The 230686-nt window shown below is 63.3% G+C and carries 209 protein-coding genes, 1 tRNA gene and 1 pseudogene (2 of these 211 cut by a window edge); 125 read left to right on the forward strand and 86 right to left on the reverse strand.

The window, feature by feature from the left end; genetic code table 11:
- Window positions 1-620: the 5' portion of an SDR family NAD(P)-dependent oxidoreductase gene (locus KFF05_01900; protein UTW53541.1), read on the reverse strand. The gene continues 211 nt to the left of window position 1, outside the view; 620 of the gene's 831 nt are visible here — the first part of the coding sequence; it begins with the start codon at window positions 618-620; its stop codon lies beyond the left edge, outside the window.
- Between the two features lie 139 nt (window positions 621-759).
- Here KFF05_01900 and serA point away from each other — a divergent pair, with 139 nt between their 5' ends.
- The 11 genes from serA (at window position 760) to KFF05_01955 (ending at window position 18648) form a co-directional block, all read left to right on the forward strand.
- Window positions 760-2013: a phosphoglycerate dehydrogenase gene (gene serA, locus KFF05_01905; protein UTW52162.1), complete on the forward strand. Its 1254-nt coding sequence runs from the start codon at window positions 760-762 to the stop codon at window positions 2011-2013.
- Between the two features lie 107 nt (window positions 2014-2120).
- A complete protein-coding gene (locus KFF05_01910; protein UTW52163.1) occupies window positions 2121-2759 on the forward strand; it encodes a thioredoxin family protein in 639 nt (212 codons plus the stop codon).
- A 297-nt stretch (window positions 2760-3056) separates the two neighbouring features.
- Window positions 3057-3431, forward strand: a complete 375-nt coding sequence (locus KFF05_01915; GenBank protein ID UTW52164.1) for a response regulator — start codon at window positions 3057-3059, stop codon at window positions 3429-3431.
- Window positions 3421-3765, forward strand: coding sequence for a hypothetical protein (locus KFF05_01920; protein UTW52165.1), 345 nt, complete (start codon window positions 3421-3423; stop codon window positions 3763-3765). The genes KFF05_01915 and KFF05_01920 overlap by 11 nt, the downstream gene beginning before the upstream one ends.
- A 53-nt stretch (window positions 3766-3818) precedes the next feature.
- Entirely contained in the window at window positions 3819-5453 is a 1635-nt protein-coding gene (locus KFF05_01925; GenBank protein UTW52166.1) for an EAL domain-containing protein, read from the forward strand.
- 82 nt (window positions 5454-5535) lie between these two features.
- Window positions 5536-12534 carry a PAS domain-containing protein gene (locus KFF05_01930; GenBank protein UTW52167.1) on the forward strand — a complete coding sequence of 2333 codons (6999 nt, stop codon included), beginning with the start codon at window positions 5536-5538 and terminating at the stop codon, window positions 12532-12534.
- Window positions 12535-12738: 204 nt separating this feature from the next.
- The gene (locus tag KFF05_01935) at window positions 12739-14751 is read left to right on the forward strand and encodes a HAMP domain-containing protein (GenBank protein UTW52168.1); all 2013 of its coding nucleotides are present in this window, start codon (window positions 12739-12741) and stop codon (window positions 14749-14751) included.
- A 246-nt stretch (window positions 14752-14997) separates the two neighbouring features.
- On the forward strand, window positions 14998-15597 hold the full coding sequence (locus tag KFF05_01940; GenBank protein UTW52169.1) for a hypothetical protein: 600 nt from the start codon (window positions 14998-15000) through the stop codon (window positions 15595-15597).
- Window positions 15598-15614: 17 nt separating this feature from the next.
- Window positions 15615-17477 carry a CHASE3 domain-containing protein gene (locus KFF05_01945; GenBank protein ID UTW52170.1) on the forward strand — a complete coding sequence of 621 codons (1863 nt, stop codon included), beginning with the start codon at window positions 15615-15617 and terminating at the stop codon, window positions 17475-17477.
- 67 nt (window positions 17478-17544) lie between these two features.
- Window positions 17545-18195 (forward strand): response regulator transcription factor, encoded by a 651-nt coding sequence (locus KFF05_01950; protein ID UTW52171.1) that lies wholly within the window; start codon window positions 17545-17547, stop codon window positions 18193-18195.
- A gap of 183 nt (window positions 18196-18378) precedes the next feature.
- Window positions 18379-18648, forward strand: coding sequence for a hypothetical protein (locus KFF05_01955; GenBank protein ID UTW52172.1), 270 nt, complete (start codon window positions 18379-18381; stop codon window positions 18646-18648).
- A 58-nt stretch (window positions 18649-18706) separates the two neighbouring features.
- Here the strand turns inward: KFF05_01955 and KFF05_01960 are convergent, their stop codons facing one another.
- From KFF05_01960 to KFF05_01970, 3 genes are read right to left on the reverse strand one after another with little or no spacing between them, the layout of a single operon-like run.
- Window positions 18707-19897, reverse strand: coding sequence for an MFS transporter (locus tag KFF05_01960; protein UTW52173.1), 1191 nt, complete (start codon window positions 19895-19897; stop codon window positions 18707-18709).
- 9 nt (window positions 19898-19906) lie between these two features.
- Window positions 19907-21298 (reverse strand): NAD(P)-binding domain-containing protein, encoded by a 1392-nt coding sequence (locus KFF05_01965; protein ID UTW52174.1) that lies wholly within the window; start codon window positions 21296-21298, stop codon window positions 19907-19909.
- A 60-nt stretch (window positions 21299-21358) separates the two neighbouring features.
- Window positions 21359-21682 carry a PadR family transcriptional regulator gene (locus KFF05_01970; protein UTW53542.1) on the reverse strand — a complete coding sequence of 108 codons (324 nt, stop codon included), beginning with the start codon at window positions 21680-21682 and terminating at the stop codon, window positions 21359-21361.
- 227 nt (window positions 21683-21909) lie between these two features.
- Between KFF05_01970 and KFF05_01975 the strand changes: the two genes are divergently transcribed.
- Window positions 21910-22884, forward strand: a complete 975-nt coding sequence (locus KFF05_01975) for a sugar-binding transcriptional regulator (protein ID UTW52175.1) — start codon at window positions 21910-21912, stop codon at window positions 22882-22884.
- A gap of 14 nt (window positions 22885-22898) precedes the next feature.
- On the opposite strand, the gene arsJ is transcribed toward KFF05_01975, so the two are convergent.
- From arsJ to KFF05_02015, 8 genes are all read right to left on the reverse strand, one after another.
- Window positions 22899-24119 (reverse strand): organoarsenical effux MFS transporter ArsJ, encoded by a 1221-nt coding sequence (arsJ, locus tag KFF05_01980; GenBank protein UTW52176.1) that lies wholly within the window; start codon window positions 24117-24119, stop codon window positions 22899-22901.
- A 26-nt stretch (window positions 24120-24145) separates the two neighbouring features.
- Window positions 24146-25210, reverse strand: a complete 1065-nt coding sequence (locus KFF05_01985) for an ArsJ-associated glyceraldehyde-3-phosphate dehydrogenase (protein UTW52177.1) — start codon at window positions 25208-25210, stop codon at window positions 24146-24148.
- 15 nt (window positions 25211-25225) lie between these two features.
- On the reverse strand, window positions 25226-25966 hold the full coding sequence (locus tag KFF05_01990; protein UTW52178.1) for an MBL fold metallo-hydrolase: 741 nt from the start codon (window positions 25964-25966) through the stop codon (window positions 25226-25228).
- 12 nt (window positions 25967-25978) lie between these two features.
- Window positions 25979-27202 carry a CoA transferase gene (locus KFF05_01995; GenBank protein ID UTW52179.1) on the reverse strand — a complete coding sequence of 408 codons (1224 nt, stop codon included), beginning with the start codon at window positions 27200-27202 and terminating at the stop codon, window positions 25979-25981.
- A gap of 106 nt (window positions 27203-27308) precedes the next feature.
- Complete coding sequence (gene arsB, locus KFF05_02000) at window positions 27309-28370, reverse strand: ACR3 family arsenite efflux transporter (protein UTW52180.1); 1062 nt, start codon at window positions 28368-28370, stop codon at window positions 27309-27311.
- A 46-nt stretch (window positions 28371-28416) separates the two neighbouring features.
- Window positions 28417-28932, reverse strand: a complete 516-nt coding sequence (locus KFF05_02005; GenBank protein UTW52181.1) for an arsenate reductase ArsC — start codon at window positions 28930-28932, stop codon at window positions 28417-28419.
- The gene (locus KFF05_02010) at window positions 28925-29296 is read right to left on the reverse strand and encodes a helix-turn-helix transcriptional regulator (protein ID UTW52182.1); all 372 of its coding nucleotides are present in this window, start codon (window positions 29294-29296) and stop codon (window positions 28925-28927) included. Before KFF05_02010 ends, KFF05_02005 begins: the two co-directional genes overlap by 8 nt.
- Before the next feature lie 223 nt (window positions 29297-29519).
- The gene (locus KFF05_02015; GenBank protein UTW52183.1) at window positions 29520-31046 is read right to left on the reverse strand and encodes a tripartite tricarboxylate transporter permease; all 1527 of its coding nucleotides are present in this window, start codon (window positions 31044-31046) and stop codon (window positions 29520-29522) included.
- A gap of 463 nt (window positions 31047-31509) precedes the next feature.
- On the opposite strand from KFF05_02015, the gene KFF05_02020 reads away from it, so the two are divergent.
- From KFF05_02020 to KFF05_02060, 9 genes are all read left to right on the forward strand, one after another.
- The gene (locus KFF05_02020) at window positions 31510-32484 is read left to right on the forward strand and encodes a tripartite tricarboxylate transporter substrate binding protein (protein ID UTW52184.1); all 975 of its coding nucleotides are present in this window, start codon (window positions 31510-31512) and stop codon (window positions 32482-32484) included.
- Window positions 32485-32510: 26 nt separating this feature from the next.
- Window positions 32511-33002, forward strand: coding sequence for a hypothetical protein (locus KFF05_02025; protein ID UTW52185.1), 492 nt, complete (start codon window positions 32511-32513; stop codon window positions 33000-33002).
- Window positions 33003-33162: 160 nt separating this feature from the next.
- Complete coding sequence (locus tag KFF05_02030; protein UTW52186.1) at window positions 33163-34020, forward strand: GntR family transcriptional regulator; 858 nt, start codon at window positions 33163-33165, stop codon at window positions 34018-34020.
- A 587-nt stretch (window positions 34021-34607) separates the two neighbouring features.
- On the forward strand, window positions 34608-35339 hold the full coding sequence (locus KFF05_02035) for a hypothetical protein (protein ID UTW52187.1): 732 nt from the start codon (window positions 34608-34610) through the stop codon (window positions 35337-35339).
- Window positions 35336-39442 carry a hypothetical protein gene (locus tag KFF05_02040; GenBank protein UTW52188.1) on the forward strand — a complete coding sequence of 1369 codons (4107 nt, stop codon included), beginning with the start codon at window positions 35336-35338 and terminating at the stop codon, window positions 39440-39442. The genes KFF05_02035 and KFF05_02040 overlap by 4 nt, the downstream gene beginning before the upstream one ends.
- Window positions 39430-41691 (forward strand): hypothetical protein, encoded by a 2262-nt coding sequence (locus KFF05_02045; GenBank protein ID UTW52189.1) that lies wholly within the window; start codon window positions 39430-39432, stop codon window positions 41689-41691. The genes KFF05_02040 and KFF05_02045 overlap by 13 nt, the downstream gene beginning before the upstream one ends.
- A gap of 13 nt (window positions 41692-41704) precedes the next feature.
- Window positions 41705-43675, forward strand: coding sequence for a hypothetical protein (locus tag KFF05_02050; GenBank protein UTW52190.1), 1971 nt, complete (start codon window positions 41705-41707; stop codon window positions 43673-43675).
- The gene (locus tag KFF05_02055) at window positions 43672-44688 is read left to right on the forward strand and encodes a DUF4424 family protein (protein UTW52191.1); all 1017 of its coding nucleotides are present in this window, start codon (window positions 43672-43674) and stop codon (window positions 44686-44688) included. The genes KFF05_02050 and KFF05_02055 overlap by 4 nt, the downstream gene beginning before the upstream one ends.
- Window positions 44685-44957, forward strand: coding sequence for a hypothetical protein (locus KFF05_02060; protein ID UTW52192.1), 273 nt, complete (start codon window positions 44685-44687; stop codon window positions 44955-44957). Before KFF05_02055 ends, KFF05_02060 begins: the two co-directional genes overlap by 4 nt.
- Here the strand turns inward: KFF05_02060 and KFF05_02065 are convergent.
- The 7 genes from KFF05_02065 to KFF05_02095 all read right to left on the reverse strand — a co-directional run bounded on the left by KFF05_02065 (window position 44951) and on the right by KFF05_02095 (window position 50373).
- Entirely contained in the window at window positions 44951-45454 is a 504-nt protein-coding gene (locus KFF05_02065) for a hypothetical protein (protein ID UTW52193.1), read from the reverse strand. The two genes, KFF05_02060 and KFF05_02065, sit on opposite strands and share 7 nt — an antisense overlap.
- A 20-nt stretch (window positions 45455-45474) precedes the next feature.
- Window positions 45475-45714 (reverse strand): hypothetical protein, encoded by a 240-nt coding sequence (locus KFF05_02070; protein ID UTW52194.1) that lies wholly within the window; start codon window positions 45712-45714, stop codon window positions 45475-45477.
- 2 nt (window positions 45715-45716) lie between these two features.
- Complete coding sequence (locus KFF05_02075) at window positions 45717-46115, reverse strand: hypothetical protein (GenBank protein UTW52195.1); 399 nt, start codon at window positions 46113-46115, stop codon at window positions 45717-45719.
- A gap of 362 nt (window positions 46116-46477) precedes the next feature.
- Window positions 46478-47203, reverse strand: a complete 726-nt coding sequence (locus KFF05_02080; GenBank protein ID UTW52196.1) for a hypothetical protein — start codon at window positions 47201-47203, stop codon at window positions 46478-46480.
- Between the two features lie 403 nt (window positions 47204-47606).
- A tRNA-Gln gene (locus tag KFF05_02085) sits at window positions 47607-47683 on the reverse strand.
- A 101-nt stretch (window positions 47684-47784) separates the two neighbouring features.
- Window positions 47785-48675 (reverse strand): 4-(cytidine 5'-diphospho)-2-C-methyl-D-erythritol kinase, encoded by an 891-nt coding sequence (locus KFF05_02090; GenBank protein ID UTW52197.1) that lies wholly within the window; start codon window positions 48673-48675, stop codon window positions 47785-47787.
- Window positions 48676-50373, reverse strand: coding sequence for a tetratricopeptide repeat protein (locus tag KFF05_02095; protein ID UTW52198.1), 1698 nt, complete (start codon window positions 50371-50373; stop codon window positions 48676-48678). It lies immediately after the preceding gene.
- A 148-nt stretch (window positions 50374-50521) separates the two neighbouring features.
- On the opposite strand from KFF05_02095, the gene KFF05_02100 reads away from it, so the two are divergent.
- The 4 genes from KFF05_02100 to sthA all read left to right on the forward strand — a co-directional run bounded on the left by KFF05_02100 (window position 50522) and on the right by sthA (window position 53638).
- Entirely contained in the window at window positions 50522-50773 is a 252-nt protein-coding gene (locus KFF05_02100; GenBank protein UTW52199.1) for a hypothetical protein, read from the forward strand.
- A gap of 210 nt (window positions 50774-50983) precedes the next feature.
- Window positions 50984-51187, forward strand: coding sequence for a cold-shock protein (locus KFF05_02105; protein ID UTW52200.1), 204 nt, complete (start codon window positions 50984-50986; stop codon window positions 51185-51187).
- Between the two features lie 212 nt (window positions 51188-51399).
- Window positions 51400-52125 (forward strand): sulfite exporter TauE/SafE family protein, encoded by a 726-nt coding sequence (locus tag KFF05_02110; GenBank protein UTW52201.1) that lies wholly within the window; start codon window positions 51400-51402, stop codon window positions 52123-52125.
- 103 nt (window positions 52126-52228) lie between these two features.
- A complete protein-coding gene (gene sthA / locus KFF05_02115) occupies window positions 52229-53638 on the forward strand; it encodes a Si-specific NAD(P)(+) transhydrogenase (protein UTW52202.1) in 1410 nt (469 codons plus the stop codon).
- A gap of 554 nt (window positions 53639-54192) precedes the next feature.
- Here sthA and KFF05_02120 read toward each other — a convergent pair.
- The 3 genes from KFF05_02120 to KFF05_02130 form a co-directional block, all read right to left on the reverse strand.
- Window positions 54193-54399, reverse strand: coding sequence for a hypothetical protein (locus KFF05_02120; protein ID UTW52203.1), 207 nt, complete (start codon window positions 54397-54399; stop codon window positions 54193-54195).
- A 200-nt stretch (window positions 54400-54599) separates the two neighbouring features.
- A complete protein-coding gene (locus tag KFF05_02125) occupies window positions 54600-57641 on the reverse strand; it encodes a response regulator (protein ID UTW52204.1) in 3042 nt (1013 codons plus the stop codon).
- Between the two features lie 116 nt (window positions 57642-57757).
- Window positions 57758-59395: an electron transfer flavoprotein-ubiquinone oxidoreductase gene (locus tag KFF05_02130; GenBank protein ID UTW52205.1), complete on the reverse strand. Its 1638-nt coding sequence runs from the start codon at window positions 59393-59395 to the stop codon at window positions 57758-57760.
- Window positions 59396-59544: 149 nt separating this feature from the next.
- Here KFF05_02130 and KFF05_02135 point away from each other — a divergent pair, with 149 nt between their 5' ends.
- The 6 genes from KFF05_02135 (at window position 59545) to KFF05_02160 (ending at window position 65034) form a co-directional block, all read left to right on the forward strand.
- Window positions 59545-60441: a uracil-DNA glycosylase gene (locus KFF05_02135; GenBank protein ID UTW52206.1), complete on the forward strand. Its 897-nt coding sequence runs from the start codon at window positions 59545-59547 to the stop codon at window positions 60439-60441.
- 274 nt (window positions 60442-60715) lie between these two features.
- Window positions 60716-62617 carry a lytic transglycosylase domain-containing protein gene (locus tag KFF05_02140; GenBank protein UTW52207.1) on the forward strand — a complete coding sequence of 634 codons (1902 nt, stop codon included), beginning with the start codon at window positions 60716-60718 and terminating at the stop codon, window positions 62615-62617.
- Entirely contained in the window at window positions 62586-63113 is a 528-nt protein-coding gene (gene moaB, locus KFF05_02145; protein UTW52208.1) for a molybdenum cofactor biosynthesis protein B, read from the forward strand. The genes KFF05_02140 and moaB overlap by 32 nt, the downstream gene beginning before the upstream one ends.
- Before the next feature lie 157 nt (window positions 63114-63270).
- On the forward strand, window positions 63271-63549 hold the full coding sequence (locus KFF05_02150; GenBank protein ID UTW52209.1) for a hypothetical protein: 279 nt from the start codon (window positions 63271-63273) through the stop codon (window positions 63547-63549).
- A 316-nt stretch (window positions 63550-63865) separates the two neighbouring features.
- Complete coding sequence (locus KFF05_02155; GenBank protein ID UTW52210.1) at window positions 63866-64357, forward strand: hypothetical protein; 492 nt, start codon at window positions 63866-63868, stop codon at window positions 64355-64357.
- A gap of 188 nt (window positions 64358-64545) precedes the next feature.
- Window positions 64546-65034, forward strand: coding sequence for a hypothetical protein (locus KFF05_02160; GenBank protein ID UTW52211.1), 489 nt, complete (start codon window positions 64546-64548; stop codon window positions 65032-65034).
- 5 nt (window positions 65035-65039) lie between these two features.
- Here KFF05_02160 and KFF05_02165 read toward each other — a convergent pair whose 3' ends face one another.
- Window positions 65040-65927, reverse strand: a complete 888-nt coding sequence (locus tag KFF05_02165; protein UTW52212.1) for a LysR family transcriptional regulator — start codon at window positions 65925-65927, stop codon at window positions 65040-65042.
- Between the two features lie 169 nt (window positions 65928-66096).
- Between KFF05_02165 and KFF05_02170 the strand changes: the two genes are divergently transcribed.
- The gene (locus KFF05_02170) at window positions 66097-66528 is read left to right on the forward strand and encodes a DoxX family protein (GenBank protein UTW52213.1); all 432 of its coding nucleotides are present in this window, start codon (window positions 66097-66099) and stop codon (window positions 66526-66528) included.
- 74 nt (window positions 66529-66602) lie between these two features.
- Here the strand turns inward: KFF05_02170 and KFF05_02175 are convergent, their stop codons facing one another.
- From KFF05_02175 to KFF05_02185, 3 genes and pseudogenes are all read right to left on the reverse strand, one after another.
- Window positions 66603-67199 (reverse strand): TIGR04282 family arsenosugar biosynthesis glycosyltransferase, encoded by a 597-nt coding sequence (locus KFF05_02175; GenBank protein UTW53543.1) that lies wholly within the window; start codon window positions 67197-67199, stop codon window positions 66603-66605.
- An 11-nt stretch (window positions 67200-67210) separates the two neighbouring features.
- Window positions 67211-67889: pseudogene (locus KFF05_02180) on the reverse strand (TIGR04283 family arsenosugar biosynthesis glycosyltransferase).
- A 448-nt stretch (window positions 67890-68337) separates the two neighbouring features.
- Entirely contained in the window at window positions 68338-68589 is a 252-nt protein-coding gene (locus KFF05_02185; GenBank protein UTW52214.1) for a hypothetical protein, read from the reverse strand.
- Window positions 68590-68704: 115 nt separating this feature from the next.
- Between KFF05_02185 and KFF05_02190 the strand changes: the two genes are divergently transcribed.
- The 4 genes from KFF05_02190 to KFF05_02205 all read left to right on the forward strand — a co-directional run bounded on the left by KFF05_02190 (window position 68705) and on the right by KFF05_02205 (window position 73293).
- The gene (locus tag KFF05_02190; GenBank protein UTW52215.1) at window positions 68705-69793 is read left to right on the forward strand and encodes a PA0069 family radical SAM protein; all 1089 of its coding nucleotides are present in this window, start codon (window positions 68705-68707) and stop codon (window positions 69791-69793) included.
- A 154-nt stretch (window positions 69794-69947) separates the two neighbouring features.
- Window positions 69948-71384, forward strand: coding sequence for a cation:proton antiporter (locus KFF05_02195; GenBank protein ID UTW53544.1), 1437 nt, complete (start codon window positions 69948-69950; stop codon window positions 71382-71384).
- Between the two features lie 12 nt (window positions 71385-71396).
- Window positions 71397-72035 carry a ribonuclease HII gene (locus tag KFF05_02200; GenBank protein UTW52216.1) on the forward strand — a complete coding sequence of 213 codons (639 nt, stop codon included), beginning with the start codon at window positions 71397-71399 and terminating at the stop codon, window positions 72033-72035.
- Window positions 72036-72150: 115 nt separating this feature from the next.
- Window positions 72151-73293, forward strand: a complete 1143-nt coding sequence (locus KFF05_02205) for a site-specific DNA-methyltransferase (protein UTW52217.1) — start codon at window positions 72151-72153, stop codon at window positions 73291-73293.
- On the opposite strand, the gene KFF05_02210 is transcribed toward KFF05_02205, so the two are convergent.
- Together KFF05_02210 and KFF05_02215 are read right to left on the reverse strand one after the other, a co-directional pair.
- Complete coding sequence (locus tag KFF05_02210) at window positions 73273-74190, reverse strand: 1-acyl-sn-glycerol-3-phosphate acyltransferase (GenBank protein UTW52218.1); 918 nt, start codon at window positions 74188-74190, stop codon at window positions 73273-73275. The two genes, KFF05_02205 and KFF05_02210, sit on opposite strands and share 21 nt — an antisense overlap.
- Window positions 74118-74987, reverse strand: coding sequence for a GNAT family N-acetyltransferase (locus KFF05_02215; protein UTW53545.1), 870 nt, complete (start codon window positions 74985-74987; stop codon window positions 74118-74120). Before KFF05_02215 ends, KFF05_02210 begins: the two co-directional genes overlap by 73 nt.
- Window positions 74988-75243: 256 nt before the next feature.
- Between KFF05_02215 and KFF05_02220 the strand changes: the two genes are divergently transcribed.
- Together KFF05_02220 and KFF05_02225 are read left to right on the forward strand one after the other, a co-directional pair.
- On the forward strand, window positions 75244-75726 hold the full coding sequence (locus tag KFF05_02220; GenBank protein ID UTW52219.1) for a dCMP deaminase family protein: 483 nt from the start codon (window positions 75244-75246) through the stop codon (window positions 75724-75726).
- Window positions 75716-76735: a dipeptidase gene (locus KFF05_02225; GenBank protein ID UTW52220.1), complete on the forward strand. Its 1020-nt coding sequence runs from the start codon at window positions 75716-75718 to the stop codon at window positions 76733-76735. Before KFF05_02220 ends, KFF05_02225 begins: the two co-directional genes overlap by 11 nt.
- A 10-nt stretch (window positions 76736-76745) precedes the next feature.
- Here KFF05_02225 and KFF05_02230 read toward each other — a convergent pair whose 3' ends face one another.
- From KFF05_02230 to KFF05_02240, 3 genes are all read right to left on the reverse strand, one after another.
- Window positions 76746-77627: a 3-hydroxybutyryl-CoA dehydrogenase gene (locus KFF05_02230; protein ID UTW52221.1), complete on the reverse strand. Its 882-nt coding sequence runs from the start codon at window positions 77625-77627 to the stop codon at window positions 76746-76748.
- Between the two features lie 167 nt (window positions 77628-77794).
- The gene (locus tag KFF05_02235; GenBank protein UTW52222.1) at window positions 77795-78379 is read right to left on the reverse strand and encodes a cob(I)yrinic acid a,c-diamide adenosyltransferase; all 585 of its coding nucleotides are present in this window, start codon (window positions 78377-78379) and stop codon (window positions 77795-77797) included.
- Window positions 78380-78410: 31 nt separating this feature from the next.
- Window positions 78411-78608 carry a twin transmembrane helix small protein gene (locus tag KFF05_02240; GenBank protein UTW53546.1) on the reverse strand — a complete coding sequence of 66 codons (198 nt, stop codon included), beginning with the start codon at window positions 78606-78608 and terminating at the stop codon, window positions 78411-78413.
- Between the two features lie 106 nt (window positions 78609-78714).
- Here KFF05_02240 and KFF05_02245 point away from each other — a divergent pair, with 106 nt between their 5' ends.
- On the forward strand, window positions 78715-79422 hold the full coding sequence (locus KFF05_02245; protein ID UTW52223.1) for a ribonuclease activity regulator RraA: 708 nt from the start codon (window positions 78715-78717) through the stop codon (window positions 79420-79422).
- Window positions 79423-79426: 4 nt separating this feature from the next.
- Here the strand turns inward: KFF05_02245 and KFF05_02250 are convergent, their stop codons facing one another.
- From KFF05_02250 to ccrA, 3 genes are all read right to left on the reverse strand, one after another.
- Window positions 79427-79792, reverse strand: a complete 366-nt coding sequence (locus KFF05_02250; protein ID UTW52224.1) for a hypothetical protein — start codon at window positions 79790-79792, stop codon at window positions 79427-79429.
- 139 nt (window positions 79793-79931) lie between these two features.
- Window positions 79932-81605: an acyl-CoA/acyl-ACP dehydrogenase gene (locus KFF05_02255; GenBank protein ID UTW52225.1), complete on the reverse strand. Its 1674-nt coding sequence runs from the start codon at window positions 81603-81605 to the stop codon at window positions 79932-79934.
- Window positions 81606-81647: 42 nt separating this feature from the next.
- Complete coding sequence (ccrA, locus tag KFF05_02260; GenBank protein ID UTW52226.1) at window positions 81648-82928, reverse strand: crotonyl-CoA carboxylase/reductase; 1281 nt, start codon at window positions 82926-82928, stop codon at window positions 81648-81650.
- A gap of 226 nt (window positions 82929-83154) precedes the next feature.
- On the opposite strand from ccrA, the gene KFF05_02265 reads away from it, so the two are divergent.
- On the forward strand, window positions 83155-85182 hold the full coding sequence (locus KFF05_02265; GenBank protein UTW52227.1) for a protein meaA: 2028 nt from the start codon (window positions 83155-83157) through the stop codon (window positions 85180-85182).
- A gap of 130 nt (window positions 85183-85312) precedes the next feature.
- Here the strand turns inward: KFF05_02265 and KFF05_02270 are convergent, their stop codons facing one another.
- Window positions 85313-85897, reverse strand: coding sequence for a TetR/AcrR family transcriptional regulator (locus tag KFF05_02270; GenBank protein UTW52228.1), 585 nt, complete (start codon window positions 85895-85897; stop codon window positions 85313-85315).
- A gap of 31 nt (window positions 85898-85928) precedes the next feature.
- The gene (locus tag KFF05_02275; protein ID UTW52229.1) at window positions 85929-86405 is read right to left on the reverse strand and encodes a hypothetical protein; all 477 of its coding nucleotides are present in this window, start codon (window positions 86403-86405) and stop codon (window positions 85929-85931) included.
- A 90-nt stretch (window positions 86406-86495) separates the two neighbouring features.
- On the opposite strand from KFF05_02275, the gene KFF05_02280 reads away from it, so the two are divergent.
- Window positions 86496-87017 (forward strand): SAM-dependent methyltransferase, encoded by a 522-nt coding sequence (locus tag KFF05_02280; protein UTW52230.1) that lies wholly within the window; start codon window positions 86496-86498, stop codon window positions 87015-87017.
- Here the strand turns inward: KFF05_02280 and KFF05_02285 are convergent, their stop codons facing one another.
- Window positions 87018-88874, reverse strand: a complete 1857-nt coding sequence (locus tag KFF05_02285; GenBank protein ID UTW52231.1) for an aminopeptidase P family protein — start codon at window positions 88872-88874, stop codon at window positions 87018-87020.
- A 220-nt stretch (window positions 88875-89094) separates the two neighbouring features.
- Between KFF05_02285 and KFF05_02290 the strand changes: the two genes are divergently transcribed.
- Complete coding sequence (locus KFF05_02290) at window positions 89095-89562, forward strand: DUF1127 domain-containing protein (GenBank protein UTW52232.1); 468 nt, start codon at window positions 89095-89097, stop codon at window positions 89560-89562.
- An 81-nt stretch (window positions 89563-89643) separates the two neighbouring features.
- On the opposite strand, the gene KFF05_02295 is transcribed toward KFF05_02290, so the two are convergent.
- The 3 genes from KFF05_02295 to KFF05_02305 form a co-directional block, all read right to left on the reverse strand.
- A complete protein-coding gene (locus KFF05_02295; GenBank protein ID UTW52233.1) occupies window positions 89644-90303 on the reverse strand; it encodes a peroxiredoxin in 660 nt (219 codons plus the stop codon).
- A 117-nt stretch (window positions 90304-90420) separates the two neighbouring features.
- Window positions 90421-90747 carry a hypothetical protein gene (locus KFF05_02300; GenBank protein ID UTW52234.1) on the reverse strand — a complete coding sequence of 109 codons (327 nt, stop codon included), beginning with the start codon at window positions 90745-90747 and terminating at the stop codon, window positions 90421-90423.
- A gap of 56 nt (window positions 90748-90803) precedes the next feature.
- A complete protein-coding gene (locus KFF05_02305) occupies window positions 90804-91433 on the reverse strand; it encodes a TlpA family protein disulfide reductase (protein ID UTW52235.1) in 630 nt (209 codons plus the stop codon).
- Window positions 91434-91496: 63 nt separating this feature from the next.
- On the opposite strand from KFF05_02305, the gene argH reads away from it, so the two are divergent.
- The 4 genes from argH (at window position 91497) to KFF05_02325 (ending at window position 97312) form a co-directional block, all read left to right on the forward strand.
- Window positions 91497-92927 (forward strand): argininosuccinate lyase, encoded by a 1431-nt coding sequence (gene argH / locus KFF05_02310; GenBank protein UTW52236.1) that lies wholly within the window; start codon window positions 91497-91499, stop codon window positions 92925-92927.
- Between the two features lie 40 nt (window positions 92928-92967).
- A complete protein-coding gene (locus tag KFF05_02315; GenBank protein ID UTW52237.1) occupies window positions 92968-93207 on the forward strand; it encodes a hypothetical protein in 240 nt (79 codons plus the stop codon).
- 55 nt (window positions 93208-93262) lie between these two features.
- The gene (gene lysA, locus KFF05_02320) at window positions 93263-94528 is read left to right on the forward strand and encodes a diaminopimelate decarboxylase (protein UTW52238.1); all 1266 of its coding nucleotides are present in this window, start codon (window positions 93263-93265) and stop codon (window positions 94526-94528) included.
- A 123-nt stretch (window positions 94529-94651) separates the two neighbouring features.
- Window positions 94652-97312 (forward strand): TIGR02302 family protein, encoded by a 2661-nt coding sequence (locus KFF05_02325; GenBank protein UTW52239.1) that lies wholly within the window; start codon window positions 94652-94654, stop codon window positions 97310-97312.
- Between the two features lie 30 nt (window positions 97313-97342).
- On the opposite strand, the gene KFF05_02330 is transcribed toward KFF05_02325, so the two are convergent.
- Entirely contained in the window at window positions 97343-98362 is a 1020-nt protein-coding gene (locus tag KFF05_02330; protein UTW52240.1) for a DUF3426 domain-containing protein, read from the reverse strand.
- A 252-nt stretch (window positions 98363-98614) separates the two neighbouring features.
- Between KFF05_02330 and ftsE the strand changes: the two genes are divergently transcribed.
- The 6 genes from ftsE to KFF05_02360 all read left to right on the forward strand — a co-directional run bounded on the left by ftsE (window position 98615) and on the right by KFF05_02360 (window position 105550).
- The gene (ftsE, locus tag KFF05_02335; protein ID UTW53547.1) at window positions 98615-99361 is read left to right on the forward strand and encodes a cell division ATP-binding protein FtsE; all 747 of its coding nucleotides are present in this window, start codon (window positions 98615-98617) and stop codon (window positions 99359-99361) included.
- An 11-nt stretch (window positions 99362-99372) separates the two neighbouring features.
- The gene (locus KFF05_02340) at window positions 99373-100254 is read left to right on the forward strand and encodes a cell division protein (GenBank protein ID UTW53548.1); all 882 of its coding nucleotides are present in this window, start codon (window positions 99373-99375) and stop codon (window positions 100252-100254) included.
- The gene (locus tag KFF05_02345) at window positions 100254-100889 is read left to right on the forward strand and encodes a YdcF family protein (GenBank protein UTW52241.1); all 636 of its coding nucleotides are present in this window, start codon (window positions 100254-100256) and stop codon (window positions 100887-100889) included. Before KFF05_02340 ends, KFF05_02345 begins: the two co-directional genes overlap by 1 nt.
- An 11-nt stretch (window positions 100890-100900) precedes the next feature.
- A complete protein-coding gene (locus KFF05_02350) occupies window positions 100901-101662 on the forward strand; it encodes a 1-acyl-sn-glycerol-3-phosphate acyltransferase (GenBank protein ID UTW52242.1) in 762 nt (253 codons plus the stop codon).
- Window positions 101663-101865: 203 nt separating this feature from the next.
- Window positions 101866-104193 carry an adenosylcobalamin-dependent ribonucleoside-diphosphate reductase gene (locus tag KFF05_02355; protein ID UTW53549.1) on the forward strand — a complete coding sequence of 776 codons (2328 nt, stop codon included), beginning with the start codon at window positions 101866-101868 and terminating at the stop codon, window positions 104191-104193.
- 136 nt (window positions 104194-104329) lie between these two features.
- Window positions 104330-105550, forward strand: a complete 1221-nt coding sequence (locus tag KFF05_02360; GenBank protein ID UTW52243.1) for a hypothetical protein — start codon at window positions 104330-104332, stop codon at window positions 105548-105550.
- A gap of 251 nt (window positions 105551-105801) precedes the next feature.
- Here the strand turns inward: KFF05_02360 and KFF05_02365 are convergent, their stop codons facing one another.
- Window positions 105802-106359, reverse strand: a complete 558-nt coding sequence (locus tag KFF05_02365; protein ID UTW52244.1) for a gamma-glutamylcyclotransferase — start codon at window positions 106357-106359, stop codon at window positions 105802-105804.
- A 186-nt stretch (window positions 106360-106545) separates the two neighbouring features.
- Between KFF05_02365 and KFF05_02370 the strand changes: the two genes are divergently transcribed.
- Complete coding sequence (locus KFF05_02370; protein UTW52245.1) at window positions 106546-107631, forward strand: DUF2125 domain-containing protein; 1086 nt, start codon at window positions 106546-106548, stop codon at window positions 107629-107631.
- A gap of 34 nt (window positions 107632-107665) precedes the next feature.
- On the forward strand, window positions 107666-108307 hold the full coding sequence (locus tag KFF05_02375; protein ID UTW52246.1) for a YqgE/AlgH family protein: 642 nt from the start codon (window positions 107666-107668) through the stop codon (window positions 108305-108307).
- A 7-nt stretch (window positions 108308-108314) separates the two neighbouring features.
- Here the strand turns inward: KFF05_02375 and KFF05_02380 are convergent, their stop codons facing one another.
- Together KFF05_02380 and KFF05_02385 are read right to left on the reverse strand one after the other, a co-directional pair.
- Window positions 108315-109178 (reverse strand): trypsin-like peptidase domain-containing protein, encoded by an 864-nt coding sequence (locus KFF05_02380; protein UTW52247.1) that lies wholly within the window; start codon window positions 109176-109178, stop codon window positions 108315-108317.
- Window positions 109179-109193: 15 nt separating this feature from the next.
- Window positions 109194-109607: a DUF350 domain-containing protein gene (locus tag KFF05_02385; protein UTW52248.1), complete on the reverse strand. Its 414-nt coding sequence runs from the start codon at window positions 109605-109607 to the stop codon at window positions 109194-109196.
- A gap of 125 nt (window positions 109608-109732) precedes the next feature.
- Here KFF05_02385 and KFF05_02390 point away from each other — a divergent pair, with 125 nt between their 5' ends.
- The 3 genes from KFF05_02390 to KFF05_02400 all read left to right on the forward strand — a co-directional run bounded on the left by KFF05_02390 (window position 109733) and on the right by KFF05_02400 (window position 111993).
- Window positions 109733-110191 carry a hypothetical protein gene (locus KFF05_02390; protein ID UTW52249.1) on the forward strand — a complete coding sequence of 153 codons (459 nt, stop codon included), beginning with the start codon at window positions 109733-109735 and terminating at the stop codon, window positions 110189-110191.
- 252 nt (window positions 110192-110443) lie between these two features.
- On the forward strand, window positions 110444-111451 hold the full coding sequence (locus KFF05_02395; GenBank protein ID UTW53550.1) for a transporter: 1008 nt from the start codon (window positions 110444-110446) through the stop codon (window positions 111449-111451).
- Window positions 111452-111474: 23 nt separating this feature from the next.
- A complete protein-coding gene (locus tag KFF05_02400) occupies window positions 111475-111993 on the forward strand; it encodes a copper chaperone PCu(A)C (GenBank protein UTW52250.1) in 519 nt (172 codons plus the stop codon).
- Between the two features lie 30 nt (window positions 111994-112023).
- On the opposite strand, the gene KFF05_02405 is transcribed toward KFF05_02400, so the two are convergent.
- From KFF05_02405 to KFF05_02420, 4 genes are all read right to left on the reverse strand, one after another.
- Window positions 112024-112908, reverse strand: a complete 885-nt coding sequence (locus KFF05_02405) for a prephenate/arogenate dehydrogenase family protein (GenBank protein ID UTW52251.1) — start codon at window positions 112906-112908, stop codon at window positions 112024-112026.
- Window positions 112905-113999, reverse strand: a complete 1095-nt coding sequence (locus KFF05_02410) for a histidinol-phosphate transaminase (GenBank protein ID UTW52252.1) — start codon at window positions 113997-113999, stop codon at window positions 112905-112907. Before KFF05_02410 ends, KFF05_02405 begins: the two co-directional genes overlap by 4 nt.
- Window positions 113996-114889, reverse strand: a complete 894-nt coding sequence (gene pheA / locus KFF05_02415; protein ID UTW52253.1) for a chorismate mutase — start codon at window positions 114887-114889, stop codon at window positions 113996-113998. Before pheA ends, KFF05_02410 begins: the two co-directional genes overlap by 4 nt.
- An 81-nt stretch (window positions 114890-114970) precedes the next feature.
- On the reverse strand, window positions 114971-115735 hold the full coding sequence (locus KFF05_02420) for a methyltransferase domain-containing protein (GenBank protein UTW52254.1): 765 nt from the start codon (window positions 115733-115735) through the stop codon (window positions 114971-114973).
- Window positions 115736-115866: 131 nt separating this feature from the next.
- Between KFF05_02420 and KFF05_02425 the strand changes: the two genes are divergently transcribed.
- Genes KFF05_02425 through KFF05_02435 form a run of 3 tightly spaced genes read left to right on the forward strand, consistent with a single transcriptional unit; the run spans window position 115867 to window position 117468 of the window.
- The gene (locus KFF05_02425) at window positions 115867-116469 is read left to right on the forward strand and encodes a glutathione S-transferase (protein UTW52255.1); all 603 of its coding nucleotides are present in this window, start codon (window positions 115867-115869) and stop codon (window positions 116467-116469) included.
- Between the two features lie 30 nt (window positions 116470-116499).
- Window positions 116500-116958, forward strand: a complete 459-nt coding sequence (locus KFF05_02430) for a cupin domain-containing protein (GenBank protein UTW52256.1) — start codon at window positions 116500-116502, stop codon at window positions 116956-116958.
- Window positions 116959-117009: 51 nt separating this feature from the next.
- Entirely contained in the window at window positions 117010-117468 is a 459-nt protein-coding gene (locus tag KFF05_02435; protein ID UTW52257.1) for a MarR family transcriptional regulator, read from the forward strand.
- A 19-nt stretch (window positions 117469-117487) separates the two neighbouring features.
- Here the strand turns inward: KFF05_02435 and katG are convergent, their stop codons facing one another.
- The 6 genes from katG to KFF05_02465 all read right to left on the reverse strand — a co-directional run bounded on the left by katG (window position 117488) and on the right by KFF05_02465 (window position 125249).
- Window positions 117488-119710 carry a catalase/peroxidase HPI gene (gene katG, locus KFF05_02440; GenBank protein UTW52258.1) on the reverse strand — a complete coding sequence of 741 codons (2223 nt, stop codon included), beginning with the start codon at window positions 119708-119710 and terminating at the stop codon, window positions 117488-117490.
- A 181-nt stretch (window positions 119711-119891) separates the two neighbouring features.
- Entirely contained in the window at window positions 119892-120809 is a 918-nt protein-coding gene (locus tag KFF05_02445) for an EamA family transporter (GenBank protein ID UTW52259.1), read from the reverse strand.
- Window positions 120806-121819 (reverse strand): VCBS repeat-containing protein, encoded by a 1014-nt coding sequence (locus KFF05_02450; protein UTW52260.1) that lies wholly within the window; start codon window positions 121817-121819, stop codon window positions 120806-120808. Before KFF05_02450 ends, KFF05_02445 begins: the two co-directional genes overlap by 4 nt.
- A gap of 41 nt (window positions 121820-121860) precedes the next feature.
- Window positions 121861-122586: an acetoacetyl-CoA reductase gene (gene phbB / locus KFF05_02455; protein ID UTW52261.1), complete on the reverse strand. Its 726-nt coding sequence runs from the start codon at window positions 122584-122586 to the stop codon at window positions 121861-121863.
- A gap of 77 nt (window positions 122587-122663) precedes the next feature.
- Window positions 122664-123839 (reverse strand): acetyl-CoA C-acetyltransferase, encoded by a 1176-nt coding sequence (locus KFF05_02460; GenBank protein ID UTW52262.1) that lies wholly within the window; start codon window positions 123837-123839, stop codon window positions 122664-122666.
- Window positions 123840-124052: 213 nt separating this feature from the next.
- On the reverse strand, window positions 124053-125249 hold the full coding sequence (locus KFF05_02465; protein UTW52263.1) for an alpha/beta fold hydrolase: 1197 nt from the start codon (window positions 125247-125249) through the stop codon (window positions 124053-124055).
- Window positions 125250-125707: 458 nt separating this feature from the next.
- Here KFF05_02465 and phaR point away from each other — a divergent pair, with 458 nt between their 5' ends.
- Window positions 125708-126319 (forward strand): polyhydroxyalkanoate synthesis repressor PhaR, encoded by a 612-nt coding sequence (gene phaR / locus KFF05_02470; GenBank protein UTW52264.1) that lies wholly within the window; start codon window positions 125708-125710, stop codon window positions 126317-126319.
- 21 nt (window positions 126320-126340) lie between these two features.
- Here phaR and KFF05_02475 read toward each other — a convergent pair whose 3' ends face one another.
- Window positions 126341-127177: an SUMF1/EgtB/PvdO family nonheme iron enzyme gene (locus tag KFF05_02475; GenBank protein ID UTW52265.1), complete on the reverse strand. Its 837-nt coding sequence runs from the start codon at window positions 127175-127177 to the stop codon at window positions 126341-126343.
- 126 nt (window positions 127178-127303) lie between these two features.
- On the opposite strand from KFF05_02475, the gene KFF05_02480 reads away from it, so the two are divergent.
- Complete coding sequence (locus tag KFF05_02480) at window positions 127304-128287, forward strand: hypothetical protein (GenBank protein ID UTW52266.1); 984 nt, start codon at window positions 127304-127306, stop codon at window positions 128285-128287.
- Here the strand turns inward: KFF05_02480 and queG are convergent.
- Entirely contained in the window at window positions 128278-129363 is a 1086-nt protein-coding gene (queG, locus tag KFF05_02485; protein UTW52267.1) for a tRNA epoxyqueuosine(34) reductase QueG, read from the reverse strand. The genes KFF05_02480 and queG overlap by 10 nt on opposite strands.
- On the opposite strand from queG, the gene queC reads away from it, so the two are divergent.
- From queC to KFF05_02510, 5 genes are all read left to right on the forward strand, one after another.
- Complete coding sequence (gene queC, locus KFF05_02490) at window positions 129341-130171, forward strand: 7-cyano-7-deazaguanine synthase QueC (protein UTW52268.1); 831 nt, start codon at window positions 129341-129343, stop codon at window positions 130169-130171. The genes queG and queC overlap by 23 nt on opposite strands.
- Window positions 130172-130443: 272 nt before the next feature.
- Window positions 130444-131073, forward strand: coding sequence for a 7-carboxy-7-deazaguanine synthase (gene queE, locus KFF05_02495; GenBank protein ID UTW52269.1), 630 nt, complete (start codon window positions 130444-130446; stop codon window positions 131071-131073).
- A gap of 135 nt (window positions 131074-131208) precedes the next feature.
- Window positions 131209-133452: a hypothetical protein gene (locus KFF05_02500; GenBank protein ID UTW52270.1), complete on the forward strand. Its 2244-nt coding sequence runs from the start codon at window positions 131209-131211 to the stop codon at window positions 133450-133452.
- 179 nt (window positions 133453-133631) lie between these two features.
- Window positions 133632-134090 (forward strand): (2Fe-2S)-binding protein, encoded by a 459-nt coding sequence (locus tag KFF05_02505; GenBank protein UTW52271.1) that lies wholly within the window; start codon window positions 133632-133634, stop codon window positions 134088-134090.
- 3 nt (window positions 134091-134093) lie between these two features.
- The gene (locus tag KFF05_02510; GenBank protein UTW52272.1) at window positions 134094-136301 is read left to right on the forward strand and encodes a xanthine dehydrogenase family protein molybdopterin-binding subunit; all 2208 of its coding nucleotides are present in this window, start codon (window positions 134094-134096) and stop codon (window positions 136299-136301) included.
- A 62-nt stretch (window positions 136302-136363) separates the two neighbouring features.
- On the opposite strand, the gene KFF05_02515 is transcribed toward KFF05_02510, so the two are convergent.
- Window positions 136364-136681 (reverse strand): TraR/DksA family transcriptional regulator, encoded by a 318-nt coding sequence (locus KFF05_02515; GenBank protein ID UTW52273.1) that lies wholly within the window; start codon window positions 136679-136681, stop codon window positions 136364-136366.
- A gap of 194 nt (window positions 136682-136875) precedes the next feature.
- On the opposite strand from KFF05_02515, the gene KFF05_02520 reads away from it, so the two are divergent.
- From KFF05_02520 to KFF05_02530, 3 genes are all read left to right on the forward strand, one after another.
- Window positions 136876-137244 carry a 6-carboxytetrahydropterin synthase gene (locus KFF05_02520; protein UTW52274.1) on the forward strand — a complete coding sequence of 123 codons (369 nt, stop codon included), beginning with the start codon at window positions 136876-136878 and terminating at the stop codon, window positions 137242-137244.
- A 17-nt stretch (window positions 137245-137261) separates the two neighbouring features.
- Window positions 137262-137618, forward strand: a complete 357-nt coding sequence (locus KFF05_02525; protein UTW53551.1) for a 6-carboxytetrahydropterin synthase — start codon at window positions 137262-137264, stop codon at window positions 137616-137618.
- 162 nt (window positions 137619-137780) lie between these two features.
- Window positions 137781-138059, forward strand: a complete 279-nt coding sequence (locus KFF05_02530) for a hypothetical protein (GenBank protein ID UTW52275.1) — start codon at window positions 137781-137783, stop codon at window positions 138057-138059.
- 76 nt (window positions 138060-138135) lie between these two features.
- Here KFF05_02530 and queF read toward each other — a convergent pair whose 3' ends face one another.
- From queF to queA, 5 genes are all read right to left on the reverse strand, one after another.
- Window positions 138136-138600 carry an NADPH-dependent 7-cyano-7-deazaguanine reductase QueF gene (gene queF / locus KFF05_02535; GenBank protein ID UTW52276.1) on the reverse strand — a complete coding sequence of 155 codons (465 nt, stop codon included), beginning with the start codon at window positions 138598-138600 and terminating at the stop codon, window positions 138136-138138.
- A gap of 2 nt (window positions 138601-138602) precedes the next feature.
- Window positions 138603-139730: a tRNA guanosine(34) transglycosylase Tgt gene (gene tgt, locus KFF05_02540; GenBank protein UTW53552.1), complete on the reverse strand. Its 1128-nt coding sequence runs from the start codon at window positions 139728-139730 to the stop codon at window positions 138603-138605.
- A 111-nt stretch (window positions 139731-139841) separates the two neighbouring features.
- Entirely contained in the window at window positions 139842-141299 is a 1458-nt protein-coding gene (locus KFF05_02545; GenBank protein UTW52277.1) for a chemotaxis protein, read from the reverse strand.
- A 23-nt stretch (window positions 141300-141322) separates the two neighbouring features.
- Window positions 141323-141640 (reverse strand): hypothetical protein, encoded by a 318-nt coding sequence (locus tag KFF05_02550; GenBank protein ID UTW52278.1) that lies wholly within the window; start codon window positions 141638-141640, stop codon window positions 141323-141325.
- A gap of 136 nt (window positions 141641-141776) precedes the next feature.
- Window positions 141777-142850, reverse strand: coding sequence for a tRNA preQ1(34) S-adenosylmethionine ribosyltransferase-isomerase QueA (gene queA / locus KFF05_02555; protein UTW52279.1), 1074 nt, complete (start codon window positions 142848-142850; stop codon window positions 141777-141779).
- Window positions 142851-142961: 111 nt separating this feature from the next.
- On the opposite strand from queA, the gene KFF05_02560 reads away from it, so the two are divergent.
- A complete protein-coding gene (locus KFF05_02560) occupies window positions 142962-143177 on the forward strand; it encodes a YqaE/Pmp3 family membrane protein (GenBank protein UTW52280.1) in 216 nt (71 codons plus the stop codon).
- 17 nt (window positions 143178-143194) lie between these two features.
- Here the strand turns inward: KFF05_02560 and KFF05_02565 are convergent, their stop codons facing one another.
- Both KFF05_02565 and KFF05_02570 read right to left on the reverse strand, forming a co-directional pair.
- Window positions 143195-143482, reverse strand: coding sequence for a hypothetical protein (locus KFF05_02565; protein ID UTW52281.1), 288 nt, complete (start codon window positions 143480-143482; stop codon window positions 143195-143197).
- A gap of 30 nt (window positions 143483-143512) precedes the next feature.
- Window positions 143513-144508 (reverse strand): Gfo/Idh/MocA family oxidoreductase, encoded by a 996-nt coding sequence (locus KFF05_02570; protein UTW52282.1) that lies wholly within the window; start codon window positions 144506-144508, stop codon window positions 143513-143515.
- Window positions 144509-144604: 96 nt separating this feature from the next.
- On the opposite strand from KFF05_02570, the gene KFF05_02575 reads away from it, so the two are divergent.
- Window positions 144605-145546 (forward strand): DMT family transporter, encoded by a 942-nt coding sequence (locus tag KFF05_02575; protein ID UTW52283.1) that lies wholly within the window; start codon window positions 144605-144607, stop codon window positions 145544-145546.
- 7 nt (window positions 145547-145553) lie between these two features.
- Here the strand turns inward: KFF05_02575 and KFF05_02580 are convergent, their stop codons facing one another.
- Window positions 145554-146951, reverse strand: coding sequence for a CoA transferase (locus tag KFF05_02580; protein ID UTW53553.1), 1398 nt, complete (start codon window positions 146949-146951; stop codon window positions 145554-145556).
- Between the two features lie 186 nt (window positions 146952-147137).
- On the opposite strand from KFF05_02580, the gene KFF05_02585 reads away from it, so the two are divergent.
- The 10 genes from KFF05_02585 (at window position 147138) to KFF05_02630 (ending at window position 159874) form a co-directional block, all read left to right on the forward strand.
- On the forward strand, window positions 147138-148676 hold the full coding sequence (locus tag KFF05_02585; GenBank protein ID UTW52284.1) for an ABC transporter substrate-binding protein: 1539 nt from the start codon (window positions 147138-147140) through the stop codon (window positions 148674-148676).
- A gap of 92 nt (window positions 148677-148768) precedes the next feature.
- Complete coding sequence (locus tag KFF05_02590) at window positions 148769-149686, forward strand: ABC transporter permease (protein UTW52285.1); 918 nt, start codon at window positions 148769-148771, stop codon at window positions 149684-149686.
- A gap of 1 nt (window position 149687) precedes the next feature.
- Window positions 149688-150626, forward strand: a complete 939-nt coding sequence (locus tag KFF05_02595; protein ID UTW52286.1) for an ABC transporter permease — start codon at window positions 149688-149690, stop codon at window positions 150624-150626.
- 19 nt (window positions 150627-150645) lie between these two features.
- Complete coding sequence (locus KFF05_02600) at window positions 150646-151656, forward strand: ABC transporter ATP-binding protein (protein ID UTW52287.1); 1011 nt, start codon at window positions 150646-150648, stop codon at window positions 151654-151656.
- A gap of 1 nt (window position 151657) precedes the next feature.
- Entirely contained in the window at window positions 151658-152659 is a 1002-nt protein-coding gene (locus KFF05_02605; GenBank protein UTW52288.1) for an ATP-binding cassette domain-containing protein, read from the forward strand.
- 18 nt (window positions 152660-152677) lie between these two features.
- The gene (locus KFF05_02610; protein ID UTW52289.1) at window positions 152678-154099 is read left to right on the forward strand and encodes a M20 family metallopeptidase; all 1422 of its coding nucleotides are present in this window, start codon (window positions 152678-152680) and stop codon (window positions 154097-154099) included.
- Window positions 154096-155490 carry a M20 family metallopeptidase gene (locus tag KFF05_02615; protein UTW52290.1) on the forward strand — a complete coding sequence of 465 codons (1395 nt, stop codon included), beginning with the start codon at window positions 154096-154098 and terminating at the stop codon, window positions 155488-155490. The genes KFF05_02610 and KFF05_02615 overlap by 4 nt, the downstream gene beginning before the upstream one ends.
- Window positions 155487-156920: an amidase gene (locus KFF05_02620; protein UTW52291.1), complete on the forward strand. Its 1434-nt coding sequence runs from the start codon at window positions 155487-155489 to the stop codon at window positions 156918-156920. The genes KFF05_02615 and KFF05_02620 overlap by 4 nt, the downstream gene beginning before the upstream one ends.
- Window positions 156917-158368, forward strand: a complete 1452-nt coding sequence (locus KFF05_02625; protein UTW52292.1) for a hypothetical protein — start codon at window positions 156917-156919, stop codon at window positions 158366-158368. Before KFF05_02620 ends, KFF05_02625 begins: the two co-directional genes overlap by 4 nt.
- A 9-nt stretch (window positions 158369-158377) precedes the next feature.
- Window positions 158378-159874, forward strand: coding sequence for a M81 family metallopeptidase (locus tag KFF05_02630; protein ID UTW52293.1), 1497 nt, complete (start codon window positions 158378-158380; stop codon window positions 159872-159874).
- Window positions 159875-159886: 12 nt separating this feature from the next.
- Here the strand turns inward: KFF05_02630 and KFF05_02635 are convergent, their stop codons facing one another.
- Entirely contained in the window at window positions 159887-160378 is a 492-nt protein-coding gene (locus KFF05_02635; protein ID UTW53554.1) for an alpha-ketoglutarate-dependent dioxygenase AlkB, read from the reverse strand.
- A gap of 112 nt (window positions 160379-160490) precedes the next feature.
- The gene (locus KFF05_02640) at window positions 160491-161468 is read right to left on the reverse strand and encodes a serine protease (GenBank protein ID UTW52294.1); all 978 of its coding nucleotides are present in this window, start codon (window positions 161466-161468) and stop codon (window positions 160491-160493) included.
- Window positions 161469-161603: 135 nt separating this feature from the next.
- Between KFF05_02640 and KFF05_02645 the strand changes: the two genes are divergently transcribed.
- From KFF05_02645 to KFF05_02685, 9 genes are all read left to right on the forward strand, one after another.
- Entirely contained in the window at window positions 161604-162380 is a 777-nt protein-coding gene (locus KFF05_02645) for a class II aldolase/adducin family protein (protein ID UTW52295.1), read from the forward strand.
- A 355-nt stretch (window positions 162381-162735) separates the two neighbouring features.
- On the forward strand, window positions 162736-164511 hold the full coding sequence (locus KFF05_02650; GenBank protein UTW52296.1) for an N-acetylglutaminylglutamine amidotransferase: 1776 nt from the start codon (window positions 162736-162738) through the stop codon (window positions 164509-164511).
- Window positions 164512-164542: 31 nt separating this feature from the next.
- Window positions 164543-166273, forward strand: coding sequence for an N-acetylglutaminylglutamine synthetase (gene ngg, locus KFF05_02655; protein ID UTW52297.1), 1731 nt, complete (start codon window positions 164543-164545; stop codon window positions 166271-166273).
- Window positions 166274-166317: 44 nt separating this feature from the next.
- Window positions 166318-167424: an osmoprotectant NAGGN system M42 family peptidase gene (locus tag KFF05_02660; protein UTW53555.1), complete on the forward strand. Its 1107-nt coding sequence runs from the start codon at window positions 166318-166320 to the stop codon at window positions 167422-167424.
- Between the two features lie 99 nt (window positions 167425-167523).
- The gene (ggt, locus tag KFF05_02665; protein UTW53556.1) at window positions 167524-169119 is read left to right on the forward strand and encodes a gamma-glutamyltransferase; all 1596 of its coding nucleotides are present in this window, start codon (window positions 167524-167526) and stop codon (window positions 169117-169119) included.
- 284 nt (window positions 169120-169403) lie between these two features.
- Window positions 169404-170807: a uroporphyrinogen-III C-methyltransferase gene (cobA, locus tag KFF05_02670; protein ID UTW52298.1), complete on the forward strand. Its 1404-nt coding sequence runs from the start codon at window positions 169404-169406 to the stop codon at window positions 170805-170807.
- 22 nt (window positions 170808-170829) lie between these two features.
- A complete protein-coding gene (locus KFF05_02675) occupies window positions 170830-171183 on the forward strand; it encodes a DUF2849 domain-containing protein (GenBank protein UTW52299.1) in 354 nt (117 codons plus the stop codon).
- A gap of 42 nt (window positions 171184-171225) precedes the next feature.
- Window positions 171226-172887, forward strand: a complete 1662-nt coding sequence (locus tag KFF05_02680) for a nitrite/sulfite reductase (GenBank protein UTW52300.1) — start codon at window positions 171226-171228, stop codon at window positions 172885-172887.
- On the forward strand, window positions 172871-173386 hold the full coding sequence (locus tag KFF05_02685; GenBank protein ID UTW52301.1) for a DUF934 domain-containing protein: 516 nt from the start codon (window positions 172871-172873) through the stop codon (window positions 173384-173386). Before KFF05_02680 ends, KFF05_02685 begins: the two co-directional genes overlap by 17 nt.
- 25 nt (window positions 173387-173411) lie before the next feature.
- On the opposite strand, the gene KFF05_02690 is transcribed toward KFF05_02685, so the two are convergent.
- Window positions 173412-175298 carry an adenylate/guanylate cyclase domain-containing protein gene (locus KFF05_02690; protein UTW52302.1) on the reverse strand — a complete coding sequence of 629 codons (1887 nt, stop codon included), beginning with the start codon at window positions 175296-175298 and terminating at the stop codon, window positions 173412-173414.
- Between the two features lie 340 nt (window positions 175299-175638).
- On the opposite strand from KFF05_02690, the gene KFF05_02695 reads away from it, so the two are divergent.
- Complete coding sequence (locus KFF05_02695; protein ID UTW52303.1) at window positions 175639-176817, forward strand: S8 family serine peptidase; 1179 nt, start codon at window positions 175639-175641, stop codon at window positions 176815-176817.
- Window positions 176818-176836: 19 nt separating this feature from the next.
- Here the strand turns inward: KFF05_02695 and KFF05_02700 are convergent, their stop codons facing one another.
- Window positions 176837-177970, reverse strand: coding sequence for a trypsin-like peptidase domain-containing protein (locus KFF05_02700; GenBank protein UTW52304.1), 1134 nt, complete (start codon window positions 177968-177970; stop codon window positions 176837-176839).
- Between the two features lie 275 nt (window positions 177971-178245).
- Between KFF05_02700 and KFF05_02705 the strand changes: the two genes are divergently transcribed.
- The 8 genes from KFF05_02705 (at window position 178246) to KFF05_02740 (ending at window position 186665) form a co-directional block, all read left to right on the forward strand.
- Window positions 178246-179094 carry an IclR family transcriptional regulator gene (locus KFF05_02705; protein UTW52305.1) on the forward strand — a complete coding sequence of 283 codons (849 nt, stop codon included), beginning with the start codon at window positions 178246-178248 and terminating at the stop codon, window positions 179092-179094.
- On the forward strand, window positions 179091-179984 hold the full coding sequence (locus KFF05_02710; protein UTW52306.1) for a TauD/TfdA family dioxygenase: 894 nt from the start codon (window positions 179091-179093) through the stop codon (window positions 179982-179984). Before KFF05_02705 ends, KFF05_02710 begins: the two co-directional genes overlap by 4 nt.
- A gap of 54 nt (window positions 179985-180038) precedes the next feature.
- Window positions 180039-181469 carry an aldehyde dehydrogenase family protein gene (locus KFF05_02715; protein ID UTW52307.1) on the forward strand — a complete coding sequence of 477 codons (1431 nt, stop codon included), beginning with the start codon at window positions 180039-180041 and terminating at the stop codon, window positions 181467-181469.
- Window positions 181466-182608 (forward strand): acetate--CoA ligase family protein, encoded by a 1143-nt coding sequence (locus tag KFF05_02720; protein ID UTW52308.1) that lies wholly within the window; start codon window positions 181466-181468, stop codon window positions 182606-182608. Before KFF05_02715 ends, KFF05_02720 begins: the two co-directional genes overlap by 4 nt.
- Entirely contained in the window at window positions 182605-183480 is an 876-nt protein-coding gene (locus tag KFF05_02725) for a succinyl-CoA synthetase subunit alpha (protein UTW52309.1), read from the forward strand. The genes KFF05_02720 and KFF05_02725 overlap by 4 nt, the downstream gene beginning before the upstream one ends.
- 156 nt (window positions 183481-183636) lie before the next feature.
- Window positions 183637-184311 (forward strand): nitroreductase family protein, encoded by a 675-nt coding sequence (locus KFF05_02730; GenBank protein UTW52310.1) that lies wholly within the window; start codon window positions 183637-183639, stop codon window positions 184309-184311.
- A gap of 62 nt (window positions 184312-184373) precedes the next feature.
- Window positions 184374-184790 (forward strand): hypothetical protein, encoded by a 417-nt coding sequence (locus KFF05_02735; protein ID UTW52311.1) that lies wholly within the window; start codon window positions 184374-184376, stop codon window positions 184788-184790.
- Between the two features lie 63 nt (window positions 184791-184853).
- Window positions 184854-186665, forward strand: a complete 1812-nt coding sequence (locus KFF05_02740; GenBank protein ID UTW52312.1) for a monovalent cation:proton antiporter-2 (CPA2) family protein — start codon at window positions 184854-184856, stop codon at window positions 186663-186665.
- A gap of 13 nt (window positions 186666-186678) precedes the next feature.
- Here KFF05_02740 and KFF05_02745 read toward each other — a convergent pair whose 3' ends face one another.
- A complete protein-coding gene (locus KFF05_02745; protein UTW52313.1) occupies window positions 186679-188313 on the reverse strand; it encodes a GMC family oxidoreductase N-terminal domain-containing protein in 1635 nt (544 codons plus the stop codon).
- Window positions 188314-188471: 158 nt separating this feature from the next.
- On the opposite strand from KFF05_02745, the gene KFF05_02750 reads away from it, so the two are divergent.
- Window positions 188472-189833, forward strand: a complete 1362-nt coding sequence (locus KFF05_02750) for an FAD-binding oxidoreductase (protein UTW52314.1) — start codon at window positions 188472-188474, stop codon at window positions 189831-189833.
- Window positions 189834-189836: 3 nt separating this feature from the next.
- Here KFF05_02750 and KFF05_02755 read toward each other — a convergent pair whose 3' ends face one another.
- Both KFF05_02755 and KFF05_02760 read right to left on the reverse strand, forming a co-directional pair.
- Window positions 189837-190910, reverse strand: a complete 1074-nt coding sequence (locus KFF05_02755; protein UTW52315.1) for an aldo/keto reductase — start codon at window positions 190908-190910, stop codon at window positions 189837-189839.
- 172 nt (window positions 190911-191082) lie between these two features.
- Window positions 191083-192315: a tetratricopeptide repeat protein gene (locus tag KFF05_02760; protein UTW52316.1), complete on the reverse strand. Its 1233-nt coding sequence runs from the start codon at window positions 192313-192315 to the stop codon at window positions 191083-191085.
- Between the two features lie 88 nt (window positions 192316-192403).
- On the opposite strand from KFF05_02760, the gene bfr (KFF05_02765) reads away from it, so the two are divergent.
- Both bfr (KFF05_02765) and bfr (KFF05_02770) read left to right on the forward strand, forming a co-directional pair.
- Complete coding sequence (bfr, locus tag KFF05_02765; GenBank protein ID UTW52317.1) at window positions 192404-192868, forward strand: bacterioferritin; 465 nt, start codon at window positions 192404-192406, stop codon at window positions 192866-192868.
- A 13-nt stretch (window positions 192869-192881) separates the two neighbouring features.
- The gene (gene bfr, locus KFF05_02770; GenBank protein UTW52318.1) at window positions 192882-193361 is read left to right on the forward strand and encodes a bacterioferritin; all 480 of its coding nucleotides are present in this window, start codon (window positions 192882-192884) and stop codon (window positions 193359-193361) included.
- A 19-nt stretch (window positions 193362-193380) separates the two neighbouring features.
- Here bfr (KFF05_02770) and KFF05_02775 read toward each other — a convergent pair whose 3' ends face one another.
- From KFF05_02775 to KFF05_02800, 6 genes are all read right to left on the reverse strand, one after another.
- Window positions 193381-194547, reverse strand: a complete 1167-nt coding sequence (locus KFF05_02775) for a methylamine utilization protein MauG (GenBank protein UTW53557.1) — start codon at window positions 194545-194547, stop codon at window positions 193381-193383.
- 95 nt (window positions 194548-194642) lie between these two features.
- The gene (locus KFF05_02780) at window positions 194643-195971 is read right to left on the reverse strand and encodes a sodium-dependent transporter (GenBank protein ID UTW52319.1); all 1329 of its coding nucleotides are present in this window, start codon (window positions 195969-195971) and stop codon (window positions 194643-194645) included.
- A 54-nt stretch (window positions 195972-196025) separates the two neighbouring features.
- Window positions 196026-196955, reverse strand: a complete 930-nt coding sequence (locus KFF05_02785) for an AEC family transporter (GenBank protein ID UTW52320.1) — start codon at window positions 196953-196955, stop codon at window positions 196026-196028.
- A 15-nt stretch (window positions 196956-196970) separates the two neighbouring features.
- Window positions 196971-197705, reverse strand: a complete 735-nt coding sequence (locus KFF05_02790) for a TerC family protein (protein ID UTW52321.1) — start codon at window positions 197703-197705, stop codon at window positions 196971-196973.
- 35 nt (window positions 197706-197740) lie between these two features.
- On the reverse strand, window positions 197741-198508 hold the full coding sequence (locus tag KFF05_02795) for a sulfite exporter TauE/SafE family protein (GenBank protein UTW52322.1): 768 nt from the start codon (window positions 198506-198508) through the stop codon (window positions 197741-197743).
- Between the two features lie 2 nt (window positions 198509-198510).
- Window positions 198511-199596, reverse strand: coding sequence for a mandelate racemase (locus tag KFF05_02800; GenBank protein ID UTW52323.1), 1086 nt, complete (start codon window positions 199594-199596; stop codon window positions 198511-198513).
- A 219-nt stretch (window positions 199597-199815) separates the two neighbouring features.
- Between KFF05_02800 and KFF05_02805 the strand changes: the two genes are divergently transcribed.
- The 12 genes from KFF05_02805 to KFF05_02860 all read left to right on the forward strand — a co-directional run bounded on the left by KFF05_02805 (window position 199816) and on the right by KFF05_02860 (window position 211009).
- The gene (locus KFF05_02805) at window positions 199816-200511 is read left to right on the forward strand and encodes a hypothetical protein (GenBank protein ID UTW52324.1); all 696 of its coding nucleotides are present in this window, start codon (window positions 199816-199818) and stop codon (window positions 200509-200511) included.
- A 32-nt stretch (window positions 200512-200543) separates the two neighbouring features.
- Window positions 200544-201458, forward strand: coding sequence for an NAD(P)-dependent oxidoreductase (locus KFF05_02810; GenBank protein UTW52325.1), 915 nt, complete (start codon window positions 200544-200546; stop codon window positions 201456-201458).
- Window positions 201459-201565: 107 nt separating this feature from the next.
- Complete coding sequence (locus KFF05_02815) at window positions 201566-203809, forward strand: DUF3604 domain-containing protein (protein ID UTW52326.1); 2244 nt, start codon at window positions 201566-201568, stop codon at window positions 203807-203809.
- A gap of 10 nt (window positions 203810-203819) precedes the next feature.
- Entirely contained in the window at window positions 203820-204686 is an 867-nt protein-coding gene (locus KFF05_02820) for a VOC family protein (protein ID UTW52327.1), read from the forward strand.
- Window positions 204687-204797: 111 nt separating this feature from the next.
- Window positions 204798-205565 carry a GntR family transcriptional regulator gene (locus KFF05_02825; protein ID UTW52328.1) on the forward strand — a complete coding sequence of 256 codons (768 nt, stop codon included), beginning with the start codon at window positions 204798-204800 and terminating at the stop codon, window positions 205563-205565.
- 25 nt (window positions 205566-205590) lie between these two features.
- Window positions 205591-206310 carry a succinate dehydrogenase/fumarate reductase iron-sulfur subunit gene (locus KFF05_02830; GenBank protein ID UTW52329.1) on the forward strand — a complete coding sequence of 240 codons (720 nt, stop codon included), beginning with the start codon at window positions 205591-205593 and terminating at the stop codon, window positions 206308-206310.
- A 3-nt stretch (window positions 206311-206313) separates the two neighbouring features.
- Entirely contained in the window at window positions 206314-206664 is a 351-nt protein-coding gene (locus KFF05_02835) for a succinate dehydrogenase (protein UTW52330.1), read from the forward strand.
- Window positions 206665-206668: 4 nt separating this feature from the next.
- Window positions 206669-207007: a succinate dehydrogenase, cytochrome b556 subunit gene (gene sdhC, locus KFF05_02840; protein UTW52331.1), complete on the forward strand. Its 339-nt coding sequence runs from the start codon at window positions 206669-206671 to the stop codon at window positions 207005-207007.
- A gap of 10 nt (window positions 207008-207017) precedes the next feature.
- Window positions 207018-207746 (forward strand): sulfite exporter TauE/SafE family protein, encoded by a 729-nt coding sequence (locus tag KFF05_02845; protein UTW52332.1) that lies wholly within the window; start codon window positions 207018-207020, stop codon window positions 207744-207746.
- A 12-nt stretch (window positions 207747-207758) separates the two neighbouring features.
- A complete protein-coding gene (locus KFF05_02850; GenBank protein UTW52333.1) occupies window positions 207759-208634 on the forward strand; it encodes a fumarate hydratase in 876 nt (291 codons plus the stop codon).
- Between the two features lie 15 nt (window positions 208635-208649).
- The gene (locus KFF05_02855) at window positions 208650-209261 is read left to right on the forward strand and encodes a fumarate hydratase C-terminal domain-containing protein (GenBank protein ID UTW52334.1); all 612 of its coding nucleotides are present in this window, start codon (window positions 208650-208652) and stop codon (window positions 209259-209261) included.
- 8 nt (window positions 209262-209269) lie between these two features.
- Entirely contained in the window at window positions 209270-211009 is a 1740-nt protein-coding gene (locus KFF05_02860; protein ID UTW53558.1) for an FAD-binding protein, read from the forward strand.
- 4 nt (window positions 211010-211013) lie between these two features.
- Here the strand turns inward: KFF05_02860 and KFF05_02865 are convergent, their stop codons facing one another.
- Both KFF05_02865 and KFF05_02870 read right to left on the reverse strand, forming a co-directional pair.
- Window positions 211014-212279 (reverse strand): three-Cys-motif partner protein TcmP, encoded by a 1266-nt coding sequence (locus tag KFF05_02865; protein ID UTW52335.1) that lies wholly within the window; start codon window positions 212277-212279, stop codon window positions 211014-211016.
- Window positions 212280-212362: 83 nt separating this feature from the next.
- A complete protein-coding gene (locus KFF05_02870) occupies window positions 212363-213118 on the reverse strand; it encodes a phage Gp37/Gp68 family protein (GenBank protein ID UTW52336.1) in 756 nt (251 codons plus the stop codon).
- A 134-nt stretch (window positions 213119-213252) separates the two neighbouring features.
- Between KFF05_02870 and KFF05_02875 the strand changes: the two genes are divergently transcribed.
- Entirely contained in the window at window positions 213253-214041 is a 789-nt protein-coding gene (locus KFF05_02875) for a hypothetical protein (protein ID UTW52337.1), read from the forward strand.
- Between the two features lie 106 nt (window positions 214042-214147).
- Window positions 214148-215224, forward strand: a complete 1077-nt coding sequence (locus KFF05_02880; GenBank protein UTW52338.1) for a hypothetical protein — start codon at window positions 214148-214150, stop codon at window positions 215222-215224.
- Here the strand turns inward: KFF05_02880 and KFF05_02885 are convergent.
- The 3 genes from KFF05_02885 to KFF05_02895 all read right to left on the reverse strand — a co-directional run bounded on the left by KFF05_02885 (window position 215208) and on the right by KFF05_02895 (window position 219827).
- Window positions 215208-216149, reverse strand: a complete 942-nt coding sequence (locus tag KFF05_02885) for a bifunctional enoyl-CoA hydratase/phosphate acetyltransferase (GenBank protein UTW52339.1) — start codon at window positions 216147-216149, stop codon at window positions 215208-215210. The genes KFF05_02880 and KFF05_02885 overlap by 17 nt on opposite strands.
- Before the next feature lie 116 nt (window positions 216150-216265).
- Entirely contained in the window at window positions 216266-218047 is a 1782-nt protein-coding gene (gene xsc, locus KFF05_02890; protein ID UTW52340.1) for a sulfoacetaldehyde acetyltransferase, read from the reverse strand.
- Between the two features lie 301 nt (window positions 218048-218348).
- Window positions 218349-219827, reverse strand: a complete 1479-nt coding sequence (locus KFF05_02895; protein ID UTW52341.1) for a PLP-dependent aminotransferase family protein — start codon at window positions 219825-219827, stop codon at window positions 218349-218351.
- Window positions 219828-220033: 206 nt separating this feature from the next.
- Between KFF05_02895 and KFF05_02900 the strand changes: the two genes are divergently transcribed.
- Window positions 220034-221344, forward strand: coding sequence for an aspartate aminotransferase family protein (locus tag KFF05_02900; GenBank protein ID UTW52342.1), 1311 nt, complete (start codon window positions 220034-220036; stop codon window positions 221342-221344).
- Between the two features lie 54 nt (window positions 221345-221398).
- Here KFF05_02900 and KFF05_02905 read toward each other — a convergent pair whose 3' ends face one another.
- Complete coding sequence (locus KFF05_02905) at window positions 221399-222595, reverse strand: extracellular solute-binding protein (GenBank protein UTW52343.1); 1197 nt, start codon at window positions 222593-222595, stop codon at window positions 221399-221401.
- A gap of 210 nt (window positions 222596-222805) precedes the next feature.
- On the opposite strand from KFF05_02905, the gene KFF05_02910 reads away from it, so the two are divergent.
- Window positions 222806-223330: a hypothetical protein gene (locus KFF05_02910; GenBank protein UTW52344.1), complete on the forward strand. Its 525-nt coding sequence runs from the start codon at window positions 222806-222808 to the stop codon at window positions 223328-223330.
- A 25-nt stretch (window positions 223331-223355) separates the two neighbouring features.
- On the opposite strand, the gene fsa is transcribed toward KFF05_02910, so the two are convergent.
- Window positions 223356-224009: a fructose-6-phosphate aldolase gene (gene fsa, locus KFF05_02915; GenBank protein UTW52345.1), complete on the reverse strand. Its 654-nt coding sequence runs from the start codon at window positions 224007-224009 to the stop codon at window positions 223356-223358.
- 131 nt (window positions 224010-224140) lie between these two features.
- Between fsa and dtd the strand changes: the two genes are divergently transcribed.
- Window positions 224141-224596 (forward strand): D-tyrosyl-tRNA(Tyr) deacylase, encoded by a 456-nt coding sequence (gene dtd, locus KFF05_02920; protein UTW52346.1) that lies wholly within the window; start codon window positions 224141-224143, stop codon window positions 224594-224596.
- Between the two features lie 83 nt (window positions 224597-224679).
- Here the strand turns inward: dtd and KFF05_02925 are convergent, their stop codons facing one another.
- Window positions 224680-225195 carry a hypothetical protein gene (locus KFF05_02925; GenBank protein UTW52347.1) on the reverse strand — a complete coding sequence of 172 codons (516 nt, stop codon included), beginning with the start codon at window positions 225193-225195 and terminating at the stop codon, window positions 224680-224682.
- Between the two features lie 189 nt (window positions 225196-225384).
- Here KFF05_02925 and KFF05_02930 point away from each other — a divergent pair, with 189 nt between their 5' ends.
- The 5 genes from KFF05_02930 to KFF05_02950 form a co-directional block, all read left to right on the forward strand.
- The gene (locus KFF05_02930) at window positions 225385-226110 is read left to right on the forward strand and encodes a response regulator (GenBank protein ID UTW52348.1); all 726 of its coding nucleotides are present in this window, start codon (window positions 225385-225387) and stop codon (window positions 226108-226110) included.
- On the forward strand, window positions 226107-227573 hold the full coding sequence (locus KFF05_02935) for a HAMP domain-containing protein (protein UTW52349.1): 1467 nt from the start codon (window positions 226107-226109) through the stop codon (window positions 227571-227573). The genes KFF05_02930 and KFF05_02935 overlap by 4 nt, the downstream gene beginning before the upstream one ends.
- Before the next feature lie 127 nt (window positions 227574-227700).
- Window positions 227701-228930 carry an EAL domain-containing protein gene (locus KFF05_02940; GenBank protein UTW52350.1) on the forward strand — a complete coding sequence of 410 codons (1230 nt, stop codon included), beginning with the start codon at window positions 227701-227703 and terminating at the stop codon, window positions 228928-228930.
- 35 nt (window positions 228931-228965) lie between these two features.
- Window positions 228966-230153: an EAL domain-containing protein gene (locus KFF05_02945; GenBank protein ID UTW52351.1), complete on the forward strand. Its 1188-nt coding sequence runs from the start codon at window positions 228966-228968 to the stop codon at window positions 230151-230153.
- 132 nt (window positions 230154-230285) lie between these two features.
- Window positions 230286-230686 carry the start of a hypothetical protein gene (locus KFF05_02950; GenBank protein ID UTW52352.1) on the forward strand. Its footprint extends 778 nt past the window's final position, so 401 of the gene's 1179 nt are visible here — the first part of the coding sequence; the start codon lies at window positions 230286-230288; its stop codon lies beyond the right edge, outside the window.

Below are 230686 nucleotides of genomic sequence, written 5' to 3' on the forward strand. Positions count from 1 at the left end.
GGGCGATGGTCGCGGCCGCCCGTCGTGGTCATGCCGGGGATCAGCAGATGGGCGGTGGCGGCGGTGTTCTCGCCGTTGCGTAATTCGTGCTGCAGCAGTTCCGTGTAGGCCTTCACGGCAGCCTTGGCGACGTTGTAATGGGGGCGGCCGGGCGGATTGGTGATGCCCTGTTTTGAGCCCACGTTGATGATCATCGCCGGCTCCCCTGCCGCGATCATCGCGGGGGCGAAGGCCTGACAGCCGTTGATGACACCGAACAAGCCGACGTCGATGGTCCGGCGCCAGTTGTCCAACTCGTCCAGGCAACCGCCCGTGTGCCGGGCGACCGCGTTGTTCATCACCAGCGCGACGCTGCCGAAGGTATCCTGTACCCGCTCCTTCAAGGCCGCCACGGCGTCAGGGTCGGCGACATCCACGGCCATGGACATCACGCGCCCGGCCTGGGCGGCGGCACGGACCTCTTCATGGGCGCGGTCGAGGGCGGATTCGTCCATGTCGGCCAGGCAGACATGCATGCCGAAGGCGGCAAAGCGTTTGGCGGCAGCGAGGCCGATGCCGCTGGCGGCCCCCGTGACGACGGCGCTGCGCCCGGGGACGAGGATGGATTCAAGGGCGGACATGGAGGCTGCTTCGCTCATCATGGGTCTCCTCGGTGGAAAAGGCATACGGCCTTCCTTATATCACTTGCGTCCTGGGGCCTGCTCCGGCATTTTGCGCCGCAACATGTTCATCCCTCCCGATAAACCGCCCCCCGATCCCATGTCAAAAATCCAAAACCCGTCCCTGCCCAAGGAAAAAATCAAGGTCCTTCTGCTCGAAGGTATCTCGCCCACGGCCTCGGCCATCTTCAAGGACGCGGGTTATTCCAACGGCGAACGTTTGAAGACGGCCCTGGACGGTGACGCGCTCAAGGAAAAATTGAAGGATGTGCGCATCCTGGGCATCCGCTCGCGCACCCAACTGACCAAGGAGGTCATCGACGCGGCACCGTCGCTGATGGCCGTCGGCTGTTTTTCCGTCGGCACCAATCAGATCGATCTGGACGCCGCGCGGAACAACGGGATTCCCGTGTTCAACGCGCCGTTTTCCAATACCCGGTCCGTGGCTGAGCTGACCATCGCCGAGATCGTCATGCTGTTCCGTCGCACCTTTCCGCGGTCGCAGGCCGCCCATGCCGGCGGATGGGACAAGTCCGCCGCCGGGTCGCGCGAAGTGCGGGGCAAGACGCTGGGCATCATCGGCTACGGTAATATCGGTAGTCAGCTTGCGGTGATTGCCGAGTCCATGGGGCTCCGCGTCATCTATCATGACCGCACGGACAAGCTGCGCCACGGCAACGTCATGCCGTCTCGTGACCTGAACGACCTGTTGAAGCAGTCGGATGTGGTCACCCTGCATGTCCCGGAAACGTCGGATACCAAGGACATGATCGGCGAAGCGGAAATCCGCGCCATGAAGAAAGGTGCCTTCCTGATCAACAATTCACGGGGCACCGTGGTCGATATTCCGGCCTTGGCCGCGGCCTTGAGGGACGGCCATCTGGGCGGTGCCGCCGTCGACGTGTTCCCGAAGGAGCCGTCGTCAAATTCGGATCCCTTCGTGTCACCCCTGCAGGGCCTGGACAACGTGATCCTGACGCCCCATGTCGGCGGGTCCACGGAAGAAGCCCAGGAACGCATCGGCGAAGAGGTCGCGCGTAAGTTGGTCGAATATTCCGACGTCGGCTCGACTGAAGGTTCGGTCAATTTTCCCCAGGCCCAGCTGTCGCCGCGTCAGGGCGGAACCCGCTTTATCCAGGTTCAGCGCAACCTGCCGGGCGAACTGCAACGCTTAAACGAGGTGTTTGCCCGCAACAATGTCAACATTGCCGCCCAGACCTATCAGACCGACGGTGAAATCGGTTATGTCGTCCTGGAGGCCGAGGGCACCGTCGCCGACGCCGATGCGATCCTGGCGGAAATTCGCGAACTTTCCGGAACCATCCGCGCGCGCTTGCTGAACAGGGTCGCCTGATTCGCCTGCGGACCGCCGCCGCACACGAAGATGTCACTCGCGGGGAAATCGCGATCTGTGTAGAATTTCGGCAATTCTAACCTCATAGATTGCAGGGAGTTCTCGCCATGAAAACCCTTACCCGCCGCCACTTTGCGGCCCTTTCCGTTCTGTCTGTCTTGGCTTCGGCCACCCTTGCGGCGCCGTCCCCGGCGGCGGCCGAACCTGTCGTCGGCAGCCCGGCCCCGATCTTCACCGGGGTGGATACCAAGGGCCAAACGGTCAATCTCGCCGATTACCGGGGCAAGACCGTGATCCTGGAATGGACCAACCACGACTGTCCTTTCGTGGTGAAGCATTATTCATCCGGCAACATGCAGATGACGCAGAAGAAAGCCACTCAGGACGGCATCGTCTGGTTGTCGGTGATTTCCTCGGCCCCCGGGGAGCAGGGCAACGTCAGCGGCCCGCAGGCCGATGCCCTGACCCAATCGCGCAACGCGGTCCCGTCTTCGGTGCTGCTCGACCCGTCGGGCGAGATCGGGCGCCTGTATGGTGCCCGCACCACGCCGCATATGTTCATCATCGATGCCAAGGGGCTGCTCACCTATCATGGCGCCATCGACAGCATCAAGTCGGCGGATGTCACCGACATTCCCAAGGCGCAGAACTATGTACTGAACGCGCTTGCCCAGATGAAGGCCGGCCAGCCGGTCAATCCGCAAGGTACCCGGCCTTACGGCTGCAGCGTCAAGTACGGCTCATAACTGCGGCGATCAGCGCCGTAACGCGCCCGGCCAGGGCAAATCTTGGCCGGGCGTCATGACGCCCGATTGCCCCAAACCCCCAGTCCGGGTTCGTCAAATCGGCCAAGGCATGCCCTGACGGGTCTGCCGGCGCCGCGCGTATAGGTATTACCCCACCCCATACTTTTGGGTCACCGCCCTCGTCTCCCGGTCAGCAGAAATCGCGGACCGGTCGAGGTACTGTCTTGGTGATCACAAATGGGAAACATCCTCGCATCCAGGCGCTGCAAGGATAACGCGCAAAAAAAGGAAGCCGAAATGGCAAGAATTCTCGTCGTCGACGATGACACCGATCACCGGGCTTTCGTCGTGCAACTGCTTGAGCGGTTGGGCCATGCCGTGATCGCTGCAGAAAACGGTCATCGCTGTTTGAGCATCCTGCACGATCAGGATGTTGACGCCATTATCACCGACATCTTCATGCCGGGTGCCGATGGGATCGAGCTGGTGACCGAGTTGAAGAAGCTGGGTTCCCAGATTCCGGTGCTCGGCATGACGGGTGGATACAAAGGCGTAATCCGCCCTTACGAAAACCTGTTCGCGGTTTTGGCCAACGCCAAGGTTCTGCACAAACCGTTCGGCACCAGAGACCTGGAAGTCGCCCTGGATGAGGTGCTGCGCGATGCCGCGTAAATTTGCGGGCAACGACGCCCAACGTATCAATAAGATCTGCGGTCAGGAATCGACGTTGGATCGGCTGCGCGCCGCGGTTGACGCCTTGGATCAGAAAAATCAGGCGTTGCAGGCCGACGTCGGGGGCTTCCAGGCTGAACTTGATGATCTGCGGGACGGTATCGAGGAACTCGCCGGATCGGTGGACGATTATCGATTCAAGGTGTCGGATGTGGAAGCGCGGGCCCTGCGTCATGCCGCCCGGCGATTGCGTGAGATCAGTGACTATTGGCATGAGGGCGATGCCCATGCCCCCGACAAGGCATCGGCGGACCCTTCCCAGGACGTCGCCTGATCCCGTTGGATGCTGCGGGCGGGGCAGACAAAAACAATTAAGGGGAATGTCCCGTGAACGCCAGTAACCACATTCATCCGGAGCAAGCCGGCCATTCCGGCATCTTGTTCACCGTCAACCGCGACGGATGCTTTCTGATGACCGATGCAATGCTGGAACAATTGCCTTTCGCCGGCGTCTCGGGGAACCAGTTGATGCGTCTCCACGATCTGCTAGGCATGGAGACAGAGCCGGTAATTTCATCCCTGCTGCAGGATACCCTGACGGGCTGTGAAGAGGGGGTGACGCGCCGCATCGTGATACGTGACCGCGAAGGCCGCCTGTTGACCATTGGGTTGTGTCGCATGATGGGGATCGCCCCGGGCCGGATGGTCTGCACCCTGGACGAATGCTCGTTTCCAGGCTTGGCGCCGGTGAATGTTTCGCGGCCTGTGCCGGCCGTTGATGGCGTCTCGTCGCGGGCAGACGCCTTCCGGCAGGCCACAGGTCTGGCCGGCGACGGCGTCGCGATCATGCTCGTCGGTCTGAATAGGCCCCGCAATATCGAGGGGCCAGTGGCCGGGCACATATGGTCGCGTTTGACGGAAAAGGCCGCCAAGCGCCTTCAGGCCGTGATCGGCCCGCGCGGTCTTGTCGCCCGCTATTCGGAAAACGTCTTCGTCGTGATCAATACCCAAAGCGCGGAATCAATACTTCCCGTCATGACGGCCAACACCCTTGTCAGCAGTTTTGATCATTCCTTCGAAATGGATGGCATGGATTTTTATGTCGGGGTCAACGTGGGCACCGCTGACGTTGGAACGGAGGCAGTTAATATCGGGCATTGTTTCCGATGCGCCGAACTGGCTCTGGATGACGCCCGCAGGTCGGGTGTCCCCGTGCGTGAATGCACGGTGCAGATGGTCGAAGCGGCCAGCACCAAGCTGAAATTGGAACGTGATCTTCGCGATGCCTTTGAGTACGACGGGTTCAGACTCGATCTTCAGCCCAAGATCGACATGGTCGGCGGGCGGTGCCGCGGGTTTGAGGCACTGATCCGTTGGCGACATCCGGAACGCGGACTTCTCCCGCCCGCACAATTCATCCCCATGGCCGAGGAGTGCGGCCTGATCGTGCCGCTCACGGATTGGGTTTTGCACGAGGTCTGCCGGCTGCTCAAGGCTGAGCGCGATGCCGGGCGGTCCCCCCTGCCGATTTCGATCAACGTGCCCCCCAGCCAATTGATGTATCGGGAATTGAAGGATTTCATCAAGGTCATAAATGCCTATGACATCCCGCCGTCGCTGATTGAGTTCGAATTGACGGACGCCATGTCCGTCGGTGAACATAGCCGCGGCATCGCCATGATGTCCGGTTTGCGCGCGGCCGGCGTGAAAGTTTCGGTCGGGGATTTCGGTGCCGGATACGCGTCCCTGTCGCGTCTGGTACGCCTGCCGGTGAGCATTCTCAAGATCGACCGGTCCTTTGTCGACGAACTGCCGTCCGATCCCGAGGCCTGCGAAGTCGTCACCGCGATTGTGCGCGCGGCCAATGCCCTTGATCTGAAGGTTGTCGCCGCAGGCGTGGAGAACGATGCCCAGGCCCGATTTCTCACGGACCTCGGGGTGACGACCGCGCAAGGGTTCCTGTTCAGCCGTCCGTTGACGCCGGAAAAGGCCTTCCGGCTTGCCGAGGCGCGCGTCGGATGAAAAGATCGAAGCAAGTTCATTTCCCTGGAACGCGTTGGGCAGCGTGATCCGGGGGCACGGGAGCCTTTCCGGGAGGGGCTGAATGCCGCGGTCGCCATCGGACGAATCGACAAGCACACGCCAAGCCAACGGGTTTGGCGGTGACCACGCAGGCGCAGACGCGCGTGTTCTTGACTTCGCCCGCGTCAGTGCCGACTGGTTCTGGGAAACGGACGTTGATGGCCGGTTCACCTTCATTTCCGATCAAGTGACCTCTCTGGTCGGCGTGCGGCCTGAAGACTGTATTGGAAAGTCGCGCGAGGAACTGCATGGGGGGATTCCCCAGGACGCGACCTGGGCGGCCTATCGTAAGGTCATCCACGCGCATGAGCCCTTTCGCGACATCACCTTCATCATGGCTGACCCCGATGGGATGACATTCCCCATCTCAATAAGCGGTATGCCGGTGTTTGACGGTGGAAAATTCGTGGGGTACCGCGGCACAGGTCGCCGGGCCTCTCAGGGCGAGGTAATCGAAAAGCTGGTCCGCAACATCGTCCGTGCAACGTCCAGAGCCGTCGGTCGGGATTTTCTCGAACAGATCACCCAGGCCTTATGGCAGGAATTGAACGTTGATCGGATATTCATCACCCGCCTGGCCGATGACGGCAAGACGGCGGAAAGCGTGGTCGCGATCATCGATGGCGAATGGGCTGATAACGTCAGCTATCCCATCGCCGGCGGCCCCTGTGAGATGGTCACGCGCTCGACGTCGCTTTGCGTCTATCCACGGGGTGTCGCGGATAGGTTTCCCGATGATCATTACCTGAAGGACGAAGGTATTGAGGGCTACATCGGCGTGCCGCTTTTCGGCAACAACGGCCAATGCCTCGGTCTGATGGTGGCGATGTCCGGCCAACCGATGATTTTGGAGGATATGCACAAACTGGTCTTCGAATTCTTTGCGGGCCGGGTTGCCGCGGAACTGGATCGCTCACTGGCCGAAGAAGAACTGCGCCGCCGGGATGTTTTGTTATCGGCGATCGTTGACCATATTCCCCACGGCCTGACCGTGAAAGACCCTAGCGGACGGTACATGCTGGTCAACAAGGAGTTCACGCGCCGCTACGGTGTCGACGACGATGAAATCCTTGGCCGGTCGAACGAGGAGCGTTTCCCTGCATGGGAAGCTTCCTGGGCGGCGTCACGGGCCCAGGAAAAGGACGTCACGGCAAGCAATCAGATCACCGTCCGTGAGCAGGACCGCGAATTCGTCGATGGTTCGCACCATCGCCTGGAGATTGTCAAATTTCCCATTTCCGACGATGACGGACAGGTGATCGGTGTTGGTGCGCTTGGCGTCGATATCACCGAACGCGACGCGTGGGAGCGGGATGCCCGTGATCGTGAACGAATTCTGAAAGGATATCACAAGGCCCTCGACCGCATCGTCGCCAGCGACGAAATGGCTTCACCCGATGCCGGGGACGCCTTCACCTTGCTGACCCGGGTTGCGGCCGAAACCTTGGGCGTGGAAAGGGTCAGTGTGTGGCACGCCCACCCGGATATGAGTCACATCGAATGTCTGGACCTGTATCAGGCCACACCGGCAACCCATGTCAGTGGGATGGTCCTGAAACGTGAAAATTTCCCGCAGTACTTCAAGGCCTTGCAGCAGGTTGAGGTGATCGACGCCCATGATGCCCAGTCGGATCCTCGTACCGCCGAATTTGCCGGGGGATACCTGGACAAGCATGGCATTGCTTCCATGCTTGATGCGGCGATCCATGTCGGCGACGAACTCAAGGGCGTGTTGTGCCTGGAACATGTCGGTGAACAGAGAGAATGGTCGCTTGAGGAACAGTCTCTGGCCCGCTCTCTTGCCGCCCTGACATCGCTTATCCTGGCCCGCCAGGAACAGCAGGAGGCCGAGCGCGCGCGGCAATCCATCGAACACCGGTTCAGCAGTGTCGTCAACGCGCTGCCCAGTTCCCTGTCACTCAAGGACAAGAATCAACGCTACGTATTCGTCAACAAGATCTATGAGCAGAACTACGGCGTGCGTGCCGAAAATGTTATCGGCAAGCGGATCGAAGACCTGGATCTGAATACGCCGGAAATCCTGGCCTCGATCGTTGCCCAGGATATGGCTGTTCTTGAACAGGGACGGTCATTTTCCGGCGAGGCGACCCGCATCGGCCGCGACGGCGTCGAGCGGTCGGCGTTGGTTTCTAAGTTCCCTGTCTATGACAAGGACGGTGACGTTGAACTGATCGCCACCTTGTGGACTGATATCTCCGAGCAGATGGCAGTTCAAAAAACCCTGGAGGATGCCCGGGCACGCCTGCGCGCGATCACCGACAACGTGCCGATCATGCTCTCCTTGAAAGGGCTGGACGGCTATTACCTGGAAGGTAATGCGGGCTTTGCCCGATGGCATGGCCTCGGCGTGCGCGAGATTGCGGGTTTGCGGTCGACTGATCTTGTCAATGCCGGCCGGGCCAAGATCGTCGAGGCGTTGGATCAGCGCGTGATCGAAACCGGCGAGGTCGTTGTCGAGGAATCGGTATCCGAGCTTCAGCGCCGGCCTGATGGCAAACAGACAATTTTCCGCATGATCAAGTTTCCGGTCTACGACGCCGCAGGCAACATCATGGCCGTGGGCACGGCGATGACGGATATCACCGAACAGAAGCTGGCGCAGCGTGCGTTGGAGGAAACCCAGGCGCGGCTCGTGGCGATTACCGACAATGTACCGATCATGTTGTCGCTTAAGGACAAGAACGGCACCTATCAGCATTGCAACCTCAAATTCGCGGAATGGCATGGGTGCAAGCTTGAGCAGATCATCGGCAAGGCGTCGCGGGATCTGCTGCCGCCAGAACAGGCCTCGATCGTCGAGAAAGTCGATCAGGAGGTCATTAAGACGGGCGAAGTTCAAGTGTTCGAAACCGACACCGTCTTCGGTCACACGAAGGACGGAATGCGAATTGCCTTGCGGCAGTTCAAGTTCCCGATCCGCGACAGCGCCGGCGCGATCACCGGCATCGGCACGGCGATTCTCGACATCACCGATGAACGCCGGGCGGAAAAGGCACTACAGGCCCATCTTGAAAAGCTTGAAGACATGGTCGCCGACCGCACCGTGGAGCTGACCCAGGAAATCGCGGAACGCCGGCGGGCCGAAGCGAACTTGCGTGCGGTTTTGGAAAAAAGCCCCGTCGGGGTGGCTGTCGTCTCCGGTGTCCCCCGCCGCCGGTTGTTCGTCAATCAAAGCCTTCTCGACATGTTTGGCGCCGAAAGTGAGGAGGCCCTCAACGCGGTCCCAATGGCGGACACCTACGTGGATCCGCTGGATCTGGAACGGCTAAGTACAGAAGTCGACGAGAAGGGGGGCGTCCATGCGGCCGAAGTGCGCCGCCGGCGTCTGGACGGCAGGCAAGTTTGGTTGTTAATGCATGCGAGAACCGTCGAATTCGAGGGCGAAAAGGCAGCCTTGGTTTGGCATTACGACATTACGACCCGCAAAGAAGCCGAGGAGGCGCTGGCCCAGCAGGCGGAAACCCTTGAGCAGACGGTTGCCGAGCGGACCCGTGAATTGCAGACGAGCGAACAACTTCTTGGGTCGATTTTCGAACATCTTCCCGTGGCTGTCCTGATCAAGGATTCCGAGCTTCGCCTGGAAAGAACGAACCCGGTTTACAGTCAGTGGTATGGAATCGATTTTGAATCCAAGATCGGGAAGCAGGAAACGCTCATAAGCGGCGAGCAGGCGGATGAAGAAGACATCAGCCATCGTCGGGCGCAAGAGCGGGAGGTTCTGGAAACCGGCGAAATTCGTACACGCATAGCCGCGCACCGTTTTGCGGACGGGCGTGATCATTCGCTGAAAGTTACAAAGTTTCCGATCTTCGATGACCAGGGCAGGGTGTCCCGGGTCGGCTCCGTCAGCATTGACCTGACCCAGGAGATCGAAGCTCGTCAAGCGCTTGAACGGCACGAGCGCCTGCTGCGATCGCTGATCGACAACCTGCCGGTCAGCATCATCATGACCGACCGGAACGAGCGTTACAATTTGGTCAATCAGACTTTCTGCGATTGGTATGGCCTTGGCCAGGATGAAGTCATCGGCACGAGCATTCTAAAACTGGCCGAGCGTTTGAATGTCGATGGCACCGTCACCAGAGAACAAGAACTGATCGCGGGGACAACCGGTAAAGCCCTGTCTCGGGAGACCGAACGTCAGTTTGCCGATGGTTCGACTCATAACTTGTTGATCACCAAGTACCCGTTCCACGATGAAACCGGCAAGGTGAACGGCGTGGTGTCCGTCAGCGTCGATCTGACCGACCTGCGGAACCGGGAACGTCAGTTGTCGACCCTGGTTGAGAACGTTCCCGGGTTGGTGTTTCGCAGCGTCCGCAAGGCCGACGGCAGTATCCATGTCGCATTCCTCAGCGAAGGGGTTGAGGCGATTCTCGGCGAAGACGCGGCGACGGTCACGGCGCGTGTGAACGCTGGCGATCTTTCGATGTTCCATGTGGATTCCCGAGGCGAATACATCGCCGAATCGACGCGCTGCTTCAACGAAGGCAAACCCTTCGAGTTTACCTATCGGATGGTCAGGAAAGACGGTAGCCCGTGTTGGGTGCATGAACGCAGCCGGGCGATCCAGGCGCTGGACGATGGATGGCTGGTCGAGGGCTTGATTCTCGATGTGACGGAACAGAAGCTCGCCGATGACGCTCTGCGCCAGAACCAGGCCTGGCTTCGGGCGTTTACCGATAACCTTCCGATCTATTTGAACCTCAAGGATGTTGAAGGCAGGTACGTTTTCGTTAATCGCCTGTTCGCGGATATCCGGCGCGACAAAAGCATCAATTTCGTCGGCAGAACGCCGTATGAGGCCCTTTCGGACAAGGTGTCCGAGGATCTGCTTGAGGTGGACCGGGAGGTTTTGAGATCGGGAGAGGTCAAGGACTTTGAATCCCATGCCCGCAGCGAAGAGTTGAAGGGGCGGCTGCTGCGCTTCATTAAATTCCCGGTCCGCGACGACGAAGGGACGGTCATCGGTATCGGGACCGCGGCGATGGATATCACGGATCAGAAGATGGCGGAGAACGCCATCCGGGAAAGTGAAGCCAAGCTGCAGGCGATTACCCAGAACGCGCCCATGCTGCTCAATCTCAAGGACAAGGAAGGGCGGTATCAGTTCGTCAACGATGTCTATGCACAATGGGTACGCAAGCCCGTCGATGAAATCATCGGCAAAACGGTCTCGGAGATTTTCTCGAACAGATCCTTGGACGTCATCATCGAACAGGAAGCCAAGGTTTTGGCGACCGGTGAGCCTACCGAGTTCGAGGCCGCGGCGACGTCGGCGCAAGGCGACGGCGAGCGGATGATGCAATACATCAAATTCCCCGTGCGTGACGACAAGGGGGAGGTGTTCGGCATCGGCACGGCGATCATGGACGTTACCGACCGTAAGCGCGCCGACCTTGCCCTGAAGGAAAGCGAGGCCCGTTTCCGCGGCCTGTTCGAGAACGCACCCGCGGGGATCACCATCAAGACGACGACCGGGCGATACCTGGCCATGAACAGAACCTTTCTGGATTGGAAGGGGTGGGATCTGGTCGACGTCGTGGGCCGTCGCTCGGCCGACATGTTCGGCCCCGAAGTCGGCGCGCGTACCGACAAAGAAGATGCCAAGGTCATCGCCGAGCGCCAGCCCTTTATGAAAGAGGTCGTCATCAAGTGCGTCGACGGCCGTAATTTGATCACGACCAATATCAAGGCGCCGATGCTGACGCCGGATGGCTTGGTCACGGGCGTCTGTTCTTTCTATGTCGATGTATCCGAAATCCGTGAGATTGAGACACAACTGCAACAGGCTCAGAAGATGGAGGCCATCGGCCGTCTGGCGGGGGGGATCGCCCACGATTTCAACAACCTTCCGGGCGCGATGATGGGCTTCAACGAATTCCTGATCGAAGACCTTCCGGAAGGTTCGCCACAACATAATTTCGCCCAGCGTGTCGCCCGTGCCGGTGATCGGGCCAAGCAACTGGTTAGTCAAATTCTGGCGTTCTCACGGGCATCGCATGGCGAACAGAATGTTGTCGATCTGAACGCGATCGGCGAAGAGGCGACGACGCTCTTGTCCGGCACCCTGCCGGTAACGACCCGCGTGGTGTTTCATCCCTCTGATGCAGAAGTCACCGCGATGACGAATGCCGGCCAGATGTCTCAGGTTCTGATGAACCTGGGTGTCAACGCCAACGATGCTTTCTCGGGCGTTGACGGCGTCATCAATATTGGCGTGGAACGTATACCCTCGGGCTCGAAACTGCTGTCGGCCCACGAAGGTTCGGTCAAGACCTCGCCCGAGGATTTCATGGAAATCCGGAAGGTGGAGGACGGCGCCTGGCAGGTGGTGGCGGGGGTGATTGATGCCGACGCCGATCATGTCATGATATATGTGGAAGACACGGGGCCAGGCATCGCGGAGCCCGTGCTCCGGCGTCTTTTCGAACCGTTCTTTACCACCAAGGAGGCAGGGAAGGGCACGGGTCTCGGGCTTCCCGTGGTGCATGGCATCGTCACCGCCCACCACGGCGCGATACGTGTTCAAACGTGCCTGGGCAAGGGCACACGGTTCGAGGTCTTCCTGCCTTGCGCCGCACCCGGTTCCAACCGTGCAGCGGCGGACGAAGTTACCGAACGGGTCGCGGGCCAGGGCATGATTTTGATCGTCGACGACGAAAGCGAGGTCGCGGACATGGTCTCGATCGGCCTGGAACGGCTGGGCTATGAAGTCGGTGTCTGTTCCGGCGGCGATGAGGCGATCGAAGTGTTCGGTGATACACCCGAATTGTGGCGGGCCGTGATTTCCGATCAGATCATGCCCGACATGCGCGGCATGGAGTTGATCCGGCGGATCAAGGAAATCCGTCCTGACGTCCCCTGCATCCTGTGTACCGGATACAGCGATACGCTAACGGAAGAAACGGCGCGGTCCGGTGGGGCGGACGCCTTTTTTCAAAAACCGGTCTCCGCCTCGCGCCTGGGACAGGTGCTCGCTGATCTGTTGGGTGATTGAGCGACTGCGGCCTGCGCATACCAAAGCATGGTGTGTGCAATATCACGAGCATATCGACACATACTGAATTTTTGGCCCGATACCTCCTTTGGTTCACAGGACCGGTATTGGAATTGCGGCATGCTTCTTGCTTGTTCTGCACCTATCGGATGTGACCGCCTACGCAGGGCGGCATGGATTAAAACAAGAAATTAGGAATGCGTAATGTCGAAACACTCACAAATTGACGCAAGCGATGATGATATGGTTGCGGCCAAGACACTGTTCGGCAAATTTACGATCGCACAACGCGTCAGCGCCATCGTTGTTCTAGGCGTCACCGCCATGGCCGTGTTCGGCAGCATTCAGTTCTACGGGAAGTCGAAGATCACCCAGGCGGTTCAGTCCAACACTGATTACAACGCCCTGGCAATGGGCAGTCAGGAAATTCAGGCGCTATCCCTGCAGATGCGCCGCGGGGAAAAGGATTTCCTTTTGCGCCGCGATACGAAGTATGCAGACCTCTACAAGAGCAACGTCGCCAAGCTTAAATCCGTCCTGAACAAGGTGCGTCAGGAGCCCGTGGCGGCAGCCAAATCCGAAACCCTGGCCCGTTTGGATGGTGCAATTGATGCCCATGCAAGGCAATTCGCCATGGTTGTTTCCCAGACTCAGGAACTGGGTCTGGACGAGACGGTTGGTCTACAGGGCAAGCTGCGTACAGCCGTGCATGCGGTCGAGACGAAACTGAAGGAAGCAAATCTGGACGGTCTCACCGTGAAGATGCTGATGATGCGGCGTCACGAAAAGGATTTCATGCTACGCGGTGCTGAAAAATACATCAGCAGAGTGGCGAAACGGCAGGCAGAATTCCTTGAAATGCTGCCGGCAGCGCCGCTGTCCGATAGCGCTAAGGCGGAAATTACCGGGCTTCTCGACGTCTATGTGACCGCGTTCAATGCCTTCGCCAAATTGTCCGTTGAAAATAGTGCGGCGATCAAAGAGCTGAGCAACATCTACAAGATCGTGACTCCGACCGTCGAGGAACTGGTTACGTTCGGTGAACAGGGCGCCGCGAACGCCCTTGCCGAAATGGATGCAACACAGAGGTCCATGGGGATTTTGATGATGATCGGCGCCGCGGTGAGCTTCGTCGTCTTCGTTGCTGCGGGCGCGGTTGTCGCGATGAGCATCACCCGTCCCATGAAAGCGGTCACCAAGGCTACGGAAACCCTGGCTGAAGGTGATTGGACCGTCCAGGTTCCGGCCCTTGAAAATAAGGACGAGATTGGCGCCGTTGCGCGTGCTCTTCAGGTCTTCAAGGAAAACCTGATCAAGGCCAAGAATCTGGAAGAAGCGCAGCGTCAGGAGCAGGTGCGTCAGGTTGAGCGCGCAGAGAAGCTTGCGTCCTTGACGTCGACGTTCGATGCGACGGTGAACGAAGTGCTCGGTGTGGTGTCGTCGGCCTCGACGGAACTGCAGGCGACGGCGACCAGCATGCGCGGCACGGCGGAAACCACGACCCGTCAGTCGTCCTCCGTGGCGGCGGCCTGCGAACAGACGGCGGCCAACGTGCAGACCGTGGCGACGGCAACGGAAGAGTTGACCGCGTCGGTGCGTGAGATCACCCAGCAGATGGCGCGGTCCTCGCAAAAGGCCGGTCAGGCGGTGAGCGAGGCCGATCAGGTCCAGGGCAAGGTCGACGGCTTGGTCGAGGCGGCCCAGGCGATCGGTCAGGTGGTGGAACTGATCAACGAGATCGCCGAGAAGACCAACCTGCTGTCGCTCAACGCGACCATCGAGGCGGCGCGCGCCGGCGAAGCCGGCAAGGGCTTTGCGGTGGTGGCATCGGAGGTCAAGAACCTGGCGGCCCAGACCAAGCGGTCGACGGAAGAAGTGGCGGCCCATGTGGCCAAGATCCAGTCGACGACGGGCGAGGCGGCGAGTGCCATCAACGTGATCAAGGCAACCATCGCCGAGGTCAACGAGATGACGTCGGCCGTGGCCGCCGCGGTCGAGGAACAGGCCGCCGCGACCCAGGAGATCAGCCGCAACTGCGAACAGGCCGCGGCTGCGACGCAGGAGGTTTCAAGCTCGATCTCGACCGTGCAGGTCGCCGCCAACGATACCGACGGCTCTGCCACCGAGGTTCTGCGTGCGTCCGACGAACTGGCGCAGAAATCCTCCTCCCTGCAGCAGATCGTGCAGGCCTTCCTGCATGACGTACGCGCCGCCTAAGGGGCGCGGGCCATAGACAGGATTTTCTTCCCTCCTCCGAACCTAGGCGGCGCTTCGGCGTTGGCATTTTTATCGGATGTATAACGCTAATTTCATCCGCTAACCCTATACCTAAGTATAGGAATAAATAATACCTACGGTCGATCTTTGGTATACCAATTGTCTGCTGGGTATTACTAATGCCCAGTATTTTATTATATTAAATAAATGTACTATTTTCTGGTTCCTTCGGAGGAGAAACTGGAAATGCGTACACGTCTTCATGTCTTGTGGATGGTTGTTTTTGCGATGTTTTATGGCGTCGCAACCAATGCTGTCGCCGACGACCAGGTCGTTCCCGATAAGCTGCTCGATCAGATTCGCTCGTGGACGGCCTCGCCCGTGGTTTTGCTGAGCCTTGAGGCAAGCAACAAGCGGCACAACGGACTTACGGAAGAAAGCATCCTGACGCTCGACAAGCAGTGGCGCGCCGAACGTAAGATCGATGATCAACCGCTGATCACCGCCGTCCTGGCCAGCCCGCTGTCGAGCTATCTGACGGCAATCCAGGCGGCATCCCTCGGTCTCTACACGGAAATTTTCGTGATGGACAACAAGGGCTTGAACGCCGGCCAGAGCGCCATCACCAGCGACTATTGGCAGGGTGATGAGGCCAAGTTTCAGAAGACCTTTCCCATGGGGCCGACGGCCGTTTTCATCGATAAACCCGAGATCGGCGACGCGACGGGCACCGAAAATGTGCAGGTCAATATGTCGATCACCAACGGTGTCGAAGCGGTCGGTACGGTGACGGTTGAGGTCAATTTGACTGAACTCCGGCGTCGTCAGACAGCCGGCAAGATATAGCGCTTGAGGACGGAATCATGAACGCGATCAATAACATTACGATTTCAAAGAAGCTGATTGCCGCCTTCCTGACCCTGGTAGTTATTATCGGCGCCCTGGCCGGGGTGACCACGGTCAATACGAACGCCGCCCAGAACAAGGTCGATGATATGGCGCATATCAATTCCATCGTCCTTGAATTGGAAGAGGTCCGCGCCCTTGTCGCGGCGCAGCAGTCAGCCATCCGTGGCCTGCTGATCAGCGGCAACCGCGATTACATCAAATCCTACACGGCGGCCAAGGCGACGTATCTGGAAAAGATCACAAAGCTTGAATCGCATCTGAGCGCGTCGGTGGCGAAGGAACATCTGATGGCGGCTGACGCCCGTGTCCGCAAATGGCAGGACACGATCGTCGACCGGCAGATCACCCTGATGCGCCAACGCTTCACCGTGGATGAGGCTCGTGTTCTCGAAGCCAACGGATATGGAGAACTGGAAATCGCGAAGGCGTTCGAAAGTTTCGATGCCTTGAAGACGCATTCGGTGGGGTTGATGAAAAACAACCGCGACAGCGTCTCCGGCGAATTCAAGATGACCCTGCTCAGCCTGTTTCTCGGCACGGCCATCGCCCTGGTGTTCGCGGTTTTGGCATGGCTGACCTTGTCGCGCGGCATCGCCCGACCGATCGACAGCATGGCGCGGTTCATGGAAGACATGGCCGAAGGCAATTACGATAAGGAAACCGAAGGTCAGACACGGAAGGACGAGGTCGGCAACATGGCGCGGTCGGTGGAATTCTTCCGCCAGCGCCTAATCGAGAACCGCGACCTGCAGGTGCAGCAACAGAAAGATCAGCAGGCGCAGCTCGAACGCGCGGAGAAGCTTGCGTCCTTGACGTCGACGTTCGATGCGACGGTGAGCGAAGTGCTCGGTGTGGTGTCGTCGGCCTCGACGGAACTGCAGGCGACGGCGACCAGCATGCGCGGCACGGCGGAAACCACGACCCGTCAGTCGTCCTCCGTGGCGGCGGCCTGCGAACAGACGGCGGCCAACGTGCAGACCGTGGCGACGGCAACGGAAGAGTTGACCGCGTCGGTGCGTGAGATCACCCAGCAGATGGCGCGGTCCTCGCAAAAGGCCGGTCAGGCGGTGAGCGAGGCCGATCAGGTCCAGGGCAAGGTCGACGGCTTGGTCGAGGCGGCCCAGGCGATCGGTCAGGTGGTGGAACTGATCAACGAGATCGCCGAGAAGACCAACCTGCTGTCGCTCAACGCGACCATCGAGGCGGCGCGCGCCGGCGAAGCCGGCAAGGGCTTTGCGGTGGTGGCATCGGAGGTCAAGAACCTGGCGGCCCAGACCAAGCGGTCGACGGAAGAAGTGGCGGCCCATGTGGCCAAGATCCAGTCGACGACGGGCGAGGCGGCGAGTGCCATCAACGTGATCAAGGCAACCATCGCCGAGGTCAACGAGATGACGTCGGCCGTGGCCGCCGCGGTCGAGGAACAGGCCGCCGCGACCCAGGAGATCAGCCGCAACTGCGAACAGGCCGCGGCTGCGACGCAGGAGGTTTCAAGCTCGATCTCGACCGTGCAGGTCGCCGCCAACGATACCGACGGCTCTGCCACCGAGGTTCTGCGTGCGTCCGACGAACTGGCGCAGAAATCCTCCTCCTGCAGCAGATCGTGCAGGCCTTCCTGCATGACGTACGCGCCGCCTAAGGGGCGCGGGCCACAGACAGAATTTTCCTCCCTCCCCCTGGAACCCGGCTGGCGTTACGGCGCTGACCGGGTTCCAATTTTTTTTACCATGTGTCATCTGACGGCGGAAAATGGGGTTTTTGCGGCCCGATTTCAAAAACTTGTTCGGTATCGACCTAAGTATGTGTTTAGGGCATACTAAAGTATGGACCGGGGGGGGTGCATCCGGCTGCGAAGCGAAGCGGCCATAAAAAAACGAGGCAGGCAGAATGCGATTGCTGTTCGCCGATGACCATCCCATGTTTCTCGATGCGGTGCGTGAGCATCTTAACCGCGCTTTTCCCGATATCGAGATTCAGGCGGCGTCCAATCTCGACGAAGTGACGACCAAGCTTTCGAACAAGGGGGACTACGATCTCGTGGTCCTGGATTTCTCCATGCCTGGCATGGAGGGCACGGAAGGGGTCAAACGGCTTCGCGCTACCTATCCTGACCTGGCCATTGCCGTGACCTCCGGCGTCGCCAAGACACGGGACGTGAAGACCGTCCTTGATCTCGGCGCCCATGGGTTTTTGCCGAAAACCTTGACCGGCTCCGCCTATGCGGGGGCCCTTCGTGTGATCGCCGAGGGCGGTACTTACGTGCCGGTGGAAACCATGCAGGCGTTGGCTGCCGAGGCGGCGGACCGCAAGATCAATGCGGAAGGCCTGACGCCCCGCGAGATGGAGGTGCTTGAGGGCATCGCCGACGGAAAACCGAATAAGCAGATCGCTCGTGATCTTGAAATCCATGAAGTCACGGTGAAGCTGCATGCGCGCAGCATCTTCAAAAAAATTGGCGTGCAGAACCGTTCACAAGCGGCCGTTGTCGCCCGCGAACGGGGACTCGTTACGAGGGGCTATGTGCAGGAAAATTACTAACCCTTATGAACGCGGGCCGTCATGGGCATTTCGTGGAAAATCCATAAGGCCGAAAATCTTGTAAGCTTTTCCGTCTTCGGACAATCAAGTCTTCTGGAGACGGTGGATGCGCTGCGGGATTTGGCCGCAGCACCGGACTTCAGGTCCGGTATGCGTCGGCTTTATGTCTGTGATGATGGCCTGATGGCCGCCTCTGGGCTTGATTCCACCCAAGGCGCCTTTGTTGATGTGCTGGGTTTTCAGATCGCCAAGATGTTCGACCATCCGGCGACCGCGGCTTTGGTCTATCGGCGGGACAACACCGTCGCCGCCGACCGCTTTGCGAACACTGCCCGGGTGTGTGACGAAATCTATGCCCGCGACGGCAAAGGGCCCATGGACCGCAAGGTATTCGAAGACATCGAAGACGCCGTAGCCTGGCTGAACCTGCCGCCGGGTTTCCGGCCGTCTTAGGAACCCTTTCCGGATATCAAGGATCGGTAACTTCGGAAAGTTTCCAGCCTTTGTCTTTTTAAGAATTTGTCCCCTGGACCCCACGAGTGGGGGGGCGCAATGCCATCAGTGCGACGAAAGAGACGAGCCCCAGCACACCCGAAAGCATAAGCGCGGCGGCGCCCATATGGTCGATCGCGAGGGCGAACAGGAAAGGGGCCCCGGCCTGGACGAAACGGGCCGGTGCCATCAGCAATCCCTGACGCCGCCCATATCCCACCGCCCCGAAGATGGCGAGGGGGAGCGTTCCGTTGGTGATGGTGAGGATGCCGTTGCCGGCGCCGTGCAATAGGGAGAATGCGGATGCGGCGGGTGCTCCGGCGGCCAGTATTACGGCGGCACCCAAGGGGTGGGTTAGTGCCGCCAGCCGTGCGGACAGCAAGGGGTGATAGTGTTTTAGGAATCCGAATTCAAGCAGCCGGCCCGCGACCTGGGCCGGGCCGACCAAGGCCGCCGCGGCGATTGCCGCGGCGGGAGAGGCCCCGGCCTCTTGCAGTATCCGGGGAAGATGCGCCGCCATCGCGGTGCTGGTGAACCAGGTGATCGCGAAGACCAAGGCCAGGATCGCGGCGGCGAATCTGGGGGGCTCTCCAGGGCCCGCGGACTGATGGGATTCCCCGACCGTCTCTCCACCGGCCGGCGCGCCGTTTCCTTTCGGCACGAACAGCCGGTTAAGTGGCAGGCCGATCACCAGATGGGCGGCGGCCCAGGCGAAACAAGCGGCACGCCAGCCGATCTCGGCTTCCATGAAGGCGGTGATCGGCCAGCAGATGGTGCTGGCGAACCCGGCCATCAGGGTGATGCCGGTGATGGCGCCCCGGGCATCACGGCCGTAGAGGCCGGCGAGGGTCGCAAAGGCGGCATCATAAAGGCCCATGGACATGCCGCCGCCGATGACGAGCCAGGCGGCGAACAGGCCGAGGGCATTCTCGGCCAGGCCGAGCATCCCCAGGCCGGTGGCGAACACAAGGTTCGCCGTCCATAGCAGGCCGCGCCCACCCAGCTTGTCGATCTGGCGCCCGACGACCGGGCCGAGCAATGCCGACAAGATCAGGGCCGCGGAGAAGGCGGCATAGACAAGGCCGGTCGTCACATCGATCTCCGCCGCAATGGGTTCGGCAAGGATCGCCGGCAGATAGTAGGTTGACCCCCAGCCCAGGGTTTGCCCAGTGCCGACGGCGATAACGACGGCTCGGCGTTGGGTCGCCATAATCAGCCCTTAGGCGCCTGCGGCCGTATCAGGGCCGCAACCGCAGCCCTCCTTGCCGGCGGCTTTGGCATCCATGTCACGGACGCAGCAGGCGTCGACCTCTTCGGGCGCCGGTCCGCCGCAGCAGGAGGAGGATTCCTCGGTCACGCCCGGTAGGCTGCACACGCCCGTTTCCGGCAGGTCCAGTTCGACGCGGTGCGCCGCTTCATGGTCGCCGGCGAGCGAGGCGGCGATGGAGCGCACTTGTTCATAGCCCGTGGTCATCAGAAAGGTCGGTGCGCGGCCGTAGGACTTCATCCCGGCGATGAAGAAATCGGGTTCCGGATGACTTAGTTCGCGTACGCCGTGGGGGCGTACGGTGCCGCAACTGTGCAGGTTGGGGTCGATCAGCGGCGCCAGGTCGTTGACGGCCTCAAGCCAGGGGTCGAGACCCAGGCGCACCTCGCGCAGCATGTCAAGCTGCGGACGGAAGCCCGTGGCGACGACGATGCGGTCGACCTGTCGGTGGTCGTCACCGCCGTCCAAGACGCCGTCGATATCAAGACTGTCGCCGTTGCGCGACACGGCGCGCACGGAATAGGGGCGGAGCAGGGTCAGGCGGCCCGATTCCATGGCGGCGCGGGTTCGGATTCCCAGGTCGCCGCGCGCCGGCAGGGCATCGGCGGCGCCACCGCCGAACAACGTGTCGCCGGTATCGCGACGCACAGCCCAGACGATCTCCGTGCCCGGTTCGGCATCCTTCAGGTCCAGCAGGTCTAGAAGCACGTTGAAGGCTGAATGGCCGCTGCCGACCACCAATGTGCGCCTGCCGGCGTAATCGGCGCGGGCCCGGCCCAGCACATCGGGAATGCCATAGGCGATATAATCGGCGCAGTCGGCTTCGCCGGGCGCGGGCAGGCCGCCGACCCCCATGGGGTTCGGCGCGGTCCAGGTGCCGGAGGCATCGATCACCGCGGCGGCGTCAAGAGAAGAGCCGTCGGCGAGCCGGATTTCGAACGGCCGCTCCGCGCGCCCTTCGGAACGGACCTTGTCCATGTCCTTGCGGCCAAGGGCGGTAACCCTGGCGTTGAGGCGCAGATGAGGGCGGATCGACATGTGGGCCGCGAGCGGCGCCAGATAGCGGTCGACGATATCGCCGCCCGTGGGCAGGGCGTCGGGATCGGGTGCTTGCCACCCTGCGTCTTCCAGCAGGCGGCGGGCCGCCTTGTCGACGTTGTAGCGCCAAGGGGAAAACAGGCGCACGTGCCCCCATTCACGCATGGCGGCGCCGGGTTCGGCTCCGGCCTCCAGTATGACGAAGGGCAGGCCGTATTCGTGCAGGTGCGCGGCGGCGGCAAGGCCGACCGGGCCGGCGCCGATGATCGCGACGGGCAGTTCTGATCGGGGTGAAGAAGCGGGCATGACACGTGTCCTTGTCTGATGTTCAATGCATTGATGGGTGATATAAAAGGCCAAAAAATATCAGCAGCAATCCTCGGTCCGGCAGATCCCTTCGCTGTTGGCGGAAACGCAGGCGCCGACCTCGGCCCAGGCCTTTACCGCGACCTGGAATGCCGTTTCACCCTTGTCGGTGATGGTGTAGATCTTCCGCCGCCGCCCACTCACGACCTCTTCGCGGGCAGTGACATAGCCGCCCTTCTCGAATTCCTTCAGGACCGGGTAAAGAGCCCCCGGCGTCGGCGAGCAGCACCCCTGTGTCGTATCCTCAACAGCCTTAGAGATTTCGTAGCCGTGCATGGGGCGACGATTGAGGACGCAGAGGATGAAGAACTTCGACAAGCTCATCTTGATCAGCCCGTTCCAATAGACGGGATCCGTGTAGTCGATCTCTGGCGGCGCGACGGGGGCTAATCGGGGCATGACACTATCGGGGTAGGTGTGAGTAAAGATAGTTACGATGGGTAATATATTATCCATCAATACATAAATCAAGTCAGCTTGTTTGCTGCCTGTGGCGCATGTCATCGGCCATCGTGGCTCGCATGGCGCCCCGCGGGAGGTTAGGATAGGCCATGGCAAAACAGAAAAAGAATGGCGGTTCAGGCACCCGCCCCGCCGCCATCGATCCGGCGCTTGCGGCGCGCATCTGCTGGTACCATTTCCGCGAGGGACAAACTCAGCAGGAGGTCGCGGATCGCGTCGGGCTCAACCGGGCGACGGTGAACCGGGTGATCAACGATGCCCGCCGCGAAGGGATTGTCCGGGTGACCTTGGATCTGCCGCTGGCACCCTGTCTGGAGGCCGAGAACGCGCTGCGCGGAACGTTCGGCCTGCGCAATGCCGTGGTCGTGCCGGCCCCGGCGGACGAGGATGAGGTGCGCCGGGTGGTCGGGCTCGCCGCCGGGCAGTATCTTTCCGGTGTGCTGGCGCCCGATGCCTTCCTGGGGCTTGGTTGGGGGGCGACGATCCATGCCGCGGGGTTCAGCCTGATTCCCCGCGAAGGGGCGGCGAACACCGTCGTGTCTCTGTCGGGCGGCCTGCCGCAAAGCGGCGCCATCAATCCTTACGACAACGCCGCCGCGTTCGCGCGCGTCCTGGGCGCGGGCTGCTATTACATGACCGCGCCGATGATTGCGGAAACGGCGGCCGCCCGGGCGACCTTTGCCGAAAGCGACCCGGTCCGCCGGATCTACGATATTGGCGGGCGGTGTCAGGCGGCCCTGATCTCGGCGGTCGATCTGTCAGCCAAGACGAAGATGGTTGAATACGGCGTGCTGACCCGCGATCAGGTGGCGGACCTTAAACGGGCTGGCTCGGTCGGTAACATTTGCGACTATTTCATCGATGCGGACGGGCGGATGATCGATCACGAGATCAATGCCCGTACCTTGTCGGTGCCTTTCGAGACGCTGCGCCGTATCCCCAATGTCATCCTTGCGGCCGGCGGCACGTTCAAGGCGGACATCGTGCGGGCTGCCCTGTCTGCTGGTCTGGCCAATACGCTGATCACGGACGAGAAGTGTGCGGCGGTTCTGCTGCGCGGCTAAGGGGGCGGTTGTTTCTAGGCCGTGTGCAGCGCGCGTTTGTCGCTGAGGAACGACGTGAAGACCGTGGCGACGACAAGAAACGCGAACGCGACGATCAGGCATCCGTCGATCCCCGCCCATTGATAAGAGATACCGGACAGCAGTGTTCCCAACAGACGCCCGGTGGCGTTTGCGCCGTAGTAGAAGCCGACATTCAGGGTCACGCCATCGTTTTCCGACAATGCCAGGATCAGGTAGGAATGCACGGCGGAATTCACGGCGAACGCGATCCCGAACAGAGCCAGTCCGGCGATCAAAGCGACCCCAGGATCAACGCCGAGGCTCAATGCCGCGATGATCATCACGACGGTCAGGGCGAGCAGGACCAGCCAGATCCTTGCGGCGCGGACTTCGGCGCTCAACCCGTCGAGGGAGCGCGACGTCAGTTTCGGTGCCACCGCCTGCACGAAACCATAACCGATCACCCAGGCGGCCATGAATGTGCCGACCTGATTGAAGGTCCAACCCAGTTGATCGTATAGGAATACGGGCACGCCGACGACGAACCACACGTCGCGCGCACCGAACAGGAACACCCGCGCCGCCGACAGCAAGTTGATCTCCCGCGACTTGGAGAAAATTTCGGTGAACTTGGCTTTCTTCTTGGCCTTGCCCATGCCTTTTTCGACGGCCAGGGCGGCGCTTGCCAGGATGACCGTCAGGAACCCGGCCATCAGCCACAAACCGCCCTGGAACCCGGCGACAGACAGCAGCAGGGCGCCGATGAAAAAGCCCAAGCCCTTGATGGCGTTCTTGGATCCCGTCAACAGGGCGACCCAGCGGTAGAGCCCGCCGGTTCCGGTCTCCGGCACGACGAATTTGAGCGCGCTTTTAGAGCTCATCTTCGTCAGATCCTTGGCGACGCCGGACAGGCCCTGGACCACCAGAACGAACAGCACGGACAGTTCCTTCGGCCAAGCAGGATCGAGCGCGGAGAGGGCGAGCAGGGCGACGATCTGAAGCAACAGGCCACCGGTCAGGGTCAGTTTCAAGCCGAACCTTGACGCCACCCAGCCGCCGCCGGCGTTGGTGATGATGCCCATCAGCTCATACGCAAGGAACAGCACCGCCAGTTCGAACGGGGTGTAGCCCAACCGGTGGAAGTGCAGGAGCACGAGCATGCGCAAGGCACCGTCGGTGAGCATGAAGCCCCAATAGGCGGCGGTCACGACGGCGTATTTTCGAACGTCCAACATCGCTTGATGCTCCAAGGCAGGACGGGTCAATTGATTGACCGCGCCACCTTCTCCGTCAGGTCGTACAGGCGGTGGGCATAACCCATTTCGTTGTCGTACCAGGCGATGATCTTCACCTGGGTGCCGTCCGTGACCATGGTCGACGGCGCGTCGATGATCGACGAATGGGTATCGCTTTTGAAGTCGCTGGACACTAGGGGCCGGTCCTCGACATCAAGGATGCCCATGAGCGGCCCATCGGCGGCCCGGCGCAGAAGGCCGTTGATCTCTTCCACTGTCGTCTTGCGCGCGACCTCAAACACGCAGTCCGTGATGGAGGCGTTGAGCAGCGGCACCCGCACGGCGATGCCGTCCAACTTGCCTTTCAATTCCGGAAAAATCATGGTGATCGCCGTCGCCGATCCGGTCGACGTCGGGATCAGGTTGGCCAGGGCCGAACGGGCCCGGCGCATGTCCTTCATGGGCTTGTCGATTACCGTCTGCGTGTTGGTCACGTCGTGAATGGTGGTGATCATGCCATGGGCGATGCCGATGCCTTCGTGGATGACCTTGACCACGGGGGCCAAGCAATTGGTGGTGCAGGATGCCGCGGTCACAAGGTCGTGGACCTGTGGGTCGTATAGGTCGTCATTGACGCCCATGACGATGTTCAGGGCGTCGCCCTTCACCGGTGCGGAGACGACGACTTTCTTTACCCCGGCGGCGTAATAGGGCGCCAAGGCGTCGCGGGTTTTGAATTTGCCGGAACACTCCAAAACCAGGTCCACGCCCAGATCCGCCCAGTCGATTTCGGCCGGTTTCGATGTGCTGGAATACCCGAGGCGCCGGTCACCGAGAATGAACGCATCCGCGCCGTCCGCCCGCGTCGCCACGGGCCAGCGGCCGTGGACGCTGTCGAAGGCCATTAGGTGCGCCGCCATCTCCGCCGTGCCGCCGGGTTCGTTGATGTGGACGATGTCGATATCGCCCCTGCCCCAGGCGCCGCCCGGGCCTTGCAGGCTGGCCGGTTTGGCGGGATCGAACCCCCAGGCCGCGCGCAGGGCCAGGCGGCCCATGCGGCCGAAGCCGTTGATTGCAACACGTACGGTCATGTCTGCTGTGTTCTCCTAAAGATTGACGACCAGCCCGTCATGGGCCGTTTCCTCGGGCACCTCGTCTCTATGAGGAAACATTTCACGGCTGAAGTGGGTCAGGATCATGCGCTTGGGCTTCAGGTCGTTCTTATGCTCGACAATGTCGGGATAGTTCATGTGGAACTTGATGGGCTTGCCGTAGAAATAGCATTCGCAGATGAACAGGTCCGCGTCCCGGGCTAGCGCCGGCATGTGCTTGGTCCAGGCGCTGTCACCCGTATAGGAAACGACTTTCCCGGCGATCTCCGTGCGCAAGCTGGTGGGATTGGTCTCCCCCGTATGTGCCGCCGGATAGGGGGTGACGGTTAGCGGGCCGATCTGTGATTCCTGCATGACCGGCATTTCTACATAATCCAGTTGAAACTTTGGTGACATGGCGTGCATGCCCGGCATCAAAGCTTCGCAGATGCCCGCGATGCGGGCCTGGGTGTCGCGCGGTCCGGCGATTACCAGGGGTTTCGTCCGCTTGGCCCCCAGCATGGAATCCATCAGAAAGAAAGGCAGGCCGCCGCAATGGTCGCCATGGATATGGGTCAGCACCACGGCGTCGATGGTGGTGTGATCGATGCCGAGCTGATTCAAGGCGGTCATGCTGGTGGCGCCGAAGTCGATGACGTAGCGAAAGCCCGGCGCGTCGACCATATAACAGGTCTGGAATCGGCCGCCGGCACCGAAGGCATCGCCCGATCCGACAAAGGTGACTGTCACGCTCATGGAATGTTCCTCTTAGATGATTTCGTCGGCGCGCAGACGGGAAACCTCGTCCTGCGACAGGCCGAACACGTCGTGCAAAACTTCGTCGGTATGTTCGCCCAGGGTCGGCGGCGGGCGGCGGTAGGATACGGGCGTTCCCGACATCTTGATGGGATTGCCGATCATGTCCACCGGCTGTCCGCCGGCGGCGCCATGGGGCATGGAAATCTTCATGCCGCGGGCCTGAACGTGGGGGTCGGCGAACACCTGCTCCAGGTCGTTGATCGGGCAGACCGGCAGGCTCGCCGCGCTCAGGTCTTCGATCCATTCCGTGCTGGTCCGCCGGTACATGATTTCCTGCACCTTGGCGATAAGGACGTCGCGGTTCTTCAGCCGATCCGGATTGGTTGCGAAGCGCGGATCAGTGGCCAGTTCAGGTTCCCCTGCCATATCGCAAAAGCGGCGAAACTGGTCGTCGTTGTTGGCGCCCATGATGACGAAGCCGTCCTTCGTCTCGAACGCCTGGTACGGCACCGTGTTGGGGTGGGCAGTGCCCAGGCGTTCCGGGATCGTGCCGCCGATCAGATAGTTCATGCCCTGGTTATAGAGCCAGCCGACCTGGACATCGAGCAGGCCCAGGTCGATGTGTTGACCCTCGCCGGTGGCGTCCCGGTGGCGCAGCGCCGCCAGGATGGCGACCGCCGCGTACATGCCGGTCATCACGTCGTTGACGGCGATCGGCACCTTGACCGGAAGCCGGCCGGGTTCGCCGGTCATGCTGATCAGGCCGCCCAGGCCTTGGGCCATCATGTCGTACCCGGGGCGCGGCGCGTAGGGGCCTGTCTGCCCGTAACCGGTGATCGAACAATAAACGAGGCCGGGGAAATTGGCCTTCAGGTCGTCGTAGCTTAGGCCGTACTTCGCCATGCCCCCGACCTTCAGGTTTTCGATCAGCACGTCCGATTTGGCCAGCATGCGGCGGATCAGGGCGACGCCTTCCGGCTTGGCGATATCGACCGTGACGGACCGCTTGTTGCGGTTGGCCGACAGGTAGTAGGCGCTTTCGCCGCTGTTGCCGCCTTGGGCGTCCTTCATATAGGGCGGGCCCCAGGTGCGGGTCTCATCCCCGACGCCGCGCCGTTCCACCTTGATGACCTCGGCACCGAGATCCCCAAGCAGTTGGGTCGATGAGGGGCCGGCGAGAACCCGGCTCATGTCGAGCACGGTAATTCCCTGCAGGGCGCTGCGTGATGTCATGTCTGCCTCCCGAGATTATTTCTCGGGATAGTAACATATGTAAAAAATAAAAACATATGTAATTTTCACTTGCGATGGGTTGGCCAACCGAAAAAGTGACGCCGGTCTACTTCATTGGCTGTCCGCCGATGCGGCGCCGGACAGCGTTTCCGGCTTCGTACCAGACCTTGCTGGCGTTGGTGATCTTCACCACCGAAAGCATGACCGGCACCTCGACCAGCACGCCGACGACGGTTGCCAGCGCCGCCCCGGATTCGAAACCGAACAGCACGATGGCGGTGGCGACGGCGAGTTCGAAGAAATTGCTGGCGCCGATCAACGCCGACGGTGCGGCGACGCAATGGTCGACCCCGAAAGCCCGGTTCAACAGATAGGCCAGGCCGGAATTGAAATAGACCTGGATTAGAATGGGAATAGCCAGGAGCGCGATGATCAGGGGTTGGGCGATGATCTGTTCGCCCTGGAAACCGAACAGCAGGACCAGCGTCGCCAGCAGGGCGATCAGGGATGCCGGTCCCATGCGGTCAAGGGCAGCGGCCAACGTTTCGGGGCCGCCCCGGGCAAGCAGGCGGCGGCGCAGGACCTGGGCGATGATAACCGGCACGACGATGTAGAGCACGACAGACAGCAACAGCGTTTCCCACGGCACGGTGATCGCCGACAGGCCCAGCAGAAGTCCGACGATGGGTGCGAAGGCGAACACCATGATGACATCGTTGACGGCGACCTGACTGAGGGTGAAATGAGGCTCGCCCCCGGTCAGGTTGCTCCAGACGAAGACCATGGCGGTGCAGGGGGCCGCCGCCAGAATGATCAGCCCGGCGATGTAGGACTGGATCTGGTCGGCCGGCAGGTAGGGTGCGAACAGATGACCGATGAACAGCCAGCCCAGGGCCGCCATGGAAAACGGCTTCACCGCCCAGTTGATGAACAAGGTCACGCCGACGCCGCGCCAGTGCTCCTTGACCTGATGCAGGGCGCCGAAGTCGATCTTTACCAGCATGGGAATGATCATCAGCCAGACAAGAACGGCGACCGGCAGATTAACCTGGGCGATCTCCATCGCGCCGGCCGCCTGAAAGATGCCGGGCTGGAAGTGGCCCAACGCAACGCCGACGACGATGCAGAGCGCGACCCAGAGGGAGAGGTATCGTTCGAAAAGGGACATGGGGGAGTTCTTTTCTTAGTCTTTGATTTCAGGGGATGCGTGCCGCTCAGGCGCTGTCCGACATGGGGCGGCCGATCTCGTCGAGGCGTCTTTGCAGGGCCAGCTTGTCGAGCGAGCGGATCGGCAGATTCACGAATACGCTAATCCGGTTGGTCAAGTAGCGCATGGTTTCCGCGAACACGGCCCGCTTTTCCGCTTCGGTGCCCTCGAACGCGGCAGGGTCGGGAATGCCCCAATGGGCGGTCATGGGCTGTCCCGGCCATACGGGGCAAACTTCATTGGCGGTCTGGTCGCAAACCGTGAACACGAAATCCATCTTCGGCGCATTCGGTTCCGCGAATTCCGACCAATCCTTGGACCGCAATTCCGACACGGGATAATTCTGATGGCCCAGAAGGTCGATCACATAGGGGTGGACCTGTCCGGCCGGCTGGCTGCCGGCGCTGAATGCCTTGAACTTGCCGGCGCCGTGGCGGCTCAGGATGGTCTCGGCCAGGATGCTGCGGGCCGAATTGCCGCGGCACAGGAACAGAACGTTGAACGGGATGTCGTTGTCATTCATCGGAGGTTTCCTTCTCCTTACATGTGGCAGCGGCGCGGGTTTGGAGTGCGGGCGTTCCGTAGCCGCAGATTTCCGGGCGGCCCCCACAGCAGTCTTCGGTCAGGTAGGTGATCAGGCGCCGCGTCCCTTCGACGTCGACCGCATAGAGAATCTGCTGCCGGCGGCGCGTCGACCGCAGCAAACCGGCTTGGCTCATTTGCGCCAAATGGCTCGACAAGGTGGACGGCGGAACGTCCAACGCTTTCGCGACGTCCCCCGCAGGCAGGCCGCTCGGGCCGGCGGACATCAGCAGACGAAACACCGCCAGGCGGAGGTCGTGGCTGAGGGCGGCGAACAGGGCGACGTAATTATCTTGATCGTTCATAATTCGGTTTTTCCCGAAATAAGAAATCAAGTCAAGAAATCTATCGCCTGATCCATGCCGGTTCATCAAAACTTCATGGAGCGGCCAAAAAGGCCGATGTCGGCATCAGCCAACCGCGGATGGAGGTTTTGACGCCCAAGGGCGTCAATCCGCTTTGTTTTGCGCGACCTTTGGAGCGCGGGTTTAAGTGTCTGAATAGGAACCAATATTATTCAGGCGCTATTCAATCCGCGGCCGATGCGGCCGCGGCGGCGATCTGCCGGTTTCTGACGCCGCGCCAGATCATGGCAACCAGTGTCAGCGCCGCCAAGCCGACGAAGACCAGTGAGATCGGACGCTCCAGGAAGATCACCGGATTGCCGCCGGACATGATCAACGCGCGGCGCACCCCGTCCTCCAGCAACGGCCCCAGAAGGAACGCGATCAGCATGGGCAGGGGCGAGAACCCGGCGCGGCGCATGGCGTAGCCGAGGACGCCGAACAGGTACATGACCCCAACATCGAAGATCTGGCGCGTTGTCGCGTAGACGCCGATGGTCGCGACCAGAAGAATCAAGGGGAACAGGATGCGCTTGTCGATGGCCAAGGCATAACGGGCCAGGCGAATGAATCCGAAACCCATGGAAATCAGCAGCAGATTGGCGACGATCAGGCTGAGGAAGATGGCATAGACGATGGGCCCTTGTTGTTCCATGAGGAACGGCCCCGGCGTCAGCCCATGAATCATGAAAGCGCCCAGGACCAGCGCGGCCTCGATATTGCCGGGAATGCCCAGGGTGACCAGGGGAATGAGATTGGCGCCGGTGCCGGCGCTGTTACCGGCCTCCGCCGCGGCGATGCCCTTCAGGCCGCCCTGGCCGATCTTGTCTTCGGGCCGCGACAGGCGCTTGGCCGTCAGATAGGACAGGAACGCGCCCACAGTGGCGCCCAGGCCGGGCGTGGCACCTATGAAGGTCCCGATGGCGCCGGAGCGCAGAATGGTCGGCAACAAGGGGATGAGTTCGGAAATCTTCAGCGATTCACCGCCGCGGCTCAGGGCCATGCCGTTGAGCGCAATGTCCTCGTGGTGGCCCCCGGTTTCCTTACGCAGCTGAACGAAGGCCTCGGAAAACACCAGCAGCCCCAGAAGAATCGGCACGATGGCGAACCCGTCGTCCAGGTTGGCGATATCGAAGGTGAATCGCGCCTTGGCCGTGAACAGGTCGCGCCCGACGGTGCCCAGCAACAACCCGAACCCGGTCGAGATCATGCCCTTGATCGGCGAGGAGCCGACCATGGCGCCGATGATCAACAACGCAAACAGGACGATGGCGGCATATTCCGGCGGCCCGACCTTGAGGGCCACGGCGGCGATGGGGGCCGCCACCAGCAGCAGCACGATATCGGAGAACAGATCGCCGATGACCGAGGAGTAGAGCGCCGTGTGCAGCGCCTTCTTGGACTGGCCCTTCTGTGTCAGTTGATGGCCGTCGATGGCGGTAAAGCTCGCCTGCGACGTTCCCGGCATGTTGAGCAGGATCGCCGGAATGCTGCCGCCGAAGCTGGTGCCCTTGCCGATCGCCAGCAAACACACGATGCCCACCACCGGATCCAGGTAGTAGGTGAACGGGATCAACAGGCCGATGGCGACATTTCCGCCGATGCCGGGAAGGGCCCCGAACAGGAACCCCAGGATGATCCCCAGGCAGGAAAAGGCCAAATTCTGAACGGTGGCAACTAACTCTATAGCTGCTGTGAGATTTGCGAGCAAGGAAGCCTCTTTGTCTTGTTGTTCTGAAGCGTTCCTCCAAACGGTGTCACGGCGTTCTTGAGCGCGCCGATTGACCAGCCCAAATTATTAGGGCTGAAAATATTTTGTTATTTCAAATAGATAATGGCGTTTTTCGATTCCTCTTCCGATTTGGAATGGGATCCTGGCACGCCATTGGCCGTGGCGGATGTGTTGATCCGCCGGAAATCCGTTTCTCGAACCTACGAATTCCGCCGCAACTTGACAACTTAAAAAACTATGGTGTAATTCGCTTCAGAAGGTCGATGAAAGACCCAGGGGACGGCTCCCCAAAAAAGCCGCGGAAACCTCCAAACAACCAGATAGGAGAACGTCTTCGGGCGAATAGACCTTATTCAATCGACATATGCGGTGACGCAACGCGGCGGCCGCCACGAACTCCTTCGTTCTAATAAAACCAACCCAGACACGGAGTGTTTCGAACATGGCTATCACGCGTTTCCGCCGCCTTCTCGGCGCCATGGCCTTCACGGCCGCGGGCCTTGCCGCGGCCCTCAATACCGCCCCCGTTCAGGCGGCGTTTCCCGAAAAACCCATCACCATTCTGATCGGCTACGGTCCCGGCGGGATGACCGACGTATCGACGCGCATTCTCGCGGAGAAAATGGAGAAGATCCTGGGCGTCGACGTCCTGGTCGAAAACAAACCGGGCGCCGGTGGTACCCTGGCCTGGGCATCGTTGCTTGAACGGCCGGCCGATGGCTACACCATGACCAGCTTCGGGTCCTCCGCCTATGTCACCGCGGTCATGCTCGACCGCAAGATCGGCCTCAAGGACTTCTCCCCCATCGGGCGTTTCATGGTGCAGCAGCGCGTGCTGTTCTCGCGCAAGGACATGCCCTTCAAGACGCTTGAAGAGATGATGACCTACGCCAAGGATAAGCCGGTCACCTTCGCCGACGGCGGCGCCTTCTGGGCGGCGCGCACGGTCGAGGCCTTCGCCAAGCAGTTTGATCTGAAAATTCGTCTGGTGCCGTTCCGCAGCGGCGCTGAAGGGTCCGCCGCCATCCTGGGCGGTCACGTCGCGACGGCGGAAACCGGCGTCGGGACCGGCGCCTGGCTGGGCGCCACGCGCAAGGGCACGCTGAACATTCTGGGTGTGCTCAGCCCCGGCAACCTGGACGAAGTCGGCCAGCCCGGCGTCAAAAGCATTTCCGAAGTCGGCGCCAAACACCTGGCGGAAATGACCTACGGTTATGCCGCCAAGTCCGGCACGCCGGCGGACCGGCTCAAGATTTTGGCCGATGCCGTGGAAAAGGCGCTTGCCGATCCGGACACGCACAAGAAGTTCAAGGCCCGCGACCTGATCCCCGGCTGGAGCCCCGGCGGTGAATACATGACGTACCTCGATGGCCTGACCACCGAGGCCAAGGCCCTGAAGGCCTACCTCGGCGAATGACGCCGACGGCGACAAAGCAGGAGAGATTGCGTGACGCCGTCGCCGGCGTCACGCTTCTCGCCTTTTCCTTCGCGCTCTGGTTCGTCCTGATCCCGCGATTCGCCGGAGGGCACGGCGATCACACCACGCTGGCGGCGATCGCCGCCTTCGTGATCGGTGGCCTGTCCATACTGTTGATCCTCTTGGCTGCATTGGGCATCCCCAGTGCGTCGTCCACGGCGACGGAAGACGACCCCTTCCTGGACGTGGGCGGGGGTGGGGAGCCGCCACGCCTGATCCTGCTGGCCGGGGTTTGGGGCCTGTTCGTCCTTGGCCTGGGATACGCCGGATTTTTCATCTGCGGCGCCCTGGCGGTGTCCGGCTCGTTCTTTCTGTTGGGCATCCGCCAGCCCCTGCGCATCGCCGTCTGGACGGCGGGGGCCCTGGCAGTCAGCTATCTGGTATTCGACCTGGGGTTCAAACTCGCCTTGCCGTCCGGGCGCTGGATTGATGCCTTGCGTCAGGCCGCGGGTGCGTGATCTTCGGCCTTGCGGCGGCGCTGGAACCATCCGTCGTTTGCGCGGTTCAGCGGCTGTCGTTTCGCGCTATAGTCGCCGGCAACGGCCCGGTGCGACCGCCGGACGATAAAAAAGGACCTATCCAGGGAGCGCATCCATGGCCCGAGCCGAGGACTCCGCATTGAGCCTTTCCGATGGGACGGCGTCCACCGAGACCGCCGCCGCGCCTGCGGCGGGCGGCACGGGAAAGCCCGAGACGTCGGAACTTGAACGCCTGGCCCAGGATGAACGCATCCAGGCCCTGCAGGCCGCGCTGACGCGGGCCGTGGCGCAGCGGGGCGAATCCAAAATCCATACCCTGAGCGACGCCTTGTTCAACCTGATTGAACGCGGCTTCTGGCGGTCCGGTGACAAGCTTCCGGGCGAACGGGAACTCAGTCTCGTCCTGCACCTCAGCCTGGGCACGGTTCAGGCCGCGTTGCGCGAACTGGTCACCGCGCGGCTTCTGGAACGGCGCCGGGGGGCGGGGACCTTTGTCGCCGACGCCCGGGAACTGGGCTCAAGCATCTGGCATTTCCGCTTCCGCACCTTGGACGGCCGGAACCTTCTGCCCTGGGCAAGCAAGATCCTGTCCATCGACGAGATCAGCGAGCAGGGCCCCTGGGCCGACTTCCTGGGCTTCGCACCCAGCTATATCCGTATCCGCCGCCTCAACGACATGCGGGACTTCAAGGTTTATTCGGAAATGCATTTGGACGGGCCGCGCTTTCGTCCGCTGCTCGACGTGCCCTACGATCTGTTGTCCCAGAAGAACATCCGCATCTTTCTTCATGAGCGCTACAACGCGCCGACCTTTCGCGGCGTTCACCGCGTTTTATCGACCACCATCACCGATAACATTGCCCCCCTGATCGACGTGGCGCCGGGATCGCACGGGCTGTTGATCAAGGCTCTGGGGTTCACCTTCCGCGACCAGCCGATTTCCTATCAGACCATCGTCGTGCCCGAAACGCCCTACGAATTGGAAATTCTGGGGTAAGGCCCAAAGGCCTGTGGTCGGCCGCTCGAACTAAGCGGTTTCCGGCGAGTTTGTAGGAAACGAATCTAGTTTTTAAGGATCGGCCAATTTGGTGCGGGATGTGTGGTATCTGGCTTTTAAAATATCGCGATCTACTTTTTAATGGTCCGGGAAAATAGGCATCTATATTTTAAAGAGTTTTCCTATCTGGGCCCGCACATGTGGGCACGTTAATGCGGCCATCCTTTCTCAGCGCTATAAGACAGTTACGCGCGGTAGGCGAACGGGCATCTAGCGGAGGCAAACTAAGAAAATGCGAATATTTCACGACAATGTAGAAAGCTGTGATGGTCATCACAGCTAGCCGCCCGTCAACTCATAAGATCAATCTAAATTTCAACTAATCGTATGCGGTCTTCAATGGGCCGCGTGTCGGGCTCCACAAAGGGAACTTAAAGTACAATCCACCGTCATCGCCGGGAGATTCTTCCGGTTTTCGCCAATCCGATGCGGCCCGCACACCCCGGCGGCCGTATCGACGTCGAATTTAGCCGATGCAGACAAGACCCCTTTTCGCTTCAGCCCTGTTGGCTGCTTTTCTCGCGGGCATGGCGCCTTCCGCAGGCGCAGGAGAGAGCTATCCCCCATTCGCCGATGAAAAACCCCTCGCCGATGCCGTCAAAGCGGCGCCGACGCCTGAGAACCTACGTAGGCTGGGCGATGCCCGGCTGCGCCATGCCGTGATCCTTCGCGGCTTGGCCGGCGACGATACGCGGGGACCGACGTTCCAGAGGTTCCTATTGTATGCGGAATCGGCGGCCAAGCTGGCGCCCCGGAATCCTGAAGCTTGGAAGGTGTACGGCGCCGGGCTGCTGATGGTGCCTGACTGGCCGTTGACCCAGACGCTGGCCGAGGAAGCCTTTCGCCAGGCGCTCGCGGTCGGCGGCGGCGATGCGGCCTCGGGGATCGGGCTGGGGCAGGCGCTATTCAATCAGCGGCGGTTCGACGCCGCTCGGGCGCAGTGGGAACGTACCCTGCGCCGCTACCCGCTTGCCGCCGAGGCCGACGTCCTGGGCCCGCTCAATCTGGTCTATATCCTGAGCGGAGAGGTCGAGGCCGGCGTCGCTTTCTACGACGAACTGGTCGGGCCGGAGGCCTGGCCGGCTGTGGGCCTAGCCCAGGGCATCTTGATCAAGCACTTGTTGGACCGCACCGGCGACGGCTTCTGGCAGGCGCGGCTTGACCGGCTGGACGATTATTTCATGAACACGGTGCTGTCCGGCGAAGAGGCTCAGACCTGGGTCGACTTGCGCGCCAAATGGCGGAAGGCGGCGAAATGACCCGGACACGCCCCGCTCTCCACGCGGCCTTGTTGACGGGGCTGTTGTTGGTGTCGACCCCCGGGATCGCCGACGATGACATCCGGATCCTGCGGGCCGAGCAGCAGTCCAAGCTTCAGGACCTGACCGCCACCTACGGCACGCGGGCCAAAGGATTGGACAAGTCCTCGCCCGCTTACCGGGATCTGTTGTCCGCCTATGGCCGGGACAAGGCGGCCATTCAGCGCGAAATGCTGGGTAAGGACGGCCGCGGCGCCGAGCTGGACAGCCTGCTGAAGCAGCACAAGGGCGAGATCCTCAACACCGGATCACGCCCGCGCGACGTCGGCGCCGATGTCGACCTGGCGGCGCGGACCGATGCCGCCGCCAATGAAGTGCTCAAGCAATGGCAGGGGAAGTATGGCGAAGCGAATGTCGAGGTCTTCGGCCATAAGATCGTCAACCATGCGACGGACACCACGCTCTGGCTGCCGGAAACCCCCGAACGCCTGCAGATGAAGCTGACCGACGCCGATGCCTTCTACCCAGAAGGCGGACGCAAGGCGACCGGCAATGTCGACGCGGTCCGCAACGAAACCGGATGGGCCTTGGCAAACAGGCAGAAGTTCGCCCATGCGTATGGGCACGGCGGTCAGCCGGACGACCTGAAGACGATGGGCAAGAGCCTGAGCAAGATGTTTGAAGGCAACGACCCCGGCCTGCGCCGGGGCATGTTCGACGATATCAAAGCCCCCAAATCGTCGTCCCTGCCGCCAGTCCAGGTCGTCGAGCAGGCGAACGTGCTGCGCAACTACGGCGATGTCTACGAGGCCGGGATCGCCGATCTGGGCGACAGCCCGGAGGTCGTCAAACAAAAGGTCGACGCCTGGAAGGCCCAGGCCGCCGACCGCTTCGCCGTCGAGGAAGCCCATTCCCTGCGCCGCGCCCAGTTGCAGGAAAAGGTGCAACAGGCCCTGGCCGACAGCATTTCCGATCCCGAAACCCGTGCGCGCGTCGAGGGACGTTTGAACCGTTCGCGCGAAAGCAACAAGGCGATCCTGGAACAGATCCGTAAACAGGAAGCGGCGGTCGGTCTGGACAAGTCCAAGTCGCCCCGCGCGGTGGCGGTCGAGGATCTGATCGCCGGTCATGTCGAGGGCGACGGCCCACCGAAAAGCCCCCGGCCCGCCGGCGACGGCGCCGAGGTTCGCCGCCCGAAACTGATTGTTCCCGACGACGTGCGCGCCGGTACAGCCCGGCCCGACCATCCGGCGATGAAAGCCTACGGCCTGTATGATAAAGCGACTTTGGCGTTCAACCCGGTGGGGGCGCTGACGGACCTCGCTAACACCATGTCGGCAGCCCCCCAGCCCGGCGCCATCGCCCAGGGCGCGGGTTATGCCCTGACGGTGGTCAACGTCGCGCTGAACTATCAAAAAGTCTGGGCCGAGGCCGAACAGGGCGGCAACGCCAACATTGATTTTGCCGAGGGTGACAGTCTTGCTGTCCGTCGGATGAAGGCCGGGGCCGCAGCGATCCTGGAAACGACCGGCGCGCCCGGTTTCATGCGCGACCTGGGTGAGGCGATCTCGAAGGAATTCGACCAGGGCGATCCCGATGCCGGGACCCTGGGCAAGCTGCTGAACGTGACCGGCCGGCTCGTCGCCAAATCCGCCGATGCGGCGATTATAAAACCCGTGACCGACGCGATCCTGGCGACCGAGGAAGGCGTGAAATTGGTCGAGGCCATCCGCACAGAACAGGCGGCGGATGCGCGCTTACATGCCCAGACGGCGCTGTTGGAGGCGTCCCGCTTCGCCGCCGCCGGGCGGGCGACGGCGTTCGACCTGCCGCCGATCAAGGCCTGGGTCGGCGCGCCGGGGGGCAGTTCACTGGTCGGTAACGTCGCCGACGGTACGGCGCTGTCCTTCACCCTGGCGCGGACCAATGCCTGGACAGATGCCTTCACCGTCGAATGGCGGGTCGAAAAAGACGGCGCGGTGCAGCCCTTCGCCCCGGTCAAGAAGACTGCTGCCGCCAATCCTCTGTCCGCCGTTTATCAGCTGATGATCAAAAGCTGGCCCGCCGGGACCTATACCGTCCGCGTGATGCTCCGCGACGCGCGGGGCGTCGTCCACGCGCGGGAGGAAACCAACTTCTCGACCGGCATGTCCGCTGCCGACGTCGGCCTCGGTGTGTCGCAACTGACCCTGGATGCCTTCGATGGCCCGGCGCTCGACGGGCCGATCGAGCCGGGCCGTATCCTGGCCGTGGTCTGCGCGCGCGTCGGGCAATGGCAGGCGGGGCACCGGGTCGAATGGTATGTCAACGACACCATCTACAAAAAGGTCCCGGGCACCGATCCCAAGGCCCATCTGATCCGCTTCCGCACGGACGGCATCGGCGGCACCGGGTTCGATCTGACCGCGCGGATCGTGGATGAAGGCACGGGCCGTATCGTCAGCCACAAGGCCTGGCGGGTGAACTTCAAGGCCAAGGACGTGAAGGTCGGCAAGCTGTCTGTGCAAGGCGCGCTGAACGACTACGGCGGGCCGGCCATTTCCGGCCCCGTCACCAACGGGCAGGTCCTGGCGTTCCACAGCGACGTCGCCTTTCCCGCCGCCGAGGGGCCGCCGCCGATTTCCGAACTGTTGTGGCAGGTTTTCGACGGTGCGGGCAAACCCATGCCGGGCCTGAGCAAGCGCCAACAGTTCGCCGAGGCCGGCTCGACCGAGCGCACGACCTTCAAGTTCCGGCCCGAGAACCTGCCGAACGGCGAGTACCGCGTGCGGCTGACCCATGTACTGACCGCCGCGACCCGTCAGGAAGCCAGCGCCGACGCTGGGTTCAAGATTTATCAGGCGGCGCGGATCGACCGTATCGTCGTCACCGACAAGCCGGGTGGTGAACCCGCCGCCCTCTACGTCGACCAGGCGCCTTATTTCTATGTCTATTACGCCCTGGCCGACGGCGTCCCCGGCGTGCGGGCCGACCTGCGGGTCACCAGCGGGGGCCAGACCGTATACGAGACCAGCGTTGAGCGTCCGCTCAAAGGCAATCCCAAGACGCAACGCGTCGGCGTCACCATCGAGGCCGGCACGGTCAAGAAGGATGGGGTGTTCTCCGTCACCCTGACGCCAAAGGGCGGCGAACCTCTGCGCGCGGAGCAGGCCTTCACCCTGAAATCCTACGTGGTCGCGATCGACATGCCTCATTCCCTGAAATCGGGGGAGGCAGTCCCCTACCGGGTCTATCCGCCGGAACGGTTCGAGGAACCGCTCACGGTCTCGCTCACTCCCTCGGGGCTGGTGCTGCACCAGACCGGACGGCTGACCGGCATCGCCACGGGCGTCAACGGGTCCGACAAATACGACGAGTCATTTACTCTCTCCGCCACGGTGACTGATGCCAAGGGCCGCACTGCCCGCGGCAGCGCCAGCGGCCGTATCGAGCGGATGAAAGTCGTCGCCAAGGCCGATCCCAAACCGGCCTACAAGGCGCCGCCGCCCGCCGCCAAGGCCGCGCCGCCGCAACAACTGGCACCGAAACCGAAGGTCGATCTTTCGGGTGCCTTGAAGAACTTCAATGACCAGATGGCGGCGATCCGGCAGCAACAGAACCAGGCGCAGGCCGAGATCGAGGCCAAGAACAGGCAGCGCGAAAAAGAGATGATGCAGGCGATGCAGAAGCTTCGTCAGCCCGGCTATAGCCCCTACGGGGCCGCGCCGTCGGGTGGGTCGGTCGCCGCACCGGCACCGTCATCTTCGTCCGGCGGGGGACCCTGCGCCCTGCGGGTTCATTTCGAAATCTACGAGAACGGCAAGTACGTTCCTCATACGCGGGAAGACATCGCCTTTATCAACCTTGTCGCCGAAACGCAGCCCGGCTGTGTCGCCCAACTCAAATCCAAGAGCGGCTCGAACTGGGACCATCTGACCCACGGCATGTTCGGCCCAACCGCGACGGCGACCATCTGCGGCATTCGGATGAACGTCTTCCAGCCCGGCAACCTGCAGAAAGCCTTACGGGAAATCAGTGGATCGAAATCGCGGAACTATGGCGTGGAGGCGAAGGTAGTGGATGTTTGGAAGGACAGCAGGAGGGTCGCCAAATGCATGATGTAAGTCCCCGCCCGGACCACACCTGCCCGATGACGCGCGCCCTGCGTCGCGCCCTGGTCGTTGCCGTCGCGGGTATTTGCGCCGCTGGCCCGGGTCAATCGCTTCGTGCCGACGCGCCGACGTCGCAATCTTATGAGGCCTATGTCGCCGAACAGGGCAGCAAGGGGGCGGCCGCCGTGCGCTTCGCCTTCGGCGGCCGGCATTTCGCCGCCGAGTTCCCCATCGACAAGGACAGCAGCCGGGTCACCCTGTGGCGCGTGCTGGACGGCGGCGGCACGGCCCTGATCGGCAGTTTCACCTTCGACAAAGGCCACGAGTTTCAGTTCGATCAGGACGTCGCGGTCAGTCCCGACGGCCGCCATGTCGCCCTGATCCGCAAGGAGGACGGCGACACTCGGGGCGGCCCGCTTTACGTGCGGCTGTACGATGTGAGGGACGATAGCCGTGACGGCGAACGCATCCTGCCTGGCGATGCGGGCAACTCCAGATCCTGCGGCCTGGATTTCGACGCCACCGGCGCGAACCTGTACGCCTGCGGCACCTACCGCGTCAAACTGGATGACCGCGGTATGCGGACCTACAACCCGCGCATCCACAAGTTCAAGATCACGCCCGGCGACCTGGAGGAAGCGGGCAAATCCTATCTGATGCCCCGCCAGGACACGACGTATGACGGCGCCATGGGCTTCCGGCTGGCACCGAACGGCAGGATGGTCGAGGCCCTCATCCGTCGGGGCTATCAGGAGCAAGGCAAGCACGGATCCGGCTACGTGCGAAACTCGATCATGGTCCGCCGGACACTCGACAACGCGCCGGCCGAAATCTACGGGGCGATCGGCAGCCTTGCGCCGACGGCCTCGATGGTCGCCATCGACAAGGACCGTGCCCTCGGCAGCGCGTCGTCCAAGTCGCCGTTGCGGGATATCGCCGTCGGCGGCGTCAGGCATGACCGGACGGAACAAGGGCTGAAGGGTCTGCGTTTCTTCGGCGGGGCGAACCGGGACGTCAGCCTGATCCCCGCCCGGGACGGCAACTATCTGATCGTCCTTCATCCGGCAAAGGACGGGGTGGTTCGCGTTCTCCATGTTCATGGGAAAGGCCTGCGGGCCGCCGCCTTCGTCCACGGCACGGACGATCTGGTCGCCGTTCATGCCGATACGGTCAAGGTTCATCGGGTTTCTGGCGGGCGGATGGCGGCGGCCGCGCTGCACGGCGAAAGCATGGGGCTGTGGCGCAACGGGTTTTCCAAGATCGGCGCCGACAAGATGATCGCGGCCATGTCCCGCGATCCCGCCCTGTTCCAGGGGATCGTCCATCCCGATCCGGTCGATCTGGCGAAGGACGTCAGTACCGGCAAGCTGAAGGTCGATCTGGCCGACGCGGGGCGGGTGCTCGCGGCGCAGGCCATGCTGAAACCGACCTACGCCGAAGGCGTCAATCTGCGGCTTGTCACCAAGGTTACGCCGGAGGGCAAACTCGCCCTCGAGAGATTCCGGATGAAGGACCACCCGCTGGAGGCTGCCGGCGCGCGCGTCGCCGACATCATCGAAAGCGTCAACGGCGCGTCCATCTACCAGGCCGGACTGTCGCCCGAGAGGGCCCTGGATCGCAGCTTGTCTGCCGTCGCCCATTGGGCCTCGGTGTCCGTGACATTGTCCCGCAATGGCGTGGCCACCACTTACACCATGGCGGGCACGCCACGGCGGATCAGCCGTTTGCAGGGCGGGCAAAGGGTTATGGGCCTGATGCATTTCGGGCTGCTCGCCATTCAGGCGGGACACCCCGGTATCGCCCGTCAGGCTCTGGCCGTCCTCAAGAACGTCATGACGGAAAACATCTCGAAGACCGGCCATATCTTGGAAACGGCCGCCGCCTATCCCAACCTGCTGGAGGGTGCGATCGCCGCCGCCGAAGGTGGAGCGGAGCAGGGCTATGCCGCGATCCTGGCGGCGGGCGGCCTGCAACCGGAAAAGATGAAGTTGACTGTGGATACCCTGTTCGATTTTGCTCAGGCGACGGCGCCCCTATTCAAGGACCGCGGGAAACTCGCCTATCTGACCGGGCGCAAGGAAACGGATATCCGCGCCCCCCGGATTCCCCACGACCGTGCGCCCGTGCCCTATCCGGATTTGAACGGCAACATGATCCAGCCTGCTTCGGCGGCTGACGCCGCAGCCGCACCCCAGGAAAAACCCACACCCGCCGCCAAGACCGCGAAGCCGGCCAAGCCCGTGGGCAAGGTTCTCGACTAGAAAGGCCCTGATCATGACGTTCCCCTTCCGCCGAGCAGCGATCACCCTCGCCGCCGCCGTTGCGTTGGTATCGATGCTGACGCCCCGCGCGGGTTTGGCCGACGCCGCCGATCACAACGCCTGGACGGACGCGATCAAGGCGCAACGAGGGTTCAAGTATTTCGACTACGGCTTCAGCCCCGATAGCCGCCATTTCGTAACTCTGGGCGACAATACCCCCAATACGACTTCCAAGACCAAGCCGCCGCTCGCCCTGGGCCGGTTGTTCACGTCGGCCGACGGCAAGGCCAAGGGGCCCGCCTTCGAGACGGGCATGACCCGCGTCGATGTGGCGGTGCCGACCAACGGCGGCGTGCTCGTCGCGCTCGCCGGCAAGAGTCCAGAGAATAAATTGATCCTCCAATTGTTCGACGGAACGACAGGGACGCTTCGTGCGGAGCACGTCATCGCAGACAGACTGGATTCGTTCTTTTCCCACTGGCGCGGGCTGGCCGTCGACGGCAAAGGCAGCCTTTATGCCTGCGTCAAGATCGTCATGTCGAACAACAATACAAAGGCGGAAGACCGATTGATGCGGTTTTCCTTTCCCGATCTGGCCTCTCAGGGTGATCCTTTCGTGCTGTCGAAGGGGGATTCCCATACAACGATCATGGGGCGGGACAAGCTTACGAACCGGAACATCGTTCAAGGCGTGGTCAACAACGCCTGCACGAAGAACTCGTTCCAGTATTCCCCCGCGCGGGGGGAACTGGTCTATCTGATCGAGACCAAGGGCAACATACAGCCCCGCACCCAGATCATGAGCATCGACCCGGACAGCGGAAAAACCACGCGGCATGCGGACCTATCCCTTCCTTGGCCGACCTCCTACACGGAACATGAGGTTAAGTTTCTGTCGGCCGGCCGCGATCTCCGGTACCTCTACTTTTCTTTCGAAAGGAAGCAGCTACCCAAACTGGAACTCCGGGATGTCAGCGGACGGGTGCTGGCGTCCCTCGGGACCCTGAGCACGCCTTTCTATCTGGACGGCCCCAACCTGATCACCGGCATGGGCGGGACCGTCGTTCAGGTCGCGGACGGCAAGACGGCCGAGGTCGCATTCCTGCCGAAGGTGGAATTGGATCGGGACAAGGAATGGATTCACGACAAGACGGCGAAAATGGCCTTCGATCCGGACAGCCGGCGGGTCATCCGCCTGAATGCCGGGCAATGGGACGCGTCGACGCCGTTGACTGCCGAATACCTGATGGCGAAAAAACATTGGTCGGCCGCGACGGAACTGGCCGAGGGTGGGTTCCCCGATCTTGCCGCGGCGGAGTTCGAGAAGACCCTGAACGCCGACCCGCCGTCCCTGCTCGTCAACGCCCGGCGCCTTGTCTATTACTGGGAAAAGCACGGCATTCCCGCCGACCGCATCGGCAAATGGGTGCTGACGGCGATCAAGGCCGACACCCCCCGCGCGGGAGACCCGCGGCTTGCCCAGGCGATGCTGGTGTTTTCCCTGATGGCTTCGGCCAACGGTCATCCGGCCATCGGCCTGCAGGCGGCGGAAAAGGTGGCGGCGCTCTATATCCCGAAGAAAGAAAGCAACGCTCCTTTCGGCGCCATGTACGCGGCCCTGGCCAAGGCCAACGCCCTGGCCGCCAACGGCGACCTGCAGGGCGGCCTGGCGGCCCTGGTGCCGCACCGGGAGGTCCTGCAGCAATCCCAGGTGCGCAAGTGGTTCGCTTGGTATCCCAAATTGCTGGCGCCCCTGGGCCGGGCGCAGCCGCGCCAGATGGCCCTGATCCTGGGGCAGAAGGAAAGCGAGCTGCCCAAATTCCCCGCCCCCGGCCCGGCGGCGGCTTATGTCGACCTCAACGGCAATCCGGTCGGCGTCACGGCCCTGGCCGGAAGCAGACCCGCCGCCCCGGCAAAACCGGCTGTCCAGCCCGTCAAGGCCCAACCGGTCAAGGCCAAACCGGCGGGCAAGGTGCTGGATTGACGGCCGCCGACCGGCGGGCCGGCTTCGTCCAAACCCTGGCCGTGGGCCTGGGGCTGTGCGTTTGCCTGGCGGCGGGGGCATCGGCCAACGACAGCGTCATAAATATATCGACCGGCGGGATCGTTCTTGAGAAGACGCCCCACGTCCGGATACTTGAGGAAGACCTGCGGGTCAGCCCCGACCGGATCGAGGTGCGGTATGTGTTCGAGAATACCTCGAACCGCGACCAGGCCTTGACCATGGGTTTCCCTTTTCCCGACGTCTTCGTCGACGATGTGGACCACCGCTGGGCGGACAGGCCGCCGCTTCGTCGCTTCGCGGTGTTCGAGACGACGGTGGACGGCAGGCCCATCGACGCAGAGGAAATCGTCGAGGTCATCGGCCTGGACGGGCGCAACCTGACCGGCCTGTTCCGCAAGGAAGGCCTGCCGCTGTTCCCCTACGCACCGGCCTATGTGGATACCTGGACCGATCCGGAAGACGGGGATGCGGCGGCGCTGAAAGAGAAACTCCGGGGCCTCGGGCTGCTGGGAAATTTCGAAAGCCGGAAATGGAAGTTTCGGGTCAACTACGTCTGGCGGCATGTCTTCAAGGCCGGCGGGCGGACGGTTGTGCGCCATGCCTACCGGCCGATCTCCGGCGCCTTCGTCTTCACGCCCCATGCCGCAAGCCCCGGCGCCGACAAGTCCTTTGCCCAATGGTTCCGGGACGCCTTCTGTCCAAGCGATGCGGCTTGGGCCGAGATGCTGAAGATGACCGAAGACCTGGGTGCGCCGACCGTGCGCCAGGTCGGCTACGTCCTGCGCACGGCCGCGTTCTGGGCGGGGCCGATCGGGGAATTTCGCCTGACCGTGGACAAGGGCCGGGCAGGGAACGTCCTGGCGACCTGCTGGCCCGGGCCGCTGACGCCGTCGGGTCCCACGGCCTTTACGTTTTCCGCCCGTGATTTCGTCCCCGACCAGGATCTGTCCATCGCGATCTTGCAAGCCGCCCCGCCGGGGGAACGGCCATGACCGGCCCGCGCGGCCCGGCCGCCGCTTACACCCTGGGGGCGGGGATCGCCTTGACCGGCGTCATCGTGTTCGTCGGCGGCGTCTGGCTGTTGGGGTATCTGGGGGTTCTGACCCACGACACCGACTGGATCGCCTATCCGATCCACTTCGCGGGCGTTGTCGCCGTCGATTGGGTCTTGCGCCGGACCGGGCTGACATGGCGGCATGCGGCGCCGGTCGCGGCAGTCGTGCTGGTCTTGCTCGCGGGGGCCTTCGTTCTGGATTACTGAGGCCGCGCCGGCGTGCATGGGCGGCTTAGGCTTTCGAACAGGCTATCGCCGCTTGCGAACGCACTGTCGTCGATCAGCCAATGCCCCGCGACGCGACGCAAGGAATGCGTTACTTCGTGGTTTTCACCCATGGAGGCAAAGGCCACCTTGGCCGCCGCTTCCTCGCCCGACCGGCTGACCAGGGTGATCTTGAGGTTGCTCAGGTTGTAATCCTGGCCCGGCACGATGAAGTCGTAGTCCAGATGCTCCATCTTGAACTGGCGGTAGACGCAGGCCTCCATCCTGAGGGCCTGTTCATGAATGCGGCGGGTATAGAACTTTGGACGTTCGTCCCGGTCATGAAAGGCGTCGAAATAGGGATTCGGCAGGACGTAGATGCGTTTCAGGACGGCCAGAGGATCGTCCGTGCCGCCGCTGCCTGCGTCGACATCGGCGACGGAGGCCGCAAGGAGAAGAAGCGCGCCGGAGGTGGCGACTAGGATCGAATGTCTGTGCATTGTCCGTTCCTTTTACATCATTATCCGCAATACCGCGCCCCGGCGTTGAGCCCCGCCGCATAGTCGGCGTCCGACTGGCGGCGTGTGACATCGACGGTCCAGCCCGTGCCCCAGCCGGACATCCCGCGCGCGAAGTTGCACCCGTCGGCCCAGCCCTCGCGCCATGACGGTGTGCCGTGGGGCGCATCGACCGCCGATGTGGCGCAGGCGCCCGGTAGTGCTGCGAACAGGACGGCGACAATGGCAAAGAATGCGCGCAAGCTCAGGCCGCCGCCCGCGCCTGGGCACGCAGGGTCTCCAGGTTGTCGGGCAAGGCCGCGCGGGCTTCCGGCGGCAATTGCCGCATATGCTCCAGGATGGCGACCGCATCGCGGTTCGGAAGGTCCAGCGCACCGGAAAATGGCACGAACCGGCGGGGGGCGTTATCCGATTTCCGGAAGAACCCCACCTGTTCCCTGGACTGGCCGTCGTTGGGATCGACGAACAGAACGTCGAACCGCTCGATGGCATCCCACGGATGGAACCGCGCCCCGCCCCACCAGGTGAAGCACCGAAGCCCGTCAGGCTCAATCGACAGGCCCCCGCGCCCGCGCGCGATCGCCCAGGCGTTCACGGAAGCCGCGATGGCCAGGGCCAGCAACCCGGCGACAACAGCAATCACCGGAACGGATTGAAACTTCCCTTGACCGGGAACCGTCGCGACATATGCGGCTGTGGCGAGAAACAGTCCCCAAGCAAGAACCGTTGTCGCTCTGCCGCCGCGCCGGACGCCATCGATCCGAACGGTCCGCACCCTTGTTGTCCTCCCTGGCTCGCCCGGACATTGTCGTCCATGCGCGGGACAAAGGGAACGGTCTTCGTTCCAAGCGCCATCGTAACAGCGATTGCGGGCCTGGGGACGCCCGACAGATGTGTCCGCGTAGGGTCAATTGCAGACAGGGGAAGGTCAAAGTTCATTAGTCCGCTATTCGTCCAAATGCAGAACCTTGTTGAAGCCTAACTTATCGCGCCTCAGGCTCTGGACTAGCGAGGTAGCTTCAGGCGTTTGATCTCTTTCTTTGAAAGCTGCCGCTTGCCGACGGCGTAGACGCCTGAACGGCCGTACAGTCGCCCAGGCGAGAGGGCGGACAAACCCGCGCTCAAGACAACATCGACTACCGGCGGTTTCGGGGGTTCCTGTTCCAGCGCAACTTCCCACCAAGCGCCATCGTCCAAAAGGTGGAACTGATGCCAGGTGTCGCGTTCGACCATCCGTTTGCGCAATTCCGCGACCCATGCTGCTTGGCGCGCCTTCTGCTTCATGCGGTAGGTTTGCTGTCTCTTGTTTCGGCGAAGGATCCCGGTTGCCGGGTCGACCCAGAACTCAAATATGGAGTTTTCCAGTGGTCTTTTGCCGCCCCAGTACGAGTGCACGTACACTTGGCCGTCGCGCCGCGAAACACCTTCGTGTGCGACGAAGTCGCAAATGTGGTCGCGGACATGTTGTTGCACGGTCGATGTGACCCGGAGGTTGGCGCAGACCTCCGACCACACCTTGTTCCAGGGGCGCCCGACCTGACGGCCGAAATAACGCCGGAGCGGTGCGAGGTTCTCGTTGAGCGTCTTACGGTCGCCGGACTCGGACGCCGCACGCTTCATGCCGACCACGTTCCGCGCCAGTTCGAGGTTACGCAAGGCGCGCCCCTTGCGCGCGCCGTGACCGCCCTGGCGTGGGCGCTCGACGATGACTTTGGCAATGTCATTGCGCATGACTTCTGCCTCCCGATTGATTTGGGTTTTTGAGAGCAAACGACAAGCACAAAAAGCGCGGGCCAGCTTCGCTGTCGCGCTTTGATGTCCGCGGGTGGCCGCGGCTATGTGAGGTATGGTTGTCGCTTGCGCCTTAGATACTGGATGCGGCGCCCGATTTCAAGCGCGGACAAATCCGGAACGGATTTAGCATTGCTCGGCTTCTAAATTTCCGGGAAACGGTTGGAAGGCAAAAAAAATCGACGGAAAATCCGGACGCCTCCGGCGCTTTCTACCGTTTTCTATATGAAGGAATTTTGGTGCGGAAGCGGACAAGTTAAATTGTCATTTGGACAATCTAAGCTGTGATTGGACAAACTAAAATGTTTCCGACAATAAGATATTGAATTTATTGTAAAAATGGTGGCTGGGGCGCCAGGATTCGAACCTGGGAATGCCGGTACCAAAAACCGGTGTGTTAAGCCACTTCACCACGCCCCAATCGCCGGGTGTCCATCCCCTACAGGGACGGGCCGACTTCTTAGACCATCTGTTGGCCCTGGGCAAGGGATGCGGGCTGCTGAAACGACGGTGAGTGCGGCTCAGTTTAGCCCGTCGGCGGGCGGCGCCAGGCGGCCGACGGCGACCCACCAGTCCGGTTCCGCGTCATAAAGCCGTGCGGCGGCGGCAAGCGCCGCCTCCGTCGTTTCGTACAGCGCGAAGCAGGTGCCGCCCGATCCGGACATGCGCGTCAGAAGCGGTGCCTCCGTCGCATCGAGGGCATCCAGCACCTTGGCCACGGGCGGGCAATAGGCGCAGGCGGCTTCGGTCAGGCCGTTGCCGCGGGCTTTCAGAAGGTAGGCCAGATGGGCCGCGTCGATGGGCGTTTCCCGGAATCGGTCCGCGGCCTGGAACCCGCCGGTCCGTGCCTTGAACACGGCCGGGGTCGAGACCGGCACCTTGGCGTTGACCAGGACCAGGGGGGCCGGGGGCAGGGATGGGGCGGTCTCGATCTCGTCGCCGATGCCGCCGATGAAGGCGGCCTGTCCGACCCAGCACACGGGCACGTCGGCCCCCAATTCCAGGGCCAGGGCGCGCATGTCTGCTTCCGCCATCTCAATGCCCCAGACCCGGCACAGCGCCTTCAGCGCCGCCGCCGCGTCGGCCGATCCGCCGCCGATGCCCGATGCCACGGGCAGGCGCTTTTCCAGAACCAGATGGGCGCCGGCGGTGATCCCGGCAGCCTCGCGCAGGCGCCTGGCCGCGCGCAGCACGAGGTTATCGGCCTCGTCGGCAAGATCCTTGGCGAAGGGGCCGCGTACGGTCAGGGTCAGCGAGCCGTCGGCGGCGGCCCGGGCCTTGATCTCGTCGCCGACGTCGGCGAAGGCGATCAGGCTGTCGAGCAGATGATAGCCGTCATCCCGCCGCCCCGTGACATGCAGGTACAGGTTCAGCTTGGCCGGCGCCGCGACGCTAACGATGGCGTCGGCCACCTACAGACCTTTGTCCAGCTTGGCCTTGATCTTGGGGATCAGGTCTTTGTCCGGGTCCAGGGAGAGCGAGCGCTTCCATTGGAATTGCGCTTCCAGCTTGCGCCCCACCTTCCAGTAGGCGTCGCCCAAGTGGTCGTTGATCACCGGATCCTGAGGCCGCAGTTCGACGGCGCGTTCCAGTTCGGCCACGGCCTTGTCGTATTGCTTCTGGCGATAGTAGGCCCAGCCCAGGCTGTCGGCGATGAAGCCGTCGTTTGGGGCCAGAGACACCGCCTTCTTGATCATGTCCGTGGCGCGGTCCAGCTGTTCGCCCTGGTCGATCCAGGTATAGCCCAGATAGTTCAGCACATAGGGCTGGTCCGGGCGCAGGTCGAGGGCCTTCAGCAGGTCCTTTTCCGAATCCTTCCACCGCTTGGCGCGTTCGAACGCGATGCCGCGCGCGTAATAGAGGCTCCAATGATGAGCTTGCGGGTCCTTCACGCGCTCGATCGCCGCCGAATAGGCCTTGGCTGCCTGCGGATACTTTTCCATCCGCCGGTAGACGTCGCCCAGATGCAGGTGCGGGTCCGGCAGGTCGGGGCGCAGCTTGGCCAGCTTTTCCAGGCGCTTGACCGCTTCGTCCGTGCGCTTCAGGTCGCCGAGCAGGGCGGCGGCCTGGAGCTGGGCGCTCCAACCATAAGCCGAGGCCGGGTCGACGCTGTCGTATTCCTTGACGGCCTGTTCCAGACGCTCGTCCGATTGCAGGACGTCGGCCAGGATGAAACGCGCCACGGGGAAATCGGATTTCAGGTACAGGGACAATTGGATCAGCGCGATGGCGGTCTCATGCGCGTTCTGGCGGCGCAGGGACGAGCCGATGTCGTACAGCGCCTCGGCGGCGCCATCGCGGGCGTTCTTGATGGCGAGCGGCGGTTTCTTGCCGGCCGCCATGCGCTTCATGGCCGTATCCATAAGCCGCGATACGGGATGTTCGCTGAGGTAGAGGTTATAGATGGCCTTGGCGCGCTCGGTGTCGCCGGCGCGTTCCAGCAAGGCGCCCAGAAGATGGGTGACCCGGGACGACGGCGGCGACTGCCGTTCGATGACACCGGTCAAAAGCTTGCCCGCTTCCTCGGTCTTTCCGGTCAGTTGCAGGATCAGCGCCTCGTGGATTTCCACCAAGTTTTCGATCCCTTTCTTGTCCTCAAGCGGCTTCAGGGCGCTCAGCGCCTCCTCGGCCTTGCCCTGTCCGTACAGGCACCAGGCGACGAGAAGCGGCTTGGTGAATACGGAAAGCCCTTCGTCCGGCAGCTTGCTCAGCAACGCTTCTGCATCCTTGAAGCGTTTGTGCTTCATATGGTCGATGGCGACGGTCAACTGCGCGATGGTCTGGTCCGGGTCTTCCTTCAGATAGTCGCGGGCCAGACCGACGGCCGTCGCCACGCGGCCTTCGACCAGGTTGACGATGAAGGTCTGGCGCAGCAGGCCGGGGGTATCCGGGCGCTGGTTCAGGGCGGCGCCGTAGAATTCGGCGGCGGCGCCCAGGTCGCCCTCGCGCTGGGCCTGGCGGCCGGCGAGATAGTTGCCGATGAAGGTGTTGGCGCTTAAGGCCTCTTTGGCGTTCGGCTTGGCGTTCGCGGCCCCGGTTGAGACGGCCAGGGCGGCGGCGCAGATCACTCCGGCGGCGAGGGAACGGCGAAGGCGGCGGGATGGGGTCACGGGCGGTCTCGAACCTCGGGATCAATGGGGACGGGCGGTAACCGGAAATCAGTCTAGCCGACGCCGGTCCGGGCCGCCATATCTCGCGGCCTTATACCTTGTCGCTGTATCCTTTGGCGAAAAAAGGGCAGTCGCGCATAATAGGGCGATGACCATCACCCGATCCTCCCGGCCCCTGGTTCTCGCGTCTTTGGAAAACGGCGACGGCACGCGCTGCGTCGATCTGTTCCGCCGCGCCGACGGCACCCATGGCTTCGAAGAGTACCGCCGTGACCCGGAAGACCCCCGCGGTTGGTCCGGCGCCGCCGGTTTCGGGGGACGGGTTTTTGCCGACGAAAATGCCGCGCGAAGTGCCGCCGAATTGGCTGTTAAATGGCTGTCTGCTGCGGTTAACGGTTAAAATTCGCTTGTGTTTAAGAGCGTTCGAAAGTACGAATCTTAACGTGATTATGCCCCAGCCGGTTTTGGCAGGCGGTGACCGGACCCTTCGGATCCAAAAACCCCACCAACCCCAGGAAGCGTCGATCACCCGGAAAGCGCGGTTGCTGTTCCGGTATCTCACCATGTCGTGGCACCATCCGCCCGGCAACTAGTACAGGACTGTAAGTACATGACCACTGGAACGGTTAAATTCTTCAACCAGCAGAAGGGCTACGGCTTCATCACGCCGGAAGATGGCTCGAAGGACGTTTTTGTCCACATCACCGCTGTCGAACAGTCCGGCATGTCCGGTCTGGCCGAAGGCCAGAAGGTGAGCTTCGAAGTCCAGAACGAAGCCCGCGGCCCCAAGGCCGTGAACCTGCAGGAAGCTTGATCCGAAAGGATCCAGTCTAGATCCAAGCTTCAACTGGGTTGAAGTACGGTTCCAGGGTCATCCTCCGCAAGGGGGATGACCCTTTCCTTTTTCGGGGGCTTTCCGCACCGGTCTTTGCGGAAATCGCGCGACGCCCGTTCTTTGCATTTTTGTGACAGCCGTCCGTCGGCTACCATCCCGCCCGACTTCAAGGCGCGGCGGGGGACCATCAATTGACCGGCTATATCTTCTTGCTGCTGGCGGGCGTCGCCGCGGGAACGCTCAGCGGTGTCGTCGGCACCGGCGGCTCCATCGTGCTGATGCCGATCCTGGTTTATCAGTTCGGCCCGCAGCAGGCCGTGCCGATCATGGCCATCGCCGCCGTTCTGGGCAATATCGGCAAGGCCGTGGCCTGGTGGCGTGAGGTCGATTGGCGGGCCTTCTGGGCCTATGCCGTACTCGGCGTGCCGGGGGCGGCCCTGGGCGCGCGGACCCTGCTGGTGCTGCCGCCGGCGGTGGTCGAAGTAGTGCTCGGCGGGTTTTTCCTGTTGATGATTCCCGGGCGGCGCTGGATGCAGGCCCGCGATATCCGTATCCGTTACTGGCAACTGGCGATCATCGGCGGGTTGATCGGCTATCTCAGCGGCATCGTGCTGTCGACCGGGCCGCTCAGCATCCCGGCGTTCCTGGCGGTCGGCCTGGCCAAGGGGGCGCTGATTTCGACGGAGGCGGCGGCCTCCCTCGCCCTGATGATCGCCAAGGTCGCGACGTTTCAGCAGGCGGGGGCGCTGCCCTGGCCAATGATCCTGCAGGGTCTGATCGTCGGCGGATCGATGATGGTCGGCGCCTACCTGGGCAAGCAGGTGATGGCCCGCATCAGCCTGAAGGTCTTCGAAAACGTGATGGACGTGATGCTGTTCTGTTCCGGCCTGGCCCTGTTGTGGACGGCGGTGAAATGACGGTGGGCACCCCTTTCCGGCGGGCGGGCTGCAAAATCCAATGGACTCAAGCAGTTCCGGCCACTTAACCTGACCCCCGTGGATGTCTGCCTCGGGGGATTTCATGAGCAGCGACGACTACGATTACGACCTGTTCGTCATCGGCTCCGGCCCGGCGGGCCAGCGCGCGGCGGTGCAGGCGGCCAAACTGGGCAAGCGGGTGGCGCTGGCCGAACGACAGACGGTGGTCGGCGGGGTCTGCCTCAACACCGGCACGATCCCGTCCAAGACGCTGCGCGCCGCGACCATGCATTTCTCCGGCTATAACGAACGCAGCGTCTACGGTTCGTCCTACAAGGTGAAGCAGGAAGTCACCATGGCCGACCTTCTGGGCCGCGCCGACCATGTGCGCCAGATCGGCATCGACGTGACCCGCCACCAGATGCAGCGCAACGGCATCAAGATCATCGAGGCCGAGGCCGCGTTCATTGACCCGCACCGCATCGAACTGCACCCCTGCGCCGGCGGCCCACCGTCCCAGGTCACGGCCGAAAGGATCGCCATCGCCGTGGGGACGACGACGACCCGCGACGACAACATCGCCTTCGACGGCAAACACATCTTCACCTCGGACGATATCCTGGACCTGCACAACTTGCCGAAAAGCCTGACCGTGATCGGCGCCGGGGTCATCGGCATCGAATACGCGACCATCTTCGCGACGCTGGGCGTGCGGGTCACGGTGATCGACAAGCGCCTGCGCATCCTGCCCTTCGTGGACGAGGAAATCATCGACACCCTGGTCCACCTGATGCGCCAGGAACGGGTCACCCTGCGCATGGGCGAGGAAGTCTCCGGCATCGACCTGGTCGACGGTGACCAGGGCCAGAAGGTCCATATCGAACTGAAAAGCGGTAAGCACATCAATTGCGAAACCGTGCTCTATTCCATCGGCCGGACCGGGGCGACGGACACCCTCAACCTGGACGCGGCGGGGGTTGCGGCCGACCCGCGCGGGCGCATCACCGTCAACGCCGGCTATCAGACCGAGGTGCCGCATATCTACGCCGTCGGCGACGTCATCGGGTTCCCAAGTTTGGCGTCGACGTCGATGGAGCAGGGCCGGCTCGCCGCCTGCCATGCCTTCGGCGTCGAGGCCCGCAGCTTTCCCGACCTCTTGCCCTACGGCATCTACACGATCCCGGAGATTTCCGTGGTCGGGAAGAACGAACAGGAACTGACCGAGGCCGAAATCCCCTACGAGGTCGGCCGCGCCGCCTACAAGGAAATCGCCCGCGGCCAGATCGTCGGTGATCAGGCGGGCCTGCTGAAGCTGTTGTTCGATCCGCAGTCGCGGAAACTTCTGGGGGTTCACATCATCGGCGACGGGGCGTGTGAGATGATCCACATCGGCCAGGCGGTGATGTCGCTCGGCGGCACCATGGATTACCTGATCGACACGGTGTTCAACTACCCGACCTTCGCCGAATGCTACAAAACGGCGGCCTTCGACGGGATCAATCGGATCGGGTGAGGGGTGCGGCGGGAGAATTTCTTCCGTCGCGAGACGGCGACTAGTTTACCCGCCCGAGCAAACACATGTGGGTGGGTCGCCATCAGTGCAATGCGCGACCTGTCCCGCTTTGCAGTTCGTCTGACAGGTTTGTTTTCCATCTCCGGAACTTGCGGAACAATTGCCCGGCTTGGGTGTCGGCGTTGCCGCGTCGCCCCCCTGTGAAGACTGTGCCACTTGCTTAGCTTGGCCAGAATCCGCCAGGGCAGAATCGTTGGCCAGCACGCCGAACGCTGCAAAACAAAGAAACATAATGATGGATACAACGACACGTCGGTTTTTCATGGATGCCCCCAGCCTTACAGATCGCCGAGCCCTTGGCCTGCCGTATGGATCGCAGGTAAATTATATTATTCTAATTTAATATTAAATGAAAGTCTGCTGACATGCGGTCGGCTATCGACATTCCCTAGCACATCGGTGTGAGCTGGTTTTGTGGCGAAGCGCAGACACTGCGCAACGGCCCGCTACAGATACTAATTCGCAAAAACTACCAGATTGGCTGAGCGGTTGGGTCAGACTTCCTTGACCCCGGCGATGACGAAGCCCTGGCTGGCCGGATAGCGGCGTTCCGCGCGGCGGCGGGCCTCGTTCTCGTTGGTGCCCGAGAACTCGATGAAATGGGTGTCCGCCCATTCGTCCTTGAACACCTTATGGCTGCCGCCGGCTCTCAGGGCTTCCAGAACGTCGTTGTTGTGGATCTCGAATTCAAAAGTCGGCATTCCCGGTTTCTTCCGTCACTTGTGCTCAACTGGTGCGTTCCCAATGGCGCATCAGCGCCGTGGGCGGCCCAGGTCTGAGAAGGGGCTTTAAAGGCGACTTGCTGTCCAAGGTTCTATGTACGCCACGGGGATCGGCGGGACAGTGACCCATGTCACATGGCGTACGTGGGCCCGTCGGCGGCCGGGAAATTCGGGCCGGATTACAGGGCCTCGTCCAAGGCTTTCTTCAGTTCTTGCAGCCTGTCGGACAGCGCATCGAGCAACCGGGGCACCTGCGGATGTTTCGGATCGTCCCGCAGTTGCTGATCCAAGGCGGAGACGGCTTCGTACGCGGGGTTCGCGCGGATGTTCCCGCTGACTCCTTTCAAGGTATGCGCCAGCCGGGTGGCGGCCTCCATCTCTCCGGCGGCCAGGGCATCCCTGATCTCCGTGTCCTTGTCGAGGTAGCTGTTTCTGAAATCACCCAGCAGTTTTCGCAGGATTGCATCGTTGCCGCGCATCATGGTGCGCGCGGCCTCCATGTCGATCCCGTCGATGACTTCGGGAAGGGCGTCACGTGGTTTGTCCGGCACCTTGTCGGCGGCGACCGTCTCGGGTTCCTGTCCGCGCCGCTTTTCGGGCGGGGGCATCCAACGGACCAGGGCGCCAAACAGCAAATCCGGATCAATTGGCTTGGTGACGTAGTCGTTCATGCCGCTGGCCAGGCATTTGTCACGTTCGGACGCCAAGGCATGCGCCGTCATCGCGATGATCGGGATGTCCTGAAACCGGTGGTCCTCGCGAATGGCTACTGTGGCCTCATAGCCATCCATTTCGGGCATCTGAATGTCCATCAGCACGGCGTCGAAGGGCTGTTTCGCGACCATGTCGACGGCTTCTCTGCCATTCTGGGCGATCGACACCCGCATGCCCGCTCCCTCCAGAAGTTCCCGGGCGACTTGCTGGTTGATGTCGTTGTCTTCCACCAGCAGGACACGGGTATCGGTAAGCGTTTCCATGTTCGGCGCCACGACCTTGTGCGTGCTGTCAGAGGGTTCGGCGGACGATGCGGCGGAACGCAGATGCATGATGGCGTTGAAAAGCTGGGACTGGTTCAGGGGTTTGGACAGGAATGTATCAATTCCGATGTCATCCGCCTGTTGATGAAGATCATCCTGGTCAGGCGCGGCGACCAGAATGATTTGCGGGGCATGCGGCCGCCAGTCCTCGGATTGGATGCATCGGATCGTTTCCAGGCCGCTCATTTCCGGCATAAGGGCATCCATCAACACGACGTCAAAAGGCATTCCGGCATTCTGTGCTTGCCGCAAGGCCTCAAGTGCCTGATGTCCGGACGCGACGGCCGTGCCTTTCATGGTCAGGGTTTCAATGGCTTCAAGAAACACGGTCCGGGCCGTTTCATTGTCATCGACGACCAGCACACGCAGGCCGCGTAAGTCGACCCGAGGCTGTTGCGAGGTTGCCGCCACAGCCTTCCCCTGTTCTAGGGTAACGGTAAACCAAAAGGTGCTGCCGACGCCTTCTTCGCTTTCAACGCCGATTTCCCCGTCCATCAGGTCGACAAGGTTTCGGCATATCGCCAGACCAAGCCCAGTGCCGCCGTATTGGCGCGTCGTTGAGGCATCGGCTTGTGAGAACGGTTTGAAAATTTCCGCGACCTGCTGCTTCGTCATGCCGATGCCGGTATCCGATACGGAGAACTTAATCCGCGGCCGGTCGTCCTGCATGGCCACGAGGTCAATGGCGAGGACGACTTCACCCTTCTCCGTGAATTTGATCGCATTGGTCGTCAGATTGACGAGAATCTGGCCCAGCCGCAGGGGGTCGCCGACAAGGTCCAGGGGAACATCGGGGGCGGTCTTGTAGAGAAGCTCCAGCGGTTTACCGCTGGCTCTTACCGCCATGATCGGTGCGAGTTCGTCCAGGACCGTGTCGAGCCGGAAGGGAATGGATTCAATCTCCAGCTTACCGGCCTCGATCTTGGAGAAATCCAGAATGTCGTTGATGAGACCCAGCAGGGATTTGCCCGCTGATTGAACCTTCGTCAGATAGTCCCGCTGCCGGCCCGACAGATCGGTTTTCAAGGCCAGCATGGTCAGGCCGATGATCGCGTTCATGGGGGTTCGGATCTCGTGGCTCATGGAGGCCAGAAACTCGGACTTGTGCCTTTCCGCAGACTCGGCGATTTGGCGCAGAAGCGACTGTTCCTCGGCCATCGTCGCCATCATTTGCGCTTGGTCTTCCAGGGTCTCTTTCGACGACCGAAGATCGACGATGGTCGATTCCAGTTGGTCAAAGGCCCATCGCCGGCGCTTGTCGGTTTGAATAATGAACCGGACACTGACCGACGCTGCGGCCAGCAGCAGGCACAGAAGAACGGCGGCGGCCAGCCAGTGAGTCTGCTTAAATTCGTCGACCAATCCCGGCTGCAGGTAGCCGACAACCCGCCACAGGGAGCCGTCCACATCCCGACGACTGCGGATATTCTCAATCTCAAGATCGGACAGATAAATGTCCCGATGCGTTGAAATATGGTCCCGCGCGCCGTCCGCGGTTATTTCGATCAGGTTGTCGCGCTGTTTGTGCACGAGCGCCAGGAAATGGCCGGGGCTCTGGTGGGAGTTCAGAATTTTCTGCACGGTTTCCGGATAAAAGCTCACGAAGAAGACGCCCCGCAGTCCGTTCGGGCCCTGCCATGGCGCCATCACGTCGAAATGGTAGTTGTGTGGCTGAGGGTGGATGACCGACTGAAACACCGCATGTTCGGCGGTCTCCCGGTGGATCGAAGCGACGTATTCCTGGATGTTCTGTTGGCAGGCCGGGCCGACCAGGCCCTCGAGGTCGTTGACCAGGTCTTCGCCCTTCACGTTGGCGATGGTGAAGGTGAAGTAATTGGGAAACCAGCGCGCGAGACTTTCATCAATCTCTGCCCGTAACTTCGGGTTTTCGATGTTCTGTGAATAGGCATCCAGCAGGCCGCTTTTCTCGAGAGCGAAGGTCCGAACATGGCGGCGCTGGCCGGCGAGGAAGGCTTCGATCGCAAGTGCGGCTTCCTTTGTCTCGATCTCGATGATCGAAACATGGCGGTCTTCGAAGGCGCTGATTTCGCGGTGTGTCAGTTGAAGAACCGTGCCGCCGACCAACACGATGGCCGAGACCACCAGCAGAATGGAAGCCTTCGGCCGGCCTGCTGCCGCTGCCGTCGGTCGCTGTGATCCCTGGGGCTCGGTTTTCTGCCGCATCGGTGTTCCATCGCCCGCATTGTGACGGAGCACATGAAAATCCGCCAATCCGCAATCATTCCTGTTTTACGGGCTGGAAGCAAATGGCGCGATGCAGGGCGCCCGGTCGGCGCGGCTCACATATTCGGGTAATTCGGCCCTTCGCCGCCTTGGGGCGTGACCCAGTTGATGTTCTGGGTCGGGTCCTTGATGTCGCAGGTTTTGCAGTGGATGCAGTTCTGGCCGTTGATCTGGAACTGCGTCTTGCCGTCGACCTCGATATACTCATAGACCCCGGCCGGGCAGAACCGGGCCTCGGGCCCGGCGTATTCCGCCCAGTTGACCGCCATGGGCACGGCGTCGTCCTTCAAGGTCAGGTGGCAGGGCTGTTCTTCCTCGTGGAAGGTGCCGGCCAATTGGACCGACGACAGCTTGTCGAAGGTCAGCTTGCCATCGGGCTTGGGATAGTCGATGGCCTTGCAGTCCTTGGCCTTCTTCAGCGCCGAATGGTCGGCCCGGTTCTTCAGCGTCCAGGGCGCATGACCGAAGAACAGGAAGGTGTCAATGGCGCCCAGAATCAGGCCGGCCCACATGCCCCAGTGGAAATTGGGCCGCATGTTGCGCGCCTTATACAGTTCCTTCCACACCCAGCTGTCCTTGACCGCCTGGGTATAGGCGGGCAGGCCGTCGGCCGGATTGGCGCCGGCTTTCAGGGCGTCGACTACGGCCTCGGCGGCCAGCATGCCGGTCTTCATGGCCGTGTGGCTGCCCTTGATCTTGGGCGTGTTGAGGAAGCCCGCCGTGCAGCCGATCAGACAGCCGCCGGGGAAGCTCAGCCCCGGTACGGACTGATAGCCGCCTTCGTTGAGCGCGCGGGCACCGTAAGAAATGCGCCGTCCGCCTTCCAGGATCGGCGCGATCGACGGATGGGTCTTGTAGCGCTGCAATTCGTCATAGGGCGAGAGATAGGGGTTCTGGTAATCGAGCCCGACCACGAAGCCCAAGGCCACTTGATTGTTTTCCAGGTGATAGAGGAACGAGCCGCCATAGGTCTTGGAATCCAAGGGCCAGCCGATGGTGTGCAGGATTTCGCCGGGCCTGTGGTTCTCGGGTTTGACCTCCCACAATTCCTTCAGGCCGATGCCGTAGGTCTGCGGGTCGGCGGGGGTGCCTTCGGGGCCCTTGGACCGCAGATCGAATTTCTGTTCCAGGGTCTTGGTCAGATGGCCGCGGCAGCCCTCGGCGAACAGGGTGTATTTGGCGTGCAGTTCCATGCCCGGCTGATGGTTGGGGCCGGGGGTGCCGTCGCGCATCAGGCCCATGTCGCCCGTGGCGATGCCCTTCACCGTGCCGTCATCGTGGTACAGCACCTCGGCGGCGGCGAAGCCGGGATAGACCTCGGCGCCCAGGGCCTCGGCCTGTTCGCCCAGCCAGCGGCAGACCAGGCCCAGCGAGACGATGTAGTTGCCGTGGTTCTTCATCTGCGGCGGGGTCGGCAGGCGCAGCGCCCCGGCCGGGCCGAGCAGCAGGAACTTGTCCTTGCCGGCGGGCGTGTTCAGCGGCGCGCCCTTTTCTTTCCAGTCAGGGATCAGCTCGTCCAGTGCCCGCGGCTCCAGCACCGCGCCGGACAGGATATGGGCACCCACTTCCGAGCCTTTTTCGACGACGCAGACGGAAACTTCCGGGTCCAGCTGACAGATGCGGATGGCGGCGGACAGGCCCGACGGCCCCGCGCCCACGATCACCACATCGAATTCCATGGATTCCCGTTCCATTATCGTCATCCTCGCGTCTTATTGATTTGATGTTGCCCGCAATGTGCGTCTGCGAACGCTGGTTATGGCATTCCTTGGGCGTCCGCTGCAACTCGCCTTGTGGATTCAAAGGGGATAACGCGCTTGCAAGCTTGTGGTAGGCTTTGATCATGATTCAGACCGCAACCGATCCCGTGGCCTTGAAGGCGCTGTTGCAGTGGTATTTGGAGGCCGGTGTCGACGAAGCCATCGCCGACGCGCCCCAGGACCGCTTCGCCGAACATGCCCAGATGCTGGCCGTCAAGGCGTCCCAACCGCCGGCGGCCCGCCCGGGGTTGAGCGACGGGCCGATGCCGCCGTCGCCGGCGCGAGGCGCTGCGCCTCAGGGGCGCGGGCCGCTCACGAAACCGGCGGCCCCGGCCCAGGTTTCCGACCAGGCGGCGGTCAAGGACGCGGTCGCCCAGGCGGCCAAGGCCGAGACGTTGGACGAATTGCGTGCCGCGCTCGAAGGCTTCGACGGCTGCGCGCTCAAGACCACGGCCTCCAACCTGTGCTTCTTTGACGGCAATCCCAAGGCCCGGGTTCTGCTGGTCGGCGAGGCCCCGGGGGCCGAGGAAGACCGCCAAGGCCTGCCTTTCGTGGGGCCTTCGGGCAAGTTGCTTGATGCGATGCTGGCCTCCATCGGTCTGGACCGGAACGGCGACGGCGACGGCGCGGTCCTGATTTCCAACACCGTGTTCTGGCGCCCGCCCGGCAATCGTACGCCGACGCCGTCGGAAGCGGCGATCTGCCTGCCCTTCGTCGAACGGCTGATCGAAATCGTCAGCCCCCGAGTGGTGGTCTGCGTCGGCGGCCCCTCGGCCAAGACCCTGTTGGCCCAGACCCAGGGTATTACCCGTCTGCGCGGCAAATGGTTCGACTATGCCACGCCCAGGATGGCGGGCCCCATTCCGGCGATGGCGCTGTACCATCCGGCCTATCTGTTGCGCTCCCCGGCCATGAAGCGCGACGCTTGGCGCGATCTGTTGATGCTGAAACAAAAGATCGCGGACCTCGGCGACGGTTGAGCCGGACGGCGCGAAATCCCCGGCGTTAACCATAATTTCAAGATGTGTGGTCATGCTTTCGTCGCCCTACAAAATGTGGGACAATGCCGATTGTCACGGGGCGGCGCCAAGGCCTTAACTTGGATGTCGGCAGGGATTCGGCGCGGGCGACGAGGCCGCGTTTGATGCCGCCGGATGGTTGAGGTGCCGGGGACAGGACGCTATAACGTCGCGGCTCATAGGGGAGTAACGCGAAACCGTCATCCATAGGCGGGCCGATCAAGTTAGGGGCTTCATGGCCGGGGTCAAATCTGTGGGCGTGTCCGTTCTGGCCGCTCTCACCATCCAATTCATGGTCTGTTCATCGCCTGCCGCCGCCGGGAGCTTGGCTTCCGTCGCCAATGGCGAAGCGGCAGTCATGGCGCCTGTTCCGGCAACGCCCCAGGCGGCGGTTCCCCGGGTCCTTTCGGATGCCGACACGCAGCTTTATCGGCGCATCTTCGAAGTTCAGGAAGACGGCGACTGGAAAGAAGCCGACCGCCTGATCGCCAAGCTGTCGGACAGGCTGCTGATGGGCCATGTCCTGGCCCAGCGCTATCTGCATCCGCGCAAGTACCGCTCCAATTACAAGGAACTGAAGGCCTGGATGGGGGAATACGCCGACCACCCCCAGGCCGGGCGCATCTATCAGCTGTCGCTGCGCCGCCGGCCGAAAAACTGGCGCCTGCCGGACAAGCCCGATGTTTTGCCGCGCCAGCCCACGTTCCTTGAGGAAGAGGCCGTGGCCGCTGCCGAGGCCGAACAGTCCGAACAGGACGACGAGGAAAAGGCGGCCAAGGTCCTGCCGACCAAGCGGCTGAGCCGCGCCGACGCGCGCCGTTCGCGGGCCCTGAAATACCGGATCACCAAGGCCCTGCGCCGTGGCCATACCTTGATCGCGAAGCGTCTGATCCAGTCGCCGGACGCCCGGCATCTGTTTTCCACCGCCGAGATGGACCAGGCCAAGGTGCAGTTGGGGACGCGCTATTTCTTCGACCGGCGCACGGACTGGGCCGCCCAATGGCTGGATGGCGCCTTGAAACGGTCGGGCAAGTATCTGCCCGACGGCCATTGGACCTTGGGTTTGATCGCTTGGCGGGCCGGCAACTACGACAAGGCCACGACCCATTTCCGTGCCGCCGCCGACATCGGCTTCGACGACGAATGGATGGACGGGGCCGCCAACTTCTGGGCCGCGCGGGGGCTTCTGGTCACCCGCAAGCCTGAACATGTCACGCATTATCTTAACGGCGCCGCCCGCCATGCGCGCACGTTCTACGGCCTGCTTGCCGCCCGCATCCTGGGTCAAGAGGTCGCCTACGAATGGTCGTCGCCGCCTGTCGTCGCCGAAGCCGTCGGGCGCATCGTCGACGCCCCGCGCGGCCGCCGGGCCATGGCCCTGGTGCAGGCCGGGCAGGACCTTGGGGCGGAGCGCGAATTGCGCAACCTGGCCCGCATCTCCGACAAGAACCAAGCGCTTGCCATCCTGGCGCTGGCCGACGCCGGCGGCATGGCCGGATTGGCCGTGCGCCTGTCCGATCGCCTGTTCCCGGACGGCGGCGGGTTCGACGGCGCCGCCTATCCGGTGCCCGCGTGGCTGCCGTCGGGCGGTTTCACGGTCGACCGGGCGCTGGTCTATGCGGTTATCCGCCAGGAAAGCAAATTCAACCCCAAGGCCAAAAGCTGGGCCGGGGCGCGTGGCCTGATGCAATTGATGCCGCGCACGGCCAGTTTCGTGGCACAGGATTCATCCCTGCACCGCCACCGCCTGCCCAAGCTTTATGACCCGGACCTCAACCTGAAGCTTGGTCAGAAGTACATCGGCATGCTGCTTGCCGAACCGCATATCCAGGGCGATCTGCTGCTGCTGGCGGCGGCCTGGAACGGCGGACCCGGCAACCTGAACAAATGGCGGCGGCGCATCGAATACACGAACGATCCGCTGCTGTTCATCGAAACCATCCCGGCCTTCGAAACCCGCCACTTCGTGGAACGGGTGTTGGCCAACCTGTGGATCTACCGCGATCGCCTGGGCCAGGACAAACCGTCCCTCGACGCCCTTGCCGCCGGCCAGTGGCCGGTCTACAAAGCCTTAGGCCACGGCAAGGTGGAGGTCGCGATTTTCGATGAGCCAACAGACGGAATTTCTGCCCGTTAACATTGCGGTCCTGACCGTGTCGGACACGCGCACCCTGGCCGACGACCGGTCGGGCGACACCCTGGTCGAACGGCTGACCGCCTCTGGGCACAAGCTTGCCGACCGTGCCATCGTCAAGGACGATGCCGCCGTGATCGCCGACCGGTTCCGAAAATGGATCAACGATCCCGCCGTCGACTGCATCATCTCGACCGGCGGCACCGGGGTCACGGGCCGCGACGTCACGCCCGAGGCTCTTGAGGCCGTCGCGGAAAAGATCATCCCCGGTTTCGGCGAGATGTTCCGCTGGATCAGCTATCAGAAGATCAAGTCGTCGACCATTCAGTCGCGCGCCTGCGCGGGGGTCGCGAACGGCACCTATATCTTCGTGCTGCCGGGTTCGACCGGGGCCTGCAAGGACGGCTGGGACGAAATCCTGGTCCATCAACTGGACATCCGCCACAAGCCCTGCAATTTCGTCGAACTTATGCCGCGCCTGAAGGAACATCAGGCCTAGGCGCGATGCCGAAAACGCGGGCCCGGCCAGCAAAAAATCCATATTGACGAAAGGCCCGGTCGGGCGCCAAATCCGTGGCGGAAAAGCGGCCGCGCGCCCGGTGCCGGGACGGCAGGGCCAACACGGGCCGCAACGTACCCATCGGAGAACTCAAGAGATGCGTGTCGCATTGCCGATCGCGGCGGTTGCCGTGATGCTGTCATTTGTCGCCGCCACCACGGCCGCCCATGCCGCGGACTGCATGGCCGACCCCAAAGCCGCCATCAAGGCAGCCGAAGGTGAATTCAAGAAGGTGAAGGCAGGCCTGGACAAGGCCGCGTCGCGGGGTTTCAACAAGAACATCGACAAGGCGAAGATGGCCGCCAAGACACAGGTGAACGACGTCGCCTGCGAAAGCGTGGCTAAGGCCTTGGGCTTTCTCGCGCCGAGCAAATAAGACCACGCGGCGGCTGTTCCCGCAGGTTGCGTGACCGAAAACGCCGAAACCGAAACGCCGACGGGGGCATGCCTTCGTCGGCGGTCGGTCGCAGCAGCGCCGAGGCCGATTCGCCCCCTTTTTGCCCGTTTGGTTATCCACAGATCCCGACATAGGCTGTGGAAAACCTGAATCCGCGAATCCTGAAAACGTCAGTTTCCTGAAAGTTTTATCACGTATCCTTGCGGTTGCGGTGGAGCCGGCATTTTTGCCCGCCAGTTTCACTATCGTTTTGATATCATTCCTGTGCTGGATTTGCCGCGTCTAAGGGGGCCCGATGGACAAGTTCATGAAAAGCCTGTTGATCGGCGTTGCCGCGTCGATCCTGGTGATCGGCGGCATTGCCGGGATCGGCATCTGGGTCAGTTCAGAGCCGGGCGCCACCGTATCCGCGACCACAGTCAAGGATGACAAGGTGCATACCGTGCGCATGCGCCCGCAAGCCGTGCAGGTCGGCGGCTACAGCCTGAAAAGCAAAGAGAAGGCCAGGCAGCTTCTGGTTTCCGTCGGCATGCGGGTGACCGGCGGGCATAACGCGGCCAAGGTGTGCCAACTGATGCCCCGCCTTGTGTCCTCGCTGAACACGACCTTTGCCAATCTGGTCAATTATTCCGGCGATGCCCAGGACGCGATCCCCAAGAATTTGACCGGCCAGCTGCAGCAGCGCTTCAACAAGGCGCTGGGGGGGCGGGTGGTCGATGATGTGTTCCTGACCGCCTATCAGGACAAGAAGGACATCCCGCCGACCACCTGTCCGGACGCGACCTGATCGCTGTCCGCCGGTGCGCTCAGGATGGGCCGTGTGACACGCGGAACCTAGACTTTTGGTGTGCTTGCCAGCGGGGCTGAGCAAAGTATTCTCAAGGCCAAGTCGGGTAAATGAATGCCCGCGCGGTCCATCAAAAAAACATATTGAGGGTGCGGCCGAACTTCCGAAGACATTTCGGAGAGGGAAGGATGCCCGGGTTTATCAAAAGCGTTTTGATCGCCAGCACCGTCGCCGCAGGCACGGTGGGGTCTGTTGCCGCCATCGGCACGGGGTTTGACGTCTCGTTTCCGGGGGGGACGGAACATGTCGCCGACCGGGGGCCGTCCGTGGGCCGCATGGCGCCGATCGCGGTTCATATCGGCGGCTGGACGCTCAAGAAGAAAAAGAACGAGGACAAGGTGGTGATCGTGTCGATCACCATCGACGTGCCGAACGGCGACGCGCGGGACGCCGTTTGCCGGCTGATGCCGCGGCTGGTCTCGGCGGTGAACGGCGAAGTCTCGCGCAACGTACTGTATCAGGACACATGGAAAGAAGCCCTGACCGGCAGTCTGGGCCAGCGCCTGACGGGGCGATTCAACCGCGCCCTGGGCCGCACCCTGATCAACGACGTGCGTCTGCAGGCCCATGGCAGCAAGGCCGAGGCCCCGCCGCCGACCTGCGCCGCCGCGGTCTGACCTCATCAGCCGTGGCCTTCCAGCAGCCCTCGCTGCGCCGCCAAGGCGTCACCAATATGCTCCATGAAGGCGCGCACGCGCTGTGTGTTGCGCAGGTCCGCATGGGTCAGCAGCCATAGCGCCGATTGCGCGTCATCGATCGGCTTCGTGACCCGTTCCAGGGCGGTCTCGGGATCGGCCATGAAGCAGGGCAGCAGGGCCAGTCCCATGCCCTGGATCGCCCCGGTCATCAGCGTCAGCAGATTGTTGGAACGCAGGGCCACGGGGGCTTCTCCGTATTCCCGCGCGACCCATTGCGCCGCGGCCAGATGGCTCAGTGAATCGTCGAAGGCCAGCCAGGGCCGGGTTGCCAGGGCTTTCTGTCCGCGGCCCTTGGGCGCCTGTCCCCGGGCCGCATAGACGGCAAAGGCCAAGGCGGAGACCCGGCGGCCGACCAGGGTGTCGGGCGGAGCGTTGGTCGGGCGCAGGGCGACATCGGCCTGGCGTTTCGACAGGTTGAAGAACTGGTTGTCTAGAATGACGCTCAACGCGATGCCCGGGAAGGCCGCCTGGAACGCGGCCAGGGGCGGGCCGAGCAGACAGGTCGCGAGATCATCTGTGGTGGTTACGCTCAGGGGGCCGCTTAGACGCAGGTCGCGGCCGGTCACCCGCCGTTCCATGGCATCGATCTCGGCATCGACCCGCTCCGTCGCGTCGCGCATCTCGGCACCGGCCAGAGTCAGGGCATAGCCCTCGCGGTGGCGTTCGAACAGGCGCACGCCCAATCGATCCTCCAAGGCCTCGATGCGGCGGAACGCCGTCGAATGATTGACGCCCAGCGCCTTCGCCGCCCCCGACAGGCTGCCGGTCCGGGCGACGGCCAGGAAGAACCGCAGGTCGTCCCAATCGCGCATGGGCGAAGCTTGGGCATAATTTTGCATTTTTGCAAATAAGATTGGCAATTTATGAGAATTTATTTGCGCTTAAGCAAGTCATAGGGTTCCGCCACCGACACGGCGATGGGGCCGTGTCCCCAGACAAAAACCACCGAACCCTTAACTGAATTGACCAGGAGTCATTCCGATGATCGACCAGAAAACCGCCCCCTATGCCGCCCTGCTGCTTCGTGTCTCGCTCGGCGTCATGTTCATCGCCCACAGTCTGTATCTCAAAGTCGTGGTGTTCACCATTCCGGGCACCGTGCAGTTCTTCGAAAGCCTGGGCCTGCCCGGCTTCACCGCCTACGCCACCATCGCGGCCGAAAGCCTGGGCGGGATCGCCCTGATCCTGGGCATCCAGACCCGCGTCGTGGCGCTGGCCCTGGTGCCGGTCCTGGCCGGGGCGTTGTGGGTCCATGCCGGCAACGGCTGGCTGTTCACCGCCCAGGGCGGCGGCTGGGAATACCCCCTGTTCCTAACCGTGGCCGCCCTGGTCCAGGCCATGATCGGCGACGGTGCCCTGGCCCTGGCCAAGAGCCCGAGCCTGGAGCGGATCAAACAGTTGGTGGCGGCGTAATCCCCATCCATATCCGCCCCCCAACGGGAAAGGCCCGGCAGCGATGCCGGGCCTTTTTCCGGTGTGCTGGGGGCTCAGATTTTGCGGCGGGCGAAGGACGGGCCGTCGTCGACGTCTTCCAGTTCATCGATCAGGGCAATGCGAAGGCCTGCGAGATTGGCCCGGCTGTCGGCCAGGGCATGGGATGTCGACCAACGCACGCCGCCGAAGGGGTCGCTGAAGTGCGGCCGGCGTCGCAGGCCGACCAGCCAATAACCGCCGTCGGGGGCGGGGCCGAACACGGCGTCGTGGTTGCCCAGAAGTTTGAACGCGCGGGCGATCATCTTGGATTGGATGCCCGGAATGTCCGACCCGATCAGCACCACCGGCCCCGGCGGCAGCAGCGCCATGACCCGCGCCATGCGGGCACCCAGGTCCCCGCCGCCTTGGCTAAGGAAGGACCGGCATCCCGGCGCGGCGGCATGCCACAGACCCCGGTCGAAAATGCTTTGGTCCGGCGACACGGCCAGCCAGCAGCGCCAGCGCCGGTCCCGGCCCAGGCGTCGCGTCAATCCTGCCAGCATGCCCCGGTAGAAGGCCCAGGCACCGACGCCGCCGATATGCCGCGCCAGGCGTGTCTTCACGCGGCCCAGGCGCGGCGCCTTGGCGAAGATGACCAGATGGTTCTGCAGGGGGCGGGTTCTCACTTGTACAACGGCGCGATCCAGCGCGGCGGTAGGCCCGCATAGTACAGGCCGAGGCACAACAGATTGCGCAGCGGACGCAGCCACCAACCGTTCCTGCGGTAGCGCACGGCCGAGGTCGTGACGGCGGAAGGCAGGGGGTCAGGCGTCTGTTGCCGATGCGGCGCACCAAATCCACATCCTCCATCAACGGCAGGGGATTGTAGCCCTTGAGGAAGTCGTAGAACGGTCGGGAAATCACAAGCCCCTGGTCGCCGTAAGGCAGGCCCAGATGCCTGGCCCGCCAGTTGGCCAAATCTTCGACCCGCCGTGCCTGGGGGCCGGGTCATCCAGGATTAATTGGAAGTATCCGGCACGGAAATGATTGTCCCGGTTGCCGGTGAAGCCGCGCAGGATGATCTGCCAGCCGCGTTGCAGGGCGCTGTCCGCGTGCAGGAACAATAACCAAGGGGCCGTTGCCGCCGCCGCCCCCGCGGCCAACTGCGACCCCCGCCCCCGGGGGGCCGCGATGACTTTGGCGTCGAAGGCGCGGGCAATACGCTGGGTTCCATCGGTCGATCCGCCGTCGGCGACGATAACCTCGAAATCGATGCCGCCGCCGGACAGACTGTCCAGGGCGCGGCCCAAATCCGTGGCCGCGTTCAAGGTCGGGATGATGATGCTGAGGGTCGGCGGCACGGCGCTGCGTTCGGCGAGGGGCGGGGCGTCCGGTGCCTCGTCGGCCGGGTTGTCCAGGGTCGAATCTTCTGTCGGTTGGTGATCGGGGGGCAGATCGCTCACGGCATTTGGCTCCGATGGCGGCGCGTCATCGGCGGGGGCTCATGACAGGCGACGGAAAGGCCCGGTGTCAGCGCCGGGGGCGCTGCTGCGGGCGATTGCGCACGGGGATCGGCACGGGGGCCGGCGGCGGGGCCAGCAGTTCGGCCAAGCCGTCGAGGATGCCGTCGATGATTTCCTTGATCTTGCTCATGTACCCATGCCCAGACCATGTTTCTCCGCAGCAGGCCGGAAAACGCCGGCCCGTAACCTTAACGAAACTCTAACAAACCGCGGCGGCGCTGTCACCGGGACTCTTGTCCAGGTGTGCGGGGCGACGGTCTGCCGTGTGGGAAGGGAGGCCGGCGGTTTAGCGCCGGGTGATGGTGATCGGGCGGCCTTGCTGATGATAGATGAGCCCATGGGGAGGGGATTTCTGGTCATCCTCCTCGCAACGATATTGCGAAGCTTCGGCCGCGTTGGGGGCGTCCGGAACATTCAGGGTGATCAGCTTGCGGGCTTCTTCACTGCTCGAGGCCTTGACCCAGAACGAATCACCGTCAGCGACGGGATAGATGTGGAAATTGGGCAATGTGGTCTCCTTGCTGCCGATGGCAAGCATATAGGAATTAGGGGGCGCAAGCGAGGGAACTCGGCGGCCTTCCGGTGATATGCGGTGCAGTCATCATCACTTCAAATGTTCTTGTATTGTTCTAATATCGCGATATCCTTGTTCCATGTCCGCATCTCTTAAATTCGGCGGGGCCACGAAGGGGCGGGGCGCCGTTTCAAACCAGGACGGCCGCTTCGAGCGCCTGACGCGGGAGGCCGTGGACGACGGATGGTGTGATGACGACGACCTGCCGCCGCTGCGCACCCAGGTCCTTCCCGACACGGCGCGCAAGGTGATCGCGCGCAACACGTCGCCCGACATTCCCTTCGACCGTTCGCTCAATCCGTACCGGGGGTGCGAACACGGCTGTGTCTACTGTTTCGCGCGGCCGAGCCATGCCTATCTGGGGCTGTCGCCGGGGCTTGATTTCGAAACCAAGCTGTTCGCCAAGCATGACGCGGCGGAATTACTGCGCCGCGAACTGGCGGTCAGGTCCTACCGCTGCCAGACCTTGCAGCTGGGGGCCAATACGGACCCCTATCAGCCAATCGAACGGCGGCACGGTATTACCCGCGAGGTGCTTGAGGTTCTGGCCGCCTGCGATCATCCCGTGTTGATCACCACCAAGTCGGATCTGGTGTTGCGCGATCTCGACATCCTGGCGCCCATGGCGGCGAAGGGCCTGGCGTCGGTTGCGGTTTCCGTGACGACCCTGGACCGGGGGTTGGCGCGGCGGCTTGAACCCCGGGCGCCGACGGCGGCCAAGCGTCTTCGCGCCATCGCCGGTCTGGCCGGGGCCGGCGTTCCCGTGACGGTGCTGGCAGCACCCATGATTCCGGCCCTCAACGACATGGAACTGGACGCCATCATTGCCGAAGCCGCCGCCGCCGGGGCGACGGCGGCGGGCTATGTTCTGCTGCGTTTGCCGGGCGAAGTCGCAGGGTTGTTCCGGGAATGGCTGGAAGCCCATTACCCGGACCGGGCGGAGCGGGTTTTGAACCGTCTCAAGGCCAGCCGCGGGGGTGCGCTATATCGCGCCGAATGGGGCGCCCGTCATACCGGCACGGGGATCGAGGCGCAGTTGCTTGCCGCCCGCTTCAAGGCGGCGCTGAAGCGGGCGGGGCTTGACCGGGCGCGGTCCGGCAGCCGCCCGCTGCGCACGGACCTGTTCCGCCCGCCGGTGCCGCCGTCGGCGCAGATGTCTCTGTTTTAGGGGCGGTCTCTCACAATCACCATGTGGAGCGATGCCGGGGAAATGCTACCCTGTGTCCATGGATCCCCAGGCAACCCCGAAAGAGCTTCCGGAAAAGATCGCCGAGATCGGCGCCGCTGCCGTCGACGCGGTGGCCGAGGTCACGGAAAAGGCCATGACCGCGTCGGACGCGGCCCACGGCAATGACCTGACCGGCATCGCCCTCGTCGTTCTGGCGGCGCTGTTATGCGGCATGCTGATGACCCGCCTGCGCCAGCCGGCCATCGTCGGCTACATCCTGGCCGGTGTCATCCTGGGGCCGTCGGGGCTCAGCGTGGTCAAGGACCAGGGTTCCCTCGAACTGCTCGCGGAAATGGGCGTGCTGCTGCTGTTGTTCCTGGTTGGGCTGGAACTGTCCCTGCGATCGTTCCGTCGCATGTGGCGGCTGGCCGTGTTCACGGTGGCGTTCCAGATCACCGCCTCCGTCGCGGTGACCTTGCTGTGTTCACAGATTTTCGACTGGTCCATGCCGCTTTCCGTGCTGCTGGGGTTCGTGGTTGCCCTGTCGTCGACGGCGGTGGTGGTCAAGATGCTGGAAGATCTGGGTGAGTTGCGCACCCGCACGGGACGGGTCACGGTCGGCATCCTGATCGCCCAGGATTTGGCCGTGGTGCCCATGCTGTTATGGGTGGGGGCCATGCAGGGCGGGCAATTCGAATGGATCACGATCCCCAAGATCGTGCTGTCCATCGGTTTCCTGGCCTGGCTGATCTGGTATCTGTCGCGCGGGCGCAAGGTCGTCCTGCCGTTTACCGACCGCATCCTGCCCAATGTCGACCTGCGCCCCCTGGCGGCGCTGACCTTCTGTTTCGGCTGTGCATCGATCGCCGGCGTCATGGGTCTGTCGGCGGCCTACGGCGCCTTCATCGCCGGGCTGATCGTCGGCAACTCGACCCTGCGCCATCCCATCACGGAAACGGTGGTGCCGATCCAGAGTATCCTGATGATGGTGTTTTTCCTGTCCATCGGGCTGCTGCTGGACATGAGCTATATCTGGGACAACCTGGGCCGGGTGCTGTTGCTGTTCTTCCTGGTCAGCGTGTTCAAGACCGTGATCAACGTGGGCTTCCTGCGCGCCCTGGGTCAGCCTTGGGACCGGGCCTTTCTGTCCGGGGTCTTGCTGGCGCAGATCGGCGAATTCTCGTTCCTGTTGTCCGTGGTCGGGGTGTCCGCCGGCGTGCTGAACGCCGATGACTCCCGGCTGGTCGTCTCGGTCACGGTGATGTCGCTGGCCCTGTCGCCGCTGTGGGTCGTCACGGCGCGGCGCATTCAGGCCATCGCCCACGAAGGCGTTGCGTCGGGTGGCGAACTGGTCCGCCTGGTCTATGCGCCGGAGACGGAAATTCTCACGGAAACCTTCGGCACTGCGCGTTCGCGATCCATGCGCCAATTGCGCAAGGGGGCGTTGCTGTTGCGCCGGGCCCGCTTGCGCCGGTCGCGACGCAAGAAGGCGGCGGCGCCCGCCGTCCCAGAGGCGGACACGGCCCCGCCCGCGGATAAACCAAAACCCGAGCCGCAAACCAAATCCAAACAAAAGTCGAAGGACGACTGACGGTGTGCCGCCGTGCCTGATTTCGATCACGAGGATAAAGCCCGGGCCGCCGGCCACGCCGTCATCTGCGGCATCGACGAAGCCGGCCGCGGGCCCTGGGCCGGGCCGGTCGTTGCCGCGGCGGCGATCCTCGACCGCGCGGGCCTGCCCCTGTCTCTGGCGTCGGAGCTGGACGATTCCAAGCGCCTGAAAGCCGCCGCCCGCGACCGCCTGTTGGCGGAACTCACCCCTCATGCGGTGATCGGCGTCGGTCAGGCCTCGGCGGCGGAAATCGATACCCTCAACATTCTGCAGGCGACGTTCCTGGCCATGGATCGCGCGGTCCAGGCCCTGGGCCGGGTGCCTGATTTCGCCCTGGTCGACGGCAACCGGCCGCCGCCCCTGCCGTCCGCACCCGGATGCCGGATCGATTGCCTGGTCGGCGGTGACGGTCGGTCGTTGTCCATTGCTGCCGCTTCCATCGCCGCCAAGGTGACCCGCGACCGCCTGATGGCCGATCTTGCGGAACGGTTTCCCGGATACGGTTGGGAGCGCAACGCGGGATACGGCACGGCCGCGCACAAGGCGGCCTTGGAACGTCAGGGCGTGACGCCGGAGCACCGAAAAAGTTACAAGCCGATCCGCAACATCTTGGGCGACGGGGAGTCGTGAGTCCTATATATGCCGTCAAGACTCTCTCCTAAGTATTTGAATCCAAATACTTCTTGACCGCGACTCCGGCCCTGGCCATGCTCCCCGAATACTGGGGACCTGGGAAAGTCTGAACATGACGAGAAAGCCTGCCACCGCGCGCCGCAAGGCGGCCGCTGCCGAACGTGAGTCCGCCGTCGCCGCGGCGGAAGCCTATGCCGACACCATCCATGTCGGCGACTGTGTCGAGTTGATGAACGCCATGCCGGAAGGCAGCGTCGACATGGTCTTCGCCGATCCACCCTACAACCTGCAATTGGAAGGCGAACTGCATCGCCCCGACAATTCGCGGGTCGACGGCGTCGACGCCGATTGGGATCGGTTCTCGGGCTTCAAAAGCTATGACGAATTCACCCATGCCTGGCTGTCCGCCGCGCGCCGGGTGCTGCAACCCAACGGCACGCTTTGGGTGATCGGCAGCTATCACAACATCTTCCGCGTCGGCGCGATCCTGCAGGATCTGGGATACTGGATCCTCAACGACATCGTGTGGCGCAAATCCAACCCCATGCCCAATTTCCGGGGCCGGCGCTTTACCAACGCCCACGAAACCATGATCTGGGCGGCGCGGGACAAGGATGCCAAGTACCGCTTCAACTACGAAGCCATGAAGACGCTGAACGACGATCTGCAGATGCGTTCCGACTGGACCATCCCGCTATGCACGGGGGCGGAGCGTTTGAAGAACGCCGAGGGCAAGAAGGCCCATCCGACCCAGAAACCGGAAGCGCTGCTTTACCGCACCATTCTGTCCTCGACGGACGTCGGCGACGTGATCCTGGATCCGTTCTTCGGCACGGGCACCACCGGCGCCGTGGCGCGCATGCTGGACCGGCGTTATGTCGGCCTGGAACGGGATCAGGAATACGCCGCCCTGGCCAAGGAACGCCTGGCCGGGATCGAGCCGCTGGCCGAGCCGTCGCTGCTGACCACGCCGGCCAAGCGCGAACAGCCGCGCATTCCGTTCGGCTGGGTGGTTGAACGGGGGTTGCTCAAGGCCGGCCAGACCCTGACCGACCATCAGCGCCGTCACACGGCGCGGGTGCGTGCCGACGGAACCCTGGCCGCTGCTGATTTCCGCGGCTCCATCCATCAGGTGGGCGCCCATGTGCAGAAGGCCCCGGCCTGCAACGGCTGGCAGTTCTGGCATGTCGAACTGGGCAACGAACTGGTGCCCATCGACCTGTTCCGCCAGAAGTTACGGGCGGAACTCCACTAACTTTCCGGATTCCATGGGAATGTCGTAGACCCGCCGCCAATGGGCGCGGGTCACGCCCATGGTGATTTTGTCATGGCAATGGGCGGCCAGGGCCTTGCGGCCCCTGAAATCGCGGGCCTGCACCGGCGCGTGGAAGGTGACCTCGACCATGGCACCGCGCAGCCCGAACACGGAAACCAGGTGCGGCAGCAGGGTCATGTCGCCGTACCAGGCGTAAAGGGCCCGCAGTCCCCGGTCGAGCGGCCGGCCGTCGGCATAGCGGGTATAGGCGATGGACACGGGCTGCACGCGGGGCTGCTCCGCCCCCGGGGCCGCGTCGGCGACGGCGAACAAGGCACTTTTGAACGGCAATACATGGATGCCGTCCGACGACGTGCCCTCGGGGAACAGCACCAAGCTGTCGCCGGCGGCAAGACGGTCCGCCATCTCGGCGCGCTGGCCGAGCGCCTCCCTGGCGTCGCGGCGGATGAACAGGGTGCGGTAAATTTTCGCGCACAGCCCGAACAGGGGCCAATCCCGGACATCATCCTTGGCCACGAAGGCAGCGTCTGTCAGCAGAGCCAGCACCGGGATGTCCAGATAGGACACATGGTTGCAGACATAAAGTGTTCCCGTTTGGCCGAGGGGGACGCCATGGACCTTGATGCGCAAGCTGGCCAGCCACGCCACGCCCCGGAACCAGATCAGGGCGATGCGCCTGACGGCGGCGGCGCCCAACGGATAGGCGGCCACCGCGAGCGGCAGCAGCGCGCCCGTCAGGGCAAGGAAGAGCGAAATACGCCCGGCGGACCGAAGGCCCGAGGCGGCGACGGGACCGGCGTCGCCTAGCGCGTCCCACAGGGCTTGTAGTGGCGCTGGTATTTCTCGGTGATGTGGTCCGTAGGTACGATGATGCATACGTCCGTCGTGTTGAACTGGTTGTCGATAACCGCGCCGTCGCCGATGAAGCCGCCGACGCGCATGTATCCCTTGATAAGCGGCGGCAGCATGGCGCGGGCCGCTCTTTGATCCAGGCGGGTCAGGGGCACCCGGTCGATCTTCACGTAAAGGTCATCGAGCGCCCGGGCACGGATGTCGCTGGGCGCCATGTGGAAATGGTGCAGATAGCTGAGCGCCGGCATGAGCGCTTCGGCGTCCGTGCCGGGCAGTGATCCGCAGCCGAACATCAATTTGATGTCGTAGGCGGTGAGGTATTCTGCGATGCCGCCCCACAGAAGCTGCATGACCACCCCGGTGCGGTAGTCTTCATGAACGCAGGACCGGCCCAGTTCGACCAGTTCGCCCGGATGACGCAGCAAGGCCGACAGATCGTATTCGTGGGCCGAATAGAACCCGCCGTTGGCCTTGGCCACGGCGCCGCGAATCAATCGGTAGGTGCCGCAGACAAAGGGCCGACCGGGCTGCGAGCGGTCCGTGTCGAGGACCAGAAGGTGGTCGCAGATCTCGTCGAAGGGATCGGCGTCGCGCTCGTGGCGCGCGGCCTCCACGGTCGGGATGGCGCCCATCTCGCGGTAAAATACGTTGTAGCGCAGGCGTTGCGCGGCCTCGATCTCCTCAGGAGTTTCCGCCAGGCGGATTTCCAGGTTGCGGGCACGCACGTCGACCGGGCGTGGCGGGGTGGGGGCAGGCGTCTTTCTCCGGGGGTATGCAAACTTGGGCAGCACCCCTTTGGGAACGGCCAGTTTGGCGAGCATGTTCATGATATCGCGGTCCCTATTGCCGGTACGGCATGTCTTGGTTGGTCAGGTGCGTATTCATCGCCCAGGGCCAATTTCACATCTGATGACAGACGGTCCCGGCGAAGACAAAAGAAGCTTTGTTAACGGCGGCGTGACGGTTCGATGACAGGGGAAGCCCGTTGGCACGCCTTTGTCGTGGCCCATCCGCGCGCGATATGGCAACCTTCGGCGGAACGGGAGCCTGCAACGGGGATGAATTGGGGATCAGCCGATGAGCGAGAAATGGGATATTCGATTCCTGCGTCTGGCAAAGGAGGTCGCGACTTGGTCCAAGGACCGCTCGACCCAGGTCGGCGCGGTGATCGTGGGGGATGACAAGACGCCGGGACCTTACGGCTTCAACGGCTTTCCCCGCACCATCGACGACGCGGTCGAGGACCGTCATACCCGGCCCCTGAAATACAAATGGACCGAGCATGCGGAGCGCAACGCGATTTACAACGCGGCGCGCATCGGGATGTCGCTGAAGGGCTGCACGATCTACGTCACCCATTTGCCCTGCGCCGACTGCACGCGGGCCATCGTTCAGGTCGGCATCAAACGCGTGGTGGTCGATGCCGGCAGCCTGGAGAACGCGGACTTCGCTTCCCGCTGGTCGGAAGACGACAAGATCACCAAGGCTATGCTGGACGAGGCCGGGGTCGACCTGGGCCTGGTCTCGGCAGACAAGCCGCCCCCCGGCGATGACGACTGACACCGCCGCACACGCCCTGACGCTGCACCGCGACGCCATCGTCATCGACGGGGTCTGTCCACTGTTGATGGATCCGGCCAACGTCACCTACTACATGGACGGCGGCCTGACCGCCGCGGTTCCCACCATCGCGATCCGTGAAACGGCGGAACAGACGTTGCGCATTTTCGGGCGCTGGCACCGCTTCATCGAAGGGCGTGACCGCCTGCGCCTGGCGCGCAAGGCATCCGATATCGAGGCCGCCAAACAGGTCGGCGACATGGCCGTCGTGTTCCACTTCCAGGGTACGGACGCGGTCGAGGATGATCTCGACCTGCTCGACGCCTACAAGGCGCTCGGCCTCGGCATGGTGCAGTTGACCTACAACGTGAAATGCCGGGTCGGCGACGGCGCCTTGGAGCGCACGGATGCGGGGCTCAGCCTGTTCGGCCAAGATTTGGTCAAGCGCTGCAACGACCTGGGATTGATCGTCGACGGCAGCCATACCGGGTTCAAGACCACCATGGACGCCATGGAAATCTGCGACGGACCTTTTGTGTTTTCCCATGCCAATGCCAAGGCGCTGCATCCTTCGCCGCGAAACATCACGGACGAACAGATGAAGGCCTGCGCCAAGACCGGCGGGGTTGTCGGCATCAACGGGTTCCCCAGTTTTCTCGGCGACGATCCAAGGCCTGGCCTGGACCGCTTTATCGAATTCATCGACTACGCGGTGGAACTGATGGGCATCGACCATGTCGGTCTGGGCATCGATTATTACATGGGGATGGACCCGATCATTCCGGCCGACAAGGCGCAGGCGCGTTACGACGACGCGATCAAAACAGGACGCTGGGACGCCGCCGTCTATCCGCCGCCGCCGCATTATTTCCCCAAAGGGATAGAGACGCCCGCGACCCTGTCCAACCTGACCGCAGGACTATTGGCGCGTGGCTATGGCGACGCCGACGTGCAAAAGATCATGGGGGAAAACTGGCTGCGCGTGTTCCGTCGGGTATGGGGCGGATAGCGCCGCCGGATCAGCGGGTCGGGACCGGCGTATCCGTGGAATAGTCGTAGAACCCACGGCCCGTCTTGCGGCCGAGCCAGCCGGCTTCCACATACTTCACCAGCAGCGGACAGGGCCGATACTTGGAATCGGACAGGCCGTCGTGCAGCACGTGCATGATCGACAGGCAGGTATCCAGGCCGATGAAGTCGGCCAGTTCCAGCGGGCCCATGGGATGGCGGGTGCCGAGCCGCATGGCCGTGTCGATGGCGTCGACCGAACCGACGCCTTCGTACAGGGTGTAGATCGCTTCGTTGATCATCGGCAGCAGGATGCGGTTGACGATGAAGGCCGGGAAATCCTCGGCGTTGACCGGCTTCTTGCCCAGATCCGTGGTCAGTTCGCGGATCATCGCGAAGGTTTCTTCGTTGGTCGCGATGCCGCGGATCAGTTCGACCAGATCCATGCGCGGCACTGGGTTCATGAAGTGCATGCCGACGAAACGCTCGGGCCGGTCGGTCTGGGCGGCCAGGCGGGTGATGGAGATGGAGGACGTGTTGGTCGCGATCACCGTGTTCTCGCCCAGATGATCGGCGAGGGAGCGCAGGATCGCCTTTTTGACTTCCTCGTCTTCCGTGGCGGCCTCGATGACAAGGTCGCAATCCTTCATGCCGGCATAATCGGTACCGGTCTTGATCAGGGTCAGGGCGTTTTTCATGTCGTCAGCGGAGATCAGATCACGTTCGACCTGACGGCTCATGCCGCGTTCGATGGTGTCCATGCCCCGGGCCAAGGCGTCGTCGCTGACGTCCAGCATGTAGACGGCACGACCGGACAGGGCGCACACATGCGCGATGCCACTACCCATCTGGCCGGCGCCGATGACGCCGATCTTCTTAATCTTATCCGACATTATTTTCTAATCTCCACACTCCGGTGCGCCCCGCGCCGGTCCGATCTTTATGCCGGAATTGGGCTGTTCGCACTCGCACAATAGGCTTACCCCCAGGGGTGGTCAAGGCCCGTTCGGCCCTTTGGTATACATGATTCCAAGGTAATGCAGCGCCTGATTCGGTCAGCTCAGCGGGTCGCTCCGGGGACCCAAAGAACGTCCGCCCGGCCGCCGTCGTTGAGCCGGCGGGCCAGCACGAACAGGTGGTCGGACAGGCGGTTGACGTACTTCACGGCTTCGGCGTTGATCGCTTCCGTCTCCGCCAGTTCGGTGATCAGGCGTTCAGCCCGGCGGGCCACCGTGCGGGCATGGTGCAGGTGCGCCGCCGCTGCCCGCCCGCCTGGCAGGATGAAGGATTTGAGCGGTTCCAGATCCTCGTTCATGGCGTCGATTTCCGTCTCCAGGCGCGCGACCTGCGAGGTCTGGATGCGCAGCGCCCCCTCGGACCGCTTGCCGTCCTCGGGTGTGCACAGATCGGCGCCCAGGTCGAACAGGTCGTTCTGGATGCGGCTCAACATGGCGTCGGCCTCGGTATCCGCGTCCGAGCCCGATGGACCGGTGTAAAGCCGGGCCAGGCCGATCACTGAATTGGCTTCGTCGACGGTGCCGTAGGCGGCAACCCGGATGTCGTGTTTGGGCCGCCGGTCGCCGGACCCCAGCGAGGTTTCGCCCGCGTCCCCGCCCCGGGTGTAGATCTTCGACAAGGTAACCAAGGAATGCGTCCTCCTGCGCCGGATAGGGCGTCTATTTGCCGCTCAGCAGCATGAGAACGGCGAACAGGATGATGGCGATGCCCTGCATGAGCACGCGGGCACGCATCAGTTTGTTGGAATATTTCGCGTTGAACTTGCCGCCCACGGCGAAGGCGCCGATGCCGACGAACAGCACCAGCAGGGTCAGCGCCAGGGCGATGACGATGAGGATCGTGAAGAACCCTTCCATTTCCGAGATATAGTCCTTTCCCCGCCGGGCGTCACCGATTTTCCCGGCTGTTTCACTGTACACGCGGCTAAGATGCCGGACTGTCCCAGATTCAAGGAGCCCATTCATGGATGCAGAAACCCGCCAAAACCTGGAACGTATTTCCGTCGCCACCGTGTCCATGCAGTTGTTGAAGCGGGGATTGCGCCGGGTCGTTATGGCCGGGGTTCGGCCCCTGAACGCGCCGGTCAAGCCGCTGTTGGGCGAGGCCTTCACCCTGCGGTTCATCCCCGCGGGGGAGGACCTGTCGGCCCCCGCCGTTCTGGGCGCCGACGGCTATGTGCCGCGCCACGCCATCGAAGAGGTGCCCGAGGGTGCGGTGCTGGTGATCGACGCAAGGCGCGATGCGGAAACGGCGGTATTGGGTGATCTGATTCTGGAGCGATTGAAGGTGCGGGGTGTTGCCGGCGTGGTCGCCGACGGCGGCGTGCGCGACGCGGCAGAGGCGATCGCCGTGGGCCTGCCCGTGTTCGCGGCGGGCCCGGCGGCGCCCGCTCATATCGTGGGCTTGGCGGCGGGGGATACGGGAACCCGGATCGGCTGCGGCGGGGTCGCCGTCATTCCCGGCGATATTATCAAGGCTGATGGCGACGGGGTCGTGGTGATCCCCCGGGATCTGGCAGCGGAAGTCGCGGCCGACGGTGTTGCCCAGGAACGATTCGAGCGGTTCGCCAAACAGAAGATTCAGGCCGGTCAGCCGATCATCGGCGTTTATCCACCCAGCCCGGAAACCCAAAAGGAATACGAAGGTTGGCGTGATCCCGAGGACGTCTGAATTTTCAGGCGGCGACGGTGTGGATGTCGGCGAGAATCTGGTTGGACAGGTTCAGCGACCGCTCGGCAAGGTGTCGCGCCTCAAGCGGAAGGGGGCGGGTAAGGCCATTGCGGATTTCTCTCGACGCCTGATCCAGGGCGCCCAGAATCCACCGCTCGCTCTCCCCATCATAGTCATGAGCATCGGCGCGCATCATGTGCACGGTGACAAAATGAAGCAGATTGACCATCGCGCGGTGCAAATTGAAACGATGCAGCATCTCCGGACGGTTCATGGCGCCGGCGACTAACTTGAATTCGGGAGAGGCCTCGATTTCCTCGCTCAAAATCTCTAATGCGTTCATGTAATTGCGAAATTCTTCCATACCCATGACCATGACCTCGCTTTAAATCGGGCCGCCCGCCGGACAATGGCCGGGGTGGCCGCACTTGACCAACGGCAAGACGCAAGGATCGGGCCAACTCGTGGCCAGGCGGCAGGGATGGGCGAAGGCGTTTGGGAGGGAAGGGTTAATTACGCCCGGACATCAGGCCGCGGGCAATGACCTGAGCCTGGATTTCCGCCGCCCCCTCCAAAATATTGAGGATGCGGGCGTCGCACAGCACCCGCGAGATCGGATATTCCATGGCATAGCCGTTACCGCCGTGAATCTGCAGGGCGTTGTCCGCATTGGACCAGGCCGTGCGCGCGCCCAACAGCTTGGCCATGCCGGCCTCGATATCGCAGCGCCGGTCGGAATCCTTTTCGCGTGCGGCGAAATAGGTCAGCTGGCGGGCGATCATGGTCTCCACGGCCATCCAGGCAAGCTTGCCGTGGACGCGCGGGAAGGCATGGATGGCGCGGCCGAACTGGTTGCGCTCCAGGGCGTATTGCAGGCCCAGTTCCATGGCGTTCTGCGCCACGCCGACGGCGCGGGCCGCCGTTTGGATGCGGGCACTTTCGAAGGTCGCCATCAACTGCTTGAAGCCCTGGCCTTCCTGGCCGCCCAGAAGCTGGCCCGCCGGGACTTCGAAACCGTCGAAGCCGAGCTCGTATTCCTTCATGCCGCGGTAACCGAGCACCTCGATCTCGCCGCCGGACATGCCGGGGGCGGGGAAGGGGTCGTCTTCCGTGCCGCGCGGCTTTTCCGCGAGCAGCATGGAAAGCCCCTTGTATCCCGGCTCGTCCGGGTTGGTGCGGACCAGCAGCGTCATCAGGTCCGAGCGTGAGGCATGGGTGATCCAGGTTTTATTGCCGGTGACTTTGTAGGTGTCGCCGTCCTTGACCGCGCGGGTCTTCAAGGATGCCAGATCCGATCCCGTGCCCGGTTCCGTGAACACCGCCGTCGGCAGGATTTCGCCGGACGCGATCTTGGGCAGGTAATGGGCCTGCTGTTCCGGCGTGCCGCCGAGGCGGATCAGTTCCGCCGCGATTTCCGAGCGGGTGCCGAGAGAGCCGACGCCGATATAGCCGCGGGACAGTTCTTCCGTGACCACGCACATGGCGATCTTGCCCATGCCGAGCCCGCCGCCCTCTTCCGGCACGGTCAGGCCGAACACACCCAATTCCGCCATCTGGTCGACGATCTCAATGGGGATCAGGTTATCGGCCAGATGCCATTCGTGGGCATGGGGCATGACCTGGTCTTCGACGAACTTGTGAAACTGGTCCCGGACCATGTCCAACATCTCGTCGTCCAGGCCCAGGGCACCGAAATGGCCCTCCGCCATGATCTCGCCCATGCGTGCACGCAGGGCCGGCGTGTTGCCGCCCGCGATCAAAGTTTTGACGGCGGCGGTTTCCAGGGGGGACATGTCGTCGGCCGTCAGGCCCATGTCCGCCGGGCGCACGATTTCGACCTGTGACAAGGCGATGCCGCCCTTGATCTGGGCTAGGTATTCGCCGAACGCGGCCTGGACCATCAGCTGTTCCATCTCGCCGAAGGTGCTCGCACCCTCCAGGCGTTCGGCCCAGCCGAGCATCTGGCGCAGGCCCTCGACATAGGTCGCCAGCCAGGACAAACCGTGGGCCGCCACCTGATTGGCGTCGACCAGGGGGCCTGACACCTTGCCGTTTTCGCTGCACATGTCGGTGACGCGGCGGCGGGCGGCGGCGAACACGTCGTCGGCAGCACCCTGGGCCTCGCGGCAAAGGGTCAAAAGATTGGGCAGCAGAATGCCGCCGCTGGGTGCGCTGGCGTCCATGACGCGTCTCCTTGATGTCAGGCGGCGGGGCGCCGATGAGCTTTACGCCGAAATGCAATCCTCGAGGGTCCGGAAGCCGGGCCGCTTGGCCTGGACCAGAACCGCCATGTTACCGGGTTTGTGCTGGTTGGCGCGCATTTTCATATGGGCTGCCGGAATATCGGCCCAGGAAAACACTTCCGACATGCAGGGGTCGAGCCGCCGTTCGATGACCAACTGGTTGGCCTGCGACGCCTGCATCAGGTTGGCGAAGTGGCTGCCCTGGATGCGTTTCTGGCGCATCCACACGAAGCGCGCGTCCATGGTCAGGTTATAGCCCGTGGTGCCGGCGCAGAATACGACCATGCCGCCGCGCTTGACCACGTTGCAGCTGACCGGGAAGGTCGCCTCGCCCGGGTGTTCGAACACGAAGTCGACGTCGTTGCCCTTGCCGGTGATGTCCCAGATGGCTTTACCGAACTTGCGGGTCTCGGCCATGTACTCCTTGAAGCCGGGCCCGTTGACCTCGGGCAGTTGGCCCCAGCAGTTGAAGTCCTTGCGGTTGATCACCGCCTTGGCGCCCAGGGACATGACGAAGTCGCGTTTGTCCTCTTCCGAGATCACGCCGATGGCGTTGGCGCCGGATACCGCGCACAACTGCACGGCCATGGAGCCCAGCCCGCCGGACGCCCCCCAGACCAGTACGTTGTGGCCGGGCCGCAGGATATGCGGGCGATGGCCGAACAGCATGCGGTAGGCGGTGGCGAGGACCAGGGTGTAGCACGCACTTTCCTCCCAGGTCAGGTGCTTGGGCCGGGCCATGCACTGGCGGTCCTGGACACGGCAGAACTGGGCGAAGGAGCCGTCCGGCGTCTCATACCCCCAGATGCGCTGCGAGGTGGAGAACATGGGGTCGCCGCCGTTGCATTCCTCGTCGTCGCCGTCGTCCTGATTACAATGGACAACGACCTCGTCGCCGACCTTGAAGCGTTTGACCTTGGAGCCGACGGCGTAGACCACGCCAGAGGCGTCGGAGCCGGCGATGTGATACTCGGCCTTGTGGTAGTCGAAGGGCGAGATCGGCGTGCCGAGCGCGGCCCACACGCCGTTGTAGTTGACGCCGGCGGCCATCACCATGACCAGGACGTCGTGGCTGTCCAGTTCGGGGACGTCCACGACCTCGACCTGCATGGCGGTATCGGGCTCGCCATGGCGTTCCTTGCGGATCGCCCAGGCGTACATCTGTTTCGGGACATGACCCAGCGGCGGGATTTCGCCGACTTCGTACAGGTCTTTCATGGGCTGGTTCGGGTTCAATTCGATCACTTCGGCGGCATCCGTCATTGCTGCCTCCTTCTCCACACAGTTACGCCATCCCCAACGGTCCGCGTTTTCGCCTGTATCTTATTGTTCGGCATGCGGCCATTTTTGTTGTCCTATTGGTCATATCCGCTTTACATTTTCTTCGCAATGCACAAAATTCTATCTTTCGTTTTGTGATTTAGATACGAAATAAAATTACAATAATTTTTAGAAAATGGCGAATTTCTGTCATTTCAAGGAGAAGGCTATGAGTGGCGAATTAGCAGGCGCAAAAGGCGGTTCCGCTGCGGCGCAACAGGCGGCGGCGCGGGATAAGCCCTGGCTGTTCCGCACCTATTCGGGCCATTCCTCGGCCAAGGAATCGAACGCGCTGTACCGTTCGAACCTGGAAAAGGGGCAGACGGGCCTGTCCGTGGCCTTCGACCTGCCGACCCAGACCGGCTATGACGCCGACCATCCGCTCGCCAAGGGTGAGGTCGGCAAGGTCGGCGTGCCGATCTCCCATCTGGGTGATATGGCGCAGCTGTTCGACGGCATTCCCCTCGACCAGATGAACACGTCGATGACCATCAACGCCCCGGCGGCCTGGCTGCTGGCGCTTTATATCGCCGCCGCCGAACGTCAGGGGGCCAAGCGCGCCGATCTGGCGGGCACGACCCAGAACGACGTGCTGAAGGAATATCTCTCGCGCGGCACCTACATCTTTCCGCCGGCGCCGTCGCTGCGCCTGACGTCGGACACCATCGCCTTCACCTGCCGCGAGGTGCCCAAGTGGAACCCGGTCAACGTATGCTCCTACCACCTGCAGGAAGCGGGGGCGACGCCGGTTCAGGAACTGGCCTATGCGCTTGCCAATGCGCAGGCGATTTTGGACACGGTCAAGGCCTCGGGCCAGGTCTCGGACGCGGATTTCCCGCGTCTGGTCGGGCGCATCAGCTTCTTCGTCAACGCCGGCATGCGCTTCATCACCGAGCTGTGCAAGATGCGGGCGTTCACCGAGCTGTGGGACGACATTACCCGCAACCGTTACGGGGTCGAGGACGAAAAGTACCGCCGTTTCCGTTATGGCGTGCAGGTCAATTCCTTGGGCTTGACCGAACAGCAGCCGGAAAACAACGTCTACCGCATCCTGCTTGAAATGCTGGCCGTGACCCTGTCCAAGAACGCCCGCGCCCGTGCCGTGCAGCTGCCGGCCTGGAACGAGGCCCTCGGCCTGCCCCGCCCGTGGGATCAGCAATGGTCGCTGCGCCTGCAGCAGATCGTGGCTTATGAGACGGACCTGCTGGAATTCGGCGACATCTTCGACGGTTCCAAGGAAATCGACGCCAAGGTCGAAGACCTGAAGGGGCAGGCCCTGGCTGAACTGGCCCGCATCGACGCCATGGGCGGCGCCGTCCATGCGATCGAGGCCGGCTACATGAAACAGCGCCTGGTCGAAGCCAGCGCCAAGCGGCTTGCCGCCATCGAGGCGGGTGAGCAGATCGTGGTCGGCGTGAACAAGTATCAGGAGGCCGAACCCTCGCCCCTGGTCGGTCAGGCGGGCGCCATCGTCACCGTCTCGCCCGAGGCCGAAGCGGAACAGATCGCGTCCCTGGTTGCCTGGCGCGGGGGCCGTGACGATGCCAAGGTCGCGGCCGCGCTCAAGGCTCTGACCGAGGCGGCGAAGTCCGACGCCAACATCATGGAACCCTCGATCCAATGCGCCCATGCGGGCGTGACCACGGGCGAATGGGGCCAGGCGTTGCGCGACGTGTTCGGTGAATATCGGGCACCCACGGGCATTTCTGGCGCGGCCCTGGGTGCCGCCGGCGACATCACGGCCGTGCGTGCGCGGGTCGAGGAGGTGTCATCCGCCCTCGGCCGCCGCATCAAGATCCTGGTCGGCAAGCCGGGGCTCGACGGTCATTCCAACGGGGCGGAGCAGATCGCCGTGCGGGCGCGGGACGCCGGCATGGAGGTCGTCTACGAAGGCATTCGCCTGACCCCGGGCCAGATCGTCGCCGCCGCGCGGGACGAGGCCGTGCATGTGGTGGGATTGTCGGTACTGTCGGGATCGCACGTGGCCTTGGTCACGGACGTGATGGATCTGATGCGGGCCGAAGGCCTGGACGATATTCCTGTGGTCGCCGGCGGCATCATTCCGCCCGCCGATGCCGAAACCCTGAAGGCCGCCGGCGTCGCCCGCGTCTACACGCCCAAGGACTACGACCTGACGGCGATCATGGACCAGATCGTCGATCTTGCGGCGGAAGGGTTGAAGACGGCGGCGGAGTAACGCGTCTTTCTCACCGTCATGGCCGGGCCCAGACCCGGCCATCCACATCCCAATCCAATCGGTACCGAGGGAGGAAAGGCGTGGATGCCCGTGCCAAGCACGGGCATGACGGAATGATGGGGGGCGGGGCTCAGCCGTCGAGAAACCTCAGATAGGTGTCATAGCAGGACATCAGGTCGTCGATGGCCGTGCCGCCGCGGTTCAGGGCGGCCATGCCTTGCTCCATGGTGAACAGGGTCATGGCAAGATCGGCGGCCGGAATGTCCGTGCGGATGTCACCGGCCTGCTGGCCGTTGCGGATGACCTGTTCGAACAAATCGCGCACTTCGGCGTGAAGTCCCCTCAGGTACTCGGCCAATTCCGGATGATGGGGGGCCAGTTCCGCCGCGGTGTTGTAGACCATGCAGCCCTTGCGGCCTTCGTCCGAGGACACGAATGCGTCGATATCTCGGAAATAGGCCTCAAGCGCCTGACGTCCGGCACCCGGTGTGCGCAGGGCCCGGCGCATTTCATCCTTCTTGATCTGGATGTAGCGCATCAGCGCCTGATGATAGATCGCATCCTTGTTGCCGAAGGTGCCGTAGAGCCCATAGCGGCTGACGCCCGTATGGCGGACGAGATCCTCCATGGAGGTATGCTGAAAACCGCGTTCCCAGAACAGGCGCATGGCCTTGTCGAGGGCATCGTCGGGGTCGAATTCGCGGGTACGGGCCATGTAATCAGAATTTTTGTTCTGGTTCGCCGCGTCAATGGAATTCTTGGAAAAGACGTGGCAAGACTGGGTTAAAGGGGGCCCAAACCGTCGGTTTGGCGCCCGGCAGCATGACGGGGATGGCATCGACGGCAGCCGATGGCGCCAGCGGGTTGTCGACCTGGGGTTTGGCGATCTGGGTCAGGTAGCGCGCGGCGCCGGCCTGAAATTCCTTGCGGATGTAGCACCAGCTGACGAACAGGCCGCCGAACCGTTCGAAATACAAGATGTCTTCGTTGTTCTTGCACTCTTGCAGGTCGCGCGCCAGGTTACGCGAGGTGCCGACATAAACCCAGGCAGGCCGCACGCCACCGTGCCAGATGATGAACACGGCGGTCTGTCCCTCCAGGTTCTGTTCCTGGGGGTCGAGATTGATGAAGCGGAAAAACTTGCCCTTTTCATTGCGCACCCAGTTGGGATCAACCGGCTTGCCCAATTGGCTCATTTTCTTCGCTGTATTAAAAAAGAACATGTTTTCTTCTCTTGCTTCGGAAATCCGGCTGAATTCCGAAGATGAACCTAATATGGGCCGGTAATGTGACGGCGAAAAGGGGCCCTGTCGATGGAATTTTTAGCCCTTTCCCTGGTGCTCGCCGCCATTGTTCTGATCCTTGCCGGGACCGTGTGGACCGGGGTTCCGCCGATGCCGACATCCCCCGCCGTCCGGGCCTGCATGTTCACCGTGATCGAGGGCCTTGAACCGCGCTGTATTCACGAACTGGGGGGCGGATGGGGCGGCCTGGCGGGGGCGCTCGCCCGCCGCTTTCCGGATGCCCGGGTCATCGCCACCGAAGCCTCGCCCCTGCCCTGGGCGGTCTGCCGACTGCGCCGCGCCCTGTTCGGCCCGGCCAACCTGGAGGTCCGGTTTGGCGACGTCATGAAGACCGATTTCTCGGATGCCGATCTCGCGGTCTGTTTCCTCTGCCCGCCGGCCATGGCCAAGCTGGCCGGCCGGCTGGAGGATGGTCTGAAGCCGGACGCTTGGGTGCTGTCCAACGCCTTCGCCCTGCCGGGTTGGACGCCGGCGAAGGAAGCGCGGGTCGACGACCTGCACCGCTCGGCGGTTTATCTGTATCGAAAGTGACTAGCCGACGAGCGGCGCCGTCGCCTGTTTCAGCCAGGCCCGGGTCTTGGTGTCGACCAAGGGTGACAGAGCCTTGCGGACCCTTGCGTGATAGGCATCCAGCCAGGCCCGTTCCGCCGTGTCCAGCAGCGTCACCTCGATCAGATTACGGTCGATGGGGGCTAGGGTCAGGGTCTCGAACGCCAGGACATCGCGTTCCGCCCCCCGGGGTGCGGTGACGGCGGTGACCAGGACAAGGTTCTCGATGCGGATGCCGTAGGCCCCGGTCTTGTAGTATCCGGGCTCGTTCGAAATCACCATGCCCGGTTCCAGCGCCACCGTACTGGGGGCTTTGGAAATGCGTTGCGGCCCTTCGTGGACGCTGAGGTAGCTGCCGACGCCGTGGCCCGTGCCGTGGTCGAAGTCCAGGCCCTGGGCCCAGAGAAACTGGCGGGCCAGCGGGTCCAATTGCGAGCCCGTGGTGCCCTTGGGAAAGCGCGCCCTGGCCAGGGCGATATGGCCCTTGAGGACCAGGGTGAAGCGGGTGCGGGCTTCCTTGGGCGGGGCTTTCGGGCCGATGGCGACGGTGCGCGTGATGTCCGTGGTGCCGTCCAGGTATTGCGCCCCGGAATCGACCAGATAGACATCGCCCGCGCGCAGCCGCCGGTCGGACGCCGGGGTTGCCTTATAATGCACGATGGCGCCGTTGGGGCCGCTGCCGGAAATGGTGTCGAAGCTGAGGTCGCGGATCAGATCGTTTTCCTTGCGGAAGGCATAGAGCCGGTCCGAGGCGGCGATCTCGCTGATCCCGCCCTTGGGTGCTTCCGCCGACAGCCAGGCGAGGAATTTCGCCACGGCGGCCCCATCGCGCAGATGGGCGGCGCGCATACCGGCGATTTCCGTGTTGTTCTTGCAGGCCTTGAGCAGGATACACAAGTCCTGGCCGCGGTCAACCACGGCTCCGCCGTCGGCCAGGCGGGCGGCGATCCACATGGGGTCGGCCATGGGATCGATGCGGACTTTTGCGTGTTTCGCGGCCAACCGATCGAGCAGGGGGCCAAGGGCGTCCGGTGCCTTGATACGCACGTCCTTGCCAAGATGGCGTGTCACCGCCGCCGGGATTTTGACCGGATCGATGAACCAGTCGACGGCGGCGTCTTTATGGATCACGGCGAAGCTGAGGGCCAAGGGCGTGCGCGGCACGTCGGTCCCCCGCACGTTCAACAGCCAGGCGATGGAATCGGGGGCCGACAGAATCTGGGCGCTCTGGCCCTGGGCTTTCAACATCGCGGCGACGGTCCGCCGCTTGTCCGCCGATCCCAGCCCCGCGTACTTCAGGGGATGGGCGCGCACGGGGGCAGCGGGGCGTGCGGGCTGGTCGGCCCAGACGGCGTCAATGGGATTGCCGTCCACGGGCACAAGCTCGCCGCCGGCCTGCTGGCAGGCTTCACGGAAGCGGGGGACCTGCGCCGGCGTCAACAGCCAGGGGTCATATCCCAGCTTGCCGCCCTTGGGCAGGGCTTCGGCGATCCAGTCGACGGCAGGTTCCTGGGTAATGTGGCGAAGGTCGTACAGGTTCGCGTCGACCTGCTTTGCCGCCTGTAGGGTGTAGCGGCCGTCACTGAACAATGCGGCCCGGCGGCTCAGCACAACCGCCATCCCGGCCGAGCCGGTGAAGCCCGTCAGCCAAGCCAGGCGTTCGGAGTGGGGGGCGACGTATTCGCCCTGATGTTCGTCGCCGCGCGGCACGATGAAGCCGTCGAGCCCCCGTTTCGCCAGTTCGGCGCGCAACAGCGTCAGGCGTTCGGCGGCGGGCGGTGGTGCGATCGCGGCGCGGGAAGATCCCCGGCGGGGTTTGGCGGGTGATGATGCGTCCATGGGGACAAGCTAGGAAGCCCCGGCCCGGGTGGCAAGCAGAGACATGCGGGGCAGGGGGTTGGCTGTGATATTTCGCACAATCAGCCATGCGTTTAATGCAATGCTGCGGTGCAGCATTTGCGGTTTTCGCATGGAAAGGACAGGCATAGGTTCCGCCCAACACGTCGTCGGCAATGTCCATTCAGGGCCCGCCCACGGCATCAATTCAGGAGTAACGACCATGGCGCCCTACAGCCAAACTGATCTGTCCGTTCAGGACCTCATCGAACAAGCCCGTATTCTGCGGGCGCAGGCTTTCGCGCGGATCTGCAAGCAAGCGGTCCAGGCGATTATCCCGGCACGGTCCCAGAAGCAGGCCGAACCGGTTCAGCAAGATCTGTTTCAGCAGCCGGCCTTGATGCAGGAAGACAGCTATTTCCTGCCGCTGGTCAACGGCGTGCAGTCCCTTATCCAGGGGCTGATCATCGGCCTGCGCCGCAACGCCATGCGCCGCCAGCTGCTGGCCCTCGATGATCGCATGCTGCGTGACATCGGCATCCGCCGCGACGACATTACCGCCCTCGTCGCCGGGGCCTTCTCCGGCAACGACCGGGTGCCGGCCTCCGCCCGCAGCGCGGCCGAACTTTATTACCTCGTTCCGGCGGCAGCGCAGCCGACGGGCCGCGGCAACGATCGCCTGGCCGCCTAAGCCAGCGCGACTCGCAGACAAGAAAACGGCGGTGCCCAACGCGGGGCGCCGCCGTTTTTGTTTGTTCGGGCCCGGTTCGTCTTATTTGGGCTGGGGCACGATGCGCAGATAGGGCTTCAGCGTTTTCCAACCACCCGGGAATTTTGCCTTGGCGGCTTCATCGCTGACGGCGGGCACGATGATCACGTCCTCACCCTGTTTCCAGTTCACCGGCGTCGCGACCTGATGCTTTGCCGTAAGCTGTAGGGAATCGATGACGCGCAGGATTTCATCGAAATTGCGTCCCGTTGCCATCGGGTAGGTCAGGCACAGCTTGATCTGTTTGTCCGGGCCGATGACGAAGACCGTGCGTACGGTCATGTTGGTCATGGCGGTGCGTTCCTTGGCCCCGCCCGAGGCATCGGCCGGAAGCATGCCGTACAGCTTGGCAACCTTCAGGTCGGCATCGCCGATCATCGGATAATTGGGGGCGGTGCCCTGGGTTTCCTCGATGTCCTTGGACCAGGCCGCGTGATCGTCCACGGAATCGACACTGAGGCCGATAACCTTCACGCCTCGTGCCTTGAACTCGGGCATCAGCTTTGCCATGTAGCCCAGTTCGGTGGTGCAGACCGGCGTGAAGTCCTTGGGGTGCGAAAAGATGATGCACCAGCCATCGCCGATCCAGTCGTGGAAATTGATAGTGCCTTGCGTGGTTTCCGCCGTGAAATCGGGGGCGGTGTCGCCAATGGTCAAGCCCATGTCGGTCTCCTCTTTCTGGCCGTGTGCGTTCAATGACAGCTTGTGTCCGCGCCGCGCGCCGATCAGAGGCAGGCAGCGCCCCGTCTATATGGGGAGCCGCAGTCCAGAATGGAACGCCTAGTCGAACAGCGACCGGCTGGTCCGCCGGTAGCCTCGATTTTCCATGCAGGACACGAACATCCGGTCGGTCTGGCGCGACAGGTCGTAGCGCGCCATGGCGGCATCGTATTCGCTGCCGATCAGGGGGCCGGCATCGGGTTGCGGCAGGGGTTGGCGTTTCAGGATGCGGTCGGCCTCCCGGCGGGCCAGGGACCGGCATTCCTGGCGGTCGAAGGCAAGTTGGTCCTCGGAGCCGCCGGGCAGGGTCCATTCGGTCACGCTGCACGCACTCAGGCCCAGCACCAGGGCGCCTGCGCACAGAAATTTTAGGCTTTGTGTCGTCATGGTTTTATCCTAGCGCGTTCGCCGCCGGCGATAAACCAGGGCGGCCGGATCGCGGCTCAGCCGCCTTTGGATGTGCTCAGGCAGGCGCGGATGAATGCTTTGACCTCCGGGGCATTCCATTCGGCGATGCCTTCAAGGCGGCCCTTTTCCCGGCCCTCGGCGTCATAGAGAATCGTCGTCGGCAGGCCGCGCACCTTGTTGGCGCGGGCGAAGGTGCCTTTGGGATCCAGATGGATCGAGAGATTTTTATATCCCTGCTTGTCGAAAAACGGTTTGACCACGTCCAGGCCGCCGCGATCCTGGCTGACGGCGATGACTGGAATCCCGTCCTGGGCCAGATCCGTCTTCAGGGCGTCCAGATGCGGCATTTCCTTGATGCAGGGGGCGCACCAGGTGGCCCAGAAATTGACCACGGCCCCCTTGCCCCGGGCCAGTTCGGTGATGGTGACAGGGGCGCCCCCGGCGGTCTGGAACGCTTCCGTCACGGCCGCGCCCGCCGAATTCGCCGCCTTGAACTTGGATAACGTTGGCGGCGGCGCGGAACAAGCGGTCTCCGCCCCCCTTGCAATGCCGTCGGGAATGATGAAAATCGCCCCACTCAACAAGACGGCGGTGGCCAGGGTCCGCAGGAATGTCGCGGGCGCAAGGGCATTACGGGTGGTCTGGATGTGGGTCCGGGTCATCATGCAGGTTCACTGTCCGTTTACGTTGATCGTCTACACCATCGCCTTGGACTTAAGGAGATAGCCATGGCGCGCACTACGGGCAAGTCCGGATCGGGCGGAAACGACGTTTCCGGCGCCTCGACCATCTGGGGCGGGCGCTTCGACGCCGGTCCCGACGCCATCATGGAGGAAATCAACGCCTCCATCGAATTCGACAAGCGGCTGGCGAACGAGGACATCGCCGGATCGACCGCCCATGTCCGCATGCTGGCCAAGCAGGGCATCGTCACGGACGCCGACGCCGACGCCATTGCCGACGGGCTTGCGGCCGTGAAGGCGGAAATCGCCACGGGTGATTTCGAATTCAAGCGTGCCCTGGAAGACATCCATATGAACGTGGAAAGTCGTCTGGCGGCGCTGATCGGTGCGCCGGCGGGCCGCCTGCACACGGCGCGGTCGCGCAATGATCAGGTGGCGACGGATTTCAAGCTGTGGGTGCGGGGTGCCATCGATGCCCTGGATGCCGGCGTCAAGGACCTGCAGGCCGCGTTGATCGAACGCGCCGAGGCCGAGGCCGCGACCGTGATGCCCGGCTTTACACATCTTCAGGGCGCGCAGCCGGTGACCCTCGGCCATTATCTGCTGGCCTATGTGGAAATGCTGGGCCGCGACCGCAGCCGTCTTGCCGACGGCCGCAGGCGCCTGAACGAATGTCCCTTGGGTGTCGCCGCCCTGGCCGGAACCTCGTTTCCCATCGACCGTCACATGACGGCGGCGGCGCTCGGCTTCGACCGGCCGACGGCCAATTCGTTGGATACCGTGTCGGACCGGGATTTCGCGCTGGAGTTTCTCTCATCCGCGACGATCCTTGCCGTTCACCTGTCGCGCTTTGCCGAGGAAATGGTGATCTGGTGTTCGCAGCAGTTCGGCTTCGCGCAGTTCACGGATGCCTTTTCGACCGGCTCCTCCATCATGCCGCAGAAGCGCAACCCGGACGCCGCCGAATTGGTGCGCGCCAAGGTCGGGCGTATCGCGGGGGCGTTCCAGGGCTTGGTCATCGTCATGAAGGGCCTGCCGCTGACCTACGGCAAGGACATGCAGGAAGACAAGGAAGCGGTGTTCGACGCCGCCGATAACGTGGCCCTGGCCGTGGCCGCGACGGCGGGCATGGTGCGCGACGTGAAGTTCAACAAAGACCGCATGGCGGCCGATGCATCGCGCGGTTTTGCCACGGCGACGGACCTGGCCGATTGGCTGGTGCGGGTATTGGGCATGCCCTTCCGCAATGCCCACCATGTGACCGGCTCGCTCGTCGCCATGGCCGAAGCCAAGTGCTGCGAACTCGAAGGCCTGACCCTCGACGACATGCGCGAAGTGGACCCGGCCATTACCGAGGACGTATATTCGGTGCTCGGCGTCGAGAATTCCGTGACCAGCCGGACCAGTTACGGCGGCACGGCGCCGGACAACGTGCGCGCCCAGGCCAAGGATGCGCGCGCGCGGTTCCTGGGTTAGGGGCCGGAACGCGGATGGATATTCGGGAAGATCGGACGCGATGACACGCAGACAGTTCCTTTCGACGTTTTTTGCCGGCCTGACGGTCGCCGGGCTGTCGGCCTGTGGGCGCAAGAATCAACCGAAGCATCCGCCGGGATCGGAATTTCCCCATGACTATCCCTATTTCCTGCCGGAAAAACGAAGCCCCGTGCCGGTGAAACCGGCCGAAGGCGAGGCCGAGCCCATGGACCGCTCCCAGTTCCTGAAGCTGGACACGATCCCGGACCGCACCAGATAACCCGGCCGCGCCCGCCCATCGGGCCCGCCGCTGAACAAAGACCGGAAACCGACCCTTGGACCATTTCACCTACAAAGACGGGCTGTTGTCAGCCGAGGACGTAAGCCTTGCCGATCTGGCGGACCAGATCGGCACGCCGTTCTATTGTTATTCTCAGGCGACGCTGGAGCGCCACTTCCGGGTGTTCGACGAAGCCCTCGCGGGCCTGGACCACACCGTCTGTTACGCGGTCAAGGCCAACGGCAACGTCGCTGTCATCAAAACCCTGGCACAGCTGGGGGCGGGGGCCGACGTGGTCTCTGGCGGCGAACTGATGCGCGCCCTTGCGGCAGGCGTGCCGGCATCGAAGATCGTGTTTTCCGGGGTCGGCAAGAGCCAGGCCGAAATGGCTCAGGCGCTGGATGCCGGCATCTATCAGATGAACGTGGAGTCCGAACCCGAACTGGTGGCCCTGTCCCAGGTCGCGGCGGCCAAGGGCAAGACCGCCCATGTGGCGATCCGCATCAACCCGGACGTCGACGCCAAGACCCATGCCAAGATCACCACGGGCCGCGCGGAAAACAAGTTCGGCATTGATTGGGACCGGGCGCCGGATGTTTACGGGCGGGCGCGTGATCTGCCGGGCATCGACGCGGGCGGCATCGCGGTTCATATCGGCTCGCAACTGCTCGACCTGGAACCCTATCGCAAGGCGTACGAGCGGGTGCGCGATGTGGTTCTCGACCTGCGTGCCCAGGGTCATGACATCCGCCGCCTTGATCTGGGCGGTGGGCTCGGTATTCCCTACAACGACGAACAAGCGCCGCCGCCGGCTGCTTACGGCGCCATGGTCAAGGATGTCGTCGGGCCGCTCGGCTGTCACGTCACGTTTGAACCGGGGCGCTTGATCGCGGGCAACGCGGGCGTGCTGGTGACCCGCGTGCTCTATGCCAAGGACGGCTCGACCCGCCGCTTCGTCATCGTCGATGCGGCCATGAACGACCTGATCCGCCCGGCCCTCTATGACGCCTATCACGCCATCGTGCCGGTGGCCGAACCGGCGCCGGGCAGCGCCCTGCATCCCGTCGATGTCGTTGGACCTATCTGCGAAACCGGTGATACATTTGCGGTGCAACGCCATCTTCCCGCCGTAAAGCCGGGGGATCTTCTGGCGATCAGGTCCGCGGGTGCGTATGGGGCCGTCATGGCCTCGACCTACAACGGCCGGCCCCTGGTGCCCGAGGTTCTGGTATCGGGCGGCGACCATGCCGTGGTCCGCCGCCGTGTCGAAGCCGAGGAATTAATGGCCTTCGACGCGCTGCCGCCCTGGTTGGCGGACTGATTGCCGGGTTTCCGGCGTCTCGGTCCTTGAGACCTTCGGTGGAAAACGGGTTGCGGGGTGCCTTGGGCGGCCCCACCTGTTTCAGGTGAACCTGCCCGACGTTGGGTGAAAGGAACCCGCCGCATGCTGGATGTTCCGCCGCCGGCAACCGGCCGGACGGACACCGGATTGGGTCTGCGCTACCGCCTGCTGCTGCCGTTGGCGCGGGCCGTGGTTTTCTATGAAAAAATCTGGCCTCTGGCCTGGTCCGTGCTGGCCGTCCTCGCCCTGTTCGTGGGCCTGGCGCTGCTTGACATCCTTCCCCTGCTGCCGCGTTGGCTGCACGGCATCGTGCTGGTGACCTTCGCCGGTTTGCTGGCGCTGACTCTGCGCCGGGCGTGGGAAAACCGGCCAATGGTCAGCCGCGCCGCCGCCCGCCATCGGCTGGAGGACGACAGCGGCTTCGAGCATCGCCCCCTCGCGACCCTGGATGACCGGCTGCTGGCCGGCATGGATGACCGTCTGGCGCGTCGCCTTTGGCAGCGCCACCGCGACCGCATGGCCGAACGCATCGCCGGAATGCGCCTGGGCGCCCCCGCGCCGGATGCGGCCGGCCACGACCCCCGGGCGTTTCGCCCCCCCCTGCTGGTGCTTCTGGTGCTCGGCATCGTCGTTGGCTGGAACGATGCAGGTGGTCGCCTGATGCGCGCGGTGACGCCGTTAGGGGCCGCCGCCATGGGCCAGGAACTCAGCGTTTCCGTCTGGATCACGCCACCCGCCTATACCCGTCAGGCGCCGATCTATCTGGAATTGAATGGCGGCGGCAAGGTGCCGACGCCAGGCGACAGACCCGCCGACGCCGCCCTATCCGTGCCCCAGGGTTCGACCCTGCTGGCCCAGGTTGGTGGCGTCGGGCGGATCCCCGACATGGCTTTGGGCAGCATCGAAACACCCTTCACCCCGATCGGCAGCGGCCATGAGGCCGGCAGCTTTCGTCTGGAAACCCTGCTCGACACGCCGGGCGCCCAGGGCATCAACATCACCGTCGCCGGACGCGGGCTTGCGGCCTGGCCGCTGACCGTGGTCGCCGACGCGCCGCCGTCGGCGGAATTCATGACCAAGCCGTCACAGGCCGGTCGGGCGTCGTTCAAGACCGAGTTCGAAGCCAAGGACGATTACGGTCTGGCTTCCGTGGAAATGACCATCCGCCATCCCAACGGCCGCCCCGTTCCCGGCGGTGAAGAGATCGTGCGCCTCGCCCTGCCGCTGGCCGAGCCTGGCACCGTGCTGACCCAAGGCGTCGGTGTCCACGACCTGAGTGCGCATCCCTGGGCGGGGATCGAGGTCGTCGGTCGCATCGAGGCCACGGACGGCCGCGGTCAGGTCGGCGCCAGCGAGGATCTGAAATTCCTGTTGCCGCAGCGCACCTTCAATCACCCGGTCGCGCGCGCGCTGGTCGAACAGCGGCGCAAGCTGTCGGACTCTTCGCCCGATGTAATCATCGAGGTGGTTGAGGTTCTGGAAGACCTGCTTCACAAGCCTGACCATTTTTTCAACGATACGGTGGTGTTCCTCGCCATTAACGTGGCTGGCGCGCGGCTGCTGCACAGCGGCGACAAGGATACGGAGATCGCCAGCGTTCAGAAGCTTCTGTGGGATACGGCGCTGCGCATCGAAGACGGCGATTTCGCGGTCGCCGAACGCGAACTCATGGACCTTCAGGACAAGGTCATGAAGGCCATGCGCGAGGGCGCGGATTCCCAGGAGGTTCAACACCTGATGGAGCAGCTTCGTCAGGCATTGGATGAATATCTCAAGGCGCTGACCGAACAGTTGACCCGCCAGGACCTCAAGGATCTGCCGGCCTTCGACCCCAATATGCAGTCGCTGCAAAGCCGCGACCTTCAGGACATGCTCGACCGGGCCCGTGAACTGGCCAAGAACGGGGCCATGGATGCGGCCCGTCAGATGTTGGCGCAATTGCAGAAGGCGCTTGATCAGATTCGCCGCGGTATGGCCATGGCGCCACAGGAACAGCAGCAGATGTCCGAGGCCAAGCGCCTGATGGACGGGCTCCGCGAATTGACCGAACGCCAGCGCGGTCTGCTCGACGAAACCTTTCAGCGCGCCCAGCAGGATCGCCTTTCGCCGCGCGGCCGCCAGGGTCCGGAAGGCGCCATGCCGTTGCCGCGGGATGGGGAGCAGGGCCAAGGCGAAAGGCGCCCCGGCCAGGGGCGGCAACCGGGTGATGGACAGGGTGAGCGGCAACAGGCCCGCCCCGGCGGCACACCGCGGCCGGGCATGGGGGGCGATCCCAACCTGCAAGGCCGCGCCCAGCAGGAAGCCCTGCGCCGGGCGTTGGGTGACCTGATGCTGCAGATGGATGAAATGCTGGGCAATATCCCGGGCGAAATGGGTCAGGCCGAACGCGCCATGCGCGAGGCGTCGCGGGCTCTCGGCAAGGGACAGCCGGGCAATGCCGTGCCCAATCAGACGGAAGCTCTGGAACATCTGCAGAAATCCCAGGACCAGATGGCGCAGAAGATGGCGCAGCAATTCGGCCCGCAACTTGGCCTGCGCCCCGGACAGCAGGGCCAGCGCGGTCCCGGCCGCGGCCAGGACCCGTTCGGCCGTGGTTCGGGCGGGGCCTTCGGCGCCTCGGTCGACGGCGATGTCGATGTGCCGTCACGCATGGAAATGCGCCGGGCCCGGGAAATTCTCGATGAACTGCGCAAGCGGTCGGGCGAACGTCAGCGCCCGCCGCTGGAACGCGACTACATCGACCGCTTGCTCAAGCAGTTCTGATTTCCGGAATAAACGGGGCCTGGCCGGCGCCTAATGCTTGGCGGGGGCCGCCGCGTCCTTGGGATCGACGAAGGTGACCGTGATACGCCGTCGCAGGGGCGACGGTTCGCGGACCCGGATCTTGAACGACATCTTGTCGCCCTTCGCCAGTTCGCTCTTCAGCGGTGCCACGTCGGTGTGCTGAATCGGTTCGCCTTCGGAATCGAACAGGATCGCGCGGACCATGGGAACGGGGCGGGGGCCGTCTGCGACGTTTTCGATCTGCCCGCGGATGACCAAAACTTCCAAGCCCTGGTCTGTTTCCTGGGCATGTTCGACGCGCTGAATTTGCAAACCGTCGCCGACCTGATGGAACCCGATCATCTTGAACACGTCGTTCAGCTGCGGAACCTTGGCGACCAGTTCGTCCTTGAAGAAGAAGGTGCCGGCGACCAGCCCGCCGATCAGCAGAACGAAGAACAGGGCGATGACCTTGCCCAGGATGCTTTTCTGCGGCAGATCGTCGTCCGGGTCCTGTTCCTCTGCCGAGAACACGTCGGGAATGTAATCCGGGTCGTCCATCTGGTCCGGGGACTCGATGGACTCCAGGTCGTCTTCCTCGTCGTCGTTGTTGATCAGGGATTCGAACGGCTCGATGTCGTCGTCGTCATCCTCGAACATGTCGTCGATGTCATTGGGCAGAACACCCATGTCGTCGTCCGTGTCGTCGGCGATCATGGTGTCGGGCTCAATGATGGGATCGGGCTCGTCCGCCGGTTCCGGTGCCGGCGGCGCCGGCATGGGGGCCGGTTCGGGCGCTGGCGGCGGCGGCGGCGCGGCCTGCGGCACGGGATTCGGCGCATAAGCCTGCGGCGGATAAGGCGTGGGCGCGGCGCCGTAGCCGGGCTGCGCGTACATCTGTTGCTGGGGCGGGTAGCCGGCGGGTGCCGCGGCCTGACGGGGGACGGGCGCCGGATCAGGCAGCGCGTCGCGCGGGTCGGCGAACCACACATGACTGCAGTTGGAGCAGCTCACGTTTCGCCCCTGCCCAAGCTGCGCGGGTTGCAGCATGTAGCGCGTGCGACAATTTGGACAGGTAACCAGCATATTTACCCCGATTCCACCCATGGACTTTATATGCGTCGGCAAATAGGAAAGCAAGCCGAGCAAACCCAAGGACTTCGGCGCCCTCCCTGGACGCCGACGCGGCCCCATGGCATTGTTCCTTAAAGGGAATAGCCGATCATTGATGAATTTTTCCCTAAAGTCCCCGAGAGCCCGATCAAGGTACCCCCAAAGGTGAGAGACAGCGATCCCGAAAGCATCGTCCGCTTCGAAAATGTCGGACTGCGCTATGGACTGGGGCCCGAGGTGCTGCAGGACATCACCTTTTCCCTGGGGCCGTCGTCCTTTCGCTTTCTTCTGGGGGAAAGCGGCGCCGGTAAATCCTCCCTGCTGAAGCTTCTCTACATCGCCCTGCGTCCGACGCGGGGGCAGATTTCATTGTTCGGGCGCAACGTCGCCAGCATGTCGCGGAACGAATTGCCGCGCTTGCGCCGCCGGGTCGGCGTGGTGTTCCAGGAATTTCGCCTGCTTGACCATTTGTCGGCCTTTGACAACGTGGCCCTGCCCATGCGTGTGGCCGGGGCCCGGGAAAGCGACGTGCGCCGCCATGTCGAGGAATTGCTGTCCTGGGTCGGACTGAAGGATCATTTGAATTCGCGCCCGCCGACCCTGTCCGGCGGCCAGCAGCAGCGCATCGCCATCGCGCGGGCCGTCATCACCCGGCCCAAGCTTTTGCTGGCGGACGAGCCGACGGGCAACGTCGACGACAAGATGGGCCTGCGCCTGATGCATCTGTTCGAGGAACTGAACAAACTGGGCACCACGGTGATCGTGGCGACCCATAACCTGGGTATCGTGCGCCAGATGGCGCATCCCGTCATGCGCCTGGAAAACGGCCGCCTGAACACGGACGAGGCGGAAATCATTTCCGACCTGGGCCTGGACGAACCGGGAATCGGTGCGGGTGCCGCTCCCGCCGGTCCCGGTTTCTCCCGCATTCATTGATGCTGACCGTGATGCTCCGCCGCCGCTCCGACCTGCCGATGAACGAAGACACCCTGGGCCGTTTCCTGCCCTGGCTGATCGCCTTCATGGTCTTCCTGTCGGCTCTGGCGCTGGCCGGGATGTTGATCCTCAACGACGCGGTCAAGCGCTGGGATACGGGGCTCAACGCCACCGTCTCGGTTCAGGTGCCGCCGGGCTCAGACGCGCGTGAGGACGAACAGCGCCTGGGTCAGGTGCTTGCCGTGCTGGCCGCCAAGCCGGGGGTGGAACGCTACGAGACGCTGTCCAAGGACCGCCTGCTCGACCTGCTGAAACCCTGGATCGGTGAGGCGGGGCAGGCGCAGGATCTGCCGATCCCCATGCTGATCGACGTCACCGTGGACCGCGATGCGGCGCTCGACGCGCAAAGCCTGGCCAGGGAACTTCAGGCCCGCGTGCCGGGGGTTTCCGTCGACGACCATCGGGTATGGCTCAGCCAGCTCGTGCGCCTGGTCACGGTGATCCAGGTCCTGGCCTGGGCGGTGTTGGGCCTGATCGGCCTGGCGACCATCGGCACCGTGGTGTTCACCACCCGCACGGGCCTGGCGATCCACCGGGAAGCCATTGAGGTTCTGCACCTGATCGGCGCCCAGGATGCCTATATCGCGCGCCAATTCGCGTCCCGTGCCCTGGGCCTGGGGCTCAAGGGCGGATTTCTCGGCCTCGCGCTCGCCGTGCCGACCCTGGCCGGGATCGGCTATCTTGCAATGGAAACGGGGGCGACCATGGTGCCCAAACCTGACCTGGGGTTCTTCAAGGCCCTGGGATTCCTCACCCTTCCCGTCGCCGTGGCACTGTTGGCCATGATGACCGCGCGCTCGACCGTCATGCGCAACCTGAAGCGGATGTCCTGATGAGCCGGCGTCCACGCCGCAGCACCCCGGTGGGGATGGGACGGCTGCTGGTCATGGTGATCATCGTCGCCGTCATCTGGGGCGTCGGGTTGTTCCAATTCGCCGACACCATTCCGGCAAAGGTCGAGGACCCGGGCACCCACACGGATGCCATCGTGGTCCTGACCGGCGGCAGCGGGCGGTTGGATGAAGGTTTGGACTTGTTGGCCCGCAACCTGGCCGGGCAGTTGTTCGTGTCCGGCGTTTATCACGGGCTCGACGTGGAGCGCCTGGTCCAGATTTCCAAGCGCGAGCCCGAGGGCCTGGAGTCCCGCATCGGCATCGGCAACGCCGTCAATACCGTGGGCAACGCGGCGGAAACGCGGGTCTGGATGGCGAAGCGCGGGTTCACCTCGTTGCGCCTAGTGACCGGCGCCTATCACATGCCGCGCTCGCTCGCCGAATTTCACTTCTTCATGCCGGGGGTCAAGGTCATCCCCAATCCGGTGTTCCCCGAACATGTGAAGCAGAAATATTGGTGGGCCTGGCCCGGCACGGCCAGCCTGATCGTCTCGGAATACAACAAGTGGCTGTTCGCCCGCGCCAGGCACTGGATTTCCAGCATCTTCGCGGCGCCCCGCCCGATCCTGAAATGAGGGGGCCGACCATGATCCTGGTCCGCTCGATCCTGTTCGGGGGGCTGTTCTTTCCGTGGAGCACGCTGTGCTCCATCTTCGTGCCGATTTCGCTGATCTTCCCGCGCAAGTTCATGCAGACCATCGTCAAGGTCTGGGGCATCGGCGTGCGCTTTCTGCTGAAATGGGTGGTCGGGCTGAAGTGGCGGGCCGAGGGCCTGGATAACGTGCCGCCGGGGCCCTGCGTGATCGCGTCCAAGCATCAAAGTGCGTGGGACACCATGGTGTTCCATGTCCTGCTGCCCGACCCGGTCTATGTCGTGAAGAAGGAACTGACGCGCATCCCGTTCTGGGGTTGGGGCTTCTACAAGGCCGGCTGCGTCGTGGTCGACCGCAAGGCGGGGGCCAAGGCGCTGAAGCATCTGGTTATCGGCGTGCAGGAAGCCCTGGCCCGCGGCAGCCAGGTCGTGATCTTCCCCGAGGGCACGCGCACCGCCCCCGACCAGAAGGTCGATTACCACCCGGGGATCGCCGCCATTTACCGCGACGCCAACGTGCCCGTGGTGCCCGTGGCGCTTGATTCCGGTTTGTTCTGGGGCCGCATGGCGGCGCTCAAATATCCGGGCGAGATCACCATCCGGTTCATGGATCCGATCCAGCCGGGCGGCGACCGCCGCGAGTTCCTGGGTTTGCTGCAAAGCCAGGTCGAGGGCGAAAGCACCAAACTGATGGCGGAAAAGCGCGCGCGTTATCCCTGGCTGCCCGCCCCTCGGCCCGCTGTGGAAAACGGGTAAAACTTCTCAATCGCCCGCTCAGCACCGTGTTCAGGCAGCCCTTCCTGTGGGCCGTTCTGGGGGCTTTTTGCTGCTTCCTGTGGGAAACATAAAGAGAACAAAAAATTGACCCCCTGAGGGTAACCGCCTACACTTATTGAAACTTTCCATCATCAAAGGATTACGGGCCCGTGTCTCAACCGCCTGCTACGCCGAGCGCGCCGATCGCCGCGATTTCCCAGCAGATCTGGGACATGAAGTACCGGTTGAAATCACCGGACGGTCGGCCCGTGGACAAGACCATCGACGACACCTGGAACCGGGTGGCGGGGGCCTTGGCTGCCAAGGAAGCCGACCCCGATGCCTGGACGCCGCGCTTCAAGGAAGCGCTTACCGGGTTCAAGTTCCTGCCCGCCGGGCGCATCATTTCCGGTGCGGGGACGGAGCGCATGGTGACGCTGTTCAACTGCTTCGTCATGGGCGAAATCCCCGACGACATGTCGGGCATCTTCGACAACCTGAAGGAAGCGGCCCTGACCATGCAGCAGGGCGGCGGCATCGGCTACGATTTCTCGACGCTTCGCCCCAAGGGATCCCTGGTCAAGCGCGTCGGCGCGGATGCCTCGGGCCCGCTGTCGTTCATGGACGTGTGGGACAGCATGTGCCGCACCATCATGTCGGCCGGTTCGCGCCGGGGCGCGATGATGGCGACCATGCGCTGCGACCATCCGGATATCGAGGATTTCATCGCCGCCAAGCGCGAGCCGGGGCGGCTCCGCATGTTTAACTTGTCGGTCCTGGTGACCGACGATTTCATGCGCGCGGTCAAGGAAGACGCGCCGTGGGAGCTGACCTTCGGCGGCACCGCCTATCGCACCCTGCCGGCCCGCGAGCTGTGGGACAAGATCATGCGCGGCACCTTCGCCTATGCGGAACCGGGCGTGATCTTCATCGACCGCATCAACGCGCGCAACAACCTGAACTATTGCGAAACCATCCACGCCACCAACCCCTGCGGCGAACAGCCGTTGCCGCCGTATGGCGCCTGTCTGCTGGGCTCGGTCAATCTGGCGCGGCTGGTCGACCGGCCGTTCGAAGACGGCGCCGGTGTCGATGCCGACGCCCTGGACAAGCTGGTGCGCACGGCCGTGCGCATGATGGACAACGTGGTCGATGCGTCGAACTTCCCGTTGGAGGCCCAGCGCCACGAAGCCCAGGCCAAGCGCCGCATCGGGCTCGGCGTCACCGGCCTGGCCGACGCGCTGATCATGTGCGGGGCGCGGTACGGTGGATCGCAGGCCGTGCGCCTGACCGAACAATGGCTGCGCGCGATCCAGCGCTCGGCCTATCTCGCCTCCGTCGATCTGGCGAAGGAAAAGGGCGCCTTCCCGCTCTATGACCGGGATGCTTACCTTGCCGGTGAACATGTCCAGACCCTGGACCAGGACGTGAAGGACGCCATCGCTGAGCACGGCATCCGCAACGCGCTGCTGACCTCGGTCGCCCCCACAGGCACGATCTCGCTGTTTGCCGACAACGTGTCCTCGGGGCTGGAGCCGGTGTTTTCCTTCAAATACACCCGCCATGTGCTGATGCCCGACGGCACCCGCCGCGAGGAAGAAGTCACCGATTACGCCTACCGCCTGTTCAAGCGCATGCGCGGCGAGGATGCGGTGCTGACCGACGCCTTCGTCGATGCGCAGAGCCTCAGCCCCAATGACCATCTGGTCATGCAGGCGGCGGTGCAGAAATATATCGATTCCTCGATCTCCAAGACCATCAACGTGCCGGAAAGCATCGCCTTCGAGGACTTCAAGGACATCTACATGCAGGCCTACGACCTGGGCTGCAAGGGCTGCACCACCTACCGCCCCAACGACGTCACCGGTGCGGTGCTGGAGGTCAAGAAGGAAGCGAAAACCGACGAACCCGAACTGCCGCTGGAGCCCGCGACGCGCAAGACGCTGCCTGTGGACGAAGGGGACTCCGGCTCCGTCGTGCGCATGTTCCAGCCCCTGGATCGGCCGGGCGAACTGCCCGGGCGGACCTACAAGGTCAAATGGCCGGAAAGCGACCACGCGCTCTACATCACCATCAACGACGTGATGGACGACAGCGGCCGCATCCGCCCGTTCGAGATTTTCATCAATTCCAAGAACACGGAACATTACGCCTGGACCGTGGCGCTCACGCGCATGATCTCCGCCGTGTTCCGGCGCGGCGGCGACGTGTCCTTCGTGGTCGAGGAACTGAAGGCCGTGTTCGATCCGCGTGGCGGGCAATGGATGGGCGGGCGTTATGTGCCGTCACTGCTGGCTGCCATCGGCGGGGTCATCGAACAGCACATGATCCAGTCCGGTTTCCTGCCCAATCCGGACAAGGACAAGCAGGACCGCGAGACCCAGGAACTGCCCAAGGCGGTTGGCCAGGACGGCCCGCTGCTGTCCGGCGCGGCCCCCTTCCGGCAATGCCCGAAATGCGCCCAGGCCTCGCTGATGCGCCAGGAAGGCTGCGATACCTGCACGTCCTGCGGTTATTCCAAGTGCGGGTGATTCCGATTCTAGCCTCTTAAATGAACAAATTTATATATTGGGTCGGATGGTGCCTCTAACTGACTAATAAACAATGGAAAATGCCATCTGCAGCTATTGTTTGATTTTTTAATTAATAAATGCCTTATTAATAGGCATGACTGCAGAGGTTGCCGTCCTTAATCGAGCGGCTGTCGCCATCGCGGCTGACAGTGCAGCGACCGTGCGTGGTAAAGTCTTTAATAGCGCGAACAAGATCTTTGCTTTGTCGAGGCATCAGCCGGTCGGCATCATGATTTATGGGAACGCTGGATTTATGGGAGTGCCCTGGGAGACTATTATTAAACTTTATAGAAAAAAACTTGGGCGAAAATCCTTTCCTACAATTAATGAATATACTGAAGATTTTTTTAATTTCCTATGCACTGAAGATAAACTTTTTGATGAGGAATACATAAGTAATTTTACTGAATTATTTTTAACAGAAATAGCAAAAAATAAATTTAATGAAATAAAAGAAAAATCATCAATTCCAAGGTTTAGTAAAACTAGGCTGATACAAAATGTAGGTAGGTACATTGATCAAAGATGTGAAGATTTAAGTGGAACTGAATTCATACGTGGATTTGATAAAAATAAACACGATGAATACAAAAGAAGCATTAAACCAATTATTGATAAAGTAATTAATAAAGAATTTCATGGATGTATTTCTTCTGATAGGCGGTTAAATAAATTAGTTGATATATTAGTAAGTTACCTAACAAAAAAATGGTCAGATACTGGAGAAACCGGAATTGTAATTACAGGTTTTGGTTCGGAGGAGATATTCCCAAATCTGTACTGTTATGAATGTACAGGATTATTTGGTGGAGTTGTCTGGCGCCGACAAAAATATGAGGTAAATATTGATAGTAATGATGTCTCTGCAACATTAATTGCATTTGCGCAAACTGATGTGGCCAAGACATTTATCGACGGTATAGACCCGGAGATTGCTGAAGTATTTCATGGCATTATGGCGCGATCATTTAAAGAAGTAAAAAAAATAGCGAGAAATAAAAAAGTGTCGGCGTTAACTGATGAGTTAATGAAAAATTTCTATGAAGAATTTGAGAAATTTCGATTTGCAAAGCACGTTCGGCCAATGCTGCAAATGATTGACGTGCTGCCAATCGACGAGCTTGCTCGGCTTTCGGAAGCTCTTGTCAATATCACTTCTTTGAAGCGACATGTCACAGTTGATCTGGAAACTGTAGGAGGGCCAATTGATGTGGCAGTAATTTCTAAAGGTGATGGCTTGATCTGGGTATCAAGGAAGCACTATTTTAACCCTGAAACGAATCCAGACTATTTCGCAAGGATTCGCTCTGATTGAGGATTGCTCTATGGCTCAAGAACGTGTTCGGCGTGACACAAAAAAGGGTCAAAGAAACAAATTGGAAGCTGCCCACATAGATGCTGGATATGAGGACGTAAGAAATTACGAAGATTTATCAGCGTCTGAATTTGTCTCTCTGGTGGTAGGGCTTGCTCAAGGAAAAAAAGTAGGCACTCGTGGTGTCAGGCCTCGCTCTAGGGTTTCAAGCTTAAGGTATTAACCCTAGTTAGCGAGCAATATCTGTTCAGTTACTTCGTGTTAGCGCTTGCTGACAAAAGGGTGCATTGCGCGAGCTTCAACACCCGCTCCAGCCCCTGATCCCGGATGCCCATCTCGCGCAGGTGGGCGACGGTGTTCTTCAGGTAATCGACGCAGGCGCCGCGTCGGCCGTGGCCCTGGGCGACCATGCGGGCGGCTTCGTCCAGGGGACGGGGGCCTGCGTAATAATCGTTGGCTTGGTTGACGACGAAGGCCGCACCGGTGACGGTCTCTGTGCCGACGGTCATCTTCAGCCAGCGCAGGTGGTATTCCCCTTCCGAGGTTTCGCGCTTGTGCAGATGCGCCAGCACGCTGTCCCGGTCGCGGCCGCGAACGCGAAAGCCGAGCCCCCGGCACGACCCGCCCCGGTCAAGGCCGAGCACCAGGCCCGGCACCGTCCGCGTGCCCCGATAGTCGAAGGAATAAAGGCAGAGGGCGCGGTGATAGCCATAAAGCCGGGCAGGCCGCGTTTCCGCGTAAGCGAAATCCGCGTCCCACATCAGCGAGCCGTAGGCGAACAGCCAGAAATCGTCGGTCGGTGTCGGCATGGGCCATTGTTAGCCGCCATGTCTGCTTGCCGCCAGGGAGAATTCCGGCCCCTTCACCCTAACCCTCTCCCCGAAGGGGGAGAGGGGACGTTCGCCCAATCTTTCTCCCTCTCCCCCGCCTTGGTGGGGGTGAGGGGGCTGAGTACGGCCCTTTCGTGCCTTGGCCCATTGCGCCTATAACCTTGCATGACTTTCACACCGCGCCGATCCCTGGACCGCCTGCGCACGGCACCACCGCTGGCGCGCCGCATCGCCGTCGCCCTGCCGCTGGTGGCGATCCTGGGCTACGCCGTGTTCTGGTTCACGGTCGCGGACGTCGCGGAACAGCAGGTCCGTGCCTGGATCGCCTCCCAGGCGGCGCACGGGGTCACGATCACCCATGGCGCCATGGTGACCGGCGGCTTTCCTTTTCGTGTCGACGTCCGCATCGCGGCCCCCGCCGCCGCCTGGCCGGGCGGAACCTGGCGCGGTCCGGAGCTGATGCTGTCGGCCGCACCATGGGACTGGCGGCGCCTTAACTGGCGGGCCGACGGCGTGCATGACGTGACTTGGACGCGTAAGGACGGCAAAGCGGGCAATGCCGTGCTGACCGCCCGCCATCTGGAAGGCTGGGGCGAGGCGGGCAGGGGCGGTCTGCCCCGCGTCGAGGCCTGGTTGACCGACGGGTCGCTGGCACTTGCCGGGGGCACGGTCACGGCGCGGGGGCTGCTGGTCCATATCCTGCCGCCCGGCCCCGATGATGCGGAGGCTGCCAATGACGATACGCCGCGTCTGCCCATTTCCCTCGACGCCAAGGGTGTGACCCTGCCGCCCGACCAAGCCACGGCGCTGGGCGATACCATCGACCGCCTGGCCTTGGAAACGTCCCTCAACGGTCCCATCGGCAAGGGCCCCTGGCCGGCGCCGGCGCTGGCCTGGCGCGACGCGGGCGGGGTGCTGGACATCAAACAGCTGGGGATCGTCCACGGCCCCCTGAACCTGACGGGGGAGGGCACGTTGGCCATTGATCCCGCAGGCCAGCCCGAAGGGGCATTCACCGCCCGCGTCACGGGTTTCGCGGAAACGGTCGAGGCGCTTCGCAAGGCGGGTATCGTCGACAGCCGCACCGCCGATGCCGTGCAGGTGATTCTGGGGTTGTTGTCCAAGGGGCCGGTGGGCGGGCCCCGGACCCTTGATATCCCGATGACCCTGCAGGACCGCACGCTCAGCCTGGGGGTAGTGCAGCTGTTGCGGCTCAAGCCCGTCGATTGGTTCACGCCACCCGGTTCCTGACGCGGACGGTTCGAAATCGACTGGTCGGTCTGTTATGCTGGGCCTCATGATCCGCGCCTTGATCCTCATGGTTCTGCTGACGGCGGCCACCCCGGCCCCGGCCGGCGATGCGGCCAAGGCCCGCCCGCCCGCGCCGCAGAACGGTCCCTATTATTCAGGGCAATTGCTGGTCGCCGGGCCGACCATGCCCGACCCGCGTTTTCAGGGGGCGGTGATCTATCTTGCCGACCATGACGTCGAGGGCGCCTTCGGCTTGCTCGTCAACCGCCCCGTGGGAAAAGGACCGGTGCGGGATTTCCTGCTCGGCCTCGGCATGAAACCGGACCCTTCGGAAGATTTCACCGGCGACGTGCGCATCCATGCCGGCGGGCCGGTCGAGCCGGGGGCGGGCTTCGTCCTGCATACCAACGACTATCAGACGGAAACCACGGGCATGCTCCGCGGCAAGGTCGCGGTGACGGCGAGCCTCCGGGCGGTCAAGGACATCGGTCTCGGCAAGGGGCCGCGCCGCTATCTGATCCTGCTGGGCTATGCCGGTTGGACGTCGGGGCAGTTGGAGGCCGAAATGCGCCGGGGCGATTGGCAGATCGCGCCCTATGACGAGGATACCGTGTTCGGCATGGATGACGCCGGGAAATGGGACCGCGCGCAGAAGTCCGCCGGCATCCCAATGTAGGTGGGGTTTATTCGCCCATTCTCAGCGGCTTCTTGACCTGGCAGAACACCCGGGCGACGCGCAGATCGTCAAGCAGGCGTTCGCCGACCGCGCGGAAATCCGCGCCTGTGAAGCGAAGGTCGCCGGGGCGCGGCGTCGACGTTTCGCCGGCCGCCTCCAGGGCCTGATGGAACGACCGGGGCAGGCTGGCGATGACACGTCCCCGCCGGTCCGAACCGGCGACGGAAATGCCGATCACCCTGCCGTCGGCGGAAAACACGGGCCCGCCGCTGATCCCGGCAAAGCCGGGAAGGTCCTTTGGAAAGCGGGAGATCACGCCCCAGACTGCGACTTCTTCGTCATTGCGGAACCGCCCGAAGCCGATCAATCGCCAGCGCCCGAGGTAGGCCGAATGCAGGACCGCGCGGCGGCCTTTCGGATACCCCACGTGAAAGGCTTCGGACTCGCCGTCAAGCACGGCGGCGAGGGCGACCGGCGTGGGGTTACCCGGCACACGGCCGGACAGCACCGCGACGTCGGCACTGGAATGCACCGCGCGCAGGGTTGCACGCTCGACCCGTTTTGCCTTGTGGTCGTAGATGATGCCGACCCGGTCGCAACCGTCGACCACATGACGCGCAGTCAGCCAGGTTCCGATGTTGTCCACGGCAAAGGCCGTTCCCGTCGACGACCGGGACTTCACCTTATGCTCGACCCGGGACAGGGGGAGGCCGCGCGGCGGCGCTTGCGGCATGGGGGGCTTCACGACGACGGCGGGCGGCGGACGCCGGGGGGCTTCCGCAACGGGCGCGCGCCGGTCGTCGCCGGTGAACAGGCTGTACAACACCAGGGTGATCAACAGGATCGCCGCGAAATAGTCCCAGCGCCGCATGGTCGGCCGTCCGGGTCAGCCGACCACGGCGGCGGCGTTGACGGCGGCCGTGCTCAGCTTCACCGAGGCCAGAAAGGTCGCGGCGCTGATCTCGCCGCTCTGGATGCGTTGGGGCAGGCCGCGCAGCAACAGATCGACAACACGGTAGGCGATCAGTTGCAGGAACAAGGTCACGGCCCCCCATACCACGATGTCCCAGACACTGACGCTGGTCGCCATGCAAAAGGCCAGCGGCAAGGCAAGCCCCAGCAAGGCCGCCGACAAGGATATCGCGACCGCCTGGTTGCCGTCGCGGATCAGGGCGATGTCGTCATAGGGCGTGATGCGGATATAGACGATGACGGCGACGGCCAGCATCGCCAAGGTCACCGATGAATGGAGCATGAGAACGGGAAATCCGCTCAGGAAACTTTCGACAACGGCGTGCATGTATTCTCCCCCAAATTGGACCCGGGCGCACCCGGCGGCGAAAGCCTACCCCAAGTCCTTGGTGCTTGGCGACAGGGGGCTGGCGCGGTTGACTTGCGGGGGGCGGGACAGTAGCGTCGCCAAAAATGAAGGGTCTGCCGGTGACGGCTTTGTTCACGAAATCAGGGACAGGCACACGCCGCCGCGCCACGGGCGTGGTGTTGGTCGCCTCCCTGTGGCTCAAGGTCCTGGTGCTGGCCATCGGCCTGACCCAGTCGGCCCAGGCGGCAGAGGCCTCTGCCCCGTCGCCGGAACAGGATCTGCTCGCCGCCCTGCATGTCATCTGCACCTCGGGCGGGGTCAAGGTTCTCGGCACGCCCGCCGATGACGGTCAGACCAAGGATGGTGCCGCCAAATCCGGCCTGCTCGACTGTGCCCGCTGCTGCTGCACGCCGAATGTTGCCGTGCCGATGGCGCTCGGCGCCTGCCTTGCCGTTTCCATCACCTTCATCGTCGCGCCGCCGGCGCCGCAGATGGTGCATCCGGCGGCGCTTTCCCAAACCCTCGCCAATCCCCGCGCCCCACCGCTGTCGATCCTCGTCTGACGCCTGACCGCTGGGTCCGGGTTCGCGCGGCGATTGCCGCCGTTCCGCCGGTCCCGCATTTTCCTGTCATACTTCAAGGATCGACCAATGAACGCGACGACTTTCCGCCGGGCGGCGCTGACCGTCCTGGTTTTCGGGCTTGGGGCCTCCCTGGCCAGGGCCGACAATCTGCCTGCCGACATGCCCAACATGCTGTCCCTGGGCGGCAACCTGAATAGCAAACACACCGCCGTCGAGGTGGCCCATGACACCATGTCCGACAACGCCAACGGCCCACTCCGTGCCGACGGCCATGCGCCCATCGGGGTGATGGGCGATCATCTGCACAAGGCCGGCGAATGGATGCTGTCCTACCGCTTCATGGCCATGTCCATGTCGGACAACCTGAACGGCACGGATAACATCAGCAACGAACAGATCGTCACCACCGTCGCCAACCGGTTCGGCTCACCCACTTATCTGCGCGTCGTGCCGCGCGACATGACCATGAAGATGCACATGGCCGGCGCCATGTACGCGCCGACGGACTGGCTGACCCTGATGGCCATGGGCGGTTATGCGTCGAAGTCCATGTCCCATACCACCTACCAGGGCATGGCGGGGACGACCGTGCTGGGCGATTTCGACGTCCATACCTCGGGGCTGACCGATACCCGCCTGTCGGGACTGGTGCGGCTTTACGATGATGGCGGTCATAAGCTGCATCTGAACCTGGGCATGAGCCTGCCGACCGGATCTTACAAGGAAAGCGCGCAAATTCTGGCGCCCAACAACACCAAGCCCTATCTGCGCGCACCCTATGCCATGCAACTCGGCTCCGGGACCTTCGACGCCATGCCGGGCATCACCTATTCCGGGCGCGCCGATGACGTCAGTTGGGGGGCGCAGGCCTCGGCCTATCTGCCCCTGGGCAAGAACGACGGCGGCTATTCCCTGGGCCGCTCGGTGCAGCTGACGGTATGGGGGGCCTATCAATGGCAGCCCTGGATATCGACCTCCCTGCGGCTGACCGGCCAGGCGGCGAACCAGATCGACGGGATCGATTCCGCCATCGCCGTGCCCAACCAGACGGCGGATCCGGACAACTACGGTGGCGACCGTCTCGACCTGTCCATCGGCGTCAACCTGATGGGGCAATCAGGCGGGTTGCGTGGCCATCGGCTGGCGGCGGAAGTTACCGTGCCGATGCATCAGGACCTGAACGGCCCCCAGCTCAGCCGTGAAATTGCCTTCACCCTCGGCTATCAGAAAGCCTTCTGAGATTCCCGAAAGGAATTCCGATCATGAAATCCATCGACAGATTTTCCATCACCGCCCTGGCGGCGGTCCTGATGTTGGCCCTGGGCATGGCATCCGCCCACGCCCATGACGGCAAGGACCACGGCGCCATGGCGCAATCGGCCATCACCGTGACCGGTGCCTGGGCGCGGCCGACCATCGCCAAGATGCGCATCTCCGCCGCCTACTTTCAGGCCACCACCACGGGTGGGGAAGACAAGCTGATCGCCGCCAAGACCGCCAATGCGGACAAGGCCGAACTGCATCAGCACATCATGGAGAACGGCATCGCCAAGATGCGCCCGGTCGACAGCGTCGCCATCGCCCCGGGCACGCCCGTGGTGTTTCAGCCAGGCGGCTATCACGTCATGATCATGGGCCTGAAGGGGCCCTTGAACGAGGGCGACAGCTTCCCCCTGACCCTGACCTTCGAAAAGGCCGGTGACGTGACCGTCCATGTCACGGTGATGAAGAAAGCGGCCCAGGGTCACGGAAACATGGACCACGGCGCCCACAAGCACTGACGCCTGGACGCCGCCGCCGGGGTGTGGGGATTACGCCTGCTTGGCGTCGATCACGCTCCGGCGCACGGCGCGGGTGCGGGTGAAGACCTCTTCCAGTCCGTCGCCGTCACCTTTGCGGATCATGCGCTGCATGGCGGTCAGGTCTTCGGTAAAGCGGCCGAGGATTTCCAGCACCGCCTCGCGGTTGGTCAGGAAGATGTCGCGCCACATCACCGGGTCGGAGGCTGCGATGCGGGTGAAGTCGCGGAAACCCGTGGCTGAATATTCGATCACTTCTTTCTGCAAATCCGTGGACAGCTGCGTCGCCGTGTCGACGATGGTGTAGGCGATCAGGTGCGGCAGGTGCGAGGTGATGGCCAGGACCTGGTCGTGATGGGCCGGGTCCATGACCTCGACCTTGGATCCGGCGCGCTGCCACAGGTCGGTGACCTTGGCCACGGCGGCCGCGTCCGTCCCGGCTTCGGGCGTCAGCAGGTGCCAGCGGCCTTCGAACAGTTCAGGGAACCCCGATTCCGGCCCCGAATGCTCGGTCCCGGCCAGGGGATGGCCCGGCACCAAATGCACGCCTGCGGGCAAGTGCGGTTTGATGGCATCGATGGCGGCGCGTTTGACGGAGCCCACATCAGTGACGATGGCGCCCGGCTTCAGGGCCGGGGCGATGGTCCGGGCGACCGCGTCATAGGCACCCAGCGGCGTGCAGATCACGACGATGTCGGCGTCGCGCGCCGCTTCGGCCGGGTCCGTCGTGACCTGATCGGCCAGGCCCAGCCGCAGGGCGGCATCCAGGGTTTCCTGGCGGCGGGCGGCCACGGCGATCTCTCCGGCCAGGCCGTCGCGGCGCACCACGCGGGCGAGGGACGATCCGATCAGCCCGATCCCGATAAAGGCCATGCGCTTGAACATTGGCGTGCTCATGTGTCGGCCCCCATGAAGTCGCGCAGTGCCACGATCACCGCCTCCATCTCGTCCGCCTTGCCGATGGTAATGCGCAGGCAGTCCGGCAGGCCATAGCCCGCGACCCGGCGCGCGATGATGCCGTTGGATTTCAGATGCTCATCCGCGGCCTCGGCCGTCGCGACGTCGGCAAAGCGGACCAGCACGAAGTTGCCGACCCCATCGGGCACGAACAGGCCCAACTGGCGCAGGGCGTCCTGCATGCGCTTCAGCCATGCGTCGTTATGCGCCCGGGACATGTCGGTGAAGGCCGTGTCGTTGAAGGCGGCGAGCCCCGCCATCTGGGCCGGAACGGAGACGTTGAAGGGACCCCGCACACGGTTGAGCACGGCAGCGACCGTTTCCGGCATATAGGCCCAGCCGAGGCGCGCCCCGCCAAGGCCGTACATTTTTGAGAACGTGCGGGTCATGACCACGTTGTCAGCGTTCCGCACCATATCCATGCCGTCCGTATAGGTCGGCGTGCCGGTGACGTATTCCGCATAGGCGGCATCGACGACCAGAAGAATATCGTCGCGCAGGCCGTCCCGCAGGCGCGCGAGTTCGTCCGCCGTCAGGAAGGTGCCTGTCGGATTGTTGGGATTGGCGATGAACAGCAGGCGTGTGTTTTCCGTCACCGCCGCGAGCAGGTTGTCGACGTCCGCTTTCAGGTCCGTTTCCGGCGCCTTCACGGGCGTGGCACCCGCGGCCATGGCGGAAATGCCGTACATCAGGAAGCCGTGTTCGGAATACAGGACCTCGTCCCCCGGGCCGACATAGGCCTGGCACAGCATGTTGATGATCTCGTCCGACCCGGCACCCAGCACGATGCGCTGGGGCTCCAGGCCGTATCGGCCGGCGATGGCGGCGCGCAGGTCCGGGGCATGGCCGTCGGGATAGCGGTGGATGGTTAGGGCCGCGTCCGCCAGCGCCTTGACGGCGGCCGGGCTCGGGCCGAACGCGCCTTCGTTGGACGACAGCTTGATGACCTTGTCGGCGCCCGCGATCTTGCTTTCACCACCCTTGTAGGGGGCGATGTTCATGATGCCGGGCTGTGGGCGGGGCGTGGTCATCGCTTTTTCCCCGGGTCCAGTTCCTGCGGGCCCAGCGGCGTGGCGCAGGCGCCCAAGTGAATGACCCGGCTGACCTTGCCTTTGACGTTTTCCTTCAGGGCGTCCAAATGGCCCTTTTCCGGATCGACGAAACCAAACACCTCGACCAGATGGATCCAGGCCGCCGGGCGTGCCGGTTCGTGCCAAAGCTGGTTGTACACGGGCGAGAAACCAAGCCCGTTGAGGGCCTTGCCGATCGTGCGGAAGGGAATGTCCTCTTCACATTCGACGGCCAGATAGGTGCGGTCGCGGCCGGTCGGCTCGGGCTTGACCAGCGGGCAGATGACGAGCGCTTCCAGGCCCTGGGCCTCGAACCCGTTGCCGGGCCCGGCGAAGGGCAGGCGGGCGATGATGCGGGGTGCATCCTCGGCCGTCGACACCAAATGACGCCACCACTGGTCGGAGTCCTGATCGTTGCGCGGCAGGGGCAGAACGCCGAGCGTGTATTCCTGGCGCTGCACGGCTTCGACCACCCGGGCAGAGGTGGTGAACCGGCGCATGGGCGTGAAGCTGCCGTATTGGTCGCGCGTCATGTCCCAGTATCCGGTCTGGTTTTCCGGAACCATGACGGCCACGGAAAAGGGGCCTTCGAAGCTCAGGGTCGCGACGATCAACTCGCGCCAGATGCGCGTCAGCTCGCGGCGCGGAAAGGGGCCTTTGTGGCGCTCCATCAGGCGATAAATGATTTCCGCCTCGCGGGCCGGTCTGATCTTGACGCTTTCGCCCTTTTTGATCTCGCGCACGTTCTCCACCACCTGGGTCCGCTGCATGATCAGGTCATGGAGCTTCTCGTCGATGTCGTCGATCTGTTGGCGCAGGTCGGCAAGCGTGGGTTTGCGGGGCTTTGTCATGATGTTTCGGGTCGTTGGTAATGGCGGGGAGCTGCGTAGTGATACTGGGATGGTGGGCGGAAATCAAAGGCAAATCAGGTGCTAACGCGCGCCCGGCCCCGGTTTCAGGCGGACCCGCCCGGCGGCGGTGCCCCGCCGCTCGGGCATGGGAAGGTAGGCACGCCGGCCGCGCGCCGGGTGGGCCGGGGTCGCGGCATAGATCTGTTTGACCGCCTCCATGACCACGACGCCGGCGAAAGACCCCCACAACACGGCGCCCGCGCGCTCCCAGGCCGGGGCCGAGCGGACCAGAAGCGCCGTGCGAAACGGCGGCATGTAAAGGGCCCGGTCCGTGGTCAGCGGCGTGAACATGGATTCTCGAAGCAGGCGGGACAGCTGGCGTGGCGAGAACGGCCGGCCATGGCCGAACGGTGTGCGTTCGAACCGTGCCCACAGACCCGACCGGTTGGGCACGACCACCATCAGCCGCCCGGAATCGGTCAGCACCCGCCAGATCTCGCGCATCAGGGGTTCAACCTGTTCGGCGCATTCCAGGGCGTGGACCAGGACGATGCGGTCCATGGACAGGTCGGGAAAGGGGAGTTCCAGTTCATCCACCAAGGCTGCCTGGCCGCCGCCCTGGGCGGGCCAGCGCAGCACCCCCTGGCGCGCCGGCATGGCGGCAATGACGCGATCGGCCTCGTCGCGGAACCCTTCCAGATAGGGCGCGGCATAGCCGATGCCCAGGATGCGCTGGCCCTTCATGTCGGGCCACATGGCGCGCATCTTGCGCCGGATCATGCGCCGGGCGGCCTGCCCCAGGGGGGCGGCGTAAAAATCGCGCAGGTCTACAACGTCGATCCACATGGGGCAGGAGCATAGAGCATTCGCAGCCCGCTCAAAACGCCCAGTACAAGTTCATCCGGCGTGGCACAGTGCGATGACGGGTGTTATTGTCGCCGCCAAACGACCATCCCAAGCCCGGAGACACCTAATCCATGAAACTTCGCTATTCCCCGACATCGCCCTTCGTCCGCAAGGTTAGGGTGACGGCCATCGAAACCGGCCTGGACGACCAGATCGAGCGCATCAACACCAATGTTTGGGCGCCGGACACGGACATCGGCACGGACAATCCGGTCGGCAAAGTGCCGACCCTGGTCACTGACGGTGGCGAAATCCTCTACGATTCTTCCGTCATCTGCGAATACTTGGACAGCCTGCACGATGGCCAGAAGCTGTTTCCCGCCGTGGGCGGCGCCCGCTGGCAGGCGCTGCGCCTGAACGCGCTGGGCGACGGCATGGCCGAAACCGGCATCCGCCGTCTGCTTGAAGGCCGGTTCTGGAAGGAAAGCCCGCGTCAGGATTGGATCGACCGCGCCAACAAGGTTCTCGGCCGCTGTTTCAAGGCGCTTGAGGACGATGCGGGCGCGCTCGCCGGTCCGGTCACCATCGGCCAGATTTCCGTGGGTTGCGCCATCGGCTGGCTCGACATGCGGTTCAATGATCTTGGCTGGCGCGACGATTGCCCGGCGCTGGCCGACTGGTATGCCGGGTTCTCGGCCCGCCCGTCCATGGTGGCGACCGAGCCCAAGGAATAACCGGAACCGGACGGAGACAAGGGGGGCTAAGTGCAGGCAGCCGACATCATCAAGGCCCTGAACCTGGCCCCCCATCCGGAAGGCGGTCACTTTCGGGAAATTCACCGCGATGGACCGCCGGGTGGCGGACGCGGGGCGGTGACCAGCATCTATTACCTGTTGGCGGCGGGTGAACGGTCTCATTGGCACCGGGTCGACGCCGTGGAAATCTGGAACTTTCATGCCGCCGGCGGCGCCGGGGCGGCAGGCCTGACATTGGGTTTGTCGCCGGATGGCAAGTCGGTGCAAACCCATCTACTAGGAGAAAATCTGACGGCGGGGCAATCGCCCCAGGCGGTGGTGCCTGCCGGCTGCTGGCAGGCGGCGGCCCTTGCCGACGCGTCGCCGGGCGGATGGGTCCTGGTCGGCTGCACGGTCGCCCCGGCCTTTGATTTTGCCGGGTTCGAAATGGCGGCCCCCGGCTGGGCGCCGGAAGACTGGAAATCCTAAGGCCCCGGCTCTAACGTAAAGCCAATTGACAACTTTGTGGTGGAGGCCGCCATGGCCGCCGATAAGACCCTGCACGGTGCGGACAACCTGGGGGCCCTTTTGGTTCGGGCCTTCCGCTGGTTCGAGGAAGGCCTCGCCACCGATCCCGACACGGCGCATCTGCCGCGCCTGTCCGGCACCCAGTTCATGACCCTGGTATCCCTTGACGACGACGGCACCTCGATCGCCGAACTGGCGCGCCGCGTCGGCGTGACCCGTCAGGCCATGCATCAGCAGATCGGCGAGATGGAAAGGGCAGCCTTGGTCGAACTGGTCGGTTCGCCCACGGACCGGCGGGTCAAACTGGTCAAGTTGTCCCTGCTTGGCCGCACCCTGGATCAGAAGGCCGCCGTCGCCATCGACGCCTTGGAACATGAACTGGCGAAGCGCATCGGCAAAGCCGCCGTGGCGGACCTGCGGGCGAACCTTTCGGTCGACTGGGGGCTGCCCGGTAAACAAGGCCGGCGCTAGCCCCCACCCGTACCCGAAACTACGCCAGGTCGAAGCGGTCCGCGTTCATCACCTTGGTCCAGGCATCCACGAAAGCGCGCACGAAGGCCTTCTCGGCGCCGTCCTGGGCATAGACCTCGGCGAGAGCACGCAGTTGGGAGTTCGATCCGAATACCAGATCAACCCGGCTGGCGGCCCATTTCACCTTGCCGGTGGTGCGGTCACGGCCTTCGAACTGGTCCTTGGACCGGGCGACCGGCTTCCATTCCGTGTCCATATCGACCAGATTCACGAAGAAGTCGTTGGACAGAACGCCCGGGCGGTCGGTGAACACGCTGTTCTTGGATTGACTGTGGTTGGCCCCCAGCACGCGCAGCCCTCCGACCAGAACCGTCATTTCCGGTGCGGTCAGTGTCAGCAACTGCGCCTTGTCGATCAGCATCTCTTCCGGGGGCACCTTCAAGCCTGTTTTCACGTAATTGCGGAAGCCATCGGCCAACGGCTCCAGCGGGGCGAAAGAGGCGGCGTCGGTTTGTTTCTGTGTGGCGTCCGTGCGGCCCGGCGTGAAGGGAACCTCGATCTTGTGCCCGGCCTTCTTGGCCGCCGCCTCGATGGCGGCGCAACCGCCCAGAACGATCAAATCGGCGAGCGAGACCTGGCGTTTTCGGGATTTCTTGTTGAACGCGGCCTGGACCTTTTTCAGGGCCGTGAGGACCCGTGCCAGGCGGGTCGGTTGGTTCACTTCCCATTTCTTCTGGGGAGCCAGGGCGATGCGCGCCCCGTTCGCCCCGCCGCGCATGTCGGAGGCACGGAAGGTCGAGGCCGATGCCCAGGCGGTCGACACCAGGTCCGAGATAGACAGGCCCGAGGCGAGAAGTTTTTTCTTCAGGGCCGCCACATCCTTCTTGTTTATCAAGGACCGGTCAGCGGCGGGCACGGGGTCCTGCCACAGCAATTCTTCCGCCGGAACTTCGGGCCCGAGGTAGCGCCCGCGGGGGCCCAGGTCACGGTGAGTCAATTTGAACCAGGCCCGGGCGAAGGCATCGGCGAAAGCCTGCGGATTCTTGTGGAAGCGCCGCGAGATCGGCTCGTAGATCGGATCGAAACGCAGCGACAGATCCGCCGTGGTCATCATCGGGCGGTGTTTCTTTTTCGGATCATGCGCGTCGGGGATCATGTGTTCCGGGGCCGGGTTCTTGGCCAGCCATTGATGGGCGCCGGCGGGGCTTTTCACCAACTCCCACTCATAGCCGAACAGCATGTCGAAATAGCCCATGTCCCAGGTCGTCGGGTTGGGCTTCCAGGCCCCTTCGATGCCGCTGGTCGTGGCATGCAGGCCCTTGCCGCTGCGGAAGCGGTTCTTCCAGCCAAAGCCCATCTGCTCGATGGGTGCGGCTTCCGGCTCGGGGCCGACCAAGCCGGCATCGCCGGCGCCGTGGCACTTGCCGAAGGTATGCCCGCCGGCCACCAGGGCCACGGTTTCCTCGTCATCCATCGCCATGCGGGCAAAGGTTTCACGCACATCGTGGCCCGAGGCGACCGGGTCAGGCTTGCCGTCCGGGCCTTCCGGGTTGACGTAGATCAGACCCATCTGCACGGCGGCCAAGGGATTATCCAGTTCGCGCTTGCCGGAATAGCGGCTGTTCGGCTTGTCACTGGTCGCCAGCCATTCGGTCTCGACACCCCAGTTGATGTCTTCCTCGGGCTCCCAAATGTCGACGCGGCCGCCGCCGAACCCGAAGGTCTTGAAGCCCATGGATTCGAGCGCGCAGTTGCCGGCCAGGATCATCAGGTCGGCCCAGGAAATCTTGTTGCCGTATTTCTGTTTGATCGGCCACAGCAGGCGGCGCGCCTTGTCCAGGTTGCCGTTGTCGGGCCAACTGTTGATCGGCGCGAACCGCTGATTGCCGGTCGACGCCCCGCCGCGGCCGTCGGCCACGCGGTAGGTCCCGGCGCTGTGCCAGGCCATGCGGATGAACAGGGGACCGTAGTGACCCCAGTCGGCGGGCCACCAGTCCTGCGAGTCGGTCATCAGTGCATATAGGTCCTTCTTCAGGGCCTTGTACTTGAGCTTCTTGAACTCCTTGGCGTAATCGAACCCGGGGTCCATGGGATTGGACTTCTCGGAATGCTGATGCAGGATGCCGAGGTTCAACTGGTTCGGCCACCAGTCCCGGTTCGACCTGCCCGCGGAGGTCGCGTTGGACGGGGCGCTGTGCATGACCGGGCATTTGCCCGTCGTGTTGGTGGCTTTCGCGACCATGTGATGTCTCCCTGTTGGCTTGCGTTCGATTTCGATCCGGACAGTTTGTGTCCGCATTCTTGCCGTTTTATGGCAGGCCCGCTTTGACCCGTGTCAAACGGCTCATATTAGAGTCATTCTAAAAAAGGATTGTGCCATACTGTGCCAGCAGGCGCCAGATGCGATCTGAAAATCCAAATGCTTACGGTTTTGGGGCGGTGAGGCGCGGTGCGCGGCGCGTTAGCATCGCCTTCGATGCCAATACGGCGCCGCCGACGATCAGAAGGCACCCCAGCCCCACGGAAAGCGTGGCCTCGCCCCGGCCGAAGGCGATCAGCAGAACGGTCGAGATCAGGGGGGCGGCATAGGCCAGGGCGCCCAGGACCTGGATATCGCCGTGTTTGGTGCCGTGATCCCAGGCGAAGAAAGCGGCGCCCACGGGCAGCAGGCCCAGGCCCAGCACGGCCAGCCACTCGCCCGCATCCGCCGGCCAGACCGTGGTCTCGAAGACGAGATGGCAGAGGAGCGCCAGCACCGCCGTCGCGGCGCAGAACCCGCCGACCGTGTCCGTCGGCACGGTGCGGAAGCGCCGGTTGATGACGGAATAGGCGGACCAGGTCAGGGCGCAGGCACCGGCCATGACGTAGCCCAGCGTATGCGCCGATTTGAAGCCCTTCAATCCGCCGCCGTCGGTCACCAGAATGACCGTTCCGGCCAGTCCGGCCAGCGCCCCGGCCACATGCCACCAGCGCAGCCGTTCACCCGGCAGCAGGGCCGAGAACACCACGATCAACAGCGGCCACAGATAGGCGATCAGCCCGGCTTCGACGGGTGGCGCGTTGCGCAGGGCCATGAAATAGAAAAAGTGGTAGCCGAACAGCCCGGCCACGCCCAAGGCCCAGGCACCCAACGGCTGGCGCAGATGGGCCAACGGCTGCTCGCCCCGGATCACCCATTTCAGGACGATCAACGCGGTGGCGACGGCAAAGCTCAGGGCGACCAGTTGAAACGGCGGGACATGGCCCGTCAGCGTGGTCAGCAGCGCCAGCATGCCCCACATGAGGACCGCCGTGGCACCGATCAGGGTTGCTTTCGTTCGTGCCGTCGCGACGGCGGTCATGGCGTGAATTTCACGACCTTGAGCCGCCCGCCGGGCGCGATCACGGCTTCGGGCCGGCCGTCGTCGTCCAGATCCTGAACCACCACGGCAAGGTCGATGGTGTCCGTGTTCACGACCTCGGCCAGTTGGCGGAAGCTTCCGAAGGCGAAGGTGACGACGCGCAAGTTGCGCCGGGCCGCGTCGGGGACGATCAGGTCGGGGATGCCGTCGCCGTCCATGTCGGCGACATCGGACAGGCCCAGTTCCGGGGATCCGATGGCGTGGTTGGAAAAGCCATCGGCCTGATGCTCGACCTCAAGCCGCTCGCCCTTCCACTCGTATAGTTTCAGGATCGCGCCGACATGGGGGGTGACCACGGCGGCGATCTCGTTGCGTCCGTCGCCGTCAAAATCGCCGACGCCGACCGGATTGAGCCAGCGGAAGGGCTGGCCGATGGGCTCCGATTCCGCGGCCCAGCGCAGGCCCCGGTCCGAGGTCTCGATGACGGCCAGCGCCGCCCCCGCCTTGGTGTAGCTTTTGACCGCCAGGATTTCATCGACCCCGTCGCCGTCGATATCGACGATGCGGGGCGTGCGGTCCTCGAACACGGCCTGGGTGGTCAGGTCGAGGGTTTCCAGATATCCGCCCCGAAGGCGCAAGGCCAGGCCGCCCGCCTCGATCGCGTCGCCCAGCACGCCGTGGCCGTAGCGGTCCGTCGGCTTGCGGTACCAGGCGGCGCGGATGTTGCGGGTGCCGGTGACGACGATCTCGTCGGGCATGGGGGCGCTGTCGTTCGATCCCACGGGGGCCAGGGGCTCGGGGCGCGGCGTCAGGGTTACGCCCTGTTCGTCCAGACCGACCGTATGGTGGGTGCCGTCGGCAAGTTTGATCACGGCCGTACCGTCAATGCGCCCGACCCAGGTTACGGGGTGGGGCAGTTCAGCCCCGAACTCGCGCGCCTCCATCGCCTCGGCGGTCGAGGCGGCGGACAGGACGGCACTGAGGGCGAACAGAAAAACGGCGCGTACCATGACGCGCCGTCTTATCAAAACTGTCTGACCTGTGCCAGGAGTTACGCCATGTACTGCCCGCCGTTGGCCGACAGGGTCGAGCCGGTGATGAAGCCGGCTTCGTCCGAGGCCAGGAACACGACGCAGCGCGCGATTTCCTCGGCCTGGCCCAGGCGGCCCACGGGAATCTGCGGGATGACCTTGGTATCCAATACTTCCTTGGGCACGGCCATCACCATTTCCGTGGCGATGTAGCCCGGTGCGATGGCGTTGACGGTGATACCCTTGGACGCCGTTTCCAGGGCCAGGGCCTTGGTGAAGCCCAGGTCGCCGGCCTTGGCGGCGGCATAGTTGGTTTGCCCGAATTGTCCCTTTTGGCCGTTGATCGAGCTGATCGACACGATCCGCCCGAAGCCGGCCCCCCGCATGTCGTCAATGACGTTGCGCGTGAGGTTGAAAAGGCCGGACAGGTTGGTGTCGATCACCGCGTCCCACTGTTCTTTCGACATCTTGTGCAGCGGTACGTCGCGGGTGATGCCAGCGTTGTTGACCAGCACTTCCACGGCACCCAAGTCGGCTTTGATCTGGGTCAGGGCAGCGGCGACGGCATCGAAGTCGCCGACATCGAACTTGTAGACGGGGATGCCCGTTTCGTCCTTGAACTTGGCGGCGGCTTCGTCATTGCCGGCGTAATTGGCGGCGACGGTGTATCCGGCTTCCTTTAGGGCAACGCTGATTGCCTTGCCGATCCCGCGGGTGCCCCCGGTAACCAATGCGACGCGTCCCATGTCACTCTCCCTTGAACTTTATGGCGAAAAGGGGCGCCGCCTCCCCTGCCGATCGGCGCCCCGTTATGTTCTGCGTGTTAGTCCCGTTCGACGCACATGGCGATGCCCATGCCGCCGCCGATGCACAACGTGGCCAGGCCTTTCTTGGCGTCGCGCTTCTGCATTTCGTACAGCAGCGTGGTCAGCACCCGCGTGCCGGAAGCCCCCACCGGGTGCCCCAGCGCGATGGCGCCGCCGTTGACGTTGACCTTGGCGGTATCCCAGCCCAGATCCTTGTTGACGGCGCAGGCCTGCGCGGCGAAGGCTTCGTTGGCTTCGATCAGATCCAGATCGTCGATCGTCCAGCCGGCCTTTGCCAGGGCAGCCTTGGACGCGGGGATCGGTCCGGTGCCCATGACGGCGGGATCGACGCCGGCGGTGGCCCAGGAAACGATGCGGGCCAGCGGCGTGATGCCGCGCTTTTCGGCATTCTTCAAGGTCATCAGAACCGTTGCGGCGGCACCGTCGTTGATGCCCGATGCGTTGCCGGCGGTCACCGTGCCTTCCTTGTCGAAGGCGGTGCGCATGCCGGCCAGGGCTTCCGCCGTGGTGCCCGGCTTGGGATGTTCGTCCGTGTCGACAACCGTCTCGCCCTTGCGGGATTTGATGGTGACGGGGCAGATCTCGTCCTTGAACTTTCCGGCTTCCATGGCGGCGGCGGCCTTCTGCTGCGACGACAGTGCGAAGGCGTCCTGTTCATCACGCGTCAGCTGCCAGCGCTGGGCGACGTTTTCCGCCGTGTTGCCCATGTGATAGCCGTGGAAGGCGTCGGTCAGGCCGTCCTTGATCATGCTGTCGACCATTTCGGCCGATCCCATCTTGGTGCCGTTCCGCAGGTTCATGACATGGGGGGCCTGGCTCATGCTTTCCTGGCCACCGGCGACGACCACGTCGGCGTCACCCAATTTGATGGCCTGGAAGCCGAGGGCTACGGTGCGCAGGCCCGAGCCGCACAACTGGTTGATGCCGTAGGCCGTGGCCTCCACCGGGATGCCGGCGTTGACGGCGGCCTGGCGGGCCGGGTTCTGGCCGGCGCCGGCCTGCAAAATCTGGCCCATGATGACTTCGTTGACGTCCGCCGGCGCGACGCCGGCGCGCTTAAGCGCGGCGCGGATGGCGACTTCGCCCAGGTAATGGGCGGGAACGGAACTGAGGCCACCGTTGAAGGCGCCGATGGCGGTGCGTGCGGCGCTGGCGATTACGACTTCAGACATTCTTCTCTCTCCTCAACATGAATACATCCCCCCAGCATGGACCGTGGCCCCGCGAGGCGGCTGCAAATACGCAGTTTTGCGGTACTGCGCTGAATTGAAACCGTTTGGATGTTTGCCTTGCGTGGCCGTTCTAGACGGCCTTCGTCCCTCTGTCGGTTATATGGCGCATCCCTGATGGATACAAGGATGATCCCTGGGCCACCTTGACGCAGGTCAAGATGGGGGCACGGGGGCGGATAAAAGCCAGTCCGACAGTGGTGTAAACAGCATTTCATGCGCGCTGCCGCCGGCGACAAGGCCGATATGTCCGGCGTTGACCGGCAGCACCCTGGCGTCGGGCAGGCCGGCTGCCAGCGCGCGGCACGATGCCGGCGGCACGATATGGTCCTGTTCCGGCACCACGACCAGGGCCGGGCAGGTGACCTGCTCAGGGCGGATGGCCTGGTCCGCGACAACCCATTCGCCCCGGGGCGGCGTGTTGCGCAAGTGCCAGTCACGAAAGCATTCGAGCGCCACCGGCCCGGCCAGAACGATGCCGTCGTTGAGCCAGTCCTCCAACTGCACGAAGCGCCTGGCGGCCTGGGCGTCCGGGGGCATCTCGGCGAAGCGACGGAACTTGGCGGGGGTCATGTAGGGATCCAGGCCCGCGAACATGGCCTGCATCATGTCGACGGGCAGCACGCCGGCTTTGGCCACCGTGTCCTCCAGCCGGGGCATCATGCCCGCGAGCACGCGCACCAGATCGCCCTGGGCGACGTGAAAATCCCAGGGCGTGGCCATCAGGGCGAGGGCGCGGACATCCTTGAGGCGTAGCTGCGCCAGGGCCAGGGCGAGCAGCCCGCCCATGCAGTAACCGGCGAGCGCCACCGGCCCGCCGTTGAGGGCGACGGCGGCATCGAGTGCGCGGGCGAGCCGCCCGGTGAGGTAGTCGGTGAGGGTAAAGGCGGTTTCCGCGCCTTCGGGGGCGTCCCAATCGATGACCAGGGGGCGCAGGCCGCGTGCCGCCAGGGAGCGCAGCAAACTTTGGTCGTGATCCAGGTCGAGGACCCAGAAGCGGTTGACCAGGGACGGAATGACCAGGACCACGGGGCCTTCGGGATTTGTCGCCTCGGGCACGGCCCCGTAATCGAGCAGGCGGGCCGAGCCCTCGCGCCAGATCACCGGCGGCTCGTCCGGGCGGGCCGTGCGGGGGGCCGTGCGGTACTTACGCACGCCCCGGGTGAATTGGTCCAGGCGCTGGCGCGCCTCCTCCGTCACCGCCTTGTAGAAGGCCTCAGGCGGAACGTTTTGAAGGGCCTTTTCCAGGTCCCTTGCGCGCGCCGCCAGTTCCGGACTCAAGGGCGGCAAGCCGCCGTTCGATGCCGTCAAGGCGGCGAGCGAGCTCAGCCATGTCGAGGTCTGCACCGCCATGTGCAGCGCCAGGGGCCGGGGTCCCTGGACCGCCGGGGGCCGGGGCGGTGGTACCGGGTCCGTAGTCTGATGGGTCATGGGTCGGGGGTTCCGTGCTGGGGCCGGATGTCGAGGGGGTGGGGGGCTGCTTGCCGGCGTTGATCGCCTGCTGCGCCAGGGCCGCGAAAGCGGTGGCCGAGCCGGTCATCATCTGCGTCATCTGCGACATGGTTTCCGTGACCTTGGGGTCGGCGGCCATGGACTGCATGTGGTCCTGCCACAGGTCCAGGTACTGTTTCGCCAATTGGTCCAGGTCCGGTTGATCGGCCATGGCGGCTTCCTTGTCTCCGCGCGTGTTGCTGTGAGCGTCCGGTGGGCTCACTATACCGTCGGCCCCGGGGTCGGGGAAACTTTCATTGCGGCGCAGCAATGGACGCGGTATTTTGCCGCGTTGCAACGCGTTTACCTGGGGGAAACCGATGGCGGAAAAAAAGCCTGCCGAAGGCGAGCCGATTATCATCAAGAAGTACGCCAACCGGCGGCTCTATAATACGGCGACGTCGAGCTATGTGACGCTCGATTACCTGTCCCAGATGGTCAAGGATGGTGACGAATTCGTCGTCAACGACGCCAAGACCGGCGAGGACATCACCCGCCAGGTCCTGACCCACATCATCGTCGAAGAGGAAAGCAAGGGCACCAACCTGTTGCCCATCGGCTTCCTGCGTCATCTCATCAGCTTCTACGGCGACAGCCTGCAGGCTGTGGTGCCCAATTACCTGGAACAGACCATGCAGTCTTTCGCGACCAATCAGGAAACGCTGCGCAAAACGATGGAAGATGCCCTTGGGGGCTTCAATCCGTTCGGTCAGTTCGAGGAAGTGTCGAAGCAGAACATGGTCCTGTTCGAGAACGCCATGAAGATGTTCTCGCCGTTTCCCATGCCGACGCCGCCGGCCGGCACGCCGAAGGGCGGCGGCACGCCGCAGGGCGGTGCCGCGGCCCAGGGTGGCGCCGACATCGACGACATGCGGGCCAAGTTGGAAGAGATGCAGCGTCAGCTTGATTCGCTGTCCGGCGACAAGAAGTAGACCTTCCGGAAGCTTCCCGCCTTAGTCCAATTCCCGGACGACCCGGAAACTCAGCCAGTAGCTTTTCACTGCCGCGGCGTTCTTGGCCCGTGAGGATGAGCGTGACTGGCGGGAAAAATAATACCAGGATCCGCCCCGGATCACTCGGATGGCGCAGTCCCCTTCGGTGCGGGCCGAGCCGTCGCGCGGCGCCCCCTGATAATGGGGCACCCAGCAGTCGCTGACCCATTCATAGGCGTTGCCGTGCATGTCGTAGAGCCCAAAGGGGTTGGGCTTGTACTGGCCGACCGGGGCGTTGCGGTGGCCGGGCACGGCACCGGTGCATTTGCGGCAATTGATTAGGCCGTCATCCGGGTTGTCGCCGAACCAATAGGCCGTGGTCGACCCGGCCCGTGCACCGTATTCCCATTCCGCTTCCGTCGGCAGGCGGTACGTATGTCCGGTCTTCTGCGACAACCACTTGGCGTAACCTTCGGCCATGTAGAAATCGATGTTCATGATCGGCTGCCGGCCGCGGCCCCAGTTGTGGTCGTGGGGATTATGCGTGCAGCCCCGTTCGGCCAGACAGGCGTCCCAGTTGTCGAAAGTGATTTCGAACCGGCTCATGGCGAAGGGTTTCTTGATGAACACGGGATGCTTGGGCTGTTCCGCCGGCAGCAGGTCGCTGCCCATGATGAATGCCCCTTTGGGCAGGACGACCATTTCCGGGCAGACGTCGCAGTCCTTGAACACCTTGGGGGCGGCGGGCGCCGGTTTCGCCGCAGGCTTGGCGGCCGGGGTCTGGGCCAGGGCCGGGACGGCAACCAGGGCCAGCAGAAGGGCGGTGATGCGCAGGACGGGAAGAAAGCGGGAGATCATGACGTGTTGATTTGCCCAAAATGAAAACCGGTTCTGATAGGATAATCATATACGACCGCGCGGTCGATGGCGGCAGGAGATATCCCGCGACCTGTGGCGGGTGCGAAACGACGAGGGTTTAGGACGATGACGGCTGCGAGCGATGCAGGGTTTGTGTTCACCGGGGTGTTGGATGGCGAGGGCGGGGCACGCCTGCTCGAGGTCGACCAGTTAGCCGTTCAGAAGGAACAGGGCCGGGTCGAGTGGGTGCACCTGGACATTACCAAGGAACCTGCCCGCCAATGGCTGCACGACCAGCCGGACCTGCCGGAGCTTGCGGTCGAGGGGCTTCTGGCGCCGGATACGGAGCCGCGCTATGCCGAATTGGATGACGGGATCTTATTGATCCTGCGCGAGGTCAACACCCACGAAAACGCCGATCCCCACGACATGATATCGCTACGCCTGTGGATCGGGCCGGCGCGCATCATATCGGCCCGCCTGCGTCACCTAGCCGCCATCGAGGACATCAAGATCGCCCTGGCGAAGAAATCGGGGCCGGGATCCGTATCCGAATTTTTGTGCGCTGTCGGCCGCAACATGGCCAAGGAGAAGGCCGAGATTCTCGCCGGCGTCGCGGACGATTTGGACGAGATCGACGAGGACCTGGCCCAGGCCGACGAGACCAAGACCCTGCGCCCGCGCATCGCCAAGCTGCGCCGCCGGGCAATCCAACTGCACCGCTTCTTCAAACCTCAGCGCGCCGCCTTCGCTGATATCGCCGAACAGCGCCCGGCCTGGGTCGATGATTCGGCGGCCGACGAACTGGCGGAACTGTCGGCGGAATTCGGGCGCCTTGCCGCGGATATCGAAGCCATCCTGGGCCGTGCGCAGGTTACCCAGGATGAATTGCGCTCCCTGGAAAATCAGCGGGCGACGGACATCACCACGACGCTGACCGTGGTCGCGGCGATCTTCCTGCCGCTCGGCTTCGTCACGGGGCTTCTCGGTATAAATGTGGGCGGCATACCGCTTGCGGAATCGAAGGCCGGATTCTGGGTGACCAGCGGCGCGCTGCTGGCCCTCGGTATCGCCCTCTGGCTTTATTTCCGCAACCGCCGCTATCTCTGAGCCTTGGCGGCGTTCAGCCGTTCATAGGCCCAGCGTGCGGCCCCGGCAACCAGGTCTGATGCATCGGCGGACAGGTCTTCCGCCACCGGAACCAGCGCCGGGTCACCGGAATTGCCCACGGCGATCATCACGTTGCGTACGAACCGGTCGCGCCCCGTGCGCTTGACCGGCGAGCCCGCGAACATTTCGCGGAACGCCGCGTCGTCCAGCCGCGCCAGGTCGGCCAGACGCGGTCCGTCGAGTCCGGGGCGGGGGGCGAAGGCGGGTTCGTCCGTGGGGGCTGCGAACTTGTTCCACGGACAGGCGGCCAGGCAGTCGTCGCAGCCGTAGACATGGTTGCCCATGCGGGCCATCAGGTCGGGCGCGATGGCGTCCTTGTGCTCAATCGTCAGGTAGCTGATGCAGCGTGTGGCATCCAGACGATAAGGCGCGGGAAAAGCGTCCGTCGGGCAGGCCCGCATGCAGGCGTCGCAGGATCCGCAATGATCGGCCTCGGGCCGGTCGGGCGGCAATTCCAGCGTGGTCAGAATCTCGCCCAGGAACAGCCAGGATCCGTGGGTCCGCGACACCAGATTGGTATGCTTGCCCTGCCAGCCGATCCCGGCGCGCTGGGCCAACGGCTTTTCCATCAGCGGCGCGGTGTCGACGAAAACACGCACGTCGGGCGGGCTGTCCCGGCCCTGGGCGGCTTCGGCCTGAAGCCAGCGGGCCAACTGCTTCAGGCGCTTCTTGATGACGTCGTGATAATCCTTGCCCTGGGCATAGACGCTGACCGCCCCCTTGTCCGGTTGTCCGGGAATATTCATTGGGTCGCCCGAGGGGCCGTAGTTGCGGGCCAGCACGATGGCCGTGCGGGCCCCCGGCACCATGGCTTCCGGGTCACCTCGCACGGCGCCCCGGGGGCCGTCGGCCATCCAGGCCATGTCACCGTGATGCCCGGCCTTGAGGAAAGCCTCCAACGCCTGCCGGTCGCGGGGGGCGGCGCGGGTGTCCGTGATCCCGACGGCATCGAAGCCGAGGGCCCTGGCCTCGTTGATCAGGCGGCGTTTCAGAATGTCTGGTGCAATCGGGCTCATCCGGTTCTCGTGCGCGTCGCGGCAATATGCTAGGCAGGGGCACACTACCACACAGACATATCTGGAGAATGACCACGTGGTGAACGGTGAAACAGCCGTGGTTCTGTTGTCGGGCGGGCTCGATTCCACGACCGTCCTCGCCATCGCGCGAGACAAGGGCTATCGCCTTCTGGCCCTGTCGTTCCGTTACGGGCAGCGCCATTCCGTTGAATTGGACATCGCCGCACGCGTCGCCCGGCAGATGGGCGTGGCGCGTCACGCCGTGGCCGACATTGACCTGGCCGTCTATGGGGGCTCGGCCCTGACCGCCGATATCGAGGTGCCCAAGGACCGTGATGCCGACGCCATGGCCGACGGCATTCCGGTCACCTACGTGCCGGCGCGCAACACCATCTTCCTGGCCCATGCCCTGGCGCTGGCCGAAACGGGTGGGGCGCGAAATATTTTCATCGGCGTCAACGCGCTTGATTATTCCGGTTATCCCGATTGCCGTCCGGCCTTCATCAAGGCGTTCCAGCGCCTGGCCAATCTGGCCACCAAGGAAGGGGTCGAGGCGATGGCCCGCGGCACGGACGGCCCGTTCCAGGTGCAGGCGCCGCTGATGGACATGACCAAGGCGGAAATCATCCAGCACGGTATGGCGCTGGGTGTCGATTATGCTCAGACGTGGAGCTGCTACGACCCGCATCCGGGGACCGGCGGTCCGACGGACGCGCCGGTCCATTGCGGACGTTGCGATTCCTGTCAGCTACGCAAAAAGGGGTTTGCCGAGGCCGGGGTCGATGACCCCACGGCCTATGCCGTCTAGGGCTGTGCGCCGCTGGCGGAGAAGGCGAGCATCAATCCCAACAGGGCACCGATGCCGAGCAGCACCACGTTCAGCGCCTTGCGCAGGGTCGATGGCTTGAGGAGGGGCATGGTCGCCTCCGAAACTCAAACAGGACAAATCATATTTTTCTAAATTACATATGGGTATGGCCACGGTCCGTGATCTGGGTCACAAAAATTGCAAATTTCACGCCGAGAGGCGTATAGCAACGCGGCCCGGCACAGTACCGGGGCAGCAGCCGGGAACGGGCGATGGCCTATAGCGTCAAGGAAATCTATTTCACGTTGCAGGGCGAGGGCGCGCAGACTGGCCGCCCGGCCGTGTTCCTGCGCTTTGCCGGCTGCAATCTGTGGTCCGGGCGGGAACAGGACCGCGCGACCGCGCAATGCCGGTTCTGCGACACGGATTTCATCGGCACGGACGGGCCCGGTGGCGGATCGTTCAAGGACGCCCATGCCCTGGCGGCGGCGGTGGCGGCAAGCTGGCCGGGCGGGGGGGCGCCCCTGGTCGTCTGCACGGGCGGCGAGCCCCTGTTACAGTTGGACGAACCACTGATTGATGCCTTGCACGATGCAGGGTTTCACGTTGCGGTGGAAACCAACGGCACCCTCAACGCCCCCGATGGGCTCGACTGGATTTGCGTCAGCCCCAAGGCCGGAACCGAGGTCGTGCAGCACCGCGGCGATGAATTGAAATTGGTGTTTCCCCAGGCCGGGGCCGAGCCTGACCGCTATGAAGACTGGGATTTCGCCAACTTCCTGCTGCAGCCCATGGACGGCCCGGACCGGGACGCCAACACGGCGGCCGCCGTGGCCTACTGCCTGCGTCATCCCAAATGGCGGCTGTCGCTGCAGACCCACAAGATGCTGGGGATTCCCTGACCGGGACTGACGCGACGAACTTGGCGCTGACGCGGCGTTCGGAAAGCCATTGTCTTTTAATGTTACATCAAAATTGATTTGTATATTAATGTAAGAAATAGGTGGGGCGATTAACACCTTTTTGGACATACTATAATGTTCGATGGCAAACAATCGGCATCGCTGGCCGGCCCGCGAGCGCAAATTCGTGAAGCGTTTCGGCTGCCACTGGTCTGGAATCTGATCCTCGTCTTCGTACTGATCGTGGTGGCGGTATGCGCCGCGATCATCTACTTCAACCATCATCAAAATTCCGCGCTGACCTACGGATATACGGCGAACGTTATCAACGACATCGCGCGCCGCATCAGGTCGAGACTTGACCTGACATTGCGGCCGATTCTCGCCTTGGCCCACGATGCCGAAAAATTCGCCGTGCCGCCCGGCGGCGAGCCCCTCAACCCCGAGATGCGCCGCTTTGTCACAGCGTTCATGGAGATCAACCCGCAAATTCTCTCGGTCTACTTCGCGACCGGCGACGAGCAATTTCGCCAGATTTACAATGTTGTTGATGGTAGGGAGGTCGATTGGGGGCAGGTCAGGGTGCCGCCTAGCGCCCGGTTCGCTATGCGTCATCTTCAGGGCGCACCAAGCGCCCCGCGCAACGAGACGTGGGTTTTCTTCGACTCTGAACAACGGGAAATCGGCCCGCCTTTTCATAGTGTACGGCAGTACGATGCGCGCACCCGGCCGTGGCATGTGGCCGCCCTGCGTGCCGACGGCACCGTTCTGTCGCGGCCTTATGCATTCGCGACCCTTGGTGTGGTCGGGGTCACCGCGTCAAAACGCGCCGGAGAGGAAGGTGTTTTTGGTGTCGATATGACGCTTTCCGATCTGTCGCGGGTATTAAATGACCTGGAGTTCTCGGGCGATGGAACGGCGGTTATTTTCACAGGTGATGGAACGGTGATCGCCTATTCGAATGCCCGGAAACTCATAGTCAACGAGACGAAGGGGGTGTTCAGAGCGGCAAAGATTGCCGAACTCGAGGACCCCGTCGTCGACGCCATGTTCCGCGCGGCACGCAGCAGTTTGGCAGGGGGCGAAGGCTATCCATCCATCGCCGACATCGGCGAGAAAAGATCGATCGGTTTTTCCGGTCAGACTTCGGAGTTGTTGACCTTCAACGTGAACGGGGTAGCGCATGTCTCTCATGTGGTTGGCCTGGACGGTCTGGTCGGCCCCAATGTCTTTCTCGGCATTGCCCTGCAAAAAACAGATGTATTGCAGGGGGTCGATGAACTGACCATCCAAAGTCTGACATTATCGCTGTTGTTTCTTCTGTGCGGCACATCCCTTGTCATCCTCGTCGCCCGAAATCTGGCGCGGCCCATTTCCGATTTGGTTCTCGAGACCGACGTGATCCGGCGTCTCGAATTGGATAATCCCGTGCTGACCCGTTCACGGGTTGCCGAGGTTCAGGATCTGGCCTCGTCGATCGGCTCCCTCAAAACGACCGTAAAAGGCCTGGGCCGCTATATTCCGCAGGGCGTGGCGAACAACCTGATCACCCACGGAAGCTTGCCGGAGTTAGGAGGGGACAACCGGATGGTATCCGTCTTGTTCACAGATGCCGCCGGTTTCACCAAGCTGTCGGAGTTGATGTCGCCACAGGATCTGATGCGGAAGCTGTCGTCTTATTTCGAGGTGTTGTCGGAAGAGATTCTCGCGGAGAACGGGGCGATCGATAAGTATATCGGTGATTCCATCATGGCCGTTTGGAACGGGATCGAAGACGACGCGAACCATGTAATCCACGCTTGTCGTGCGGCACTGCGTTGTGAAGCGGAAAACGACCGTCTGAACGCTATGTGGAGATCCTACGGGTGGCCCGAAATCCAAACCCGGTTCGGCCTGCATTGCGGTGAGGCGGTGGTCGGCAACGTGGGATCGGAGACGCGCATGGATCACACGACGATCGGCGCCTGTGTCAACATGGCGTCGCGGCTTGAAGGTCTGAACAAAATTTACGGCACCCGCATTTTGATAAGCGAGGATGTCTATAAAGTGGCCAAGGACCATTTTCTGACGCGGCCTGTTGACCGGGTCCGGCCCGTCGGCAGCACGATACCCGTGACGGCATATGAACTCGTGGGTTTTCTTGACGGCGACGATGCCCATGCGACGGATGCGGACCGCCGACGCTGCGCCAGTTGGTCCGAGATCTATGTTTTCTGCCAGTCCCGCGACTGGCCGAATGTCTGCACCGCCCTTGAAGCCTACCGTGCCGAGTATCCGGAGGATGACTTGGCCCGGGTCTTCGCGGAGCGTATGCACCGTTATGTCGCGACACCCCCCGGCGAGGATTGGGACGGGGTCTGGGATTCCGACCGGAAGTGACGGCGCGGACCGTCGAAAAAGAGAAAATTTAACGGCCCCGTAACTTGAATAGACGGTTTCGGACGACCACCTACCGTTAGATACCAGAATAACCATTCTGGTGACGGGTTTTCGCCCGCCTAGGTGTCATCGGGGGCGCCGATAGAGAACGGTGACAAATCAAATAGGGAAGTCGAAAAATGCCGAAATTGAACATCAACGGCGTCGACCATCAGGTCGATGCACCGGATGACATGCCGTTGCTTTGGGCGATCCGTGACCTTGTCGGCCTGACCGGCACCAAGTTCGGATGCGGTCAGGCGCTTTGCGGCGCCTGCACCGTGCATCTGGACGGCCAGCCGACACGGTCGTGCCAGACCTTCGTCGGCGACCTTACGGGCGTCAAGATCACGACCATCGAAGGGATCGGTGGTAAGGTCGCCGAGACGGTCCGCCAGGTCTGGACGGACATGGACGTGCCGCAATGCGGCTACTGCCAATCGGGCCAGGTTCTGGCCGCCGTGGCGTTGTTGACGGAAAGGCCCAAGCCCACGGACGACGACATCGACGCGGCGATGGACGGCAATCTCTGCCGCTGCGCCACCTATCATCGCATCCGGGCCGGCATCCATGAAGCCGCCCGCCGGCTGGAGGCGTAAATTATGCTGCCCAAGATCATTGAACACCTGACCCCGGCCGTATCGGTGAAAACCAGCCGCCGTGCCTTCCTGGTTGCCTCGGCCGCCGCCGCAGGGGCTTTTATCATCGGCTTCGGCGCAGCACCCGCGGGGGCCGCCATGGGTGCCGCCCTGTCCGGCGCGCCGGCACCCTTCGATGCCTACCTGAAGATCGCAGCCGACGGCAAGGTCACCATCCTGTCGTCCCAATTCGACATGGGGCAGGGCGCCTATCACGGCCTCGCCACCCTGGTGAACGAGGAACTGGGGGCAGCCTGGGACCAGATCACCGTTGAGGGCGCGACCGGCGACCTCAGTCTCTATGGCAACATCGTCTGGGGCGGGGCCGTACAGGGCACGGGGGGGTCGTCCTCCATGACCACGTCGTTCGACCGCTACCGCAAGGCCGGTGCCGCCGCGCGCATGATGCTGGTCGCCGCCGCCGCCAAGGACTGGGACGTGCCTGCCACCGAAGTCGACGTCAAGGATGGGCGTCTGACCCATGCGTCCGGCAAGTCGGCGGGGTTCGGCGAGATGGCGGCCAAGGCAGCCCTGCTGCCGGTTCCAAAGGATGTCCCCTTGAAGGACCGCCAGGACTGGACCCTGATCGGCAACGGCGAACTGCGCCGTTACGACAGCAAAGCCAAAACCGACGGCACCCATCCCTTCACCATCGACGTGGTGTTGCCGGGCATGCTGACCGCCGTGATGATCCATCCGCCCAAGTTCGGCGCCGTTGTGAAATCTTTCGAGGCCGCCAAGGCCAAGGCCATGAAGGGCGTGGTCGACGTGGTGGCGACGCCGCGCGGCGTCGCCGTGGTCGGCGAACACATGTGGGCGGCGCTCGCCGCCCGCGACGCGGTCGCCGTGACCTGGGACGAGGCCAAGGCCGAAACCCGGGGGTCGGCGGCAATCCTGGCCGAATATGAGAAACGCGCCGCAGCTAAGCCGCAGGCCACCGCCCGCAGCGATGGTGACGCGACCAAGGCGTTGGCGGGGGCGGCCAAGACGGTTGAGGCCACTTTCCGCTTTCCCTATCTCGCCCATGCGGCGATGGAGCCCCTCAACGCCGTGGCGCGGATGAATGCAAACGGTACCCTGGAGCTTTGGGCGGGGCACCAACTGCCCGGCCTGTACCAGGGCATTGCGGCGGGCATTGCCGGGATCAAGCCGGAACAGGTCGTTCTGCACATCATGAAGACCGGTGGCGGTTTCGGCCGCCGGGGTACGCCCGACGGCGACATCGTGGCCGAGGCCGTGATGGTCGCCAAGGCCATCGGGTACAAGGCCCCGGTCAAGGTGCAATGGACCCGCGAGAACGACATGCGGGGCGGGCGGTACCGTCCGGCCTACGTCCATCGTTTGAAGGCGGGCATCGACGCCGCCGGCAAGCTGGTCGCCTGGGACCATCACATCGTCGGCCAATCGATCGTCGCCGGCACGCCCTTCCAGGGCTTGATCCAGAATGGCATTGATCAGACCTCGGTCGAGGGGGCATCCAACCTGCCCTATGCCGTGCCCAACCTGCGTGTCGGCCTGACCACGACAGAGGTCGGCGTGCCGCCCTTGTGGTGGCGGGCCGTCGGCTCGACCCATACGGCCTATGCGACCGAGGTATTCCTCGACCAGGTCGCGGCGGCGGCGGGGGCCGATCCGCTGGCGTTCCGCCTGGCCATGCTCGACCGCCATCCGCGCCACGCGGCGGTGCTCAAGCTGGCGGCGGAAAAGGCCGGTTGGGGCAAGCCCCTCGCCAAGGGCCGGTTCCTGGGATTGGCCGTGCACGAAAGCTTCCACACCTTCGTTGCCCATGTCGCCGAAGTCTCGATCAAGGACGGCGCGGTGAAAGTGCATCGGGCCGTCGCCGCGGTCGATTGCGGTACCGTCGTCAATCCGGACGTGGTCAAGGCGCAGATTGAAGGGGGCACCGGCTTTGGCTTGGGTGCCATCCTGGCCGAGGAGCTGACCCTGGCTGCCGACGGCACGGTGGAGCAGGGCAACTACGACAGCTATACGCCGTTGCGTATTTCGGCCATGCCCAAGGTCGAGGTTCACATCGTTGCGTCGGATGCACCGCCGACCGGCGTGGGTGAGCCCGGCGTGCCGTCCATCGGCCCGGCCGTGGCCAACGCCGTCGCCCGCGGCACCGGAAAATGGATTACGACCCTGCCGTTTACCCGAGGCATGCAGTCGTAGGACCGGAGACTGCCCGCCCTTGGGCGGGCGGTCTTCTTCCGGCAGAAATTAAATGGAAAACGTCAGGACGCGCACTTGATGCATTGCGCCGCCTGGGGCACGGCTTCGAGCCGCGCCGGAGGAATAGCCTCGCCACAGGTGACGCAGTCGCCATAGGTGCCGCCGGCGATCCGCTCAAGGGCGGTTTCGATCTGCGCGATTTCGATCAGCGCCGCGTTGCCCAGGTCTTCCAACACCTCATCGCCCTCGTTCTCCGTGGCGCGTTCTTCGAAATCCTGGCTGTCCGGTTCACGCAGCGTCTGGTCGATGTCCGCGATCTCCTCTTTCAACACCGCGAGGCGCTTTTCCAGGACCGGTTTCATCTTTTCCCCAAGATTCATGGACATTCCCTTTCGGTTTGGACGTGGGCCATCGGTCGCGTCTGATCATTAGAATAACATAGTCGATAACATCGGACATGACCGCCTTGAGCTAGGTCAATTATCTGGGGGCGAAATCGCGGCGGTGCAACCGACAGCCGCTTTGCGGCCCTTCGGGCTTTTCTCGCCTCGCGGAATGCTCTAGGAAACCGGCCATGGAACGGTTCATGGATTTCACCTTCGTCGCGGCCCAGCGTCTGACCGGCGTGGGCGCCGATCATCCGGCGGCGGCCCTGCACGGGCATACCTTCAACGGTACCCTGCGGCTGCACGGCACGCCTGATGCGGCGACGGGCTGGGTGATCGACCCGGCGGACCTGAAGCGGGAAATCGACGCCGTGCTGGCCGATATCGATCACCAATACCTGAACGAACTGCCCGGTTTGGAAAACCCCTCGACGGAACGCCTCTGCGGCTACCTGCGTGACCATCTGGCCCAGCGCTTGTCCGCCGCCGGCACCGTCGCGGTCGAGCTTTGGGAAAATCCGGCCGTCGGCTGCATTACGGAAGGACGCCCCGCATGACCGCTGCCCCCGGCACGATGACCGTCTACCACGGCTTTTCCTTTGAAAGTGCCCGCCGCCTGCCGCGCTTGCCGGACAGCCATATGTGCTCCCGTCTGCACGGTAATACCTTCCTGCTGCGTGTCGCCGTGACCGGCCCGGTCCGCGAATCGGAAGGCTGGGTCATTGATTTCGCCGAGGTCGCGGCCCGCGTCGAACCCGTTCTGGCGGAAATCGACCACCATTATCTGAACGAGGTTCCAGGCCTGGAAAACCCCACCACGGAAAACATCGCCGTCTGGCTATGGGATCGAATTGCGACTCATCTTCAAGGACTTAGCGAGATCGAGATCCGTGAGAACGCCACCACCGGCTGTGTCTACCGAGGCGCCTGACGCCCGCCGCCGTCGCCATCATACCGCCGTCCCACGGCTTTTCCTTGCCCGATTCTTCCCGTTATTACAAAATCTTGGCCAATGGTTTCGCCTCCGCGCAACATATCGGGGAATACCCCAAATGTGCGGGCGAAGGCCAATGCGGCAACGAGGAGACGTCCCATGGAATTCCTGATCCTGCAGTCCAAGAAGGACCCGGATTTCTTTATCATCACCGACGCGCGGAACCTGGACCGCGCGGTGCAGGAATACCGGGATAATCAGCCCGGCGACGAGCTGTCCGCGATTCCCGAAGGCGCCGGCGGCCCGATCCTGTCATCGATCCCCAACCTGTCCGTGGTCAAAAGCTTCATCGACCTGATCGGCTATTTCGGCCATGCGGTCGAAGTGCCCATGGAATGGCCGACCCCGGTCCAGCGGGACGACGCGGCGGCGGGCTAGACACCCGGAAGCTGGGGGACGGACTGGGCCCTTCCCCGCATTCAAGTCAGCGAATGTTGGAACGTCAAGGGCGGGCCTAGCCGCGCCCGCGATACCCTGCCACGCCCTGATCCGGAATCCACAGGCCTTTGGGCGGCTCACCCGTCTGGTGGAAAACGTCGATGGGGATGCCGCCGCGCGGGTACCAATAGCCGCCGATGCGCAGCCATTTGGGCGCCGCCGCCTTCTTGATCTTGGCGGCGATATCCAGGGTGCATTTCTCGTGAAAGCCGGCGTGATTGCGGAAGCTGGCCAGGTAGAGTTTCAGCGACTTGCTCTCGACGATCTTGCGGCCCGGTACATAGTCGATGACCAAGTGCGCGAAATCGGGCTGGCCGGTGACGGGACAGAGCGACGTGAATTCCGGGCAGGTGAAACGGATCAGATAGGGCGTCTTGGGGTGCGGGTTGGCGGCGCATTCCAAGGTCGCCGTCTCGGGGCTGTCCGGGATCGTCGAGGCCGCGCCCAGTTGGGTCAGGGTGGTTTCCGTCGTCTTCGCCATGGCTAATCGCCCTCAATCGCGGGAATGTCGCCCGCCGCTTCGCCGTCTTCGAACGCCTTCTTGAACGCTGCGAAGGTTCCGTTTTCGATGGCCTGGCGCATGCCCGCCATCAGTTCCTGATAGTAATGCAGATTATGCCAAGTCAGCAGCGTCAGCCCCAGGATTTCCTTGGCCTGGGCCAGATGGTGGACATAGGCCCGGGAATAGTTGGTGCAGGCGTAACAGGAACAATCCGGGTCGATGGGCCGGGGGTCGTCCTTGTGCCGGGCGTTGCGGATGTTCACCTGGCCGCGCCGGGTGAAGGCCTGGTCCGTGCGGCCCGACCGCGTCGGCAACACGCAGTCGAACATGTCGACGCCGCGTTCCACCGCCCCCACCAAATCCGACGGCTTGCCCACACCCATGAGGTAGCGGGGCTTGTCTTCCGGCAGGTGCGGGGTGGTGACGTCCAGGGTTTGGAACATCAGGTCCTGGCCTTCGCCCACGGCGAGCCCGCCGATGGCGTAGCCGTCGAAGCCGATGGCTTTCAGCGCCTCCGCCGATTCCCGGCGCAGGTCCGGATAGACCCCGCCCTGGACGATGCCGAACAGGCCGTAGCCGGGGCGCTGTTCGAAGGCATCGCGGCAGCGCTGGGCCCAGCGCATGGACAGTTCCATGGACACGCGGGCTTCGGCCTCATCCACGCCGAAGGGCGTGCATTCGTCCAGCACCATGGTGATGTCGGCGTCCAAATCGTTCTGGATCGCCATGGCGCTTTCCGGCGTCAGCTCGTGCTTGGCCCCGTCGATGTGGGAGCGGAAGGTGACGCCCTTTTCCGTCAGCTTGCGCAGGTCCTTCAACGACCACACCTGGAAGCCGCCGGAATCGGTCAGAATCGGCCCGGGCCAGTTCATGAATTCGTGCAGGCCGCCCAGACGTTTGATCCGTTCTGATCCCGGGCGCAGCATCAGGTGATAGGTGTTGCCGAGCACGCATTGGGCGCCCGTCGCGGCCACGGCCTCGGGCGTCATGGCCTTCACGGTCGCGGCCGTGCCGACGGGCATGAAGGCTGGGGTTTCCAGCGGGCCATGGGCGGTGTCCAACCGGCCCCGGCGGGCCCGGCCATCCATGGCGCTGACGGTGAAATGCATCTGTTTGTTCATGGCGCGGACTATGATGGGACCGCCGTCCACAGGCAAGCGCCCATCCGCCTCTTTTTGTCAGGGCGGATGGGCGTGCCGTGGGCCCCTCAAGAATGCGGGTCAGGCGGCGCGCAGGTCCTGAAGCATGGCGTCGATGGCCTGTTTCAGGCTGTCGGCTTGATTTGACAGATTTGTGGCGGCGGTTGAAACCTCGCCGGCGGCGCTGCCGGTATCCTCGGACGCGTTGCGCACGGCATTGATGTTGGTCTGGACCTTGTCCGTATGGACGGCGGCGTCCTGGCTGGAGCGCGCTATTTCCTGGGTCGCGGCGGACTGTTCCTCGACGGCGGCGGCGATCGCTTCGCTGACCGCATTGATTTCGTCGATGGTCGCGGAAATGCCCTGAATCTCGCGCGCCGCGTCTTCCGACACATTCTGCATGGTGGCGATTTCCCCGGCGATTTCCTGGGTCGCCTTGGCCGTCTGATTGGCCAGATTCTTGACCTCTGACGCGACCACGGCAAAGCCCTTGCCCGCTTCGCCGGCACGGGCGGCCTCGATGGTGGCATTCAGGGCCAGCAGATTGGTCTGTTCGGCGATATCGTTGATCATCTCCATGACGTTGCCGATCTTGGCGGCGGCGTCCTTCAGGCGGACCATGGTCTGATCCGTTTCGCGCGCCTTGCGGGAGGCTTCCTGCGCCACGTCATGGGCCCGGCCGACCTGGCTGGAAACCTCTGCCATGCTGGCGGTCATTTCTTCGGTGGCGCTGGCAACGGTCTGCACGTTGCCGGTTGCCTGTTCGATGGCCGCGGCGGTATCCGTCGAGTGGGAAAGTGCCTGAGCCGCCAAATCGGTCAGACTCTTCGATACGTCGGACATGCTGCGCGCGTGGTCATTGACATTGACCATGATGGGGCCGACCTGGCGTTCGAAGCGGGTGGCCATGTCGAGCAGCAGCTTGCGGCGTTCTTCCTGCCCCTCGTGTTCCAGGCGTTCGCGCTCCTGACTTAGCCGTTCGACCTCTGCCTTGGCCTCCTCGGCGGTGGCGACCGCTTCGGCGCTTTGCCGGAACCCGGTGACCAGACGGAACGTCAGCCAGCTTAGGACGATGGTTTCCATGACGACGATGACGGCATGAAGAACGACGCGGAAGAAGTCGGCGCCATCGGGGAAGATGGCATAGGGCAGGGTGAAATTGAGGACCAGATGGTGCACGGCGACCGTCGCGGCGGCGACCAACACCGCCCGCCAGCAACAGAAGGCGGCGACCATCGCCAGAACGGCGAAAAAGTACATATGTACGTCGATCTGCCAGGCATGACCGGCGAACAGGTACAACAGAGCGCCGACATTGATCATGGCGCCGGCGGCGATCAGGAAGCGGCTTGCTGCGGCCGTCGGCTGGGTGCGCCACGCGACTGTTGATGCAACGGCAACGGCGGCGATGATGCCGGCCCCGGTGATGATGTCGCCCTGTGTCAGCCAGAACGCGAGACCGGCAAGCGGCAGGTGTGCCCAGGCGAACAAGACGAAAAATCGGGTTGAGTTGATGCGGAGCTCGTTAAGGGCATCCATGATCGGGTTCCTTTTGGTGATCGTCAGTTTGCGGCAGGTCGGGTGAGGCAACTGCCGAGGACCAGCGGATTGATGGTGAGCAAGACGCCCCGGTCGCGGAGGCGGGCCAGGGTTTCCGGGCGGTCAAGGGCGACGACGGCGATGAACGGCCAAGCCCCTTCGCGGACCAGGCGTCCGCCTGCATCGGCGATGCGGGCCAGGACCTGGGCGCCGTCAAGGCCGGGCGGGAACACGACGCCGACCTGCGGTTGGCCCGGCACGGGCCGCAGGGTGGCGGCGGCCAGCCATAGAATACAGACGGCGACCAACAATGTGGCCGGCAAGAGATTTCGGAACGTCATGTCCAGCCGATGCCTTATGCGGATTTTTCCGCAGGATTGGGTTTCACCGACCTCAAGAGCGGGCGGAGATAAGCATAAACCAGAATGCAATGAAAGCCTTGCCGCAGCCTGACACGGGCGGCATTGGTCCGGCGGTTTATTCGGCGCCGTCGTTGCGGTGCAGCAGGCAGGCATCGCCGTAGGAATAGAAGCGATAGGCATCGGCGACGGCATGGGCATAGGCGCTTTGCATACGCTCCAGCCCGGAGAAGGCGGCGACCAGCATGAACAGGGTCGAGCGCGGCAGGTGGAAATTGGTCAGCATCAAATCCACGGCGCGGAAGGTGTAGCCCGGGGTGATGAAGATGTCCGTGTCGCCCTTGAAAGGATGGAGCCAGCCTTCGTCGTCGGCCGCCGTTTCCAGCAGCCGCATGGCGGTGGAGCCGCAGGCCACCACGCGCCCACCGGCAGCCCGCGCCTGGTTGATGAAGGCGGCGGCCTGCGGGCTGATTTCGCCCCATTCCGCATGCATGACGTGGTGGCGGGTGTCGTCCTCGCGCACGGGCAGGAAGGTGCCGGCGCCCACATGCAGGGTCAGGCTGACCCGCTCGACCCCCCGCGCGTCGAGGGCGGCCAGCAGCTCCGGCGTGAAATGCAGGGATGCCGTGGGGGCGGCGACGGCGCCGTCGCGGGCGGCGAACAGGGTTTGGTAGTCGTCTTTGTCGGCATCGTCGCCCGTGGCTTCGCGCTTGATGTAGGGTGGCAGGGGCATGACGCCGAACTGTTCCAGCGCGTCCTTCAAATCCGGCCCGGCCTTGTTGAAGCGCAGGACGACCTCGCCGCCGTCGCGCTTATCCACGACGTCGGCGGAAAAACCGGGGGCGAACACGATGTGGTCGCGCGGGCTGAGCTTGCGCGCCGGGCGGGCAAAGGCCCGCCACAGGCCGTCATCGTCCCATTTGTGCAGGGTGACCTCGACCTTGGGCCCGCCTTCGGGCGGGCCGGGGCGGGACGCGTCGCCGCGCCGCCCGGTCAGGCGCGCCGGAATCACCCGCGTGTCGTTGACCACCAGCACGTCGCCCGGATTCAACAGCGACGGCAGGTCGCGCACTCCCCGGTCGATCAAGGCGTCGGGCGTGACCTCCAACAGGCGTGCGGAGTCGCGTGGGCTCGCCGGTTTCTGGGCGATCCGTTCCGGCGGCAGGTCGAAATCAAACAGGTCGGTTTTCATGGGGGGCGAAACTTAAGACAATGCGTGCGGATTGTCAGGAGATTCCTGGCGGGCTAACGTTGATCTTCATCGGGTCCTGGGGGGGGGACCGTTCGGAACAAGGGGTTTTCCATGGTCAGACTGATTCTTGCGATTTTGATTCCGTGGTTCGTGTTCTTCACGATCGGCCGCCCGATCCAGGGCATCATCTGCTTGATTCTGCAGTTGTCGCTGATCGGCTGGGTCCCGGCGGCGATCTGGGCCGTCTGGGCGCTCAACAACTACAACACGGACAAGAAGATCGCCCAGGCCGGCATGGGCGGCATGCCGGGCGACGGCGACAGCTGACCCGTTCTTCCTGGTGATTAAGGCCGGGGGCCGAAAATGTCCCCGCGCCGCAGGCGCGCCAGATGCGCATTCGCCGCCCCGGCGAAGCGGTTCAGAAGCATGCGCAGGATGCGGCTGACGATCACGAAGGCGACGGACGGCCAGACGTAGGGCTCCCACCATTCGATGGCGTGGGGCGCGCCACCGAACAGGGTGATCTCCTCGCGCACGGACAGGATGCCGTAAAGGCCCGCGGCCGCCGCCGCCGCCACGGTCCAGGCCACGTAGCGCCCGTAGCGCATGACTTGACGCATCAGGAACCACATGGCCGGTGACCTCCTTGGGCCAGCGCCCGCCTAGACGTCTTTCAGCAGAACCGGCTGGCCGCTTTCAGCCCCTCGGATGACGGCTTCCAGCACCGCCGTGCCGTGCACGGCCTCGGCCGGGGGCAGGGGGTAGGCGGCCTTGCCCGTGCAGGCATCGGCGAAGGCTTCCAGTTCCGCGCGCTCCATGTCGAAGGGTCCGTATTCGATCATCTCTTCCTTGCCCGGCGTGCCGTCGGCCGCGACCTTGCAGACGAACAGGCGGTCATAGCTGTGCATTTCCGCCCAGCCGCCGGTACCGAAGACCTGAATGCGCCAGATCGGCGCCGTCGCCGTCAGGGTGCCCAGGTAGCCTGTGGCGCCCGAGGCGAAGCGCAGCATCACCGAGGTCGTGTCGTCGGTGGGGATTTTCAGGAACTGACGGTCCGACCGAGCCGTGACCTCGTCGACCGCGCCCATCAGATAGATCATGGCGTCGACGACGTGTATGCCCATGGGCGTCATGCCGCCGGCCGGGCTTTCATCGACCTGGGCGCGCCAGCTGTCGGGCCCGTAGCGCAGGCCGCCGGAGCCGCTCAAATTGCCTTCGATATGAAGAATCTGGCCAAGCGCGCCGCTGGTGATCATGTCCTTGATCTTCAGCGTGATCGGATGGAAACGCCGGTTGTGGCCAAGCGCCAGAACCACCCCCGCGGCCTCGGCCGCGTCGGCGGCGGCCTGGGCGCTGTCGCGGTCCAGGGTGAAGGGTTTTTCGATGAAGATCTGCTTCCCCGCGGCGGCGGCGGCGATCACCTGATCCGCGTGCTGGCTGTGCGGGGTGGCCAGGATCACCGCGTCCAGGTCCGGGTCGTTCAACAGGTCGGCCAGGCCGTCGCGCAGGTCGATGCCCTTCTCGGCGCAGAACGCCTCGGCCCGGGCCTTGCGGCCCGTACAGCCGGCGGTAATGGTAATTTTGTCGCTTTTGCCGTGAACGGAATTGACGAGGGTCTGGCCCCAACGGCCCAGTCCGGCGATGCCTGCTTTGATCATGGTGACGGTTCCCTTCCCCAAGGATTGTATGCAATTGGCCCCATATCGGGGCGACGACCATATTGCCAGACCTTGACCCGCGTCTATAGTGAAGCCATGACGACGACCCGGGACCTCAGCGATCAAGCGACACCGGCAGGTCCCCGGGAAGTCGACAACTGCCGGGGCATGCTGTTCATGATGGTGGGGGCGGGGCTGATTGCCTGCCTGCACGCGTTGGTCCGCGACGTCACACAGGAACTGCACCCCTTCGAAGTCGCCTTTTTCCGCAACGTGGTCGTGCTGATCGCCTTGACGCCGCTGTTGCTGCGCCAGGATCGGCACGCATGGAAAAGCAAGCGGCCGGATCTGCAACTGGTGCGCGGCGTGGTCGGCTTGGGCGCCATGCTGACCTGGTTCTATACCTTGTCCCTGGTGCCTGTCGGCGATGCCACGGCGCTCAGCTTCACGGTCGTGCTGTTCACCTCCTTGGGGGCTGTGGTCATGCTGCGGGAGAAGATGGGCATTCGCCGCTGGGGGGCTCTGTTCGTCGGTTTCATCGGCATGACGATCATCATCCGCCCCGGGTTTCACGAGATCAGTGCGGGATATTTGTGGGCGTTGGGGTCGACGGTGCTCTGGGCCTGGGCGTTGCTGTTGGTGAAAATCCTGTCGCGCTACGATTCCCCGGTCACCATCGTGTTCTATTCCTCGGTCTATTTCACGCCGGCGACGCTGATCTTGGCGCTGTTCGTCTGGGAATGGCCGACCTGGGCCCAGTTCGGCGAGATGATCGCCATTGGGCTGATCGCGGCGCTGGCCCATCTCGCCATGGCCAAGGCCATGCAACTGGGCGAGGCGACCGCCGTGCTGCCCGCCGACTTCACGCGGTTGCTGTGGGCGGCGGGGTTGGGCTATGTGATGTTCGGCGAGTTTCCGGATTTATGGACCTGGATCGGCGGTACCGTGGTGTTCTGTTCGACCCTTTACATCACCTATCGGGAATCCCGGGCGAAGGGGTCGGCCGATGGGGCTACCCTGAAAACCACCGAAGGCTAGGTCGGCCCTAAATCGGCCACGCGGGCGGATGGGTGCCGAGGGGCGCCGCCGGCAGGTCCCAGCGCGGCGGCGTTTCCGACATCTGCACGACCGGTTTCAGGTGTTCCATGGGCCCCCAGGCGGTGTCGTGGATTTCCATCAGATCCTTGACGTCGTCGTAGTCGGGCTCCGCCAGTTGCTTGGCGGCATCATCGCTGACCCGTCCCAGACGATCGATCCAATGGCCGCTTTGCGCCAATGACAGGCGGACCAGCCAGCTGCCGCCGATGGTGGCGCGGCGGCGCAGGGCCTCCATGGCGCCGAAGGCGGCGAGGTATCCGGAGACATAATCGAGCGCCTGCGCCGGCAGATGGCGGGGCGTCTCCGGCCCACCATGTTCCGCGGCGATGCCCATGGCGCATTGGGCCAGGGAATCGAAGCCCCGGCGATGAGCCCAGGGGCCTTCGTGGCCCCAGGCGCTCAGGCTGACGAAGACGATCCCGGGACGCAGTTCGGCCAGGCGCTCCGGCGCTACGCCGCGCCCGGCCAGGGTGCCCGGGCGATGGCCCTGGGTGACCACGTCGGCCTGTTTGATCAGGGCGTCGAGGGTATCGGGTGCACCCGGGTCGCGCAGATCCAGATTGGCGGCCAGCTTGCCGTGGCCGGTGTCGCGCAGCAGGCTGTCGTCGTCCGGGCGGTCGGGCCGGCCGATACGCATGACCTGTGCCCCGTGCTCCGCCAGGGTGCGCCCGCAGACCGGCCCGGCGATGACGCGCACCAGTTCCAGGGCGCGGATGCCGGACAGCGGGCGGTCGCCGGCCGGCAGGGGTTGCACCGGCGCGTCGCCGATTTTCTCTATACTTATAAGTGGCAGGCCCGCGACCGCTTTGCCCTGGGGATGGGCGGCCCATTCGTCCTTGCTGCGGATCATGAAGGCGCAGAGATTTCGTTCCGCCACGGCAGCCTCGAACGCGGCGGCGTCCCAGGTGCCAAGCGCCGCGGTAACTGCCGCCCGGTTGGATGAGCAACCCAGGATGTCGAGAATACCCTCGGCCAGCCAGGGGTAGTTGCAGTGAAGCTGGACCCAGCGTCCGTCGGCGCAGCGGTAGAGGCCTGAGATATCCGCCCAGGCGGCTCCGAAACCGGCCGTTCCCACGCGGACATGGCGATTGGAGCGCATGGCCAGCGCCGCCGCGCGGAGATCAACGGAAATATCCTGCGTCTGCCCGGTCTTCAGGCACCACAGGGCGTCGGCGGCCAGCCCGACCGCGCCCAGCACCGCCGCCCCGGCGGTGGCCACGCGGAAAGTTGTGGGTAACTGGGGATCCGCGCCAGTGAAGACAGGAGTGTCGGAAGCCCGCCCTTCCCAGCCCACGGCGTCTAGAATTTCGGTCAATGCTTGCTGGGATGAAGACGGCGCTGGCATAGCTTCGAACATGTTTTTGGACTCATTAAGGATGCACATTTGGGTACTTATACATCCTTGCATTCATGCGGCCTATGCTTTGAAATGCGCTCAGCCTCTCATGACAGGGACGGCCAGGATTGCCGACCAGAAGTTACAAAGGCGTAAGCCACGGGCGGCAGGGAATTGAACCAAGGGAGGACGAATATGTTTCGTCAAATTTTGAAGGGCCTGCCGGTCGCGGCGGTTGCGCTGGGTATCAGCGCGGGCGCGGCACTCGCCGGCAAGGCCAATGATACGCTTACCTGGGTGACCGACCGCGAATCTCCTGTCGTCGATCCCTACTTCAACCGTACCCGTGAACTGGTCATCATCGGCAACACGGCCTGGGACGGCCTGCTGTTCCGCGACCTCAAGACCGGCAAGTTCGTGCCGCTTCTGGCCAAATCCTACAAATGGGTCGATAACGTGACCCTGGACTTTGAACTGCGCGAAAACGTCAAATTCCACGACGGCTCCAGCTTTGGTCCGGAAGACGTGATCTACACGGTGGACTTTACCACCAACAAGGACAACGGCATCGTCACGCTGAAGAACGTCAGCTGGATGAAATCGGCCGAGAAAACCGGCCCGAACAGCATTCGCATTCACCTGCACAAACCGTTCCCGGCGGCCCTGGCGTATCTCGCGCAGGCCGTGCCCATCCTGAACGCCGGCCATTACGACAAGGCGCCGATGACTCAGGACGGCAAAAAGGACTTCGGCGCGGTCAAGCCGAACGGCACCGGCCCCTACAAGATCACCGAAATCGTACCGGGCGAGAAGATCGTCATGGTCCGCAACGACGACTATTTCGACGGCAGCCCCAAAGGCAAGCCGGCGATCAAGAATCTGGTCTATCGCACGATCAAGGAAATGAACACGCAGATGGCCGAACTTCTGACCGGCGGCGTGGACTGGATCTGGGACGTGCCGAAGGATCAGGCCGAGAAGCTCAACGCTTCCGGGCAGGTGGATGTCGTAAACGCCAAGACGATGCGCATCAGCTATCTGGCGTTCGATGTCGACGGTTCGTCTGACGTCAAGGCGTTCAAGGACCAGCGCGTGCGTCAGGCTATCGCGCATGCGATCAACCGGGAGTCCATCGTCAAGAACCTGGTCGGCGAAGCGGCGGCGGTGATCAACACCCCCTGCCACCCGGATCAGGTCGCCTGCGCGCAGGACGTGTCGGGCTATGAATACGACCCCGCCAAGGCCAAGAAGCTGTTGGCCGAAGCCGGTTATCCCGATGGGTTCGAATTCGACATCTACGCCTATCGTCAGCGTGAATTCACCGAAGCCGTGATCTCCGATCTCGCCAAGATCGGCGTCAAGGCGAAGCTGAGCTTCATGCAGTACCGCAAGCTGCGCGGTCTGGCGCAGAACGGCGTGACCCCGGTCCATCACATGACCTGGGGCTCCTACTCGATCCCGGATGCGTCGGCCTGCGCCGGGGTGTTCTTCTCGGGCGGCAAGGACGATCCGGCCAACGACCCGAAGGTCAATGAGCTGATCAATAAGGCCGGAAACCTGACCGATCAGGGCGAACGTGAAAAGCTCTATAGCGAGGCGTTCAACATCATCGCCAAGAACGTCTATTGGCTGCCGATGTTCACCTACGCCAAGAACTACGCCTACAACAAGGATCTCTCCATCGAAACGACGTCGGACGAGATCCCGCGCTTCTACACCGCGAAGTGGAAGTAACTTTCGTCTGAATGGCGATATCGCCCGGCGGTCCCGTAAGGGCCGCCGGGTCGCCGTTCGAATTCCAGGGGGGCGGTACGGATGGGCGAAACATGCTGAAATATATTCTGAAACGGTTGGGGGTCGCCTTCATGGTGGCGCTGACCGTTTCGGTCATCACGTTTTCATTGATCTATGTTTCCGGCGATCCCGCCGTGGCGCTCGCCGGCGAGGCGGCGTCGAATGACGAAATCGAACACATCCGCAAATCCTACGGATACGACCGTCCGATCCCCGTGCAATACATGGATTGGCTCGGCCGGGCCCTGCAGGGCGACTTGGGCCGCTCTCACTATCTGAAAGAAGACATCTCCGACGTCATTCTGACCCGATTGCCCAACACGCTGATCCTGGCCGGTTGCGCCATCGCCTTTGCGCTGATCCTGTCGATCCCTTTGGGCGTGGCGGCGGCGATCCGCCCGAATTCGCTGATCGATCGCTTCGCCCTGACGCTTGCCGTGGTCGGTCAGGCGCTGCCGTCGTTCTGGTTTGCGCTGATCATGATGTTCTTCCTGGGCATTCAGATGCGCTGGCTGCCGATTTCACGGGTCGAGACCTGGCAAGGCTTCATCATGCCGTCCATCGCGCTGGGCTATTACGTGACGCCGGGCGTCATGCGTCTGACCCGCGCCGGGATGCTCGAGGTTCTGCAGTCGGATTACATCCGCACGGCCAAGGCCAAGGGCCTGCGTCCCATGGTGGTCCTGTTCAAGCATGCCTTGCGTAACGCCATTATTCCGGTGGTGTCGCTAGCCGCCGTTCAGTTCGGCTTCATGCTCGGCGGTTCGATCGTCATCGAAAGCATCTTTGCCATCAACGGGCTCGGCTTCCTGGCCTGGGAGACCATCCAGCGCGGCGATCTGCCCATGATGCAGGCGATCGTGCTGGTTCTGTCGCTGTTCTACATCGTCATCACCTTCTTGGCTGACATGTTGAACGCCTTCCTCGATCCCCGAATCAGGGTGACCTGACATGGCCCGTCCAGAGACCCAATCAATCACCCCCTCGGGTGCCGCACCGTCCGACGCGGACAAAATTTTGGAACCGTCGCCCGCGTCGCAGATGCGCCGGCGCATCTTCGGTCACTATGGAATCATGATCGGCGGCACGGTCTTGGCCGCCATCTTCCTGATCGCGATCTTCGCGCCGCTGCTGACGCCGTTCGATCCGATCCTGGACCAGGATCTGGCGCAGAAGCTGAAACCGCCGTTCTGGCACGACAGCCCGAAATACGATCCGGCCCATCCGCTGGGGACGGATCTGCAGGGCCGCGATTACCTGACGCGGCTGGTTCACGGGGCCCAAATCTCGTTGCTGATCGGGTTTTCGGCGATGCTGATTTCCGGGGTCATCGGCACAGCCCTGGGCGTCGCCGCCGGCTATTTCGGCGGGCGGGTCGACATGGTGGTCAATTTCATCATCACGACGCGGCTCTCCATGCCCGTGGTGCTGGTGGCGCTGGCCGTGGTGTCGTTGATCGGGTCCAGCTTGTGGATCGTGATCTGGGTGTTGGGGCTTCTGATATGGGACCGTTTCGCCGTCGTGATGCGAAGTACGACCATGCAGGTGCGCAACCTGGATTACGTGGCGGCGGCCCAGGCCTGCGGCTGTTCCACCCTGCGCATCATCATGACGGAAATCATGCCCAATGTGGTCAACCACCTGATCGTGGTGGCGACCCTGGAAATGGCCCATGCGATCCTGCTCGAGGCGGCGTTGTCGTTCCTCGGGCTCGGCGTGCAGCCGCCGGCCCCCAGCTGGGGCCTGATGATTTCCGAGGCCAAGGGCATGATGTTCTTCGACCCCTGGCTGATCGGTGTGCCGGGGGCGGCGCTGTTCGCGCTGATCCTCGCCATCAATCTTCTGGGTGACGGCGTGCGCGACGTGACTGCACCCGAAAATCGGAATTAGGAAGAGGACGAAGAACGGCATGAGCGATCTGATCCTCGAAGTCCGCGACCTGGTCGTCGACATTCCCGTCGCCACCGGGATGCTGCATCCGGTGCAATCCATCAGCTTCGATGTGACGCGGGGCGAAACACTGTGCATCGTCGGTGAATCGGGCTGCGGCAAGTCGCTGACCTCGCTTGCCGTCATGGACCTGTTGCCCGGCACGGCGCGCCGTACGGCGTCGGTGCTCAAGCTCGATGACGAGGACCTGCAGTCGGCCGGCGAACGGCGCATGACCGATATCCGCGGCAACAAGATGGCCATGATCTTTCAGGAACCCATGACCTCCCTGAATCCGGCCTATACCATCGGCAACCAGTTGGAAGAGGCGCTGCTGCGCCACAAGCAGGTCAGCGGCGCTGAAGCCCGCGAGCGTGCGATCTACCTTTTGGAAAAGGTCGGCATCACCGCCGCCGCATCGCGCCTGACCCAGTATCCCCATCAGTTGTCCGGCGGCCTGCGCCAGCGGGTGATGATCGCCATGGCGCTGATGTGCGGACCGGATCTGATCATCGCGGACGAGCCGACAACGGCGCTGGACGTGACCATCCAGGCGCAGATTCTCCACCTGCTGGCGGACCTGCAAAAGGAATTCAACATGGGCATGATCCTGATCACCCATGACTTGGGCGTGGTCGCCCGCGTCGCCGACCGGGTGGCGGTCATGTACGCGGGCCAGATCGTCGAAACGGGCACCGCCAAGCAGGTATTCGAAAACCCGACCCATCCCTATACCCAGGGGCTGCTGGAATGCATTCCGATCCCGGGCAAGACGGAACGGGGTGCTCCGCTCGGCTCCATCCCCGGCATCGTGCCGTCCCTGGTGGGGGAACTTCCGGGCTGTCATTTCGCGGACCGCTGCCCCCATGTGATGGACACCTGCCGCAGCGGGCGGATCGATCTGCATCCCTCGTTCGAGGACGGGCACATATTCCGCTGTCTGCTGACGCCGGACCAGAGTGCCGCCAACCTGAAGAAGGGGGCTGCCTGACATGGCTGACCAGGAAGACATCGTTCTCGAAGCCCGCGACGTCACCCGCACGTTCATGATCTCGGCCGGATTCATGAAGGGCAAGAAGCCCCTACATGCCGTCAACGGCATCAATCTCAAGGTTCGGCGCGGCGAGGTTCTGGGCCTGGTCGGGGAATCAGGCTGCGGCAAATCGACCCTGGCCAAGATGCTGCTGGGCCTGTTGGCGCCGACCGCGGGCACGCTCTACGTCGGCGGCACGCCGACCAGCGAGATGGAACGCCTGGACATGGCGCGCAAGGTCCAGCCTGTGTTTCAGGATCCGTATTCATCGCTCAACCCGCGCAAGACCATCGGCGACATCATCAGCCTGCCCGTGCGTGTGCAGGGTGGGCCCGACGCGGTCGACGGCAAGGACCTGCGCACCCGGGTCGAGGAAATCATGGAATTGGTCGGCCTGCCGCGTCGGCTCTACCGCAACTTCCCGAACCAGTTGTCGGGCGGCCAGCGCCAGCGCGTGGCCGTGGCCCGCGCCCTGATCAACCGGCCGGAGGTCGTGATCTGTGACGAGCCGACCTCGGCCCTCGACGTCTCGGTCCAGTCGCAGATTCTCAACCTGTTGCAGGACCTGCGCTCGGAGCTGAACCTGACCTATATCGTCATCAGCCATAACCTGGCCGTGGTTGAACACATGGCGACCCGTGTCGCGGTCATGTACCTGGGCCGCTTGGTTGAGGTCGCGGACACGGACAGCCTGTTCGACAATCCGCAGCACCCCTATACCCGGGCGCTGTTGAAATCGGTGCTGACGCCGGACCCCAACCTGGACGTGCCTGACTCGGGCCTGGGTGTGGCCTATCCCAACCCGGTCGATCCGCCGTCCGGCTGCACCTTCCATCCGCGCTGCGTCGACTGCATGGATCATTGTTCCGTCGTCGCCCCGCGCACCATCCCGACCAAGACCGGTCTCGTCGAATGCCATCTCTATGACGAGAACCAGGGGAGGGGACGCCAAGCGTCGTAAGACCGCCCGGGCAAAAACATGACCCGCCAACACGCCATCGATGCCGCGCTTGCCCATTTCGACGACCCGGAAGGTTTTTTCGAAGACCTGAAGGCGCGCATCGCCGTGCCGACGGAAAGCCAAAATCCGGAACGCCTCGCGGATTGCTATGCCTATCTGGAAGAAGAGATGCGCGATGCCTTTGAGGCCCTCGGCTACGCCTGTCGCGTTTATGACAATCCCCACGAAGGCTGCGGCCCGATCCTGTTGGCGACGCGGTGGGAGGGCGACGACCTGCCCACGGTGCTTGGCTACGGCCATGGCGACACGGTGTTGGGTCAGGAAGGCCAGTGGAAGGACAATCTGGATCCCTGGCGCCTGACCAAGGTCGGCGACAAGGTCTACGGCCGCGGCACCGCCGACAACAAGGCCCAGCATTCGACCCATCTGGCGGCCTTGCGCGCCGTGCTGGACGCGCGGGGAAACCTTGGCTTCAACCACAAGTTCATCATCGAGACCGGGGAAGAAAATGGCTCCAAGGGCCTGAAGGACCTGGTCGCGCGGGAGAAAGAGGCCTTCACCGCCGATGTCTATTTCGCTTCCGACGGGCCGCGGTTCGACGTCGCCAAGCCGAACCTGACGCTGGGCAACCGGGGGGCCTTCAATTTCGATCTGGTCGTGGATTTGCGCGACGGCGGGCATCATTCCGGCAATTGGGGCGGGCTGCTGGCCAATCCTGGGATCATCCTGGCATCGGCGCTGGCGACCGTTATCGACGTGAACGGCCGCATTCTGGTGCCGGCCCTGCTGCCGCCGCCGATCAGCAACAGCGTGCGCGCGCTCCTGGCTGACGTCACGCGCGAGACGTCCAAGGGCGGCCCTGCCATCGACGACGACTGGGGGGAGTCGGGATTGACCCGGGCCGAGAAAGTCTATGCCTGGAACACCTTTGAAATCCTTGCCATGAAGACCGGCAATCCAGACAATCCGGTGCATGCCGTGCCGCCCAAGGCGGTTGCCCATTGTCAGCTGCGCTTCGTGGTCGGAACGGACTGGCAGAACATCGTCCCGAATCTCCAGGCCCATCTGGACGCGGCAGGCTTCGGCATGGTCAAGGTGCAGCCCTCGACGGGCGGCAACGCCGCCTTCTTCCATGCCGCGCGCACGGACCCGGATCATCCCTGGGCCAAATGGGTGCGGGCCGCGGTGGAACGCACGACCGGGGAGAATTGCCGCATGGTGCCCAATTCGGGCGGGTCCATCTGCAACGACGTGTTTCAGGACGTGCTGGGCATTCCCTTCGTGTGGCTGCCGCTCAGCTACACCGGCTGTTCCCAGCATGCGCCCAACGAACACATTCTGTGGTCGCTGACCCGCGAGGGCATGGAACTGGTGACCGGCATTTACTGGGACCTGGGCGATCCGGAAACGGCCTATAGACTTGAAAGGAATGCGGCGTGACACGCGATGCGGTGATCGACAGCCTTGAACATTATTTCGACGACGGCGGGTTCTGGACGGACCTGTCGCGCCGCGTCGCCATCAAATCGTGCAGTCAGGACGAACCGTTCCGGCCGGAGTTGTACCGCTACCTGACGGACGAAATGACGCCCTATCTGGCGGAGATGGGCTTCGAGAGCGAGATTTTCGAAAACCCCAAGCCCGGCGGCCAGCCCATCCTGGTCGCCCGCCGCCATGAAGGCGACGACCTGCCGACCCTGATGACCTACGGCCATGGCGACGTGGTGCGCGGCTATGACGACCAGTGGCGCGACGGCATCGGCCCCTGGGACATGAAGAAAGAGGGCGAACGCTGGTACGGGCGCGGCACCGCCGACAACAAGGGGCAGCACACCATCAACCTGGCGGCCATGAAGGCCTGCATGGACGCCCGCGGCGGCACTCTCGGTTACAACGTGGTCGCCTTGATCGAAACGGGCGAGGAAACGGGATCGCCGGGCCTGCGCGAGTTCTGCCGCGATCACAAAGACCTGTTCAAGGCCGACGTGTTCATCGCCTCCGACGGTCCGCGATTGAATGCGCAGCGGCCCACGGTCTATTTCGGCTCGCGCGGGGTGTTCAATTTCACCATGTCGCTCGACCTGCGCGACGGCGGCCATCATTCCGGCAACTGGGGCGGGCTTTTGGCCAATCCGGGGGTGATCCTGGCCCATGCCATCTCCACCATCGTCGACGCCAAGGGCAAGATCCTGCTCGACGATCTCAAGCCGGATCCCATTTCCAATTCCGTGCGCGAGGCGCTGTCCAAGCTGACGGTCGGCGGCATGGAGGGCGATCCGGAAATCGATCCCGACTGGGGGGAGCCGGGTCTGACCGCCGAGGAAAAGGTGTTCGGCTGGAACACCTTCGAAATTCTGGCCTTCAAGACCGGCAATCCGGACAACCCGGTGAACGCCGTGCCGCCCAAGGCCTTCGCCAAATGCCACATGCGGTTTGTCGCGGGCTTCGATCCGGCCGTGGTACTGCCCGCCGTGCGCAAGCATCTGGACGCGCTGGGATACGACAAGGTTACCCTGACCCCGGACCGGGAATTCATGGCCGCGACACGGCTGGAGCCCGACACCCCCTGGGCCAAATGGGCGATCAATTCCCTGGCCCGCACCGCAGGGGAAGAGCCGGCCGTGCTGCCCAACCTGGGCGGATCGCTGCCCAACGACTGCTTCGCCCATATCCTGGGCCTGCCGACCATCTGGGTGCCGCATTCCTATCCGGCCTGTTCGCAGCACGCGCCCAACGAACATATTCTGGAGCCCGTGTCCCGCTCGGCCCTGCGCCTCATGGGCGGGCTGTTCTGGGACCTGGGCGAGACCGCCAGTCTGCCGCTGCAATGACCGAACCTTGTGATCTGTCCGCTGTCGACCTGCGCGCCCTGATCGGGGCGAAGAAGCTGTCGCCGGTGGAACTTGTGGAAAGTTGCCTTCGGCGCATCGCGGCGGTGAACGGTAAGGTCAATGCCTTCGTGGCGTTGGATGAAGACGGCGCCCTGGCGCGCGCCCGGGAACTGGAGGCCGAGATCACCCAGGGCCGCGACCCGGGGCCGCTGGCCGGCCTGCCCGTGGGCATCAAGGACCTGGTCAATGTGAAGGGCATCCGCACGACCTACGGTTCGTTGCTGTTCAAGGACCATGTGCCCGATGCCGACGACGGCCAGATAACGCGCCTGCGTCAAGCCGGGGCGATCATCCTGGGGAAGACCAACACGCCGGAATTCGGCTCCGGCGCCAATACCACCAACCGGGTGTACGGCGCGACCACCAACCCGTTTGATCCGGCGCGCACGCCGGGCGGCTCGTCCGGCGGCTCGGCGGCGGCGCTGGCGTGTTCCATGGTGCCGCTGGCCCAGGGCTCGGACACGGGCGGCAGCCTGCGCGCCCCTGCCACCTGGTCCGGCGTGGTCGGGTTCCGTCCGCGCCCGGGCGCCGTCGCCAACGAACGGCGGATGCTGCCGCTGACCTATTTTTCCGTCCAGGGCCCGATGGGCCGGTCGGTCGCCGATACGGCGCTGCTGTATTCCGCCCAGGCAGGCAGCGCCCATCCGGGCGACCCCATGGGCATTCCTTTCGACGCGGCCTCTTTCGCGAACATCCAACCGGCGGAGCTGGGCAAGCTGCGCGTGGCCTTTTCCGAAGACCTGGGCACGGCCCCGGTGGACGACGGGATCAAGCGCGTGTTCCGCCAGCGCGCGGGGAAAATTCGCGATGCCTTCGCCCATGCGCGGGACGACCAGCCCGACATCACGGGTGTGCGCGAGGCCTTTTGGGTGCTGCGCTGCGTCTATTACATGGCCTATCACAAGGACCGGGTGGAACATCACCGCGACCTGCTGTCGCCCAACATCATCACCAATACGGAAGCGGGATACGAGATGTCCCTGGCCGACGTGGCGGCGGCGGAGGTCGCCTGGCGGCAATGGTACGACCGCTTCCAGGCCTTCATGGAAGACGTCGACCTGCTGATCCTGCCGGGCAACGCCTATCCGCCATATCGCCTGGATACGGGTGCGCCGACCGAAATCAACGGCAAGCCCATGGAAAATTACATGGACGCGTCATTGATCCGCTCCGCCCTGACGCTGACCGGCAATCCGGTGATCGCCGTGCCCTGCGGCCTGGATGAGACGGGGGCCCCCTTCGGGTTCCAGATCGCCGGCAAGCGCCATGGCGAGGCGGAATTGCTGGCGGCATCGCTCGCCATCGAAACCATTTTGAACGCGGACGGCGAAACCGCCCGCCCGATCCCAGACCTGGAGAAATTGACATGACCAAGCCAACGACGGCGACCGAACTTTGTGACCTGACGGCGACCGAGGCCCGGCGTCTGATCGGCACCAAGGAAATTTCCCCGGTCGAGCTGCTGGAAAGCTGCATCGCCCGGATCGAGGCGGTGGATGGTGCGGTCAACTGCATGGTCACCCGCGCCTATGACCGGGCGCGCGAGGAAGCCAAGGTCGCCGAACAGATGGTGATGGACGGCGAGGAATTGGGCCTGTTGCACGGCCTGCCCATGGGCATCAAGGACCTGGAGGCGACGGAGGGCATCCGCACCACCTGGGGTTCGCTGCCGACCAAGGATACGGTGCCGGAGGCCGATCAGGGCTCCGTCGCCGCCGTGCGGGCCGAGGGGGCGATCCTTCTGGGCAAGACCAACACGCCGGAATTCGGCGCCGGCGCCAATACCAAGAACCGCGTGTTCGGCGCCACGGGCAATCCCTTCAATCCGGAGCTGACCTGCGCCGGGTCGTCCGGCGGCTCTGCCGTGGCGCTGGCGACCGGGATGGTGCCGATCGCCTCGGGCAGTGATTACGGCGGCAGCCTGCGCACGCCCGCAGGGTTCTGCGGTGTGGTCGGCTTTCGCCCGTCGCCGGGCACGGTCCCGGCGGAAGGCAAGGCCGCCGCCCTCATGCCCTGGTCGGTTCTGGGACCCATGGCGCGCACGGTCGCTGACACCGCACTGCTGCTGCAGGCGCAGATGGATGACGACCGCCGCGATCCGTTCTCGCATCTGGTTGATCCCCGCCTGTTTTCATCGGTGGATGGCCTGGACCTGGGGTCGATCCATGCCGCGATCACGCCGGACCTGGGCTGTTGCCCCGTGGACAAGGGGATCGCCGATACCTTCAAGGCACGCACCGATCAGTTCAGGGGCGTGTTCGCCGAGGCCCAGGACCGGGCCCCGGACATGGGCGACATCCACCGCGTGTTCGAGATTTTCCGCGGCATCACCTTCGTCGCCATGCATCAGGAACGCCTGAAGAATCACAGGGACCTTTTGGGTCCCAACGTCATCGACAACACCACCCGGGGGCTTGAGGTCACGGCGTCCGACGTCGGCTGGGCATTGGTCGAGCAGGCCAAGATCATGCGCAACTTCATCGATCTTTTCGACGAGGTCGATGTGCTGATCTGTCCCGCCGCTTCCGTCTCGCCGTTCCCCCACGAACAGCTTTATGTGGACGAAATCAACGGCGAGAAAATGCCAACCTACATGCGCTGGCTGGCGATTTCCTACGCGCCGACCATGGCCATGGCGTGCTCCGCCGTGATCCCCTGCGGTGTCGATCACAAAGGTATGCCATTCGGTCTGCAGGTCATGGCGCCGGGCGGCAAGGACGCCCTGGTGCTGGCCGTGGCCCATGCGCTGGAACAGTATTTCGCGGACAAGGCCGATTTGATGCGGCCGGTGCCGGATCTAACCAAATTGAAAGCCTAGGACAGAGCCATGACCAAGCGCGTTCTCATCGCCGGTTTCAAGCACGAGACCAATACCTTCTCGAAACTGCCGACGGACATGGCGGCCTACAAGGCCCGTTCCTATTACCGCGACGACGAGGTGGCGTCGAAGATGCGCGGCACGGCGACGGAGATCGGCGCGGCGCTCGACGCCGCCGAACGGCACGGCTGGTCCATTCGCCATCCGATTTATGCCAACGCCACGCCATCGGGCAAGGTGACCAAGGACATGCACGATCATGTCACCCAGGCAATTGTCGACGCGTTGAAATCCGACGGTCCTTTCGACGGCATCCTGTTGTGCCTGCACGGCGCCATGGTGTGTGAACATGACGAGGACGGCGAGGGCCGGCTGCTGCAATCCGTGCGCGATGTCGTGGGCCCCGACGTGCCCCTTGCCATGACGCTCGACCTGCACGCCAACGTGACCGACCGCACGGCCGATCTCTGCGACATCGTGATCAGCTACCGGACCTATCCGCATATCGATCAGTACGAGATCGCGACCCAGGCCTGTGATCTTCTGGCGCGCACCATGGCGGGCGAGATACATCCCAAGGTTCATGTCCGCCGCCGTGAAATGCTGGACGGCGCCGATCATGGGCGAACCACGTCGCCGGGGCCGATGACCGAGGCGCTGGCGACACTGGACAAATTGCTAAAGGCAACGCCGGGCATTTATGCCGGGTCGATCAACGCGGGCTTTCCCTGGGTCGATATCCACGACACGGGGCCGACCTGCATCATCACCGGGGAGGGCGACAATCCGGCCCATGGCAAAATCGCCGAACAGGTGATGGATCAGATCTGGCGCGACCGCAACAAGCTGACCATCAATCTGCTGCGCATCGACGAGGCGATGGCCCAGGTCAAGGCCGCCCTGGCCCAGGGTGTTTCAGCGCCCATCGTGCTCGCCGATTACGCGGACAATCCGGGCGGCGGCGGTTACGGCGACGCGACGAAGCTTCTGGGCGCGATGGTCGAGGCTGATCTGCCCGATGCGGCCTTCGGGACGATCTACGATCCCGAGGCGGCGCTTGCCTGCCGGAACGCGGGCCTCGGCACGACGTTCAGGCTGGAACTCGGCGGCAAGGTCGATCCGGTCGTGCAGGGCGGGCCGCTGTCGCTGATGGGCACGGTGACGGCGATCACCGACGGCACCTTCGCCATGGAAGGGCCGATGACCCGGGGAACCCGTGTCGACATGGGGCCGGCGGCGGTGTTCAGCGTCGGTCACCTGGATATCGTGGTGGCCAGTGCCCGATACCAGAACTACGACAAGATGTTCTTTAAATCCGTGGGCATCGACCCGGAGAAAAGGAAGGTTCTGGGCGTCAAATCGGCGCATCACTTTCGCGCCGCCTACGGCCCCATCGCGTCACAGATCATCGTCGTCGACGACGGCGGCGGCGTGACCTCGCGCAACTACAAGGATCTGGATTACAAGAACGTCCGCCGGCCGGTGTTCCCGCTGGATATGGACTGATCCGGCGGCTGCCTACACGGGGCCGACGACGTTACGAAACGTCAGGTTGATGCGTGGGCCCACGGGTTTCTTCGTCTTGGGCACCCGGTGCAGCCAGTCGGCCTGACAGCGCCCGGACATCACCAGCACGTCGCCGTTGCCCAGTTCCGTGCAGACGGCGTCGCCTTGTTTGTCCTTGCGCCGCATCTGAAAGCGCCGGGCGGCGCCCAAGCTGATCGAGGCGATCACGGGGGCCGGGCCCAATGACGCTTCGTCATCTGAATGCCAATCCATGCTGTCGGCGCCGTCGCGGTACAGATTGGCGAGGACGGAATTGAAGGGGGCCCTGGCGATTTCTTCGCAGCGATTGCGCAGATCCGCCAGCACGGGCGGCCAGGGCCGTGGTTCCAGACGCAGCCCTGAATAGGCATAGGCCGCGTCACCGTACCAGGCACTCAGGCGCGGCTGCGGAATGCGCCGACCGTAGAGAGACAGTTCTTCCTGTTTCCAGTCGACGTCCGCCATCACCCGGTCGAACAGGGTGTCGGCGCCGTCCAGGGCAGCGGGGTAGAGCACCGCGTCCGCTGCCTCCAGGCGCACGGGCGGATAGCCGAGGGCGAGACCGGACACGGCCGCCCTAGTGGACGTTAGGGGATTTGTAGAAGTCACCGCGCGAACAGGACCGCACGGTGATCGTCGTCAGGTCCCCGTCGCGGTAGATGTTCAGGGGCACGTCGATCCCGGCGTTGCCCAGCGACCACACGCCGCGAAAGAATTCGGCCATGCCTTCGACCGGTTTGTCGTCGACGCCGACCACCAGGTCGCCGGCCTTGAGGCCCGCATCCTCCGCCGGCCCGCCCTGCCAGGTGCCGACGATGACGACACGGCCCATGGTCTCGGCGGTGAAGGTGCCCAGCCAGGGGCGGGGCGGGCGCCCGGTCGTCCCCGTGGTGCGCAGGGTCGGCAGGATCGCCTTCACGATGTCGATGGGCACGATCATGTTGCCCTCACTTTCGCCGCTTTCCTCACCCCGCACGTAAAGCGACCCGATGCCGCGCAGCGTGCCGTCCTCGCCGATCAGCGCCGCCCCGCCCCACAGGGGATGGGCAGGCGCGGTGAAGATGGCATCGTCCAGAAGGTATTCCCAATAGCCCGCGAATTCCTTGCGCGCCGACACGCGGGTCTGCAGCGCATGCGCCCGTCCGCCGCAGCCGGCGACGATCACGTCGTCGCCTGGGATCAGGTCGGCGGAGGATCCCAGTTCGATGGCCGGGGCATCCAGGGGTTGCAGCGCCTGGACCAGGCCGAAGCCCGTTTCCTGATCATAGCCCATGACGTGGCCCTCGGCGGCACGGCCGTCGTTGGTGACCAGCCAGACCCGTTCGGCCTCGACCACCAGATAGCCGATGGTCAGCACCAGGCCCTTGGGGTCGATGACCACGCCATGGCCGCTGCGCTGGGTGCCGAGGGTGCCGGCGGTAAACGCCGTTTCGGGAATTTCCGTGCGCAGGGAAACCACGCTGCGCAGTGCCTTGTCGATGTCGAAGGAAAACCGGTCGTCATCGGGCCGGTACGGCTCGGGGATTTCGGGGTATTCCTGGCGCGGTTCGTCCATGGGGGAATGGTAGTGCAGTTCGCGCGGAAAGGAAATGCGCCGGGCGGAGGAATTTCATCATTTGCGCGATCGTGCGCCCGGGCGTTAGGATTGTGCACAATTTTACCGAGCGAACGGATTGGGAGGATTAGCCACATGGCCCAGGTAATTCAGTTGCACGAAGTTCCGAGCCTGCGAGAAAAAGTCTCGGAAGAAGAATGGGCGCTGCGCGTCGAACTGGCGGCGGTCTATCGCCTGGTCGCGCGGTTCGGCTGGGACGACGGCATCTTCACCCATTCCTCGGTGCGCCTGCCGGGCCGCGACCATCACTTCCTGATCAATCCCTACGGCCATCTGTTTTCCGAGGTCTGCGCCTCCAACCTGGTGAAGATCGATGTCGACGGCAATGTCCTGGACGACAGCCCCTACGAGGTCATCAAGGCAGGGTTCGTGATCCATTCGGCGATTCACATGTCGCGCGGCGACGCCATGTGCGTGATCCATACCCATACCAACGCGGGCATGGCGGTCTCGGCGCAAAAGGACGGATTGCTGCCCCGGAACCAGAAGTCCATGGGGTTCTACAACCGTCTCGCCTATCACGACTATCAGGGCATCTCCAACGATACGGAAGAGCGCGACAGCATCGTCCGCGATCTCGGCAATCATCATTCCATGATCCTGCGCAACCACGGCCTGCTGTGCACGGGGCGGACCATCGCCGAGGCGTTCCAGCACATCCGCTATCTGCAGCACGCCTGTGAGCTTCAATTGATGGCCCAGGCGTCCGGCGCCGAGTTGATCATTCCGCCGAAGGAGGTCTGCGAACATGCGGCCAGCCAGTTCGATGGCGACGGCGGCCCCCGAGGCGGCGATCAGTTCGCGGCCTTCGTGCGCATGCTCGACCGGGAAGAGCCCGACTACAAACACTGATAAGAAACACCACTGAGGCGCGGGGTGCCTGAGAGGGGGGGCGGATTTACAAGTTGCCTCCTTTTTCCCCAATGTCTCCGCGCCTCGGCGGTTTTCTTTATTTTTGTCTGTCCGGATTTCGGTAATGACCTCAAGCGGTTCCGCTGGATCGGTGGAATGTCAAAAGGGCGTCATTTGACATCCGAGGCCGTGACAACTACTTTAAATAAATCAACACCTTAAGACTGTAGCCATTTGGCCCGGCCAAAGATGACCGGGAACAGTGGTATTTTGTCCGTGCCCAACGCTGGGCGACGGAGGCCCGTGATTTCGGCGGGCAGGACGCGCCAATAGCAATAAAGGAGCCGGATACGGCATGTGTGGACTTAGCGGCGAAATCAGATTCGACGACGGCAATGCGGACGCCCGCGCGGTGGCGCGGATGACGGACGCCATGGCGCCCCGGGGTCCTGATGCCTCGGGCCTGTTCCAGCAAAGCCGCTGCGCCTTCGGCCATCGCCGGCTCAAGATCATCGATTTGACGGAAAAGGCGCAGCAGCCCCTGATTGATGCCGAACTGGGCCTGACCATCGCCTTCAACGGCTGTATTTATAATTACAAGGCCCTGCGCGAGGAGCTGATCGCCAAGGGCTACCGTTTCTTTTCCACGGGCGACACCGAAGTGGTGCTCAAGGCCTTTGCCGCCTGGGGCCCCGATTGCGTAAAACGTCTTAACGGGATGTTCGCGTTCGCCATCTATGAGCGCGACACGGGCCGCCTGACCCTGGCCCGCGACCGTCTGGGCATCAAGCCGCTGTACCTTGCGGAAAGCGGCAAGCGGTTGCGCTTCGCCTCGACTTTGCCTGCCCTGCTGGCCGGCGGCGATACGGACACGGACATCGATCCCGTGGGTCTGCACCATTACATGTCGTTTCACGCCGTGGTTCCGGCGCCCTATACGGTCCTGAAGGGCGTGCGCAAACTGCCGCCCGCGACCTATGCGGTGTTCGAGGCCGATGGCACCCGCCGCGACACGACTTACTGGTCCGTCGATTTCACACGCTCCGCCGACGATATGAAATTGTCCGCCGAGGATTGGTGCGATCTGGTTTATGACGCCCTGGCGTTGTCCATCGACCGGCGGCTCGAGGCCGATGTGGACGTCGGCGTGTTGCTGTCGGGCGGGGTCGATTCCTCACTGATCGTCGGCATGTTGGCACGCGCCGGCAAGACGCCGCTGCGTACCTTTTCCGTGGGCTTCGAGGATGCCGGCGGCGAAGCCGGCAACGAATTCAAGTATTCTGACCTGATCGCCAAGGAGTTCGGGACCGAGCATTACAAGATCCACATCGGCGCCAAGCGCCTGATGGATCTTTTGCCGGATACCATCAAGGCGATGTCGGAGCCCATGGTCAGCCATGACAACGTGGGTTTCTTCGCGCTGTCCCAGGAAGTCTCCCAGCATGTGAAGGTGGTGCAGTCGGGCCAGGGTGCGGATGAAATCTTCGGCGGCTATTCCTGGTATCCGCCCTTGATGGATTCCAACGATCCCGTTGGCGATTATGCCCGTGTGTTCCGCGATCGTGATTTCGCGGATTACAAAAAGGCCGTGTCGCCGCAATACCACACGGACCGCGATGAAAGCCTGGCCTTCATCGAACGGAACTTCGCCCAGCCCGGCGCCGACCGTGCCGTGGACAAGGCGCTGCGCATCGATTCAACCATCATGCTGGTCGACGATCCGGTCAAGCGGGTCGATAACATGACCATGGCCTGGGGGCTTGAGGCCCGCGTGCCTTTCCTCGATCACGAACTGGTCGAACTGGCCGGCCGGGTGCCGCCCGAACATAAGGTGCGCGACGGCGGCAAAGGAGTGCTGAAGGACGTCGCCCGCAGGGTCGTCCCGGCCGAGGTGATCGACCGGCCCAAGGGATATTTCCCCGTGCCGGCATTGAAATACATCGAGGGTCCCTACTTGGAAATGGTGCGGGACACATTGGCGTCAAAGCCGGCGCGCGAAAGGTCGCTGTTCGACCGTGGCTATCTCGACATGCTGCTCGACGCGCCCGCCGATCACATCACGCCGCTCAAGGGCTCGAAGCTGTGGCAGGTGGCGCTCATGGAAACCTGGCTGCAGACCCACGGGGTGTGACGGCGTGAACCGGCGAAAGGAAAACCCGGTCATGGAAGATGCGCTTTCCCTGAAGCATTGGGGGACCCCGCCCAAGAACGGCATCGGCACGGTCGGCAAATGCGTCGCCGTGCATTGCGGCTGGGGCCGCGTGCTGTTCGGGCAGACCTTCGACAAGCCGGAATTATTGGCCGGCCGCCTGATGGAGGAAGAGACCGGCGAGCGCGACCTTGCCATCTACGTGCGCGACCCGCATGTCATCCTGTCCATGGCGCCACAGACCCTGTTTATGGACCCGTCGCACAGTTTTCGCCTGAACCTGCGGGAACTGCCGGCCACCGCCCGCGTCGCCGACAGCAACATGATCATCTTCCGGCCTGCCGTGGCCGACGACGAAGCGGCGGTTAACCGCATCTATACCTCACGCGGGATGGTGTCGTTGAAGCCCGGTTATCTGGGGGAACTCGACCACCGGCAATGCGTCACGGTGCTGGTCGCAGAATCGGTCCAGGACGGTGAAATTTTGGGCGTCGTCATGGGGATCGATCACACGATTGCCTTCGATGATCCCGAGGAAGGGTCAAGCCTGTGGGCCCTGGCCGTTGACGGTCAGGCGGCGGTGCCCGCCGTAGGCATTGGCTTGGTGACTGCGCTGGCGGATCATTTCCGCGTCGCCGGGCGCGCATTCATGGATCTGTCCGTGATGCATGACAATACCGAAGCCATCAAGCTTTACGAAAAGACGGGGTTCGAGAGGGTGCCCGTCTATACGGTGAAGAAGAAAAACCCGATCAACGAATCCTTGTTCATCGGCCCGCAGCGGGCTGAAAACCTGAACATCTACGCCAAGATCATCGTCGACGAGGCGCGTCGGCGCGGCATTCACGTGGATATCGAGGATGCGGCGGCGGGCCTGTTTACTCTGACGCTTGGCGGACGGTCCATCGCCTGCCGCGAAAGTCTGAGCGAACTGACTTCCGCCGTCGCCATGAGCCGTTGCGACGACAAGGCGTTGACCCACCGGCTTCTGGCCAAGGCCAATCTGAAAATGCCGGGGCAGGTCAGCCTGCGCAGCCGGGATGACGTGCGGGCGTTTTTGGAGAAGTACGGACGCATCGTCATCAAGCCCGCCCGGGGCGAACAGGGGCAGGGCGTGTTCGTTGATTTGTGTTCCGAGGACGAGGCGATCACGGCCTTCGACGAGGTCCGAGACCAGGTCGACCATGTGATCGGCGAGGAATTCGTCAACGGCCGCGATCTTCGCATCATCGTTATCGGTGACGAGGTCGCCGCCGCCGCCGTGCGTCGGCCGCCACGTATCACCGGCGACGGACAGCACAGCATCCAGGAACTGATTCAGCGCCTGTCGCGCCGCCGGGCCGCCGCCACGGGGGGTGAAAGCCGCATTCCCATCGACGACGAAACCCGGCGTTGTCTGCAGGCTCAGGGCCACGGCATGAATTCCATCCTGGGTGACGGCGTGGTGTTGGAGGTCCGCAAGACCGCCAACCTGCATTGCGGCGGCACCATCCACGATGTGACTGACGAACTGCATCCCGCGCTGCGCGATGCGGCCCTGACGGCGCGTCAGGTTCTGGGCATTCCCGTCGTCGGGTTCGATTTCATGGTTCCCCGCGTGGACGGACCCGACTACCGTATCATCGAAGCCAATGAGCGTCCTGGCCTGGCCAATCACGAGCCGCAGCCGACGGCGCAGAAATTCGTCGATTTCCTGTTCCCCGAAACGCGCCAGGAATTGGTGAAAAATCCCGCAAGCGGGTAAGGAGTAATTGCGTGAAGTACGACCTTTTCATAGACCGCGACTACATGGTCGAAATCCTGGCCAAGCTTTTGGCCACGCCCAGCCCGACCGGCATGACGGACGAAGTCGTCGGCTTGGTCTGCGCGGAACTGAAAGAGCTCGACATTCCGTTCGAGCTGACGCGCCGGGGTGCGATCCGCGCCGACCTGAAAGGCGAGGAAGCCTCGCCCGACCGTGCCATCGCGGCCCATCTCGATACCCTGGGTGCCATGGTCAAGGGATTCCGCCTGGGTGGGCGGTTGGAAGTCGTGCCGATCGGCCATTGGTCGTCCCGTTTTGCCGAGGGCGCGCGCTGCACCGTCCATTCCGACGGTGGGCGGACCTTCCGCGGCACCATCCTGCCGGCCAAGGCATCGGGTCATACCTATAACGAAGCGATCGACACCCAGCCCACGGAATGGTCGGAGGTTGAATTGCGCCTGGATGAACGGGTTGGCTACGAACACGAGGTACGGGCTCTCGGCATCAACGTGGGCGACACGATTTCCATCGACCCGATGACCGAATTCATGCCCAACGGTTTCGTGTTTTCGCGCCATCTGGACGATAAGGCCGGGGTTGCGGCGCTGTTGGCGGCGGCGCGGGCAGTCAAGCGTGCGGGCACGGTCCTGCCCATTGATTGCCATCTGCTGTTCACCATCACGGAAGAAGTCGGCGTCGGTGCCTCCGCCGTGCTGCACGGCGACGTGGCGGAGCTTGTGTCCATCGACAACGGCACCATCGCGCCGGGCCAGCACACGTCCGAATACGGCGTGACCATCGCCATGCAGGATTCCTCGGGGCCTTTCGACTGGCACTTGTCGCGCTCCCTGATCGACATGTGCGTCGGCCACGGGATCGAACATTCCCGCGATGTGTTCCGTTTCTACCGCTCCGACGCGGCGGCGGCGTTGGAAGCCGGAAATGACATCCGTACGGCGCTGCTGTGCTTCGCCCTGGACGCGTCGCACGGATATGAGCGCACGCACCTTGATTCGGTCATGGCGCTGACGCGTCTCCTGACCCTCTACATGCAGTCCAAGCCGATGTTCCTGCGTGACAAGGACGCGCTCGGGCCGCTCGGTGATCTGCCGGCGACGGAACGGGACAAGCCCGCGAAGGCGGCCGAGTAGGGGCTTGCCGGAATGGCCTGCCTGGGCGAGACTGATCCCCGAACATTTCTGGAATGGAAATTCCTAAATAATGAGGACGGGGGGAACATGGCGCAGGGCATGGTGGTCGCACCGCAGCCGGAACCGGTCGAGGTCGGCGCGGAAATATTGAGATCGGGCGGTAATGCCGTGGATGCCGCCGTCGCGACGGCCCTGGCCCAGACGGTGGTCGACCCCTTCATGTGCGGCATCGCCGGCTTCGGTTCCATGCATCTTTACCTGCCGTCCGTCGGCCAGCACCTGTGCCTGGATTTCCACGCCCGTGCACCCGGCGCCGTTACCGACACCATGTGGGAAGCTCTTCTGGAGCAAGAGGCCGAAGACGGCTTCGGCTTCATTCTGAAAGGCCGTGTCAACGAGGTCGGCTATCAGGCCATCGCCACGCCGGAGACGCTCCGCGCCCTTGATACCGCGCTCACGCGGTTCGGCACGCGCTCGCTTTCCGATTTGTTGCAGCCGGCCATTGCCTTGGCGCGGGACGGCTACATGATCCGCCCGCACATGCACCGTTTTTGGACGCAGGAAGAACCGGCGGGCCGGGTGCAGCACATCGAATATCTGCGCGCCAGCCCGGCCACGGCCAAGACCTACCTGAACGCCGACGGCAGCCTGAAGACGCCGGGCATGACCATCACCAACCCGGACATGGCGCGGACCCTGATGCGCATCGCCGAACACGGCGCCGATGATTTCTACAATGGGGAGATCGCGGGCAAAATCGCTTCCGACATGGCGGCCAATGGCGGGTTGATCTCGGCCGCCGACCTCGCCAACTGCGGGCCTGAGGAAACGCAACCCCTGTGGACCGAGTACCGGGGGCTCCGGATCTCGTCCTGCCCGCCGCCGGGCGGCGGAGTCATGGTCCTGCAGATGCTGAACATCCTGGAAAACTTCGACCTGGCGGCCATGGGCCACAATTCCCCCGATTATATCCGCACGGGCGCCGAGGCTATGAAGATTTCCACCGTCGACAAGGATCGTTGCGTCGGCGACCCACGGTTTGTCGACGTGCCGGTGGCGCACCTGCTGGACAAGGGATATGCAGCGGAATGCGCGGCGCGCATCAAGGCGGGCGAGGTCACCCATGTGCCGCGCGTCGGCCGCGACAAGGAAAGCAAGGACACGACGCATCTGTGTGTCATCGACAGCGCGGGCGACTGCGTCAGCCTGACCCATTCGTTGGGCATGCCGTCGGGCGTGACCACGGATGGTCTCGGCTTCATCTATAACGGCTGTATGGGTGTGTTCGACCCCCGGCCTGGGCAGGTCGGCTCCCTCGCTCCCGGAAAGGCGCGGTTTACTTCCATGGCGCCGAGCATCGTGTTCGAGGGCGATCGGCCCCGCTTCATCGTCGGCGCGCCCGGCGGCACCTACATCGCCATGGGTGTGCTGCAGGCGGTCCTCAACCACGTGGATTTCGGCATGGACGCGCAGCAGGCCGTATCGGCCCCCCGGTTCTCGGCGACCAGCGACATCATCGAAATCGTCAACCGCATCCCCCGTGGGGTCGAGGCCGGCCTCAACGGGCAGGGCTATCGCACCCGGCGCTATCCCATCAATTTCCACTTCGCGGGCGTGCATGCCATCCGTCTACAGGACGGCCGGGTCGACGGCGGCGCCGACCCGGGCCGCGACGGCATGGCGATGGCGGTCTAGGGCGTCTCTGCATTCTCCGTGCCCGGCGGTTTCGCCAGGGCGGCATCTCCTCACGATATCTTGAGAACGGCCAAGGGCCTTGGGTTTCTGCCGTTTAATAAATACATAAAAAATATGTATGAAAAATATGAATTACATTTCAGTTGACGAGATTATGAATTTGAACCACATTTCATTTGTGGATACTTAAAAAATCCACAACAAATTTTTGTTAAATATGTGCCGGCTCGGAATTCCCCTGGATTTCCGCCCCGGCCATGCGCAGGACAAGGCGAAGACGACCCATGCGGCAGTTTCCCATCTTCTTGACGGTGCAAGACCGGCCCGTGCTGATCGCCGGCGGCGGCGAGGCGGCGGCGCGCAAGCTGCGCCTGCTGCTGAAGGCGGATGCATGGGTCACCGTCGTTGCCCCTGACGCCAATGACGAAATCCTCGATCTTTTCGAAGCGGGCGACATCGACTGGCAGGCCCGGGCCTTCCAGCCCGAAGATCTTGCCGGTGTGGTTCTGGCCTACGGCGCCACGGGTATTGACGCCGTCGATCGCCAGGTTGCCGCCGCCGGCCGCAAGGCCGGCGTGCCCGTCAACGTGGTCGACCGGCCGGAATTGTCCAGTTTCATCACCCCGGCGATCATCGAACGGGACGCCATCACCGTGGCCGTGTCATCTGGCGGCACCGCGCCCGTGCTGGCGCGGGGGATCAAGGCGGCCATCGAACGCCTGCTGCATCCCAACCTGGGTGCCCTGGCCCTGTTCACCGAACGGTTCCGGGGGGCGGTGAAGGCCGTGGTGCCCGCAGGCCGGGCGCGTCTGCGCTTCTGGGACGCCTTCTTCGACGGGCCCATCGCCGCCCGCGTGCTGGCCGGGGACGAAACCGGGGCGGCGGAAGACATGCTGTCCTACGTCAACAGACGGGGCCGCGAACAGGACGGCATCGTCCATATCGTCGGCGCCGGGCCGGGGGCGGCGGACCTCATCACCCTGCGCGGTCAGCGGCTGTTGGAACAGGCCGACGTCATCGTCCATGACCGTCTGGTGGGCGACGGCGTGCTTGATCTTGCGCGCCGTGACGCGGCACGCATCGACGTGGGCAAGGCACCAGGCCGACACCCGGTGCCCCAGGATAAAATCAACGACATCCTCATCGCCGAGGCGCGCCTGGGCAAACGGGTGGTTCGCCTGAAGGGCGGCGACCCCTTCGTGTTCGGGCGCGGCGGGGAGGAGCTTCAGGTCCTCAACGCCGCCGGCATCCGGGCAGAGATCGTGCCCGGCATCACCGCCGCCACGGCCTGCGCCGCGGCCACCGGCATTCCCCTGACCCATCGGGGCCATGCCTCGGCCGTCACCTTCGTGACCGGCCATAAGGGCGACGGCGAGGCGCCGGACGTCGACTGGGCGGCGCTTGCCCGTTCGGGCGCCACGCTGGCGATCTATATGGGCATCGGCGGAGCCGGCGTCATCGCGAATGATCTGTCCCGCCATGGCTTGGCCGATACACCGGTCGCGGTGATCGAAAACGGCACCCGCCCGGACCAGCGGGTTTTCATCGGCCAAGTCCATGGCCTCGATGCCCTGGTGCGGGCGAACGGAATCACCGGGCCGGCCTTGATCGTCATCGGCGATGTCGCAGCCTTGACCGATGTGTCCACCGTAACCGGGGGGCAGGTGCCCCTCGCCGCTGCAATGTGATTTGGAAATTAGGAACGGAACAATGGTGCAACAGGTTGTCACGGGTAACCGTCTTGCCGATGGCGTCGTCATCTACCTTGGCCAGGACGGGGGGTGGACGCCCAAGATCGACGCGGCCCGCGTTGCCGTGGACGAGGACGAGGCCAAGCTTTTGGAGGATATCGCCAAGGCGGCGGAGAAAGCCCGCATGGTGGTCGGCCCCTATCTGGTCGAGGTCACGGATGCGGAGGGCGCGGTGACGCCCGTGCGCTACCGCGAACGTCTGCGTGCCTACGGTCCTTCCGTTCATCCCGAATTCGGCCGTGCCGATGTGCCGGACCACCTTCGCATGGGCTCGGAAGCTGAATACGTGCACATGAACGGCGTCGCCGGCTGAAGTGCTGCCGGCAACCGTATTCGCAAGGAAAGAAGAAACGACATGTACCGCTACGATGAATTCGACCATGCCATGGTCAAGGACCGGGTCGAGCAGTTCCGTGGTCAGATCGCCCGCCGCATGGCCGGTGAGATGACCGAAGAACAGTTCCGCCCGCTGCGCCTGCAGAACGGGCTCTACCTGCAGCTTCACGCCTATATGCTGCGGGTCGCCATCCCGTATGGCCAGCTCAATGCCGTTCAGATGCGCAAGCTGGCCCATATCGCGCGGACATACGACAAGGGCTACGGCCATTTCACGACGCGCCAGAACATCCAGTACAACTGGCCCAAGCTGAGCCAGGTCGCCGACATCCTGGACGAGTTGGCGAGCGTCGAGATGCACGCGATCCAGACGTCCGGCAACTGCATCCGCAACACCACCGCAGACCAGTACGCGGGCGTGACGGCGGACGAGATCGAAGATCCCCGCATCTATGCCGAGATCATCCGCCAGTGGTCGACCTTCCACCCGGAATTCACCTTCCTGCCGCGCAAGTTCAAGATCGCCGTGTCGGGTGCCGTGGGCGCGGACCGCGCCGCCGTGCGTTTCCACGATATCGGCCTGTTCATCGTGAAGAACGACGCGGGCGAGGTCGGGTTCGAAGTTTGGGTCGGCGGCGGCTTGGGCCGCACGCCCATGATCGGCAAGAAAATCCGCGGCTTCGTCGCCAAGGCCGACCTGCTCGCCTATCTGGAAGCGGTGCTTCGCGTCTACAACATGCTTGGCCGGCGCGACAACATGTACAAGGCGCGGGTGAAGATTTTGGTTCATGAAACGGGAACCGAGGAATTCACCCGTCTGGTCGAAAAGGAATTCGAGGACACCCAAGGCGGTGCGCTTGATTTGCCGGCTGCGGAAATTGATCGCATCGCCGATTATTTCCAGCCACCGGCCTATGAGGCGCTGTCGGACGATCCGCCGGCCCTGACCGCCCGCCGGTTCGAGGACAAGGGTTTCAACAACTGGGTGCGCGTCAACGTCGCCCGTCACAAGGTGGCGGGTTACGCCATCGCCAACATTTCGTTAAAGCCCGTGGGCGTGCCGCCGGGCGATGTGACGGCGGATCAGATGGACGCCGTGGCGGATATCGCCGAGACCTTTTCGTTGGGCGGCATCCGGGTAACCCACGAACAGAATCTGGTGCTGCCCGATGTCCGCCAAGACCAGCTGTACGACCTGTGGCTGGCGCTGCGCGAGCAGGGCCTGGCCGACGCCAACCTGGACCATATCGGCGATATGATCTGCTGCCCGGGGCTGGATTATTGCTCGCTCGCCAATGCGCGCTCCATCCCCATCGCCGAGCGGATCAGCCAGCGGTTCGCCGATCTGGACCGCCAGTACGACATCGGCGAATTGCGTTTGAAAATTTCCGGCTGCATCAATGCCTGCGGTCATCACCACGTCGGCCATATCGGCATCCTGGGCGTCGACCGCAAGGATCAGGAGTACTACCAGATCACCCTGGGCGGTGCGCCCGGCGAGGATGCGGCCATCGGCACCAAGGTGGGTGCCGCCTTTTCCGCCGCCGAAATCGTCGATGCGGTCGAAACCGTGGTGAATACCTATCTCGCCCTCCGACAGCCGAAGGAACGGTTCATCGATACCTTCCGCCGGGTCGGTGACGCCCCCTTCAAGGAGAGCCTCTATGACAAAGCTGCTTAAGGACGGGACCGTTACCAACGATCCCTGGATTCACGTCGCCGACGGGGATGCGGTTCCGGAATCGGGTCCCGTGATCGTCACCCTGGCCCGTTGGCAGGCGGAACACAACTCGCTCGCCGGGCGCGCGGACGGTCTGGGCATTCGCCTGGAAAGCGGCCAGTCGCCTGAAGTGATCAAGGACGACCTTGCTCACTTCGCCGTGGTGGCGTTGGCGTTTCCCAAGTTCGCCGACGGCAGGGCCTATTCCCATGCCCGCATGCTGAAGGATCGGTTGGATTACACGGGCGAGGTGCGGGCCGTGGGTGACGTGCTGCGCGACCAATACCGGGCCATGCACCGCTGCGGGTTCGACGCCCTGGAAATTTCAGGTAACCATCCGGCGGACAAACTAGAAGCCGATTGGCGGGCGGCCCTTGGTGAGTTGCGGCACGCCTATCAGCCGGCACTGCGCGGCCCGGAGCCGGTCCTGCATCAGCGCCACCGGGCCGTCGCGGCATAACGGATGTCGCTTTAGGGGAAGTGGGTCAGCCCACGGCCTGAAGTTCGGCGCGCCAGACGACTTCATATACCGGCACGGGCTTCTCGATGCCCTTCATATCGAAGTTGCCGGCATCGCGGAACTGAATCGCATGGCCGGTCACCAGGTCGCGAACCGATTGGGTGATGAAGATCTGTTCGGCGTCTGCCTTGTCGCACACGCGGGCGGACAGCTGCACCGTGGTGCCGAAGAAATCGTCTTCTTCCTGAACCGCGGCACCGGCGTTGAGCCCGATGCGCACCTTGACCGGCACATTGCCTTGCGTACCGTTGTGTTTGGCCAGTTCCTGCTGAATCACCATGGTCGAGGCGACGGCGTTGGCGGCGTTTGAGAACACGGCCATGATGCCGTCGCCGGTGTGTTTGACCTCGCGCCCATGATAGGCGGCAAGGGCGTTGCGCACGATGGCGTTATGGGTGCGCACGACCTGCTGGGCGCCCAGGTCGCCCAGTTCCTGGGTCATTTTGGTCGATCCCACCAAATCCGTGAACATGACCACGACGACGCCCTGGGCCGTGGCCTTCGCCGCTTTGTTGGAGATAAAGCTTTCAAGAACCGACGGCAGTTCGCCGAAGGCCTTGACGTCGCCATCGATGAAGCGCTGCATGGCCGAACGGCCGGCGTCGATCATGGCGCGGCTTTTCGAATCCTTCTCGTACTCGGCGAACTTGTCGCAGAACGGTCCGGCCATGGCCTTCTTGGTGCCGATGGCGACAATGGCCTCGGTAATCATGCCGTTGCGTTGTGCGCCTTCAAGGCCGCTGTGCTTGGCAAGCTGGTCACCAGCTCCGGCGAGGTACAGGTTCAGCCCGAACTTGCCCAGCTTGTCGAGCTTGGCCAATTGGCTGCGGATCGCCCCCAAGGCAAGCTCCAGGAATTTGAGCATGGCCTTACGCGGCTCCGTCGGCACGTTTTCCGGGGGATAATCCAGACCGGATGACATCGTCGCGGCACTGCTATCGGCGGCGGCAGCCTCGTCTTCCAGGGCCCCCATGGGATCTTCGTCAAGGGCGTCCTCGCGCCAGCTGCCGAGACCGGAATCGTAGGCATCGAACTCGTCATCGTCCTGTCCGCTGTTTCGCGCGTCCTGGAAATACTGGGTCAGGGTTTCGATATCGCCTTCCTTAAGGAGAATTTTGCCCAGGATCAGGGCGGCGATGGCAAAGCCAAGGACATATCCCGCGATCATGAAGCCCGGAATGTCGAAGCCGGAGGCCACCAGCTTCCTGTGCAGGATATCGAGCGGAATTTTCCCGGCGAACGTGATGACCGCCGTGATGATGAAGACCGTGACCAGGCGCGTGCCGACGGCAATCAGGGGCGTTTTCGGGGGTTTTCCGGCTTCTGCCTCGCGTAGGGCGGCTTCTTCGGCGGCTTTCTTGACCGAATGGCTCCCACCGATGGCGCCCGTCGCTTCAAGATGCTGTTTGGCGATTTTTTTATAGGCTTCGCCCGCACTTTCGGCGCCGCCCTTGCGCTTTTTCCGGCGTTTCTTCCCGGAGGCCTCGTTGCTGTCGGCGCCGCTAGCCCGGCCGCCGCTAGCTCGGCCGCCGCTTTCGCGGCCATTCTCACTGCCGCCACCATCACTACCGCCGTTGCTTCCGCCACCGCTTCCGCGTGGCTTGCTTTTTCCGGCCCGGGGAATTCCGGTCATCCAGGCAATCGTTTCTTGCGGCGGGCGGCCGTCGGGGTAGGTGCGCCGGTTCATCAGGCGCACGGCTTGCCATTTCGCTTGGTCGTCAGCGTCGTGCGCGGCGGTCAGGGCCTCGAACTCATCCGTTTCGGCCCACTCGCCCTGGTGCACCCAATCACCCTCGGGCGCGCGGCAATAAAGCACGAACGTCGTCGTGTATACGACCCTAGCGGCAGCCAACGATGCAGCTCCTGTTCCGTACAAACACCACAAAACCCCCACGGCGCCGCAGCGACATTCGCGCGCCGAAACTGTATTCTAGGCAAGTTGACGCCAAGTATGGCATTCAACACCTTGGATTTGTACAGATTATCAACGGTGAACCAATGATTTGTTCGCTGTTGGTCCAATGCCCGGTATGAGGGTGTCCGTGCAAGGGGGGGCGATGAACAGGCATGCGGCGGATTTATCCTTAATTGTACCCATCGCCGTGGGGCTTTGGGGCCTGGGCCAGTTATGTCACCCCGCGGTTGCCGCACCGGCGCCGGATGCCGTGGGGGTACTTGCCGCCGTTTGCCCCTTGAAACTCACCGATACGGCCGGCCTGCGCCGCGTGTTGACGGGTGGTCGCCTGCTTGAGGCGCGCCTGGATGGGCCCGTGGGTAAACCCTTCAGGGCTGTGCATCGCATCCTCATGCCGGAGGGCGGGGAATGGGTGGTCAACCGACTGTCGCCCGGCGGCCGCCTGCGCCGCATCAGCCTGGAATGGCACGCCCCGGCACCGGGCGGCACCCGTCCCGTCATCGCCGTCAACGCCTCGGGCGATTGTCGGGTGACCGAGGGCCGCCGCCTGATCTACGATTCCGATGGCCACGCGGAAACACTTGAAGTCCTGTCCGCCGGTTTGGCCGAGGTGGTGTTCCGCGAAGCCCTGAACCCGCCCGTCCCGTCCGGTCGGCCGACAGCGCAAGAGGCCGTGCGCGTCGCCGTCATCGACACGGGCGTCAATTACACCCTGCCGCTGTTTCGGGGGCGCTTGGCGCGGGATGATGCCGGGAACTTTCTGGGATACGATTTTTGGGACATGGACGCGCGTCCGTTCGATCTGGATACCGCGCGTTCGCCGTTCTTTCCCCTGCACCACGGTACGGCGGTGACCTCGATCATTCTGCGTGAAGCGCCCGAGGCGGTGATCCTGCCCTACCGCTACCCGCGCCCGGATATGACCCGGTTCGGGGACCTGGTCGCCCGTGCCGATGCGGCGGGGGCGGTGATCGTCAATATGGCCATGGGTTCCAACGCCGAAGCGGACTGGCGGGCGTTCGCCGAGGCGGCGAAGGCGCGGCTCCATATGCTGTTCATCGTGTCCGCCGGCAACGACGGCCGCGATCTGGACAAGGTGCCGGTTTTCCCTGCCGCCCTCGGCCTCGATAATATCCTGACCGTGACCTCCGCCGATGCCGATGGCCGCCTGGCCCGGGGGTCCAATTGGGGGGGCATGCACGTCGATGTCATGGTGCCGGGCGAACAGGTTGCGGTGACGGACCACCGGGGGGCGGCGGGCAAGGCGTCCGGATCGTCCTTCGCCGTGCCCCGGGTCACCGCCCTGGCGGCGCGGCTACTGGCCAAGCATCCCGACTGGCGGGGGCCCGAGTTGAAGGCGGCGATCCTCAAGCGCGCGCGCAAGCCGTTCGGCGGCGATGCCCCCTTGCTGCGCCATGGCTGGATCCCCGACCCGACGGACGATTACGAAGGCTGACGTAAACCCCGCACGGGGTTTACTTCGTCGGCCCACTTCCGCGCCGGGGCGGTGGCGGTTGCTGCATGAAACGTTCCGCCACGGGTTTCAGTTGCGGATGATGTTCCAGCAGAAGCGCATAGGCCTTTTGCGCCAGGACGTCGTCCCCACCCCATTTCCCCGCCTGGATCGCCAGGCGCAACACCTGGGGGTCCGTCGGGAGGGCCTTTATCAACGCTCTCAGGTGGGGAATTTCATCCTCATAACGTTGCGCCACATGCAGGGAAATGGCCATGGACAGCCGCGTGTTCAGGCCGTTGGGGTCCTGCTCCAGGGACTTGCTGAACAGGTCGAGGGCTTGGTCGAGGAATTGCTGGCGGCCGAGCGTGCGGCCCGCGTCGTCGTATAGCTGGCGGTTTCCCGTGGCGAGACATTGCGTATAGAGAAAATCCACGTTGCTGGGCGCCATGTGCTGGTCGCCGCCGCGCACGGCGTCAAGGGCCTCGGAACATTTGCGGTAGGCGAGACCGATGCGGGCACTGGGCAGTGCCTGATCAGGGCTGGACTGGGTCTTCAGTTTGGCGATCTCAGCGATCGGGATGGCCTCGTTGCGGCCCTCGCCGCCCGACGTGATGATCGCCACCAATGAACCGTCACGGGCGAACAGGGCGCCGCCGGAATTGCCCGGCTGGCTGCGTGCCGAATGGTGGACGCGGGCCAACGGCTTGTCGGCTGGCGGCACGGCGACCACACGGCCAGGCAGATAGGCGCGAATGGTTCCCCGGCCCACGTCGGCGCCGACCGCGTAGACCTGCTGATCAATCTCGGCGGCGCCGATGGTCAGAGGTTGCTGCACCACCAAGCCCTCCAGACGAAGCAGGATCAGATCACCGGGATAGGTTGTCGGCACCACGTCGGCGATGCGCTGACTGCCGTCGGACATGAAGACCTGGGCCCGGGGGTTGTCGGCAACGACATGCCGGTTGGTGACGAGAAGCCCCGGTTCGATCAGCACGGCGCTGCCGACCGGGTCGTAGGACGAAATGGCGAATACCCGCGCCGATGCCTGGCATACAGCCGTTGGTGCCTTGCACCCCGGCGCCGGGCGCTGGGCCTGGGCAGGGGGCCAGGCGAACGCCAGAACGGTCAGGAAAATCAATACGAAGCGGATCATTTGGAAGCCCTGGGACATGCGAATGCGATGCCGGATTCCGGCGGACCTGTCAATCATACGGGGCCTTCGGCTTTTATTGTAATGCAAAATATTAAAAATTGAGACGATATTCTATTGATTTATGTTGAAATGATGCCTGCATTGCGTATGATCAGGGCGACGGTGCGAAGACGCCGCGCGCAAGTGCAAGTGGGAGCAGAAACAGATGACGACGCCCCGATCAGCAGTGACCCGAAGCCCCCTCTTCCGGCATTTGGATGGGAAGGGTGTGTCCCATGCCTGATTCGGCGCAGAACGGAACCGGCAGCGCCCTCGGCAAGGCCCTTGCGGTGCTTGAGGTTCTGTTGGACGAACCGTCGGCCCTGTCCCTGGGTGATATCGCCGCGCGCACGGATCTGCCGCGCCAAACCGTTCACCGCATGGTCAAGCAGCTTGAGGAAAATGCCCTGTTGCGCCGCGATCCCGGCGGCGACAGCTATTCCGTCGGACCGCGCATGATCGAACTGGGGTTGCAGGCGTTGACCGCCAGCACCCGCGCCGCACCCGTGCGCCGGGTGCTGCAGAACCTGGTCACGGGCCTGGGTGAAACCTGCAACCTTGGCGTCTTGGCCCGCGACGAAGTGGTTTACGTGGAGCGTGTGGAATGCGATTGGCCGCTGCGCATCCAGTACGGCGTCGGATCGCGTGTGCCGCTTCACGCCACCGGCATCGGCAAACTTCTGTTGGCTCATCTGCCGGCCCGCGAACGGCGCCGGCTTCTACGTGTGCTACCGATGACCCAATTGACCGACCGCACGATTACGGATCCTGACCGGCTGGAAGACGAACTGGCCGCCATCCGGCGCCGGGGCTATGCCGCCAACGATCAGGAAAACACCCCTGGCCTGATCGGTGTGGCCGTACCAATCCGCAATCCCAAGGGCCGGGTCATCGCCGGATTGGCCGTGCATGCGCCCGAGGCCCGTCTGCCCATGGCGCGCGCCCTTGAGCATCTGGCGCTTCTGAACGAAGCGGCGGCGGAACTGGAATCTTTTTTTGCCGAAGACCTGGAAGGTCTTCAGTCCCTTACAGCCGAGGCCCTTGACGGCACGCGGCAGAACAACACAGGAAGGATGCAAAGATGACATCGCTTGAACAATCAATCTCCCGTGGTGGTCAGGACGACGGCATTCGGCTGCGCCCCGTGTCGGACGCCATCGGCGCCGAGGTCTTGGACGTCGATTTGTCGGCCATGGATGATGCCCTGTTTGACAAGGTTCATGCCGCCTGGATGGACCATTGCGTGCTGCTGTTCCGCAATCAGGTGAACATGACCGACGACGCCCTGGTTTCCTTTTCCCGCCGTGTCGGGACGCTGGACCAGGCGCCGCCCAACGAAAACGGCAAGCGTTTCGTCGCGGGTTACCCGGAAATCCTGGTGATCTCCAACGTCGTTGAAAATGGGGTCGCCCTGGGGTCCCTCGGTGCCGGGGAATCCGTGTGGCACACGGACATGAACTATATCGCGGAACCGCCGACGGCGAGCCTGCTAGGGGGCATGGAAGTGCCGGAAACCGGCGGCAACACGGGTTTTCTCAACATGTACAAGGCGCTCGACGATCTGCCGGCGGACCTGCGCGCGCGCATCAAGGACCGCCAGATCAAGCATGACAGTTCGACCAATTCGGCGGGCTACCTGCGCGAAGGGGCGAAAGAGGTCACGGACGTGACGACCTGTCCCGGCGCGGTGCACCCCATCATCCGCACCCATCCGGTGACCGGGCGCAAGGCGCTTTATCTGGGCCGCCGCCGCAACGCCTATGTCGTCGGTCTGCCGCTGGAAGAATCCGAAGAACTGTTGGATGCGCTGTGGGCCCATACGGCCCAGGAAAAGTATTACTGGCATCATAAATGGCAGGTCGGTGACGTGGTGATGTGGGACAACCGCTGCGCCATGCACCGCCGCGATCCCTTTGATGCCTCAGCCCGCCGCGTCATGCACCGGACCCAGATCAAGGGCACCAAGCCTGTTTGATTCCGCGCTTCGCCGGCCCGTTGGCCGGACTGCCAAGACCCTAGGAGAACATGAATGACTGCCACCGCAGAAAAAGTGGCCGATACCGGCCCTGAACAGGTTATCGCCGGGCTGATGACCCGCGCCCGCGCCGCCATGGAGGCCTTTGCGGATGCCGACCAGGCCCAGGTGGACGAGGCCGTGACCGCCCTTGCCTGGTCGATCTACGAGCCCGGCCGGGCTGAGGAACTGGCGAGGATCGCCGTCGAAGACACGGGCCTCGGCAACGTCAAATCCAAGATCATCAAGAACCAGCGCAAGACATTCGGCTGCCTGCGTGACCTGATGCGGGTGAAGACCGTCGGCGTGATCGAGGAAAACAAGGCCAAGGGCCTGATCAAATACGCCAAGCCGGTCGGCGTCGTGGGCGCCGTCAGCCCCTCGACCAACCCGGCGGCGACCCCGGTCAACAAGGCCATGTTCGCGATCAAGGGCAAGAACGCGGTGATCGTCGCGCCGTCGCCGGCGGGCATGAAGACCACGACCATGACCGTCGATTACATGCGGGCTGAATTGAAAAAGGTCGGGGCCCCGGAAGACCTGGTGCAGGTTCTTCCCGCCCCGGTGAACAAGGAACTGACCCAGCGCCTGATGGAGGCCGTCGATCTGGTCGTCATCACCGGATCGCAGAACAACGTGCGCCGGGGCTATTCCTCGGGCACGCCCTGCATCGGCGTGGGGGCCGGGAACGTGCCGGTCATCATCGACGACACGGCGGACTTCAAGGACGCGGCGGAAAAAATCCGCATGTCCAAGATCTTCGACAACTCGACCTCCTGCTCGTCGGAAAACTCCGTCGTTATTCTCGATAGCGTCTACGACGAAGCGATCGCGGCGCTGAAATCCGTCGGCGCCTATGTCTGTTCGGCCGAGGAAAAAGCCAAAGTCAAAGACACCCTGTGGCAGGACGGGCACCTTAACCGCCGGGTCATCGCCAAGGATCCGGACATCTTCGCCAAGGAAGCGGGCCTGCCGGAAGAAGCCACCAAGGCCGATTTCTTCATCGTTGAGGAACCGGCGGAAAACGTCGGTAAAGAACACCCGTTCTCCGACGAAAAGCTGTCCCTGGTTCTCACCGTCTACCGTGTGCCCGATTTCAAGGCGGCCAAGGCGCAGGTGCAGAAGATTCTCGACTTCGTCGGCATGGGCCATTCCGTCGGCATCCATACCAAGACCCAGGAACACGCCGACGAACTGGCCGCGGACCTGAAGGTCGTGCGCGTGTTGGTCAATCAAGCCCATACCTTCGGCAACGGCGGCAGTTTCACCAACGGGCTGGAATTCACGCTGACCATGGGCTGCGGCACCTGGGCCGGGAATTCCATTTCGGAAAACCTGAACTACAAGCACTTCATCAACATCACCCACCTGGTTCGGGAAATTCCCGAGGACAAGCCGTCGGAAGACGAACTTTTCGGCGCCTACTGGACGAAATACGGCAAATGAACTTCGAGGAACATGCAGGTAAGCCGCTCCTGAAAGCGGCTGGAATTCCCGTGCCTTCGGGCGGGGTCGCGACAACGGCGGATGAGGCGGCGGACATCGCCGCGCCGCTTGGCAAAGTGGCCGTGAAGGCCCAGGTGCCCACGGGCAAGCGCGGCAAGGCCGGCGGCATCAAGATCGCCGACGACGCGGCGGCGGCCAAGGCCGCCGCCAGCGCGATCCTCGGCATGACCATCGGCGAACACGTGGTGGAAAAGGTCCTGATAGAACAGGCGACCGCCTTCACCCGCGAATTCTACGCCGCCGTCATCAACGATCCGGAAACCAAGGGTCCGAAGATTCTGTTCTCGACCCTGGGCGGCATGGATGTCGAGGAAGCGGCGGAGCAGGACCCGAACGCCATGCGCGGCCTCGCCGTCGACATTCGCAAGGGCCCGGCCCTGGCCGACGTCAAGGCCATGCTGGCGGGCGCGGACCTGGGCGGCGTCCAGGATGCCGTCGCCGACCTGCTGATGAAGCTTTATGACGCCTATGCGGCCAACGATGCGGAGCTGATGGAAATCAACCCGCTGGCCGTCACCGAAGCGGGTGGGCTCATCGCGTTGGATTGCAAGTTCACCATGGACGACAGCGCGATCCCGCGCCATGCGGAAACGGCTAAGTCCGGCACGCCCGACAAGCTGACGGGCTTGGAAGCCAAGGGCAAGGAACTGGACCTCAAGTACATCGAACTGGAAGGTGACGTTGGCGTCATCGCCAACGGCGCCGGCCTGACCATGACCACCATGGACGTGGTCCGCCATCACGGCGGCACGCCCGCCAACTTCCTGGAGATCGGTGGCGAGAGCTATACCAAGGGCACGGAAGCCCTGTCCCTGGTGCTCGACAATCCCAAGGTGAAGTCGTTGGTCATCAATTTCTGCGGTGCCTTCGCGCGCACGGACGTCATGACCGACGGCATTCTCAAGGCCTGGGAAGAACTGAAACCGACCCTGCCGACCTTCTGGTCCGTGCACGGCACGGGCGATGTCGAGGCCGTGGCCATGTTGAAGGAACGGATTGGGGTCGACCCCCTGCCGGATATGAGCGCCGCCTGCAAGGCGGCCGTCGAGGCGGCGAAGAACGCAGGAGATGCCAAATGATCATTCGCGGAACACATCGGGTGATCGTCCAGGGCATCACCGGCAAGCAGGGGACCTTCTGGTCCGAACGCATGATGGAATACGGCACCAAGATCGTCGGTGGCGTGAACCCGAAAAAGGCCGGGACCGAACATATCGGCGTGCCCGTGTTCGGCTCCGCCGTGGACGCCATGAAAGGTTTGGACGGCGGTTTCGACGTCTCCATCCTGTTCATCCCGCCCATGGGCGCCAAGGCGGCGGCGTTGGACGCCATCGAGGCCGGGGCCAAGGCCGTGGTCTGCCTGACCGAACACATCCCCGTGCAGGACGTGATGTACATGATGGCGGCGGCCAAGGAACGCGGCGTCAAGATCATCGGCCCCAACACGGCCGGCGGCGTGACGCCGGGCGAATGCTTCACCGGTTTCATGCCGGCCTTCAACGAAAAGATCTTTCGGCCCGGCAATGTGGGCATCATTTCCCGCTCCGGCTCGCTCGGCACCCTGATGTGCCTGAACGTGGTGCAGGCCGGGTTCGGCATTTCCGCCTTCATCGGCATCGGCGGTGACCCGATCATCGGCACCACCACCCGCGACGCCCTGGAAGCCTTGGATGCGTTCGAGAAAACCGACGCCGTGGTGATGGTCGGTGAAATCGGCGGCGCCATGGAAGAACACGCGGCCGAATATGCCGCGACCATGAACAAGCCCATGGCCGCCTTCATCGCGGGCGGGGCTGCCCCCGCGGGCAAGAAGATGGGCCATGCCGGCGCCATCGTCATGGGCAACAAGGGCACGTACCAGTCCAAGGCAGACGCGTTGTCGGCGGCGGGCGTGGCGATCCTGGACACACCCATGGATGTGGGCCCGGTCTTGAAGGAACGCATGGGTTAAGGGTAAACATCGGGGCGCGACCCGAAAAATATAAAGGAAGACGCCCCGATGACCCCGCCCGACGGCCCCGGCCAGATGACCGACCACCCGATTTCCTCCGACACCATCCGCGTTCTGGGGGACCGGCGCTCCATCCGTTCCTAGTCGGAGAAGGAAGTGACCGACGCCCAGGTCACGGCGATCCTGGAGGCCGCGCGCCGGGCGCCGACCTCGGGCAATCTGCAGGCCTATTCCGTGGTCGTCGTGCGCGACCCGGAGACCAAGGAAAAGCTGGCCAAGATCTCCGGCGGTCAGAAGCATATCGAGACCTGCCCGGTCTTCCTCGCCTTCGTCGCCGACCTGACGCGGATTGAGACGGCGTTTCAACGCCACGACGGTGACCTGGATGACAACAACCTGGAAATGGGTCTGATGGCCTCCATCGACGCCTCCCTGGTCGGCATGGCTGCCTACGTGGTGGCGGACAGTTTGGGCATTCAGGGCGTGATGATCGGCGCCATGCGCAACGATCCCGAAGCGGTCGCCGAACTTCTCGGCCTGCCTTTCCGCACCTATGTGGTGTTCGGCATGTGCCTGGGCTATCCGGCGGAAGCACCGAAGCAGAAACCCCGCATGGCCGCCGAGGGCATCATCCATTACGAACGTTACGACGCGGACAAGGCGCTTGCCGTGGTCGATACCTACAATGCCGAATTGAAGGCCCATTACGAATCCGTGGGCAAGCCGACGGCGGACGACTCCTGGTCCGCCGATGTCGACAAGAAATACGCCCAGCGCCCCCGCGACCATCTGCGGGATGCCTTGAAGAAACGCGGTTTCGATTTCCGCTAGGCGCTGTAAATAATCGCGAGTCCAATCCTGGAAACGCGGGCAATGCGTGGGTTCATTTAGATATGCCCTACGATATCAACGAGGAAGAAAATGGTCTTCTGATTGAGGTCACGGGCTTTGCCGTGCCTTTTGAGTTCGCGGATTGTGCGGCCCAGCTTGCTGCACATCCCTGCAGACAGTCGCATCATTATCACCTGTTTGATTTTTCGGGCATCGACCAGGACAGCCAGTTCGCCCTTACCGATGCCATCGGCGCAGACTATGCAAAGAGGTCGCGTGCCATCCACGGTGACACATTGATGCCGTATATGACGGCGCTTGTATCGCCCCACTCTAAAATCCAGCTCGTTTTCCAGGCATTCATGGACGCAGCCCCCCGCCCCCCCGGCCACGAACTCCGGCGGTTTACCACCTTGAAGCAGGCGCGGACTTGGATCAGGGAACGGCTTGCCGGAGATGGTTCCGAAAACGCGGGTTGAATTTCCCGCCCCGTGGGCCATGTTTGATCCTTCGCGCAGGCCATCATCATCCCGGGGCATGCCATGACCGCAAATTTTCTCGTCCAGGCCGCGGTCTTCCTTGCCGCCGCCGCCATCGCCGCCCCCATCGCCAAGAAGCTGAACATTTCGTCGGTGCTGGGCTATCTCGCCGCCGGGGTGCTGATCGGGCCTTACGGGCTGGGTTTCGTCTATTCCGTCTATCAGGTTGAAAGCATCCTCCACATCGCCGAATACGGCGTGGCGCTGCTGCTGTTCCTGATCGGCCTGGAACTTCGGCCCAAGCGTTTGTGGACCATGCGGCAATCCATCTTCGGTCTGGGTGCCGGGCAGGTCGCCGTTTGCGCCCTGTGCCTGACCCCTCTGGCCACCCTGTTCGGCATTTCCTGGGACAAGGCCGTGTTCGTCGCGCTGGCGCTGTCCCTGTCGTCGACCGCCTTCGTCCTTCAGGTGCTGGAGGAAAAGGGCGAACTGACCACCCGCCACGGCCGCGCCGCGTTCTCCATCCTGTTGTTCCAGGATCTGGCCGCCATTCCGCTGATCGCCATGATCCCGTTGTGGGGGGCGGGCGCACCCGGATCGAGCCTGTCGCTGATTGATGCAACCTTTGCCATCGGTGCGATCCTGACCGTTGTGGTGGTTGGGCGTTATCTCCTGTCGCGGCTGTATAAGCTGGTCGCCATGACCGGCGTGCGCGAAGCCCTGACGGCAAGCGCGCTTCTGACCGTGGTCGGCGTGGCCCTGCTGATGGAAGCGGTCGGCCTGTCGGCGGCCCTGGGGGCCTTCCTGGCCGGGGCCTTGCTTGCCGATTCCCCCTACCGCCATCAGATCGAAGCCGACATCGCGCCTTTCGAGGGCCTGCTGCTCGGCCTGTTCTTCACGGCCATCGGCATGGCGCTCAACCTCAACCTGTTGGCCGACCAGACGTTGGTGATCCTGGCCGGCGTGGCGGGTCTGGTCGCCGTGAAGGCGAGCGTGATCTTTGTTTTGGGCCGCATGCGCGGGCTCGACACCCCGGCCGCGCGGCGGCTCGCCATGGCCGTGTCGCAGGGCGGGGAATTCGCCTTCGTGCTGTTCTCCACGGCGCTGGGCGCCAATGTGATCGAACGCGATCTGGCCGAACTGCTGTCGGTCATCGTGACGCTCTCCATGCTGTCGACGCCGCTGCTGCTGGTCGCCGACGGCCTGATCGCCCGCCGCACCGAGCAGTCATCGGATGCCCATGACGACATGCCCGAGGAAATAGGCCATGTGGTGATCGCCGGGTTCGGGCGGTTCGGCCAGATCACCGCCCGCGTGCTGAGCGCCCGGGGAATTCCCTTCATCGCCCTCGATAATTCCCCGGAACAGGTCGATCTGGTCGCCCGTTTCGGTAGCCGGGCCTATTTCGGCGACGCCAGCCGCCTGCATATTCTGGAGGCGGCGCAGACGCGCAAGGCGCGGGCCTTCGTGTTGGCGATCGACGATGTGGAGGCCTCCGTCCGCACGGCGGAAATCGTGCGCCGCCATTTCCCCGATGTGCCGGTGTTCGCCCGTGCCCGCAACCGACAGCACGCCCACCGGTTGATGGATTTAGGGATCAAGCACATCCGCCGCGAAACGTTCCTCTCGGCCCTCGACCTGACGCGGGAGGTTTTGGGCGGGCTCGGCTTCTCGAATGCCGAAATCACGAGCATGACCGAGGCATTCCGTCAGCACGACGAACAGCGCCTGTTCGAGGATTACGCCGATTACACGGACCAGCAAAAGCTGCAGGTCAAGGCGCGCAAGTACCATGAGGAATTGGTCGACCTGTTCCGCCAAGCCGAAGCGGGCCTGGGGGCGGAGACGCCCGAAGACGGCAAGGACAAAGCCTGATCAGTCCTGGGGCTTAGTCGGGGAATTCCGGTTCCGGCGGCGTCTTTCCCAGAATGATGTCCGACGCTTTTTCCGCGATCATGATGGTCGCGGCGTTCAGGTTGGCGGACGGCATGTTGGGCATGATCGAGGCGTCGACCACGCGCAGCCCCTCCAGCCCGTGCAGGCGCAGCTGATCGTCCACCACCGTCGATTTGTCCGTGGCCGGGCCCATGCGGCAGGTCCCCATGGGGTGGAAGGTGGTGGTGGCGCGGATCTTCGCCGCTTCCATCAATTCGTCGTCGGACTGCACATGGTCGCCGGGGAATTCCTCGCCGTCGAAATACTTGGCCATGGGGGCCGAGCGCAGGATGCGGCGGACCAGTTTCATGCCTGCCAGCAAAACCTGGCGATCGGTCTCATGTTCCAGATAGCGGGGGTTGATGACGGGCTTGTCGAAGGGATCGGTGCTGACGGCCTTCACATATCCGGTGCTTTCCGGGCGCTGCTGCCAGGAGGCGACGGTCATGCCGGGAAATTTGTCGAGCACGGTCTGGCGGCCGGATACGTAGCTTGCCGGGGTGAAGGTCAATTGCAGGTCCGAATTGGCGATGGCCGGGTCTGAGCGCCAGAAGGCATAGACCATGGTCGCCTGCAGGCCAAGCACGCTGGGCTTGCCCAGCAGCCATTTCGCCACCTCGGGCACCAAGCCAAGGCCTTGGGCGCGCTGGTTGAGGCTACCCACGTTCTTGACCCGGGCCGTGAAGCGCGGCGCGTAATGGTCGCGCAGGCCCTGGCCCACGGCGGGCAGGGCATGGTGGACCTTAATGCCGAGTTCGCCCAGATGGGCCGGGTCGCCGATCCCGGACAGTTGCAGAAGTTGCGGCGAGTTGATGACCCCGCCGGACAGGATGACTTCTTTGCGCGCGGCAATCTCATGCGGCCGGCCGCCGCGTCCGCCCTTCAGGTAGCGCACGCCGGTGACCCGTGTGCCGTCCATCACCAAGCCCGTGGCATGGGCGCTGGTGATGACGTTCAGGCGGCCCTCCTTCATGGCGGGGTGGAGGAAGGCCCGGGCGGCGCTCATGCGTCGGCGGTTGTGGATGGTGCGTTGGGTATAGGCCACGCCTTCCTGATTGGCGCCGTTGTAATCGGGGTTGCGCGGAATGCCGCAGGCTTCCGCACCGTCCATGAAGGCTTCGCAGAGCTCATGGGTCAGGTCCGTGTCGGTGACGATCAGCGAGCCGTCGCGGCTGCGGAATCGCTCGTCGGCCTCGCCGATGCGTTTTTCCGAGCGCTTGAAATAGGGCAGCACATCCGCATAGCCCCAGCCCCGGTTGCCCATCTGGGCCCAGGAATTGTAATCCTCGCGGTTGCCGCGGTTGTAGACGTTGCCGTTGATGGACGACGATCCGCCCAAAGTCTTGCCGCGCGGCACGGGAATGGCGCGGCCTGCGGTCCATTCCGTCGGCTCCGTCTGATAGCGCCAGTTCAGGGTCTTGTGGTCCAGCAGCTTCATGAAGCCCGCTGGGATATGGATCAGGGGGTTCCAGTCCGGCGGCCCGGCTTCCAGCACGCAGATCGAATTCTTGCCGTCCGCCGAAAGCCGGTTGGCCAGCACGCAGCCCGCCGATCCGGCGCCGATAATGATGTAGTCGTATGTGTCCATAAGGGGTCTTCAACTTGGATGGGAAACGGATGCGGGCTTTGCGCCGCTTGAAGCCCCTAGAAAACCCCATCACGGCGGGGCGCGGCAAGGGGCAATTCAGCATATAGGCGTCCAGAATTTTCCGTGCCAATATCGCGGGACCACTTGGGGCTTCCGCCGTGCCGCCGATTTCCGATAAGAACACGCCCGTCCGTTTTGCCGATCCGCTGCCCGACGCGGCGGACGTCGTCGTCATCGGCGCCGGGGTGGCGGGCACGGCGACGGCCTATTTCCTGGCCCAGCGCGGACAAAAGGTCGTGCTGTGCGAAAAGGGCCGGGTCGCGGGCGAGCAGTCGTCGCGCAACTGGGGCTGGATCCGCCAGCAGGCCCGCGACCTCGCCGAACTGCCGATCATGATCGAAGCCAACCGCATCTGGCAGGGCCTGGCGGCGGAAACGGGGGAGGCGGACCTGACCTTCACCCAGGGCGGCTGTCTTTACCTTGCGACCACCCAGGCCGAAATGGCGCGCTACGAGGGCTGGCTGGACCGGGCCAAGGTTTATCAGCTGGATACCAAGCTGCTGTCGCCGGATGACCTTCGAAATCTCTACCCTGGGCTTCCCGGCAAATATACGGGCGGCATGTATACGGCCAGCGACGGCCGGGGCGAGCCCTTCGCCGCCGTCCCCGCCCTGGCGCGGGCGGCGCAGCGGTTGGGCGTCGCGGTGGTCGAGGATTGCGCCGTGCGGACCCTGGACGTCACCGGCGGGCGGGTTTCCGGCGTGGTCACGGAGAAGGGCCGGGTGGCCTGCGGTGCCGTGGTGCTGGCTGCGGGTGCCTGGACGACCCATTTTGCATCCAACGTCGGGGTCGACGTGCCGCAGCTGGCCGTGCGCTGCACCGTGGCGCGGACCGAGGCCGCGCCTAAGCTGTTCGACAACCAGCCCGACGTGCCCAATATCCGTGACGTGGGATTTTGCCTGCGGCGGCGAGCCGACGGCGGCTACACTTTGGCCACCGGCACCCATGCGGATCATTACCTGTCGCGTAAGTCGTTCAAGTACGCGAGCAAGTTCATCAAGGCCATGGGAGCGTCGTGGCGGGATATCCGCCTGCATGTGGGAGCACCCGCGGGCTATCCCGGCGCCTGGGGCATGCCGACCCGGTGGTCCGGCGATGAGGTCAGCCCGTTCGAGAAGACCCGCGTGTTGAACCCGGAGCCGACCCCGGCGGAGGTCCGCCGCCTGGAGGACCGCATGGCCAAACGTTATCCCGCCCTGGCGGGTGTCAAACTGGCCGAGGCCTGGGCCGGGATGATCGACGTCACCCCCGACGTGGTGCCGACCCTGGGTGAGGATCCGGCGCTGCCCGGCATGTTCATCTGCACGGGCCTGTCGGGCCATGGCTTCGGCATCGGCCCGGCGATCGGCCGGGTCATGGCCGACATGGTGGTCGGGCGCGACCCGGGCCATGATGTGACGCGGTTCCGCGCGGACCGCTTCCGCGACGGCAGCCCCATCGTGCCCGGGCCGTACCTGTAAGGGCTAACCCCGCGCCTTTATATCCGCCCGCGCCTTGGCGATCACGCCCGGATACTTCTTGCCCGGATAACGCGGCGCCTTGTCCAGATCGGCGAAGCCGGGGATGGTTTCCATATGCTTGACCATGCGGTCGCGCATCTTCTGGTCGGGCAGGGGGCCTTTCAGCGCACCGATGTTTTCCGACGCATGGTCCGGATTGGCCGTGGCCGGAATGGCCGCCGTGATCGCCGGATGGGAGACGATCCATTTCAGGAAAAACTCGGCCCAGTTGGTGGCGAACTCCTTGGCGAAATCGGGCACCGAATGGCCCTCGACCAGCTTGAACAGGCGGGCCTTTTCGAACGGCATGTTGACCAGCACGGCGGCGCCCACATCGGCGGCGGCGGGCAGGATCTTCTGTTCGGCCAGGCGGTTGAAGATGGAATAGTGGACCTGAACGAAGTCGGGCTTACCCTTGCGGATCCAGTCATGGAGAAGGTCGAAATAGGGCGGTTCGTGATGGGTGATGCCGACGTGCTTGATGTGGCCTTCCTTTTGCCAGACCTTGAGGATCGGCAGGATCACCGCGATGTTGGTCAGGCTGTGGACCTGCATCACGTCGAACTGCTTGCGCCACAGGCGACGGCGGGATTCGTCCAGGCTGCGCTGGGCGTGGCTGTCGTCGAACAGGAACTCTCCGGTCGACCAGATTTTGTTGGCGATGAACAGCTTGTCGTTGATGTCGAGGGCCGAGGCGGAATCGCCAAGGGTCAGTTCGCCCGTGCCGTACAGCGGCGAGGTATCGACCACCCGTCCGCCGCCGTCGTAGAACCGTTTGAGAACCTCGCGCAGATGATTGCGCGGCTCACCCGGGATGGTGTCGTAGACAAGATAGGTACCCATGCCGATGGCAGGCACTTGCTGCCCGGTCTTGCCGATGGTCTTCATGATCGCGTCGGCGGGGACGGTGGCGCGTGCCGGGGTACCGCCGATCGCCAGGCCGGTAGGCAGGGCGGCCGCCGCCAGGCCCAGGCCCACGGCTTTCATTACGTCGCGGCGCGAGGCCACGGGCTTCAGGGAAATGTCGGAATTGGTCATCGTTGGCTACTCCCATAGGTGGCTGATCGCGGCAATCGGATGCCGCGTTGTGCAGAATTCGACAGTGCAAAAACTGCTTAACCCCACCGGGAATACCCGCCGACTTTCGGGGCAAAAGCGGGGGTTCGCAAGACACAAAATTGTGACGGCGCGGGCCCGTGACCGGCGCTGTTTACGGGACTGTGCAGCCTGCTTCCATGCAGGCCGCGACCGCCTGCAACAAGGCACGACTGAGTCTGCCGTCGGCGGCCCCGGCATAGTGGCCCGTTTCACGCAGCCGCACTTGATAACGCACGATGGTAGCAGGGTCCGCGGCGCGCAGGGTGTTTTCCATGGCGAGGAAACGGTCCAGCAGGGATGGGCCTGGTGGCGCCATGGCGGGCGGCGGAGATGCGGGAGATGGCGGCGATGGCGGGGGTGGTGCGGCCGCCACCGGCATGCGGGGGGCAGGCGTCGGTGCAGGGGCTGTGGGCACTTGCGCCACGGTTGCCGCCGTCGCGGCGGTAGGGGGTGGGGACGTCCGCGCCGGTTCGGGATCGGCTTGCGGGGCCGCGACCGGATCGGGGGCGCCGGTCAGGAGGGCGGGCACCTGTTCCATGGCGGGTTCCGGCGGCGGCAGGTCCAGGGTTTCGGCCGGGGCTTGGCGCTGCCGGCGTTCCGCCTTCTTGCGGTTTTCGCGCGCCTTGGCGTAGTCGGGGCGCAGCGCCAGGGCGCGGTCGTAATCCCGGATGGCGGTGGCGAAGTCGCCCAGGCCCGCCCGGGCGATGCCCCGGTTGTTGTAGGCCACGGCATACCTGGGATCGAGGGCGACGGCGCGGTCCAGGTCCCGGACCGCCGCGTCATGGCGGCCCAGCATCATCAGGGCGCCGGCCCGGTTGTTGAGGGCGCGGGGATCGTCGGGATTGAGGGCGATGGCCTGGTCCAGGTCGGCCACGGCGGCGGCATAGTCCTTCTTGCCGTGATGGGCGCGGGCGCGGTTAATACGGAAGGCCGCGCGCCCGGGTTCAAGGGCGATGGCGCGGCTGAAATCGCTGATTGCCGCGTCGAAGCGGCCCTGACGATTCAGGATGATGCCTCGGTTGTTGACGGCAGCCGCATCTTCGGGGGCAAGATCGATGGCACGGCCATAATCGGCGGCGGCGGCATCAAGTGCGCCCTTGCGGGCATGGGCGTCGCCCCGGTTCTTGAATGCCTTGGACAGGGTTCCGGAATCCCGCAGGCCGCCGTCGATCAGCAGCGTGCAGGCATCGATGCAGCGGTCGGGATTTTCATCGCAGGCGCTGCACGACCCGCCTTGGGCGTTGGCGAGAGATGGCGCTAGGGCCAGGACGGCACAGAACAACAGGGCCGCCAGGTCCGTTTTCGGGAATTGCGTTTGCGAATGATTTTCAAAATTATCAAGCAAAATCAATGTTCTTGCGATCATTTTGGAACTGTGTAAATGTGAGGACAACACGGGCCTGACCCTTAATTCGCATCAATGGAGACAGCACATGAAGGGCGATGCGGAGGTGCTCAAGCGCCTCAATCTGATCCTCAAGAACGAACTGACCGCCATCAACCAATATTTTCTCCATTCCCGCATCTTCAACGATTGGGGCTTGGATGACATTGGCGAACACGAATACAAAAAATCCATCAAGGACATGAAGCAGGCGGACAAGCTGATCGCCCGCATTCTGTTCCTCGACGGCCTGCCCAACCTGCAGGACCTGGGCAAACTGCGCATCGGCGAGAACACCGAGGAAATCGTGAAATGCGACCTGGCGCTCGAGGAGCAGTCGATCGCCGACCTGCGCGACGCCATCGCGCTGTGCGAAAAGAAGGGCGACTTCATTTCGCGCGAACTCCTCGACGGCATTCTCGAGAATGAAGAGGAATACCTGGACTGGCTGGAAACCCAGATCAGCCTGATCAAGGACATGGGCCTTCCCAATTACATCCAGTCCCAAGCGTAAGGAGCGCCGCGTTATGAAAGGCAAGAAAACAGTTATCACTGCCCTCAACGGCCTGCTGACCCATGAGATGTCCGCCGCCGACCAGTATTTCATCCATTCGCGCATGTATCAGGACTGGGGCCTGGAAGAACTGTACGAGCGCATGAAGCACGAACAGGAAGAAGAGCTGGACCACGCGGCCAAGATCATCGAACGCGTCCTGTTCCTGGAAGGCACGCCCGACGTGGCCGCCCGGGCCAAGCTGAAGATCGGCAAAGACGTGCCGTCCATGATCAAGAACGATTTGGCTTATGAGATCTTCGTGCAGAAGGAATTGGTGAAGGTTATCGCTCTTTGCGAAAAGGAAGGCGACTACGTCACCCGCCAGATGCTGACCGGCCTGCTTGAAGATACCGAGGAAGACCACCTGTATTGGTGCGAAAAGCAGCTTGGCCTGATCGAGAAAATGGGTCTGCCCAACTACATCCAATCCAAGACCTCCGCCGGAAGCTAAGGAACGGGCTTAGGGGCGCTTATTTCTCCAGCAGTGCCTCATACCGCCGGTCTGTCAGTGTCTTCAGGAACGCGACCAGGGCGTCGATGCGTTTGTCGTCGAGCGCCGGGCCGTGGGTCAATTCCTTCACCGACAAGGTCGCCGGGACCTCGGGCGCGCGAAATGGCTTGCCCGTTTCCGGGTTGATCAGGCGCTCCGGATCCTTGGTGTTGTACCTGTTGTAAAACAACACGGTCGTCCGCAAATCCTTGAACACGCCATTGTGCATATAGGGGCCGGTCACCGCCACGTTGCGCAGGGTCGGCACCTTGAACTTGCCGTCCTGGGCCGTGTCCGTCACCGCCGGATTATCCAACAGTCCGTGGTCGATATGGCCGGGCTTCGATCCGTTGGCCTGACGCACGGCGGTGTTCACGGGAATTCCGATGTTGTGGAACTGGTAGTTGGTGAAGGTCTCGCCCTTGGCCGGTTGTACCGCGTGCAATTGATGGCACTGGTTGCAGTTGGTGAACTGCTGGGAAAAGAACAGCAGGCGCCCCAGTTCTTCCTGATCCGTCAGCTTGGCTTCACCCTTCAGGAAACGGTCGTACTTGGAATCGAAGGGCGCGAATTCTTCCGTCTGCTCGAAGGCGGCGATGGCCTGGGTCATGGCTGCATAGGCGGCGTCCGTATCGTCCATGACCTTAGGCCCGAACAGCTTGGCGAAGGCCGTCACATAGGGCGGGTATTCCCACAGCCGTTTCACGACGCCGGCCTTGTCCGGCATGCCCATTTCAACCGGATTGAGCGGCGGGCCGCCGGCCTGGCCTGCCAAATCAGGCTCCCGCCCGTCCAGGAACTGGCCGCCGACATAACGCCCGTCCTTCAGGCGCTGAAACCTGGGCGCGAACTTGGCATAGGCCGCCGTCGGCGTGTTGCGGTCGCCCAGCGATGTGCCGTCGTCGCCTAAGGACACCGCGCGCCCCACGTCGGTTTCCCGCGGGTCGGTGAAGGCATGGGCCGGGTTGTGGCAAGTGGCGCAGGCCTGGGTGCGATTTTTCGACAGGTTGGGGTCAAAGAACAGGGCTTTGCCAAGCTCTGCAGCGGTGGCGTAATCGGTTGCCCGGGCGGGTGCCGCCGCAAATGACAGGCCTAGGATAAGCGCTGTGAGAATAAGGCGGCGGGAGAAAGAAGCATGGTGCTGCATTTGATGACTCATGTTGCGAATGCGACTTGTTATCATCATTTTGCAAAGCTGTGTTGATCAAAATCAAAGGCTTGCCATTTTTGACGGGGATGGGATCACAGGCCGCTGATCATCACCCAGGCCACCGCTGCCGGGGCGACGAAGCGGCAGATGAAAATCCAAACCCGGGCCAGGGCGAAGGGATGGTCACCACCGGACTGTGCCTCGTCGACGGCGCGGGCGGCGACGGACCAGCCGACGAACAGTGCGATCAAAATCCCGCCAAGCGGCAGCATGATGTTGGACGCCAGGTAATCGACCGCATCGAGGATGACCTTGCCGCCGATCGTGATGTCTTTCCACGGGCCCAGCGACAGGGCCGAGGGCACGCCCAAGGCCCAGGTCACGGCCCCGGCCCCCCAAGTCGCGATTCGGCGGGACAGTTTCCGTTCGTCGATCAGGTAGGACACCACGGGTTCGATGATCGACACCGCCGAGGTCAGGGCGGCGATGGCCAGGAGGGTGAAGAATAGGAAAGAGAACAGTGCCCCCGCCGGCATCTGCGCGAATACGGCGGGCAGGGTGATGAAGGTCAGTCCGGGGCCGGCCGCCGGGTCGAAGCCGAAGGCGAACACGGCGGGCAGGATCATCAACCCGGCGATCACGGCGAAGCCCGTATCCAGAAGCGTCACCTGGGCGGCGGTCTTGGGCAGATTGACCTGCCGGTTCAGGTAGCTGGCATAGGTGATCATGGTCCCCATGCCCAATGACAGGGAAAAGAACGCCTGCCCCAATGCGGCGTTCACCGTGTTCCAGGTCACCTTGGAAAAATCGGGGGTCAGGAAAAACGCGATGCCTTTGGCGGCGCCGTCGAGGGTCACGGCGCGGACGGCCAGGACGATGACCAGCAGCGCCAGGATCGGCATCAGGATGCGTGCCGCCCGCTCGATCCCATGGCGCACGCCACCGGCGACGATCACCAGGGTCAGCACCATGAAGGCGGTGTGGAAACCGATCACGTCCAGAGGGTTGGCGATGAAGGTGCCGAAGGCCGCGCCCAGGACCTTGGGATCGTTGGACACAAGCGCCCCCGTTACGGACTTGAGGGCGTAGGCCAGGGTCCAGCCGCCGACCACGGAATAGAACGACAGGATGACGAAGCCGGCGATGACGCCGAGCCCGCCCGCGGCAAGCCAGGCCCCGCCTTTCAGCACCCGGAAGGAGCCCACGGGATTGCGCTGCCCGGCGCGGCCGATGGCGAATTCGGCCAGCATCACGCTGAGCCCGATGGTCAGAACGAAGACGATGTAGAGCACCAGGAACGCGCCGCCGCCGTTCTGTCCGGTCATAAAGGGGAATTTCCAGATATTGCCGAGCCCCACGGCCGATCCGGCGGCGGCCAGGACAAACCCCAGCCGCGTGGCGAAATGATCGCGCTGTGCCATGCGCTGCCTCCCCGTCGGTTTTTTGATGCCGGGCAGTGTCCCGGCATCAAACGATTAGAATAGCTTTTGCGCGATCACAAGACTGACGGGGACGGTGATCAGGCTCAACAGCGTTTGTAGGGTGATCATGCTGGCGGCCAATGGCGCGTCGCCGCCCATCTCGCGGGCGATGGTGAAGGATGACGGCGGCATCGGCATCACTGCGAAGATGGTGATGACATAGGCGGGCACACCTGTGATGCCCAACTGCCAGCACATGGCCCAGGCGGCCGCCGGGAAGACCAGGAACTTGACCGCCGTGGCAAGCGCGATGGGAGCTACAGAGGCCTTCATCTCGTGCAGGCGAATGTTGGCGCCGACGGCCAGAAGCACGATGGGCAGGGCCGCGCGGCCGAGCATGCCCGTTGCTTCGTGAACCACCGGAATTTCCCCGACGCCGATGTACTGAACGCCCATGCCCAAGGCCACGGACAGGATCAGGGGATTGCGCGCCAGATCCCTGGCCACGGGGGCCCACAGGCTGCCGGCGCCGCCCTGGTGCAGTATGATGTTCATCAGGCTGATGATCAGGACATTGGTCGGCGGAATCAGCACCGCCGTGCACAGCGCGGCCACGGCCAATCCATCCGCACCGAACAGGCGTTCGGCAATGGCGAGCGCGATGAACGTGTTGTGGCGGGCGGAGCCCTGCAGGATGCTGGTCGCCTGGGGCCGGTTGAAGCCGAGCGCCAGACCCAGGATCAACGACACGATGACCGCCGCGACAAGCCCTGTCAGAATGATCGCCGCAAGTGGGCCGATGAATCCGCCGGCCAGTTCTGTGGTCGAGGTCTTGTAGAACAAGAGGCTCGGGAACAGCACCCAGTAGACCAGCTTGTCGTTCAGGTTCCAGAACTCGATCGACGGAATGCCGTTCCGGCGCAGAAGATTGCCCAGAAGGATCAGCACGAAGATCGGCAGGATCGCCCATAGGATGTTCAGCATCGCCGGTTCCCGCCGTCAGCCGGCTTTGCCCGCGCGCAGGCGGTTCCGCCGCCGCTGGGCCGCCAGGTTCAATATCTCGACAAGCATCGAGAAGGCGATGGCGAAGTACAGATATCCACGCGGAATGTGGAAATGCATGCCGTCGGCGACCAGGGCCATGCCGACCAGCAGTAGGAACGCCAGGGCCAGCATCTTGGTTGTCGGGTGATCCTGGATGAACCGCGCCACCGGACCCGCCGACCATATCATGATCACCATGGCGATCACGACGGCGGTGATCATCACCGGCAACTGATCGGACATGCCGACGGCGGTGACCACGCTGTCGATGGAAAACACGATGTCGAGCACGATGATCTGGCCGATCACCGCGCCGAAGGCGGCGGCCTTGGTGACGGGGGCTTCTTCCGCGTCGCCTTCGATGGTGTTGTGGATTTCATGGGTGCCCTTGGCCAAAAGGAACACGCCGCCGGCCAGCAGGATCACGTCGCGCCAGGACACGACATGGTCAATGAAGGGAATGGTGAAGATGGGTGCCGTCAGACCGATGATCCAGGCGATGGAGGCAAGCAGGACAATGCGCATGCCGAGCGCGGCCATCAGGCCCAGCTTGCGCGCCTTTTCCTGCTGTGCGGCCGGTAGTTTGGCGGCGATCACGGAGATGAACACAAGGTTGTCGATGCCGAGAACGATCTCAAGCGCCGTCAGGGTGAACAGGCTGAGCCAGAGGTTCGGATCTGCGAAGTCCATGGACGTCTCCTTCGGAAACGGGGTGGATCAGCGTATCAGAAAACGGCGCGGCGGATCAGGTTCAGGCCGATCAGGAACAGCAGGACCAGCATGGCGCGGCGAAAGGCTTCTTCATTGATGTGCCGGCGAATGCGTTCGCCGGTCAGAATGCCCGCCATGCCGGGAACGCAGGCCGCCGTCGACAGCCAGACGTTTGAGGGGTTCAGCACGCCGTTGGACCAGTAGAACGCGGCCAGCGGCACGGCGCCGGTGACGTAGACCAAGGCGACGGCACGCACCCAGACGTCCTTCGGCAGCCGCAACATGACCAGATACATGATGATCGGCGGGCCCCAGACGGTGGACAGGCCGCCCAGCAGGCCGCCGGTAACGCCGGCCAGCGGCCCAGCCCAAAGCCGGGTGCGCGGCGTCAGGGGGTCCAGATGTGGCTTCCACATGTTCGACGCGGCAAAGGCCGCGACGATGCAACCGAGCACCAGGAACACGCCCTTGGTGTCCATGCCGGCCAGCATCCGCGAGCCCAGGAACAGGCAGGGCAGGAATACGGCGATCAATAGCCAGTGTTCCTTCAGCGTTTCTATCCAGCCGCTGGAGCGGATCGCCTGCCACAGGTTGGTGATCAGGATCGGCATGACGACGAAGGCGATGGTGTCCTTGGCCGGTAGTAGGTCGAACGTGAAGATGATCGACATGGTGATGATCGGCAGGCCGATCCCGGAAATACCCTTCATGGTGCCGCCAAGAAATATGGCGAGTGCCAGCAAGGCCAGCGTCACCGGCGGTTGCCCGAGAATATCCAGCATGCCTAGACCGTCATCCGAACGGTTTCCGCCGCCAGCGCGTCCAGCGCCGCGTCGTCGATCAGCGCGGGGGGCTTGGGCGTCAGGATCACGGCGCCGCGGTCCATGCGGATGGGATCGGCGAACAGGGTCTGGTGCGGCTTCAGAAAGCCGTTCATTTCCCCGGCATTTGAAATGTGGGTGCGGGCGATGCAGGTTTCCATCCAGCATCCCGGGTCGGCGGCCACGCCGTTGCCGAGAACCGGCTCCATCCCCAGTTCGCGGATGCGGGTCAGCTGCTCGGCCAGGGCGGCGAGCGAGCCTGCCTTCATCAGTTTCAGCTTCACGAACCGGGCACTGCCGCTTTCCGCCGCGCGCTCGATCTCAGCCGGCCCGTAGATGCTTTCGTCCAGCATCATGGGCACGGACGAGATGTCGGAAACCGCCTTGGCCGCGTCCCAGTCGTCCATGTGGCAGGGCTGTTCGAACAGTTCGATATGATCGGGGGCGAGAATGCGGGTGAAGGCCAGGGCGTCGGCCTGGGAAAATCCCTGGTTGCCGTCGATGCGCAGTTTCAGGGTTCCGGCGGGCAGGCGGCCGACTTCGGCCTGGATGAATTTCAGGCGCTTGGCGTCGGATTCCCATTCGAACCCGACCTTGACCTTCACCGTGCCGTAACCGGCCTGGCGGTGACGTTCCAGTTCAGCCACGATTCCGGCCTCGTCGGAGGCACTGAGGATCGCCAGAAGCGGCACGGGGATATCCTGGGTGATGTTCAGGAAAGGGCTGCCTTCCGCCATCTCAATGGCGGTCACAACGGAAGACACGGCAAAAGGCGCCTTCTTGAGATGAGTGAGGGCCAACTCCTTGGCCGACGCGGCGTCCCGTCCCTTTATCGCCGTCGCCAATTCCCGGACCTTGGCCCAGGCGCTGTCGATGGTTTCGGCCGTATAGCCGGTCAGGATCGTCGCTTCGCCGAAGCCGTGCTCGCCACCGTCGCCATGGACGGTGACCAGGATGGTGTCGAAGGCGGTGACGGCGCCGAAGGCAAGCTTGTAAGGCACCTTCAGGGGCAGCGACAGTCGGCGCAGGGTAATTTTGGAAATGATCATGGTGGGCGGTCTTGTGGATGGTGTGGGCGGTATCGAAGGCGGCCATCATAACGGTTTCGCCCCGTGCCGCCAGCCATCTTGCTGGCATGTCGTTTCGGCAGGCTTGAAAACCGGCCATTTTCAGCCGTTCCTGCCCTCTGGCCCTGGGGCTGGGGTGCTCTATAATGATCTATAGATCGGGGCGGGAGGCCTTCACATCCATTGCGAGGACCGAAATCCATGAGCGAACAGAACGGCAAGAACAGCACAGCCAAACCGGCGGCCAAACCGGCGCCGAAGGCAGGGAGCAAGACGGCGGCGGCCCCGGACCCGGCAGCCAAGACGGCCACTGACGGCACCGCCAAGAAGTCCGCCTTGGGCGGACTTAGCAGCGCCATCGGCATGGACGGGTCGGCGGCCACCTGGAAGCGGGTCGCCCTGGCGTTGTTCGTGGTGGCCGGTCTGGCCATCGTCGCGGCGGTCGACTACGCATCGGACGTGTCCCAGGCCCAAAATGACATGTCTCGTCTGCGCGCCCAGGTCGCCGAGGAACGGATCGCCATGAAAGCGGCGCAGGACAAGTTCATGAAGGAATCCGCGGACATTGCGGAAGCCGTGGCGAACAAGAAGGAAGAGCTGGCGGCGACCCAGGCCGATATCGACAAGCGCCGGGCCGAGGCCCAGGAGCTGGAGGCCAAGCTGTCGAGCCTTTATACGGAAACCAAGACGGCTCTGGAGGCCGCCTCGGAAGCGGCCCGCAAGCAGGCCGACGCCCAGACCGCCCTCGACAAGCTGAATGCCGAGCGCGCCAAACTGGCGGCCCAGATCAAGTCCGGGCGCGAGAACCTGGGAGCCTTGGAAAAGGACGCCGACAGCATGATGAAGGGGCTTAAGGACACGATCGCCCGCATCAAGGGCGCCCTCGACAAACTCTGACCAACCACCTGATCGACTAAGGACTTTACGACATGACGGCATACCGCGCGGCGGTGATCGGCCTCGGCGCCATGGGCATGGGCATGGCGAAATCCCTGGTGACGGCGGGCATCGACACCGCCGGCTGCGACATCTCCGAGGATGCCCGCGCCGCCTTCGCCGCCGCCGGCGGCAGGGCGGCCGGAACCCCGGCCGAGGCGGCCCGGGGGGCGGACGCCGTCGCCGTGGTCGTCGTCAACGCCCAGCAGGTGGAGGCGGTCCTGACCGGCCCGGACGGGGTGCTGGAAGCGCTTGCCCCGGGGGTGGTGGTTCTCGGCTGCGCCACCATGCCGCCGGACACGGCCATTTCCCTGGCCAAGATGGTCGAAGCCAAGGGGGCGCTCTATCTGGACGCGCCGATTTCTGGCGGCCCCGTCAAGTCGGCGGCGGGCAAACTGTCGGTCATGGCCTCGGGTTCCGCCGATGCCTTCGCCAAGGCCCGTCCGTTGCTCGACGCCGTGGCGGAAAAGGTGTTCGAACTGGGCGACGGCCCCGGCCCCGGGTCGACCATGAAGATGGTCAACCAGCTGCTGGCCGGTGTGCATATCGCAACGGCCATGGAGGCTATGGCGCTGGCGATCAAAAGCGGCCTGGACGCCAAGACGGTGTTCGAAGTCATCACCGCCTCGGCGGGCAATTCCTGGATGTTCGAAAACCGCGTACCCCATGTGCTGGACGGTGACTACAGCCCGAAAAGTGCCGTCGATATCTTCATCAAGGATCTGGGCATCGTGCTGGCGCAGGGTGAAAAACTGGACTTCCCCCTGCCGATTTCCGAAACCGCGTTCGGCCGGTATCAGCAGGCCAAAGACATGGGCCTGGGCCGGCAGGATGATGCCTCGCTTATCAAAGTCTATCAACGGGACGGCGGGTTCCCGTTGCCCGGAGAGCCCGGGGACGAGGGCTGAGCCTCCGGCTGCTTCTTGCCTCTTGCCATCCTATGGATGAATATTAACCGATCCGGGGATCGTCACGATCCCTGAACCGATTGAGGCAACAGGGGACTTTGGGGGGCATGCCGCTTTCGACCTATCTGCCGGAAGAAATGGGCTCCGTCGCCATCGCCCCCCTGGGACCGGTGGAGGCGGGCAGCTTCCAATCCTTCTTCATCATCTACACGGCGGGCAAGTTCGGGATCGACGATTCCGGCTCGCTCAAGATCGTGCATCGCTTCGCTTCGGACCTGGGCAGGTTGCAGATGGACGACCCGGAGGGCGCCAATTACGTTTCGGCCCAGGCGTCGAACGGTGCCGTCCTGCACATGGAATACGACCTCAAGCGCAACTTCCGGCCCTGGGATAAGACGCTCTACATCAAGGTCGTGCGCGGGTTCCTGTCGGAAGGCGACCGCATCGTGATCCGCATCGGCGACCGCCGGTATGGCGGGCCGGGTGTGCGCATGCAGACCTTTCAGGAAAAGGAATTCCAGTTCCGGGTCTTGGTCGATGCCTTTGCGACCTATGACTATGTGGAATTGCCGAACACACCGTCGATCGAGGTCACCTCCGGCCCGCCCGTGATCTACAAGGCCGTGTTGCCGACCCTGAAGCGGGTGGGGGAGACCTTTCTGCTGGGCCTCAAGGGCGAGGACCGTTGGGGCAATCCGTCTGCCAAATGCGAGGATACCTTTCGCGTGACTTCGACCCGTCCGGTCGAAAACCTGCCGGACGAAATTTCCTTTTATCCCGGCCAGGCCTCGGTGCAGATCGACGGCCTGCGCGCGGAAGAGGAAGGCGACCTGTGCATCGATCTGGTCGACATGGACGGCAATGTGACGGCGCGCTCCAACCCGCTTCGCATCGTGGCGAAGACCGGCGGCGTCAGCTTCTGGGCCGACCTGCATGGTCAGTCTCAGGAAACCATCGGCACCAACAATGCGCGCTCCTACTTCTCGTTCGCCCGCGACAGGGCGTTCCTTGACGCCACGGTGCATCAAGGCAACGATTTTCAGATCACGTCGGAATTCTGGGATGAACTGAATAGCCTGAGCCGTGAGTTCACCCAGGACAGCCGCTTCATCGTCATCCCCGGTTATGAATGGTCGGCCAATACCTGCCTGGGCGGCGACCGCAATATTCTGTATGCGGAGGAAGGGCGGCCCATCTATCGCTCGTCCCACGCCTTGGTCGAGGACACCCGTGACCTGGATCAGGACGCCAACAGCGTCGAGGAACTGTTCGACAAGTTGCAAGGCGAGGACGTGACCGTGTTCGCCCATGTGGGCGGGCGTTATGCCGACATTCGGCGCGGCCATGACCGGAAATTGGAACGCTCGGTCGAGGTCCATTCCGCCTGGGGCACCTTCGAATGGCTGGTCGAGGACGCCTTCGAAATGGGCTACCGCACGGGTATTCTCGCGACCTCGGACGGGCACAAGGGCCGGCCGGGTGCCTCGCACCCCGGGGCCACCCGGTTCGGTGCCTATGGTGGGCTGACCTGCCTGTTCGCCGATGACCTGACCCGCGCCAATCTGATGACGGCGCTGAAACGCCGCCACCATTACTGCACCACGGGCTGCCGGGCGGTGTTGTCGACCAAAGTGACGCTCGACCGGCCCGCCGACCGCTTTGACGATGATCCGGCCTTGGGCGGTCCGCCGGATGAACAGGTCAGCGAGGCCGTCATGGGCGACATCCTGCGCACCGATGCAGAGATCGCGACCTTCGAGATCGACATTCATGCCGCCGCGCCGATTGAACGCATCGACATCCGCGATGGCTTGCGCCTGCTGGAAACCTGGCGCCCGTCCGAGGCCGAGGACATGGGCCGGCGCATCCGGGTCATTTGGGAAGGCTCCGAATACCGGGGGCGCGGCCGGGAAACGATCTGGGACGGTTTCGCCGAATTGTCGGGCAACACCTTTGCTCGGGTCTCGCCCATCAACTGGTACAACATCGAGAAGCGCCTGGATCTGGTGTCGCCCCAACGCGTTGAATGGTCGTCCCTGACCACGGGCGGCTTCATTGGTTTCGACGCCTGGCTGGATGACATGGTCATGGGCTGGCTTCGCATCGACACGCCACTGGTCAAGAAAACCATCGCTGTCCAAGACATCGGGCGCGAGGATATCCGCTTGGAGGCCGGCGGCCTTGGCCGCCGCGTGCGCGTCTACCGCCTGCCGGAGGAAAACCCCCATAAGCGGCTCAAGCTGGCGCGCAAGATTCCCCTCAGCCCCGACCGCGACAACGCCCTTTACGTGCGCATCACGCTGGAAGACGGCCATGTCATCTGGTCGTCACCGATTTATCTCGTTCCATGACAGGTCATCCATGACAGGCATCGATCACGTCGTTCTCACCGCCCGCGATCTGGCCGGGATCTCGGAGTTTTATGAACGCCTCGGCTTTACGCTGACACCCCAGGCGCAGCATCCTTTCGGTACGGGCAACCGGCTGGCTCAGCTTCAGGGAAGCTTTATCGAGCTTCTGTCCGTGACCAAGCCCGATGATGTGCCGGAAGCAGGGCCGGGCGAATATTCCTTCGGCGCCTATAACCGGGATTACCTGAAGACGGGTGACGGCATGTCCATGCTGGCCCTGACGTCGGATGGCTGGGAGGTTGACCGCGCCCGGTTCGAACGGGCCGGGTTCAAACTGCCCGCCCCCTTCGCCTTCGGGCGCAAGGCGCGCCAACCCGACGGCAGCGAGGTCAAACTGGATTTCCGCCTGACCTTCCTGACCGACCCCGCCCTGCCGCGTGCACCCTTCTTCACGTGCGATCACCGGCATCCGGGGGAAATTTTCTGGAAACCCCATTACCAGACCCATGCCAATGGGGCGCAGCGTATTGTCGAAGTGCAGATGGTCGCGGAAAATCCGGAAGTCCACATGGGGCTGATTAAGCGCCTGTTCGGGGCCGTGGTGCCCATCTACGGCGGCATCTGCGCGGGGCTAATGGGCGCCGGGTTCTGCGTTCTGGAGCCCGAGGCCTTTGCCGAGACCTATCCCGGGGTGGCGATTCCGACGGTGCCGGAAGGCGAAGCGCGGTTCGCCGGGTTCCGCGTCGCCGTCGCCGATCTGGACGCGGCCGAGGCCCTATGGCGGGAAAACGGCGTCGCATTCCGGCGTGTCGGCGACCGTCTTTACGTCCCCGGCGAAAACGCCTTCGGCTGCCTCATTGCCCTTTCGGAGAGCTGATTCAGCCGTCTAAATACCTATATAGCTATATAGGACTTGAAAATCCTTGATCCTCGGGTGTAGGAATCAAGAAAAGGCCGCAACGAACCGGCCACATCAGGGAACGCATCCATGGTTTTCTCCGCCTTGGCGACAGTGCTTGAGGACGGCGCGCATTCAGGTATGCAGCGCTTGCCCAAGTACCTGCAACTGTCCGACGCCATCGCCCGCGCGATCCTGCAGGGGCGGCTGAAGACCGGTGAGAAACTGCCGCCGGAAAGCGAACTGGCGCGGGTGTTGCCGGCCAGTCTGGGCACCATCCAGCGCGCGCTCAACAATCTGGCCGAACGGGGCCTGCTGGTCCGCCGTCACGGCCACGGCACCTTCGTCGCGGAACCGGCCATGGCGCCCAAGGATCTGTGGCATTTCCGCTTTCTCGCCGACGACGGGCGGTCGCTGCTGCCGGTCTATACTCAGGTCGGCTCCATCGACGCCGTGCGCCGCCCCGGCCCATGGTCCGACTTTCTGGGCACCAAGGATCTGATCGTCGTGACCCGGCGCATCGACGTGAACCATGCCCATACGGGGATCAGCGAACTGTATTTGCCCGAAGCCCGCGTGCCGGGCCTGTTGAAGGTCGCGCCCAAAACGCTGGAAAACGTGAACATCCGCGCCTTCATGGCCGATCGCTTCGGGATCGCCACGGAACGGGTGCGCGAAATGGCGGCCTGTGGGCCGCTGCCGGAAACGGTCACGGGGGCGCTCGGCCTGGCGCCTGGCCTGGCGGGCCTGGCCTATCACATGGAAGGGTTCGCGCATCGCGACCGGCCCATCAGCTATCAGATCGCCTGGTTCCCGCCGGGCGGCCCGCGCCTGGTTCTCGGCGAGAAACACGAATAGGAAGACCCATACGGATGGAACGCATATGAGCAACGATACCCTTACCGTGGAAATCTGGCGCGGCCGCGAAGACGGGCGGTTCGACACCTTCGAAGTGCCGCGCATGGCGAGCCAGACCGTGCTCGACATCGTCACCTACGTGCAGCGCAACCTGGACCCGGGCCTGTCCTACCGCTTTGCCTGCCGGGTCGGGGTCTGCGGGTCCTGCGCCATGACTGTGAACGGCAAGCCGCGCTGGACCTGCCGCACCCATGTCGACAAGGTCGCCGATGAAGGCGTCCTGCGCATCCAGCCGCTGAAGAACATGCCGGTGATCCGCGATCTGGCCGTCGACATGACGGAATTCTTTGAAAAATGGACAAAGGCCAAGGCCCATTTCGTGCCGACGGCGACCCGCCATGACGACTTCGCCCAGGTGTCGCCCAGCGACCCCAAGCGCAAGGAAGCCACAGCGGGGATCGAATGCATCAACTGCGGCGTCTGCTATTCGGCCTGCGACACAGTGGCCTGGCTGGGTGAATATCTCGGCCCGGCGGCCCTCAACCGGGCCTGGACCCTGCACAATGATGTGCGCGACGGCGGCCAGTCGGACCGCATCAAGGCCATCGCTGGGACCGGCGGCTGTCAGGCCTGTCATTCGCACCAAAGCTGTTTTGAGCTGTGTCCCAAGCATTTGAACCCGACGGCGTCGATCGCCGGGCTCAAGCGGGCGACCGCCAAGGCGGCGCTGAAGGGGGAGATCTGATCCATGACTCCCGAACGCGCCGAAACTCTGGAATGGCTGATGCAGCGGGTCTCCGCCATGGTGCTGGCGGTCTGCGTCATCGTGCATCTGGCCGTCATCGTCATCGCCGTGCAGGGCGGGGTCACGTCCAAGGAAATCGTCGCCCGGGTCGGCGGCTCCGTACCTTGGTTGATGTTCTATTCCTTATTCGTGATCGCCGTGGCGCTGCATGCGCCGACGGGGCTGCGCAACATCCTGCGGGAATATACATCCCTCGGGCGCCGACAGACCCATTGGATCATGGCTGCCGTCTGTGTCCTGATCCTGGTCATGGGGTTCCGTGCCGTGATCGGGCTTTACGGATTGGGGGCATAACGCCATGAAGACGCATCGCAATCACGCCAACTACTGGGCCTTCGTCCTGCACCGGGTTTCCGGACTTGCCCTGTTGCTGTTCCTGCCGGCGCATTTTTATGTCCTGGCCCTGGCCGTTGAACAGGCCGCGACCCTCGACATGTTCCTCAGCTGGACCGAGGCGCCCTTGGTTAAGCTTCTGGAAACCGGGCTGGTGGTCCTGCTGGCGGCCCATATGACCGGCGGTCTCCGCATCCTGGCCATTGAATTCCTGGCCTGGCGTAATTGGCAGAAATCCGTGGTCGCCATCACCGGCGGGCTGTCGCTCGCGGCCGGGCTGCTGTTCTTTCTCAATGCGGGATGATCGGATCACCATGACCGAGCTGTCGCCCGAACTGATCGTGGTGCTCGGGGCGTTCCTGGCGGCCTTTGTCGCGGGATCGTCCGGGTTCGGCGACGCCTTGGTGTCGGCGGCGTTCTGGCTGCATGTCCTGCCGCCGGTCGAGGCGGCCCCCCTGATCATCCTGACCGGCATCACCCTGCATGTGTTCCTGTTGATCCGCCTGCGCAGCCGGTTGGATTTCTCGCGGCTGCTGCCGTTCCTGTCCCTGGGCGTGATCGGCGTGCCGATCGGCACCTGGCTGCTGCAACATCTGCCGGCGGAACCATTCAAGATCGCGGTCGGTGCCTTGCTTGTGCTTTACGGCGGTGGCTTGCTGGTTTTCGCCAACCCGCCGACCATCACCCGCGGCGGGCGCGGGATGGACGCGGCGGCGGGGGGCATCGGCGGGGTGCTGGGCGGTATGGCGGGCTTGTCCGGCATCGTGCCCGCGGTGTGGAGCGGCCTGCGCGGCTGGCCCCGCGACCAGGCCCGCGGCGTGACCCAGCCGTTTATCCTGATCATGCACAGCCTGTCCCTGGCCGCCATGGCCTATGCGGGCCTGATCACGCCGCAGCTGGCGCATAACTACCTTTGGGCCCTTCCGGCCATGGCCCTGGGCGGCCTGATCGGCATCGGCTGCTACACCCGTTTGAACGAAGAACGCTTCCGGTGCATCGTCCTGGCCATCCTGGCCGGCGCCGGGGTGACGTTGATTGTCTAGGAGGCAACTAACATGAAACTCGATCTCGCCGCCGTCGAGGAAACGGCCAAACACCTCTATATCCAGGCGCTGAAGATTCTGCCGCCGGACATCAAGGACGGCTTCAAGCGCCTGGACGCGACGGAGACGGATCCGACGGCCAAGTCGATCCTGGCGACCATGATTAAGAACATCGACGTGGCCGAGGACACGACCAACCTTTTGTGTCAGGACACCGGCATCCCGATCTACAACATCCTGATCGGGCGCGGGGTCGAGGTCGACGGCCACGCCTTGAAGGAGGCGATCCGCAAAGGCTGTGAGCGGGCCACCACCGAACACCCGCTGCGCTCTTCCGTCGTCCATCCGATCACCCGGGTCAACGAACAGACCTCCTGCGGCATCAAGGTGCCGGTCATTACCATCGACTTTTCCGACAAGGACGAGTTCTTCGAGATGGAAATGATCCCCAAGGGGTCCGGCTCGGAGAACGGCAGTTTCCTGAAGATGTGCATTCCGGCCGAGGGCGTGGCCGGCATCAAGACCTTCGTCGTCGACAAGGTGATGGAAGTGGGCGGGCGCGTCTGCCCACCGACCATCGTCGGCGTCGGCGTCGGCGGCACGTCGGACCTCTGCACCAAGCTGGCCAAGAAAGCCGGGGCCCGGCCCTTGGGTTCCGTCTGCGAGGACCCGGAAGGGGCGAAGTTGGAAAAGGAACTGAGCGCCGCCGTCAACATGCTGGGCATCGGCCCGCAGGGCTTGGGCGGTGATTCCACTGCCTTCGCCGTGCATGTCGAAACCGCCGCCACCCACATCACCATGAACCCGGTCGCCGTCAACATCATGTGCCATTCGGCGCGCCGCGCCCGGGCGACCTTTACGCCCAAGGGCGTCGAGATCGGCTTCTAGGGGAGGATTGAGACCATGACCGAACACACGATCCACATGCCCTGCACCGAGGAACAGATCGGCGAATTGAAAGCGGGTGATACGGTGATCCTGGAGGACTGGCTGTACGGCATCCGCGATGCGACGCAGATCCACATGTTCGATAAGGGCCGCAAGTCCCGGTTCGATCTGAACGGCCATGCGGTGATTCACACGGCCCCCAACGTGAAGAAGGTGCCGAAATCCAATTTCTGCCCGGCGGGTTATGAGAGTGTGTGCATCGGCACCACGACGTCGCAGCGCATGGAGCGGTTCACCCGGCCGCTGATGCAGGAATACGGCGTGCGCATGGTGATCGGCAAGGGCGGTCTGGGTGAGGACAGCCGCGCCGCGTTCAAGGAATTCGGCGGCGTGTACCTGGCCATCATCGGCGGCACGGCGGCGCTGGAGACCACCTGGATCGAGCAGATCACGGATGTGGACCTGGAAGACCTCAATCCCGAATGTCTGTGGGAATTCAAGATCAATCACTTCGGCCCGCTGCTGGTCGCCATGGATGCCCACGGCGGCTCGCTCTATGACGGGGTCAAGAAAACCGCCGAAGACCGCCGCGCCGAAGCGCTGGCCAGCATGGGAGTTTCCTCGTGAAGCCCGACATCGACACACAGCAGACCGACGTTCTGATTCTGGGCTCCGGCGGGGCCGGGCTGTTCGCGGCCCTGCACGCCAAGGACCTGGCGCCGCAGTTGAAGGTAACCGTGGCGGTCAAGGGCCTGCTCGGCAAGACCGGCTGCACCCGCATGGTTCAGGGCGGCTACAACGTGGCCCTGGCCCCCGGCGACAGCGCAGAACGCCATTTCATGGACACGGTCGAAGGCGGCAAATGGCTCAACAACCAGGAGCTTGCCTGGACCCTGGTGACCCAGGCCCAGGTCCGCATCCGCGAACTGGAAAACGAACTCGGCTGTTATTTCGACCGCAACCCGGACGGCAGCATCCACCAAAAAGCCTTCGCCGGGCAGACCTTCGACCGCACGGTCCACAAGGGCGATCTGACCGGGATCGAGATCATCAACCGCCTGATGGAACAGACCTGGGCGCGCGATGTCGACAAGCTGGAAGACCACCGCGCCATCGAGCTGATCAAGTCGGCGGACGGATCACGCATTTCCGGCGTGCTGTTCATCGACATGCGCACGGGCCAGTTCCGCTTCGTCCAGGCCAAGGCCGTGCTGCTGGCCACCGGCGGCGGGCCGACCATGTACAAGTACCACACGCCGTCGGGCGACAAATCCTGCGACGGCATGGCCATGGCCCTGCGCGCAGGCCTCGGCATGCGCGACATGGAAATGGTGCAGTTCCACCCCACGGGCCTGATCGCCGGGTCGGACACGCGCATGACCGGCACGATCATCGAGGAAGGCCTGCGCGGTTTCGGCGGCTACCTTCTGGGCGGCGACGAACAGCGCTTCATGCACAAGTATGATGAGCGCAAGGAACGCGCGACCCGCGACATCGTGTCTCGCGCCATGTTCACGGAAATGCGCGCGGGTAATGTGGCGGCCAACGGCGGGCTCTACATCACCATGAAGCATCTGGATACGGCCCAGGTGCGCAAGAACTTCAAGGGCATGGTGGAACGCTGCGCCGATTGCGGCTTCGATCTTGCCGCCGGGCTGGTCGAGGTCGTGCCGACGGCCCATTACATGATGGGCGGGGCCGAGTTCGAGGCCGATTGCTCCACCGCCATCCCCGGTCTGTTCGCCGCCGGTGAGGATACGGGCGGCGTGCACGGCGCCAACCGCCTGGGCGGCAACGGGGTCGCCAATTCCACGGTGTTCGGCGGCATCGCCGGCGACACCATCGCCCAGTGGACGCCGGACCACGGCCGGCTTGCCGAACCGGATCCGGCTGCACTGGAAGACGCGGTGATGCGCGCCGGACGGCCGCTGACCCAGCCCGCCGACAATTCGGCCGGCGGCATCGACGGCATCCGCAAGCGGCTCTACGACCTGATGTGGGAAGACGCCGGCATCATCCGTGATCTCGACTCATTGAAGCGGGCCGAATCCGGATTGGAAACCCTGGAGGCTGACCTGGACCGCACCGGCGTCACCGGCACGGACCTGGCCTATAACCTGACCTGGCATGACTGGCTGAACCTGAAGAACCTGATCCTGGTGTCCAAGGCGATCACGGCGGCGGCCACGGCGCGCGACGACTCGCGCGGCGCACATTACCGTGCCGACTATCCGGACGTGCGTGATGTGGAAAATTCCCGCTTCACCCGCGTCACCCTGGACGGCCACGGCGAGATCAACATGACGACGGAGCCTGTGAAATTCACCCGCGTGAAACCGGGGGAGACGTTGTTGGACGAGACGGCGGCGGAGTAGGGGGCTAACGTTTCATAAAAGGAAACACGGTTTGGCGTTTGCGGCGGAGAATGTCACCATCAGATATACGGCCAGCAGCCTCCCTTTGATTTCCGTTCGGCGTGATGATTTCTAACTCGCCTTCGGATTGAAGAAATCCAAGTTGCTCCTTGATCAGGTCTTGCCATGCAACCGTATTGTTTGAGATCGAATTGGCTAAATTTTTAAAAGTGGTGCCTTCTTCTTGACTATATATTAGATCGGGCAATTCGGCCTGTAAGGCCTTAATGCATTCATTTTTGTCTATGTCGTCAAACCCAAAGTCCAATATTCCTGAAAGACCGGGATCGTTTCTCGCGTTGTAGCCCCACATATGCATTTTAGTGCCGGGTCCACCGTAGTGTCTGAACAGATTTCCAACATCCCAGTGCGTCTTAATCATTTCGTCGTGTGCCTTTGGATGCATGCAAAGGTGCACTAACCAATAGGCTCGGTGGCTTTCTTCAGAGACAATATAAAAAGGTGTGTAGAATTTAGAGCCGGTGGCGTGTTTGATCGCGGCTGACAGTTCTCGTTCAGCGAGGAAGCGCCACCCCTTTTGCTTCCCCACGATTTGATCGTCTTCAAGGATAGATTCTGAAATTCCCGCTTTGTGAAGTGCCTGTCTGAACTCTGTGGAGTCATTCAAGTATGCCAAAAGTGAGTCTGTGGCGAAGTTCAGAATTATCTCTGACCGAGGTAGCTTCCGAAGAATGTTCGCAATCGAATCTAATGGAACATCCGAGTATCCAAATTGATCGAGAAGGAAAATGGCTTTCGCACGGCCGCTTCGAGCAGAAATTTGACCGACGATCTTTTCGTAAACCGATGAAAATTCCGCGTTGATCAAATAAATCGATACCCCGATCGCGTCTTTAAATCCTTGATCGATCAAGGTTTGTCTTAGGTATTCGATGGCGTGTTTGTCGGAGTCTACAAAGAAATAACGAGCTTCAATATCTAGGGGCCTGCCGCGCTTTTCCCCGACCGCAATCCGTGCAGCTTCAATCGAACGTAGAAACGTAAGAGGGGATCCAAAGCGGACATTTCCTTGTTTGTCCGTGAATTGTCCGCCTCCAGCAAAACCGTCGACAACATCGAGCCGCAATACTGGCATCTTCACCAAGATGCCAAGAGTTTCGATGTATCGAGAGAGGTACCCGTGAAGAACGTCGAGTTTAGCAAGACTGTGAGGCTCGATGAGAGGTGGTGGATCACCAGGCGTCCAGAGAAAATTCTTCGGCTTTGCCATTCGATCGATCGCTCTCTATCAGTTCTAAATTAGTTCTAATTAAATCCTATAGTAGTTTTTGGGGGCAAAATTTTTTAGTGAAATTATTCTGCGGCGACACCTGCCGTTTGTGCCGCTCTACTAGCAGGAAACCCGTCCCACAACTGTCCTTCTAATTCGCGCCCGCCAGTCTTGGGCCGGAAGCCGCCCCATTGTTTGAAGAAGAACGGAATTTTCTGGGCGATGCATTGGTCGCGGACTTCGGTCGCCCATTCTTCCTTCATCTCGCGGAAACCGGGGCCGCTTTCGCCGCCGACGATCACCCAATGGATGCCGGTAAGGTCGACCTTGCCGATGGGGCCGATCAAGGGTTCGACGGAAAGGAAACGCGTGCCGGCCTGCATGTCACGGATATGCTTGATGCGGGATTTCTTGGACCCGTCCTCGACCGAGGTGCCGAGCCAAATGTGCAAGGGAGCCGCGCCGTCGCCGTAGCGCCGATTCACGTAATCGCGCATGCGCGACGACCGTTTGGTCAGCACCTGGAAGGTGTGCCAGCGGGCCTGCTCCATGGTGTCGAAGACCTTGTCCACATAGGCGAACGGCACGTTCTTGTGGAACAGGTCGCTCATGGAGTTCACGAAGATCATCTTCGGGGTGCGGATGGTGAGGGGTTGGTTCAGGCGATGCGGGCGCAGGGTCAGGTCGAAGCCTTCCTCATACGGATGGCCCGGCACGCCCCGGAACCGCTCCGCGAAACGCTCTGCATAGCAGTTGTCGCAGCCCGCACTGATCTTCGTGCAGCCCGTCACCGGGTTCCACGTCAGGTTGGTCCATTCGATCTGCGATTCCTGAGTCATGATGCATCCAAGATAGAACAAAATAGGAACAATTTCAAGATTACTCTCTATCGTAGAAATTAATCCCCAAGACCTAAGAGTTAGTTACTCACGAAAGCCTTTCCGAGGTTCTTTTAACCCCCTAGGATTCCGTCATGATTCGAACCCGCACCATCTTGGCGCTCGCCGCCGTGGTCTTGCTCGCCGGCTGTCTGCAGCTGACGGAAGCGCGGCGCGTGACCGATCCGTTCGTCAAGGCGGCGGCCGATCCGCTCGACGTCTATACCTTCCAGATCGACAAGGCGCGGGAAACGGGTCAGTGGTCCGAAGGCGAACGCTGGATAGCCCAGGTTCCGCCCAAGCTGATCGACGATTACCGCCGCTGGTTCGAGCCGCAGGCCCATTATTTCCCGCCGCTGTGGATTTACGCCTCGGCGCGCAAGCTGGAGCAGGGCGGAAACGAGCTGAAGGCCGCCTATTGGTACATCGCCGCCCGTGAACGCCAGATCCGCCAACTGCGCCGCTGCCGCGACGACAGCGCCAAGGAACAGCTGATCTGGGCCGATGGCGCCTTCGCCGACCTGCGCCGGGAAATGGGCCGGCACGAGGAACTGACCCGCTATGCCGCCAAGCATGCCTTCACCTGGCTTGATCGGCACGAGGACACGGACGATGGCCTGCTTGCTGCCTGCCTGCGCGGCAAGGCGGGGGCGGAACGGGCCCGGGATGGAAAGCTGATCCCCGTCGAGGGCACGGGCGGCCCCGGCAAGACCTTTCGTTTGCTCCCGCCGCCGGTGGAAAACCCCGCCGACTGGATCATCCCGGCGGCCGAAATTCACGACATCCGCACCTGGTCGCGCATCCTGATGAAGCAAGACGTTGCGAAGATACTGGGCGAGCCCGAGACCGAGCCGCCGACGCCGACGATCACGCCCCTGCGCTAGGGCACGGATGCTGCCGGGCGGTTGTCCGGAAATTTATCTGCACTTTTTTATATATATTGTGATGACGGGCACAGCCCCGCGCCCCGCAACAGGGCATGGATCAGGCATGAGTAAACCCGCGTTTCCGCAAACGCCGTCGGGCGTGACCGATTGGGAAAAGGTGTTCGAGGACCCGAACGAGGGCCTGATCGCCGTGATCGCCAGCGCGCCCAACGCGACGGCGCTGAAAAGCTGCCTGGAGGCCGTGACCCGTCAGCTGTTCACCCGCAAGGGGGACGAGTTGGAAATCACCCGGGTCGAAGGCGAGATCGAACGTATGTTCGCCAACGCCGGCGGCGGTACCCCAACGGACGACGCCGTGGCATTGCTGCGCTCCATCAAGGACCTGCGCATTCGCAAGGCGCAGGAGTTCCTGGCGCGCAAACACGCCGACGACGCCGACCGCCGCGCCAAGGAATCCGGCAGCGGTGTGAAGCGTCTGGCCTATCTGGCGTTCAAGGACCCCAAGTATCTGATCGGGGCCACGGTCGCGATGCTGGCCCTGGCAGGCTATCTGTACATCTCCCTGAACGACCTCAGCACGGAACCCGCGGAAAACGCCGACATCTCTCCTGAGCCCGAAGCCGCCGCCGCGGTCGCGGTCGCGGACGCCCCGCCCCCGCAAGAGGGCGTCGTCGTCATTCCCCCGGTGGGCGCGCCGGTCGACACTGTTCACAAGGCCGCAGAGCCTAAGTCCGGTCCGATGTCCGGCATTGCCGCCGCCCTGCCGACGCAGCGACGGGCCGCTCCTCCGGTGGAAGACACGCCGCCGCCGACGATCCTGTTCAAGCACGTGCCGATCCCTCGGCCGTTCGTCGGCAAGCGGGGGACAGCGGCGACCGTCCTGCCCGTTGCCATCATGGCCGAACGGAACGTGGTGGAGGATATCTGCGACATCGCGCCGGTGATCTATCACCTGGTCAATATCGCGTTGTCCGACGCGGGCCTGGCCGGATCGGACTACAGCGATTTCGATTTGGAACGGATGGCCCGGACACTGACCGGCAAGGTTAATCGTGAATTGGGGCGGCCTTTGGTGGAACGCATGATCCTGATCCGCGATCCCGGCCGCAATGTCTTTGCCCGCCACGATTGCGCCCAGGCGCCGAAGGCCATGGTGCGCCGCCTCAAGCTGGACCGTTAGTCCCCCGGGCGGCCGCGATGGCGGCGATGGCGGTGGCGGCGAAGCGGGCTTCGGGCGGATCGGCGCGCGACGTCAGCACGATCGGCACCTTGGCGCCCAGCACGACGCCCGCAGCCAGGCCGCTCATGAAATAGACCATCATCTTGAACAGCCCGTTGCCCGTTTCGATATTGGGCACGACCAGGATGTCGGCATTGCCGGCGACGGGGCTGTCGATGCCCTTGAACTTCGCCGCCTCGGGCGAAATGGCGTTGTCGAAGGCGAAGGGCCCGTCGACGATGGCGCCCAAAACCTCGCCGGCGCGGGCGCGCTCGACAATGGCCTTGGCCTGCATGCTCGACGGCATGGCCGGCAGCGCACTTTCCGTGCCGGACAGGATGGCGACCTTGGGTTCCGCATTTCCGAGCGCATGGGCCAGGCTGACCGCGTTGTTGACGATATCCATCAGGGTATTTTCGCTGGGCGCGACGTTGACGGCCCCGTCGGTGATCATCAACACGCGGTCCGACCCCGGGACGGTCATGTGGAACACGTGGCTGAGACGCCGTCCCGTGCGCAGCCCGGTTTCCCGCGCGACCACGGCGGCCATCAGGGCGTCGGTATGGACATGGCCTTTCATCAGGGCCTGAACCTCACCGTCGCGGGCCAGGGCCACGGCCATGCGCGCGGCGGCGGTCTCGTCCTCTTCCCCGGTTTCGACGATGCGGAAACCGGATATGTCCCAGGCCATGGTCTCGGCCAGGCTTTCGATCTCGTCCCGGTCACCGACCAGAACCGGCGTGATCAGGCCGGCATCCGTCGCCTGACGCGCACTTTCCATGACCACCATGTTGTCGGCCCCGGCCACGGCCATGGGCACGCGGGGAAGACCACGGGCGCGGTCAAGCAGGTATTGGGGAACTTCGAACGGCGTGGTGCTCAGCATGGTTCAGCATACACCTAAAAAAAGGGGCGCCCGCAACAGAGGGGCGCCCGTGAAAAAGGGGAGGGCCGGGAGACGGGCGGTGGTTGCCGCGGCCTCCCGGCCTCTTGCAAGGGCGCTTAGGCCCCTTTCTGCGGGCGCATGTCGCCGGGATTGATCCCCGCGACCTCGACCGGCGCCTTCATGGCGTCGCGGCGGAAGGGCTCGCCCAGTTCCTGGTTCAGGATGACCTCGATGAATGTCGTTTGCTTGTTTTCCATCTGCGCCTTGACGGCGGCGTCCAGGGCCTCGGTCAGTTCCTGCATGGTCGTGACTTGCACGCCCTTGAGGCCGCAGGCATCGGCGATCTTGGCGTACTGGACGTCGAGGTCCAGTTCCGTGCCGACGAAGTTGTCCTGATACCACAGGGTCGTGTTGCGCTTTTCGGCACCCCACTGGTAGTTGCGGAAGATGACCATGGTGATGGCCGGCCATTCGTCGCGACCGACGGCGGTCATCTCGTTGGCGGAGATGCCGAAGGCGCCGTCACCGGCGAAGCCTACGACGGGCGTGTCCGGGCAGGCGATCTTGGCGCCCATGATCGACGGGAAACCGTAACCGCAGGGGCCGAACAGGCCCGGGGCCAGGTACTTGCGGCCCTGCTCGAAGGTCGGATAGGCGTTGCCGATGGCGCAGTTGTTGCCGATGTCGGACGAGATGATGGCGTCCCGCGGCAGGGCGGCCTGAATGGCGCGCCAGGCCATGCGCGGCGACATGCGCTCCGGATGCTTGTTGCGGGCGCGCTCGTTCCAGGTCGTGCCCGGATCATCGTCTTCGTGGTCCATGGACGACAGGGTCTGCAGCCAGCGCGACTTGGTGGTCGAGATCAGGTCTTCGCGCTCCTTGCGGCCGGCGTCGCCGGCGGTCGGGGCCAGCCCGGCCAGGATCTGTTCGGCGACCTGCTTGGCATCGCCCTGGATGGCCACGTCGACCTTCTTGGTCAGGCCGATGCGTTCGGCCTTGATGTCGACCTGGATGATCTTGGCGTTCTTCGGCCAGTAATCCATGCCGTAGCCGGGCAGGGTCGAGAACGGGTTCAACCGGGTGCCCAGCGCCAGCACCACGTCGGCCTTGGAGATCAGTTCCATGCCGGCCTTGGAGCCGTTGTAGCCCAAGGGGCCGGCGAACAGCGGATGCGAGCCCGGGAAGGCGTCGTTGTGCTGATAGCCGCAGCACACCGGCGCGGACAGGCGTTCGGCCAGGGCCTTCGATGCCTCGATGCCGCCCGACAGCACCACGCCGGCACCGTTCAGGATGACCGGGAATTTGGCGGTCGACAGCATCTTGGCGGCGTCGGCGATGGCCTGCTTGCCGCCCGACGGGCGTTCGATGTTGATGACCTGCGGCAGGTCGATGTCGACGATCTGGGTCCAGAAATCACGCGGCACGTTGATCTGCGCCGGGCCGGAGCCGCGCCAGGCTTCGGTGATCACGCGGTTCAGGACCTCGGCGATGCGGGTCGGGTCGCGGACTTCTTCCTGGTAGCAGACCATGTCTTCGAACAGGGCCATCTGCGGGATTTCCTGGAACCCGCCCTGGCCGATGGTCTTGTTGGCCGCCTGCGGCGTGACCAGCAGCATCGGGGTGTGGTTCCAGTAGGCGGTCTTGACCGGCGTCACGAAGTTGGTGATGCCGGGGCCGTTCTGGGCCACGCACATGGCCATCTTGCCGGAAGAGCGCGTGAAGCCGTCGGCCATCATGCCGGCGTTGCATTCATGGGCACAGTCCCAGAAGGTGATCCCCGCCTTGGGGAACAGGTCCGAGATCGGCATCATGGCCGACCCGATGATGCCGAAGGCATGTTCGATGCCGTGCATCTGGAGGACCTTAACGAAGGCCTCTTCCGTGTTCATTTTGGTCATGCTTGGGATCCTCCCGTAAGCAGTTTGGCCGACCGCCGCTTGGGGCCGGCATGGAGTGTTGTTCCGTACGTTATAGCACCCTTGACGCGGTTGGCGCGCAGCGCCGGGCACGTCCATTGGCCCATATTCGGCGCGGCGGTCATCACCGCATTCCATGCTGTTGTAGGTAGGCCTTCGGAAGGCCAGAGGATAGGGCCAGATGGGGGATTTTTCACGCGCCAGAACGTCATTATAGACACTTAATTGTCCCGATTTTTTATTTAATGCCTTTTTTGAGGTGAATCTGGTTGGTGCTCTTGGCTCAAAAATCCCGCTTCACGATATCGGCCAAAAGGCGGATGCCCGGCTCGATCCGTTCCGCCGCGATTGACGAAAATCCCAGGCGGAAATGATTCCGGGGCGGGCTGGGTTGGGCGAAGGTGACGCGGCCCGGTTCGATGATGACACCGTCGTCGAGGGCGCGGTCGGCCAGCTTTCCGGCGTCGAAGCCGGTTGGCCCGCTGACCCAGTAGCTGGTGCCCCCGAAGGTCGGCGCCTTGGACCAGCCGGGCAGGTGGTCGGCGAGTGCCCGGCCCATGATCTTCCAGCGTTCGCGGTAAGCCTTCTGCAGCTTGTGGACCAAGCTGTCGTGATGGCCGAGGGCGAGGAACAATGCCGCCGTGCGCTGGTTGTTGTTGGGCGCGTGGCGCAGCATCAGCCGGCGCAAGGCGCGGGCTTCCTTGATCAGCGGCGCCGGGCCGACCAGATAGCCCAGGCGTAGGCCGGGGAACAGGGTCTTGGACAGCGATCCCACGTAGATCACCCGACCGGCCGTATCCATGGATTTCAGGGCCGGCGTCGGCTCGGACACGTAATTGGTTTCCCATTCGTAATCGTCTTCGATGATCACGAAGTCCTTTTCTCCGGCGCGGGTCAGCAGGCCCTGACGCCGGGCCTTGGGCATGGTGACCGTGGTCGGGGCCTGATGCGACGGCGTCACGAACACGATGTCGGCGCCGTCCAACTGTTTGTCCACGGGCAGGCCGTGGGCGTCGACCGGGACCGGCAGGATGTGGTCGGTCTTCAGCCCGAAGATGTTTCGCACGTCGGGATACCCCGGATCTTCGATGGCGACGCGGGTGTCTTCGCGGACCAAAAGGGCGGCCAGGATATAGAGCGCGTTTTGCGCGCCCAACGTCACCAGGATTTCATCGTCGCGGGCCAGAATGCCCCGGCGCGGCAGCAGGCGCGTCTGAATCTGTTCCACCAGCATGGGATCGTCGGCGGCGAGGGCGTCGCCGGTCCACACGTCCATGCCCTTGCGGCCGAGCGCCTGGCGCGAGCATTCCCGCCACTGCGCGATGGGAAACAGGGATTGGTCCACCTGGCCGTAAATGAACGGATAGGGATAGGTCAGCCAGTTGCCCGGCTTTTCGATATTGGCTTGATCGGATGGATGGACCTGGAACCGCGCGGCCCAATCGGGGCCATTGCTGGGCCGTGGGTCAGGCGTGGGCGGCAGGGCCGCGGGTTCGTCGGCGCGACCCTCCATGATGTCGTCGGTGACGTAGAAGCCGGACCGTTCGCGGGATTCCAGATAACCGTCGTCGACCAGTCCCTGATAGGCCAGGACCACCGTATTGCGCGATACGCCCAGGCTTTTCGCCAATTTACGTGACGACGGCAGAGGGTCGCCGGCCGGCAACTGGCGGCCGAGGATGGCCGAGACCAGCATCTCGCGGATCTGGCCTTGGATCGAAATGTTGGGCCGCCGGTCCAGGTGAAATATGCCGTCGCGCATGTTGCTCCGTTGGTCTGCACAAGTGCGAAAAGTGGTCCAGGGAATCGCCGAGTCTGGCTCTAACATGGTGCCAGAGGCGCAGATTACGATGGCGCCAATCAACTGACAACCCCGACGGTTCAGAGAATTCCCGAAGAATTCCGATGGGCCGCACGGCATTTCCGCCGCCAGGAACCGACCTGCGGCGCCCCCGAGGAGGATCGACCATGGAATACAATACCAATTCCCTTGAAGAGAACTGGATGCCCTTCACCGGCAATCGGGACTTCAAGAAAAGTCCGCGCATCGTCGTGCGCGGCGAAGGGGTGCATTACTACGATCACAAGGGGGGTAAGATTCTCGACGGCTCGTCGGGTCTGTTCTGCTGCCCGCTCGGCCATGGCCGCAAGGAAATCGCCCAGGCGGTTTACGAGCAGCTGTTGGAAAACGACTACACCCCGCCGTTCCAGCTTGGCCATCCGGGGGCTTTCGATCTGGCCCAGCGGGTCGCCCGCATCACGCCCGAGCCCATGAACCATATCTTCTTCGCCAACTCGGGCTCGGAAGCCATCGACACGGCGCTGAAGATCGCCATGGCCTATCACCGCGTCAAAGGCCAGGGCCACCGCACCCGTTTCGTCAGCCGCGAGCGCGCCTACCACGGCGTCAACATCGGCGGCACGTCCTTGTCGGGTATGGTCAAGAACCGCGAGACGTTTTCCGGCACCATGCCGGGCGTCGTGCACATGCGCCATACCTGGGACCCCAAGCAGGCCTTCACCCGGGGCCAGCCGGAAACCGGCGCCGACCTTGCCGACGACCTGCAGCGCATCTGCGAAAACGTCGGTGGGTCGACCATCGCCGCCTGCTTCGTTGAACCCATCGCCGGGTCCACGGGCTGCCTGGTGCCGCCCAAGGGATACCTGGAACGGCTGCGCGAAATCTGCGACGCCCACGGCATCCTGCTGGTGTTCGACGAGGTCATCACCGGTTTCGGCCGCACGGGTGCGCCCTTCGCGGCCCAGGCCTTCGGCGTCACGCCGGACCTGATGACCATGGCCAAAGCGATCACCAACGGCTGTCAGCCCATGGGCGCCATCGCCGTGAAGGACGAGATCTACGAGACCATCATCAACGCGGCGCCCGAGAACGCGATCGAGCTGTTCCACGGCTATACTTATTCGTCGCATCCGGCAGCCTGCGCCGCCGGCGTCGCCGTGCAGAAGATCTACGAAGCCGACAACACCTTCGAGAAGGCGGCCGGCATGGTCGATTATTTCCAGAACGCGCTGTATTCCCTCGAAGGGCTTGACTGTCTGGCCGACATCCGCGGCTACGGCATGATGGGCGCCATCGAACTGAAGCCCAAGGGCAATCCGGGGGCGCTCGGCACCCAATTCCAGAAAGACCTGTTCTGGCGCGGTCTGCACGTGAAATTCACGGGCGACTGCGGCGTCGTGGCGCCGGCCTTCGTCGCGAGTGAGGCGGACATCGACGCGATGATCGGCCTGCTTCGGGAAGCGCTCGAAGAAATCTGATTAGGGTCGGGTTGGTGAATTAAAGGCCGGGGCCGCTGGGCGGTCCCGGCTTTATTATTTCGCCGCCAGGTAGCGGTCGCGGTAGGCGTTGCGCAGGCCCGCGAACCACACGGGTTCGTCCGGCCACCACCACAACTTCTCCAGCGCGTCCCCAGGGTAGGCGTCCTGAAACGCCTGACGGGCCTTCTTGGTCAGCAGGCCTTCGACCCCCTGGACCACGGAGTTGTAGCCCGAGGCATTGCTCATCTGCGCGCCGGCGCGGGCGGTGTAGAGTGCGTCGACAAAGGCATGGGCGGCGTCGACGTTCTTGGCCGCCGCCGTCAGCGACAGCCCGTCCATCCAGGCAAAGGCCCCTTCCTTCGGCGCCATGTAGGCGATCGGCTGGCCGGCCTTGGTCAGTTCGATGGCCGGGCCGTCCCAGGTCTGGCCGATCACCACGCCGTTGCGGGTGAAGTTGGTCTTCTGGCTTTCGTGATCATGCCACAGGGCGCGTAGCCAGGGCTTGTGCGCGATGGCGAATTTAAGGATGTCGCCCCAGATGCTGCGCATGGTGCCTTCGTCCTTGTAGGCGTCCTGCAGCGGGGGCAGTTTCCCCTGTTCGGCCAGCATGCGCCCGATCCCGGACATCAGCGAATGGGCTCGACCTTGGATCAGCCCCTTCATTTCCGGCAGCCACAGGTCGGCCAGGGACAGGTTGCCGTAGACGCCCATGAAGCGGTCCGTGCGCCAAGCGATGCCTTCCGTCCCCCAGATATGGGGCAGATGATGCTGGCCCTTGTTCCAGGACCAGCTTTCGGAAATTTTCAGGAACGCAGGCTGCACGTTGGCCAGGTTCGGGATCTTCTTCATGTCCCAGGCCTGGGTCATGTTGAGGGCCAGCCACTGGCTCTTGCGATGGGCGGAGGGGGAAATCACGTCCCAGGCGCGGCCATGGGTCGCGGTGACCTGGGTCAGCATTTCCTCGTTGGAGCCGACGGTGGTGATGTTGGCGGTGATGCCCGTTTTCTTCTTGAAGGTCTTGGCGAAGCGGGCGGGGACGTAGCCGGTCCAGGTCAGAACGTTGACCGTTTCGCCCTTGGCGTTGGCGGGCCGGATCAGCATCGGCGCCAACGCCATGCCAATGCCCCCGGCGGCAAGCGCCGCGCCATTGCCCAGCAACGTACGTCGCGTGAAGGCGCGCGCCAGGCGCGCGGTCTCTCCGGCAAAGGTGCCAGCGGAATCGGATGTTTTTTGTTGGGGCTTACGGCCCATGGACGGCGATCTCAATACTGATGGATCAATGTTCCATTATCCCCGCCTATGAAGTCATTGCCAGCACCAGTTTTTATTATTCACGGTGCCAGTCGTCAGGGGCCTGCAAGGCAGGGCGGGTAGTATGAGATCATCATATGGGCATATGCGTGCGTTTGAGGCCGAAATACCGTGGATGATTCTTTGGCAGACGGGGAAAGTGTTTTCGCCGTGGTCGAGCCGCAAGACGTGCGGTCGGCCAAATCGGTGGCGTTCCTTAATCATTGCCGTGCCCTGCAGGCCGGCCGGGCGTTGCCCCGTTGGTCGGATTTCAAGCTCCACGTATTGCCGACCGACGTCATTCCCTACATGGCCGTGGTCGATATCAACGGGGCGGATGGGTCGTTCACCTATCGGTTCTGGGGAACCGGCCATACGGCCTTAAAGGGCGTCGATATGACCGGTCGGAAGGTTTCCGAAATTGCGGCCTCGGCCATGGCCCGCATTGGCCAGCGTCAATACGAGATGGTGGTGGCGGCGCGCCGGCCGCTGGTCTTCGTTCATACGCTCACGCCCTATAACCCCTGGAAGACGGACATCCAGGTTGCGGTGCGCGTCCCCATGTCCGAAGACGGCAGGGCCATCGACAGGGTCGTGTCTTATTCGAACTACGTGGAAGACCGGAAAACCTGGGCCGATATCTATCGCCGGGCGCTAAACGCCGGCGGCGACGCAAGGATATCCGCCAACGGCTGACGGGCGCCGACCCCGGGCGTCCGGATCAAAGAATGGACTGGCCGGTCTTTTCCCAGTCCTTGAGGAAGGCTTCCAAGCCCTTATCCGTCAGCGGATGCTTGAACAACTGCCAGATCACCCCCGGCGGCAGGGTGCAGACGTCGGCGCCGATGCGCGCGGCGTCGACCACGTGCTGCGGCGAACGTACGGAGGCGACCAGGATTTCCGTCTGGAAGTCGTAGTTGGAATAAATTTCGGCGATCTCGCCGATCAGGCTCATGCCGTCCTGGCCGATGTCGTCAAGCCGGCCGACGAAGGGCGAAATGAAGGCCGCCCCCGCCTTGGCCGCTAACAGTGCCTGCGCCGGGGAAAAGCACAGGGTCACGTTGACCGGCGTGCCGGCCTCGCTCAAGGTTTTGCAGGCGACCAGCCCGGCTTCGGTCAAGGGCACCTTGACCGCCACGTTCTTCGCGACCTTGGCCAGCTTGCGGCCTTCTTCGATCATGCCGGCGGCATCCGTCGCCGTGACCTCGGCCGATACGGGGCCGTCGACCAAGGCGCAGATTTCCTTGATCACGTCGATGAAGTCGCGCCCCGATTTGGCGATCAGGGACGGGTTGGTGGTCACGCCGTCCACCAGGCCGGTGTCGTTCAGGCGCTTGATTTCGGCGACGTCCGCCGTATCGACGAAGAATTTCATAAGGCCGGCTCCCAACCGATGGTGTCGTTATCGGGCCCACTTAACCCGCTGGCCCGAGGGAAATCAACCGCCTGCCGCTTGCCCATGGAAATTCACCGCCTCATAGTTCGCAGCAGGAAATGGAGGCGCACATGCGGGCATTGCTGCAACGGGTGACGGCGGCCGGGGTTTCCCTGGTCGATGATGCGGGGGCGGAAACGCCGCTGGCCACGATCGGTCCTGGTCTGGTGGTCCTGGTCTGCGCCGAACCGAAGGATACGGATGAGACGGCGCAGTTTTTCGCGCGCAAGATCGCCAACATGCGGATGTTCGAGGATGCCGAGGGCAAGACCAACCTGTCCATCCAGGACGTGGGCGGTCAGGCCCTGGTGGTCAGCCAGTTCACCCTGGCCGCCGATTGGAAGCGGGGCAATCGTCCCGGATTTTCTGGCGCCGCCGACCCGGAGACGGCGGAACGCCTCTACCTTGCCTTCGTGGAGAATCTCAAGGCCGAGGGCGTGGAAGTGGTGACGGGGCAGTTCCGGTCGCACATGCGGGTGACCCTGACCAACGACGGGCCGTTCACGATCTGGATGGATTCCGACTAGGCACAAAGAAAACGCCGCGCCCTTTTGCAGGGACGCGGCGTTTCCGTGGTGCCGCCGCTGGGGCGGGCGGCGGCGGGGGAGGGTTACTTGCGCTCGCCGTGATGTCCGCGTTCGTCGCGGTCGTGGTCACGGTCATGACCCTTATGCTTGTGCTTGCGCTTCAGTTCGCTGCGTTCGATCTCGCCGTCGTCGTTACGGTCGAGGTGCGCCATCATGCGGTCGACCCGGCGGGCGATCTCGGCTTCCGAAACCTTGGCGTCGCCGTCACGATCAAGATTCTGGAACATGCGGACCATGCGCTGGCGCATGATCTCGTTGAACAGGCCCTGGAATTCGTCCAGCGACAACTGGCCATCCTTGTTGGCGTCGTACTTGGTGATGGACGCCTTGCGGGCGGCCGTGATCTCGTCCTTGGTGATCTTGCCGTCGTTGTTGGCGTCATAGCGTTCGAACAGCCATTCCGCCCGGTCGCCGGGCTTGCCGTGGGGGCCACGGGCTTCGGCCTGGACCGCGACGGCGGTCCCGCCAATGGCCGTGGCGACGGCCAGGGCGCCGAGGATGATCTTGGTGCGGGTCTTCATACGGTGGGTGCGTGCCATCGGTTGTCTCCTTGTTTCGTGGCTTTCGATGCCCCCCAAGAGACCCCGCAAACGTCGCTCAAATATGGCGGAAAACGCGGCTATTGTCGCAAAACGTGGCGCCCCGCCGACATGACACAGTTGGTTACAAATTTTTGCCCGCCGCCCCGCGGGCCTTTGGCATAGTGGCGTCCAGGAAAGAATGAAACCATGGCTGACAGCGAACACATCCTGGTCGTCGACGACCACCCGGACATCCGGGACGCCCTGGCGCGCTATCTGAAAGAGCACGGCTATCGGGTGACCACGGCCGACCGTGCCCAATCGGCGCGTCAGGTGCTGGACACCAGCGCCATCGACCTGGTGGTTCTGGACATCATGATGCCGGGCGAGGACGGCCTGTCGCTGTGCCGTCACCTGCGCGCCACCACATCTCTGCCGGTGATCCTGTTGACCGCCATGGCCGACGATACGGACCGCATCATCGGCCTGGAAATGGGGGCCGACGATTACGTGACCAAGCCGTTCAATCCGCGTGAACTGCTGGCCCGCATCAAGGCCGTGTTGCGCCGCGCCACCGCCATGCCGCCGGTCGAGGCCGAGCCCCCCGGCACCTGCTATCGCTTCGGTCCCTGGACCTTCGATCCGGGCGCCCAGGTGCTGAGCGGCCCGGGCGGCGAGCCCATCACCCTGTCGACGGGGGAAAGTCTTTTGTTGGGCGTGTTCGTGCGCCACCCGGGCCGGGTTCTGAACCGCGACCAGCTGTTGGACCTGACCCGCGGGCGCACGGCGCAGTTGTTCGACCGTGCCATCGACAATCAGGTCAGCCGCCTGCGCAAGAAGGTTGAACGCGACGCGCGCAATCCCGAATACATCAAGACCCATTGGGGCGGCGGTTACAGCTTTGCCGCCCCTGTGGAGGTCATCCGGCCATGACGGCGCCGTCGTTCAGATTGCCCTGGCCGCGGTCCCTGGCGGCGCAGTTGATTGCGTCGTTGCTGGTCGCGATCACCGTCGCCCAGGTCGTCAGTTTCGTCGTGTTCACGTCGGAACGTCGCGAGGACATTGCCAACGCGCGGCGCGAACAGGTGATGCAGCGCGCGGCTTCGCTGGTAAAGATGCTTGACCGCCTGGGGACGCAACGCGACGCGGCCCTGACCGAGACGATCCTGACGGCGGCGACCTCGACCCGTGTGCGGTTCTGGATCGCGCCGACCAATGCGGTGCCGGCGGATCGGGCGGAGGTGGTCGACAATGATTATGTCCGCTCCCTGTCAGATCGCCTGGGCGACGATGACCGGCGGCGGATTCTCATTATGGTGGCCGATCATGACGACCACCGGCTGCTGTCCATGCCCCCGTTCATTCACCGACTGCACCGTAAGTGGCATGGAGAGGACGCCAAAGCCGCCGGGTCGCCTGCGGTGGATGCGGGCGCCCCGCCCCATCGCCCCGTGGGCCTGGCGCTGTCCGTGTCGTTGGGCGGCGGTGAATGGCTGAACGGGGAATGGGCAGCCCCGCCGCCGCGCGTGTGGGGCATCCGCGCCTTGATCGCCATGGCGCTGATGGTGCTGGCGGTATCCGCCGTCAGTTTCCTGATCGTGCGACGCCTGACCCGTCCGCTGCGCGAACTGACCGCTGCCGCCGATGCGCTTGGCCGCGGCGACGTGCCGCCGCCGCTGACACCCCGGGGGCCCGGCGAAATCCGCCGTACGACCGCCGCCTTCAACACTATGCAGGAACGCCTGCACCGCTTCGTCGCCGATCGCACGCGCATGCTGGCCGCCATCAGCCACGATCTGCGCACCCCGCTGACGTCGCTGCGCCTGCGCGCCGAATTCATCACCGATGACGCGGAAAACAAGCAGAAGATCCTGAACATCCTGGACGAGATGGAACGCATCACCGAAGCCACGCTTGCCTTCGCCCGCGACGAACAGGCGGGTGGTCAGTCGGAAGCCACGGACATCGCGGCACTTTGCGCCGACGTCGCCCAGGAACTGGGCGACATGGGCCTGGACGTCACGTTCACACCGGCGGGGCCGGCCGTCATGATCTGTCAGCCGACGGCGATCAAGCGGGCCATTCGCAATTTGGCCCAGAACGCCGTTCATTACGGCGGCCGTGCGCGCCTGGCGGCACGTCTTGAAAACAATGAAATCCTGATCACGGTCGAGGACGACGGCCCCGGTATTCCCGAAGCCGACCACGACAGCGTGTTCGAACCCTTTACCCGGCTGGAAACCTCGCGCAGCCATGAAACGGGCGGGGTTGGGCTGGGTTTGGCGATCACCCGCAACATCGTGCGGGCCCATGGCGGCGACATTCGCCTGGAAAATCTGACGCCCCGGGGACTGCGGGTGACCGTGTCCCTGCCGCTGCCAAATGACGGCGATTAAAGGCCCAGGACAACAGGCTGGGCGACTATAACTAAAGCCTTGTTGGCAAAGGGTTTTATTTTAAGGCTATACTGCCGCTCGGCGCTGCCGGACGGGGACCGGCAGCTGCCCGCAGAGGAGGCAGATCGTGGAAACCCTGAATGCGGGCGCAAACGGCGAACCGGGCGGCGAGATCGGCACCATTCACGATCTGATGGAGACGCTGGACCATTGGTCAGCGGCCGAGTCCGACCTCAATCACCTACTGCTGGTGTCCTTCACCACGCTCGGCATGCCCGATCAGCAGGCCGGGGTGCAGCAGGCGCTCGAGGGAGCCTTCCTTACCTTCGTCCATTCCCGTGGCGGGCAAGTGTACAAGCTGTCAGATCTGGACACCGCGATCCTGATCAAGCTTGCTGAATTCAACCGCATGGAAGCGATGATGGACCTCAAGGTCGACATCATGCGAGTCATCCAGCAGCACCTGCCGGAACATTTCTCCAAGATCGATCAGGCCCGTCTGATCCGGCCCATCGACCTTGGCGCGCGCCTGGACGCGGCCAAGCGGTTTCTGGATGCCTATGGCGACCGCCGCCGCGAGACGGCCGGCGACGAAAGCGGCGAACGGCCGCTCAACATGCAGGACATCCAGAAACTGCGCGACGCGCTGCGCAAACTGGGCCCGCGGGAATTCGGCAAGCGCTATATCCGCTCGCAGACAGCGGCCCGGATCGTACCGGGCAAAACAGCCCAGCCGGTGATGACCGAATATTATGTTGGGGTTGATCTGCTGAAGCAGTCGATCCTGCGCGGGGTCGATATCCGCGGCACCGGCAACGTATTCAACCAGCTGACCCTGACTTTCGATCAGGCGCTGCTGTACTGCATCGGCGCCGTGACCAACGACAGAAGCAAGACGTCGCTGAACATGAACGTGGAAACCGTGTTCACCAATGCCTTCGACCATTTCCTGAACGAAGGCGGCGATGCGGGGCTGGCCGGTGTGATCATCGAATTCCGCCAGGACAACATGTTCCAGCATTTCAGCCAATTCCAGACTGCGTGTGACTTGATTCATAAGCGCGGCGGCACCGTCGCCATCGACAATGTGCAGCCGGAAACCTTAGGCGTGGTCAATCTGCACCGCCTGAAGGTCAAGATGGCTAAGGTCATGTGGCGGGGCGACGCCGAGGACTCCTACCTCCAGGCCAAGGACGATATCCGAACCATGCAGGAAGGCGGTACGGTCATGGTGCTGGCGCATGTCGATGACGAACAGGCCATCACCATCGGCCAGAGCCTTGGCATCAATATGTTTCAGGGCTATCACGTGGACAAACTTCTGGCCGGGGGAACGGCCGCAAAGGGCCGCGGCTAACGCGGTCCCGCCGGATAGAGAAACGGATACGCACAATGGCATTTGGGCCTTCATCCATGGCGGGGGACGCCGCCGATCTGCTCAAGAAACTTCGCGCCATGGGCGGCAAAAAGGGGGATGTGAACACCCTTTTGCTGGTCGATCTTTCCGACCTGGGGCTGCCTGAAGACGGCGATTACCTGATGGATGAGATCGCCGAAATCCATGCCCGCGTCGCCCGCGTGCGCGGCGGTGGGGCCTACCAGTTGTCGCCGACCAACATCGCCGTGGTCGCGAATCTGACGGAAATGCACAGGATGGAGGTTCCGCAGGAACTGAAGATGCATCTGTTCAAAATCCTGCAGGAAGAAGCCCCGGAAAACTTTGCTGCCGTTGATCAGACGAAAATCATCCGCACCATCGACATGACGACCCAGATGGCCGGCGCCATCCGCTTTTTGGAAGCATTCGAGGAACGGGCCAAGGAACAGGGGGTGATTGCCGGGGCGGACGGAATGCGGGCGTTGACAGCGACAGACAGCCAGGCGGTGCGCGCCATCCACGCCAAGGTCGGCGACAAGGTGTTCGCCGATACCTATGTCCAGGGACAATCGATCACCCTGATCGCCGAGGGCAAGCGGCCGACGGTGATCGCCCGGGAATACTACATGCGCATGGACCTTTTAGGGTCGGACGCGCTCAAGAACGTGAGCATCCATGAATCGGATCCCTTGTTTCCGCAGTTGACCCTGACCCTCGACCAGCTGATGCTGGGCATGCACCGCCATTACAACCCGGGAGGCGGGAAATGCGCCCTCAACCTGACCTTGGAATCGGTAGGTGGGGCGACCTATCAGAAATTCCTGGCGGCCAACGGTGCGGCCAAGCTGTCCAACGTCATTGTCGAACTGCGTCTGGCCGACATTATGCGCGACCTGCGCAAGTACGAAGCCGCGCAGACCGCTGTGCGTGGCCAGGGCGGGACCATTGCCGTCGACATCATCGACCCGGCCTCGCTCGCAGTGCTGAACCTGGCCGGGTTCAATGCCAATATCGCGAAAATATCCTGGCGGGAAAGCGGCATGGAGACATTGGCGCGCAACCGCTCGGTCATCAAGCAGGCCCAGGACGCGGGGTGTATCGTCGTACTGTGCCGGGTTGATTCCGAACTGGGGCTGCGGGTCGGCCGAGAGGTCGGAATCACCGCCTTTCAGGGGCTGCATATCGAGGAAATGCTGATATAAGGCGGCGGAGCAGTTAAGACAGTCTTAGTTTACTCCCTGATATGGGATCGTTAATTCAGGCATTATTCTTGCTTGGAATACACCGTATGAACCAGAATTTAAGACCATTGACGGAAATGGACCGGAAATTTCATGGCTGACTCAAGCCCAGGCGGCGGTGAGCATCTTAAGCTGCTGACACGACTGAAGAATTGGAAAGGCGGGGCGGAAGAGCCCAATCATCTGATTCTCGTCAGTTTTTCCACCCTCGGCATGACCGAGGAAGAGGATAAGCAGCTCCGCAAGAAGACCGATGAATCCTACGAGCGCTCGCGCGAACGGCGCGGCGCCGAGGTGTACCGGCTGACCAGCACCGATACAGCGCTGCTGATGAAGCTCAACGACTATAACCAGATGGAATGGACGTCGGAGCTGAAGGTCGACCTGATCCGTGTCATTCAGCAGAATTTCCCGGAATATTTCAGTCAGATCGACCAATCGCGGATGCTCCGCATCATCAACCTGCAGGGCCGCATCGGCAACGCCATCAAGTT

Source organism: bacterium SCSIO 12827 (assembly GCA_024397995.1).
Lineage (GTDB): Bacteria > Pseudomonadota > Alphaproteobacteria > Rhodospirillales > Casp-alpha2 > UBA1479.

What these genes read in the sequence shown, in the direction of transcription:
- serA (UTW52162.1), top strand. Translation starts at nt 760, where the DNA reads ATGTCAAAAATCCAAAACCCGTCCCTGCCCAAGGAAAAAATCAAGGTC.
- KFF05_01910 (UTW52163.1), top strand. Translation starts at nt 2,121, where the DNA reads ATGAAAACCCTTACCCGCCGCCACTTTGCGGCCCTTTCCGTTCTGTCT.
- KFF05_01915 (UTW52164.1), top strand. Translation starts at nt 3,057, where the DNA reads ATGGCAAGAATTCTCGTCGTCGACGATGACACCGATCACCGGGCTTTC.
- KFF05_01920 (UTW52165.1), top strand. Translation starts at nt 3,421, where the DNA reads ATGCCGCGTAAATTTGCGGGCAACGACGCCCAACGTATCAATAAGATC.
- KFF05_01930 (UTW52167.1), top strand. Translation starts at nt 5,536, where the DNA reads ATGCCGCGGTCGCCATCGGACGAATCGACAAGCACACGCCAAGCCAAC.
- KFF05_01935 (UTW52168.1), top strand. Translation starts at nt 12,739, where the DNA reads ATGTCGAAACACTCACAAATTGACGCAAGCGATGATGATATGGTTGCG.
- KFF05_01940 (UTW52169.1), top strand. Translation starts at nt 14,998, where the DNA reads ATGCGTACACGTCTTCATGTCTTGTGGATGGTTGTTTTTGCGATGTTT.
- KFF05_01945 (UTW52170.1), top strand. Translation starts at nt 15,615, where the DNA reads ATGAACGCGATCAATAACATTACGATTTCAAAGAAGCTGATTGCCGCC.
- KFF05_01950 (UTW52171.1), top strand. Translation starts at nt 17,545, where the DNA reads ATGCGATTGCTGTTCGCCGATGACCATCCCATGTTTCTCGATGCGGTG.
- KFF05_01955 (UTW52172.1), top strand. Translation starts at nt 18,379, where the DNA reads ATGGCCGCCTCTGGGCTTGATTCCACCCAAGGCGCCTTTGTTGATGTG.
- KFF05_01960 (UTW52173.1), bottom strand. Translation starts at nt 19,897, where the DNA reads ATGGCGACCCAACGCCGAGCCGTCGTTATCGCCGTCGGCACTGGGCAA.
- KFF05_01965 (UTW52174.1), bottom strand. Translation starts at nt 21,298, where the DNA reads ATGCCCGCTTCTTCACCCCGATCAGAACTGCCCGTCGCGATCATCGGC.
- KFF05_01970 (UTW53542.1), bottom strand. Translation starts at nt 21,682, where the DNA reads ATGAGCTTGTCGAAGTTCTTCATCCTCTGCGTCCTCAATCGTCGCCCC.
- KFF05_01975 (UTW52175.1), top strand. Translation starts at nt 21,910, where the DNA reads ATGGCAAAACAGAAAAAGAATGGCGGTTCAGGCACCCGCCCCGCCGCC.
- arsJ (UTW52176.1), bottom strand. Translation starts at nt 24,119, where the DNA reads ATGTTGGACGTTCGAAAATACGCCGTCGTGACCGCCGCCTATTGGGGC.
- KFF05_01985 (UTW52177.1), bottom strand. Translation starts at nt 25,210, where the DNA reads ATGACCGTACGTGTTGCAATCAACGGCTTCGGCCGCATGGGCCGCCTG.
- KFF05_01990 (UTW52178.1), bottom strand. Translation starts at nt 25,966, where the DNA reads ATGAGCGTGACAGTCACCTTTGTCGGATCGGGCGATGCCTTCGGTGCC.
- KFF05_01995 (UTW52179.1), bottom strand. Translation starts at nt 27,202, where the DNA reads ATGACATCACGCAGCGCCCTGCAGGGAATTACCGTGCTCGACATGAGC.
- arsB (UTW52180.1), bottom strand. Translation starts at nt 28,370, where the DNA reads ATGTCCCTTTTCGAACGATACCTCTCCCTCTGGGTCGCGCTCTGCATC.
- KFF05_02005 (UTW52181.1), bottom strand. Translation starts at nt 28,932, where the DNA reads ATGAATGACAACGACATCCCGTTCAACGTTCTGTTCCTGTGCCGCGGC.
- KFF05_02010 (UTW52182.1), bottom strand. Translation starts at nt 29,296, where the DNA reads ATGAACGATCAAGATAATTACGTCGCCCTGTTCGCCGCCCTCAGCCAC.
- KFF05_02020 (UTW52184.1), top strand. Translation starts at nt 31,510, where the DNA reads ATGGCTATCACGCGTTTCCGCCGCCTTCTCGGCGCCATGGCCTTCACG.
- KFF05_02035 (UTW52187.1), top strand. Translation starts at nt 34,608, where the DNA reads ATGGCGCCTTCCGCAGGCGCAGGAGAGAGCTATCCCCCATTCGCCGAT.
- KFF05_02040 (UTW52188.1), top strand. Translation starts at nt 35,336, where the DNA reads ATGACCCGGACACGCCCCGCTCTCCACGCGGCCTTGTTGACGGGGCTG.
- KFF05_02045 (UTW52189.1), top strand. Translation starts at nt 39,430, where the DNA reads ATGCATGATGTAAGTCCCCGCCCGGACCACACCTGCCCGATGACGCGC.
- KFF05_02050 (UTW52190.1), top strand. Translation starts at nt 41,705, where the DNA reads ATGACGTTCCCCTTCCGCCGAGCAGCGATCACCCTCGCCGCCGCCGTT.
- KFF05_02060 (UTW52192.1), top strand. Translation starts at nt 44,685, where the DNA reads ATGACCGGCCCGCGCGGCCCGGCCGCCGCTTACACCCTGGGGGCGGGG.
- KFF05_02065 (UTW52193.1), bottom strand. Translation starts at nt 45,454, where the DNA reads ATGCACAGACATTCGATCCTAGTCGCCACCTCCGGCGCGCTTCTTCTC.
- KFF05_02080 (UTW52196.1), bottom strand. Translation starts at nt 47,203, where the DNA reads ATGCGCAATGACATTGCCAAAGTCATCGTCGAGCGCCCACGCCAGGGC.
- KFF05_02100 (UTW52199.1), top strand. Translation starts at nt 50,522, where the DNA reads ATGACCATCACCCGATCCTCCCGGCCCCTGGTTCTCGCGTCTTTGGAA.
- KFF05_02105 (UTW52200.1), top strand. Translation starts at nt 50,984, where the DNA reads ATGACCACTGGAACGGTTAAATTCTTCAACCAGCAGAAGGGCTACGGC.
- sthA (UTW52202.1), top strand. Translation starts at nt 52,229, where the DNA reads ATGAGCAGCGACGACTACGATTACGACCTGTTCGTCATCGGCTCCGGC.
- KFF05_02120 (UTW52203.1), bottom strand. Translation starts at nt 54,399, where the DNA reads ATGCCGACTTTTGAATTCGAGATCCACAACAACGACGTTCTGGAAGCC.
- KFF05_02125 (UTW52204.1), bottom strand. Translation starts at nt 57,641, where the DNA reads ATGCGGCAGAAAACCGAGCCCCAGGGATCACAGCGACCGACGGCAGCG.
- KFF05_02130 (UTW52205.1), bottom strand. Translation starts at nt 59,395, where the DNA reads ATGGAACGGGAATCCATGGAATTCGATGTGGTGATCGTGGGCGCGGGG.
- KFF05_02135 (UTW52206.1), top strand. Translation starts at nt 59,545, where the DNA reads ATGATTCAGACCGCAACCGATCCCGTGGCCTTGAAGGCGCTGTTGCAG.
- KFF05_02140 (UTW52207.1), top strand. Translation starts at nt 60,716, where the DNA reads ATGGCCGGGGTCAAATCTGTGGGCGTGTCCGTTCTGGCCGCTCTCACC.
- moaB (UTW52208.1), top strand. Translation starts at nt 62,586, where the DNA reads ATGAGCCAACAGACGGAATTTCTGCCCGTTAACATTGCGGTCCTGACC.
- KFF05_02150 (UTW52209.1), top strand. Translation starts at nt 63,271, where the DNA reads ATGCGTGTCGCATTGCCGATCGCGGCGGTTGCCGTGATGCTGTCATTT.
- KFF05_02155 (UTW52210.1), top strand. Translation starts at nt 63,866, where the DNA reads ATGGACAAGTTCATGAAAAGCCTGTTGATCGGCGTTGCCGCGTCGATC.
- KFF05_02160 (UTW52211.1), top strand. Translation starts at nt 64,546, where the DNA reads ATGCCCGGGTTTATCAAAAGCGTTTTGATCGCCAGCACCGTCGCCGCA.
- KFF05_02165 (UTW52212.1), bottom strand. Translation starts at nt 65,927, where the DNA reads ATGCGCGATTGGGACGACCTGCGGTTCTTCCTGGCCGTCGCCCGGACC.
- KFF05_02170 (UTW52213.1), top strand. Translation starts at nt 66,097, where the DNA reads ATGATCGACCAGAAAACCGCCCCCTATGCCGCCCTGCTGCTTCGTGTC.
- KFF05_02185 (UTW52214.1), bottom strand. Translation starts at nt 68,589, where the DNA reads ATGCTTGCCATCGGCAGCAAGGAGACCACATTGCCCAATTTCCACATC.
- KFF05_02190 (UTW52215.1), top strand. Translation starts at nt 68,705, where the DNA reads ATGTCCGCATCTCTTAAATTCGGCGGGGCCACGAAGGGGCGGGGCGCC.
- KFF05_02195 (UTW53544.1), top strand. Translation starts at nt 69,948, where the DNA reads ATGACCGCGTCGGACGCGGCCCACGGCAATGACCTGACCGGCATCGCC.
- KFF05_02205 (UTW52217.1), top strand. Translation starts at nt 72,151, where the DNA reads ATGACGAGAAAGCCTGCCACCGCGCGCCGCAAGGCGGCCGCTGCCGAA.
- KFF05_02210 (UTW52218.1), bottom strand. Translation starts at nt 74,190, where the DNA reads ATGCATCATCGTACCTACGGACCACATCACCGAGAAATACCAGCGCCA.
- KFF05_02215 (UTW53545.1), bottom strand. Translation starts at nt 74,987, where the DNA reads ATGCTCGCCAAACTGGCCGTTCCCAAAGGGGTGCTGCCCAAGTTTGCA.
- KFF05_02220 (UTW52219.1), top strand. Translation starts at nt 75,244, where the DNA reads ATGAGCGAGAAATGGGATATTCGATTCCTGCGTCTGGCAAAGGAGGTC.
- KFF05_02225 (UTW52220.1), top strand. Translation starts at nt 75,716, where the DNA reads ATGACGACTGACACCGCCGCACACGCCCTGACGCTGCACCGCGACGCC.
- KFF05_02230 (UTW52221.1), bottom strand. Translation starts at nt 77,627, where the DNA reads ATGTCGGATAAGATTAAGAAGATCGGCGTCATCGGCGCCGGCCAGATG.
- KFF05_02240 (UTW53546.1), bottom strand. Translation starts at nt 78,608, where the DNA reads ATGGAAGGGTTCTTCACGATCCTCATCGTCATCGCCCTGGCGCTGACC.
- KFF05_02245 (UTW52223.1), top strand. Translation starts at nt 78,715, where the DNA reads ATGGATGCAGAAACCCGCCAAAACCTGGAACGTATTTCCGTCGCCACC.
- KFF05_02250 (UTW52224.1), bottom strand. Translation starts at nt 79,792, where the DNA reads ATGGGTATGGAAGAATTTCGCAATTACATGAACGCATTAGAGATTTTG.
- KFF05_02255 (UTW52225.1), bottom strand. Translation starts at nt 81,605, where the DNA reads ATGGACGCCAGCGCACCCAGCGGCGGCATTCTGCTGCCCAATCTTTTG.
- ccrA (UTW52226.1), bottom strand. Translation starts at nt 82,928, where the DNA reads ATGACGGATGCCGCCGAAGTGATCGAATTGAACCCGAACCAGCCCATG.
- KFF05_02265 (UTW52227.1), top strand. Translation starts at nt 83,155, where the DNA reads ATGAGTGGCGAATTAGCAGGCGCAAAAGGCGGTTCCGCTGCGGCGCAA.
- KFF05_02270 (UTW52228.1), bottom strand. Translation starts at nt 85,897, where the DNA reads ATGGCCCGTACCCGCGAATTCGACCCCGACGATGCCCTCGACAAGGCC.
- KFF05_02275 (UTW52229.1), bottom strand. Translation starts at nt 86,405, where the DNA reads ATGTTCTTTTTTAATACAGCGAAGAAAATGAGCCAATTGGGCAAGCCG.
- KFF05_02280 (UTW52230.1), top strand. Translation starts at nt 86,496, where the DNA reads ATGGAATTTTTAGCCCTTTCCCTGGTGCTCGCCGCCATTGTTCTGATC.
- KFF05_02285 (UTW52231.1), bottom strand. Translation starts at nt 88,874, where the DNA reads ATGGACGCATCATCACCCGCCAAACCCCGCCGGGGATCTTCCCGCGCC.
- KFF05_02290 (UTW52232.1), top strand. Translation starts at nt 89,095, where the DNA reads ATGGCGCCCTACAGCCAAACTGATCTGTCCGTTCAGGACCTCATCGAA.
- KFF05_02295 (UTW52233.1), bottom strand. Translation starts at nt 90,303, where the DNA reads ATGGGCTTGACCATTGGCGACACCGCCCCCGATTTCACGGCGGAAACC.
- KFF05_02300 (UTW52234.1), bottom strand. Translation starts at nt 90,747, where the DNA reads ATGACGACACAAAGCCTAAAATTTCTGTGCGCAGGCGCCCTGGTGCTG.
- KFF05_02305 (UTW52235.1), bottom strand. Translation starts at nt 91,433, where the DNA reads ATGATGACCCGGACCCACATCCAGACCACCCGTAATGCCCTTGCGCCC.
- argH (UTW52236.1), top strand. Translation starts at nt 91,497, where the DNA reads ATGGCGCGCACTACGGGCAAGTCCGGATCGGGCGGAAACGACGTTTCC.
- KFF05_02315 (UTW52237.1), top strand. Translation starts at nt 92,968, where the DNA reads ATGACACGCAGACAGTTCCTTTCGACGTTTTTTGCCGGCCTGACGGTC.
- KFF05_02325 (UTW52239.1), top strand. Translation starts at nt 94,652, where the DNA reads ATGCTGGATGTTCCGCCGCCGGCAACCGGCCGGACGGACACCGGATTG.
- KFF05_02330 (UTW52240.1), bottom strand. Translation starts at nt 98,362, where the DNA reads ATGCTGCAACCCGCGCAGCTTGGGCAGGGGCGAAACGTGAGCTGCTCC.
- KFF05_02340 (UTW53548.1), top strand. Translation starts at nt 99,373, where the DNA reads ATGCTCCGCCGCCGCTCCGACCTGCCGATGAACGAAGACACCCTGGGC.
- KFF05_02345 (UTW52241.1), top strand. Translation starts at nt 100,254, where the DNA reads ATGAGCCGGCGTCCACGCCGCAGCACCCCGGTGGGGATGGGACGGCTG.
- KFF05_02350 (UTW52242.1), top strand. Translation starts at nt 100,901, where the DNA reads ATGATCCTGGTCCGCTCGATCCTGTTCGGGGGGCTGTTCTTTCCGTGG.
- KFF05_02360 (UTW52243.1), top strand. Translation starts at nt 104,330, where the DNA reads ATGACTGCAGAGGTTGCCGTCCTTAATCGAGCGGCTGTCGCCATCGCG.
- KFF05_02365 (UTW52244.1), bottom strand. Translation starts at nt 106,359, where the DNA reads ATGCCGACACCGACCGACGATTTCTGGCTGTTCGCCTACGGCTCGCTG.
- KFF05_02370 (UTW52245.1), top strand. Translation starts at nt 106,546, where the DNA reads ATGACTTTCACACCGCGCCGATCCCTGGACCGCCTGCGCACGGCACCA.
- KFF05_02375 (UTW52246.1), top strand. Translation starts at nt 107,666, where the DNA reads ATGCTGGGCCTCATGATCCGCGCCTTGATCCTCATGGTTCTGCTGACG.
- KFF05_02380 (UTW52247.1), bottom strand. Translation starts at nt 109,178, where the DNA reads ATGCGGCGCTGGGACTATTTCGCGGCGATCCTGTTGATCACCCTGGTG.
- KFF05_02385 (UTW52248.1), bottom strand. Translation starts at nt 109,607, where the DNA reads ATGCACGCCGTTGTCGAAAGTTTCCTGAGCGGATTTCCCGTTCTCATG.
- KFF05_02390 (UTW52249.1), top strand. Translation starts at nt 109,733, where the DNA reads ATGAAGGGTCTGCCGGTGACGGCTTTGTTCACGAAATCAGGGACAGGC.
- KFF05_02395 (UTW53550.1), top strand. Translation starts at nt 110,444, where the DNA reads ATGTCCGACAACGCCAACGGCCCACTCCGTGCCGACGGCCATGCGCCC.
- KFF05_02400 (UTW52250.1), top strand. Translation starts at nt 111,475, where the DNA reads ATGAAATCCATCGACAGATTTTCCATCACCGCCCTGGCGGCGGTCCTG.
- KFF05_02405 (UTW52251.1), bottom strand. Translation starts at nt 112,908, where the DNA reads ATGAGCACGCCAATGTTCAAGCGCATGGCCTTTATCGGGATCGGGCTG.
- KFF05_02410 (UTW52252.1), bottom strand. Translation starts at nt 113,999, where the DNA reads ATGACCACGCCCCGCCCACAGCCCGGCATCATGAACATCGCCCCCTAC.
- pheA (UTW52253.1), bottom strand. Translation starts at nt 114,889, where the DNA reads ATGACAAAGCCCCGCAAACCCACGCTTGCCGACCTGCGCCAACAGATC.
- KFF05_02420 (UTW52254.1), bottom strand. Translation starts at nt 115,735, where the DNA reads ATGTGGATCGACGTTGTAGACCTGCGCGATTTTTACGCCGCCCCCCTG.
- KFF05_02425 (UTW52255.1), top strand. Translation starts at nt 115,867, where the DNA reads ATGAAACTTCGCTATTCCCCGACATCGCCCTTCGTCCGCAAGGTTAGG.
- KFF05_02435 (UTW52257.1), top strand. Translation starts at nt 117,010, where the DNA reads ATGGCCGCCGATAAGACCCTGCACGGTGCGGACAACCTGGGGGCCCTT.
- katG (UTW52258.1), bottom strand. Translation starts at nt 119,710, where the DNA reads ATGGTCGCGAAAGCCACCAACACGACGGGCAAATGCCCGGTCATGCAC.
- KFF05_02445 (UTW52259.1), bottom strand. Translation starts at nt 120,809, where the DNA reads ATGACCGCCGTCGCGACGGCACGAACGAAAGCAACCCTGATCGGTGCC.
- KFF05_02450 (UTW52260.1), bottom strand. Translation starts at nt 121,819, where the DNA reads ATGGTACGCGCCGTTTTTCTGTTCGCCCTCAGTGCCGTCCTGTCCGCC.
- phbB (UTW52261.1), bottom strand. Translation starts at nt 122,586, where the DNA reads ATGGGACGCGTCGCATTGGTTACCGGGGGCACCCGCGGGATCGGCAAG.
- KFF05_02460 (UTW52262.1), bottom strand. Translation starts at nt 123,839, where the DNA reads ATGTCTGAAGTCGTAATCGCCAGCGCCGCACGCACCGCCATCGGCGCC.
- KFF05_02465 (UTW52263.1), bottom strand. Translation starts at nt 125,249, where the DNA reads ATGGCGGTGCAGACCTCGACATGGCTGAGCTCGCTCGCCGCCTTGACG.
- phaR (UTW52264.1), top strand. Translation starts at nt 125,708, where the DNA reads ATGGCGGAAAAAAAGCCTGCCGAAGGCGAGCCGATTATCATCAAGAAG.
- KFF05_02475 (UTW52265.1), bottom strand. Translation starts at nt 127,177, where the DNA reads ATGATCTCCCGCTTTCTTCCCGTCCTGCGCATCACCGCCCTTCTGCTG.
- KFF05_02480 (UTW52266.1), top strand. Translation starts at nt 127,304, where the DNA reads ATGACGGCTGCGAGCGATGCAGGGTTTGTGTTCACCGGGGTGTTGGAT.
- queC (UTW52268.1), top strand. Translation starts at nt 129,341, where the DNA reads ATGTCTGGTGCAATCGGGCTCATCCGGTTCTCGTGCGCGTCGCGGCAA.
- queG (UTW52267.1), bottom strand. Translation starts at nt 129,363, where the DNA reads ATGAGCCCGATTGCACCAGACATTCTGAAACGCCGCCTGATCAACGAG.
- queE (UTW52269.1), top strand. Translation starts at nt 130,444, where the DNA reads ATGGCCTATAGCGTCAAGGAAATCTATTTCACGTTGCAGGGCGAGGGC.
- KFF05_02500 (UTW52270.1), top strand. Translation starts at nt 131,209, where the DNA reads ATGTTCGATGGCAAACAATCGGCATCGCTGGCCGGCCCGCGAGCGCAA.
- KFF05_02505 (UTW52271.1), top strand. Translation starts at nt 133,632, where the DNA reads ATGCCGAAATTGAACATCAACGGCGTCGACCATCAGGTCGATGCACCG.
- KFF05_02510 (UTW52272.1), top strand. Translation starts at nt 134,094, where the DNA reads ATGCTGCCCAAGATCATTGAACACCTGACCCCGGCCGTATCGGTGAAA.
- KFF05_02515 (UTW52273.1), bottom strand. Translation starts at nt 136,681, where the DNA reads ATGAATCTTGGGGAAAAGATGAAACCGGTCCTGGAAAAGCGCCTCGCG.
- KFF05_02520 (UTW52274.1), top strand. Translation starts at nt 136,876, where the DNA reads ATGGAACGGTTCATGGATTTCACCTTCGTCGCGGCCCAGCGTCTGACC.
- KFF05_02525 (UTW53551.1), top strand. Translation starts at nt 137,262, where the DNA reads ATGACCGTCTACCACGGCTTTTCCTTTGAAAGTGCCCGCCGCCTGCCG.
- KFF05_02530 (UTW52275.1), top strand. Translation starts at nt 137,781, where the DNA reads ATGGAATTCCTGATCCTGCAGTCCAAGAAGGACCCGGATTTCTTTATC.
- queF (UTW52276.1), bottom strand. Translation starts at nt 138,600, where the DNA reads ATGGCGAAGACGACGGAAACCACCCTGACCCAACTGGGCGCGGCCTCG.
- tgt (UTW53552.1), bottom strand. Translation starts at nt 139,730, where the DNA reads ATGCATTTCACCGTCAGCGCCATGGATGGCCGGGCCCGCCGGGGCCGG.
- KFF05_02545 (UTW52277.1), bottom strand. Translation starts at nt 141,299, where the DNA reads ATGGATGCCCTTAACGAGCTCCGCATCAACTCAACCCGATTTTTCGTC.
- KFF05_02550 (UTW52278.1), bottom strand. Translation starts at nt 141,640, where the DNA reads ATGACGTTCCGAAATCTCTTGCCGGCCACATTGTTGGTCGCCGTCTGT.
- queA (UTW52279.1), bottom strand. Translation starts at nt 142,850, where the DNA reads ATGAAAACCGACCTGTTTGATTTCGACCTGCCGCCGGAACGGATCGCC.
- KFF05_02560 (UTW52280.1), top strand. Translation starts at nt 142,962, where the DNA reads ATGGTCAGACTGATTCTTGCGATTTTGATTCCGTGGTTCGTGTTCTTC.
- KFF05_02565 (UTW52281.1), bottom strand. Translation starts at nt 143,482, where the DNA reads ATGTGGTTCCTGATGCGTCAAGTCATGCGCTACGGGCGCTACGTGGCC.
- KFF05_02570 (UTW52282.1), bottom strand. Translation starts at nt 144,508, where the DNA reads ATGATCAAAGCAGGCATCGCCGGACTGGGCCGTTGGGGCCAGACCCTC.
- KFF05_02575 (UTW52283.1), top strand. Translation starts at nt 144,605, where the DNA reads ATGACGACGACCCGGGACCTCAGCGATCAAGCGACACCGGCAGGTCCC.
- KFF05_02580 (UTW53553.1), bottom strand. Translation starts at nt 146,951, where the DNA reads ATGCCAGCGCCGTCTTCATCCCAGCAAGCATTGACCGAAATTCTAGAC.
- KFF05_02585 (UTW52284.1), top strand. Translation starts at nt 147,138, where the DNA reads ATGTTTCGTCAAATTTTGAAGGGCCTGCCGGTCGCGGCGGTTGCGCTG.
- KFF05_02590 (UTW52285.1), top strand. Translation starts at nt 148,769, where the DNA reads ATGCTGAAATATATTCTGAAACGGTTGGGGGTCGCCTTCATGGTGGCG.
- KFF05_02595 (UTW52286.1), top strand. Translation starts at nt 149,688, where the DNA reads ATGGCCCGTCCAGAGACCCAATCAATCACCCCCTCGGGTGCCGCACCG.
- KFF05_02600 (UTW52287.1), top strand. Translation starts at nt 150,646, where the DNA reads ATGAGCGATCTGATCCTCGAAGTCCGCGACCTGGTCGTCGACATTCCC.
- KFF05_02605 (UTW52288.1), top strand. Translation starts at nt 151,658, where the DNA reads ATGGCTGACCAGGAAGACATCGTTCTCGAAGCCCGCGACGTCACCCGC.
- KFF05_02610 (UTW52289.1), top strand. Translation starts at nt 152,678, where the DNA reads ATGACCCGCCAACACGCCATCGATGCCGCGCTTGCCCATTTCGACGAC.
- KFF05_02620 (UTW52291.1), top strand. Translation starts at nt 155,487, where the DNA reads ATGACCGAACCTTGTGATCTGTCCGCTGTCGACCTGCGCGCCCTGATC.
- KFF05_02625 (UTW52292.1), top strand. Translation starts at nt 156,917, where the DNA reads ATGACCAAGCCAACGACGGCGACCGAACTTTGTGACCTGACGGCGACC.
- KFF05_02630 (UTW52293.1), top strand. Translation starts at nt 158,378, where the DNA reads ATGACCAAGCGCGTTCTCATCGCCGGTTTCAAGCACGAGACCAATACC.
- KFF05_02635 (UTW53554.1), bottom strand. Translation starts at nt 160,378, where the DNA reads ATGGCGGACGTCGACTGGAAACAGGAAGAACTGTCTCTCTACGGTCGG.
- KFF05_02640 (UTW52294.1), bottom strand. Translation starts at nt 161,468, where the DNA reads ATGGACGAACCGCGCCAGGAATACCCCGAAATCCCCGAGCCGTACCGG.
- KFF05_02645 (UTW52295.1), top strand. Translation starts at nt 161,604, where the DNA reads ATGGCCCAGGTAATTCAGTTGCACGAAGTTCCGAGCCTGCGAGAAAAA.
- KFF05_02650 (UTW52296.1), top strand. Translation starts at nt 162,736, where the DNA reads ATGTGTGGACTTAGCGGCGAAATCAGATTCGACGACGGCAATGCGGAC.
- ngg (UTW52297.1), top strand. Translation starts at nt 164,543, where the DNA reads ATGGAAGATGCGCTTTCCCTGAAGCATTGGGGGACCCCGCCCAAGAAC.
- KFF05_02660 (UTW53555.1), top strand. Translation starts at nt 166,318, where the DNA reads ATGGTCGAAATCCTGGCCAAGCTTTTGGCCACGCCCAGCCCGACCGGC.
- ggt (UTW53556.1), top strand. Translation starts at nt 167,524, where the DNA reads ATGGTGGTCGCACCGCAGCCGGAACCGGTCGAGGTCGGCGCGGAAATA.
- cobA (UTW52298.1), top strand. Translation starts at nt 169,404, where the DNA reads ATGCGGCAGTTTCCCATCTTCTTGACGGTGCAAGACCGGCCCGTGCTG.
- KFF05_02675 (UTW52299.1), top strand. Translation starts at nt 170,830, where the DNA reads ATGGTGCAACAGGTTGTCACGGGTAACCGTCTTGCCGATGGCGTCGTC.
- KFF05_02680 (UTW52300.1), top strand. Translation starts at nt 171,226, where the DNA reads ATGTACCGCTACGATGAATTCGACCATGCCATGGTCAAGGACCGGGTC.
- KFF05_02685 (UTW52301.1), top strand. Translation starts at nt 172,871, where the DNA reads ATGACAAAGCTGCTTAAGGACGGGACCGTTACCAACGATCCCTGGATT.
- KFF05_02700 (UTW52304.1), bottom strand. Translation starts at nt 177,970, where the DNA reads ATGATCCGCTTCGTATTGATTTTCCTGACCGTTCTGGCGTTCGCCTGG.
- KFF05_02705 (UTW52305.1), top strand. Translation starts at nt 178,246, where the DNA reads ATGCCTGATTCGGCGCAGAACGGAACCGGCAGCGCCCTCGGCAAGGCC.
- KFF05_02710 (UTW52306.1), top strand. Translation starts at nt 179,091, where the DNA reads ATGACATCGCTTGAACAATCAATCTCCCGTGGTGGTCAGGACGACGGC.
- KFF05_02715 (UTW52307.1), top strand. Translation starts at nt 180,039, where the DNA reads ATGACTGCCACCGCAGAAAAAGTGGCCGATACCGGCCCTGAACAGGTT.
- KFF05_02720 (UTW52308.1), top strand. Translation starts at nt 181,466, where the DNA reads ATGAACTTCGAGGAACATGCAGGTAAGCCGCTCCTGAAAGCGGCTGGA.
- KFF05_02725 (UTW52309.1), top strand. Translation starts at nt 182,605, where the DNA reads ATGATCATTCGCGGAACACATCGGGTGATCGTCCAGGGCATCACCGGC.
- KFF05_02735 (UTW52311.1), top strand. Translation starts at nt 184,374, where the DNA reads ATGCCCTACGATATCAACGAGGAAGAAAATGGTCTTCTGATTGAGGTC.
- KFF05_02740 (UTW52312.1), top strand. Translation starts at nt 184,854, where the DNA reads ATGACCGCAAATTTTCTCGTCCAGGCCGCGGTCTTCCTTGCCGCCGCC.
- KFF05_02745 (UTW52313.1), bottom strand. Translation starts at nt 188,313, where the DNA reads ATGGACACATACGACTACATCATTATCGGCGCCGGATCGGCGGGCTGC.
- KFF05_02755 (UTW52315.1), bottom strand. Translation starts at nt 190,910, where the DNA reads ATGACCAATTCCGACATTTCCCTGAAGCCCGTGGCCTCGCGCCGCGAC.
- bfr (UTW52317.1), top strand. Translation starts at nt 192,404, where the DNA reads ATGAAGGGCGATGCGGAGGTGCTCAAGCGCCTCAATCTGATCCTCAAG.
- bfr (UTW52318.1), top strand. Translation starts at nt 192,882, where the DNA reads ATGAAAGGCAAGAAAACAGTTATCACTGCCCTCAACGGCCTGCTGACC.
- KFF05_02775 (UTW53557.1), bottom strand. Translation starts at nt 194,547, where the DNA reads ATGCAGCACCATGCTTCTTTCTCCCGCCGCCTTATTCTCACAGCGCTT.
- KFF05_02780 (UTW52319.1), bottom strand. Translation starts at nt 195,971, where the DNA reads ATGGCACAGCGCGATCATTTCGCCACGCGGCTGGGGTTTGTCCTGGCC.
- KFF05_02785 (UTW52320.1), bottom strand. Translation starts at nt 196,955, where the DNA reads ATGCTGAACATCCTATGGGCGATCCTGCCGATCTTCGTGCTGATCCTT.
- KFF05_02790 (UTW52321.1), bottom strand. Translation starts at nt 197,705, where the DNA reads ATGGACTTCGCAGATCCGAACCTCTGGCTCAGCCTGTTCACCCTGACG.
- KFF05_02795 (UTW52322.1), bottom strand. Translation starts at nt 198,508, where the DNA reads ATGCTGGATATTCTCGGGCAACCGCCGGTGACGCTGGCCTTGCTGGCA.
- KFF05_02800 (UTW52323.1), bottom strand. Translation starts at nt 199,596, where the DNA reads ATGATCATTTCCAAAATTACCCTGCGCCGACTGTCGCTGCCCCTGAAG.
- KFF05_02805 (UTW52324.1), top strand. Translation starts at nt 199,816, where the DNA reads ATGAGCGAACAGAACGGCAAGAACAGCACAGCCAAACCGGCGGCCAAA.
- KFF05_02810 (UTW52325.1), top strand. Translation starts at nt 200,544, where the DNA reads ATGACGGCATACCGCGCGGCGGTGATCGGCCTCGGCGCCATGGGCATG.
- KFF05_02815 (UTW52326.1), top strand. Translation starts at nt 201,566, where the DNA reads ATGCCGCTTTCGACCTATCTGCCGGAAGAAATGGGCTCCGTCGCCATC.
- KFF05_02820 (UTW52327.1), top strand. Translation starts at nt 203,820, where the DNA reads ATGACAGGCATCGATCACGTCGTTCTCACCGCCCGCGATCTGGCCGGG.
- KFF05_02825 (UTW52328.1), top strand. Translation starts at nt 204,798, where the DNA reads ATGGTTTTCTCCGCCTTGGCGACAGTGCTTGAGGACGGCGCGCATTCA.
- KFF05_02830 (UTW52329.1), top strand. Translation starts at nt 205,591, where the DNA reads ATGAGCAACGATACCCTTACCGTGGAAATCTGGCGCGGCCGCGAAGAC.
- KFF05_02835 (UTW52330.1), top strand. Translation starts at nt 206,314, where the DNA reads ATGACTCCCGAACGCGCCGAAACTCTGGAATGGCTGATGCAGCGGGTC.
- sdhC (UTW52331.1), top strand. Translation starts at nt 206,669, where the DNA reads ATGAAGACGCATCGCAATCACGCCAACTACTGGGCCTTCGTCCTGCAC.
- KFF05_02845 (UTW52332.1), top strand. Translation starts at nt 207,018, where the DNA reads ATGACCGAGCTGTCGCCCGAACTGATCGTGGTGCTCGGGGCGTTCCTG.
- KFF05_02850 (UTW52333.1), top strand. Translation starts at nt 207,759, where the DNA reads ATGAAACTCGATCTCGCCGCCGTCGAGGAAACGGCCAAACACCTCTAT.
- KFF05_02855 (UTW52334.1), top strand. Translation starts at nt 208,650, where the DNA reads ATGACCGAACACACGATCCACATGCCCTGCACCGAGGAACAGATCGGC.
- KFF05_02865 (UTW52335.1), bottom strand. Translation starts at nt 212,279, where the DNA reads ATGGCAAAGCCGAAGAATTTTCTCTGGACGCCTGGTGATCCACCACCT.
- KFF05_02870 (UTW52336.1), bottom strand. Translation starts at nt 213,118, where the DNA reads ATGACTCAGGAATCGCAGATCGAATGGACCAACCTGACGTGGAACCCG.
- KFF05_02875 (UTW52337.1), top strand. Translation starts at nt 213,253, where the DNA reads ATGATTCGAACCCGCACCATCTTGGCGCTCGCCGCCGTGGTCTTGCTC.
- KFF05_02880 (UTW52338.1), top strand. Translation starts at nt 214,148, where the DNA reads ATGAGTAAACCCGCGTTTCCGCAAACGCCGTCGGGCGTGACCGATTGG.
- KFF05_02885 (UTW52339.1), bottom strand. Translation starts at nt 216,149, where the DNA reads ATGCTGAGCACCACGCCGTTCGAAGTTCCCCAATACCTGCTTGACCGC.
- xsc (UTW52340.1), bottom strand. Translation starts at nt 218,047, where the DNA reads ATGACCAAAATGAACACGGAAGAGGCCTTCGTTAAGGTCCTCCAGATG.
- KFF05_02895 (UTW52341.1), bottom strand. Translation starts at nt 219,827, where the DNA reads ATGCGCGACGGCATATTTCACCTGGACCGGCGGCCCAACATTTCGATC.
- KFF05_02900 (UTW52342.1), top strand. Translation starts at nt 220,034, where the DNA reads ATGGAATACAATACCAATTCCCTTGAAGAGAACTGGATGCCCTTCACC.
- KFF05_02905 (UTW52343.1), bottom strand. Translation starts at nt 222,595, where the DNA reads ATGGGCCGTAAGCCCCAACAAAAAACATCCGATTCCGCTGGCACCTTT.
- fsa (UTW52345.1), bottom strand. Translation starts at nt 224,009, where the DNA reads ATGAAATTCTTCGTCGATACGGCGGACGTCGCCGAAATCAAGCGCCTG.
- dtd (UTW52346.1), top strand. Translation starts at nt 224,141, where the DNA reads ATGCGGGCATTGCTGCAACGGGTGACGGCGGCCGGGGTTTCCCTGGTC.
- KFF05_02925 (UTW52347.1), bottom strand. Translation starts at nt 225,195, where the DNA reads ATGGCACGCACCCACCGTATGAAGACCCGCACCAAGATCATCCTCGGC.
- KFF05_02930 (UTW52348.1), top strand. Translation starts at nt 225,385, where the DNA reads ATGGCTGACAGCGAACACATCCTGGTCGTCGACGACCACCCGGACATC.
- KFF05_02935 (UTW52349.1), top strand. Translation starts at nt 226,107, where the DNA reads ATGACGGCGCCGTCGTTCAGATTGCCCTGGCCGCGGTCCCTGGCGGCG.
- KFF05_02945 (UTW52351.1), top strand. Translation starts at nt 228,966, where the DNA reads ATGGCATTTGGGCCTTCATCCATGGCGGGGGACGCCGCCGATCTGCTC.